The sequence below is a fragment of the Methylobacterium carpenticola genome (genome assembly GCF_042748905.1).
Classification (GTDB): Bacteria; Pseudomonadota; Alphaproteobacteria; order Rhizobiales; family Beijerinckiaceae; genus Methylobacterium; species Methylobacterium carpenticola.
Genome location: NZ_JBHZEO010000001.1, coordinates 1066849 through 1291929 on the forward strand (window position 1 = coordinate 1066849; position 225081 = coordinate 1291929).

198 protein-coding genes, 4 tRNA genes and 2 pseudogenes (1 of these 204 only partly in view) are annotated in these 225081 nt (G+C 71.5%); 108 read left to right on the plus strand and 96 right to left on the minus strand.

Annotation, left to right across the window (positions count from 1 at the left end; genetic code table 11):
• Positions 1-519, plus strand: partial view of a tyrosine-type recombinase/integrase gene (locus ACE101_RS05205; RefSeq protein WP_379126507.1) — the 3' portion only. It extends 510 nt beyond the left edge of the window; only the last 519 of its 1029 coding nucleotides appear in the window; the start codon falls outside the window, past its left edge; the stop codon is at positions 517-519.
• A 391-nt stretch (positions 520-910) separates the two neighbouring features.
• Positions 911-1288, plus strand: coding sequence for an energy transducer TonB family protein (locus ACE101_RS05210; protein WP_379126509.1), 378 nt, complete (start codon positions 911-913; stop codon positions 1286-1288).
• Positions 1289-2045: 757 nt separating this feature from the next.
• Here the strand turns inward: ACE101_RS05210 and ACE101_RS05215 are convergent.
• Entirely contained in the window at positions 2046-4373 is a 2328-nt protein-coding gene (locus ACE101_RS05215; protein WP_379126511.1) for a heparin lyase I family protein, read from the minus strand.
• 1007 nt (positions 4374-5380) lie between these two features.
• Here ACE101_RS05215 and ACE101_RS05220 point away from each other — a divergent pair.
• Positions 5381-5536, plus strand: a complete 156-nt coding sequence (locus ACE101_RS05220; RefSeq protein ID WP_379126513.1) for a hypothetical protein — start codon at positions 5381-5383, stop codon at positions 5534-5536.
• A gap of 202 nt (positions 5537-5738) precedes the next feature.
• On the opposite strand, the gene ACE101_RS05225 is transcribed toward ACE101_RS05220, so the two are convergent.
• Entirely contained in the window at positions 5739-5963 is a 225-nt protein-coding gene (locus tag ACE101_RS05225) for a hypothetical protein (protein ID WP_379126515.1), read from the minus strand.
• Positions 5964-6063: 100 nt separating this feature from the next.
• Here ACE101_RS05225 and ACE101_RS05230 point away from each other — a divergent pair, with 100 nt between their 5' ends.
• Positions 6064-6453 carry a hypothetical protein gene (locus tag ACE101_RS05230; RefSeq protein WP_379126517.1) on the plus strand — a complete coding sequence of 130 codons (390 nt, stop codon included), beginning with the start codon at positions 6064-6066 and terminating at the stop codon, positions 6451-6453.
• Positions 6454-6553: 100 nt separating this feature from the next.
• Here ACE101_RS05230 and ACE101_RS05235 read toward each other — a convergent pair whose 3' ends face one another.
• Together ACE101_RS05235 and ACE101_RS05240 are read right to left on the minus strand one after the other, a co-directional pair.
• A complete protein-coding gene (locus ACE101_RS05235; RefSeq protein ID WP_379126519.1) occupies positions 6554-7432 on the minus strand; it encodes a dienelactone hydrolase family protein in 879 nt (292 codons plus the stop codon).
• Between the two features lie 116 nt (positions 7433-7548).
• Positions 7549-8490, minus strand: coding sequence for a LysR family transcriptional regulator (locus ACE101_RS05240; protein WP_379138487.1), 942 nt, complete (start codon positions 8488-8490; stop codon positions 7549-7551).
• A 144-nt stretch (positions 8491-8634) separates the two neighbouring features.
• Here ACE101_RS05240 and ACE101_RS05245 point away from each other — a divergent pair, with 144 nt between their 5' ends.
• The 9 genes from ACE101_RS05245 to ACE101_RS05285 all read left to right on the plus strand — a co-directional run bounded on the left by ACE101_RS05245 (position 8635) and on the right by ACE101_RS05285 (position 17055).
• Positions 8635-9588, plus strand: coding sequence for an N-carbamoyl-D-amino-acid hydrolase (locus ACE101_RS05245; RefSeq protein ID WP_379126521.1), 954 nt, complete (start codon positions 8635-8637; stop codon positions 9586-9588).
• A gap of 35 nt (positions 9589-9623) precedes the next feature.
• Positions 9624-10481, plus strand: a complete 858-nt coding sequence (locus ACE101_RS05250; RefSeq protein WP_379126523.1) for an amino acid ABC transporter permease — start codon at positions 9624-9626, stop codon at positions 10479-10481.
• Positions 10478-11245, plus strand: coding sequence for an amino acid ABC transporter ATP-binding protein (locus tag ACE101_RS05255; protein ID WP_379126525.1), 768 nt, complete (start codon positions 10478-10480; stop codon positions 11243-11245). The genes ACE101_RS05250 and ACE101_RS05255 overlap by 4 nt, the downstream gene beginning before the upstream one ends.
• 123 nt (positions 11246-11368) lie before the next feature.
• Positions 11369-12181: an ABC transporter substrate-binding protein gene (locus ACE101_RS05260; protein WP_379126527.1), complete on the plus strand. Its 813-nt coding sequence runs from the start codon at positions 11369-11371 to the stop codon at positions 12179-12181.
• Positions 12182-12306: 125 nt separating this feature from the next.
• A complete protein-coding gene (locus ACE101_RS05265; protein ID WP_379126529.1) occupies positions 12307-13191 on the plus strand; it encodes a polysaccharide deacetylase family protein in 885 nt (294 codons plus the stop codon).
• A complete protein-coding gene (locus ACE101_RS05270; RefSeq protein ID WP_379126531.1) occupies positions 13188-13880 on the plus strand; it encodes an aspartate/glutamate racemase family protein in 693 nt (230 codons plus the stop codon). Before ACE101_RS05265 ends, ACE101_RS05270 begins: the two co-directional genes overlap by 4 nt.
• Before the next feature lie 5 nt (positions 13881-13885).
• The gene (locus ACE101_RS05275) at positions 13886-15205 is read left to right on the plus strand and encodes a dihydroorotase (RefSeq protein ID WP_379126532.1); all 1320 of its coding nucleotides are present in this window, start codon (positions 13886-13888) and stop codon (positions 15203-15205) included.
• Positions 15206-15216: 11 nt separating this feature from the next.
• Positions 15217-16587, plus strand: a complete 1371-nt coding sequence (locus tag ACE101_RS05280; RefSeq protein ID WP_379138490.1) for an amidohydrolase family protein — start codon at positions 15217-15219, stop codon at positions 16585-16587.
• Positions 16588-16749: 162 nt separating this feature from the next.
• On the plus strand, positions 16750-17055 hold the full coding sequence (locus ACE101_RS05285; RefSeq protein WP_379126534.1) for a hypothetical protein: 306 nt from the start codon (positions 16750-16752) through the stop codon (positions 17053-17055).
• A 43-nt stretch (positions 17056-17098) separates the two neighbouring features.
• On the opposite strand, the gene ACE101_RS05290 is transcribed toward ACE101_RS05285, so the two are convergent.
• Positions 17099-17470 carry a hypothetical protein gene (locus ACE101_RS05290; protein WP_379126536.1) on the minus strand — a complete coding sequence of 124 codons (372 nt, stop codon included), beginning with the start codon at positions 17468-17470 and terminating at the stop codon, positions 17099-17101.
• A gap of 254 nt (positions 17471-17724) precedes the next feature.
• On the opposite strand from ACE101_RS05290, the gene ACE101_RS05295 reads away from it, so the two are divergent.
• The 5 genes and pseudogenes from ACE101_RS05295 (at position 17725) to ACE101_RS05315 (ending at position 23226) form a co-directional block, all read left to right on the plus strand.
• Positions 17725-18873, plus strand: coding sequence for a sensor histidine kinase (locus tag ACE101_RS05295; protein WP_379126538.1), 1149 nt, complete (start codon positions 17725-17727; stop codon positions 18871-18873).
• A 325-nt stretch (positions 18874-19198) separates the two neighbouring features.
• A pseudogene (locus ACE101_RS05300) lies at positions 19199-19801 on the plus strand (CHASE domain-containing protein); the annotation flags it as partial.
• A 117-nt stretch (positions 19802-19918) separates the two neighbouring features.
• Complete coding sequence (locus ACE101_RS05305) at positions 19919-21730, plus strand: ATP-binding protein (RefSeq protein WP_379138492.1); 1812 nt, start codon at positions 19919-19921, stop codon at positions 21728-21730.
• A gap of 15 nt (positions 21731-21745) precedes the next feature.
• Positions 21746-22180: a response regulator gene (locus tag ACE101_RS05310; protein ID WP_379126540.1), complete on the plus strand. Its 435-nt coding sequence runs from the start codon at positions 21746-21748 to the stop codon at positions 22178-22180.
• Positions 22177-23226, plus strand: coding sequence for a response regulator (locus tag ACE101_RS05315; protein ID WP_379126542.1), 1050 nt, complete (start codon positions 22177-22179; stop codon positions 23224-23226). Before ACE101_RS05310 ends, ACE101_RS05315 begins: the two co-directional genes overlap by 4 nt.
• 48 nt (positions 23227-23274) lie before the next feature.
• On the opposite strand, the gene atzD is transcribed toward ACE101_RS05315, so the two are convergent.
• Positions 23275-24369, minus strand: coding sequence for a cyanuric acid amidohydrolase (gene atzD / locus ACE101_RS05320; protein ID WP_379126544.1), 1095 nt, complete (start codon positions 24367-24369; stop codon positions 23275-23277).
• Here atzD and ACE101_RS05325 point away from each other — a divergent pair.
• From ACE101_RS05325 to ACE101_RS05335, 3 genes are all read left to right on the plus strand, one after another.
• Positions 24368-24727, plus strand: coding sequence for a c-type cytochrome (locus ACE101_RS05325; RefSeq protein ID WP_379126546.1), 360 nt, complete (start codon positions 24368-24370; stop codon positions 24725-24727). The genes atzD and ACE101_RS05325 overlap by 2 nt on opposite strands.
• Positions 24724-25782: a hypothetical protein gene (locus tag ACE101_RS05330; RefSeq protein WP_379126547.1), complete on the plus strand. Its 1059-nt coding sequence runs from the start codon at positions 24724-24726 to the stop codon at positions 25780-25782. The genes ACE101_RS05325 and ACE101_RS05330 overlap by 4 nt, the downstream gene beginning before the upstream one ends.
• A gap of 75 nt (positions 25783-25857) precedes the next feature.
• Positions 25858-26301, plus strand: coding sequence for a bleomycin resistance protein (locus ACE101_RS05335; RefSeq protein ID WP_379126548.1), 444 nt, complete (start codon positions 25858-25860; stop codon positions 26299-26301).
• A 151-nt stretch (positions 26302-26452) separates the two neighbouring features.
• Here the strand turns inward: ACE101_RS05335 and ACE101_RS05340 are convergent, their stop codons facing one another.
• From ACE101_RS05340 to ACE101_RS05350, 3 genes are read right to left on the minus strand one after another with little or no spacing between them, the layout of a single operon-like run.
• Positions 26453-27736 (minus strand): glycosyltransferase family 4 protein, encoded by a 1284-nt coding sequence (locus ACE101_RS05340; protein WP_379126550.1) that lies wholly within the window; start codon positions 27734-27736, stop codon positions 26453-26455.
• A 16-nt stretch (positions 27737-27752) separates the two neighbouring features.
• Positions 27753-29333: an HlyD family type I secretion periplasmic adaptor subunit gene (locus ACE101_RS05345; RefSeq protein ID WP_379126552.1), complete on the minus strand. Its 1581-nt coding sequence runs from the start codon at positions 29331-29333 to the stop codon at positions 27753-27755.
• Positions 29330-31549 carry a type I secretion system permease/ATPase gene (locus ACE101_RS05350; RefSeq protein ID WP_379126554.1) on the minus strand — a complete coding sequence of 740 codons (2220 nt, stop codon included), beginning with the start codon at positions 31547-31549 and terminating at the stop codon, positions 29330-29332. The genes ACE101_RS05345 and ACE101_RS05350 overlap by 4 nt, the downstream gene beginning before the upstream one ends.
• Before the next feature lie 415 nt (positions 31550-31964).
• Between ACE101_RS05350 and ACE101_RS05355 the strand changes: the two genes are divergently transcribed.
• The 10 genes from ACE101_RS05355 (at position 31965) to ACE101_RS05400 (ending at position 43967) form a co-directional block, all read left to right on the plus strand.
• The gene (locus ACE101_RS05355) at positions 31965-33167 is read left to right on the plus strand and encodes a pyridoxal phosphate-dependent aminotransferase (RefSeq protein WP_379126556.1); all 1203 of its coding nucleotides are present in this window, start codon (positions 31965-31967) and stop codon (positions 33165-33167) included.
• Positions 33168-33313: 146 nt separating this feature from the next.
• A tRNA-Gln gene (locus ACE101_RS05360) sits at positions 33314-33387 on the plus strand.
• Positions 33388-33882: 495 nt separating this feature from the next.
• The gene (locus ACE101_RS05365; protein ID WP_379126558.1) at positions 33883-35478 is read left to right on the plus strand and encodes an ABC transporter substrate-binding protein; all 1596 of its coding nucleotides are present in this window, start codon (positions 33883-33885) and stop codon (positions 35476-35478) included.
• 13 nt (positions 35479-35491) lie between these two features.
• A complete protein-coding gene (locus ACE101_RS05370) occupies positions 35492-36433 on the plus strand; it encodes an ABC transporter permease (RefSeq protein ID WP_379126560.1) in 942 nt (313 codons plus the stop codon).
• Positions 36430-37353, plus strand: a complete 924-nt coding sequence (locus tag ACE101_RS05375; protein ID WP_379126562.1) for an ABC transporter permease — start codon at positions 36430-36432, stop codon at positions 37351-37353. The genes ACE101_RS05370 and ACE101_RS05375 overlap by 4 nt, the downstream gene beginning before the upstream one ends.
• Before the next feature lie 19 nt (positions 37354-37372).
• Complete coding sequence (locus tag ACE101_RS05380) at positions 37373-38365, plus strand: ABC transporter ATP-binding protein (protein WP_379126564.1); 993 nt, start codon at positions 37373-37375, stop codon at positions 38363-38365.
• Positions 38362-39387 (plus strand): ABC transporter ATP-binding protein, encoded by a 1026-nt coding sequence (locus ACE101_RS05385; RefSeq protein ID WP_379126566.1) that lies wholly within the window; start codon positions 38362-38364, stop codon positions 39385-39387. The genes ACE101_RS05380 and ACE101_RS05385 overlap by 4 nt, the downstream gene beginning before the upstream one ends.
• A 119-nt stretch (positions 39388-39506) precedes the next feature.
• On the plus strand, positions 39507-40937 hold the full coding sequence (locus tag ACE101_RS05390; protein ID WP_379126567.1) for an amidase family protein: 1431 nt from the start codon (positions 39507-39509) through the stop codon (positions 40935-40937).
• Between the two features lie 65 nt (positions 40938-41002).
• Positions 41003-42142 (plus strand): amidohydrolase/deacetylase family metallohydrolase, encoded by a 1140-nt coding sequence (locus tag ACE101_RS05395; protein WP_379126569.1) that lies wholly within the window; start codon positions 41003-41005, stop codon positions 42140-42142.
• A 247-nt stretch (positions 42143-42389) separates the two neighbouring features.
• Positions 42390-43967, plus strand: coding sequence for a putative bifunctional diguanylate cyclase/phosphodiesterase (locus ACE101_RS05400; RefSeq protein WP_379126571.1), 1578 nt, complete (start codon positions 42390-42392; stop codon positions 43965-43967).
• Between the two features lie 126 nt (positions 43968-44093).
• Here the strand turns inward: ACE101_RS05400 and ACE101_RS05405 are convergent, their stop codons facing one another.
• From ACE101_RS05405 to ACE101_RS05415, 3 genes are all read right to left on the minus strand, one after another.
• Positions 44094-44750 (minus strand): glutathione S-transferase family protein, encoded by a 657-nt coding sequence (locus tag ACE101_RS05405; RefSeq protein WP_379126572.1) that lies wholly within the window; start codon positions 44748-44750, stop codon positions 44094-44096.
• 269 nt (positions 44751-45019) lie between these two features.
• The gene (locus tag ACE101_RS05410; protein WP_379126574.1) at positions 45020-46507 is read right to left on the minus strand and encodes a carboxypeptidase M32; all 1488 of its coding nucleotides are present in this window, start codon (positions 46505-46507) and stop codon (positions 45020-45022) included.
• 100 nt (positions 46508-46607) lie between these two features.
• Positions 46608-47711, minus strand: a complete 1104-nt coding sequence (locus ACE101_RS05415) for a CaiB/BaiF CoA transferase family protein (protein WP_379126576.1) — start codon at positions 47709-47711, stop codon at positions 46608-46610.
• Positions 47712-47819: 108 nt separating this feature from the next.
• On the opposite strand from ACE101_RS05415, the gene ACE101_RS05420 reads away from it, so the two are divergent.
• Both ACE101_RS05420 and ACE101_RS05425 read left to right on the plus strand, forming a co-directional pair.
• Positions 47820-48950, plus strand: coding sequence for an acyl-CoA dehydrogenase family protein (locus tag ACE101_RS05420; protein WP_379126578.1), 1131 nt, complete (start codon positions 47820-47822; stop codon positions 48948-48950).
• Between the two features lie 479 nt (positions 48951-49429).
• Positions 49430-50722, plus strand: coding sequence for a flagellin N-terminal helical domain-containing protein (locus ACE101_RS05425; protein ID WP_379126580.1), 1293 nt, complete (start codon positions 49430-49432; stop codon positions 50720-50722).
• Between the two features lie 374 nt (positions 50723-51096).
• Here the strand turns inward: ACE101_RS05425 and ACE101_RS05430 are convergent.
• Positions 51097-51172: transfer RNA gene (locus ACE101_RS05430), tRNA-Ala, on the minus strand.
• 109 nt (positions 51173-51281) lie between these two features.
• Between ACE101_RS05430 and ACE101_RS05435 the strand changes: the two genes are divergently transcribed.
• The 3 genes from ACE101_RS05435 (at position 51282) to ACE101_RS05445 (ending at position 53085) form a co-directional block, all read left to right on the plus strand.
• Positions 51282-51569: a YggT family protein gene (locus tag ACE101_RS05435; protein ID WP_379126582.1), complete on the plus strand. Its 288-nt coding sequence runs from the start codon at positions 51282-51284 to the stop codon at positions 51567-51569.
• 3 nt (positions 51570-51572) lie between these two features.
• Positions 51573-51896: a DUF167 family protein gene (locus ACE101_RS05440; protein WP_379126584.1), complete on the plus strand. Its 324-nt coding sequence runs from the start codon at positions 51573-51575 to the stop codon at positions 51894-51896.
• Positions 51897-52038: 142 nt separating this feature from the next.
• Positions 52039-53085 carry a MaoC family dehydratase gene (locus ACE101_RS05445; RefSeq protein WP_379126586.1) on the plus strand — a complete coding sequence of 349 codons (1047 nt, stop codon included), beginning with the start codon at positions 52039-52041 and terminating at the stop codon, positions 53083-53085.
• Between the two features lie 102 nt (positions 53086-53187).
• Here ACE101_RS05445 and mntR read toward each other — a convergent pair whose 3' ends face one another.
• Positions 53188-53649 (minus strand): manganese-binding transcriptional regulator MntR, encoded by a 462-nt coding sequence (mntR, locus tag ACE101_RS05450; RefSeq protein ID WP_379126588.1) that lies wholly within the window; start codon positions 53647-53649, stop codon positions 53188-53190.
• 187 nt (positions 53650-53836) lie between these two features.
• On the opposite strand from mntR, the gene ACE101_RS05455 reads away from it, so the two are divergent.
• Genes ACE101_RS05455 through ACE101_RS05465 form a run of 3 tightly spaced genes read left to right on the plus strand, consistent with a single transcriptional unit; the run spans position 53837 to position 56060 of the window.
• Positions 53837-54532 carry an ABC transporter permease gene (locus tag ACE101_RS05455; protein ID WP_379126589.1) on the plus strand — a complete coding sequence of 232 codons (696 nt, stop codon included), beginning with the start codon at positions 53837-53839 and terminating at the stop codon, positions 54530-54532.
• Positions 54529-55263 carry an ATP-binding cassette domain-containing protein gene (locus ACE101_RS05460; protein WP_379126591.1) on the plus strand — a complete coding sequence of 245 codons (735 nt, stop codon included), beginning with the start codon at positions 54529-54531 and terminating at the stop codon, positions 55261-55263. The genes ACE101_RS05455 and ACE101_RS05460 overlap by 4 nt, the downstream gene beginning before the upstream one ends.
• On the plus strand, positions 55233-56060 hold the full coding sequence (locus ACE101_RS05465) for an ABC transporter substrate-binding protein (protein WP_379126593.1): 828 nt from the start codon (positions 55233-55235) through the stop codon (positions 56058-56060). Before ACE101_RS05460 ends, ACE101_RS05465 begins: the two co-directional genes overlap by 31 nt.
• Before the next feature lie 366 nt (positions 56061-56426).
• Here ACE101_RS05465 and ctrA read toward each other — a convergent pair whose 3' ends face one another.
• The gene (ctrA, locus tag ACE101_RS05470; protein WP_379126594.1) at positions 56427-57128 is read right to left on the minus strand and encodes a response regulator transcription factor CtrA; all 702 of its coding nucleotides are present in this window, start codon (positions 57126-57128) and stop codon (positions 56427-56429) included.
• Positions 57129-57620: 492 nt separating this feature from the next.
• Between ctrA and fliI the strand changes: the two genes are divergently transcribed.
• Both fliI and fliJ read left to right on the plus strand, forming a co-directional pair.
• Entirely contained in the window at positions 57621-58982 is a 1362-nt protein-coding gene (gene fliI / locus ACE101_RS05475; RefSeq protein ID WP_379138495.1) for a flagellar protein export ATPase FliI, read from the plus strand.
• Between the two features lie 116 nt (positions 58983-59098).
• Entirely contained in the window at positions 59099-59506 is a 408-nt protein-coding gene (gene fliJ, locus ACE101_RS05480; RefSeq protein ID WP_379126596.1) for a flagellar export protein FliJ, read from the plus strand.
• Positions 59507-59518: 12 nt separating this feature from the next.
• Here the strand turns inward: fliJ and ACE101_RS05485 are convergent, their stop codons facing one another.
• Entirely contained in the window at positions 59519-60115 is a 597-nt protein-coding gene (locus tag ACE101_RS05485; protein WP_379126598.1) for a GNAT family N-acetyltransferase, read from the minus strand.
• Positions 60116-60265: 150 nt separating this feature from the next.
• On the opposite strand from ACE101_RS05485, the gene ACE101_RS05490 reads away from it, so the two are divergent.
• From ACE101_RS05490 to ACE101_RS05500, 3 genes are all read left to right on the plus strand, one after another.
• Entirely contained in the window at positions 60266-61156 is an 891-nt protein-coding gene (locus ACE101_RS05490) for an alpha/beta hydrolase (protein ID WP_379126600.1), read from the plus strand.
• Between the two features lie 127 nt (positions 61157-61283).
• Complete coding sequence (locus ACE101_RS05495) at positions 61284-62333, plus strand: lysylphosphatidylglycerol synthase domain-containing protein (RefSeq protein WP_379126602.1); 1050 nt, start codon at positions 61284-61286, stop codon at positions 62331-62333.
• Positions 62334-62335: 2 nt separating this feature from the next.
• On the plus strand, positions 62336-63181 hold the full coding sequence (locus tag ACE101_RS05500) for a class I SAM-dependent methyltransferase (RefSeq protein WP_379126604.1): 846 nt from the start codon (positions 62336-62338) through the stop codon (positions 63179-63181).
• 148 nt (positions 63182-63329) lie between these two features.
• On the opposite strand, the gene ACE101_RS05505 is transcribed toward ACE101_RS05500, so the two are convergent.
• Positions 63330-64304 carry a cation diffusion facilitator family transporter gene (locus ACE101_RS05505; protein ID WP_379126605.1) on the minus strand — a complete coding sequence of 325 codons (975 nt, stop codon included), beginning with the start codon at positions 64302-64304 and terminating at the stop codon, positions 63330-63332.
• 88 nt (positions 64305-64392) lie between these two features.
• Positions 64393-66507, minus strand: coding sequence for a flagellar biosynthesis protein FlhA (gene flhA, locus ACE101_RS05510; protein ID WP_379126607.1), 2115 nt, complete (start codon positions 66505-66507; stop codon positions 64393-64395).
• 344 nt (positions 66508-66851) lie between these two features.
• On the opposite strand from flhA, the gene ACE101_RS05515 reads away from it, so the two are divergent.
• Both ACE101_RS05515 and ACE101_RS05520 read left to right on the plus strand, forming a co-directional pair.
• Positions 66852-67241, plus strand: a complete 390-nt coding sequence (locus ACE101_RS05515) for a hypothetical protein (RefSeq protein WP_379126609.1) — start codon at positions 66852-66854, stop codon at positions 67239-67241.
• Positions 67242-67317: 76 nt separating this feature from the next.
• Positions 67318-68148 carry a hypothetical protein gene (locus tag ACE101_RS05520; RefSeq protein WP_379126611.1) on the plus strand — a complete coding sequence of 277 codons (831 nt, stop codon included), beginning with the start codon at positions 67318-67320 and terminating at the stop codon, positions 68146-68148.
• A 197-nt stretch (positions 68149-68345) separates the two neighbouring features.
• On the opposite strand, the gene ACE101_RS05525 is transcribed toward ACE101_RS05520, so the two are convergent.
• Complete coding sequence (locus ACE101_RS05525; protein ID WP_379126613.1) at positions 68346-68732, minus strand: tautomerase family protein; 387 nt, start codon at positions 68730-68732, stop codon at positions 68346-68348.
• Between the two features lie 2 nt (positions 68733-68734).
• A complete protein-coding gene (locus tag ACE101_RS05530; protein WP_379126615.1) occupies positions 68735-69304 on the minus strand; it encodes a DUF4865 family protein in 570 nt (189 codons plus the stop codon).
• Between the two features lie 93 nt (positions 69305-69397).
• On the opposite strand from ACE101_RS05530, the gene ACE101_RS05535 reads away from it, so the two are divergent.
• Both ACE101_RS05535 and ACE101_RS05540 read left to right on the plus strand, forming a co-directional pair.
• The gene (locus ACE101_RS05535; protein ID WP_379126617.1) at positions 69398-70261 is read left to right on the plus strand and encodes a LysR family transcriptional regulator; all 864 of its coding nucleotides are present in this window, start codon (positions 69398-69400) and stop codon (positions 70259-70261) included.
• A gap of 1267 nt (positions 70262-71528) precedes the next feature.
• Positions 71529-71738 carry a hypothetical protein gene (locus tag ACE101_RS05540; protein WP_379126619.1) on the plus strand — a complete coding sequence of 70 codons (210 nt, stop codon included), beginning with the start codon at positions 71529-71531 and terminating at the stop codon, positions 71736-71738.
• Between the two features lie 17 nt (positions 71739-71755).
• On the opposite strand, the gene ACE101_RS05545 is transcribed toward ACE101_RS05540, so the two are convergent.
• Positions 71756-72133: a response regulator gene (locus ACE101_RS05545; protein ID WP_379126621.1), complete on the minus strand. Its 378-nt coding sequence runs from the start codon at positions 72131-72133 to the stop codon at positions 71756-71758.
• Positions 72134-72553: 420 nt separating this feature from the next.
• Between ACE101_RS05545 and ACE101_RS05550 the strand changes: the two genes are divergently transcribed.
• A tRNA-Ser gene (locus ACE101_RS05550) sits at positions 72554-72643 on the plus strand.
• A 428-nt stretch (positions 72644-73071) separates the two neighbouring features.
• Here ACE101_RS05550 and ACE101_RS05555 read toward each other — a convergent pair.
• From ACE101_RS05555 to ACE101_RS05615, 13 genes are all read right to left on the minus strand, one after another.
• A complete protein-coding gene (locus tag ACE101_RS05555; RefSeq protein WP_379126623.1) occupies positions 73072-74370 on the minus strand; it encodes a hypothetical protein in 1299 nt (432 codons plus the stop codon).
• Complete coding sequence (locus ACE101_RS05560; RefSeq protein WP_379126625.1) at positions 74367-75059, minus strand: tetratricopeptide repeat protein; 693 nt, start codon at positions 75057-75059, stop codon at positions 74367-74369. The genes ACE101_RS05555 and ACE101_RS05560 overlap by 4 nt, the downstream gene beginning before the upstream one ends.
• An 11-nt stretch (positions 75060-75070) precedes the next feature.
• Positions 75071-75997, minus strand: a complete 927-nt coding sequence (locus ACE101_RS05565) for a VWA domain-containing protein (protein WP_379126627.1) — start codon at positions 75995-75997, stop codon at positions 75071-75073.
• Complete coding sequence (locus ACE101_RS05570) at positions 75994-76995, minus strand: VWA domain-containing protein (protein ID WP_379126628.1); 1002 nt, start codon at positions 76993-76995, stop codon at positions 75994-75996. Before ACE101_RS05570 ends, ACE101_RS05565 begins: the two co-directional genes overlap by 4 nt.
• Positions 76989-77486, minus strand: coding sequence for a DUF4381 domain-containing protein (locus ACE101_RS05575; protein WP_379126630.1), 498 nt, complete (start codon positions 77484-77486; stop codon positions 76989-76991). Before ACE101_RS05575 ends, ACE101_RS05570 begins: the two co-directional genes overlap by 7 nt.
• A complete protein-coding gene (locus ACE101_RS05580) occupies positions 77483-78484 on the minus strand; it encodes a DUF58 domain-containing protein (RefSeq protein WP_379126632.1) in 1002 nt (333 codons plus the stop codon). Before ACE101_RS05580 ends, ACE101_RS05575 begins: the two co-directional genes overlap by 4 nt.
• A gap of 11 nt (positions 78485-78495) precedes the next feature.
• The gene (locus tag ACE101_RS05585) at positions 78496-79503 is read right to left on the minus strand and encodes an AAA family ATPase (protein ID WP_379126634.1); all 1008 of its coding nucleotides are present in this window, start codon (positions 79501-79503) and stop codon (positions 78496-78498) included.
• 3 nt (positions 79504-79506) lie between these two features.
• Positions 79507-80529, minus strand: coding sequence for an HAD family hydrolase (locus ACE101_RS05590; RefSeq protein WP_379126636.1), 1023 nt, complete (start codon positions 80527-80529; stop codon positions 79507-79509).
• 82 nt (positions 80530-80611) lie between these two features.
• Positions 80612-82282, minus strand: coding sequence for an arylsulfatase (locus ACE101_RS05595; protein ID WP_379126638.1), 1671 nt, complete (start codon positions 82280-82282; stop codon positions 80612-80614).
• On the minus strand, positions 82279-83256 hold the full coding sequence (locus ACE101_RS05600) for a formylglycine-generating enzyme family protein (RefSeq protein ID WP_379126639.1): 978 nt from the start codon (positions 83254-83256) through the stop codon (positions 82279-82281). Before ACE101_RS05600 ends, ACE101_RS05595 begins: the two co-directional genes overlap by 4 nt.
• Positions 83257-83313: 57 nt before the next feature.
• A complete protein-coding gene (gene aqpZ / locus ACE101_RS05605) occupies positions 83314-84048 on the minus strand; it encodes an aquaporin Z (protein WP_379126641.1) in 735 nt (244 codons plus the stop codon).
• Between the two features lie 194 nt (positions 84049-84242).
• On the minus strand, positions 84243-84878 hold the full coding sequence (locus ACE101_RS05610) for a response regulator transcription factor (protein ID WP_379126643.1): 636 nt from the start codon (positions 84876-84878) through the stop codon (positions 84243-84245).
• 149 nt (positions 84879-85027) lie between these two features.
• Positions 85028-85246, minus strand: a complete 219-nt coding sequence (locus ACE101_RS05615) for a hypothetical protein (RefSeq protein WP_379126645.1) — start codon at positions 85244-85246, stop codon at positions 85028-85030.
• A gap of 600 nt (positions 85247-85846) precedes the next feature.
• Between ACE101_RS05615 and ACE101_RS05620 the strand changes: the two genes are divergently transcribed.
• Complete coding sequence (locus ACE101_RS05620) at positions 85847-87715, plus strand: histidine kinase (RefSeq protein WP_379126646.1); 1869 nt, start codon at positions 85847-85849, stop codon at positions 87713-87715.
• 59 nt (positions 87716-87774) lie between these two features.
• Here ACE101_RS05620 and ACE101_RS05625 read toward each other — a convergent pair whose 3' ends face one another.
• From ACE101_RS05625 to ACE101_RS05655, 7 genes are all read right to left on the minus strand, one after another.
• Entirely contained in the window at positions 87775-88173 is a 399-nt protein-coding gene (locus ACE101_RS05625; protein WP_379126648.1) for a GCG_CRPN prefix-to-repeats domain-containing protein, read from the minus strand.
• 182 nt (positions 88174-88355) lie between these two features.
• On the minus strand, positions 88356-88736 hold the full coding sequence (locus ACE101_RS05630) for an MmcQ/YjbR family DNA-binding protein (protein ID WP_379126650.1): 381 nt from the start codon (positions 88734-88736) through the stop codon (positions 88356-88358).
• Between the two features lie 43 nt (positions 88737-88779).
• Positions 88780-90180, minus strand: coding sequence for a glutathione-disulfide reductase (gene gor / locus ACE101_RS05635; protein WP_379126652.1), 1401 nt, complete (start codon positions 90178-90180; stop codon positions 88780-88782).
• 252 nt (positions 90181-90432) lie between these two features.
• Positions 90433-91659, minus strand: a complete 1227-nt coding sequence (locus ACE101_RS05640) for an O-antigen ligase family protein (protein WP_379126654.1) — start codon at positions 91657-91659, stop codon at positions 90433-90435.
• Between the two features lie 5 nt (positions 91660-91664).
• Positions 91665-92216, minus strand: coding sequence for a DUF2059 domain-containing protein (locus ACE101_RS05645; RefSeq protein WP_379126656.1), 552 nt, complete (start codon positions 92214-92216; stop codon positions 91665-91667).
• A 231-nt stretch (positions 92217-92447) separates the two neighbouring features.
• The gene (gene rpiA, locus ACE101_RS05650) at positions 92448-93155 is read right to left on the minus strand and encodes a ribose-5-phosphate isomerase RpiA (RefSeq protein WP_379126658.1); all 708 of its coding nucleotides are present in this window, start codon (positions 93153-93155) and stop codon (positions 92448-92450) included.
• A gap of 155 nt (positions 93156-93310) precedes the next feature.
• The gene (locus ACE101_RS05655) at positions 93311-93760 is read right to left on the minus strand and encodes a hypothetical protein (RefSeq protein WP_379126660.1); all 450 of its coding nucleotides are present in this window, start codon (positions 93758-93760) and stop codon (positions 93311-93313) included.
• 256 nt (positions 93761-94016) lie between these two features.
• Between ACE101_RS05655 and ACE101_RS05660 the strand changes: the two genes are divergently transcribed.
• Positions 94017-95036 carry a TRAP transporter substrate-binding protein gene (locus ACE101_RS05660; protein ID WP_379126662.1) on the plus strand — a complete coding sequence of 340 codons (1020 nt, stop codon included), beginning with the start codon at positions 94017-94019 and terminating at the stop codon, positions 95034-95036.
• A 239-nt stretch (positions 95037-95275) separates the two neighbouring features.
• A complete protein-coding gene (locus ACE101_RS05665) occupies positions 95276-96481 on the plus strand; it encodes an acyl-CoA dehydrogenase family protein (RefSeq protein ID WP_379126663.1) in 1206 nt (401 codons plus the stop codon).
• Between the two features lie 51 nt (positions 96482-96532).
• Here the strand turns inward: ACE101_RS05665 and ACE101_RS05670 are convergent, their stop codons facing one another.
• The 3 genes from ACE101_RS05670 to ACE101_RS05680 form a co-directional block, all read right to left on the minus strand.
• Positions 96533-96757: a hypothetical protein gene (locus ACE101_RS05670; protein WP_379126665.1), complete on the minus strand. Its 225-nt coding sequence runs from the start codon at positions 96755-96757 to the stop codon at positions 96533-96535.
• A 14-nt stretch (positions 96758-96771) separates the two neighbouring features.
• Positions 96772-97836 (minus strand): chymotrypsin family serine protease, encoded by a 1065-nt coding sequence (locus ACE101_RS05675; RefSeq protein ID WP_379126667.1) that lies wholly within the window; start codon positions 97834-97836, stop codon positions 96772-96774.
• Between the two features lie 96 nt (positions 97837-97932).
• Positions 97933-98379 (minus strand): hypothetical protein, encoded by a 447-nt coding sequence (locus ACE101_RS05680; protein WP_379126669.1) that lies wholly within the window; start codon positions 98377-98379, stop codon positions 97933-97935.
• 194 nt (positions 98380-98573) lie between these two features.
• Here ACE101_RS05680 and ACE101_RS05685 point away from each other — a divergent pair, with 194 nt between their 5' ends.
• The 4 genes from ACE101_RS05685 to ACE101_RS05700 all read left to right on the plus strand — a co-directional run bounded on the left by ACE101_RS05685 (position 98574) and on the right by ACE101_RS05700 (position 102641).
• A complete protein-coding gene (locus tag ACE101_RS05685; protein WP_379126671.1) occupies positions 98574-100154 on the plus strand; it encodes a L,D-transpeptidase family protein in 1581 nt (526 codons plus the stop codon).
• A 104-nt stretch (positions 100155-100258) separates the two neighbouring features.
• Positions 100259-100858: a Dps family protein gene (locus ACE101_RS05690; RefSeq protein WP_379126673.1), complete on the plus strand. Its 600-nt coding sequence runs from the start codon at positions 100259-100261 to the stop codon at positions 100856-100858.
• A gap of 139 nt (positions 100859-100997) precedes the next feature.
• Entirely contained in the window at positions 100998-101786 is a 789-nt protein-coding gene (locus tag ACE101_RS05695) for a DeoR/GlpR family DNA-binding transcription regulator (protein WP_379126675.1), read from the plus strand.
• 153 nt (positions 101787-101939) lie between these two features.
• On the plus strand, positions 101940-102641 hold the full coding sequence (locus ACE101_RS05700; RefSeq protein WP_379126677.1) for a DUF4142 domain-containing protein: 702 nt from the start codon (positions 101940-101942) through the stop codon (positions 102639-102641).
• 85 nt (positions 102642-102726) lie between these two features.
• Here ACE101_RS05700 and modC read toward each other — a convergent pair whose 3' ends face one another.
• Together modC and modB are read right to left on the minus strand one after the other, a co-directional pair.
• On the minus strand, positions 102727-103830 hold the full coding sequence (modC, locus tag ACE101_RS05705) for a molybdenum ABC transporter ATP-binding protein (protein ID WP_379126679.1): 1104 nt from the start codon (positions 103828-103830) through the stop codon (positions 102727-102729).
• Entirely contained in the window at positions 103827-104516 is a 690-nt protein-coding gene (gene modB / locus ACE101_RS05710; RefSeq protein ID WP_379138498.1) for a molybdate ABC transporter permease subunit, read from the minus strand. Before modB ends, modC begins: the two co-directional genes overlap by 4 nt.
• A 157-nt stretch (positions 104517-104673) precedes the next feature.
• Here modB and hydA point away from each other — a divergent pair, with 157 nt between their 5' ends.
• Positions 104674-106179: a dihydropyrimidinase gene (gene hydA, locus ACE101_RS05715; protein ID WP_379126680.1), complete on the plus strand. Its 1506-nt coding sequence runs from the start codon at positions 104674-104676 to the stop codon at positions 106177-106179.
• A 60-nt stretch (positions 106180-106239) separates the two neighbouring features.
• Here the strand turns inward: hydA and ACE101_RS05720 are convergent, their stop codons facing one another.
• A complete protein-coding gene (locus ACE101_RS05720) occupies positions 106240-107928 on the minus strand; it encodes a methyl-accepting chemotaxis protein (RefSeq protein WP_379126681.1) in 1689 nt (562 codons plus the stop codon).
• 507 nt (positions 107929-108435) lie between these two features.
• Between ACE101_RS05720 and ACE101_RS05725 the strand changes: the two genes are divergently transcribed.
• Entirely contained in the window at positions 108436-108696 is a 261-nt protein-coding gene (locus ACE101_RS05725) for a hypothetical protein (protein ID WP_379126682.1), read from the plus strand.
• Here the strand turns inward: ACE101_RS05725 and ACE101_RS05730 are convergent.
• The 3 genes from ACE101_RS05730 to ACE101_RS05740 all read right to left on the minus strand — a co-directional run bounded on the left by ACE101_RS05730 (position 108686) and on the right by ACE101_RS05740 (position 112631).
• Positions 108686-110050, minus strand: a complete 1365-nt coding sequence (locus ACE101_RS05730; protein ID WP_379126684.1) for an NAD(P)H-dependent oxidoreductase — start codon at positions 110048-110050, stop codon at positions 108686-108688. The genes ACE101_RS05725 and ACE101_RS05730 overlap by 11 nt on opposite strands.
• Positions 110051-110292: 242 nt before the next feature.
• The gene (locus ACE101_RS05735) at positions 110293-112209 is read right to left on the minus strand and encodes a potassium transporter Kup (RefSeq protein ID WP_379126686.1); all 1917 of its coding nucleotides are present in this window, start codon (positions 112207-112209) and stop codon (positions 110293-110295) included.
• Between the two features lie 128 nt (positions 112210-112337).
• Entirely contained in the window at positions 112338-112631 is a 294-nt protein-coding gene (locus ACE101_RS05740; RefSeq protein ID WP_379126688.1) for a GNAT family N-acetyltransferase, read from the minus strand.
• A gap of 149 nt (positions 112632-112780) precedes the next feature.
• On the opposite strand from ACE101_RS05740, the gene ACE101_RS05745 reads away from it, so the two are divergent.
• Positions 112781-113602 carry an acid phosphatase gene (locus tag ACE101_RS05745; RefSeq protein WP_379126690.1) on the plus strand — a complete coding sequence of 274 codons (822 nt, stop codon included), beginning with the start codon at positions 112781-112783 and terminating at the stop codon, positions 113600-113602.
• 4 nt (positions 113603-113606) lie between these two features.
• Here the strand turns inward: ACE101_RS05745 and ACE101_RS05750 are convergent, their stop codons facing one another.
• Positions 113607-114359, minus strand: coding sequence for a TerC family protein (locus ACE101_RS05750; RefSeq protein WP_379126692.1), 753 nt, complete (start codon positions 114357-114359; stop codon positions 113607-113609).
• Positions 114360-114380: 21 nt separating this feature from the next.
• Positions 114381-115298 (minus strand): lipid kinase, encoded by a 918-nt coding sequence (locus tag ACE101_RS05755; protein WP_379126694.1) that lies wholly within the window; start codon positions 115296-115298, stop codon positions 114381-114383.
• 478 nt (positions 115299-115776) lie between these two features.
• On the opposite strand from ACE101_RS05755, the gene ACE101_RS05760 reads away from it, so the two are divergent.
• From ACE101_RS05760 to ACE101_RS05770, 3 genes and pseudogenes are all read left to right on the plus strand, one after another.
• Positions 115777-116586 (plus strand): hypothetical protein, encoded by an 810-nt coding sequence (locus tag ACE101_RS05760; RefSeq protein WP_379126696.1) that lies wholly within the window; start codon positions 115777-115779, stop codon positions 116584-116586.
• A gap of 104 nt (positions 116587-116690) precedes the next feature.
• Positions 116691-117812, plus strand: a complete 1122-nt coding sequence (locus tag ACE101_RS05765) for a thermonuclease family protein (RefSeq protein ID WP_379126698.1) — start codon at positions 116691-116693, stop codon at positions 117810-117812.
• A 40-nt stretch (positions 117813-117852) separates the two neighbouring features.
• Positions 117853-118170, plus strand: a pseudogene (locus tag ACE101_RS05770) (isochorismatase family protein); the annotation flags it as partial.
• 140 nt (positions 118171-118310) lie between these two features.
• On the opposite strand, the gene ACE101_RS05775 reads toward ACE101_RS05770, so the two are convergent.
• On the minus strand, positions 118311-119162 hold the full coding sequence (locus ACE101_RS05775) for a LysR family transcriptional regulator (protein WP_379126700.1): 852 nt from the start codon (positions 119160-119162) through the stop codon (positions 118311-118313).
• Between the two features lie 131 nt (positions 119163-119293).
• Between ACE101_RS05775 and ACE101_RS05780 the strand changes: the two genes are divergently transcribed.
• The 5 genes from ACE101_RS05780 (at position 119294) to hisG (ending at position 125843) form a co-directional block, all read left to right on the plus strand.
• A complete protein-coding gene (locus ACE101_RS05780) occupies positions 119294-120304 on the plus strand; it encodes a bile acid:sodium symporter family protein (protein WP_379126701.1) in 1011 nt (336 codons plus the stop codon).
• A gap of 201 nt (positions 120305-120505) precedes the next feature.
• Complete coding sequence (locus ACE101_RS05785) at positions 120506-121765, plus strand: O-antigen ligase family protein (protein ID WP_379126703.1); 1260 nt, start codon at positions 120506-120508, stop codon at positions 121763-121765.
• Positions 121766-121873: 108 nt separating this feature from the next.
• Positions 121874-123397, plus strand: coding sequence for a histidine--tRNA ligase (hisS, locus tag ACE101_RS05790; RefSeq protein WP_379126705.1), 1524 nt, complete (start codon positions 121874-121876; stop codon positions 123395-123397).
• Between the two features lie 329 nt (positions 123398-123726).
• Entirely contained in the window at positions 123727-124863 is a 1137-nt protein-coding gene (locus tag ACE101_RS05795) for an ATP phosphoribosyltransferase regulatory subunit (RefSeq protein WP_379126707.1), read from the plus strand.
• Positions 124860-125843 (plus strand): ATP phosphoribosyltransferase, encoded by a 984-nt coding sequence (gene hisG / locus ACE101_RS05800; protein ID WP_379126709.1) that lies wholly within the window; start codon positions 124860-124862, stop codon positions 125841-125843. The genes ACE101_RS05795 and hisG overlap by 4 nt, the downstream gene beginning before the upstream one ends.
• A gap of 78 nt (positions 125844-125921) precedes the next feature.
• Here the strand turns inward: hisG and hemA are convergent, their stop codons facing one another.
• Complete coding sequence (hemA, locus tag ACE101_RS05805) at positions 125922-127166, minus strand: 5-aminolevulinate synthase (protein ID WP_379126711.1); 1245 nt, start codon at positions 127164-127166, stop codon at positions 125922-125924.
• A 186-nt stretch (positions 127167-127352) separates the two neighbouring features.
• Here hemA and ACE101_RS05810 point away from each other — a divergent pair, with 186 nt between their 5' ends.
• A complete protein-coding gene (locus ACE101_RS05810) occupies positions 127353-127502 on the plus strand; it encodes a hypothetical protein (RefSeq protein ID WP_379126713.1) in 150 nt (49 codons plus the stop codon).
• 121 nt (positions 127503-127623) lie between these two features.
• A complete protein-coding gene (gene murA, locus ACE101_RS05815) occupies positions 127624-128913 on the plus strand; it encodes a UDP-N-acetylglucosamine 1-carboxyvinyltransferase (protein WP_379126715.1) in 1290 nt (429 codons plus the stop codon).
• 441 nt (positions 128914-129354) lie between these two features.
• On the opposite strand, the gene ACE101_RS05820 is transcribed toward murA, so the two are convergent.
• Entirely contained in the window at positions 129355-129678 is a 324-nt protein-coding gene (locus tag ACE101_RS05820; RefSeq protein ID WP_379126717.1) for a hypothetical protein, read from the minus strand.
• Positions 129679-129883: 205 nt separating this feature from the next.
• Here ACE101_RS05820 and ACE101_RS05825 point away from each other — a divergent pair, with 205 nt between their 5' ends.
• The 6 genes from ACE101_RS05825 to ACE101_RS05850 all read left to right on the plus strand — a co-directional run bounded on the left by ACE101_RS05825 (position 129884) and on the right by ACE101_RS05850 (position 135195).
• Positions 129884-130324, plus strand: coding sequence for a DUF2948 family protein (locus ACE101_RS05825; protein ID WP_379126719.1), 441 nt, complete (start codon positions 129884-129886; stop codon positions 130322-130324).
• Between the two features lie 48 nt (positions 130325-130372).
• Positions 130373-131668, plus strand: a complete 1296-nt coding sequence (gene hisD, locus ACE101_RS05830) for a histidinol dehydrogenase (protein WP_379126721.1) — start codon at positions 130373-130375, stop codon at positions 131666-131668.
• A gap of 94 nt (positions 131669-131762) precedes the next feature.
• Positions 131763-132251 carry a UPF0262 family protein gene (locus ACE101_RS05835; protein ID WP_379126723.1) on the plus strand — a complete coding sequence of 163 codons (489 nt, stop codon included), beginning with the start codon at positions 131763-131765 and terminating at the stop codon, positions 132249-132251.
• A 38-nt stretch (positions 132252-132289) separates the two neighbouring features.
• Positions 132290-132757 carry an arsenate-mycothiol transferase ArsC gene (locus ACE101_RS05840; protein WP_379126725.1) on the plus strand — a complete coding sequence of 156 codons (468 nt, stop codon included), beginning with the start codon at positions 132290-132292 and terminating at the stop codon, positions 132755-132757.
• 92 nt (positions 132758-132849) lie between these two features.
• The gene (locus ACE101_RS05845; protein ID WP_379126727.1) at positions 132850-134130 is read left to right on the plus strand and encodes an O-acetylhomoserine aminocarboxypropyltransferase; all 1281 of its coding nucleotides are present in this window, start codon (positions 132850-132852) and stop codon (positions 134128-134130) included.
• Positions 134131-134970: 840 nt separating this feature from the next.
• Complete coding sequence (locus tag ACE101_RS05850; protein WP_379126728.1) at positions 134971-135195, plus strand: hypothetical protein; 225 nt, start codon at positions 134971-134973, stop codon at positions 135193-135195.
• Between the two features lie 639 nt (positions 135196-135834).
• Here ACE101_RS05850 and mgtE read toward each other — a convergent pair.
• Positions 135835-137205, minus strand: a complete 1371-nt coding sequence (gene mgtE, locus ACE101_RS05855; protein WP_379126730.1) for a magnesium transporter — start codon at positions 137203-137205, stop codon at positions 135835-135837.
• A 282-nt stretch (positions 137206-137487) separates the two neighbouring features.
• On the opposite strand from mgtE, the gene ACE101_RS05860 reads away from it, so the two are divergent.
• The gene (locus ACE101_RS05860; protein WP_379126732.1) at positions 137488-137919 is read left to right on the plus strand and encodes a low affinity iron permease family protein; all 432 of its coding nucleotides are present in this window, start codon (positions 137488-137490) and stop codon (positions 137917-137919) included.
• Between the two features lie 421 nt (positions 137920-138340).
• Here ACE101_RS05860 and ACE101_RS05865 read toward each other — a convergent pair whose 3' ends face one another.
• Positions 138341-139747, minus strand: coding sequence for an amidase (locus ACE101_RS05865; protein ID WP_379126734.1), 1407 nt, complete (start codon positions 139745-139747; stop codon positions 138341-138343).
• A gap of 16 nt (positions 139748-139763) precedes the next feature.
• The gene (locus ACE101_RS05870; RefSeq protein WP_379126736.1) at positions 139764-141368 is read right to left on the minus strand and encodes an ABC transporter substrate-binding protein; all 1605 of its coding nucleotides are present in this window, start codon (positions 141366-141368) and stop codon (positions 139764-139766) included.
• Positions 141369-141516: 148 nt separating this feature from the next.
• Here ACE101_RS05870 and ACE101_RS05875 point away from each other — a divergent pair, with 148 nt between their 5' ends.
• Together ACE101_RS05875 and ACE101_RS05880 are read left to right on the plus strand one after the other, a co-directional pair.
• Entirely contained in the window at positions 141517-142398 is an 882-nt protein-coding gene (locus tag ACE101_RS05875; protein ID WP_379126738.1) for a 2-dehydro-3-deoxygalactonokinase, read from the plus strand.
• The gene (locus ACE101_RS05880) at positions 142389-143000 is read left to right on the plus strand and encodes a 2-dehydro-3-deoxy-6-phosphogalactonate aldolase (RefSeq protein ID WP_379126740.1); all 612 of its coding nucleotides are present in this window, start codon (positions 142389-142391) and stop codon (positions 142998-143000) included. Before ACE101_RS05875 ends, ACE101_RS05880 begins: the two co-directional genes overlap by 10 nt.
• On the opposite strand, the gene asd is transcribed toward ACE101_RS05880, so the two are convergent.
• The 4 genes from asd to ACE101_RS05900 form a co-directional block, all read right to left on the minus strand.
• Complete coding sequence (asd, locus tag ACE101_RS05885; protein ID WP_379126742.1) at positions 142995-143870, minus strand: archaetidylserine decarboxylase; 876 nt, start codon at positions 143868-143870, stop codon at positions 142995-142997. The genes ACE101_RS05880 and asd overlap by 6 nt on opposite strands.
• 199 nt (positions 143871-144069) lie before the next feature.
• Positions 144070-145791, minus strand: a complete 1722-nt coding sequence (locus tag ACE101_RS05890; protein WP_379126744.1) for an aminotransferase class III-fold pyridoxal phosphate-dependent enzyme — start codon at positions 145789-145791, stop codon at positions 144070-144072.
• Between the two features lie 93 nt (positions 145792-145884).
• Complete coding sequence (locus ACE101_RS05895; RefSeq protein WP_379126746.1) at positions 145885-146490, minus strand: hypothetical protein; 606 nt, start codon at positions 146488-146490, stop codon at positions 145885-145887.
• Positions 146491-146714: 224 nt separating this feature from the next.
• Positions 146715-147404 (minus strand): class I SAM-dependent methyltransferase, encoded by a 690-nt coding sequence (locus tag ACE101_RS05900; protein ID WP_379126748.1) that lies wholly within the window; start codon positions 147402-147404, stop codon positions 146715-146717.
• 427 nt (positions 147405-147831) lie between these two features.
• Here ACE101_RS05900 and ACE101_RS05905 point away from each other — a divergent pair, with 427 nt between their 5' ends.
• The 3 genes from ACE101_RS05905 to ACE101_RS05915 all read left to right on the plus strand — a co-directional run bounded on the left by ACE101_RS05905 (position 147832) and on the right by ACE101_RS05915 (position 150569).
• On the plus strand, positions 147832-148506 hold the full coding sequence (locus tag ACE101_RS05905; protein WP_379126750.1) for a class II aldolase/adducin family protein: 675 nt from the start codon (positions 147832-147834) through the stop codon (positions 148504-148506).
• A gap of 342 nt (positions 148507-148848) precedes the next feature.
• Positions 148849-149256 (plus strand): response regulator, encoded by a 408-nt coding sequence (locus tag ACE101_RS05910; protein ID WP_379126752.1) that lies wholly within the window; start codon positions 148849-148851, stop codon positions 149254-149256.
• A 17-nt stretch (positions 149257-149273) separates the two neighbouring features.
• On the plus strand, positions 149274-150569 hold the full coding sequence (locus tag ACE101_RS05915; RefSeq protein ID WP_379126754.1) for an O-acetylhomoserine aminocarboxypropyltransferase/cysteine synthase family protein: 1296 nt from the start codon (positions 149274-149276) through the stop codon (positions 150567-150569).
• Between the two features lie 21 nt (positions 150570-150590).
• Here ACE101_RS05915 and ACE101_RS05920 read toward each other — a convergent pair whose 3' ends face one another.
• The gene (locus ACE101_RS05920) at positions 150591-151337 is read right to left on the minus strand and encodes an RNA methyltransferase (RefSeq protein WP_379126756.1); all 747 of its coding nucleotides are present in this window, start codon (positions 151335-151337) and stop codon (positions 150591-150593) included.
• 324 nt (positions 151338-151661) lie between these two features.
• On the opposite strand from ACE101_RS05920, the gene ACE101_RS05925 reads away from it, so the two are divergent.
• Positions 151662-152876, plus strand: a complete 1215-nt coding sequence (locus tag ACE101_RS05925; protein WP_379126758.1) for an NADP-dependent isocitrate dehydrogenase — start codon at positions 151662-151664, stop codon at positions 152874-152876.
• Between the two features lie 84 nt (positions 152877-152960).
• Here ACE101_RS05925 and ACE101_RS05930 read toward each other — a convergent pair whose 3' ends face one another.
• From ACE101_RS05930 to ACE101_RS05955, 6 genes are all read right to left on the minus strand, one after another.
• Complete coding sequence (locus ACE101_RS05930; protein WP_379126760.1) at positions 152961-153305, minus strand: DUF1330 domain-containing protein; 345 nt, start codon at positions 153303-153305, stop codon at positions 152961-152963.
• 19 nt (positions 153306-153324) lie between these two features.
• A complete protein-coding gene (pyrF, locus tag ACE101_RS05935; protein WP_379126762.1) occupies positions 153325-154035 on the minus strand; it encodes an orotidine-5'-phosphate decarboxylase in 711 nt (236 codons plus the stop codon).
• 85 nt (positions 154036-154120) lie between these two features.
• Complete coding sequence (locus ACE101_RS05940) at positions 154121-155440, minus strand: Hsp70 family protein (RefSeq protein ID WP_379126764.1); 1320 nt, start codon at positions 155438-155440, stop codon at positions 154121-154123.
• Positions 155441-155585: 145 nt separating this feature from the next.
• Positions 155586-156200 (minus strand): uracil-DNA glycosylase family protein, encoded by a 615-nt coding sequence (locus tag ACE101_RS05945; RefSeq protein WP_379126765.1) that lies wholly within the window; start codon positions 156198-156200, stop codon positions 155586-155588.
• Between the two features lie 111 nt (positions 156201-156311).
• Positions 156312-158537 (minus strand): xanthine dehydrogenase family protein molybdopterin-binding subunit, encoded by a 2226-nt coding sequence (locus ACE101_RS05950; protein WP_379126767.1) that lies wholly within the window; start codon positions 158535-158537, stop codon positions 156312-156314.
• 17 nt (positions 158538-158554) lie between these two features.
• Positions 158555-159010, minus strand: a complete 456-nt coding sequence (locus ACE101_RS05955; RefSeq protein ID WP_379126769.1) for a (2Fe-2S)-binding protein — start codon at positions 159008-159010, stop codon at positions 158555-158557.
• 238 nt (positions 159011-159248) lie between these two features.
• On the opposite strand from ACE101_RS05955, the gene ACE101_RS05960 reads away from it, so the two are divergent.
• Positions 159249-160787, plus strand: coding sequence for a sensor histidine kinase (locus ACE101_RS05960; protein ID WP_379126770.1), 1539 nt, complete (start codon positions 159249-159251; stop codon positions 160785-160787).
• Between the two features lie 67 nt (positions 160788-160854).
• Positions 160855-161520 carry a glutathione S-transferase family protein gene (locus tag ACE101_RS05965; RefSeq protein ID WP_379138501.1) on the plus strand — a complete coding sequence of 222 codons (666 nt, stop codon included), beginning with the start codon at positions 160855-160857 and terminating at the stop codon, positions 161518-161520.
• A gap of 170 nt (positions 161521-161690) precedes the next feature.
• Here ACE101_RS05965 and ACE101_RS05970 read toward each other — a convergent pair whose 3' ends face one another.
• On the minus strand, positions 161691-162527 hold the full coding sequence (locus ACE101_RS05970; RefSeq protein ID WP_379126772.1) for an FAD-binding oxidoreductase: 837 nt from the start codon (positions 162525-162527) through the stop codon (positions 161691-161693).
• 341 nt (positions 162528-162868) lie between these two features.
• Between ACE101_RS05970 and ACE101_RS05975 the strand changes: the two genes are divergently transcribed.
• The gene (locus ACE101_RS05975; protein ID WP_379126774.1) at positions 162869-164632 is read left to right on the plus strand and encodes a hypothetical protein; all 1764 of its coding nucleotides are present in this window, start codon (positions 162869-162871) and stop codon (positions 164630-164632) included.
• Positions 164629-165171, plus strand: coding sequence for a histidine phosphatase family protein (locus tag ACE101_RS05980; protein WP_379126776.1), 543 nt, complete (start codon positions 164629-164631; stop codon positions 165169-165171). The genes ACE101_RS05975 and ACE101_RS05980 overlap by 4 nt, the downstream gene beginning before the upstream one ends.
• Positions 165172-165176: 5 nt before the next feature.
• Here the strand turns inward: ACE101_RS05980 and ACE101_RS05985 are convergent, their stop codons facing one another.
• Complete coding sequence (locus ACE101_RS05985; protein WP_379126778.1) at positions 165177-167651, minus strand: ATP-binding protein; 2475 nt, start codon at positions 167649-167651, stop codon at positions 165177-165179.
• A 354-nt stretch (positions 167652-168005) separates the two neighbouring features.
• Positions 168006-169355 carry a dicarboxylate/amino acid:cation symporter gene (locus ACE101_RS05990; RefSeq protein WP_379126780.1) on the minus strand — a complete coding sequence of 450 codons (1350 nt, stop codon included), beginning with the start codon at positions 169353-169355 and terminating at the stop codon, positions 168006-168008.
• A 286-nt stretch (positions 169356-169641) separates the two neighbouring features.
• Between ACE101_RS05990 and ACE101_RS05995 the strand changes: the two genes are divergently transcribed.
• The 5 genes from ACE101_RS05995 (at position 169642) to kdsA (ending at position 174943) form a co-directional block, all read left to right on the plus strand.
• Complete coding sequence (locus tag ACE101_RS05995) at positions 169642-171456, plus strand: ATP-binding protein (RefSeq protein ID WP_379126782.1); 1815 nt, start codon at positions 169642-169644, stop codon at positions 171454-171456.
• A complete protein-coding gene (locus tag ACE101_RS06000; protein WP_379126784.1) occupies positions 171453-172793 on the plus strand; it encodes a sigma-54-dependent transcriptional regulator in 1341 nt (446 codons plus the stop codon). Before ACE101_RS05995 ends, ACE101_RS06000 begins: the two co-directional genes overlap by 4 nt.
• Before the next feature lie 86 nt (positions 172794-172879).
• On the plus strand, positions 172880-173494 hold the full coding sequence (locus tag ACE101_RS06005; protein WP_379126786.1) for a helix-turn-helix domain-containing protein: 615 nt from the start codon (positions 172880-172882) through the stop codon (positions 173492-173494).
• Positions 173491-174015, plus strand: a complete 525-nt coding sequence (locus ACE101_RS06010) for a GNAT family N-acetyltransferase (protein ID WP_379126788.1) — start codon at positions 173491-173493, stop codon at positions 174013-174015. The genes ACE101_RS06005 and ACE101_RS06010 overlap by 4 nt, the downstream gene beginning before the upstream one ends.
• A gap of 76 nt (positions 174016-174091) precedes the next feature.
• A complete protein-coding gene (kdsA, locus tag ACE101_RS06015) occupies positions 174092-174943 on the plus strand; it encodes a 3-deoxy-8-phosphooctulonate synthase (RefSeq protein WP_379126790.1) in 852 nt (283 codons plus the stop codon).
• Between the two features lie 53 nt (positions 174944-174996).
• Here kdsA and aroQ read toward each other — a convergent pair whose 3' ends face one another.
• The 5 genes from aroQ to ACE101_RS06040 all read right to left on the minus strand — a co-directional run bounded on the left by aroQ (position 174997) and on the right by ACE101_RS06040 (position 180831).
• On the minus strand, positions 174997-175422 hold the full coding sequence (gene aroQ, locus ACE101_RS06020) for a type II 3-dehydroquinate dehydratase (RefSeq protein WP_379126792.1): 426 nt from the start codon (positions 175420-175422) through the stop codon (positions 174997-174999).
• Between the two features lie 58 nt (positions 175423-175480).
• Positions 175481-177364 (minus strand): bifunctional sugar phosphate isomerase/epimerase/4-hydroxyphenylpyruvate dioxygenase family protein, encoded by a 1884-nt coding sequence (locus ACE101_RS06025; protein ID WP_379126794.1) that lies wholly within the window; start codon positions 177362-177364, stop codon positions 175481-175483.
• Between the two features lie 73 nt (positions 177365-177437).
• The gene (locus ACE101_RS06030; protein WP_379126796.1) at positions 177438-178802 is read right to left on the minus strand and encodes an MFS transporter; all 1365 of its coding nucleotides are present in this window, start codon (positions 178800-178802) and stop codon (positions 177438-177440) included.
• Between the two features lie 104 nt (positions 178803-178906).
• Complete coding sequence (locus ACE101_RS06035) at positions 178907-179794, minus strand: shikimate dehydrogenase (RefSeq protein WP_379126798.1); 888 nt, start codon at positions 179792-179794, stop codon at positions 178907-178909.
• A 116-nt stretch (positions 179795-179910) separates the two neighbouring features.
• The gene (locus ACE101_RS06040; RefSeq protein ID WP_379126800.1) at positions 179911-180831 is read right to left on the minus strand and encodes a LysR family transcriptional regulator; all 921 of its coding nucleotides are present in this window, start codon (positions 180829-180831) and stop codon (positions 179911-179913) included.
• A 228-nt stretch (positions 180832-181059) separates the two neighbouring features.
• Here ACE101_RS06040 and ACE101_RS06045 point away from each other — a divergent pair, with 228 nt between their 5' ends.
• Positions 181060-181935, plus strand: coding sequence for a shikimate dehydrogenase (locus ACE101_RS06045; RefSeq protein ID WP_379126802.1), 876 nt, complete (start codon positions 181060-181062; stop codon positions 181933-181935).
• 32 nt (positions 181936-181967) lie between these two features.
• Positions 181968-183302, plus strand: coding sequence for an MFS transporter (locus tag ACE101_RS06050; RefSeq protein WP_379126804.1), 1335 nt, complete (start codon positions 181968-181970; stop codon positions 183300-183302).
• Positions 183303-183572: 270 nt separating this feature from the next.
• Here the strand turns inward: ACE101_RS06050 and ACE101_RS06055 are convergent, their stop codons facing one another.
• The 7 genes from ACE101_RS06055 to ACE101_RS06085 all read right to left on the minus strand — a co-directional run bounded on the left by ACE101_RS06055 (position 183573) and on the right by ACE101_RS06085 (position 192181).
• On the minus strand, positions 183573-184229 hold the full coding sequence (locus ACE101_RS06055) for a TetR family transcriptional regulator (protein WP_379126806.1): 657 nt from the start codon (positions 184227-184229) through the stop codon (positions 183573-183575).
• Positions 184230-184431: 202 nt separating this feature from the next.
• Positions 184432-185388: a DUF4167 domain-containing protein gene (locus ACE101_RS06060; RefSeq protein ID WP_379126808.1), complete on the minus strand. Its 957-nt coding sequence runs from the start codon at positions 185386-185388 to the stop codon at positions 184432-184434.
• A gap of 382 nt (positions 185389-185770) precedes the next feature.
• The gene (gene prmC, locus ACE101_RS06065; RefSeq protein WP_379126810.1) at positions 185771-186670 is read right to left on the minus strand and encodes a peptide chain release factor N(5)-glutamine methyltransferase; all 900 of its coding nucleotides are present in this window, start codon (positions 186668-186670) and stop codon (positions 185771-185773) included.
• A complete protein-coding gene (gene prfA / locus ACE101_RS06070; protein WP_379126812.1) occupies positions 186667-187746 on the minus strand; it encodes a peptide chain release factor 1 in 1080 nt (359 codons plus the stop codon). Before prfA ends, prmC begins: the two co-directional genes overlap by 4 nt.
• Before the next feature lie 152 nt (positions 187747-187898).
• Positions 187899-188507 (minus strand): LbetaH domain-containing protein, encoded by a 609-nt coding sequence (locus ACE101_RS06075; protein WP_379126814.1) that lies wholly within the window; start codon positions 188505-188507, stop codon positions 187899-187901.
• A gap of 5 nt (positions 188508-188512) precedes the next feature.
• Entirely contained in the window at positions 188513-190774 is a 2262-nt protein-coding gene (gene ptsP / locus ACE101_RS06080; protein WP_379126816.1) for a phosphoenolpyruvate--protein phosphotransferase, read from the minus strand.
• A gap of 171 nt (positions 190775-190945) precedes the next feature.
• Complete coding sequence (locus ACE101_RS06085; RefSeq protein WP_379126818.1) at positions 190946-192181, minus strand: aspartate kinase; 1236 nt, start codon at positions 192179-192181, stop codon at positions 190946-190948.
• A gap of 220 nt (positions 192182-192401) precedes the next feature.
• On the opposite strand from ACE101_RS06085, the gene ubiG reads away from it, so the two are divergent.
• The 3 genes from ubiG (at position 192402) to ACE101_RS06100 (ending at position 195226) form a co-directional block, all read left to right on the plus strand.
• Positions 192402-193151, plus strand: a complete 750-nt coding sequence (gene ubiG / locus ACE101_RS06090) for a bifunctional 2-polyprenyl-6-hydroxyphenol methylase/3-demethylubiquinol 3-O-methyltransferase UbiG (RefSeq protein WP_379126820.1) — start codon at positions 192402-192404, stop codon at positions 193149-193151.
• A gap of 275 nt (positions 193152-193426) precedes the next feature.
• Positions 193427-194797 carry a TAXI family TRAP transporter solute-binding subunit gene (locus ACE101_RS06095; protein ID WP_379126822.1) on the plus strand — a complete coding sequence of 457 codons (1371 nt, stop codon included), beginning with the start codon at positions 193427-193429 and terminating at the stop codon, positions 194795-194797.
• Positions 194798-194947: 150 nt separating this feature from the next.
• Positions 194948-195226, plus strand: a complete 279-nt coding sequence (locus tag ACE101_RS06100) for a hypothetical protein (protein WP_379126823.1) — start codon at positions 194948-194950, stop codon at positions 195224-195226.
• Positions 195227-195244: 18 nt separating this feature from the next.
• Here the strand turns inward: ACE101_RS06100 and ACE101_RS06105 are convergent, their stop codons facing one another.
• Positions 195245-196030 carry a 2-keto-4-pentenoate hydratase gene (locus tag ACE101_RS06105; RefSeq protein WP_379126825.1) on the minus strand — a complete coding sequence of 262 codons (786 nt, stop codon included), beginning with the start codon at positions 196028-196030 and terminating at the stop codon, positions 195245-195247.
• The gene (locus tag ACE101_RS06110) at positions 196027-196869 is read right to left on the minus strand and encodes an SDR family NAD(P)-dependent oxidoreductase (RefSeq protein WP_379126827.1); all 843 of its coding nucleotides are present in this window, start codon (positions 196867-196869) and stop codon (positions 196027-196029) included. Before ACE101_RS06110 ends, ACE101_RS06105 begins: the two co-directional genes overlap by 4 nt.
• A 275-nt stretch (positions 196870-197144) precedes the next feature.
• Between ACE101_RS06110 and ACE101_RS06115 the strand changes: the two genes are divergently transcribed.
• Positions 197145-198833, plus strand: a complete 1689-nt coding sequence (locus ACE101_RS06115; RefSeq protein ID WP_379126829.1) for a methyl-accepting chemotaxis protein — start codon at positions 197145-197147, stop codon at positions 198831-198833.
• A 214-nt stretch (positions 198834-199047) separates the two neighbouring features.
• Here the strand turns inward: ACE101_RS06115 and ACE101_RS06120 are convergent, their stop codons facing one another.
• From ACE101_RS06120 to ACE101_RS06135, 4 genes are all read right to left on the minus strand, one after another.
• Positions 199048-199944 (minus strand): ABC transporter permease, encoded by an 897-nt coding sequence (locus ACE101_RS06120; protein ID WP_379126831.1) that lies wholly within the window; start codon positions 199942-199944, stop codon positions 199048-199050.
• A 2-nt stretch (positions 199945-199946) separates the two neighbouring features.
• On the minus strand, positions 199947-200903 hold the full coding sequence (locus ACE101_RS06125) for an ABC transporter permease (RefSeq protein WP_379126833.1): 957 nt from the start codon (positions 200901-200903) through the stop codon (positions 199947-199949).
• Positions 200900-202180 carry an ABC transporter substrate-binding protein gene (locus tag ACE101_RS06130; protein WP_379126835.1) on the minus strand — a complete coding sequence of 427 codons (1281 nt, stop codon included), beginning with the start codon at positions 202178-202180 and terminating at the stop codon, positions 200900-200902. Before ACE101_RS06130 ends, ACE101_RS06125 begins: the two co-directional genes overlap by 4 nt.
• A 101-nt stretch (positions 202181-202281) precedes the next feature.
• The gene (locus ACE101_RS06135; RefSeq protein ID WP_379126837.1) at positions 202282-203271 is read right to left on the minus strand and encodes an ABC transporter ATP-binding protein; all 990 of its coding nucleotides are present in this window, start codon (positions 203269-203271) and stop codon (positions 202282-202284) included.
• Between the two features lie 252 nt (positions 203272-203523).
• Here ACE101_RS06135 and ACE101_RS06140 point away from each other — a divergent pair.
• From ACE101_RS06140 to ACE101_RS06155, 4 genes are all read left to right on the plus strand, one after another.
• Positions 203524-203598: transfer RNA gene (locus tag ACE101_RS06140), tRNA-Thr, on the plus strand.
• A gap of 354 nt (positions 203599-203952) precedes the next feature.
• The gene (gene gltX / locus ACE101_RS06145; RefSeq protein ID WP_379126839.1) at positions 203953-205296 is read left to right on the plus strand and encodes a glutamate--tRNA ligase; all 1344 of its coding nucleotides are present in this window, start codon (positions 203953-203955) and stop codon (positions 205294-205296) included.
• A 13-nt stretch (positions 205297-205309) separates the two neighbouring features.
• Positions 205310-206683 (plus strand): MBOAT family O-acyltransferase, encoded by a 1374-nt coding sequence (locus ACE101_RS06150; protein ID WP_379126841.1) that lies wholly within the window; start codon positions 205310-205312, stop codon positions 206681-206683.
• A gap of 97 nt (positions 206684-206780) precedes the next feature.
• Positions 206781-207848: a hypothetical protein gene (locus ACE101_RS06155; RefSeq protein WP_379126843.1), complete on the plus strand. Its 1068-nt coding sequence runs from the start codon at positions 206781-206783 to the stop codon at positions 207846-207848.
• 436 nt (positions 207849-208284) lie between these two features.
• Here the strand turns inward: ACE101_RS06155 and ACE101_RS06160 are convergent, their stop codons facing one another.
• Both ACE101_RS06160 and ACE101_RS06165 read right to left on the minus strand, forming a co-directional pair.
• Positions 208285-209799 (minus strand): L,D-transpeptidase family protein, encoded by a 1515-nt coding sequence (locus ACE101_RS06160; RefSeq protein ID WP_379126845.1) that lies wholly within the window; start codon positions 209797-209799, stop codon positions 208285-208287.
• Between the two features lie 385 nt (positions 209800-210184).
• A complete protein-coding gene (locus tag ACE101_RS06165; RefSeq protein ID WP_379126847.1) occupies positions 210185-211138 on the minus strand; it encodes an acetyl-CoA carboxylase carboxyltransferase subunit alpha in 954 nt (317 codons plus the stop codon).
• Between the two features lie 252 nt (positions 211139-211390).
• Here ACE101_RS06165 and ACE101_RS06170 point away from each other — a divergent pair, with 252 nt between their 5' ends.
• The 3 genes from ACE101_RS06170 to ACE101_RS06180 all read left to right on the plus strand — a co-directional run bounded on the left by ACE101_RS06170 (position 211391) and on the right by ACE101_RS06180 (position 214372).
• The gene (locus ACE101_RS06170; RefSeq protein ID WP_379126849.1) at positions 211391-212515 is read left to right on the plus strand and encodes a patatin-like phospholipase family protein; all 1125 of its coding nucleotides are present in this window, start codon (positions 211391-211393) and stop codon (positions 212513-212515) included.
• A 292-nt stretch (positions 212516-212807) separates the two neighbouring features.
• Positions 212808-213551 (plus strand): acetoacetate decarboxylase, encoded by a 744-nt coding sequence (locus ACE101_RS06175; RefSeq protein WP_379126851.1) that lies wholly within the window; start codon positions 212808-212810, stop codon positions 213549-213551.
• Positions 213552-213586: 35 nt separating this feature from the next.
• The gene (locus ACE101_RS06180; RefSeq protein ID WP_379126853.1) at positions 213587-214372 is read left to right on the plus strand and encodes a 3-hydroxybutyrate dehydrogenase; all 786 of its coding nucleotides are present in this window, start codon (positions 213587-213589) and stop codon (positions 214370-214372) included.
• Positions 214373-214483: 111 nt separating this feature from the next.
• Here the strand turns inward: ACE101_RS06180 and ACE101_RS06185 are convergent, their stop codons facing one another.
• Complete coding sequence (locus ACE101_RS06185) at positions 214484-215728, minus strand: amidase (RefSeq protein WP_379126855.1); 1245 nt, start codon at positions 215726-215728, stop codon at positions 214484-214486.
• Between the two features lie 208 nt (positions 215729-215936).
• Here ACE101_RS06185 and ACE101_RS06190 point away from each other — a divergent pair, with 208 nt between their 5' ends.
• Positions 215937-216308, plus strand: coding sequence for a hypothetical protein (locus tag ACE101_RS06190; RefSeq protein ID WP_379126857.1), 372 nt, complete (start codon positions 215937-215939; stop codon positions 216306-216308).
• 16 nt (positions 216309-216324) lie between these two features.
• Here ACE101_RS06190 and ACE101_RS06195 read toward each other — a convergent pair whose 3' ends face one another.
• A complete protein-coding gene (locus ACE101_RS06195) occupies positions 216325-218094 on the minus strand; it encodes an ABC transporter ATP-binding protein (RefSeq protein WP_379126859.1) in 1770 nt (589 codons plus the stop codon).
• Positions 218091-218906, minus strand: coding sequence for a glycosyltransferase family 2 protein (locus ACE101_RS06200; protein WP_379126861.1), 816 nt, complete (start codon positions 218904-218906; stop codon positions 218091-218093). Before ACE101_RS06200 ends, ACE101_RS06195 begins: the two co-directional genes overlap by 4 nt.
• A gap of 426 nt (positions 218907-219332) precedes the next feature.
• On the opposite strand from ACE101_RS06200, the gene ACE101_RS06205 reads away from it, so the two are divergent.
• The 3 genes from ACE101_RS06205 to ACE101_RS06215 all read left to right on the plus strand — a co-directional run bounded on the left by ACE101_RS06205 (position 219333) and on the right by ACE101_RS06215 (position 224629).
• Positions 219333-219590 (plus strand): hypothetical protein, encoded by a 258-nt coding sequence (locus ACE101_RS06205; protein WP_379126863.1) that lies wholly within the window; start codon positions 219333-219335, stop codon positions 219588-219590.
• Between the two features lie 214 nt (positions 219591-219804).
• A complete protein-coding gene (locus ACE101_RS06210) occupies positions 219805-223878 on the plus strand; it encodes a PAS domain-containing hybrid sensor histidine kinase/response regulator (protein WP_379126865.1) in 4074 nt (1357 codons plus the stop codon).
• A 139-nt stretch (positions 223879-224017) separates the two neighbouring features.
• Complete coding sequence (locus tag ACE101_RS06215; RefSeq protein WP_379126867.1) at positions 224018-224629, plus strand: pyridoxamine 5'-phosphate oxidase family protein; 612 nt, start codon at positions 224018-224020, stop codon at positions 224627-224629.
• A gap of 77 nt (positions 224630-224706) precedes the next feature.
• Here ACE101_RS06215 and ACE101_RS06220 read toward each other — a convergent pair whose 3' ends face one another.
• A complete protein-coding gene (locus tag ACE101_RS06220; RefSeq protein WP_379126869.1) occupies positions 224707-225063 on the minus strand; it encodes a c-type cytochrome in 357 nt (118 codons plus the stop codon).
• Between the last annotated feature and the right edge of the window lie 18 nt (positions 225064-225081).

The following is a 225081-nucleotide window of genomic DNA, read 5'->3' on the forward strand; positions in this document are numbered from 1 at the left end:
ACCCCGCACCTGAAGCTGTTCGTGCATCTCGCTTACGGCACCGCCGGGCGGGCGGGCGCGATCCTCGGGCTGACGTGGGATCGAGTTGACCTCCACCGGGAGAAGATCGACCTCGAGGACCCCGAGATCACCGTCCCGCACAAAGGCCGCGCGATCGTGCCGATGACGCGCACCCTCAAGACACATCTCCTCGCGGCCAGGGCCGGCGCCGTCACTCCCTACGTCATCGAGTGGAATGGCAAGCGGGTCGGGTCGGTGAAGAAGGGGCTCTCGGCCGCAGCCGAACGCGCCAAGCTTCCGCGGGTCTCGCCGCACATGCTCCGGCACTCTGCGGCCGTGCGCCAAGCCGAGCAGGGTGTGCCGATGGAAGAGATCGCGAGCTATCTCGGCCACACCGACGTGAACGTCACGCGTCGGGTCTATGCGAAGTTCTCACCCGAGGCGCTTCGCCGTGGAGCGGCGGCCTTGGAACTGGACGAGATGCCGACACTCGCGCCCGCGATCCGCTCCGCCTCGTAACGTAGTGCTCCCTGCCGACTTTACCGAGGCGTCCGCCCCAATGGCGAGACGCCTAATTCAGGAGCGACTTCTGTTACATAGTGCTCCCAGGTTCACTGAACCCAGAAACCGGAACAGAGTGGGTACAACAGTCATCTCCTGCCGGATATGCGCACGAAATTTCCCAATGATTACAGTGCTGGCAAGGGGCGCCTCTACGTTGACATCGTAGGGGTCACAGGTTCGATCCCTGTCGCGCCCACCATCACACCTACTGAAATCCAAAGGGCCGCACCGCAAGGGCGGCCTTTCGTGCGAGATGATCCCAAGTTCATCGAGCCTGCGGACCCGGACTCCCGCCCTTGCCGCAGGGTCGGAGCGGGGGGCGCTATCGCGAGCGGATGGAAGCGCTATGCGGAAACGTGACGTCCTCGCCTCGCTGGCGATCTGTGGGCTCGCATCCATTGACGCCGGCGGCTCACATGCGCAAACCGTGTGCGGGACCGATCGGTGGGAGAGCTTGCGCGAGTATAATCGTTCCCTGACCCGGCTTATACAAGGGCACGTCGCGAACGCGCAGGGTGGCCTTTTCCATGGGGAAGCCGCGGTCCTGGAATTGGCCATCAATCGCGACGGCGAAGTCGCGTCTTCGAAATTGGTGAAGCCGTCTCGCCTGGAAGCGTTCAATAGGATATTGTTGAGTGCGGCTCCGAAGGGCGCCAAATTTCCCCCGACGCCGTGCTCGGGGACGAGGGTTCTGCACCTGCGGATTCCGATTCAGGTCCGGTAGGGTTGGGATCGGTGCGAGGGTCGGATCGGCTTCATTGCCCGCATGCCTGAAGGGGTGCTTCCCCCTCTTCGTCCAGAGCGTGCTTCAGGAGGCGGATCGTGCGCCTCCTCCTGGACCATGGCCGGATCGGCCCGGCCAGGGCAGACGACGAAGGCACCCCGGGCCGGAATCCGGGGCGCATGATCGCATGCCATCGTCTGAGCAGGTACATGGCGGCATGCCGGGGCGGTCCGCCCATCTCCCGCAGCAGGTTGGCCGCGGTCCGGACCTGCTCCTCGAGGCGCAGGAGCCGGTCGCGCTCCAGGCTCTCGATGCAGTCCGTGATGGCGACGTAGCGCTTGTCAGGCCGCTTGATGAGCCGGGTGCTTGAGGCGAGACGCCGTCCTCGAACCCCGACACGATCTTGGTGGTGCAGGAGCCCAGCCGCATGAGCTGCCCGGCGGCGCTCACCATCAGCGCAGCGATGGCCGAGAACGAGGCGCGCTTCGCGAGGTGGACGACGCTTCGCCGCCAGCGGCGCGCGGGTTACGGAGCCATGCTTCCAGCAGCCGCGCGATGCCGGTGTGGGCGAGGGTGGTGTGGGCATCGGGGTGAGGTGCGAGCATCGGCGCACCTTCCGGGTAGGGGGCAATGCTCGAAGCGGCCCTCCGGATCCTCAGGGCCGCGGCGATGCAGGAGCCTCTCACGGCCTTGGTCCGGAATGCCGGTTACGTTCCCGCGAATATCTCATTTGGAGAATGCTGATCATGTATTTAGTTCAGAAAAATGCAAAATCATTCTGATTCAGCGTATTGGCGGCAATATTCTCAAGCGTGATCGTTCCATGATCGGCGATCGTGATCACGGTATCGCTCCCATCCTGACGCATGCTAAGGTGTGCGAAGTCCTGGACGAGTTCATGGTTGATCGACAGCACGTTGTACCCCTCATCGCCGGCGATGAAGTTGCGTATTGTGTCGTCACCGAACACGGCGTCGAAGAAAACCCTGTCACCATTAACGAGTGAAAAGATATCGTTGCCCGAACTGCCCTCTAGCAACCTACCCGTCGTGGCCGCATCGCTGCCGATTGTGAGTGTTGTCATCGCGGCAACGGGTGCGTCGTCCCTCCGCGTTGCCGTGAGCGCACCGGTAGCATCGTAGGTTGAGCTGATGCTCGATCCATCGTTGTTCCATGTCCGCATCGATTGAAGCGTACCGGCAGCATTCCACCGTTCGTAGAGCGTCATCGTGCCGAAGCTGTCATAGGCGCGGTGGACTGAGGCTACGCTTTTCGAGGCGAAGGCGTATTCGTAAACGTCACGGGTGCCGTTGAGGTGACGATTCTCGACCTTGGCCAGGGATCCGGCGGCGTCGTAGAACTTGGTCACCGTGCCGTCCGCCACCTTGGTGACTGTATGGTCGATTTTGCCGGCCGCGGTCGTGGAAACGCTCGACAGGAAATTGCCGCGGCCGTCGTAATCCGTAGCGAGCGTCGAACCGTCGGTCTTCCAGGTCTTCACGTAGTCGGGCGAGCCGTCGGTGTTCCTCTGCTCGTAGAGGCGCAGCACGCCCTGCGCGTCGTAGGAGCGGTGGCCCGACGCCGTCTTGCTGCCGGGGACGGCGTAGTCGTAGACCTCGCGCGCGCCACTCGTCGCCACGATCTCGGTCTTGGTCAGAAGACCCGTGGCGTTGTAGATCTTGGCCGTGGTGCCGCTGGCATTCTTGACGAAGCTGTAGTCGAGGCTGCCGTCGGCGTGCTTGCGCTCAAGGGTGACGAGCACGCCCTTCGCGTCGTAGCGCGAGACGGCACTGGTGTAGGTCCGGCCCGTGACGTTGAAGCCCGAGACGTCGCGGCTGCCATCCGCGCGGGTCAGCGTCGTCTGGCTGAGGACATTGCCGGCGGCGTAGTTGCTCACCAGCGTCGAGCCGTTCGTGCTCCAGGCCTGCGTCAGGGCGAGCGAGCCGTCGGTGTTCCTCTGCTCGTAGAGGCGCAGCACGCCCTGCGCGTCGTAGGAGCGGTGGCCCGACGCCGTCTTGCTGCCGGGGACGGCGTACTCGTAGACCTCGCGCGCCCCGCTCGCCGCCACGACCTCGTGGCGGGTCGCCGCCCCCTTGGCGTCGTACTGCCAATTGTCCAGCGAGCCATCCGCGTGCCGGATCTGCTGGTAGTCGAGGCTGCCGTCGCCGTGGCGGCCCGACAGCGAGACGATCTTCCCGCTCGCGTCGAACGCGACCGTCTCGCTGACGTAGCTCTTGCCGGTGATGCCGTAGGTCGTGATGGTCAGATCGCCCTTGGCGCCCGTCTCGACAACCTTGGTGAGTGCGCCGGACGCGTCGAAGGATGTCACAATCTTCGCGCCATCGGATTGCGTCGTCACCGTCGCGGCAATCCGGCCGCTCCCGTCGTACTGGTTGTAGGTCACCGGGCCGGCCGGCGTGGGGGCAATGGTGCCGGGCGTGACACTGACATCGAGGTCACTGTAGACGGCCGCGAGGGTCTCCGGCGCATCGCCACGGTAGATCCCCTCTTTCCAGTAGACGCCGGTCTGACCGGGCCAACCGAGCCTGCCCGAGTAGTCGACGATCTTGACGCCATCGCGCATCACGGCGATGTGGCCCGAACCGTCGGGATCGAAGCTCGCCTGGATATCGAAGTCGTAGGCGTGGCCACGCTGGATCGGGGCGCGATCCGTGAAGATCGATTCGACCACGTCCTTCCCGGTCGCATCGCGGTAGGCGACCTTGACGACCATGTTGTCGCCCTCGAGGCCGATCGCGAAGGGCGGTGCGAGCCCCTTGCCGCCGCCGCTCTCGCTCTGGTGGAACTGGCCGAGGATCGTGAAGTTCGCGGTATTGGCCGCGCCCGGCTCGACCATCATCGTGTAGGAAACGCCGATCTTGCTGCCATCGGCGATATCCGAGCGCATCGCGATCTCGGAACGGTTCTTGTTCGACGGGTCGTTCACCCAGGTGTCGCCAGCACGCACCTCGAAGCGGTAGCTGTTGGGGACAACCTGGATCAGGCTCCAGGGCTTGCCGGCAATCTGGACGCTATAGAACGTATCGTCGACAGAGATGACAGTGTTCTTCGCGATGATGGACATGCTGGCCTTTGCCTCCGGCAAGCCGAGTCCGGTGCCACTCGCGATGAGTTTCGCGGAGCAACGGGCAAGGCTTGGCTTTGTTTCGCGGATCCATGCCAGCGCATGATCAGAACTGCCGAGTCGACAGCCTTGATCGATCGAGCACGGTACGGGCTGGTTGTAGCTCAGTTAAATCTGCTCAGCAGATTTGATGGATTGTGAACGACGCTCTCTCGCGCTTAACAAGAGAAAGTCAGTCCGATTTTTGATCCGTTTGGGCGCCATATCGCCATGTTGACCAAATTAAATCAATATTGATCTAGCATTTTGGATAGGTGATTTTCTTTGCAAATCGATGACGGATAGCAGTTTTCCGGCAATCGAAGAAATGAGGCATTTCCAAAATGTTGAGGCCGATCGCCGTCGCTCTCGTGAATATGGCGGGCCGCCGACATCCCAGAATGGATGTCGGAAACAGTATCTTCCGCCTAGTTTCCTGAGCTTTTTGTACGCAATCGTACCATACTTGGCCTCAACATTGATATTTATTTATGATCTTTGTTAAATACAAATGGCTAAATGGGGCGAGAGTGTGGCGAAACAGCGAATACGATCGGTGAGATTTTACATCTTGGTTGGTTTGGCACGCACACCGATGACAGACATCAGACCATCGCTGCCCGCACAGGGTTCGTCGTCCAATGTCGCCGCGCGTGGTTTGGAATCGTTGCGGGTTTTCAGCGGCCTCTGAGCTCGATTCTGGCCAATCAGGTCCTGTGACCTCGAGGGTACAAGGGGATATCGGGAGCGGAGCTGGCGAGTCGCCCTCTTCGTCCGAAAGCCGAGGCGAGTTCGACTGAGCACGGTAGCAAGTAACAGCAACCCGGGGAAAGCCGACGAGCGCTCTCTTGAGATTCTTTCAGGATGTCCCGTTCGCCGGGTGAACGCACAAAGCTCCATCGACGCTTTGGTGCATAGGCAGGCGCTCATCCGTTGGCGGGCGAATATTGGCCAAAGTCGAGCTGAGAGTGTCGTTCATCATCGGTTTTGCGGAAAGCGCGCTGATCGGCAACGGGTATCGGGAGCCTGAGATGCAGGTGCTGACCAAGCCCCTTGTCATGGATGCGCGCGCTGCACGTATCCGTGAAACGATCGAAGCCCCTTGCAGACCGCTACGCGGCTGAAATCCCGGCCGCGGGTCGTCTGATGAGGTGGAAGCGGTCTGTGATGAGACCTTCAGGACGGCCTCATGCACGTGCAGGCTCTCGAAGAGAGCTTCCGCGTGCACGTTGCAAAGGCGCACCGCAAGGGCGGCCGTTCTACAATGGTTCCAGGTTCATCGAACCTGCGAACCCCTAGGCAAGCAGGCAGGCCGCGGGCGGCGCCTCACTCCCGCGCGAAGGCGTGCGCCCGGCGGCTCACCGCCGGCCATTCCTCGATCCGGGTGATCGGGATCCGCACTTCGAGCAGGAGATCGTCGTCGAGCAGGCCTTGCGCCACCTCGATCTGCGCCTCGGGGAAGGTCTCCAGGATCACCCGCGCCGCGGCTTCGATATGGGCATCCCGGTCCGGGCCGTACTCGATCAGAACGTGCTTCAGGAGGCGGATCATGCGCTGCCTCCTGGCATGGCCGAAGCGGCCGGGCCAGTGCAGAAGGAGCACGGGCGGGGCGTTTCGGGAGGTCCCGAAATCCCGAACCGGAACGGTGATCATGGCTGGGCTCAGTCTTCAGGAAGCGGCGCGTCGCGCCGGCGTCAGCCGGACCACGATCTGGCGGGCGATCAGCGCCGGGCGCCTCCGGGCCCGGCGCGATGCGGAGGGCGGATTCAGCATCGAGCCGGCGGATCTGCACCGGATCTACCCGCCCGGCGGCGCGCGCACCGGCAAGGCGGTTGCCGAAGCCCGTCCGCCGCGCGGGGAGCCCGAGCGCGAGGCGGAGGCCGCGGAGACGGTCGCGCTGCGGCTCCGGCTCGCCACGGCGGAGACGCGCGTCGCCGCCCTGGAGGAGATGGTCGCGGAACTGCGGCACTCCCGGGAGCAGTGGCAGCAGCAGGCCGAGCGGGCGACGCTCGCGCTCGCCGCCCTCAGCAGAACCGCGTGAGGCCATGCGACCGAGTGTCTTGGTTTCGCGTCGTTCCGCCGGCCGAAGCGGCCGGCGGAACGACGCTCAAGCGCGGAAAGCCCCCTGAGCGGTGGTGCTCTCAGGCGACGCCGTGCTGCCGGAGCCACGCCTGGAGCCGGCGCCAGCCGTCCCGGGCCGGCTCGGCCCGGTAGCTCGGGCGGTAATCGGCATGGAAGGCGTGCGGCGTGTCCGGATAGACCACGAACTCGCAGGTCTTGCCCGCCTCCCGGCAGGCGGCCTTCATCTGCTCGACCGTGCTCACCGGGATGCCTTGATCCGCTCCCCCGTAGAGGCCGAGCACCGGCGCCTTCAGGGATGCGGCGAGATCGAGCGGGTGCTTCGGCATCAGCGGGGTCGCCTCGCCCGCGAGGCGGCCGTACCACGCCACCCCGGCCCGCAGGCCGGGATTGTGCGCGGCGTAGAGCCAGACGATGCGCCCACCCCAGCAGAATCCGGTGATGCCGAGCCGCGCGGCATCGGCCTTGCCCGAGGCCCGCGCGAAGGCGACGGCGGCATCGAGATCCGCCAGCACCTGCGCGTCCGGGACCTTGGAGACCACCTCGCGCACGATCTGCTGGATGTCCGTCATCGCCGCGACGTTGCCCTGGCGGGCATAGAGTTCGGGGGCAACGGCGAAGTAGCCGAGCTTGGCGAAGCGGCGGCACACGTCCTTGATGTGCTCGTGCACGCCGAAGATCTCCTGCACCACCAGCACCACCGGGAAGGGGCCGCCCGTCGCCGGCATGGCCCGGTAGGCCGGGATCTCGCCGTCCTGCGTCCGGATCCGCACCTCGCCGGCTTCGAGGCCGGTACTGTCGGTGGTGATCGCGGTCTGGGCGGCGATCGGCTGCACCGCCATCGCGAAGCCCGTGGCGAGGCTCGTCACCACGACCGTGCGGCGCGACGGGATCGTGGGGCCGGCGGCAAGGCTTCGCAGGTCGGCGTCGTAGGCGGTCATGGAGGATCCCCGCTTGTGGGCGACGGGACGGGCGCGTCCCTCACGCGCCGCACCTTAAGCATCATTCGCCGGGGCGGTCACCGGTCTGGCGGTGAAAATGATGCGAAAACAAAGACCTAAGCGGAATTGTTCTCTGCGGTTCCGCGCGGCGCACGTCCCGCGCCGCCCGCCTCATCGAGCGCCCGGGTCGCGCTCCGGATCTCGTCGAGGAAGGCCCGGGCCAAGCGCGACAGGGGCTCGGCCTCCGACCAGAGAACGTAGGCGGTGACGGGGGTGCGCGGGAGGAAGGGCCGCACCACCAGCGGGTGGGCGCCGCCCTGGCGCGGCGAGAACGGATCGACCACCGCCGCGCCGACGCCGGCCCCCGCCAGCACGCAGGCCGTGTTGCAGTAGCGCACCTCGACCGTGGGGTTGAACGGCGCGCCGGCCCGGGCGAAGCTCTCGCGCACCGCCTCGCCGAGCCGCGTGCCGCGTTCGAGGCCGATGAACGGATGCGCCACGAGATCGGCGGCCGAGACGGCCGCCCGGGCGGCGAGGGGATGATCGGGCGCGACGACGCAGACCATCTCCCCCGTCTGCACCGTCTCGTGCGCGATGCCCGGATGATGCGTCAGCCCGAGAGCGAAGCCGAGTTCCGCCACGCGGCTGAGCACGCCGTCGATGATGCCCTCGTAGCGGCGCACGTCGAAGAGGACGCGCGTCTGCGGGCGCTGGCGCAGGAAGGCCGACAGGGCGGGCGGGATGATGCTGTAGGCGAGCGGCGGCGTCGCCACCAGCCCGAGATGGCCGAGCCGGTTCTCGCGCAAGTCGCGCACGCGGTTCTCCAGCTTCGCCTGCAACGCGAAGATCGCCTCGCTCTCCTTGTAGAGCGTCATCGCTTCGGCGGTGGGAAAGAGCCGGTTGTTGATCCGGTCGAAGAGCGGAAAGCCGAGCTGGCCCTCCATGGATTTCAGGGCGTTGCTGATCGCGGGTTGGGAGAGGGCGAGTTCCTCCGCCGCCGCGACGGTGGTGCGATGGCGGACGACCGCCCGCAGGATCTCGAGCTGGCGCAGGTTCATTGTCACCCGGGGTTATACATCTTCCGAAAATATCATAGGCGCCGACGTTGAGGGAGCCCGGCATCTGTGCAGAATAAGCCCATCACCGGCCGAAATTCCGGTATCAGCGCGAACAATAGGCAGTTTGCCTGTTTCGAGGTCAGAATGAGCCGCGTCATCACCGTTGCCGCCGCCCAGATGGGGCCGACCCAGCGGGCCGATTCCCGGGCCCACACGATGGCGCGCCTGCTGCGCCTGCTGGAGGACGCGGCTGCGCGCGGTGCCACCCTCGTGGTGTTTCCGGAACTCGCCTTCACGACCTTCTTCCCCCGCTGGCTGCTCGACGGGCCGGATCTCGATCGGTACTTCGAGCGGGCGATGCCGAATCCGGCCGTGCAGCCGCTGTTCGACCGGGCGCGGGAACTCGGCGTCGGCTTCTATATCGGCTATGCCGAGCTGACGCCCGCGGGCGAGCGCTACAACAGCGCGATCCTGGTGCAGCCGGACGGCGCGATCCTCGGTCATTACCGCAAGGTTCATCTGCCGGGCTCGGTCGAGCCGCGCGAGGGCGCGCGCTTCCAGCAGCTGGAGAAGCGCTACTTCGCCTATGGCGATACGGGCTTCCCGGCCTTCCGCGCCGGCGCCGGCTGGGCCGGGGCGATCATGGGCATGATGATCTGCAACGACCGCCGCTGGCCGGAGGCGTGGCGCGTCCTCGGCCTCCAGGGCGTCGAGCTGGTCTGCGTCGGCTACAACTCGGCGGCCTATGACCCGAACGGCGGCAGCACGGAGGATGCGGCCCTGCGCACCTTCCACTCCCAGCTGGTCGCGCAGGCCAACGCCTACATGAACGCCACCTGGGCGATCGCCGTGGCGAAGGCGGGCGACGAGGACGGGTCCGGCCTGATCGGCGGCTCCTGCATCGTGGACCCGAACGGCCGCATCGTGGCCGAGGCCCGGACTCTCGGGGACGAAGTGCTGGTGGCACCTTGCGATCTTGACCTCTGCCGTCAGGGCAAGGAGAAGATGTTCGACTTCGCCGCGCACCGCCAGCCGGCCCAGTATGCGCCGATCACGGAGCGGGCGGGCGTCGTCGAGCCGGCGCCCCTCGTCGCCTGAGCGGTTCGAGGCGCGAAGCCGGACGGATCCAGCCCATGACCCAGACACGCCCCCTTGCCGAGGGGTTCTCCGACCTCGCCGGCCTGCCCGTGGCGCGCCGGATGCATTGGGGGCGCTGGCTCTCCGCCGCGATCCTCCTGCTCCTCCTCGCCGCCCTGGCCCGGGCCTTCGCGAACGGGCAGATCGAGTGGGCCTATGTGGGCCGTTTCCTCACCGTCCCGGTGATCCTCGCCGGCATCCGCAACACCCTGGTGATGGCGGTGCTCGCGATGCTGCTCGGCATCGCGCTCGGGATCGTGGTCGCGCTCATGCGGCTGTCGCCCAATCCGGTGCTGAAATCGGTGGCGGCGGCTTACGTCTGGCTGTTTCGCGGCACGCCGCTGATTCTCCAGCTCCTGCTGTGGTTCAACCTCGCCCTCGTCTTCCCGGTGATCGGCATCCCGGGGGTCTGGAGCGGTCGCGCGGTCGACCTCATGACGCCGTTCCTGGCGGCCCTGCTCGGCCTCGGCATCAACCAGGGCGCCTACACCTCGGAGGTGATGCGGGCCGGCCTGCTCTCGGTCGATGCCGGCCAGTACGAGGCCGCGCAGGCGATCGGCATGGGGCGCCTGCGGGCTCTGCGCCGCATCGTCCTGCCCCAGGCCATGCGCGTGGTGATCCCGCCGCTCGGCAACGAGTTCATCGGCATGATCAAGGCGACCTCGCTCGCCAGCGTCATCCAGTATCCCGAGGTTCTGCACAGCGCCGAGAACATCTACTATGCCAATTCCCGGGTGATCGAGCTGCTGATCGTGGCCGGTCTGTGGTATCTCGCGGCCGTCTCGGTGTTGACGCCGCTGCAGATGCTGCTGGAACGCCATTTCTCCCGGGGGACCGCGAGGGTGAGCCGATGACCCGCCCGCTCGTTGCCATCCGCGGTGCCGTCAAGGCCTTCGGCACCTTCCAGGCCCTGCGGGGCGTCTCCCTCGACGTGAATCCCGGCGAGGTGCTGTGCCTGATCGGCGCCTCGGGCTCCGGCAAGACCACGCTCCTGCGCTGCGTCAACCAGCTCGCCCGCCTCGACGGCGGCGCCATCTGGCTCGACGGCGAGCTGCTCGGCCTGCGCGAGCGGGGCGGGCGGCTGCACCGCCTGTCCGAGGCGGAGATCGCCCGCCAGCGTCTCAAGACCGGCATGGTCTTCCAGCGCTTCAACCTCTTCCCGCACAAGACCGCCCTCGAGAACGTCACGGAGGGGCCGGTCCAGGTGCAGGGCCGCAAGCCCGCCGAGGCGCGGGCCGAGGCCATGGAGCTGCTCGCCCGGGTCGGGCTCGCCGACAAGGCCGACCGCTATCCCGCGCAGCTCTCCGGCGGCCAGCAGCAGCGCGTCGCCATCGCGCGGGCGCTGGCCATGCGCCCGCGGCTGATGCTGTTCGACGAGCCGACCTCCGCCCTCGATCCCGAACTCGTCGGCGAGGTGCTGGCGGTGATGAGGGAACTGGCCCGCAGCGGCATGACCATGATGGTGGTTACGCACGAGCTGGGCTTCGCCCGCGAGGTCGCCGACACCGTCGTCTACATGGATCACGGGACGATCGTCGAGTACGGCCCGCCCGCCCAGGTCCTCGGCACGCCGCGCGAGGCGCGCACCCGCACCTTCCTCTCGGCGGTCATCGGATGACCCGTCCCTGAGCCGCTCCGGTCGCGGTGAGCGGGAGCGGCTCCCGAAGTCCTTGGTTCAACGCGCGCGCTCTCGCCGAGCCGGCTTCCCCTTCGGCGCAGAGCGCTCCAGTCGGAGATCCCCATGAAGTTCCTGCTCGCCGCGGCCCTCCTCGGCCTCGTCCCCGCCCTCGCGCAGGCCCAGGATCTGCCCCCGGAGATCGCCCGGAGCGGCACGATCAAGGTCGCGATCGTGCCGAACTACCCGCCGATGGAGTTCAAGGATCCGGCGACCGGCGAACTCACCGGCTTCGACGTCGATCTCGGCGCGGCGCTCGCCAAGAAGCTCGGCGTCAAGATCGACTGGCAGGAGACCCGCTTCGACCAGATGATGCCGGCCCTCACCACCGGCCGCGTCGACATCATCCTCTCGGGCATGAGCGATCTCGCCAGCCGGCAGGAGGCGGCGACCTTCGTCGACTACCTGCGCTCCGGGCCGCAATTCTTCGTGCGCAAGGCCCGCGCCGCCGAGTTCCCCGAGATGAAGAGCCTGTGCGGCAAGGCGGCGGGCGCGAGCCGCCGCACAAATTTCCCGAAGGACATCGAGCGCTGGAGCGAGGCCAACTGCGCGGGCAACCCCGTGAAGTTCGTCGGCACCGAGGGCTCGGCGGATGCGCGCACCCAGCTCAAGCAGGGCCGCATCGACGCCGCCGTCCAGGGCAGCGAGACGCTGCCCTACATCATGGGGCTCGAACCCGACGCCTTCGCGCCGGTCGGCGACCCGATCGACACGCTCTACACCGGCATCGCGGTGCCGGTGAAGGAGGTCGCGCTGCAGAAGGCGCTCACCGCCGCCCTCGACGCGATCATCGCGGACGGGACCTACAAGGCGCTGCTCGCCAAGTGGCAGCTCTCCGGCAACGCCGTCGAGAAGGCGGCGATCAACCAGGGCCGTTGACCCACGCGCTTCCCGCCGGAGCGGAGACCGCTTCGGCAAGGAAGCGCGTCAGATCGAAGACGAGAGCGGCGCCCGATCGCGCCGCCGCGCGTCCCCCCATTCCAAGGACCGTAAGGACCGTTCCGATGATGACCCGCGAGGCCCTCGACAGCATCCCGGTCGCTCCGGCCAACGCCGCCCCGCCGGCCCCCGACTATCCCTGGCCCGAGCCCTACGGCTCGGCGATGTTCCTGTCCTTCGACGTGGACGCCGAGAGCGCCTGGACGAGCAAGGATGCGGGCCATGCCGAGCGCCTGATCACCATGAGCTACGGCGCCTACGAGGCCCGGGTCGGCACGCCCAAGCTCCTCGAACTCCTCGACCAGCTCGGTCTCAAGGGCACCTTCTTCATCACCGGCTGGGCGGTCGACGCCTATCCGGCGATGGCCGAGGCGATCCTGCGGGCGGGTCACGAGATCGGGCATCACGGCTACCACCACCTGATGCCCGATCCGGGCGCCCCCTTCATGGAGGAGGAGCTGGAGCGCGGCTTCGAGACCCTGAAGCGCCGCCTCGGCGTGGTGCCGAAGGGCTACCGGGCGCCCTACGGGGAGTTCACCGAGGCGCTGCGCCGGGCGCTCGTGCGCCACGGCATCGTCTACACCTCGTCCTTCCGCGACGACGTGCGGCCCTACCGGCATGTGCTCGCCGACGGGCGGCCCGGGACGATCGAGCTGCCGGTGACGGCGAGCTACGACGACTGGATGCACGGGCTCTCGACCCGCTTCAGCCCGCGCTCGATCTTCCCCAAGGAGCACGTCCTCTCCCTGTGGAAGGACGAACTCGACGAGGTGCGCGACTGGGGCGCGATGGTGACCACCGTGCTGCACCCGCAATGCAGCGGCCGGCCGATGCGCCTGCGGCTGCTGCGCGAGTTCCTGACCTACGCCCGATCCTGTCCCGACGTCTGGATCACCACCGGCGAGGCCATCGCGGAGAATTTCCTGCGCCACGAGGCGACCTTGCGATGAGCGCGGCGGTCGGGGCGGGGCGCATCCTCGTCATCAACCCGAACTCGTCGGGCGCGGTCACGGCCGCGATAGACGCGGCGGTCGCGCCGCTGCGCGTTCCCGGCGGTCCGGCGATCGCCGTCGAGCACCTGCCCGAGGGCCCGCCCGGCATCGCCAGCCAGGCCGATGCCGACGGCGTGGTGATGCCGCTCGTCGCCCGGGTCGCCCGCGCCGACGCGGACGCCTTCGTCATCGCCTGCTTCAGCGATCCGGGCCTCCACGCGGCCCGCGAGGCGGCGGGCGGGCGGCCGGTGATGGGGATCGCCGAATGGGGCATCCTGCGGGCGCTGACGCTGGGCGAGCGCTTCGGCATCATCGCGCTCTCCGCCGCGAGCGTGCGCCGCCAGCAGCGCCTCGTCCGCCAGATGGGCGTCGGGAGCCGCTATGCGGGGAGCTGGCCGGTGGAGGCGAGCGCGGCCGATACGGCGGGAGCCGCGATCCGCGAGCGCCTGACCGCGGCGGGCCGCGCCCTCGTGGCCGAGCGGAGCGCCGACGTCGTCATTCTCGGCTGCGCCGGCATGGCCTCCCATCGGCCGGCCCTGGAGGCGGCGCTCGGCTGCCCGGTGGTCGAGCCCTCGCAGCAGGCGGTCGCCGCCGCCCTCGGCGCGGTCCTGCTCCGGCGCGCCCCGACGACCGGGCCCACGAGGTGACAGCCATGCATTACGATCTGCTGATCCGCGGCGGGACCTGCGTGACGCCCTGGGGCGAGGAGCGCACCGATCTCGGCATCGCGGGCGGCCGCATCGTCACCCTGGCGGCGGCCGCGGGCGACACTGCCGGGGCGGTGGTCGAGGCGCGGGGGCTCCACGTGCTGCCCGGCCTCATCGACAGCCACGTCCACCTGCGCGACCCCGGCGACCCGGCGGTGGAGACGCTCCCCACCGGAACCCGCGCGGCGGTGCTCGGCGGCATCGCCACCGTGTTCGACATGCCGAACACGGTCCCGCCCATCGCCGATTCCGCGAGCCTCGAGACCAAGCGCCGCTACGCCGAGGCGCAGAGCTGGTGCGACATCGGCCTCTACGTGGCGGGCGCCAAGTCGAACATCGCCGATCTCGCCGCCCTGGAGCGCGAGCCCGGCGTCTGCGCCATCAAGATCTTCGCGGGCAGCTCGACCGCCTCCCTGATGATCGAGGACGACGCGCATCTGGAGCGGGCGATGCGGGCCGGCAGCCGCCGCATCGCCTTCCACAGCGAGGACGAGTACCGCCTCCAGGCCCGCAAGCCCCTGTTCTCCACCGGCATGCCCTACCGCGCCCACATGGAGTGGCGCGACGAGGAATGCGCCTTCCTCGGCACCCGCCGCCTGATGGCGCTCGCCCGGCGGACCGGCCGCCAGACGCATATCCTGCACGTCTCCACCGCCGAGGAGCTGGCCTATCTGCGCGACTGTCGCGACGTCGCCACCGTCGAGGTGCTGGTGAACCACCTCACCCAGGTGGCGCCGGATTGCTACGACCGCCTCGGCGGTTTCGGGGTGATGAACCCGCCGATCCGCGGCGAGCGCCACCGCGAGGCGAGCTGGGCGGCGTTGCGCGAGGGTCTCGTCGACACGATCGGCAGCGACCACGCGCCCCACGCCCGCAGCGCCAAGGAGAAGCCCTGGCCCGACTGCCCGGCGGGCCTCACCGGCGTGCAGACCCTGGTTCCCCTGATGCTCGACCACGTCAATGCCGGGCGCCTCTCGCTGTCGCGGCTCGTCGACCTGATGGCGGCGGGGCCGGCCCGGGTCTACGGCCTCCTCGGCAAGGGGCGGCTCGCGGCGGGCTACGATGCCGATTTCACGCTCGTCGACATGGGCGCGCGCCGCACGATCGAGGAATCCTGGATCGCCTCGCCCTGCGGCTGGACGCCCTTCGCTGGCCAGCGCGTCGCCGGCTGGCCGATGGCCACCATCGTGCGCGGCCACGTGGTCATGCGCGAGGACGAGGTTCTGGGCGCCCCGATCGGCCGCCTCGCGCGGTTCGCCGCATGAGCACCACCGCGATGAGCACCACCGCGATCTTCGGCTCCTACGTCCTCGTGCGCCGCGACGGCGCCCAGGAGGTCCTGCGCGATCATTGGGTGCTGGTGGAGGGGCGCCGCATCGCCGCCGTGACCCCGTCCCGGCCCGAAGCCGCCGAGATCCATGACCGGCCGGGACGGTTCGTCCTCCCGGGTCTCCTCAACCTGCACAATCACTGCTTCAGCGAGGCGGTCGCGCGCTCGCACACGGAGGATGGGCACGGGCGCGAGGGCGGGCGGAGCATCGTCTACACGGTGCTGCTGCCGCTGACGAAGACCGGGCTCGCCGTCCTCTCCCCGCAGGAGCGCCTCGCCATCGCGCGGCTCGGCATCCTCCAGCTGCTCAAGGGCGGCGCCGCGACGGTGATGGAGCCGTTCCGCAACGGCCTGCCGGAGATGTTCGAGGCGGCCGAGGCGATGGGCCTGCGCTTCTACGGCGCGCCCTACCTGTTCTCCACGGCGGATGCCAAGGCCGGCCCGGACGGCACCGTGCGCTACGCGGGCGACGACGGGGCCGCCGACCTCGCCACCTGGAACGCGCTCCATGCCCGCTGGGAGGGCCGGGCCGAGGGCCGCATCCGCCTCGCCATGAGCCCGCACGCCACCGACACCTGCGCGCCGGACCTGCTGCGCGCTTGCGCGGCCCGGGCCCGGGAACTCGGCGTACCGATCACCACCCATCTGGCGCAGAGCGAGGACGAGGTCGCGACGATCCGGGCGCGCCACGGCGGCCGCACGCCGGCGGAGTATCTCGACTGGCTCGGCCTGCTCGCGCCCGATCTCCTCGCCGCCCATTGCATCGCCAGTACGGACGACGACCTGAGGCTGATGGCGGCGCGGGGCGCGAGCGTGCTGAACTGCCCGCGCGTCTTCGCGCGGGCGGGGCGGACGGCGGCCTTCGGGCGCTTCGCCGAGCACGGGATCCGCACCCTGGTCGGCACCGACGGCTACAACATGGATCTGCTTGCCGAACTGAACGCCGCCTCGCTGATCTCGAAGGTCGTGTCGGGCCGCGCGGAGATCGCCGCATCCCCGGCCCTGATCGACGCGGTGACCTGGGAGGCGGCGGCGGCGATCCGGCGCCCCGATCTCGGGGTGATCGCGCCGGGGGCTGCGGCCGACCTCACGGTGGTCGACCTCACCCATCCCCATCTCCAGCCGCTCCGCGAGCCGCGCCGCGCCCTCGTCGCCCTCGCCAACCGCGCCAATGTCGATCAGGTGATGGTCGACGGGCGGCTGCTGATCGACCGCGGCGCCTACCTGCACGGCGACGAGGCCGCCATCGTCCAGGCCGGCGCGGCGGCGATCGAGCGGATCTGGGATCTCCCGGAGGCGCGGGCCGCCTTGACCTGAGGTCCGGCACGGCTCCCGTGGCGTCGTCGCCGGACGACTTGCCGCGCACTTGCCATGTTTCATTTGCCATGTCTGACTTGCCATGTCTCACTTGCCGACCGCGGCGGACATGATATCGCCAGGGCCTGACGCAACGACCGCAGCGCGCGTTGAGACCCGATCATGCTCCGTGACCTCATCGGCCCTGGCTTGGTGCTCGGACTGGTTCTCTGTGCGGGCCATGCCGCCGCCGGCGAGGATCTCGTCGCCCGCTGGGAGCGGGCCGACGCGACCTGCGGCCTGCCGGCCTCCGCGATGACGACGCAGGCCTGCGAGGATCGCCAGCGTTACGCGGAACGCCTGCGGCGCACGGGCTGGTGCGAGGCCGCGCCGGCCGCGCCCTACGAGCATTGGGGGTGGCAGCGTTGCGCGGTGCGCGCCGCCGCCCGTCCGCCGCACGCGCGGCGGCCCGCGCGGGCGAGGGGCTGACTGCCTCGAGGCGCCCGCCTGCGACGCGCACGACACTGGCCAGTCAGGGCAGGGCGCCGATCAGCCGCTTGGCATCGCTCAGGATGTTCTCGCAGGCGCGCTGATTGCCGTCGCGATCCTCCGTCGCGGCTTCCGTGATCAGGGTCCGGGCCGCGACGATGTTCTCGCGGGTCGAGATGAAATGCGGGTCGCTCGGAAGGCCGGCGGGCGGCTGGCGCAGCGACCGGAACGAACCCGTCGCGATGCTGTGTCCCGGCTCCAGCCCGGCGATCCGGATGGCGCCGAGGCTGTCGAGCCGCCGCGTCAGGGCCGCGATGTGCCCGGCGCAGGGCGTGGCGAGCGCGGGCAGGGCCGCGCCCGCGAGGGCGGGGCCGGCGAGCAGGGCGGCCGCGAGGAGACGGGTGGCGCGACGCATGACGATCCTCCATTCCGGCCGCGGCGGGCGCCGCCGCGCCGGACCCGGAGACCTTGTGCGAGGGGGCGGCAAGCGGCTTTGATCGATCGCAAGGCGGATCGCGTGGATCGGGTCCGCGGTCGTGCCCGGACCGGCGGCGTTTGGTTCGCGGCTCTCCGTCGAAGACCTGCGGCCGATCAGAGGCCCCGAGTTTGAAGTGGCGCCCGAACCGTCTATGGGATGAGGATTCCAGGATCCCACGGAACCGATGCGGAATGGCCGATCTCGCGCGTTCGGAGCTTGACCATCGTCTTCATCAGCAGACGCTCCTCTCCGCATTCGGGGTGGAGGCATTGCGTGAGGACGATTTCGGCCGGCTCCTCCAGCGCGCCACCGAGATGTGCGCGGAGGGGATGGGCGCCCAGTTCTGCAAGGCCCTCGAATACAAGCGCGATCCCGACATCCTCCTCGTCGTGGCGGGGGTCGGCTGGGGGCCGGACGTGGTGGGCAAGGCGGTGGTCGGCGCCGATCTCGCCTCGCCGGCCGGCTTCGCCCTGAAGACCGGCCAGCCGGTGATCTCCAACCATCTGGAGAACGAGGAGCGCTTCCGCACGCCCCAGCTCATGGCCGAGCACGGCATCCGCCGTGCCGTGAACGTCCTCATCCGCAACCGGGAGGGAGATTTCGGCGTGCTGGAGGTGGACGACGCCCGCGAGGGACAGTTCGCCGCGGCGGACATCGCCTTCATGCAGGGCTTCGCCAACCTGCTCGGCGGCGCCATCGAGCGCCAGCGCGCGGAGTCCCGGTTGCAGGCGGCCCTGGAGCGGCAGGAGCTGCTCTCGCGCGAGATGAGCCACCGGGTGAAGAACAGCCTCGCCATCGTGGCGAGCCTGCTCGCCCTGCAGGCCCGCGCCACCGACAACGAGGATGTCCGCCACGCCCTCGACGACGCGCAATCCCGCGTCGCGGCCGTGGCGCAGGTGCACGACCAGCTCTGGCAGCAGCCGGATCTCGGCGCCATCGACATCGCGCCCTTCCTCGAAACCCTCTGCGAGCGCCTCGCCGATAGCGGGCCGAACCACGTCATCCGCTGCCGGGTCGCTCACGTGGCCATGCCGGCCGATCTCGCCGTCCCCCTCGGCCTGTTCGTGAACGAACTCGTCACCAACGCCCTCAAGCACGCCTATCCGGCGGGGGTGGGCGAGATCCGGGTCGAGGGCGTGCGGCTCGCCGATGGCGGCCTGTCCCTCAGCGTGGCGGATGACGGCGTCGGCCTGCCGCCGGGCTTCGACCTGGCCGCCGCGACGCGGCGGAGCCTCGGGATGCGCGTCATCCAGGGGCTGGCCCGCCAGCTCGCCGGCACGCTCGCCCTCGGCGAAGGACCCGGAGCCCGCTTCGTCCTGACGCTGCCGCCCCCCGCCTGACCCACCGGGAGCCCGAGTCGTCCCGGCACCATCTCCGGTGCCCGACCTCCTGACAGGCCGGCCGACAAGCACTACAATGGTTCCCGCGCGCCCGAGCCCAAGGATTTCCGTCATTCCGCCGTCCGGTTACCCTTCGTTCCCGCCCCGGACCCGATCCGCCGCCGGGCGCTATGCCTTGCCGCTGCTGATCCTCGTCCTCGGTCTGCTGGTGACGGGCGCGGCGGCCTGGAACCTCCAGCACGTCAGCGAGGCGCGCGACCGCGATCGGTTCGAGCGTCTCGTCCGCCAGCAGGGCGCCGCGATCCGCGAGCGCATCGACACCTACATGGCGCTGCTGCGCGGGGCCGCCGGGCTCCACGCCGCCCATCCCGACCCCAGCCCGGCCGCTTTCGCGGCCTATGTGGGGCGGCTGAACATCATGGAGCGCTATCCCGGCATCCGCGGCATCGGCTTCTCGCGGCGCTTCGCGCCGGAGGCGCGCGAGGACCTCGTGCGGCGGATGCGGGAGGGCGGCCGCCCGGACTTCCGCGCTTGGCCCGACACCGGATCGGCCGAGCCCACCGCCATCGTCGCGCTGGAGCCTCCCGATGCCCGCAACGCCACGGCGATCGGCTTCGACATGTTCTCCGAGCCCACGCGCCGCGCCGCGATGGAGCGGGCGCGGGACAGCGGCGAGCCCGCCCTGTCGGGCCGGGTCGAACTCGTCCAGGAGATCGACAGCAACAAGCAGCAGGGCTTCCTCATCTACCTGCCGGTCTACGCCGGCGGCGAGGTGCCCGACAGCCTCGCGGAGCGCCGGGCCCGGCTGGTCGGCTGGGCCTACGCCCCGTTCCGGGCGGGCGACTTCTTCTCCCGGGTGACCCTGCACGGCGACGCGGTCGAGGAGCCGGAGATCGCCTATCGGGTGCACGACGGGACCGGGCCGGGGGCGCCGCTCCTGTTCGCCGCGCCGGGCGCGGAGGCCGCCGGCCCGCTCGCGGCCATCCGCAGCCTGGAGATCGCCGGCCGGTCCTGGACCCTGGCCGCGGTGGCGACGCCCGCCTTCGTGCACGACCCGGCCGGGCGATTGTGGCACCCGCTCGTCGTCGGCGGCTGCGCCCTGACCCTGGTCCTGGCAGGAGCCGCTTTCACGCAGGCACGGGCGAAGAGCCGCTCCGAGGAGGCGCGCCTCGCCCTTCAGGAGGAGACCGAGCGCCTGGAGCACCTGAACCGGGTCAGCGCGGCCCTGCCCGCCGAGCACGATCTCGGCAGGCTGGTCCAGACCATCATCGACCATGCCACGGCGCTCACGGGCGCCGCCTACGGCGCCTTCTTCGAGCGGGTGCCCGCGGGGCGCGAGGGCGAGGCCGAGGAGGTCTGGCGCCTCTACAGCCTCACGGGGGCGCCGCGGGAAGCCTTCACCCGCTTCGGCCTGCCGCGGCCGACCGGCCTGTTCACCCCCACTTTCCGCGCCGAGGGCGTGGTGCGCTGCGACGACGTGACGGCGGATTCCCGCTACGGCACGCATGGCGGCATGCCGAAGGGCCACCTGCCGGTGCGCAGCTACCTCGCGGTTCCGGTCGTGTCCGGCTCCGGCGAGACCCTGGGCGCCCTGTTGTTCGGCCATCCGGAACCCGCCCGGTTCGGCCCCCGCGAGGAGCGGCTGATCCTCGGCTTCGCCGGCCAGGCGGCGGTCGCCCTCGACAATGCCCGCCTGCTCACCACCGTGCGCCACAAGCGGGACCGCTTCCGCGCCGCCGTGCAGGCGGTGCGCGGGGTGCTCTGGACCAACGACGCCGCCGGCCGGATGACCGGCGAGCAGCCCGGCTGGTCGGCGATCACCGGGCAGAGCCGGGCCGAGTACGAGGGCTACGGCTGGGCCGACGCGGTGCATCCGGACGACGCGCAGGCCACCATCGCGGCCTGGAACGCGGCGGTGGCCGAGCGGCGCACCTTCGTCTTCGAGCACCGGGTGCGCAACCGCGACGGCGCCTACCGCCACTACGCGATCCGGGCCGTGCCGGTGCTGGAGCCGGACGGCAGCATCCGCGAATGGGTCGGCGTCCACACCGACATCACCGAGCAGCGCGAGGCCGAGGCGGAGCTGCGGGAGTCGAACGAGGAGATCCAGCGCTACGCCTACATCGTCAGCCACGACCTGCGCGCGCCCCTCGTCAACGTGATGGGCTTCACGAGCGAGCTCGAAGCGCTCCAGGAGGACGTGCGCGCGGCCATGGGCGACCATCCCAAGGCCGGGCCGATCGACGCCGACATCAGCGAGGCGCTCGGCTTCATCAAGGCCGCCATCGTCAAGATGGAGGGGCTGATCGCCGCCATCCTCAAGCTGTCGCGGGAAGGGCGCCGGACCTTCCGGCCCGAGCCCCTCGACATGACCGCCCTGGTGCAGGGCCTCGCCGATGCGCAGCGCCACCAGGCCGATGCGGTCGGCGCCACCGTGAGCGTCGCGCCCGACCTGCCGCCGATCATGGCCGACCGGCTCGCGGTGGAGCAGATCTTCGCCAATCTCCTCGACAACGCCCTCAAGTACCTGTCGTCGGACCGGCCCGGGCGGATCACGGTCGCCGCGCTGCCGGTGAGCGGCCGGCGCGCGCGCTTCGCGGTCAGCGACAACGGCCGCGGCATCGCCCCGCAGGACCACGCCCGGGTGTTCGAGCTGTTTCGTCGGGCGGGCGTGCAGGACCGCCCCGGCGAGGGCATCGGCCTTGCCCATGTCAAGGCGCTGGTGCGATCCCTCGGCGGGCGCATCGAGGTGGCCTCGCGCCTCGGGGAAGGCACCACCTTCACCGTGACGCTGCCGCTCGAGCCGGCCGCCGAACGGGCCGTGCCGGATGCCGCCCCCGGCATCGCCGCAGAGTAGTCACAGGAGTTCCGGATGCATCCCGTCTGCATCGTCATGATCGAGGACGATGAGGGCCATGCCCGCCTCATCGAGCGCAACATCCGCCGCGCGGGGGTCAACAACGAGATCCTCCCGTTCCGCGACGGCACCTCGGCGCTCGCCTACCTGCTCGGACCGGACGGATCGGGCGAGGTCAGCGCGGGTCGCCACCTCCTCATCCTGCTCGACCTCAACCTGCCGGACATGACCGGCATCGACATCCTCGACACGATCAAGGCGAACCCGCACACCAAGCGCTCGCCCGTCGTCGTCCTCACCACCACGGATGACAGCCGCGAGATCCAGCGCTGCTACGACCTCGGCGCCAACGTCTACATCACCAAGCCCGTGAACTACGACGGCTTCGCCAACGCCATCCGGCAGCTCGGGCTGTTCTTCTCGGTCATGCAGGTTCCCGAGAATCCATGAGCGACGCTGCCGCGGCGGCCTCCGCCCGCATCCTCTACATCGACGACGATCCGGGGCTGGGGCGGCTCGTGCAGCGCGCCCTCGGCGGCCGGGGCTACGCGGTCGAACTCGCCGAGAGCGGCGAGGCGGGGCTGGCGCGGCTCGCCGAAGGCGGCATCGACGTGGTGGCCCTCGACCACCACATGCCGGGCCGCACCGGGCTCGACGTGCTGCCCGCGATCCGGTCGCTGCCCGACGCGCCGCCGGTGATCTACGTGACCGGCTCGGAGGACAGCCGCGTGGCGGTCTCCGCCCTCAAGGCGGGCGCCGTCGACTACGTCTGGAAGGACGTGCAGGGCCATTTCCGCGAGCTGCTCGGCGAGGCGGTGGACACGGCGCTCCGCCAGGAGGCGCTGCGGCGCGACAAGGAGCGGGCCGAGGCCGAGATGCGCGAGGCCCGCGACCGGGCCGAGATGCTGCTGCGCGAGGTCAACCACCGGGTCGCCAATTCCCTCGCCCTCGTGGCCGCGCTCGCGCGGATGCAGACCAACGCGGTCTCCGACCCCGCCGCCAAGAGCGCGCTGGAGGAGATGCAGGCGCGCATCTCGGCGATCGCCGGCATCCACCGCCGGCTCTACACCTCCCAGGACGTGCAGGCGGTGGAACTCGACGCCTATCTGGCGAGCCTCGTCGAGGAACTCGAGGCGGCCATGAAGGCGGCGGGCCGCGACCACGCGATCCGCCTGCGGGCGGAGCCGATCCGCCTCGCCACCGACAAGGCGGTCTCGCTCGGGGTGGTGGTCACCGAACTCGTGACCAACGCCTACAAGTACGCCTATCCGCCGGATGTCGCCGGGGAGATCCGGGTCAGCGTCGCGCAGGACGGTGCGAGCGGGCTCCTGCTCGTCGTCGAGGATGACGGCGTCGGCTGGTCGGGGGAGGGGGCGCCCCTCGGCTCCGGGCTCGGCAGCCGCATCCTGCGGGCGATGGGCACCAACCTGCGCTCCAAGGTCGAGTACGACCGCAGCCATCGCGGCACCCGGGCGACCCTCGCCGTCCCGGCCTGATCCCGCGCCCCGCCTCCCGCCGACGGCCCGGGTGGACCGGGGACTTCCTCACGCGCCCCGCCGCGCGATGACCGCCACCGGCCCGCCGCCATCCGGCCCCTGATGCTCGGCGCCGCCGGAGACGAACAGGTCCGTGAAGCCGACCAGGCCCGCGAGCGCCCCCGCCACGAAGCCGCGGGCGTGCCGCGTCGGGCTGATGTCGGAATCGGTCAGCATCGTGTGCCGCCGGCCGCGGATCGTCCCGTCCGAGGAGGCCTCGGCCTTGGCGAGCAAGGCGGCGATCCGCGCCCGTCCGGCCGCGTCCACCATCCCGTCCGGCCCGGCGATGCCGAGCCGCCGCAGGCAGGCGGCGACCGGCGCGACATCGATCGCGTCGGCCATCACCGCGTGGTCGATGGCGAGCGGCCCGGTCCAGTCCGGCGACATGCCCATCACCACGATCTCGTGGTCGAGGAGTTCGACCCCCGCCGAGGCGCCGCAGCGGCGGGCGAATAGACCGGGATCCGTCTCCGCCACCGTCCCGGCGATCGCCTCCGGCCTCACCTCGCCGAGCGCCAGGGCCGCGCCGAGGGCGGAGGCGCCGCGGGACAGGCCCATGGATTTCAGCGTGTCGCGGGTGACCGGAACCGCGCCGCGGGCGAGCGCCGCCCCGATCCGCTCCGAGGTGAGGAGCGGGCATTTCACCTGCACGTAATGGACCTGATCGGGGGTCAGGCCGGCCTCGCGCAGGGCGGCGCGCACGCCCGCTGCCACCATCTCGACCTGCGCCCGGCGCCCGAGATCCTCGGCGGGCAGGGGCGGCGTGCGGGCCTGCCCCACCGCCAGGGCCGGGCCGGCGCCCGCTCCCGCGCGGACGCTGACGACGAGCCAGTGCGGCGAGAGCCCGCCCTCGGTGCCGCCCGACATCACCATCGCGACGCGCTCCAGGGTGCCCGCATCGACGAGGGGAGCGAGCAGGCCGCGCAGGGCCTGCACGGCGAGCGGCCGGGTGAAGTCGTTGACGCAGCCGTTGCCCTCGGTCTTGGCGAAGATCGCCACGATGGAGGCCGCGTCGAGGCGCCCATCCTCCAGGGCCGCGGACAGGGCGGACACGTCGTCGGGCGCCGCCATCGGCAGGCGCAGGATCTCGGTGCAGCGGGGCATGGGGGACTCCGATGGGCGCTCCTCGGTGCGCCACGGCAGCAACCGCCATGCCACGCTGCACGCCCCTCCCGCCCCGTTCGGCAACCCTAGCCCCGATGCGGCGTTGCCTGCCCGCGGCCGGGAGCGCTACGAGGTGTTCCGCCCCTCCTGCCATGGCGGGGCCGGGGACGGGACCGGGCTCGCGGTGCAGCGCGGCGGGTCCCGGCCGCTCTCCTTCCACACGCCGCGGTCGCGCGCGGCTCCGGCCGAGCACCGCGTCGGCATGATCGCGAATGGAAAGGGCCGCATGCCGAGCTACGCCGTCCAGGGGCCGCCCGCCGCTCGTCGGGTGACGGAGACGGCGGGAGCGCGGCCGTGAGCCGCCGGCCGATCTCGCTCGCGGTCGGCGCCCTTGCCCTGACCGCCTGCGGGCTCGCGGCGGCGGCCGGCAGCACCGTGATGCCGTCCTACCTCGCCGCGTGGCTGGTGCTGATCTCGCTGCCGGCCGGCGCGCTGCCCCTGCTGATGGGGCTCGAACTCGCCGGCTTCGCCGGCGGGCCGATGGCGGCCTCGCTCCGCCGCCTGCTCGCGCTCCTGCCGATCGCGGCGCTGCTGCTGGTGCCGATCCTGCTGAATGTCGGGGAACTCTACGGCTGGGGCAGGGGCGGCGCGCCCCGCACCGGCTTCGCCGCGCTCTGGTTCACGCCGGCCTTCTTCACCCTGCGCAGCCTGTTCTACCTCGCCGTCTGGCTCTGGCTCGCCGCGACCTTCCGCCGGGCACCGGCCGATCTCAGCCTCGCGGAGGCCGGGGCCCGGCGGCGGCGGGCGGTGCTCGGCATGGTGCTGCACGCGGTGCTGGGGACCCTCGCGGCGGAGGATTGGGTGCAATCCGTCGATCCGGGCCTCGCCTCCGCGGCCTTCGGTCTCCTCGTGATGACGATCCAGGCCGGTATCGCCCTCTCGGCGGCGGCGCTCGTCGCCGCGCGGGCGAGTTCCGGACGGCCGGGACGCGACAGCCGCACGGCGGCGGCCTTCGCCGATCCGATGCTGGTGCTGCTCGCCTGCTGGGGCTTCGTGCATTTCGTGCAATACGGGGTGGTCTGGTCGGCGAACCTGCCCCAGGAGGTGCGCTGGTATCTCGACCGGGGCGGGGCGCTGGCGCGGGTCGGCGCCGTGGCGGCCCTCGGGACCGGCATCCTCGCCGTCTTCGTCCTGCTGCCGCGGCGGGTGGCGGGGCGGCCCGCGGCGCTCGTCGGCATCGCCGCGCTGATCCTGGTCCTGCACGGGGCCGAGATGTTCTGGCTCGTCACCCCCGGCTTCCGCGGCGGCTTCCGCTTCACCTGGGCCGATGCCTTCGCCCTCGTCGGCGTGGTCGGGGTGGCGGCGGGCCTGTCCGGGCGCGCCGGGCGCGGGTTGTGGAACGCCCAGCCGTGAGCGTCTCCTCCGGGAGGCCCTGTTCGCGGCGGCGCTGCCGGGTTATTCGGATTCTGACCCTGCGTCGGGATCGGAATGCCCGCGATGCTCATCAGGGCCCGGCTCGTCCCGGAGCTTCTCGTAGCGGACCTGTCCGCCAGCTTGGCGTTCTGGGTCGGCCTGATCGGTTTCCGCATCGCCGACGACCGGCCGGAGGATGGGTTCGCCTATCTCGATCTCGACGGGGCGCAGGTGATGCTGGAAGAGCGCGATCCGGTCTCCCGGCAATGGGTCACCGGCCCGCTCGACCCGCCCTTGGGCCGCGGCATCAACTTCCAGATCTCGGTGCCGGACGCGGCGCCGGTCATCGCGCGCCTCGAGGCGGCTGGCCGGCCGCCATACATGGCCTGCGAGGAGAGGTGGTATCGCGCGGACACGATCGAGGTCGGCGTCCGGCAGTTCCTCGTGCAGGATCCGGACGGTTACCTGCTTCGCGTCTCATCCAGGCTGGGGCAGCGGCCGCTGCGTGCGGCGGTCTGATACGGTTTCCGGAAGATCACTTTCGGAAACCGTATCACGAGCCCGCGCGGCGCCTGAGCGAGGCCGGTTTCCGCATCGCGAAGCGATCATCCGGAAACCGTATGAGCAGGTCCCGAGCCGGATCGGACGTCGGAAAGGATGTGCCCGGCCGTCAGGCAGGCACTGGATCCGCGACCCTCGCACCGGGCAGGGGCGCTCCCACCCCCGGCACCCGCCCGGCGGCCACATCCTCGATCAACCGCAGATGCTGCGGCAGGCAGATGCGCTTGAGGTCGTAGCCCTCCGCCGTGCGCCGCGCCGCCGCCCGCAAGGGGCGGTGCGCCTCCGGCTCGGCGAGCGCCCGCACCACCGCCCCGGCGATCGCGCCGGGGGAGAAGAAATCGACCAGCACGCCGTTCTCGCCGTCCCGGATCACCTCCTCGACCGGCGCGGTCGCCGAGCCGATCACGACGCAGCCCGCCGCCATCGCCTCCAGCATCGACCACGACAGGACGAACGGATAGGTCAGGTAGACATGCGCCGCCGAGACCTGGAGCAGGTTCAGGTAGGTCGCGTAGGGAACCCGCCCGACGAAATGCACCCGCGACAGGTCGAGGTCGGCCTTCACCTCGTCGAGGAAGATGTCGCGCCACGTCCGGCCCGCGGGCGGCCGCGCCCCGTAGCTGACGTCGGTCCCGCCCACCAGCACCGCGCGGGCGCGCGGGCGCCGCCGCAGGATTTCGGGCAGCGCCCGCATGAAGCTGTGATAGCCGCGATAGGGTTCGAGGTTGCGGTTGACGAAGGTCACCACCTCGTCGCCGGGCGCCAGCGTCAGCCCGTCCCGGTCGAAGGTGATGCGGGCCCGCGGATCCGGCCGCACGAGGTCCGTGTCGATGCCGTCGTGGATCACGCTCAGCCGGTCGTGGAAAGGCGCCGGCACGCGGCTCGCCTGCCAGCGCGTCGGGGAGACCAGCCGGTCGGAGGCCTCGAAGGCGAGGAACTGGCCGGCGTTGCGGGCCCGCACCGGAAATAGGCCCTCGCCCTCGCGGGCAGGGAATTCCGGGTCGAAACCGACATCCGCCCCGCGGGCGCTGTAGCTGAATTCCACGAAGCTGAGGAGCCGCGTCTCCGGCCAGACGTCCTTCAGGAACAGGGTCTCGCCCCAGCCCGGATGGCCGCAGATCACGTCCGGCGTGAAGCCCTCGGCCTTGAGGCCGAAAGCGGCCCGCGCGGCGGCCTCGCCGCGCAGCACCTTGGTCTCGAAATCCTGCGCCAGCCGGTGGATGCCGGGCGTCGAGCGCCCGGCGACCGGGTAGCGGAGGTGGCGCACCCCCGGCAGGGGAGGCGCCGGATTGATGCCGAGCGCCACCACCGCGTGGCCCGGCCGCGCCGCCAGCGCGGGGGCGACGTGGCGGTACTGCCCGGGGAAGTTCTGGTGGACGAACAGGACGCGCATCGCCGCGCGGCCCGCCTCAGCGCTCGTGACCGGCCGTCGAGGTGGTCTCCCGGACCGGCGCGAGCACGTAGTCGATCACCCGGCGGCTGCCCGTGCGGATCTCGACCGAGGTGGTCATGCCGGGCGTGAGCTGCACGGTCTTGCCGTCGGCCTCGATGGTGGAGCGCGACAACTCGATCGTGACCGGGAAGACGAGATTCTGCGTGCGCGGCGTGCCGCTCACCGGCGCGAGCCCCTGCCCGCGGCTCACCGCCAGGGGGTCGGACCCGCCATTCGCGTCCTTGTCGTCCACCGCGTCGCGGGAGACCCGCAGCACCTTGCCCTCGATCGACCCGTAGCGGGTGAACGGGAAGGCGTCGATCTTCACCACCGCCTCCTGGCCCGGGACGATGAAGCCGATGTCCTTGTTCTGGACGAGCGCCTCGACCTCGATCGGTCCCTCGGTGGGCACCACCACGAGGAGCGGCTGGCCGGCCGTCACCACCTGGCCCAGCGTGGTCACGGCGAGCTGCTGCACCGTCCCGGAGATCGGCGCGGTGAGCCGCGCGCGGTCGCGCTTGAGGGCCGCCTTGATCACGTCCTGCTTCAGGGCGTCCCGCTTCTGGGCGGCCTCGGTGAGCAGTTGCTGCTGCTTGGCGACCGTCTCGCTGGCGGTCTGCTCGACCCGGCGCTGCAGCGACAGGGCGCCGGCCTGCGCCTCGACGAGCTGGCCACGGTCGTAGGCGAGATCGGCGGCGACCTGCTCGACCTGCTGCACCGCGTCGATCACCGCCGCGCGGGTGCCGGCCGCCTTGGCAACCAGGGTCTCGCGCATGTCGGCGCGCTCCTTGAGCACGGCCTGCAACCGCTCGCGGGCCGCGATGCTGGCCCCGTAGCGCTTCTGCGTCGCCTCCTTCTCGGCGATCTGGGCGAGGAGGGCGTCCCGGGTGGTCACGTACTGGCCGATCTCGGCCAGCATCGCCGCCAGCTCGCGCGCCTGGACGGCGGCCGGAATGCTGTCGGGGAAGGTCGTGGCGACCTTCGGATTGTTGCTCTCGATCGCCTGGATGGTGGCGTGCCGCCGGATGATCTGGGCGTCGAGGGCCGCGAGGTCGCCGCGCCGCGCCGCGAGATCGGCCTCGGCCTCGGTCGGGTCCATCTCGATGAGGACGTCGCCCTCCTTCACCCGGGAGCCGTTCTCCGCGAAGACCGCCTGCACCTTGCCGGTCTCGAAGGGCTGCACGACCTTCGAGCGCCCGCTCGGCTGGATGCGCCCGCCCGCCACCGCGTGGATGTCGAGCTTGGCGAGGAAGCTCCAGGCCAGCGCCACCGCGAACATCAGGCAGATGGTCCAGGTGAACACCGTGATCTTCGGCGAGGGCGGCGTGTCGAGGATCTCGAGATGCGCCGGCAGGAATTCCTGGTTCTCGCGCGTGACCGCCATCGCCCGCACGCGCTCGGTGAGGCGCCGCGGGGAGAGGGAGCGGGCGGGCGCGAGCGCAGGCGTCTTGGCTGATGCGTTGGCCGATGCGTCGGCGGGTGTGCCGGCCGCCGGCTTCGCGACCGGGGTGGGTGCCGGGCCGGAGGCTTCGGGAAGGGTCTCGGGCTTCGCGCTCACGCGGCGGCTCCCTGCTCGGATCCATGGTCGGACTGCATGCGCCACAAACGCCCGTAGAGCGAGGTCGGGCGGTCGACGAGTTCGCGGTGGGTGCCGTCCTCGACGATGCGCCCGTCCTGCAGCGCGATGATGCGGTCGCAGCCCCGCACGGCGGCGAGGCGGTGGGCGATGATCACCACCGTGCGGCCGCGCACGATGTGCTTCATGTTCTCCTGGATGATGCGCTCGCTCTCGTAGTCGAGGGCCGAGGTGGCCTCGTCGAGGATCAGGATCCGCGGGTTGGTGGCGAGTGCCCGCGCGATGGCGAGGCGCTGGCGCTGGCCGCCCGAGAGGTTCGCGCCGCGCTCCTCGATGGGCGTGTCGTAGCCGAGCGGCAGGCGGTTGATGAACTCGTCGGCGCCCGCGAGCCGCGCCACCTGGATCACCTGCGCCCGCGACAGGCCGGGATTGGCGAGCGCGATGTTCTCGAACACCGTCTTGTTGAAGAGCAGGTTCTCTTGGAGCACGACGCCGATCTGGCGGCGCAGCCACGCGGGATCGACCTGCGCGATGTCGATGCCGTCGATCAGCACCTGACCCTTCTCGGGCACGTAGAGCCGTTGCAGGAGCTTGGTGAAGGTCGACTTGCCCGAGCCCGAGGGGCCGACGATGCCGAGCACCTGGCCGGCCGGGATGTCGATCGAGACGTCCTTGAGCACCTCGGGCGTGCCGGGCTGGTAGCGGAACACCACGTTGCGCACGGCGATCTGGCCCTTGGCCGGCGGCAGGTGGGCCTGGCCCATCGCGCGCGTCTCCGGCGGGCAGTTCAGCACGTCGCCGAGGCGCTCGATCGATACCTTGACCTGCTGGAAGTCCTGCCAGAGCTGCGACAGCCGCAGGATCGGCGCCGTCACCTGCCCCATGATCATGTTGAAGGCGATCAGGCTGCCGACCGTGAGGTCGCCGTTCATGACCGCGTAGGCGCCGAAGAACAGCACCAGCGCGGTGGTCACCTTGTTGATGTACTGGATGGCGTTCTGGCCGATGCTGGCGATGAGGCCCGCCACGAACGAGGTCTTGACGTAGGCGGCGAGCCGCTCCTCCCACTGCACGCGCAGGGTCGGCTCGACGGCGAGCGCCTTGATGGTGTGGATGCCGACCACGGACTCGATCAGGAATTGGTTCGACAGGGCCGAGCGGTTGAAGCGCTCCAGCGTCTGCTCGCGCAGGATCGGCCGCAGCAGCACCGCCACCAGCACGTAGCAGGGGATCGACAGCGTCACGATCAGCGCCAGCAGCGGCGAGTAGAAGTACAGGATGACGAGGAAGAGCAGGGTGAACGGGATGTCGATCGCCGAGGTCAGCGCCTGCCCGGTGAGGAAGTTGCGGATCGTCTCGAGTTCGCGCACCCGCGCCACGGTCTGGCCGGCGGGCCGCGTCTCGAAATAGGCGAGCGGCAGGCGCATCAGGTGCTCGAACAGCCGCGCCCCGAGTTCCACGTCGATCCGGCTCGTCGTGTGCGTGAGGATGTAGCTGCGCAGGTATTGCAGCACCACGTGGAACAGGCCGAGCACCACGAGGCCCACCGCGACCAGCGTCAGGGTGGAGTAGCCCCGGTGCGTCAGCACCTTGTCGATCGTGATCTGGAAGAAGATCGGCGTGATGAGCGCGCAGATCTGGATGAAGAACGAGGCGACGAGGACGGTGATGAGCGGGTTGCGGTAGCGCCAGATCGAGGGAACGAACCAGCTCAGGCCGAAATGCTGGATGACCTTCTGCAGGCTGGCGCGCCGCGCGATCAGGATGACGGCGCCGGTCCAGCGGGCGGCGACCTCCTCGGCCGGGATGTGCTCGGCGGTGCGGGCGGCGGCGTCGATGATCCGGTACTTGCCGTCCTCCAGGCGCCGGCCGAACAGCACGAAGCGGCCGCCCTCCAGCTCCAGGATCGCCGGCAGCGGGATCGTCTCCAGCCGCTCGGGCTTCTGCTTCTCGAGCAGGCGCGCCTTCAGCTTGAGCTGGCGGGCGCCGCGCACGATGTCCACCGCCTTCGCGGCCTGCACGCCGAGGCCGAGTTCGTGGCGCACCTGCGCGGGCTCGCAGGGAACCTGATGGAACGAGGCCACCAGGGCGAGGGCGGCGAGGCCGGAATCCGTCACGACCGTGGGTTGCGACGCCTGTGCCGCACGCGGCTCCCCGGGAGAGGCATCCGCTGCCGATGCCGCGACCTGTGCGACCATAAAATCGTCCCCTGCAATCCCCGCCCGGCTCCGGACGCACCGGTGCCGATATCCATTGTATCGGACCGATTGATGAACGTAATCTCACATCGCGCGAGGCTGCTCCGCCCCCGCTTGGCACGCGGCGTGTGGTCGGTGAATGGGTCGAAATTGCGGGCAGTCGGCCCGGTCTGCTGCGATGCACCGTGTCTCCGGCCTGCTTGCCGATGACGATGGGCTCGGGTCTTCCGGCGTGCCCTGACTTTGAGGAAGATCCGGCGCGCCAGGTTTTCGCAGGTTTTCGACGGACAGGCTGCGGCTGCCTTGCTCCGGCGATGCGCCCCGACTAGGGTCCCGCCCGCTCGACCGGACCGGCGGGCGGTGCCCGGACGGTCTGCGGCTGTTGCAGGATTTCTGTTGGAAGTGGAGTGGTCCCATGGGCTTTCTGGCTGACGCCCTCTCGCGCGTGAAGCCGTCCGCGACGATCGTGATGACCCAGAAGGCGCGCGATCTGAAAGCGCAGGGGCGGGACGTCATCAGCCTCTCGGTCGGCGAGCCGGATTTCGACACGCCCGAGCACATCAAGCAGGCCGCGATCGACGCGATCCGGCGCGGCGAGACGAAGTATCCGCCGGTCTCCGGCATCGTCCCGCTGCGCGAGGCGATCGCCCGCAAGTTCAAGCGCGAGAACGGCCTGGACTACAAGCCGTCGCAGACCATCGTCGGCACGGGCGGCAAGCACGTCATCTTCAACGCGCTGATGGCGACGCTGAACCCGGGCGACGAGGTGGTGATCCCGCGGCCCTACTGGGTGTCCTACCCGGAGATGGTGGTGCTGTGCGGCGGCACGCCGGTCTTCGCCGACACCACGATGGCGAACGACTTCAAGCTCCAGCCCGAGGATCTGGAGCGCGCGATCACCCCGAAGACCAAGTGGCTGATCCTGAACTCGCCCTCCAACCCGTCCGGTGCGGCCTACAGCCACGCCGAGATGAAGAAGATCACCGATGTGCTGCTGCGCCACCCGCACGTCTGGGTGCTCACCGACGACATGTACGAGCACCTCGTCTACGGCGACTTCAGCTTCGTCACGCCCGCGCAGGTGGAGCCCAGCCTCTACGAGCGCACGCTGACCATGAACGGCGTCTCGAAGTCCTACGCCATGACCGGCTGGCGCATCGGCTACGCGGCGGGCCCTGAGCAGCTCATCAAGGCGATGGACTTCGTCCAGGGGCAGCAGACCTCCGGCGCCTCCTCGATCGCGCAATGGGCGGCGGTGGCGGCCCTCGACGGCCCGCAGGATCACCTCGCGGAGTTCCGGGCGGCCTTCCAGACCCGGCGCGACCTGGTGGTCTCGATGCTGAACCAGACCAACGGCCTGCGCTGCCCGACGCCCGAGGGCGCCTTCTACGTCTACCCGTCCTGCGCCGACCTGATCGGCCGCCGGACGCCGGACGGCAAGGTGATCGAGACCGACGAGGACTTCGTGACGGCTCTCCTCGAGGCCGAGGGCGTGGCGGCGGTGCACGGCTCGGCCTTCGGCCTCGGCCCCAACCTGCGCATCTCCTACGCCACGTCGAACGCGGCGCTGGAGGAGGCGTGCACGCGCATTCAGCGCTTCTGCGGCGCCCTGCGCTGAGGGCGCGACCTCTCGCGGAGCGGGGCAAAGAAAGCCTTGACCCGCTCCGCGAACCATCCTATCAGCACCGCACCCGAGGCGATGCCCCGCTTCACCCGATCGGCCGCCGAAGAGGCGGGCGGTATAGGGGTCGGTGGACGTCTCGTTGGGGGATAGTTTAACGGTAGAACAGCGGACTCTGACTCCGTTAGTCGTGGTTCGAATCCACGTCCCCCAGCCATCAGACATCTCGGGCCCTCAGCGATAAAATCCGAAGAGCATGAGCAGCGGTCGGAATTCGCCGCATCCTGCTCCTGTGGCATCGCTCGCCGTCGCATTGGTGCGGTCGGCCCGAGGCGAAGCGCGCCACGCATCCTGCGAACGATCCGCCTCCATCGAGACCGTGCGTCCGATGCGACCGCTGCTCCGTAACATCCCCCGTCACGCTGCAAGCCCGGTTCCCGCCGGGCGAGGCCGGGCAGGCCGGTCCGACATCGCGGCATCGGCGCCCGCGGCGCGTGGCAAGGCGCCGGCGCAGGATCGTCGCCCCGGGAGGCGAGCCCTGGCGCGAACCTTGCTGGAGCGCGCCGACCGCTCCCACTCCCCGGCGCGGACCGCCGCGGAAGTGGGCCGGGCTGCCGCCGGGGTGTAGGATGGCGCGGTCGGGCAGGCTGTCCCCTAGGGAAGGTCCTGCCCGGGAATCGCAGTCTGGCGCATTGCAGGCAGGACAATCGTGATGGATCGCAGGACGTTTCTGAAGGGTTCGGCCGCACTGGGCGTCGCCGGCGTGACGGCGCCCCATCTCGCCAGCCCGGCGATCGCGCAGCCCGCCAAGGTTCTGCGGTTCGTGCCGCAGGCGAACCTCGCGAACTTCGACCCCATCTGGGGAACGCAGTACGTGGTGCGCAACGCCGCCGCCCTGGTCTGGGACATGCTCTACGGCGTCGACGAGCACCTGAAGCCGCAGCGCCAGATGGTCGAATCGGAGGAGGTGTCGAGCGATGGCCTCACCTGGACCTTCAAGCTCCGGCCCGGCCTGAGATTCCACGACGGCGAGCCCGTCCTGCCCAAGGACGTGGTGGCGAGCCTCACCCGCTGGATGGCCCGCGATCCGATGGGCCTGATGATCCGCGCCGTGCAGGAGGAACTCGCCCCGGTCGACGACCGCAGCTTCCGCTGGCGTCTCAAGCGGCCCTTCCCCAAGCTCCTGCTGGCGCTCGCCAAGAACAACGCGCCCTGCGCCTTCATCATGCCCGAGCGGATCGCCAAGACCGATCCCTTCACGCAGATCACCGAGTATGTCGGCTCCGGGCCGATGAAGTTCGCGCGCAACGAGTGGGTGCCCGGCGCCCGCGCGGTGTTCGAGACGTTCAAGGACTACAAGCCGCGCGACGAGCCCTCGTCCTGGCTCGCGGGCGGCAAGCGGATGCTGCTCGACCGCGTCGAGTGGGTGATCATGCCCGATCCCGCCACCGCCTCCGCCGCCCTCCAGAACGGCGAGGTCGATTGGTGGGAGAGCCCGATCCCCGATCTGGTGCCGCTGCTGCGCAAGAACGCGAACATCAACGTCGACATCGCCGACACCCTCGGCAATGTCGGCTCGTTCCGGATGAACCACCTCTACCCGCCCTTCGACAACCCGAAGATCCGCCAAGCCGTCCTCGTGGGGATGAACCAGGAGGATTACATGCGGGCGCTGATCGGCGACGACGACAAGCTGTGGAAGCCGCTGCCGGGCTTCTTCACTCCGGGCACCCCGCTCTACAGCGAGGCGGGTGGCGCGACCATGGGCAAGGGCGACATCGCCGCCGCCAAGAAGCTCCTCGCGGAGGCCGGCTACAAGGGCGAGCCCGTGGTCTGCGTGGTCGCGCAGGACCAGTCCATCACCAAGAACCTCGGGGACGTCACCGCCGACCTGCTCAAGCAGATGGGCATGAAGGTGGATTTCGTCGCCACCGACTGGGGCACGGTCGGCACCCGGCGCGCCTCGAAGGCTCCGCCGGCCCAGGGCGGCTGGAACATGTTCCACACTTGGCACGCTGGCGCGGATTGCATCAATCCTGCCGTGTACAACGCCATCCGGGCGAACGGCGACAAGGCGTGGTTCGGCTGGCCGAACCTGCCGGAGGTCGAGACCGCCATCACCGAGTGGTTCGATGCCCCCGATCTGCCCAAGGAGAAGGCGGCCATCGACAAGGTGAACGCCGCGGCCATCGCGGGCGGCCTCTACGCGCCGACCGGCTTCTTCCTGAGCTACCAGGCGTGGCGCAAGTCCGTGTCCGGTGTCATCAAGGGACCGCTGCCCTTCACCTGGGGGGTGTCGAAGGCCTGAGAGAGATCGCTTCGTGCTCGGCTTCGTCGTCAAGCGCATCCTCGCCATCATTCCGGTGATGGCGATCGTCGGGCTGTTCGTGTTCAGCCTGCTCTACTTCGCGCCGGGCGATCCCGCCGCGATCATCGCCGGCGACCAAGCGTCGCCGGCGGATATCGAGCGCATCCGGGCCTCCCTCGGGCTCGACCGGCCGTTCCTGGTGCGCTTCGGCGAGTGGGCGTGGCACATCCTGCAGGGGGATCTCGGCACCTCGATCTTCACCAACCTGCCGGTCACCACCATGATCGCGCAGCGCGTCCAGCCGACCGTGTCGCTGATGCTCGTCACGCTGGTGTTCGCGGTGTCGGTCGCGGTGCCCCTCGGCGTGATGGCGGCCTGGAAGGCGGGCAGCCTGATCGACCGCCTCGTGATGGGCGGCGCGGTGCTCGGCTTCTCGGTGCCGGTCTTCGTGGTGGGCTACGGGCTCGCCTACGTCTTCGCGCTCGAACTCGGCTGGCTCCCGGCGCAGGGCTACACGCCGATCCAGCAGGGGCTTCTGCCCTGGTTCGCCAACCTGATCCTGCCCTCGGTGACGCTCGGGCTCGTCTACATCGCGCTCATCGCCCGGGTGACGCGGGCGACCATGCTCGACGTGCTCCAGCAGGATTACGTGCGCACCGCGCGGGCCAAGGGCCTCGCCCAGGGACCGCTGCTGTTCGTCCACGCCCTCAAGAACGCCGCCGTGCCGATCGTCACGGTCATCGGCATCGGCATCGCGCTCCTCATCGGCGGCGCCGTCGTCACCGAGACCGTCTTCGCCATTCCCGGCCTCGGCCGCCTCACCGTCGATGCGATCCTGCGGCGCGACTATCCCGTCATCCAGGGCGTCGTGCTGCTGTTCAGCTTCACCTACGTGCTGGTGAACCTCGCCATCGACCTCGCCTACACCGTGCTCGATCCGAGGATCCGCTATTGAGCGCCTCCGCCACCCCCCATGCGGGGCCTCCCGCCGGCCTCGCGGTCGCGCAGCCGCTGCCCGACCTCTATCCCCCGCGCAAGGCGCGCGGGCCCGTGCGGCGCTTCGTGCGCCGCCATCCCACCATCGTGGTGGGCGGGGGCATCCTCGCCGTCGTGATCCTGATGGCGCTGCTCGCGCCCTATCTCGGGACCGTCGATCCCACCGCGCTCTCCCCGGCGCGGCGCACCCGGGCGCCCTCGGCGCAGTACTGGTTCGGCACCGACATGCTCGGGCGCGACGTCTATTCCCGCGTGGTCTACGGGGCGCGCGTGTCGCTGGTGGTCGGCTTCGCGGTGGCGTTCCTCGCCTCCGTCGCGGGCCTCACGGTCGGCCTCGTCTCCGGGATGGTGCGCTGGGCGGACGGGATCATCATGCGCGTCGTCGACGGCATGATGTCGATCCCGCCGATCCTGCTCGCCATCGCGCTGATGGCGCTCACCCGCGGCTCGATCGAGAACGTCATCATCGCCATCACCATCGCGGAGATCCCGCGCGTGGCGCGCCTCGTGCGCGGCGTGGTGCTGTCCCTGCGCGAGCAGCCCTATGTCGAGGCGGCGGTGACCACCGGCACCCGCACGCCGCTGATCATCTGGCGCCACATCCTGCCCAACACGCTGGCGCCGATGACCGTGCAGGCGACCTATATCTGCGCCTCCGCGATGATCGCCGAGTCGATCCTCTCCTTCATCGGCGCGGGCGTGCCGCCGGCCACGCCCTCCTGGGGCAACATCATGGCCGAGGGCCGAGCCCTCTGGCAGGTGAAGTTCTACATCATCCTGTTCCCGGCGATCTTCCTCTCGCTCACCGTGCTCGCCGTGAACCTCGTCGGCGACGGGCTGCGCGACGCGCTGGATCCCCGCATGGCCAAAGACGCCTGAGATAAGGACGCGTGCGCCGGTGTCGCTGCTCTCCATCGAGAATCTCCAGGTCCATTTCCGCACCCCCGACGGCGTGAACCGCGCGGTGGACGGGGTGTCCTTCGCCATCGGCGCGGGGGAGACCCTCGCCATCGTGGGCGAGTCGGGCTGCGGCAAGTCCGTGACCTCCATGTCGATCCTGCGGCTCCTGCCCGAGCCGCCGGCCAAGCTCGCGGGGGCCATCCGCTTCGAGGGGCGCGATCTCCTCACCCTGCCGATGAGCGCCATGCGCCGGATCCGCGGCAACGAGATCAGCGTGATCTTCCAGGAGCCGATGACCTCGCTGAACCCCGTGCTCACGGTGGGGCGGCAGATCGGCGAGACCCTGCGCCTGCATCAGGGCCTGAGCCGCCGGGCGGCGGAGGAGCGCGCCGTGGAGATGCTGACGCTGGTCGGCATCCCCGAGCCGCGCCGGCGGGTGCGGGAATACCCCCACCAGCTCTCGGGGGGCATGCGCCAGCGGGTGATGATCGCCATCGCGCTCGCCTGCTCGCCGAAGCTCCTCATCGCCGACGAGCCGACCACGGCGCTCGACGTCACCATCCAGGCCCAGATCCTCGACCTGATGCGCGACCTCAAGCGGCGCGTCGGCGCGGCGATCATGCTGATCACCCACGATCTCGGGGTGGTGGCCGAGGTCGCCGACCGGGTGGTCGTGATGTATGCCGGGCGCAAGGTCGAGGAGGCGCCGGTGCGCGATCTCTTCCGCACCCCGCGCCATCCCTACACGCGCGGGCTGATGGGCGCGGTGCCGCGGCTCGGCGCCGCCGAGCAGCCGGGCGCGCCCGCGCGCCTCGCCGAGATCCCCGGCATGGTGCCGAGCCTCAAGACGCGGATCGAGGGCTGCGTCTTCGCCGGGCGCTGCCCGGACGTCACCGATCTGTGCCGCGCCTACGCCCCGGCCCTGGAGCCGAAGGCGCCCGGGCACCTCGCCGCCTGCCACTACGCGCCGAAGGACGCCCTTGCCGCGTGAGCGTCACCCCTCTGTCTCCGCGCGGCGCCGCGCCCGAGACCCTGCTCGAAGTCAACGACCTCAGGAAGCACTTCACCCTCGGCAGCGGCCTGTTCGGACGGAGGGCGCGCACGCTGCGGGCCGTCGACGGCGTCTCCTTCACGGTGGCGCGGGGCGAGACCCTCTCCCTCGTCGGCGAGTCCGGCTGCGGCAAGTCCACGGTGGCCCGCAGCCTGATGCGGCTGTTCCCCCCGACCTCCGGGCAGGTGGTGCTCGCCGGGCGGCGCATCGACGACCTCTCGGCCGGCACCCTGCGGCCCCTGCGCCGCCACATCCAGATGGTGTTCCAGGACCCGTTCTCGTCGCTCAACCCGCGCATGTCGGTGCGCAGCATCCTGGCCGAGCCGATCCGCAATTTCGGGCTGGCGAAGGGGAGCGCCGACCTCGACGCGCGCCTCGGCGCCCTGATGGAGCGGGTCGGCCTGCCGCGGGACGCGCTCGGGCGCTACCCGCACGAATTCTCCGGCGGCCAGCGCCAGCGCATCGGCATCGCCCGGGCGCTCGCCGCCGAGCCGGACCTGATCATCTGCGACGAGGCCGTCTCGGCGCTCGACGTCTCGGTCAAGGCGCAGATCGTCAACCTGCTGCAGGACCTGCAGAAGGAACTCGACCTCGCCCTGCTGTTCATCTCCCACGACCTCGCCATCGTCGAGCACATGACCCACCGTGTGGCGGTGATGTATCTCGGCAAGATCGTGGAGATCGGCCCGCGCCGGGACATCTTCCTCGCGCCCCGGCACCCCTACACGCGGGCGCTGCTCTCCGCCGTGCCGGTTCCCGAGCCGGGGGCCGGGCGCGAGCGCATCGTGCTCAAGGGGGACGTGCCGAGCCCGATCGCCCCGCCGCCGGGCTGCCGCTTCCACACCCGCTGCCCGCACGCCTTCGACCGCTGCCGGGTGGAGGAGCCCACGCTCGATTCCGTCGGCAACGGCCATCTCGCCGCCTGCCACCTCAACGAGGCCGCGCCCGCGCGGGCCGCGTGAGCGTGGCCCGGCGCGATCGACGGGCCGGCCCGCGCCGTGATCGCGCTCCGCCCGAATCCGGGTACGGTGAGCCTTCCGCAACCGGCAAAGCCGGTCTCATGCCTGAACAAGGACGTGCGATGACCGCCCCTCACTCTGACGATGCCCCCGCGACGGGCGACCTGTGGCGTCTGCCGGCGACGCGGATCGCCGCGATGGTCGCCGCGCGGCAGGTCGCGGCGACCGACGTCGCCCGGTCGGCCCTGCGGCGGCTGGAGGCCGTCAACCCGGCGATCAACGCCGTCGTGGAATGCCGCCCGGATGCGGTGCTCGAAGCTGCCGCCGCCGTGGATGCGGCGATCGCCGCGGGCGAGCCGGCCGGGCCGCTCGCCGGCGTGCCCGTCACCATCAAGGTCAACATCGACCAGCGCGGCTACCCCACCACCAACGGCCTGACGCTGCAGCACGATCTGGTGGCGAAGACGAACAGCCCGGTGGTCGACAGCTTCCTCGCGGCGGGAGCGGTCCTGCTCGGGCGGACCAACACGCCGGCCTTCAGCTACCGCTGGTTCACCAGCAACCGCCTGCACGGGGCGACCCACAACCCGCGGCGCAGGGGCCTGACGCCCGGCGGTTCCTCCGGCGGTGCGGCCGCGTCCGTGGCGGCGGGCATCGGCGCCGTCGCGCACGGCACCGACATCGCCGGCTCGATCCGCTACCCGGCCTATGCCTGCGGCGTCCACGGCCTGCGTCCGAGCTTCGGGCGCGTCGCGGCCTACAACGCGAGCGGGCGCGACCGTGCGATCGGCGCCCAGCTCATGGCGGTCTCCGGCCCGCTCGCCCGCACGGTCGGCGACCTGCGCCTCGCCCTCGCGGCGATGGCCCGCCCCGACAGCCGCGATCCCTGGTGGGTGCCCGCCCCGCTCCAGGGCCCGCCGGTGCCCCTGCGGGCCGCCCTGTGCCTGCGCCCGGACGGCATGGACACCGCGCCCGCGCTTCAGGACGCGCTTCTCGACGCGGCCGCGACGCTGCGGGACGCCGGCTGGATGGTCGACGAGGTCGAGGCGCTGCCGCCGATCGCCGATGCCGCCGCCGTTCAGGTGACGCTGTGGATGGGCGACGACTATGCCGGCCAGGCCGCCGCCGCCGAGCGCGAGGGCGATCCCGGTGCGATCGCGGCGCTGGCGGGCCAGAAGGACTTCGCCGCCTCGATCGGCCTGCCGGAATTCTCGCAGGCGCTGGTCCGCCGGATCGGCATCGCCCGGGAATGGCTCGCCTTCACGGACCGCTACCCGCTGGTCCTGCTGCCGCCGAGCGCCGAACTGCCCTTCGAGGACGATCTGGACCTGCGCAGCCCGGCCGATTACCGGCGCGTCTGGACCGCCCAGATGCCGATGATCGGCCTGCCGGTCACGGGGCTGCCGGGCCTGACGCTCTGCACGGGATTGCTGGCCGATGGGACGCCGACGGGCATCCACCTCGTGGCCGGCCGCTTCCGGGAGGATGTCTGCCTCGCCGCGGCGGAGGCGATCGAGGCCCGTCGTCCGCCCCTCACCATCGCCGAGCCCTGACCACCAGCGCGCCGGGCCCGTGGCCCGACCGATCGATCCCTGCGACCCATTCCGAGGTTGTTTCCGTGCAGCACGAACTGATCTTGAAGGGGGCGCGCGTCATCGACCCGTCCCAGAACCACGACGGGATCTGCGACGTCGCCTTCGCCGGGGGCCGCGTCTCCGGCTTCGGCCGGGATCTTCCGGTGGGCGAGGGGACGCAGGTCCGTGCGATGAACGGGGCGATCGTCACGCCCGGCCTCATCGACCTGCACACCCATGTCTACTGGGGCGGCACGTCGCTCGGCATCGACGCGGACGAGTTCTGCCGCCTGTCGGGGGTGACCACCTCGGTGGACACGGGCAGCGCCGGCCCGGGCAATTTCGCGGGCTTCCGCAAGCACGTCATCGAGCGCTCGCAGGCGCGCATCCTCGCCTATCTGCACGTCTCCTTCGCGGGCATCTACGGCTTCTCCCACACCGTCATGGTCGGCGAGAGCCAGGACATGCGGCTGATGGCGCCGCGGGAGGCGGTCGCGGTGGCCGAGGCCAACCGCGACGTGATCATCGGCATCAAGGTCCGGGTCGGTGCCCATGCCTCGGGCACCCAGGGCACGGCGCCGCTGAACATCGCCCTCCAGGTCGCGGAGGAGACCGGCCTGCCGCTGATGGCGCATATCGACGAGCCGCCGCCGAGCTACGAGGAGGTGCTCGCCATGCTGCGCCCCGGCGACGTGCTCACCCACGCCTTCCGGCCCTTCCCGAACTCCCCCGTCACGGCGCAGGGCGCGGTGAAGCCCGCGGTGCGCGCGGCGCGCGAGCGCGGGATCATCTTCGACATCGGTCACGGCAAGGGCTCCTTCGCCTTCAAGACCGCGCGTGCGATGCTGGCGAACGGCTTCCTGCCCGATACGATCTCCTCCGACGTGCACGCCCTCTGCATCGACGGGCCGGCCTTCGATCAGGTCACGACCATGTCGAAGATGCTCTGCCTCGGCATGAGCCTGACCGAGGTGATCGCCGCCTCCACGGTCAACGCGGCGGTGGCGCTCAAGCGCATGGAATACGGCACGCTGAAGGTCGGGGCGCTCGGCGACGCCACCGTGCTGGCGGTGCGGGAAGGCGCCTTCGACTACGTCGACGTGCGCGGCGAGCACATGACCGGCGACCGCCGCATCACCGCGGAGGGTGTGGTGCTGCGCGGGACGTGGTGGCACCCGGTCTGAACCGGGGCTTCGTCAGGGGCACCCGATCCCCTGCATGAACGCGCCGCCGGGTCGGCGGGGGGCGAGGGGCGGCTCGCCGCGATCCATCACCGCCGCCTCCGCGGGCCGCGATCGGATCACGCGCAAATCTCTCGGTCGTCATCGCGGTTAGTTAACCAGAGAACGACCGCCAGCGCCGGACAGGGCCGTTTCGGGATGATTGTTAAGCGGCGCACGGCAACGATGCTTCCGGCCGGAGGGAGCAGTCATGCCCGCGAAATCGCGTGCTACTTGGGGTGAGGGTGAGTTCTATGAGGCGTTGTGCCTCCTCGTCATCGCGGGATTCTGGAGTCTGATCGGCGCCAAGTTCGGCGTCTTCGCCGCCTTCAACCGGTTCATCCTTGAGAACGGGCTGTCCGACCTGTTCAATTTCGCCGTGCTGATGGGCCTGACCATGGTCGGCGTCACCGTTCGCAAGTCGCTGAAGCTGCGCCGCGTGATGCGGGAGCGGGATCTCGCCGCCGCCCATGCCGAATCGGTGGCGCGCCACGACGCGCTCACCGGCCTGCCCAACCGCCGCCTGTTGCTGGAAGCCGTCGACAAGCTGCTGCGCGGGGATACGGGACCGGTGGCCGGCGCCGTCCTCCTCATCGACATCGACCGTTTCAAGCCGGTCAACGATCTCTACGGCCATGCCGCCGGCGACGCCGTGCTGTGCGCGATTGCCGACCGGCTGCGCAGCCTCGCCCCGGGCCACGGGCTGGCCGCCCGTCTCGGCGGGGACGAATTCGCCCTGCTCGTGCGCACCGAGGTCGGCAGCGAGGTGCTGGCCCGCCTCGCCGAGCAGATCATCGCCAGCATCGCCCGTCCGGTGGAGTGGGCGCAGGTCGAGCTGAAGGTCGGGGCGACCATCGGGATCAGCCTGATCTCGCGCGAGGATCGGGACGCCCACGCCATCATGCACGCGGCCGACCTCGCCATGTACCAGGGCAAGAAGGAGGGGCGCGGCACCTTCCGCTTCTTCCAGAGCGCGATGGATCTCGAACTCAAGGAGCGGGCGCAGCTGGAGGCCGAGCTGCGGACGGCGATCGAGACCGGTCAGATCGAGCCCTTCTACCAGCCCGTCGTGTCGCTCCCGCACCAGGATCTCGTGGGCGTCGAGGTGCTGGCCCGCTGGCGCCACCCCGTCCGCGGCCTCCTCGCGCCGGACCAGTTCATCCCGGCGGCGGAGGAGACCGGCATGATCGCCGATCTGAGCTACCGCCTGCTCCGGCGGGCCTGCCTGGACGCGCGGGAATGGCCGAGCGAGCTGCGGCTCGCCGTCAACATCGCTCCCCAGCAATTCCAGGACCGCTGGCTCGCCGAGCGCATCCTGGCGATCCTGACCGAGACGGGCTTCCCGCCGAACCGGCTGGAGGTCGAGATCACCGAGACCGCCCTCGTCCAGGATCTCGAGGCCACCCGCGCGACGCTGACCTCGCTGCAGAATCTCGGCGTGCGCATCGCCCTCGACGATTTCGGCACCGGCTATTCCAGCCTCTACCACCTGCGCGAGCTGCGCTTCGACAAGCTGAAGATCGACCGCAGCTACGTCGACTCGATCACGATGAGCGACGAGCGGGCGAAGCTCGTCGACGCCATCATCAAGCTCGGCACCAGCCTCGGCCTCACCACCACCGCCGAGGGCATCGAGACCGTCGCCAGCGTCGAGTGGCTGTCGGGCCAGGGCTGCGATTACGGCCAGGGCTACCTGTTCGGCGCGCCCATGCCCAAGGAGGCGATCGACCGGATGCTGTCCGGCCCCGTGGCGGAGGAGACGGACCGGGCGGCGCGCCAGGTGGCTTGAGTGGGGGCCTGGAGGGGCGCCGATCACGGTGCAATCGGGCGCCCCTCCAGGTTTTTGATTCTACCGCATGGTCTGCGACGAACCGGGATCCACTCCGTCGGAAAATGCTCTGGCCTTGGGGGCGCGTCACGCGGGCTCGGTGCTGCGCTCGGCCATCATCGCCCGGAAGGCGGGCCGGGCTTGGCAGGCGTCGAGCCAGGCCGCGATGGCCGGATGCTCGGCGATGAACCCGGCCGCCGGCTGGGCGTAGCGCAGCACTTCGGCGACGTTGATGTCGGCGACGGTGAAGCGCCCCCCGACGAGGAAGCCGTCCGAGGCGGCAAGGGCCGCCTCCAGCACTGCGAAGGCCGGGCGCAGGCTCCCGATCGCTGCCGTCACGATGCGCTTGTCGGCGTCGCTGCGCCCCTCGCCGCCGTGGAGCAGGATCGCGAGCGCGTGCGCCTCGCATTCGGTCACGGCCCAGAGCGACCACATGGTCATCAGGCCGTCCTCGCGCAGATCCGCCGGGGCGAGGGGGCCGCCCTGCTTCTTGGCGAGGTAGAGGTTGATGGCGAAGGATTCGCAGAGGGTGAGGTCGCCGTCGACCAGGGCCGGGATGCGCCCGTTCGGGTTGATCGCCCGGAAGGCCGGCGAGGCGGTGTTGAAGGGCGCGTCCGCCGCCCGCGGATCCGGCAGCCGGTAGGCCTGGATCACCGGCACCCGCCGCAGGGAGAGGCCGAGCTCGTTGGCGAGCCAGGCATTGCGGGCCGTGCGCGAGCGCAGGACCCCGTAGAGCGTCATCATCCGAGGGTTGTCTCCGCCGACAGGGGGCCGGGGCGCGCGGAGCAGACTTGCCTTGGCAAGCCACCGCTTCGTCCGCTTCGCTTTCTGACGTGTCGCCGGTTCTTATCGCAAAGCCGGCGACCACTTTTGCGAAACCTGCTCAGCCGCGCCCCGGCACGTGCGCCTCATACGGTTTCCGGATGATCGCTTCGCGATGCGGAAACCGGCCTCGCTCAGGCGCCGCGCGGGCTCGTGATACGGTTTCCGAAAGTGATCTTCCGGAAACCGTATCACGCGTCGAGGTAGCGCCGCCGCAGGTGGTTCAGGAAGGGCTCGCCGGAGAGCCCGCGGCCGGTTGCCGCGACGAGCAGATCCTGCGTGTCGAGGGTGCTGGCGCGCGCATGCACCTCCCGGCGCAGCCAGCCGACCAGGGGCGAGAAGTCGCCCCGCGCCAGGGCGGGCCGGATCTCCGGCTCGGCCGCGTTCGCGCGCTCGAAGAGCTGCGCGGCGATCATCGCGCCGAGCGTGTAGGTCGGGAAGTAGCCGAAGGCGCCGCCGGGCCAGTGGATGTCCTGCAGGCAGCCACGGGCGTCGTCGGGGACGTCGAGGCCGAGGAGGTCCTTCATTCCCGCGTCGAAGGCGGCGGGGAGATCGGCGGGGGCGAGGTCGCCCGCGAGCATCGCGGTCTCGAGTTCGGTGCGCAGCAGGATATGCGCCGGATAGGTCACCTCGTCCGCATCGACCCGGATGAAGCCGGGCTCCACCCGGGTGTAGAGCCGGTGGAGGTTGTCGGCGCTCCAGGCCGGTCCCTCGCCGCCGAAGCTCTGCCGCAGCAGGGGAGCCAGGTAGTCGACGAAGTCCCGCGAGCGGCCCGCCTGCATCTCGATGATCAGCGACTGGCTCTCGTGCAGGCTCATGCCGCGGGCATGGCCCGCCGGCTGGCCCCGCCACGCCACCGGCCGGCCCTGCTCGTAGAGGGCGTGCCCGGTCTCGTGCAGGACGCCCATCAGCGCCCGGGTCACGTCGGCCTCGTCGTAGCGCGTGGTGATGCGCACGTCGTCGGCGGCGCCGCCGCAGAACGGATGGAGGCTGACGTCGAGCCGGCCGCGGCGGAAGTCGAACCCGGCCGCCCGCATCAGGGCGAGGCCGACCTCCCGCTGCCGCTCGACCGCGAAGGGGCCGGGCAGCGGCAGCACCGCCGGCTCCCGCGCCTGCCGCGCCCGGGCGGCCTCGATCAGCCCGGGCAGGACCGACCGGAGTTCCGCGAAGAGCGGCGCGACCATGGACCAGCGCAGGCCGGGATCGTAGCCGTCGAGGAGCGCGTCGTAGGGCGCGAGCCCGAGCGCCGCGCCCTTGGCCTGCGCGATCTCGCGCTGAAGCCGCAGCACCTCGGCGAAGTGGGGCAGGAGGAGCGGGAAGTCGGCGGTCCGGCGCGCCTCCCGCCAGATCATCTCGGCCCGCATCACCGCGCGGGAATTCGCCTCCACGAGGTCGCGGGGGACTGCCGTGGCGTGGCGGTGGATGCGGCGCATCTCCCGCAGGTTGGCGCGCTCGCCCTCGCCGAGGGGCTCCTCGCCGGCCCGGGCCAGATCCTCGGCCGTCGCCGGGGCGGTGACGAGGTCGTGGATCATCCCGCGCAGGGTCGCGAGCTGGTCGGCCCGGCCCTCCGCGGCCCCGTCCGGCATCAGGGTCTGCGCGTCCCAGCCGAGGATGCCCGCCGCGCCCTCCAGGGCGTCGAGGCGCGAGAAGGTGAGGGTGAGTGAGCGGTACGCCTGCATGGCCGGGCTTGATCCTCCGCGGGCGCCGCCTCGCGGGCCCGCCGCGCCTTGGCTATCATCGTCAAGGCCGCGCGGCGACCCGTCCGCGGGCCGGGGAGGGTCACCGGGCCTTGCCCCAGGCCCGCGCGACGCTCGCCAGATCCGTCCGCGGCAGGTCGGTCCGGACCGCCGCGGGCGTGCGCGAGAAGCGCGGCGCCGGGGCGGGCTGCATCACCCCGTCGATCTCCCGATAGGTCCCGCGGGCTGCGAGATGCGGGTGATGCGGCGCCTCGCTCAAGGAGAGGACCGGCGCGAGACAGGCGTCGCTGCCCTCCAGGAGCCGGCACCATTCGTCGCGGCTGCGCGTGCGGAAGAGATCCTCCAGCCGGCGGTGCAGGGCCTCGCCCTCGCGGTCGTCGAAGGCCGGGTCGTCCTCCAGGCCCACCCGGCGCCGGAACTCGGCGAAGAAGTGCGGTTCGAGCGGCGCCAGCGCCACGAAGGCGCCGTCCGCGCAACGGTAGGTGCGGTAGTAGGGTTTGCCGCCGTCGAGGAGATTGGCCTCGCGCTCGTAATCCAAGCGCCCCTGCGCGACGAAATCGGCCGTCATCGCCATCAGGGAGGCGGTGCCGTCGCAGATCGCGCAGTCGACGACCTGTCCCTCGCCCGTCTCCCGGGCCGAGAGCAGGGCGGCGAGGAGACCCATGACGAGGTAGAGCGCACCGCCGCCGAAATCCCCCAGCAGGTTCAGGGGCGGCACCGGCTGCGCCCGCGGCCCGATCGCGGCGAGCGCCCCGGTCACGGCGATGTAGGTGAGGTCGTGGCCGGCGCTGCGGGCCAGGGGGCCGTCCTGCCCCCAGCCGGTCATGCGCCCGTAGACGAGCCGCGGATTGCGGGCGAGCACCACCTCGGGCCCGAGGCCGAGCCGCTCCATCACCCCCGGTCGGAACCCCTCGATGAGCGCATCGGCGCGGTCCAGGCAGTCGAGCACCCGGGCGAGATCCGCCGGATCCTTGAGGTCGGCGGTCACGGTCGCCCGGCTGCGGGTCAGCACGTGGCGCATGTAGGGATCGGCGCCCCCCGGCCGGTCGATCCGGATGATCTCGGCCCCGAGATCCGCGAGCAGCATGGCCGCGAAGGGACCGGGGCCGATGCCGGCGAATTCCACGATGCGCAGGCCCGCGAGCGGCCCGCCTCCGGCCTGCGGGGATCGGTTGGTCGAACTCATCGCGGCTGTCCTCCCTGATGCCCGCGTCTCCCGCGCGGTGCCCTCATGCTACAGGAAAGGAACACGATGGGGGCCCGCGACGAAGGCCCCGCCGCCCGGAGGATGCCGATGCTCACCGACGACCAGCGCCTGATCCGCGACACCGCCCGCAGCTTCGCGCAGGAGCGGCTGAAGCCGTTCTCGGCCGCCTGGGACCGGGAGGCGCGGTTTCCCCGCGAGGCGCTGGCCGAGATGGGGGCGCTCGGCTTCCTCGGTATGCTGGTGCCGGAGGAATATGGCGGCGCCGCCGTCGATCACGTCGCCTACGCGCTCGCCATCGAGGAGATCGCGGCGGGGGACGGGGCCGTCTCGACCATCATGAGCGTGCACAACTCGGTCGGCTGCATGCCGATCCTGCGCTTCGGCACCGAGGCGCAGAAGCAGCGCTTCCTCGTGCCGCTGGCGAAGGGGGAGCAGCTCGCCGCCTTCTGCCTCACCGAGCCCGGGGCGGGATCGGACGCGGCGGCCCTGAAGACCCGGGCGCGGCGCGCCGGCAACGCCTGGGTCCTGTCCGGCACCAAGCAGTTCATCACCTCGGGCCGGAACGCCGACCTCGCCATCGTCTTCGCGGTCACCGACCCGGAGGCGGGCAAGAAGGGCATCTCGGCCTTCATCGTGCCGACCGGCACGCCCGGCTACGGGGTGGCGCGGCTGGAGCACAAGCTCGGCCAGCGCGCCTCCGACACGGCGCAGATCGTGTTCGAGGACATGGAACTCACCCCCGACCTGATGCTCGGGCAGGAGGGCGAGGGCCTGCGGATCGCGCTCGCCAACCTGGAGGGCGGGCGGATCGGCATCGCCGCCCAGGCGGTCGGCATGGCGCGGGCGGCCTTCGAGGCGGCTCTGGCCTATGCGGGCGAGCGCGAGACCTTCGGGCGGAAGCTCACCGGGCACCAGGCCGTGGCCTTCCGCCTCGCCGACATGGCGACCCGGATCGAGGCGGCACGGCTCCTCGTGCTCAACGCCGCGCGCCTGCGCGATGCCGGAGAGCCCTGCCTGAAGGAGGCCGCCATGGCCAAGCTGTTCGCCTCCGAGATGGCGGAGGCGGTGTGCTCCGACGCGATCCAGATCCACGGCGGCTACGGCTATCTCGCCGATTATCCGGTCGAGCAGATCTACCGCGACGTGCGCGTCTGCCAGATCTACGAGGGCACGAGCGACGTCCAGCGCATCGTCATCAGCCGCGCGCTCGCGGGATAGGGATCAGCCCGGACCGCGCGAGCCGCGCAGGGGCGGGCCACCGGCCTTTCGAGCTGGTCGGATGGGACTTCTGGAGCGCTGCTCTCGCGGTGTGTTGCCTGCCCGGCCCGTCGATCGGGTCGATTCCTGCGCCGTGGAGCGGTCCACAGCCATTTCGAAAATGGACACCGGCCGAGATGTCGGCTTTAATCGATCGTTAATCTCGCGGTGGGCGACCCGATACGGTCGGCAGCATTGCAGCCGGTGGCGCCCACCGTGGGGCATCACCGCAGAATGACTGCGAAACCATTTGTTACCCTTAATCCAACATTAACCATGAGCGGGAATAAGATGCCCTTGCGACGACGACCGCGCAGGGCGCCGCCGCGGACTGGAGCGCCGGAGGCGGCTTTCCGCGACGACGCCCTGCGGGATCCATCCTTGGGACGACACCACGCCATTGCGAGCGGCCCCGCCGGGGCGCATCCGGGAGTGCCACCTTGACCAGCCTGCTCACCAACACCTCCGCGATGACGGCCTTGACGACGCTCAAGTCCATCGCCTCGCAGCTCGACATCACCAGCAACCGCGTCTCGACCGGCCAGCGCGTCTCCAACGCCTCCGACAACGCCGCCTACTGGTCGATCGCCACCACGATCCGCACCGACAACGCCTCGCTCGGCGCGGTGAAGGACGCGCTCGGCCTCGGCTCCTCGGCGGTGGACACGGCCTATACGGGCGTGAACAACATCATCACCAGCCTGCAGAACCTGCGCAGCAAGCTCCAGACCGCGACGGCCTCCACGGTCGACCGCACGAAGGTGCAGGAGGAGGTCAAGGCGATCCTGGCCCAGATCAAGGCCTACGCCGACTCGTCGGTGTCGAACGGCCAGAACTGGCTCTCGGTCGATTCCAGCGACCAGACCACGTACAAGAACACGCAGCAGGTCGTGGCCGGCTTCAGCCGCGACAAGACCGGTGCGATCACCTTCTCGACGGTCGACATCGACGTGTCCTCGATCCGCCTCTACGACAAGGCGGCGAGCGTGACGGCGGCCACGGCCGCGAAACTGGTGGCCGGCACGGCCTTCAGCGGCACGGCGAACCTGAGCGGCTCGAATAGCGCCTCGCTGTCGATCACGGTCAACGGCGGAGCCGCCGAGTCGATCGCGCTCGACGCGACCGCCATGGCCGGCGTGGCGGCGGATCTCACGAAGGTGACGAAGGACGAGCTGCTGTCGGCGATCAACAAGAGCATCGCCAACAACACCAACCTTGCCGGCAAGGTGACCGCCAGCCTCGACGAGTCGGGACGCCTCAGCCTGCAGACGACCGAGACCGGCGCGGACAAGTCGATCTCGATCACCGGCGGGGCGGTCGACATCGGTTTCGGCGCCACCCCGGTCAGCGCGACCGGCACCGCGAGCAGCACGACCGGGGTCGCCGGCGCCGGCGGCATCCTGGACAGCGGCGCCACCCGCATCACGGATATCGACATCACGGCCGCCAACGCCAACATCAACGACCTCATCACCGCGGTCGACAAGGCGGTCGCGGCGGTGACCACGGCCGGCACGAAGCTCGGCGCCAAGAAGACGCAGATCGACACGCAGGTCGGCTTCGTCGACGCGCTGATGAAGGCGAACACGCGCACCATCGGTACGCTGGTCGACGCCGACATCGAGGAGGAATCGACCAAGCTGAAGGCCCTGCAAACTCAGCAGCAGCTGGGCATCCAGGCGCTCAGCATCGCCAACTCGTCGAGCCAGAACGTCCTCTCGCTGTTCCGGTAAGCCGCGAGCCTCCCGGGAATCGCGCATCGGCGCCGTCGGCGGAACCGCCGGCGGCGCTCTCGTTGTTGGGCCGATCCGCCGCGGTGATCGGCGGACGGACCGTCCGGTCGGCATGCGCGCCGGCCGCGTGCCGTCGGATCGCCCGGGACGGCGGCGGACCTGCGAATTCGAAGAAGGGAAGGGACGCCGTCCGCGGCAGCGTCGCGCGGATCAGCGCCGATTGCCGCAGAGATCGCATCCGAGGCTGCGCTCACCGGCGACGCAAACGGGCAGTCATACCCGCGCTCGGCCCGCGGTCAACGGTGCGAAACCAATCATTTACCGTGAGTCTTGCCTCGTCCCTCCGCCAACCCCCTGAACGTACTGGGGAAGGTTGGTGGAGCTGAGGGGATTCGAACCCCTGACCTCCGCAGTGCGATTGCGGCGCTCTCCCATCTGAGCTACAGCCCCGGCGAGGCGGGGGCCTTGTAGGCCGGCCCGCTTCAGCCTGTCAATTCCCTTTCCCGCCCCGAATTGCACATCGTGCCTTTTTCGGGCGACGAGGACCTACGGACCGCGCATGCGCTCGCTTCTCTGGCTCATCGACAACATCATCACGCTCTACGTGTACCTCCTGATCGCCAGCGCGATCCTGAGCTGGCTGGTGGCCTTCAACGTGGTCAACGTGCGCAACCCGGTGGTCTCCCAGATCGGCGAGTTCCTCTATCGCGTGACCGAACCGGCCCTGCGGCCGATCCGCCGCATCCTGCCCAATCTCGGGGGCATCGACATCTCGCCCATCATCCTCGTCCTGCTGCTGTTCTTCCTGCGCAACCTGATGTTCGAGGTCTTCGCCTCGCTGGCCTGAGCGATGGCCGGCGAAACGCCCTGGCGCATCGTTCCGGCCGGGCTGGAGCTGCGCGTGCGCGCCACCCCGCGGGGCGGGCGCGACGCCATCGACGGGATCGAGACCCGGGCCGACGGGCTCCCCGTGCTCAAGGTGCGGGTGCGGGTCGCGCCCGAGGACGGGGCCGCCAACGCGGCGATCCGCGACGTCCTGAGGGCGGCCCTCGGCTGCCCGGCCCGGGCGGTGCAGCTCACGGGCGGCGCCACCGCCCGGATCAAGACCTTCCGGGTCGAGGGGGACGGCGAGGCCCTCGCCCGCCGGCTCGCCGCCGTGCTGCCCGCCGGCTGACCGGACGAAAGGCGTATCGCGCCGGCTCGCGGTGCAGTGCGACAAGGCGCCGGGGCGAACCGGCGCCGCCGCCGCTTGCGCGGATCCGCGCCGGCGGCTTGGCTGTGCGGCAGCTCCGCGCCAGACCCTCCGAGGATCGACGATGAAGACCAATCCGGGCCGGTTCTTCGAGGATTTCCGCCTCGGCGAGACCATCCGCCACGCCACCCCGCGCACCGTCACCACCGGCGACGTCGCGCTCTACACGGCTTTGTACGGGCCGCGCTTCGCGGTGCAGTCCTCGGACGCCTTCGCGCGCGCCTTCGGCTATCCCCAGGCGCCCCTCGACGACCTCCTCGTCTTCCACGTCGCCTTCGGCAAGACGGTCCCGGACATCTCGCTCAATGCGCTCGCCAATCTCGGCTACGCGGAGGGCCGCTTCCTGCGGCCGGTCTATCCCGGCGAGACCCTGTCCTCGGTCTCCGAGGTGATCGGCCTCAAGGAGAGCTCGAACCGCCAGACCGGCGTCGTCTATGTCCGCTCGACGGGCTACGACGCCTCCGGCGCGGCGGTGCTGACCTATTGCCGCTGGGTGCTGGTGCGCAAGCGCGATCCGCAGGCCGCGATCGCCGAGGAGGCGGTGCCGCAACTCGCCAAGGCCGTGCAGGCGAGCGACCTCGCGCCCGCGCTGCCGGTCCTCGATCCGGCCGCCTACGACACGGTGCTCGCCGGCAGCCCGCACCGCTTCGGCGACTACGTGGCGGGCGAGCGCATCGACCACGTCGACGGCATGACCGTCGAGGAGGCCGAGCATCAGATCGCCACGCGCCTCTACCAGAACACCGCCAAGGTGCATTTCGACGCCCACGCGGTGAAGGAGACGCGGTTCGGGCGGCGGCTGATCTATGGCGGCCACGTCATCTCGCTCGCCCGCGCCCTCAGCTTCAACGGGCTCGCCAACGCCTTCTCGATCGTCGGCATCAATGCCGGCCGGCACGTGGCGCCGCTGTTCGCCGGCGACACGGTCTATGCCTGGAGCGAGGTGCTCGAATGCGCCGACCTGCCGGGCCGCAGCGACGTCGGCGCCCTGCGGCTGCGCACGGTGGCGACGAAGAACCAGCCCTGCGGCGCCCATCCGGACCGGGCGGGCGACGGCTACGACCCGGCGGTGATCCTCGACCTCGATTACTGGGCGCTCATGCCGAGGTAGCGCGCCGAAGTAGCGCGAGCCGGACCGCGTCGTGGCCGAGGGCGTGTTCGACCGCTCTCCGCCACCGCCCCGGGTCGATCCGGCATCCGGCCGGCGCCGCCCTCACGCGTCCTTGCGGCCGGCGGTGAAGCGCTGGAAGGCCTCGAGGGTCTCGCGGCTCACATGATGCTCGATGCCCTCCGCGTCGCACCGGGCGACGTCGGGGCTGACCCCGAGGGCGAGCAGGAAGGCCTCCACGATGCGGTGGCGCTCGCGCGATTCGGCGGCGAGCGCGCGGCCGGCCTCGGTCAGGAACACGCCGCGATAGGGGCGCTGCTGCACCAGGCCGTCCTCGGCGAGGCGCTTGAGCATCTTGGCGACGGTCGGCTGCGCCACCCCGAGGCGCGCGGCGATGTCGACCTGGCGCGCCTCGCCGGTATCGCCGATGAGGTCGGCGATGAGTTCGACGTAATCCTCCACCAGCTCCAGGCGGCGCGCCTCGCGCACCTGCCGGAACCCGGCGGAATGCGCTTCGGCATCGACGAGCCCGGGCTCATCCCGGTGGTCTCGGGGCAGATCCTGCATGGGGTCGAGAATTCCGCCTCGGGTTCGGGGCCGCGTCACGCCTCTTCTTAGACGAGGCCGGCCCGGGTGTGCAGGGGGCCTCGGCCGGGTCGGGTGAGGGCCGCGGTGGGCATATGCAGCGGTTTTCCTATTGTGCCGCGGATCCGACCCATTGCATCAGCAGCCGACCCGACGCCCCGCGGAGCCGATGGCCGAGACCCTTCAGGACACCGTCGCGAAGCTGGCGAGCCTCGACCGCGAGGTGATGGCGATCGCGTGGCTGTCCCTGCGGGTGAGCCTGTCGGCGGTGCTGTTCGGTTCCTGCCTCGGCATCCCGCTCGGGGCCCTCGTGGCCGTTGCCGCCTTCCGCGGGCGCCAGACCCTGGTCGGCCTTCTCAACGCCCTGATGGGCCTGCCGCCGGTCATCGTCGGCCTCGTCCTCTACCTCCTGCTGTCGCGCTCAGGGCCGCTCGGTCCCGTGGGCCTGCTGTTCACCCCGGAGGCGATGATCGCGGCCCAGACCGTGCTGGTCACGCCCCTCGTCGCGGCCCTGTCCCGGCAGATCCTCGCCGATGCGGAGGCGCATCTCGGCGAGCAACTCCGCTCCCTGCGCCTCGGCCCCGTGCGGCGGGCGGCGGCCCTCGTCTACGACGCGCGCTTCTCCCTCCTCACGGTGGTGCTGGCGGCCTTCGGGCGCGCGATCTCGGAGGTCGGCGCGGTCCTGGTGGTGGGCGGCAACATCGCCGGCCAGACCCGCACCATGACGACCGCGATCTCCCTCGAGACGCAGAAGGGGGATCTGCCCCTCGCTCTCGCGCTCGGTGCCGTGCTGATCGGCCTCGTCCTCGCGGTGAACGCGGCGGCGGCGCTGCTGCGGGCCTACGCGGCGCGGGCCTACGGATGAGCCCGGCGCTGCCCATCGTCCTCGACGGCCTGACCTACCGGGCGGGCGGGCGGGCGATCCTCGATCGCCTGAGCCTGCGCGTCGAGGAGCCCGGGATCACCGCGGTGATCGGCCCGAACGGGGCGGGCAAGAGCGTCATGCTGCGCCTCCTCGACGGTCTGCTCGTTCCGAGCACCGGGCGCATCCGGATCGGGCCTTCGGGCGCTCCCGCGGCCCGGCGGGCCTTCGTGTTCCAGCGCCCGGGCCTGATCCGCGCGAGCGCGGAGCGCAACATCCGGCTGGCGCTCGGTGTCGGCGGGCTCTCCCGGCCGGAGCGGGCGGCCCGCACCGCCGCGGCCCTCGCCCTGGTGGGGCTCGCCGCGCGCGCCCGCGATCCGGCGACGCGGCTCTCCGGCGGCGAGCAGCAGCGCCTCGCCCTGGCGCGCGCCTGGGCGGTGGCGCCCGACCTCCTCCTCCTCGACGAGCCGACCGCCAACCTCGACCCCACCGCCACCGAGGCGGTGGAGCGGGTGGTCGCCACGATGGCGCGGGCGGGTACCAAGGTGGTGCTCGTCTCCCATCACCTCGGCCAGGTGGCGCGGCTCGCCCGCGACGTTGTCGTCCTGTCGCAAGGCCGCGTGGTCGAGCACGGCCCGGCCCGGCAGGTCCTGTCCGATCCTCGCGCGCCCGAGACCCGGGCCTATCTCGCCGGAGAATTGCCGTGGACCGCCTTCGCCGCCTGCTCTGCCTGACCCTGGCCGCCATGCTCGCGGCGGCGCCCGCGCGGGCCGCCGCGAGCATCACGGTCGCCTCGACCACCTCGACCGAGCAATCGGGCCTGTTCGGCCACCTGCTGCCGCGCTTCACGGAGGCCACCGGCATCGCCGTGCGGGTCGTCGCCCTCGGCACGGGGCAGGCCCTCGACGTGGGCCGGCGCGGAGATGCCGACGTGGTCCTCGTGCACGACCCATCCGCCGAGGAGGCCTTCGTGCGGGATGGATTCGGGGTGAAGCGCTTCCCCGTGATGTACAACGACTTCGTCGTCGTCGGCCCGAAGGACGACCCGGCCGGCGCGGCCGGCCGCGACGTGGCCGAGGCCTTCCGGCGGATCGCGGCCGCCAAGGCCCCCTTCGTCTCGCGCGGCGACCGTTCGGGCACGCACGCGGCGGAGCTGCGGGTCTGGCGCGAGGCCGGGCTCGATCTCGGGGCGGTGCGCGGCTCCTGGTACAAGGAGATCGGCCAGGGCATGGGGCCGGCGCTCAACGCGGCCTCGGCCACCAATGCCTACCTGCTCGCGGATCGCGGCACCTGGCTCGCCTTCAAGAACCGCGGCGATCTCAAGGTGCTGGTCGAGGGCGATCCGCGCCTGTTCAACCAGTACGGCGTGATCCTGGTCGATCCGGCCAAGCACCCGCACGTCAAGGCGCGCGAGGGGCAAGCCTTCATCGACTGGCTGGTCTCCCCGGCGGGGCAGGGCGTGATCGCGAGCTACACCATCAACGGCGAGCCGCTCTTCGTTCCGAATGCCGGCAGCAATCCCGGCAAGTAGCGGCGTTTGATGCCCGGGGCCGGGCGGGCGGCTTCGCGTCGCCCCAGGCCGCCCCGGCCGCGCACGAGGGCATCCACGAGGGCCTCACGGTGCGGCTGCCGCGGCCCCTCGCGGGCAGGGCCTTCCCGGTCGCGGGGGGCTCGCCGGGGATGTTTCTCCGCGCCGACGATCGCCGCACGGGGCGTCGCCGTGGCGATCGGCTCGCTCGCGGATGTCTCTGGATGCGCAGGATCGCGCGCCCGGGCGACGACGGCCTCCAGGGCCTCACCCTCGGGGCGAGAGCGCACCCGTCGCCGCGGACCGGCCGGTCCGCGCGTGAATTCGGAGAGGACGCGCCGGCGGGTTCGCCGCCGGCCGCGTTCGGGATCACACCGCGATGCGGTCCTCGTCGTCGTTCGGCTCGCGCAGCACGTAGCCGCGGCCCCACACCGTCTCGATGTAGTTCTTGCCCTGGCTGGCATTGGCGAGCTTCTTGCGAAGCTTGCAGATGAAGACGTCGATGATCTTCAGTTCGGGCTCGTCCATGCCGCCGTAGAGATGGTTGAGGAACATCTCCTTGGTGAGCGTGGTGCCTTTCCGGAGCGAGAGGAGTTCCAGCATCTGGTACTCCTTGCCGGTCAGGTGGACCCGGGCGCCCGAGACCTCGACGGTCTTCTGATCGAGGTTCACGATCAGGTCGCCCGTGGTGATCACCGACTGGGCGTGGCCCTTCGAGCGGCGCACGATCGCGTGGATGCGCGCGACCAGCTCGTCCTTGTGGAACGGCTTGGTCAGATAGTCGTCGGCGCCGAAGCCGAGACCCTTCACCTTGTCCTCGATCCCGGCCATGCCGGACAGGATCAGGATCGGCGTCTTCACCTTGGCGACCCGCAGGCTGCGGAGCACCTCGTAACCCGACATGTCGGGCAGGTTCAGGTCGAGGAGGATGATGTCGTAGTCGTACAGCTTGCCGAGATCGACGCCCTCCTCGCCGAGGTCGGTGGTGTAGGTGTTGAAGTTCTCGGACTTGAGCATCAACTCGATGCTCTGCGCCGTGGCGCTGTCGTCCTCGATCAGAAGTACGCGCATCTCAGTCCCCAAGCCCTGGCCCATGAGGGTGAGGCAAACACCCGCCGCCCATCCGCCACCGGCCCGTGGCGGACGCCCGTCTGCATTCGACTCGCGACGCTATGCCCAAAGCGTTAACAAAGCCTGATTCCGTCCCGCAAGCGCTTCGGATCCATCACATCCGCCAACCCGTTGCGCGTTGTCGTTCCGTTCCGTTCTCCGGCCCTGCCGCGGTCTCGTTTCGTTGGTGGGAAGCCGGGCTAACCGACTCCATTCACTGATCTTCGTTGCCGATGTGACATTCGCGACACGCTGCCGGATTTCCGCCGGCCGGGCGCCGCTCGTCCGGTTCGAGGCAGTGTTAAGGAGACGGGTAAACGGAAGGTTGATGCGATCGCCCCGCGGAACGGCCCTGCACAGGGTGATAGCGCGTTCGCGCGCTGGCGTCGCCGCGGCGGCTCGCACAAATTGCGGGGGACGGCGAAACGATTTCGGGGCCGAGCCGCGGGGGCGCTGGTGATCGACGGGACGGGACAATCGGGGCGCTTCGCGGCGGCCCGCGCGGCGCTCGACGGCATCGAGGGGCTGGAGGTGTTCGGCCGCGTGGTGGCGATCCGCGGCCTCCTGATCGAGGTGGCGGGTCCCGTCGCGGCGATGCGGCTCGGCGGCCGGCTCGACATCGTGGTCGAGGCGCGCGGGAGCGGGGAGACGACCATCCCCTGCGAGATCATCGGCTTCTCGGGGGCGCACGCCCTCGCGATGCCGTTCGGCTCGCTCCAGGGCGTACGGCGCGGCTGCCCGGCCCGGGTGCGGGCGGAGAGCGCGGGGGCGATCCGGCCGTCGCGCGGCTGGCTCGGGCGCGTGGTGGACGCCCTCGGCCGGCCGATCGACGGCCTCGGCCCGCTGCCGCCGGGGCCCGTGGCCTACCCGCTCCAGGCCGATCCGCCGCCGGCCCATGCCCGCCGCCGGGTCGGCCCGCCTCTCGATCTCGGGGTGCGCTGCATCAACACCTTCCTGACCATGTGCCGGGGCCAGCGCATGGGCATCTTCGCGGGGTCGGGCGTCGGCAAGTCCGTGCTCCTGTCCATGCTCGCCCGGGGGGCGGCCTCGGACGTGGCGGTGATCGGCCTCGTCGGCGAGCGCGGGCGGGAGGTGCAGGAATTCCTGCAGGACGATCTCGGGCCCGAGGGTCTCGCGCGCTCGGTGGTGGTGGTGGCGACCTCCGACGAGCCGGCGCTGATGCGCCGCAACGCGGCCTACGTCACCCTGGCGCTCGCCGAGCATTTTCGCGATGCGGGCGCCCAGGTGCTGTGCATGATCGACTCGATCACCCGCTTCGCCATGGCCCAGCGCGACGTCGGCCTCGCGGCGGGCGAGCCGCCCACCGCCAAGGGCTACACGCCGACCGTGTTCGGCGAGCTGCCGCGCCTGCTCGAACGGGCCGGGCCGGGGACGGGGGAGGGGGCGATCTCGGGCCTGTTCACGGTGCTGGTCGAGGGCGACGACCACAACGAGCCCGTGGCGGACGCGGTGCGGGGCATCCTCGACGGTCACATCGTGATGGAGCGGCGCATCGCCGAGCGCGGGCGCTACCCGGCCATCAACGTGCTGCGTTCGGTCTCCCGCACCATGCCGCGTTCCTGCGATCCGGCCTTCCTGCCCGTGGTCCAGCGCGCCCGGCGACTGATGTCGACCTACGCGGACATGGAAGAACTCATCCGTCTGGGTGCCTATCGGTCAGGCTCCTCTGCGGAAGTGGACGAAGCGGTGGCCCTGATGCCCGATCTGGAGGCTTTTCTGGGGCAGAGTAAGGAAGAAGCAACCTCCCTCGGCGAAGGATATCTCCGCCTGGCGGCGATCGTCGGCGGGCCCTGAGCCGGCACGCAGCCGACGTCCGACGCGAGGTCTCGCCTCGCGGCGGCGCCCGCACCGCGTGGCGCTCGGGCAGTAAAGGGCGGCATCGCCGCCCGACGGCGTGGAGTGGGAGCACGATGAAATCGCGGGACACGCTCATCCGGTTGCGACGCTTCCAGGTGGACGAGAAGCGCCGCCGCGTCGCTCAGATCGAGATGATGATCGCGGATTTCGCCCGCATGGCGGCGGAACTTGAGCGCGAGATCGCGCAGGAGGAGCAGCGGGCCGGGATCAACGATCCGGCTCATTTCGCCTATCCCACCTACGCGCGCGCCGCCGCCCAGCGCCGCGACAACATCCGCCGCTCGGCGAGCGACCTCGACGTGCAGCTGGCCGAGGCCAAGGCGGCTCTCGCGGACGCCTTCGAGGAGCTGAAGAAGGTCGAGATCCTGGACGACCGCGAGCGCTCGGCCGAGCGCGCCGCCGAGACGGCCCGCGACCAGGCCGAGATGGACGCGATCGGGCTCGCCCGCGCCCGCGCCTGACCTCGGGGGCCTTCAGGCCAGGACGGGCACGTGCGGCGCGGCCTCGCGCGGCAGGTGTCCGGCCAGACGCGGATCCGGTACGACCTCGATCTGCCGCGCGAAGGCGCGAAAGCCGGACCGCTCGTAGAACGTGACCGCCCCCGGGTGGTCGAAGGTGCAGGTATGCACCCAGACGCGCCGCACCGGCCGCGACCACGCGCGGCGCAGGGCCTCCGTCATCATCCGCCGCCCGATCCCGCGCCCGATCGCCCCGGGCGCGAGCCCGAAGAACGCGATCTCGACCTCGCCGGGGACCCGCTCGTCGAGTTCGAGCAGGCCGAGGTCCTGCCCGTCCTCGCGCCAGGCCCAGGCCGTCACGGCCGGATCGCCGAGGATCGCGGCCAAGGCCGCGTCGTCGATCCGCCGCCGGCTGAACCACAGCCAGGGCGTTCCGATCCGCGCGAACAGGGCCCGGTAGCGCGGCAGGTCGGCGCCGATGGCGTCGAGGGGGAGGGGAGATCCGTCCGTCTCCGGCAGGGCGGGGCGGGCCCGCATCTCCAGCGATGTCACGATCGCGGCGACGTGCGTGTCCGGAACGGGCGTGAGACCGTCGAGGTTGAGTGTCGTCATGCCTCGTCGTGACGCGGGCGCGGCTGCCTTGCAAGCCTCGCCCAAGCTGCGTCGGATCGAGTGGGGACGGGTCGGCTTGACCCTGCGACAGCGCCCGACGCCCGGCCCGGCGCGGCGCTGTCCGCAGGCGGCCGATGGTGAGGGAGCGGGATGGTGACGCAGGACGACGGCGCCGGGGCGCAGCGCTTCCCGGTCGCGCCCGGGCCGGACGGGGCCGTCACGGCCGGGATGATCGCCCGCGCCGACGGTCCGGCCCTCGAATGGATCGAGGCCCGGCCCCTCGGCCAGCCCCGCGGCGCGCCGCTGCTCTTCGTGCACGGGGCGTTCGGCGCCGCCTGGATCTGGCAGGAGATCTTCCTGCCGCATCTGTCCCGGCGCGGCCGGCGGGTGGCGGCGGTGAGCCTGCGCGGCCACGGCGGCAGCCAGGGCAAGCGGCACCTGCGCGAGGCCTCCCTCGGCGACTACCTCGACGACGTGCGCGCCGCCGTGCGGCATTGCGGCGAGCCGCCGGTCCTCGTCGGCCATTCCCTGGGCGGCCTGCTGGCGCAGCGCCTGATCGGGCAGGTGCCGCTGCGCGGCCTCATCCTCCTCGCCCCCATCCCGCCGGACGGCCTCGCCCTGGTGGGGGCGCGCATCGCGCTCACCGATCCGGGTTTCTGGCTGGAGGCCTTCGCCGGGTCGATCCTGCCCGGCCGCGAGCCCGCGATGGCGCTCTTCCGGCACTGGCTGTTCTCGGAGGGGCTGCCGCTGGAGCGGGCCCGCCGCTACGCGGCGCGGATGTCCGCCGAGAGCCCGCTGGCGCTCGCCGAGGCGCACTGGCCCGCGCCGATGCGCTCCGCCGCCTTCGCGGGCCTGCCGGCGCTGGTGGTCGGCGGGGCGCAGGACCGGATGATCTGGCCGGCGACGACGTGGCGCACGGCGCTCTATCACGGCGCCGCGCACCATACGGTGCCGGACATCGCTCATTTCCTGCAGCTCGATCACGGAGCCGAGAGCGTCGCCCGCCTGATGCTCGACTGGATGGACGAGCGCGGCCTCTGATCGCCGCGCGGGCACGAAAGCGTCATGATCGCGTGAAAGGAGGGCGCCCGGCCGGCGGGGCGTCCTTGCGGCCGCGGGTGGGCTCGGGCATCAAACGCGCCGATCGGGAGTGCGGACGGATATCGCCATGAAGAAGTTACGTGAGTTCATCTGGCCGCTCATCGGCCTCGCGGCCGTCGTGGTCTCGATCTACCTGCTCTGGCATCAGCTCCAGGGGCTCTCCATCGCCGATGTCGAGGCGAGCCTGAAGGCGATCCCGCCCCACCGCTACGCGCTCGCCGCCCTCTCGACCCTGGTCGCCTACGGCGCGCTCGCCTGGTACGACCGGATCGCGCTGATCCATCTCGGCGTGAAGGGCATCTCCTGGCTCTTCGTGTCCCTGTGCTCCTTCACGACCTACGCACTGTCGCACAACATCGGCGCCTCGGTGTTCTCGGGCGCCCTGGTGCGCTACCGGGCCTACACGTCGAAGGGCCTCTCGGCCGCGCAGGTCGCGGTGCTGGTGGCGCTCTGCTCCTTCACCTTCGGCCTCGGCACCATGCTGCTCGGCGGCCTCGTGCTGACCCTGCAGCCCGACCTGCTGGCGCGCCTCACCGGCATCCTGCCCGCCGTGATGACGAATCCCGCCACGGCGCGCATCCTCGGGGCCGGCCTGCTCGGCGTGGTCGCGCTCTACGTCATCGGCTCGGTCCTGCATCTGAAGCCGCTGACGATCCGCAGCTTCAAGCTCGCCTATCCGCGCCCGAACGTGATGCTGCGCCAGCTCATCGCGGCGCCGCTGGAGCTGCTCGGCGCGGCCGGCATCATCTACTTCGCCCTGCCGGAGGCCGGGAATCCGGGCTTCCTCGTGGTGCTGGCGGTGTTCCTGGCCTCGTTCTCGGCCGCGCTCGCCTCGCACGCGCCCGGCGGGCTCGGCGTGTTCGAACTCGTCTTCATCACCGCCATGCCCGACCTGCCGAAGGTCGACGTGCTCGCCGCCGTGCTGATCTTCCGCCTGTTCTACCTGCTCCTGCCCTTCGCCATGGCGATCGTGGTGGTGCTGCTGTTCGAGCGCGGCCGTCTCGCCGCGGCGATCCGCGGCAAGGCGCAGGTGCCCCCGGCCGTTCCCGCCGCGCCTGTCGACGGCCCCGGCATCAAGCCGGACCTCCCGGCCGAGCCGGTCCGCAAGGTCGGTTGACGGTGCGGGCGCGGCTGCGCCGGGCGCAAGCCGCGCTGGCGGCCCTCGCCGGTCTCCCGGCCGGCGGGTTCCTCATTCCCTACCGGCACGCCGCCGCGGCGCGCCCGGAGGGCTACCCGGCCCTCGACGCGCTGTTCCGGGCGGCCCTGCCGACCTTCCGCTCCCGCCTCGACGGGGCCGCCGCGCTGGCGGCCGATCTCGGTCGGATCGCCGCGGAAGGGCCCGGCCTGCTGGGTCCCCGTCCGGCCCGGTTCACGCAGGACTGGTTCCCCCGCCTGGACGCCGCCATCGCCTACGCGCTGGTGCGCCAGGAGCGGCCCCGGCGCATCATCGAGATCGGCTCGGGCCATTCGACCCGCTTCATGGCCCAGGCCGTCGCCGATGGCGGGCTGCCGACCGCGATCACCTGCATCGACCCGCAGCCCCGGGCGCCGCTCCCGGCCTCGCCGCGGCTGCGCCACGAGGCGCGCCTGTTCGGCCCCGGCGACGTCGCCGGCGCGGCGGCCCTGGAGCGCGGGGACATCCTCTTCATCGATTCGAGCCACGTGGCGATGCCGGGCACCGACGTCGACCGCCTGCTCCTCGACGTGCTGCCGCGCCTCGCCCCGGGCGTCCTCGTCCACCTGCACGACGTCTTCCTGCCGGACGCCTACCCGCTGGAATGGGCGTGGCGGGGCTACAACGAGCAGGTGGCGGTGGGCGCGCTCATCCAGGGCGGCGCCTTCGCCCTCGATTTCGCGAGCCGCTACGTCGCCACGCGCACCGGCTGGCTCGATGCCGGCCCGCTCGCGGGGCTGCCGCTCGTGCCGGGAGCCTTCGAGACGAGTCTCTGGCTGCGGAAGGGATGAATCCGCGTACGGTTTCCGGTTGATCGCCTGGCGATCGCTGCGCCATCGCTCTCGCCATGCGAAAACCGGCTTCGCTCAGGCGTGCGCGGAGCCCTGCGCCGCGCGGGCTGGTGCCACGCTTTCCGGAAGTGATCGTCCGGAAGGCGTATTATACGACGTGATCGGGCGCGAGCGTGCAGGCCGGACCGCCCGCGAGTTCCACCTGCAGGGTCGCGTGGGCGATGCCGAAGCGTTCGCGCAGCACCTGCCCGCACTCGGCCAGGAAGGCGTTGCCCGGATGCCCTGACGGCATCACGAGATGCGCGGTGAGCGCCGTCTCGGTGGTGCTCATCGACCAGACGTGCAGGTCGTGGACCTCGACGACGCCGGGCCGCTCGGCGAGGCAGCGGCGCACCGCGGCGGGATCGATGCCCGGCGGCACGGCGGCGAGGGACATCGTCACGCTGTCGCGCAGGAGCCCCCAGGTGCCGGCCACGATCACCGCCACGATCACGAGGCTGACCAGCGGGTCGAGCCAGTTCCAGCCCGTCAGCATGATGACGATGGCCGCCACCACGACGCCCGCCGAGACCGCCGCATCCGCCACCATGTGCAGGTAGGCGCCGCGGATGTTGAGGTCGTCCTTGCGGCCGGAGGCGAAGAGCCACGCGGTGAGGCCGTTGACGGCGATGCCGACGAGGGCGACGACGATCACCGTCGTCTCGGCCACCGGGGGCGGATCCGCGAAGCGCAGGATCGCCTCCCAGGTGATGGCGCCCACCGCGACGAGCAGGAACACGGCGTTGAACAGGGCCGCCAGGATGGACGAGCCGCGCAGGCCGTAGGTGAAGCGCGGCGAGGGGGCCCGACGGCCGAGCACCGCCGCCGCCCAGGCCACGACGAGGCCGAGCACGTCCGACAGGTTGTGCCCCGCATCGGCGAGCAGGGCCATCGAGCCGCTCAGGATCCCGAACAGCGCCTCGATGAGCACGAAGCCCGTATTGAGGGCGATGCCGATCGCGAAGGCGCGCCCGAACTCGGCCGGGGCGTGGACGTGCCCGTGATGGCCGTGACCGTGATGGCTGTGCCCGTGATGGCCGTGACTGTGGCCGCCGTGGTCATGGTGCGCGTGGTCGTGTGCCATGGAGCCGAGATATGCCGTCACGATGGGGAAGGCGAGCGCTTCGTGCGGCCGGCGCCTCCCGGGGTCGACGGATCCGGACGCCAGGCGCTCAGACCGATCCCACCGTCTTCAGCCGCGCCCGCGGGTGGATCTCGGCCTGGCTCATCACCGGCGTCTCGCGGCGGAAACGCTCGATGATCGAGCGCACGAAGGGCCGCGCCTGGACCGAGGTGACCAGCACCGGCATCTCGCCGAGGCGGGCGGCGTCCTCGAAGCGGTCCCGCACCGTGGTGACGAATTCCGACAGCCGCGACGGCTGCATGGCGAGGTGGCGCTCGTCGCCCTGGCCGATGATCGATTCGAGGAAGGCGCTCTCCCAGGCCGGCGAGAGGGTGATGATCGGGAGGACCCCGCCCGGCCCCTGGTACTGGGCGCAGATCTGGCGGCCGAGCCGGGCGCGCACGTGCTCCACGATGTCGCGCGGGTTCTTCACGTGCCCGGCCACCTCCGCGATGCCCTCCACGATGGTGCCGAGGTCGCGGATCGAGACGCGCTCGGCGAGGAGGTATTGCAGCACCCGCTGGATGCCCGTGGTGGCGATCTGGCTCGGCACGATCTCCCGGAGGAGGTCGCCGTGCTCCTTGGGCAGTTCCTTGAGGAGCTTCTGCACCTCCACGTGGTTGAGGAGTTCCGCCACGTGGGCCTTGATCACCTCGGTGAGGTGGGTGGAGACCACGGTCGCGGCATCCACCACCGTGTAGCCGCGCAGCTGCGCCTGATCGCGCAGGGCCGCGTCGATCCAGGTGGCCGGCAGCCCGAAGGTCGGCTCCAAGAGGTGCTGGCCGGGGAGCTGCACTTGGCCCCCCATCGGGTCCATGGCCATGAACTGGCCCGGGAAGACCTGTCCGGTGCCCGCTTCGATCTCCTTGACCCGGATGATGTAGGTGTTGGCGTCGAGCTGGACGTTGTCGAGGATCCGCACCGAGGGCATCACGAAGCCGAGTTCCGCCGCGAGCTGGCGGCGCAGGGCCCTGATCTGCTCGGTGAGCCGGTCCTGGCCGCCGGGTCCGTTGACGAGGGCGAGGAGCGCGTAGCCCACTTCGAGCTTGAGGTCGTCGAGCCGCAGGAGGTCCGAGACGGTCTCCTCCTTGGCCGCGCCGGCCGGGGCCGCGGCGGCCGGTGCGTCGGGATCGACGGGCTTCGGCATCCGGGCGATGCGCCGCGCCAGGAAGGCCGCGCCCCCCGCCAGGAACAGGAAGGGCAGCATCGGGATGCCGGGCAGGAGCGCGATCAGCAGCATCACCGCCGCCGACATGCCGAGCGCCTTGGGGTAGTTGGCGATCTGGCGGCCCAGCGCCCGGTCGGCGGCCCCGCGCACGCCCGCCTTCGAGACGAGCAGGCCCGCCGCGGTGGAGACGATGAGCGCCGGCACCTGGCTCACGAGGCCGTCGCCGACCGTGAGCAGCGTGTAGGAATGGGCGGCGGCGGCGAAGCCCATGCCCTGCTGCATCGTGCCGATGATGATGCCGCCCACCACGTTGATCGCCGTGATGAGGAGGGCGGCGATCGCGTCGCCGCGCACGAATTTCGAGGCGCCGTCCATGGCGCCGAAGAAGGCGCTCTCCTCCTCCAGGGCCCCCCGGCGCGCCCGCGCGGTCTTCTCGTCGATGAGCCCGGCGGAGAGATCCGCGTCGATGGCCATCTGCTTGCCCGGCATGGCATCGAGGCTGAAGCGGGCCGCCACCTCGGCGATGCGGCCCGAGCCCTTCGTGATCACCACGAAGTTCACGATGATCAGGATCGCGAAGACGATGATCCCGATCAGGAAGTTGCCGCCCATCACGAAGTGGCCGAAGGCCTCGATCACCTGTCCCGCCGCCGCCGTTCCCTCGTGGCCGTGGCCGAGGATGAGGCGCGTCGAGGCGAGGTTGAGGGCGAGCCGCAGCATCGTGGCGATGAGCAGCACCGTCGGGAAGACCGTGAATTCGAGCGGGTTCTCGATGAACAGGCCCGTCATCAGGATCAGCACGGAGAGGATGATCGAGACGGCGAGCAGGAGATCGAGCAGCAGCGCCGGCAGCGGGAAGATGAGCACCGTGAGGATGCCCATCACCGCGATGGCGAGCACGAGGTCGCTGCGCTTGGTCAGGCCGACGAGGCCGGCGCGGGTCGGCATCGCGAAGGCGCGCACCGCGTCGAGCCCCGTCGCCTTCGCCTCGCTCATCGGTCCTCGCACCCTCGTCGACCCGGCAAGATCTGCCGGGTTCATGGTGAAGGATCCGTTAAGGCGCCCCCTCTGCCGCCTCCCGCGCCGCCGCATCACGCTGAAGCCGGATCAATCATCCCACGGTCAAGCGGGCCTGCTCTTCGCTGCCTTGCAGCAATAAGAGATCGCACCGCCGCCGTGCCGCAACAAAAATGAAGCAAAGGTCCGGAACCGGGACGGTCAAGTTTGGAATAGTGCCCGGCAACGATGATCTTGCGTTGCGGGAGCCGGCGAAAGAAGCGGAACCAAGCGACGGCGTAACGATTGAGACGGTATCCAAACAGGCAAACGTCGAGGAGACCATGCGCACCACCCTGATCACCGTCGCGACCCTGAGCCTGCTCGGGGCCGGGATCGCGCAGGCCCAGACCACCGTGACCGGCGATCCGGCGCGCGATGCCAAGCCCAGCACCCACTCCCAGGGTCAGGAGGCCGTGACCCGGCCGAACACCGACACGGTCGACAAGACCAATCCCAGCACCACCGGCACGCTGACCAACGCCAAGCTCGAGCCCGGCGCCAACAGCTTCACCGAGGGGCAGGCCCGCAGCCGCCTGGAGAAGTCCGGCTTCTCCGAGATCAAGGACCTCAAGAAGGACGATCAGGGCATCTGGCGCGGCAGCGCGATGCAATCCGGCAAGTCCGTCCAGGTCGGCCTCGACTTCAAGGGCAACGTCGCCGTCATGCAGTGACCGGCCGCCCTGAGTCGGCGCGGCCTGATCGACGAAAGCCTCACCCTTCCCGACCTCTCACAGGATGGAGCGCCCCATGGCGACCCGAACCCTTTCGGCCCTGTTCGATTCCTACGATGACGCCGCCGCCGCCGTGCGGAAGGTGGAGGCGGCCGGCGTGCCGCATTCGGACATCAGCATCGTCGCCGGCAACGAGGGCGACCGCTACTCGCGCCACGCGACGACCGGCGACGGCGACACCGCCCACAAGGCCTCGGACGGGGCCGGGGCGGGCGCGAGCGTCGGCACCGTGCTCGGCGGCGGGGCCGGCCTGCTCACCGGCCTCGGCCTGCTGGCGATCCCGGGCGTCGGCCCGGTGGTGGCGGCGGGCTGGCTCGTCTCGACCCTGGCCGGCGCGGGCATCGGCGCCGCGGCGGGCGGGATCATCGGCTCGCTGACCGGCGCCGGCCTCAGCGAGGAGGAGGCGCACAGCTACGCCGAGGGCGTACGGCGCGGCGGCACCCTGGTGACGGTGCGCGCCGATGACGCCACCGCCGATCGGGTGGCGGGCATCCTGCGCGAGCACGGCTCGATCGATATGGACCAGCGCGCGCAGGGCTGGCGCAACGAGGGCTGGACCGGGCGCACCGATCCCACCGGCTCCTACAGCAACCCCGCCACGGTGGCGGGCGGCGAGATCGGCAGCACCGCGATCGGCGCGGCCGGCTCGACGACCACCGGCCTCACCACCGGCGCGGGCATTCCGACGGGCGGATCGCCCTATGCGGAGGGTCCGCCGCCGGCCGCCCGGGCGATGGACGCGGCGGCCGAACGCGACGGCCTCGCCGGCACCACGCGCGAGCGCCACATGGGCATCGAGGACGAGCTGCCCCCGGCCCGCCGCCCGGTCGAGACCGACCGTCGCTGAGCGCGGCGGACATCGCCGCATCGCCGGGTGATCGACGATCGCCCGCAGGGCCCGGCCGGGGGATGCCCCGGCCGGGCTCGTTGGTGAACGGGTCGTCGGCGGACGGCGCGGCCGCATGAGCGGCAGTCTGCGCCCAGCACCTCGCCCTGGTGGCTCAGGACCAGGAGCGAGGGTGGCGAATTCGAGCCGCCACGGCGTCACGTCGGGCCATACTGCATCGCGCCGCGGCCCAGGGACCAGTTCTCCGGCTTCACCTCGATCAAGCTGATCAGCACGTCCTCCGGGCGCAGGCCCGGGTCGCGGGCGAGGCGATCCGCGATGGCCCGGAACAGGGCGCGCTTCTGTGCCGTGCTGCGGGTGTCGTTGCAGGTGATCTGGATGATCACGAGATCGTCGCTGCGCGGGATGTCGAGATAGGTGGCGCCGTAGACGAAGGTCTCCGCCGCGTGCTCGTGGATCAGCATGAAGCGGTCGTCCTCGGGAACGGCGAAGGTCTCGCGGAGCGCGGCGTCGATCCCCATGACCAGGGCGCGCTGCCACGCTGCGTCGCGTCCGGCCCGAAGGGAGATGCGGGTCAGCGGCATCGTCAGACCTCCCCGGCGAAGGCGGCCCAGCCCGGGCGCGCGAGGTGCAGCACCTGATGCAGCCGGCCCGGCGCGTCGGGATCCGGCTCGGCCGCGAGGATCAGGCGCTCCACCTGCCAGCGGGCCGGATCGAGGGCCGACACGGCCGCCGCCGCGCCTGCCGCGACGGCATCCGCCGCGCGCGCCGCCTCCTCGCGGCGGAGGGTGGCGAGGTCGGTGCCGGGCGGGATCGGCGCCACGCCGTGATGCAGGGCGCGGACCGCCGCGCGCTCGACCACCCGCACGGCCAGGGGCAGCAGGATCCGGACATCCGGCCGCCCGAAGCCCGCCTGCACCGCCTCGAAGCGGTCGTCGGTGAGGAAGGCGCCCGCCGCCACGGCGTCGCGCCAGAGATAGAACGATGCGTAGCCGTTGTCCTCGGCGCCGAAGCGCCCGCGCTCGCGGGTTGAGAAGGCCTTGAAGCCGAGCCCCGGGACCGCGTCCCAGAGGGCGCCGCGGGCCGCGACCCGCTCGCGGATGCGATCCATCGCGTAATCGGCTGGAAGCCGGTGACTGTAGTGCATGACCAGCATGGCGAACCTCCCGTTGCGGAGCGGGATCGGTCTTGCCACGCAGGCACCATCACGAACACATATGGCGCTCGATAGTTATGATAAGATGTCGTTATGAATGCACCGCGCCCGCTCGACCTCGATACCGTCCAGGCCTTCGTGCTGGTGGCCGATCTCGGCAGCTTCACCCGCGCGGCGGCTTGGCTCGACACCACCCAGGCCGCCGTCAGTCTGAAGCTGAAGCGCCTGGAGGAGCGGCTCGGCTGCCGGCTGGTCGACCGCACGCCGCGGCAGGTCCGGCTCTCGGAGCGCGGCGAGACCTTCCTGCCGGCCGCCCGCGATCTCCTCGCCGCGCAGGAACGGGCCCTGGCCGATCTGGAGCCCCGGCCCCTGGCGCGGCTCGCCCTCGGCATCAGCGACCATGTCGCAGGCCCCGAACTGCCGGGCCTCGTCGCGCGGCTCTCCGCGCATGATCCGGGTCTCGTGGTGGAGATCCGGATCGCCGCCTCGGCGGACCTGACCGCGGCCTTCGATCGCGGCGCCTTCGACGCGGTGATCGTGCGTGCCCACGACGACCGCCGGGACGGCACGCGTCTCTGCACCGATCCGTTCGGCTGGTTCGCCGCACCGGATTTCCGCCACCGGGACGGCGCGCCGCTGCGTCTCGCGAGCCTCGCGGCACCTTGCGGCGTGCGGGCGACGGCGATCCGGCTCCTCGACCGGGCAGGGCTGCCGTGGACGGAGGTGTTCGTCGGCGGCGGGGTGCTGGCGGTCGGGGCCGCCGTGACGGCGGGCCTGGCGGTGGCCGCCCTGGCGCGCCGGACCGCTCCCTCAGGCGCGCTCGAAGTCGGGGACCGCCTCGGCCTGCCGCCGCTGCCGTCCTCCGACGTGGTCCTGCACGCGCGACCGGCGGCGCCCCGCCTGCGCGGCGCGCTCGCGGTCATCGCATCGGCTTTCCGATCGGCCGCAGCGGGGTAGGGGACGGCCCCAGATCCAGCGGCCGAGGGTGGTTCCGAGCCGGCGGCAGAACAGGGCGGCGCCGATGAACCACGCGAGGCCGAGCCAGAGGGCCTGCAGGAGCGTCAGCGCGGCCGATCCCAGCACCAGCGCCCCGCGTCCGAGCAGGGCGAGGACGCCGCGGCTGCGCGCGCCGAACCGCTCGGCGACCCGGCCGGCGCGGCGCAGGTCGTCGGCGCTCTCGGCCACCGACAGGGCCTGCAGCGTTCCCCGCGTCCCGAGGCGGGCGTGGAGCGCGGCGGCCTCCTCGCCGAGACGGCCGAGGGTGCGGCGCGCACCGGGCCGCAGGGCCGAGCGGATTGCCGTCTTGGCGCCGCCGAGATCGAGGCGGCCGAGGGCGGCGAGCGTGCCCTCGACGGCGCGGGGTTCGACGAGCCCCCGCGTGCCGCGCATCACGGTCGCCTGGAGCGGCTTGGAGAGGCGCCCGGTGCGGGTGGCGAGCTTGAGGGCCGTGGTGCCCGCATGGGCGGGCACGCTCGCGCCGGCCCCGCCGCCGAGGGAGGCCACGGTGATCCCGGTGAGCGCGAGGCCGACCGCCGAGAGGCCGAGCAGGGTCTCGTCGTAGGGCTCCCGGCGCATGAGCTTGCGCCCCTCCGTCCAGAGGTCGCGCAGGTCGCCGTAGCCGACGAGGTCGCCCGCGAGCGCGCCGGCCAGTCCCGGCCAGCCCTCGCCCCGGCCTGTGACGAAGCCCTGCGCGGCATCGGCGACGGCGCGGCGGGAGGCTTCTCCTTGCGAGGCGGCGAGGGCGGCGCGCCGCTCGGGCGCAAGGGGCGTGCCCTCCGCCTCGGCGACGGCCGCGAGGCTCTGGGCCAGCTCCGCATCGCCGGCGGCGAGGGCCGCATCGAATTCGTGCGCGAGGCGCTCGGGCGTGGCGGCGCTCCGCAGCCGGAGTGCGGAGAGGGCGGCCGGATCCTCCGCCGCTGCGCGCAGCTGCCACGCGCTCCAGGCCCCCGGCAGTACGGCGGGGGCGGCCGCCAGCAGAGTGGCCGCGACCGCGACCAGGGCGACGCCCCGGACGATGCAGCGCGGCACGGGACGGTCGGGCGAGGGGCCGGCGGGTGAAGTGCGCAACGTCGGGAGCGGCATCCGGGTCGATCCTTCGTTCCCCACAGATGGGGAACGCGCGCCGTCGCCGCACGGGGCGGGGGTGGAACGGCGCCGCGCCGTCGGACGGGACGGCGCGGCGCCTTTTAACGACGGCTTAACCATGCGCGCGCCGAATGCGCCCATGCCGAACAGCCCGTCCCCCCCGACCGATTGCTACGATCCGCTGGCGGATGCGCGGGAGCTTCATGCCCGGATCGAGGCCCTGCGCCACGCGATGCGGCTCCAGATCCGCGCCCTCGACGGCATCGAGCGGCGCTTGACTCCCCTGCGCCCGGAAGGCCGCGAGGGCGCCGCGCGACTGCGGGCGCTCAAGGCCGGCGGAATGCTGTAGCGCGACCGCGCCGGGTCTCACCGGCGGTCCATCACGGTCCGGAGGACCTCCAGGATGTCGTCGCCGCGGCAGGGACGTGCGACGAACTGCGCGCCCGTGGGCATGCGGTCGGGATCCGGCTTGGCGCGACCGGAGACGATCACGACCGGGAGCCCGGGCCGCATCTGGACGGCGTTCCGCGCGAGATCGAACCCGTCGGTCTTGCCCGAGAGCTCGACATCCGTGATGAGCGCGACGATGTCCGGCCGGCTGTCGAGGAGGCTGATGGCGCGCTCCGCGGAGGCCGATTGGACCGTCTCGAAGCCGGCATCTTCGAGCACGTCGCTCAGATCCATGATGGTGAGAGCCTCGTCCTCCACCACCAGCACCACGGGCCGTTCGCCCGGTCCGCTCACGCTCTCGTTCCCCACAATCAACTCCCTCACGCGGCTCGGCCCGCCCGGCCGGCACGCCCGGCGGGCGCTCCATGCGGAGGGCAGGCTGATCTTGCGTCGTTCATCGGTCCGGCGCTGCGCTGGCCGATGGACCAAACGAGGACGGCCCGCGCCGGTTGCAGGCCGCGGCCGTCCCCCGCCGCTGCCCGCGGCTGTCCCGCCCTGGAGCGAGGCTCCTCCCAAGGTCGGGCGGCGGGGCGGCCTTGTCCAGTCCGCAGCGCGCCGTCGCCGCGCACGGGGCCGGGCCGGGGTGGCCGATCCGCCACAGGCGCGGGCGCTCGGGAGCGATTCCGCTCGAACGGAAGCTTGCGCCCGCCCGCGCACCCCGCTAGAGGACGGCATCTCATCGGTGACCGTGTGACACGGCCGCATCGACGGGATGGAGAGGTGGCCGAGTGGTTGAAGGCGCACGCCTGGAACGCGTGTATACGGGCAACCGTATCGAGGGTTCGAATCCCTCTCTCTCCGCCAGATCCTTCTAAGCTTCTGTTGCATAAAGTTTTTTCTTCACTTCCACCGGCTCGTGCGGTGACGCTGTGTCACCGTGGCCGTGTCGGGGGTGAGGTCCGCCGTGCGGCGTAGCTGCGATGCCGTCGTGGGCGCTGGTTCGTGCGCCTCAGGGTTCCGGTTCACCTCTGGGCCGCTAATTGGTCGGAGCCGCCTCGTCCGATCCCGGCTAGGCCCTCGCGGACATGACGCGCTCGGCCGATCTTGCGGTTTGATACGGTTTCCGGAAGATCACTTTCGGAAATCGTATCACGAGCCCGCGCGGCGTCTGAGCGAGGCCGGTTTCCGCATCGCGAAGCGATCATCCGGAAACCGTATGACATGGATCAACCAGTCACCGCGAGCGGCCGCTGGCCGGCAAGCCGGCCTGGTGGCATCCCGCCATCGAACGCTCATGGTGACCGCTGGGTGGTCGCGGCCGGCGGCACGGCCGGGTTGAGCGGCGGCAGCCGCGCCCCGCGCCGTGCCGCCGGCCGCGACAGGGCCGCCTTGCGCAAGGCGCCGAGCCGCACGGCGAGCCGCCCTGCCTCCCGGATCGTCCAGGGCGCGGAGCGTGCCCCGTCGAACAGGCTGGCGGCGAGCCGGCTCGCCGCGGCATCGATGGCGGCCTCGGGCATGCGGCTGTCGCCGACCGTCTCCCTGAGGCGGGCCCGCCAGCGGCGCAGGGCGGCGTAGGTCGGCCCGGGCCGCGCCCCGCGGCATTCCCGTTGGAGGCTCCGGAACGTCGCCGGCTCCGCCTGCCGCCGCGCCCGCATCCACCGGAGGAGGGGGCCGGCGCTCCGTCGGCCGGCCCAGAGAAGGGCCGCGAGCGCCACCAGCCCGAGGGCGGAGGCGGGCCAGGACAACCGGCGCGCCTCCCCGAAGACGGGCGATGCGGCATCCGCCGGCGGGGCCTGAACCTGGACGCGCGCCCCGATGGCTTCGGCGGTGCGCAGGACCCGCGCGTCGAGGTCCCACCAGGGCTGGCCGAGCGTGGGCAGCCGGAACTCTCCGGCCCGCTCGAACACGTAGGTGATCCGGTCGACCCGCCGTCCGGTCAGGGTGCCCCGGTTGCTGCGGTCGTCGGCATCGGGCGGATCGGCATAGGCCCGCACGCCCTCCGGCGTTGCGCCGCGCAGGTCCTGCATCGCGAGGGCGGGCACGTCCTCCGCCTCGCGGATGATCGTCCGCGTCAGGGCATCGCCGGCCCGGAGGAGCTGCGCCGGGGCTGGCGCCCAGCTTTGGTCGAGGCTGAGCCGGGCGGTGGCGACCACGGGCCCCGAGGCGTCGACGCCCGGGGGAACCCGGACCGCCAGCGTGGCGGGCTGTCCCGCCGCGGTCCCGATCGTCTCCCGTCCCCGGTCGAGCAGGGTCACCCTGGCCGGCGGGACGGTCAGGGTCCCGCCGCGGCGGGCGAACAGGGCGAACTCGAAGCGCTGGCCGGCATACGGGCTTGCGTTCACGCGGTCGTGGAGCGTCGTCCCCTGGCTCTCGAACCGGAACACCTGCGCGCCCGGAACCTCGGGCAACTGCACCTGCGGCGGGGCCGGCATCTCGCCGGGGAAGAGGACGTCGACGATCACCGCCACGCGCTGGCCGATGACCGCGCTCGCGGGCCGCAGGCTCTGACGGACGACCACGCCGCCGGCCTCCTCGGCCGCGGCCGGAGAGCAGGCGATGGCCACGGTGAGGAGGAGCCCGGGCCGCCTCATCGCGAAGGCTCCCCGGGAGAGGCCGCAGGGGCGTTCTGCAGCTGGTAGAAGAACTTGGCCCGCAGGAAGTCGGCCGGACGGGTCTGGACACGGCGCAGCCACAGGGCCCGGGCCGCCTCGTCGCTCATGGGCGCGCCGCCAGCCACCTCTGTTTCCTCGCCCTGGCCGGCGTTCTTCTTCGTCCTGTCGTAGACAATCTGGTCAGGGATTGACTCGGTGTCGCCGTCGTCCCCGCCCTCCGTCCTCATCCGTGCGGCGCGCAGGTGCGCCAGGGTGCGGTTGGCCTCGGCGTCGGGCCATTCCGGGCGGAGCTCCAGCGCGCGCGAGTATCGTTCGGCCGCCTGATCGTATTGGCCGAGCATGACGAGGGCGTTGCCCTGGTCGTAGGCCGCTTCAGCGCTGTCGAGACCGCCGAGCACCTGTGCAGCCTGCTTGAACTCCCCGGCCCGGAACAGGGCGACGCCACGCCAGAGCGGGTTCGCGAAGGTGGCCGCCGCCTCTTGGTATGCGCCACGGTCGAAGTGCCAGCGCCCTTGCTGGTCCGGCGAGGCGAACAGGGCCGCAGGGCCGACCCGGGCGGCGCCGAGCCCCAGCCACAAGGCTGTCGAAGCCGCAACGACGCCGTAGGGATGCGCACGCGCCGCATCGCCGAGATGCCCGAATAGGAAGGCGAAGCTGCGGAAGGCCATCGGACTGCCCCTCAGCTCGCCAGAACCCAGCCGCGCCGGAACCAAGCCGCCACAAGAGCAGCGAGCAGCGGCGTCAGCCAGTAGCCCGTTTCCGCCCAGCGCTCGCTGGCCGGGTCCCTGGCGGCGGCCCGGGCCGTGTCGAGGCGACGGGCGATCCGCCGGACATCCGCATCGTCGGCCGAGAGCGGCACGAGGCTCGCTTCGAGGGCGGCCGCTGCGTCGCCGAGCGCGAGCGAGGCCTGAGCGGCGGGAACCATCGCCCACAGCATCGCCGGCGGGCCGCCAGCGCCACCCGCCGCCCGCAGCAGATCGCCCTGACTCGGCTCAACCGCATCGGCGAGGATCAGGATTGAACCACCCTCGCCCCCGCCCGCCAGCGTCCGGGCCGCCAGGGCCACCGCCTCCGCGAGCCGGTCGCCCTCCACCGGCATCACGGCCGGCGCCATGGCCTGGAGCATCGACACGAGAACGGCCTTGTCCGGCGTCGGCGGCAGAACGAGATGGGCGGAGCCGCTATAGGCGACGAGGCCCGCCGCCGCGCCCTCGCGCAGGGCCAGCAGGTCCGAGAGCTTCTGCCGGGCGCGCTCCGCCCGGCTCGGCGCCACGTCCGTCGCCTGCATGGACGGCGTCACCCGGAGGACGAGCATGACCGGCGGCGGCGGCGCGGCGAAGGGGGCCGGCTCGCGCGCCCAGGTCGGTCCGGCGACCGCGATGGTCCCGAGCCCCCAGAGAACCGCCAGCATGGTGGCCGGCGTGATCCGGCTCCGCTCCCCGCCCGAGGCGGTGAGCAGGGGGAGCAGGTCCGGCGCGATCACCGCCCGCCAGCGTGTCGTGGTCTCGGCCTGCCCGCGGGTCAGCCACCCCAGGGCCGCGGCCGGGGCCAGCAGCAGGAGGGCCCAGGGCCGCAGGAAGTGGAAATCGGCGAGCGCGCCCGTCATGCCGCGCCCCCGCGTGGGACGGGCGCCGGCCGGACGGCCAGCATCAGGCCGAGGGCCTGGGCACCGAGGCCGAGGAGGAGCGCGAGGCCGAGGGGCAGCCAGTAGAGGTCGGTCCGCGGGCGGACCGAGACGGTCTCGATGCGGCGGGTCTCGATGGCGTCGAGGCGGCGGTAGATGCCCGCGAGCGCGTCGCGATCACGGGCGCGCGAGAAGCCGCCGCCGGTGGTCGCCGCCACCTCCCGCAGGGCTGCCTCGTCGAGCTTCTCCTCGCCCACGGCCGCCGGATCGCCGATGGCCACGGTGTGGATGGTGATGCCCCTGTCCCGGGCGATGCGGGCCGCCTCCGCCGGCGGAACGCGGCTCGCCGTGTCGTTCCCGTCCGTCAGGGCGATGATCGTCCGGGCCCGCGCGCCGGATCGGTCGAACAGCGTGATGCCGAGGCCGATGGCGTCGCCGAGCACCGTCCGCGGCCCGGCCATGCCCACCGCGGTCTCCCGGACGAGCGCTCGGCAGAGCGTCAGGTCGGTGGTGAAGGGAACGAGGACGAAGGGCGCGTCGCCGAACACCACGACGCCGACCCGGTCGCCCTGGCGGCGCGCCAGGAACCCGTCGAGGACCTCCTTCACCGCCGTCAGCCGGTCGGTGGGCCGGCCGGCGGCGTCGCGGAAGTCGCGCGCATCCATCGAGCCCGACAGGTCGACCAGCAGGAGAAGGTCGCGCGTCGGCAGATCGCGATGGAGCGCCGCCTCGATCCGCTGCGGGCGCGCGAGCGCGGCGAGCGTGAGGAGCCAGCAGGCGACGAGCACGCCCCGGCGCCACCGGGCCCGGCTCGCGACGACGGCGCCGTGCTGCGGGCGCGCGCCCGTGAGGGCGGCCAGCTCGTCGAAGAACGGCACCCGCAGGCCGGCGCGCCGCTCGGCCCGCGGCGGCGCCAGGCGGGCCACGAGCCACGGCAGCGGCAGGAGGAGGGCGGTCCACGGATAGGCGAAGGTCAGCATGGGTCCGGCCCATCATGCGCCCTGACCCAGGCGCGGGCCTCCCGGAGCGCCGCCTTCAGGTGCGGGGCGGGAACGGGCTGATCGCCGACGAAGGCCCATCGGCCGACCCAGCGGGCGGCGCCCTCGGTGAAGGCCTTGGTGCGGCCCGTGCGGTCGAGGAACCCGAGCCAGGCCGGCCCGGTCAGGGAGGCCACCTCGGCACGCGGGAAGGCCGCGAGCGCCGTCCGCTTCAGCACGGCGGCGAGGTCGGTCGCCGCACCCGCGCACAGGCCGGCATCGATGCGGCGCTCGATGCCGTCGAGCTGCCGCCACGCCTCGCGGCGATAGGCGTTCGCGCGGTAGCGCCACCAAGCCCGCGAGCCCGCCACGACGGCGGCGGCGGCCAGGCCGGCGGCCAGGATCCACCAGCCGGGCGCCGGCGGCCACCAGGGGACCGGCGCCGGCAGAACGAGGTCGCGCAGGTTCTCAAGGCTCGCGGGATCCGGATTCATCGCATCGGCCCTCCCGTCCCGGAGGCGCTCCGGCGCCCGCCGTCCCGGCGCCGGCCGAGCGTCTCCCGGATCTGCTCGGCCACGTCGCGGTCCGTGCGCACGGGAAGGACCGGGATGGCGCGCTTCCGCGAAAAGGCCTCCAGGCGGCTGCGCCGCTCGGCGAAGGCCTGGGCGAAGCGCTCCCGCAAACCCCGCGAACCGGTCTCGACCTCGATCCGGCGCTCGCCATCCGCGACGACGACCCGGCCGAGGTCGGGCAGGCTCTCCTCCAGCGGGTCGTAGACGAACACCGCGACGACGTCGGTGTGGGCGGTCAGCGTCGTGACGCGCTCCGCCGTCTCGCCGTCGGCGCCCGCCCCGTCCGAGATGAGGCAGACGAGGCCGTCATGCGGCGCCATGCGGGCGGCCCGGCGCAGGCCCTCGTTGAGGTGCCCCAGCGTGTCCGCGCCCCCGTCCGGGGCGGGCAGCAGATGGTTGGCGCGGATGGTCGCGTCGAGGATGCGCCGGACGGCCCGCTCCCGGGATCCCGGGCGGATCTCGGCGATGCCGGAGGAGGACAGCACGACCGCGCCGACCCGGTCGCCCAGCGCGGTGACCCGCCACGCGGCCAGGGCCGCGGCCTCCGCCGCGGCGACCGACTTCGTGGCGCGCCGGCTGCCGAAGAACATCGGCGGCCGCTGATCGATGAGGAGGACGACCGGACGGTCGCGCTCCTCGGTGTAGACCCGGATGGTGGGCTTGGCGAGCCGGGCGGTGGCGCGCCAGTCGATGGCGCGGGTGTCGTCGCCCTGGACGTAGCCGCGCAGCTCCTCGAAGCTCAGCCCGCGCCCCCGCAGCCGGGAGGCGTGCCGCCCGGAGAGCAGGCTGTGGACGGGCTGACGGGGCAGGAAGCTGAAGCCCGTGGCCCTGTGCCGGAGCAGCAACAGGTCCGCGAGGTCGGCATAGGCCCGCGCCCGCTCCGCCGGATGGCTCGCCGCGTCCGGGACCGTGAGGGGCATGCCGGTCCTCCTCAGGCGGGCACCGCGACCTGGGCGACGATCTCGTCGACGATGTCGTCGACCCTCACGCCGTCCGCGGTCGCCTCGTAGGAGGGGGAGATCCGGTGGCGCAGGCAATCGTGCACGACGGCCTGGACGTCTTCCGGGACGACGTAGTCGCGCCCGCGCAGCCACGCGACGACGCGGGCGGCGCGGTCGAGGGCGAGCGAGCCGCGGGGGCTCGCGCCGAGGGCGATCCACCGCTTCAGCCTGTCGCCGTACTCGGCCGGCCGCCGGGTCGCCGCGATCAGGGCGACCATGTAGGTCTCGATGGCCTCGACGGTGGTGACGGCGTCGATCTCCCGCCGGGCGTCGAACACGGCGGCTTGCGGGAGCCTGGGCGGCGGGGCGGCGGGCGGGCCGGCGCTCTCCGCGCGCACGAGGCGCAACACCCGCACCTCGTCGGCATCGCTCGGATAGGCGATGGTGACGTGCATCAGGAAACGGTCCATCTGCGCCTCGGGCAGCGGATAGGTGCCCTCCTGCTCGATGGGGTTCTGGGTCGCGAGCACCATGAACAGGTCGGGCAGGGGGTAGCGCTTGCCGGAGACCGTGACCTGCCGCTCCTCCATCGCTTCGAGGAGCGCGGACTGCACCTTGGCGGGCGCGCGGTTGATCTCGTCCGCCAGCACGAGGTTGCCGAAGACCGGCCCCTTGCGGAACTCGAAGGTCCCGTCGCTCCGGTAGATCTCGCCGCCGGTCACGTCCGAGGGCAGCAGGTCGGGCGTGAACTGGATGCGGCTGAAAGCGCTCTCCAGGTTCCCCGACAGGCTCTTGATCGCCCGGGTCTTGGCAAGGCCCGGCAGGCCTTCGAGCAGGACGTTGCCGTTCGCCAGGAGCGCGATGACGAGGCGCGCGACCACGCGCTCCTGGCCGATGATGTCCCGGTTGACCCGTCCCTGCAGGTCGAGAATGGCCGCCCGCGGGCTTGCTGCGGACGGCGCCTCCGACAGCATCGCGGGTTCGGGCTGACCTGCCATCGCCTATCTCCGCTCGGCGGGGGATGCGGCCGGAAAAACGGATTTCCAGTCCCGCCGCATGTCGACGACGGTCCAGCCGCGCTGCACGGCCTCGTCGAGGGCTTTGTCGAGGCGCCCGACACGAGACTCGCGGTCGTAGGCGTATTCGCGCTCCGCGTCGGTGTGATGCACAAGGCCCAGGAAGCGCGGGCCGGTCCCCGCGGCGGTCCATTCCAGCATCTGCTGGTCGCCGTCCGAGTTGCCGAAGGCCAGGATCGGCTGGCGCCCGATGACGCGGTCGATACCGGACGGCTTGCCGGGACCGTCGTCGATGAACTCGACCTTCGCCTCCTTGATCAGCACGGGCTGGCCGTCGGGCCTGATCTCGAACTTGGTGACGCCGGAGGAGCCCACGACCTGCTCGGGCGGGATGCCGTAGGCGCGATCCGCGAAGACCCGCATGAACTCGACCCCGCCGCCGGAAACGATGAAGGTCTTGAAGCCGTTGGCTCGGAGCAGGGCGAGGAGCTCCAGCATCGGCTGGTAGACGAGGCCGTCGTAGGGGCGGTCGAAGCGCGGATGCCGCGCGGTCCGGAACCATTCCGCCACGAGGGCATCGAAGGCGGTGGTCGTCATGCCGGCATGGGTCGCCGCGATGATCTGCAGCAGACCCTTCTCACCCGCGGCGGCGAGCGCCTGCCGGTCCCCCTCGATGATGCCCCTGAAGGGCTCAGTGTCCCGCCATTCGGGGTGCTGGGGGGCGAGCGCCTTCACCCGGTCGAGGGCGAAGGCGACCTGAAAGTAGACGGGCTGCTCGGCCCAGAGCGTGCCGTCATTGTCGAAGACCGCGATGCGCTGCGGCGGCGGGACGAAGTCGTGGCCCCCGGCGGTGGTCACGCGCCCGACGAAATCCAGGATGGCCTGCTTCGGGCCGCCCTCGTTCCAGGACGGGAGAGGATCGGCTCCTGCCGCCGCGGCTTTCGCCGGCACGATGCCCGGTGCGGCGACCAGCGCCGCGGCACCCGACAGCATCGCCCGGCGGTTCATTCTGCCTGTCCGAACCGGCATCCGGTGCCTCCTGAAAAGTCGGCGCGGGCGTCTCGTCCTCGGGGACGCCCGCGCCGGTGCATCACCGGCTGGGCGCTTCCGTCGCCTTCTGCATCTTCTCGATGATCTGATCGACGCTGAAGCTCGCCGCCCGCTGGCGGGGCGGGAACTCCCGGAAGGTCGCCAGGAACTTGGCCACTTCCTCCTGGGCGGCGAAGATGAGGTAGGGTTGCGAGACGAACCAGTCGTAGTAGGTGTTCGATGTGATATCCGCCCGCTCGTAGGGGTCGGCCCGCAGATCGAACAACTTCGGCAGGCGCAACGTCGTGAAGGGCTCCGCCCAGACGCGCATCGTGCCCGGGGCGCGCTGCTCCTCGAAGACGATCTTCCAGTTCTCGTAGCGCATCGCCACGAGATCGCCGTCGTCGTTGAAGTAGAAGAACTTGTTGCGGGCGCTCCGGTCCTGCTGGCCCGTCAGGTAGGGAAGCTGGTCGTAGCCGTCGAGGTGGACCTTGAACGTCTTCGCGCCGGCGGTGTGGCCCTTCAGGAGCTTGCCGGCAATGTCGGGATCGCCCGCCGCGGCCATCAGGGTCGGCAGCCAGTCGAGCCCGCTGACCATCTCGTTCGAGACGGATCCGGCCTGGACGCGGCCCGGCCAGCGGATCATGCACGGGACCCGGAAGGCGCCTTCCCAGTTGGTGTTCTTCTCGCTCCGGAAGGGCGTCATGGCGGCGTCCGGCCAGGAGTTCATGTGCGGACCGTTGTCGGTCGTGTAGAGCACGATGGTGTCGTTCGCGATGCCGAGGTCGTCGAGCTTCTTCAGGAGCTGGCCGATGTGCCCGTCGTGCTCGACCATGCCGTCCGCGTACTCGGTGCGGGCGGTCACGCCCGGCGGACTGCGGCGATCGTCGGCGACGTGCGTGCGGAAGTGCATGCGCGTCGCGTTGAACCAGCAGAAGAACGGCCTGCCCGCCCGGACCTGCCGCTCCATGAAGTCCATGGCCGCCGCCGAAGTCTCGTCGTCGATGGTCTCCATCCGCTTCTTGGTGAGCGGGCCGGTATCCTCGATCTTGCCGTCCGCCGACGCCCTGAGAACGCCGCGAGGTCCGAACTTCTTGCGGAATTCGGGGTCGCGCGGATAGGTCCGCTGCTCGGGTTCCTCCTCGGCGTTGAGATGGTAGAGGTTGCCGAAGAACTCGTCGAAGCCGTGGTTGGTCGGCAGGTATTCGTCGCGGTCGCCGAGGTGGTTCTTGCCGAACTGCCCCGTGGCGTAGCCGAGGGGCTTGAGGAGTTCGGCCAGCGTCGCGTCCTCCTTCTGCAGCCCGACCGTGGCGCCGGGGACGCCGACCTTGGACAGGCCCGTGCGCAAGGTCGCCTGACCCGTGATGAAGGTGGACCGACCCGCGGTGCAACTCTGCTCGGCGTAGTAGTCGGTGAACATCATGCCCTCGCGGGCGATGCGGTCGATGTTGGGCGTCCGGTAGCCCATCAGGCCGAAGGTATAGGCGCTGATGTTCGACTGCCCGATATCGTCGCCGAACATCACCAGGATGTTGACGGGTCGTCCCGGGGCGCCCGGCCGGGCCGGGGCCGGCTGCGGAGCCGGGGCCGGCTGCTGGGCCCGTGCGACGGGCACCGCGCCGGTGACGGCGGCCGCCAGGGCGGTCCCGCCGAGCAGCATCCTGCGGCGGCTGACCTCGGGGGCCGGCCCTTGCTCCGCAGCGGCATCGTTCGGCGGTGGTGTGCGGGTCATTGCTGTCTCCCTCGGCGGACCACGCACCGGAAGCCGATATGGCTGGTCGAGGTGTCGACCGGGTGCGGGTGGCGCGCGGCCGGACGGTAGCGGCGGCAGTAGTTCGGCGCGCACAGGTGCGAGCCGCCCTTGACCACCCGCCGGGGGATGCGGACCGCCGGCTGGCCCGGGTCGTAGCTCCCATCCTCCTGGCCGCCGCGGGGGTTCTGCGGGATGCAGCAGGCCTTGGGTGCGTCGGCGGGGTGCCGGGCGGCGAAGAAGTCGCTCGTCCACTCCCAGACGTTGCCGATCATGTCGTGCAGCCCGTAGCCGTTCGGCGGGAAGGCCGTGACCGGGGAGGTGCGCTCGTAGCCGTCCTCGGCGAGGTTCTGGTGCGGGAAGGCGCCCTGCCAGGTATTGGCCATGTGCCGGCCGCCCGGCGTGAGTTCGTCGCCCCAGGCGAACTCCGCCCCGTCGAGGCCGCCGCGCGCCGCGAATTCCCACTCGGCCTCGGTCGGCAGCTCCTTGCCGGCCCAGGCCGCATAGGCCGCGGCATCGTCGTAGGCGACATGCACCACCGGGTGCTCGTCCAGGCCCGCGATGGAGGAGCCGGGGCCGAGCGGGCGGCGCCAGCTGGCGCCGAACCGGAACCGCCACCACGCGCCGAAATCCCGCAGGTCGACGGGGCCCTTGGGCGGCCGGAAGACCAGGGAACCGGCTTCCAGCATGTGGGGCAGCGCACCCGGGTAATCCTCCGCCCTCGGCCTGCGCTCCGCCGCCGTCACGTGCCCGGTGGCCCGCACGAAGGCGCGGAACCGGGCATTGGTGACCGGCGTGCGGTCGATCCAGAAGCCGTCGACGCTGACCCGGTGGACCGGCGCCTCCTCCGGATAGTGCCGGTCCGAGCCCATCCGGAAGGTGCCTCCGGGCACGAACACCATGTCCCGGGTCGCATCCGCCGGGGTGGATTGGTCGAGAACGGTCGCGCCCGTCATCGGTCGCTCCTCGTCGTGCGGCAGGATGGCAGGTCGCCTCGGTGCGCGCCGGCGCGGCTATTCCGCCGGTGCGCGGGGCGTGATGCCGGTGACCTGGGCGGCGGGCTCCTCGGAGAGCCAGCGGTAGAGGACGCCGCCGATCATGCCGCCGACGAGGGGCGCCAGCCAGAACAGCCAGAGCTGGGCGATGGCCCAGCCGCCGACGAACAGCGCCGGGCCGGTGCTGCGGGCGGGGTTGACCGAGAGGTTGGTGATCGGGATGCCCACGAGGTGGATCAGCGTGAGCCCGAGCCCGATGGCCAGCGGCGCGAAGCCCACCGGCGCCTTGCCGTGCGTCGCCCCCATGATGATGAACAGGAACATCATGGTCAGCACCCCCTCGGCCAGGAGGCAGGCGAGGAGGCCGTAGCGGCCGGGCGAGTGCTCGCCGTAGCCGTTGGCGGCGAAGCCCTTGGCGAGGTCGAAGCCCGGCGCGCCGCTGGCGATGGCGTAGAGCAGGGCCGCGGCGAGGACGGCGCCGATGAGCTGGGCGGCGACGTAGGGCCCGATGTCCCGGGTCGGGAAGCGCCCGCCTGCGGCGAGCCCGACCGTGACGGCGGGGTTGAGGTGGCAGCCGGAGATGTGGCCGATGGCATAGGCCATGGTGACGACGGTGAGCCCGAAGGCGAAGGCGACGCCGAGGAGCCCGATCCCGACTTCCGGGAAGCCGGCGGCGATCACCGCGCTGCCGCAGCCGCCGAAGGTGAGCCAGAACGTGCCGATCGCCTCAGCCGCGCATTTGCGGATCTGCATGGAAGCCTCCTGTGCTCAGGCGGGGCAACGGTCCCAGAAGCCCCGCATCCGGGAGACGTCGGTCTTGTCCCGGCAAGGGCCGGGGGCCGGTCGGGATTAATCTGTGCGAGTCTAGCGGGTGCCGTGCGGTCGACCTATCGGGGAAAACCCCAGGTTGTCCGGTCGGAATGCCTGATTTTTCCGATGGCGACGCCCTACGGCTCGACCAGCTTGTTCCGGACGGCGTAGCGGACCAGGGCGGCGGTGGTGCTCAACCCGAGCTTGTGCATCGCTGAGGAGCGGTGGGTCTCGACGGTCTTCAGGCTGATGGCGAGGGTCTCGCTCACCTCCCGGCTCGAGAGTCCCTCGGCGATGAGCCGCACCACCTCGCGCTCCCGGGCCGTCAGCGTGTCCGGCTCCGAGCCCTCGCGGGGATGGGCGAGGAAATGCGCGAGCAGGGTCTGGTTCACCCGGCCGGTGAAGTAGGGCTGGCGACGCGACAGGGCGTCGACGGCGGCGATGAGCTGCTGGTCGGCATCCGACTTCAGGAGATAGCCGCGCGCCCCGGCGCCCAGCACCTCGCGCACCAGGGCCTCGCTCTCGTGCATGGTGAAGACCAGCACCTCGGTCCGCGGGCTCGCTTCCCGGATGCGCCGGGTGAGCTGCGAGCCGTTCATCACCGGGAGCGAGTAGTCGATGACGGCGACGTCGGGCTGATGGAGCCCGGCGAGGTCGATGGCCTCGGCCCCGGTACCCGCCTCGCCGACCACCGCGAAGCCGAGATGGCTTTCCAGGATGGCGCGCACGCCGCGGCGGATGGCGCTGTGATCGTCCACGATCAGGATGGTCACCGGCACGAGATCCGTCCTCCCGTTTGGTCACCCCCGCGGGCACCGCCGCTCGCGCCCGGGACGTCTCGGTGCGCCTGCGACGTTGCCCTCTCTCCTCGTTCTTACGCTCACGGCTTGGAGACAACGGGCCTCGGCTCCGGAGGCGCGAATCAGAGCGCGAAGGAGGCCTCGAAGAAGCCGATCGTGCCCTGAAAGCGGTTCTCCACCGCGGCCGAGATGTCGCCGACATGGCGGTTGAGCGCGACGTTCGAGAGCCGGCCTGGCTCGTTGCCGCCGGCCGCGACGCTGAGCCGGCCCTCGGCCGCCCGTGCCGTTGCCGCCTGCGACCCGAGGGCCGCCAGCAGCATGCCTCCCGCGAGATGACGCATGATACGGTTTCCGGAAGATCACTTTCGGAAACCGTATCACGAGCCCGCGCGGCGCCTGAGCGAGGCCGGTTTCCGCATCGCGAAGCGATCATCCGGAAACCGTATGACAGGTTTCATGGCCGCTCTCGATCGTAGCTGGGCTGGTACATTCCCCACCTCGCCCGTCCGCGTGCAATCGGGGTAAACCCGGAGCCGAGTGGATGAAAACCCTGATATTTCTTTATTGCGGCGACCGATGCAATTCAGATACGGTCGATGCATCGCAAGGTTGCGCCACACGCCATCGAGAGCATCGATCGCTTTTAACAAAAATCATCGTTTCCGTGATGGCGCAATGCTCGGAGCCCGATGAGGCTGCCGTCATGAAAGCGGTCGCGCGATGATCTCGTGCGGCTGAATGATGGGAGGAGGCCGGATCGGCGGCCGCCAACGGGCAGTGGTCCCTCGGCGGCGGTCCGCTTGCCGCCGCCGTTTCGGCAGGGAGGCTCGCGCGTGGAACCAGGCCGAGCACGGTGGGGCGGCATGGCCGCCGGGGCGAGCCGCCCGTTCGGGGCCGGGTTGCTCTGGACAATCTGGGCCGCGTGCGCGGTGACCTTCGCGGTGTCCCTGACATTCTGGGCGCTCCAGTCCCGCGACAGGGCGCTCGCCGCCGCCCGCAACGACGTTGCCCGCGTGGCCGATGCGGGAGCCGGCGCGATGGAGAGCCTCTTCGGCGTGGTCGACCTGTTCCTGAGGCGGTTGTCGGAGGCGACGGCCGATGGGGACCTCAGCGGACCCGGCATCGACAGGGTCTGCCCCGTCCTGATCTGCGCGGACGGCCGGAAGCCCTCTCCCTCCATGCTGATGGTCTTCGCGCAGGCGGACGGCGACGTGTTCGTCCGCGAGCCGGACGAGCCCCGGATGAGCTTGGTCGACAGGGATTACTTCCGCGCGCAGCGGGAGGAGGATTCCGGCCTCTATGTGGGAGCGCCGCGACGATCGCCGGTCGTGGAGGGCGTCTTCCTGCCGATGAGCCGGCGCCTCGCGTCGCCGGAGGGGAACTTCACCGGCATCGTCGCCGCGGCCATCAATCTCGATCTGTTCCAGGCGATGTTCCAGGGGCTGGGTGGCGCGGGGGTGGCCCGCCTCGTGCTCCGCGCCGCGGACGGGCGGGTGCTGGTGGATTGGCGGGCGCCGGGGGCGGCCGACGCGTCCGGCACCGGCGGAGCCGGGGAGGAGGCTGCGTGCGCGCCATCCTTCGCGGAGCCCGCGCCGGACCGGATGACGGCGTGGCGCAAGCTGCGCGTCGGCGGCCTCTCGGTCGGGACCTGCCGCGCGACCGCCGGCGCGCTTCGCCCCTGGGGCCGGCAGGTCCTCGTGGCCGCCGGAGCGGGCGCGCTGCTGCTGCTGGCGCCCGTCCTGGCCTATCCGGCCGGCAGCCGATACCTGCGGCGCCACGAGGGATGGCAGGGCCCGACCGCGGGGCACAGCGACTTCCAGTTCATCATCGCGGCCCGGCCGGACGGCCGGTTCGTGCTCGAGGCGCTCACCTTCGGCCGGGCCGGCGAGGGGAGCCCGGGCGCGGCGAGCCTGGTCGGGCGGACGGCGCGGGAGCTGTTCTCGGCGGAGAACGCGGATCTCGTCGAGGCCGATTACCGGGCGGTCCTCGCCTCGGGAAAGACCCGCCGCATCGAGCGGCGGATCCGGATCGACGGCGCTGAATTCGTCTGGAGCACCGTCCTCGTTCCCCTGCGCGAGCCCGGAGGCCGCCGGGCCTACATCTACGGCGCCGTCACGGACATGACCGGGAACCATGGGCTGGAGCGCCGGCTGCTCGGCTTCATGGAGAGCGCCCTGCGGCGCGAGGACGAGGAGCGGCGGCGCATCGCGCGGGAGCTTCACGACACGACCGGGCAGAACCTGATCGCGGCGGGGTACGAACTCGGGGTGGTCGAGCGTGGCTTCGGGGACGGGCCGCCGCGGCTCCGGGCCGCCCTGGCGCAGGCCCGGGCCCTGCTCGATGCGAGCGTGGCCGAATTGCGCACCCTGTCCTACGTCCTCCACCCGCCGCTTCTCGACGAGGCGGGGCTCGCGCTCGCCCTGCGGATGCTGGCGGACGGATTCCAGAGCCGCTCGGGCATCGCGGTCGCGCTCGTGCTCGACCCCGGGATGGCGGACCGCCGCTGGTCGCCGGAGATCGAGCTGGCGCTTTACCGGGTCGCCCAGGAGGCGCTCACCAACGTGCAGCGGCATGCGGCCGCGAAGGAAGCCCGCATCGCCCTGCGCCGGACCGAGACGGGACGGCTGGAACTGGTGATCGAGGATGGGGCGACCGGCGCCGCCGCGACGCCGGTCGCCGAGGGCGCCGGCATCCGGGGGATGCGGGATCGCCTCGAGGCGCTCGGCGGCACCCTGTCGGTGACCCCGCGGGAGGGCGGCATGCGGGTCGCCGCGACGGTGCCGGCGCGCATGGCCGTCGGGACCGCATGAGCCCGGTCCCGCCCCGGTGTTGCCGGGGCCGGGTCAGCCTACCGGGGTCGATGGCGAGATCAGCGGCGGAAGCGACCGCCTCCGGCGACGGCGCGACCGCCCCGGAACCCGCCCCCCCGGTAGACGCCGGCGCGGCGGCCATAGACGCCACGCCCGCCATAGACCCGGCCGCCACGGTACGCCCGGCCGCCATAGACCGCGCCGCCCCGATACCCGTAGACGCCGCCACCACGGTATCCGTAGCCCCCGCCGCGATAGCCGTAATACCCGGGCGCGCCGTAGTAGCCGCCATAGACGTTGGGCCGGCAGCCGCCGTAGGGACCGCGATGGAAGCCGATTCCGCAGCCGCCCGCAGCCTGGGCGGTCGCGACGCCGAGCCGGCCTTGGTCGAGCGAGCCCGTCCCGAGCCACGCGCCGAGCGTCAGGGCCGCGAGCAGCATCAGTCTGAGTGGCGTCATGGTCTCCTCCCGAATAGGACCGGCGCGAGGCTACCGGACGGGCCCGTGCGGGCCCATCGGGGAGAACCCGGGATTCGGTCGGGGAGATCCCTGAGGTGCGGCTCCGGCTCGGCCCGATGCCCCCGTTTCCCGATCCCAAGCGCCGTCAAAGAGCCGTCAAAGAGCCGTCGAACGGCCCGCGATCAGCGGCTCTCGTCCCGAATGCATCCGTTCGGCCGCCGCGCGCGGGGCAGCCTTCCGATGATCAGCCCGTAGGCGTCCTTGACGAGATCCTCGATCAGATCCCGGGTGATCGCGCCATGCGCTCCGATCGATATCCAGTGCCGCTTGTTCATGTGGTAGCCGGGGGAGATCGATTCGTAGATGTCGCGCAGCATCAAGGCGCGATCGGGATCGCACTTCAGCGTGACGATCTTCTCCCCGGGAGCCGCCGTCGTCATCATGAACATCTTCCCGGCCACCTTGAAGACCTCGTGGCCGGGGCCGAACGGCTGGGTATGGGTGACATCCGGCAGCGCCGATGCCACCTGCATGGCGGTCGTCTGGAGAACCTCCCCGTCCATCGATCATTCCTCGGCGTCAGGAGTGCCGATCTCGGATCCTCGCCTAGCCCACGCCCTCCGGCCGCTTCACCGCGAGCGGCGTGCGCAGGGTGACCAACTCCTCGCCCGCGGTCGGGTGAACCGCGATGGTGCGGTCGAAATCCGCCTTGGTGGCCCCCATCGTCACCGCGATCGCCACCGCCTGGATGATCTCGCCCGCGTCGTGGCCGAGCACGTGCACGCCCACCACCCGGTCGCTCTCGCGCGCCACCACCACCTTCATCAGCACGCGCTCCTCGCGTCCCGACAGGGTCGCCTTCATGGGGCGGAAACGCGCCTCGTAGACGTCGATCTCCCCGTAGAGCGCGCGCGCCACGTCCTCGTTGTGACCGACGACGCCGATCTCCGGCGTCGAGAACACCGCGGTCGGGATCAGGTCGTGGTCCACCGCCCAGGGTTTGCCGCCGAACACCGTGTCGGCGAAGGCGTGCCCCTCGCGGATCGCGATCGGGGTGAGCGCCGCGCGGTTCGTCACGTCGCCCACCGCGAAGATCGACGGCACCGCCGTCTGCGAGAAGCGGTCGACCGGGATGGCGCCGGCCGCGTCGAGGGTGATCCCGACCCGCTCCAGCCCGAGCCCCTGCACGTTCGGGCGCCGGCCGGTCGCCACCAGCACCTGATCGACCACGAGGCTCGCCCCGTCGCTGAGGGTGGCGCGGATCCCGTCCGCCTCGCGGTCCAGGCGTTCCAGGGTCCGTTCGAGGCGCAGGTCCATGCGGCGGGCATAGGCCTGCCCGAGGGCGTCCCGGATCTCGGCGTCGAAGCCGCGCAGCAGCCGGTCGCCCCGGTGAAGCAGGGTCGTGCGGCAGCCGAGCGCCGCGAAGATGCCGGCGAACTCCACCGCGATGTAGCCCCCGCCGACGATCAGGATGCGCTCGGGCCGGGTCTCCAGCTCGAACACCTCGTTGGAGGTGATGCCGAGTTCGCCCCCCGGAATCGGCGGCTCCTTCACCGGGTGGGCGCCCACCGCGATCAGGATGTGGCGGGCGCGGACCGTCTTGCCCGTCCGCACGAGGCGCACCGTGTGGGCATCCTCGATCACCGCGCGGTCGGAGACCACGTCGACGCCCGCGCGCATCAGGTTCGTGGCGTAGATGCCTTCGAGCCGCGTCACCTCGGCGTCGCGGTTGCGCTTCAGCACCGCCCAGTCGAAGCGCGGCGGCTCGACGCTCCAGCCGAAGCCGGCCGCGTCCTCGAACTCGTCGGCGAAGCGGCCCGCATAGACCATCAGCTTCTTGGGCACGCAGCCCCGGATCACACAGGTGCCCCCGACCCGGTACTCCTCGGCGAGCTGGACCCGGGCGCCGTAGCCCGCGGCGATCCGGGCCGCGCGCACCCCCCCCGAGCCGCCGCCGATCACGAAGAGATCGACGTCGAAACGGTCCACGGCGGTTGCATCGCTCATGCTGCGTCTCCTTGCCGGTCGAGAGCATCTTCCGACGAAGCGGATACCGGTTCGTCGCAGAAAATGCTGTAAAATCAAACTCCTGGAGCCGTGCCCGATGGCAGCGTGATCGGGCGCTGCTCTCGCCAGACTGGGCCGGTCTAAGCCGACTTGCGTTGGCAAGCCACCGCTTCGTCCGCGTCGATTTCGGGTGTGCCGCAGGTTCTGGTCGCAGAACCGGTGACCACGTTTGGAAAACCTGCGAGCGGCCGGTCAGCGTCCGGGGTCGTGGCGCATCGCGCGCAGCCACGCGACCACGGCCCCGAGGCCGGCGATCCACCATCCCTGCCACGCTCCGTGCCCCACGAAGGCGATGGAGGCCGCCCCCGCGAGGGCCGCGAGGGCCGCGGCGCCATCGGGCCGGGGCCAGGCCGAGAGGGCGCGCAGGGTGAGGAGCATCACGATCCCGGCGAGCGCCGCCCCGACGATGCCGAGTTCGGCCCAGATCTGCAGGAAGCTGTTGTGCGGATGCCCCGCCGTCAGCATCGGCCGCATCTCGGGGTCGAGCCGGCCGGCCGCGGGCGTGCGGTCGAAGCGGGCGCCCGTGCCGAAGCCGGCCCCCCGCCACGGATCCGCCGCCACGGCGGCGCCGAAGCTCTGGGCGATCACCACCCGCTCCCGCGTGTTGCTGGCCGCCATCTCCTCGTGGAGCTGCGGCGGCATCGCGGCGGCGAGCACGTCGCCCTCGACCGGCGCCAGGGCGAGCGCCCCCAGGAGGCCGATGCCGGCGAGCCCGAGCATCAGCCGCTGCGGCAGCAGCCGCGCCAGCGCGTAGGTGAGCGCCGCCACGATCGCCGCGAGCGCGGAGGCGCCGCTCGCCGAGAACCATCCGGCCGCGCCCGCCGCGAGGGCCGTGAGGGGAGCAAGGAGCAGGCTGCCGCGCCGCGCCAGCAGGGCCGCGACCGGGACGGCGATGAGGACCGCGAGTTCGAGCGGCCGGTTGTAGACGTAATCGAAGGCGCGCTCGCTCAGGAGGCGCCGCACGGCGACGTCCATGGCGAGGTCGATCTCGATGAACAGGCAGCTCGCCACCAGCAGCCACGCGGCCGGGCGCAGGGCCGGCCCGAGATGCGGCGGACCGAGGCGCGCGACGACGTAGCCCGCGACGAGCGTCGGCAGGAACTCGCCGGCCACGCGCAGGGACAGGTCCGGGAACGGGCTCCAGGCCAGGCTCACCGAGGCCCAGCCGAGGAAGGCGAGGGACGCAAGGCCGAGCGGCGTGGCGAGCGGCGCGCCCAGCTGCCCCGCGAGCGGCCGGCGGTCCGGCGCGAGCGCGGCGGCGGCCAGGAGCAGGATGGCGGCGAGCCCGACCATGAGCGGGCTCGAGCGGTTCGCCACCGCCATCACCGCGGGGAGGGCGGCCAGCACCAGCGCCGCGGCCGCCGCGAGCTGCGCGGAGGGGGACCCGGTTCCGGCCCCGGCCGGGGAGGCGGCGCGCATCGCGCCTACTGCATCTGGTGGCCGCGCTTGCCCATCTCGGCGCGGACGCGGACCATGACGTATTCGGAGACGTCCTGCGTCCAGGACTGCATCGCCTGCACCATGTCGTCGAGCACCTGCGGCTGGGTCTCGACGTAGCGCTTGCCGGCCGGCGAGCGGAAGAAGGTCGCGACCTCGCGCAGCTCCGCCTCGCTCAGCTTGGAGGCGTAGATCCGCGAGGCGGTCTCGATCAGCTTCTGCTTCTGCAGCTCCATCTCGGGCTGCAGCTTCTCGATCACGTCGTCGAGATCCTTGGTCAGCTCGGGACGGGTGACGGCGGCCTGTTTGATCTGCTCGCCGAAGACCGGGATGATCGAGTCGAAGGAGCGCGCGATGCCCGAATTCAGCATCACCTCCTTGGCAAGCGCGAGGTGGCCCGGGGTGTAGGTGGCCGCGCCCGCGCCGCCGGGGGCCGGTGCCGCCGGGGCGGCGGCCGGCTTCGGCTGGGCAGCGGCCGGCGCGACCGCCAGCCCGGCGGCGAGGAGGCCCGCGAGAACGGGCACGAGACGCGAGGTCATGGGACTAGGCTCCGATGAGAGGCGCCACCGGTCTCGGGGGCGATTGCGGCGCGGAGGGGAACGGCCCCGCGGCCATGGCGTCGCGGGCGCGACGCCCGGCGGGGGCAAGTTCAGCGATATTCAAAGACCTAGAGCATTGTCCGACCAAGTGGATCCCGGTTCGTCGCGGAAAATGCGGTAAAATCAAAGACCTAGAGCAGCGCCCGAGGGCAGCGTGGATCGGGCGCGGCTCTAGACGGCCCCGAGGGTGATGAGCCGAACCGCGCCGGCCTCCTCGGCGGCCAGGACGGCGCCCGTGCACAGGCCGAGGAACAGCCCGTGCTCGACGATGCCGGGCACCGCCGCGAGAGCGGCCGCCAGGGCCTCCGGATCCGGGATGCGGCCGAGATGCGCGTCGAGGATGAGATGGGCGCCGTCGGTGTGGAAGGGCGCGCCGTCCGGCTTCGTCCGCAGGGTGAGGTCGCCCGCGCAGCCCGTGCACGCCAGCACGCCCGCGATGGCCCGGCGGGTCGCGCCGAGGCCGAAGGGCACCACCTCGATCGGCAGCGGGAAGCGCCCGAGCGTGTCGACCTGCTTGCCGCCATCGGCGATCACGACCATCCGCCGGCTCGCGGCCGCCACGATCTTCTCGCGCAGGAGCGCGCCGCCACCGCCCTTGATGAGGCGCAGCGACCCGTCGATCTCGTCGGCGCCGTCGACGGTGAGGTCGAGTTCCGGCGTCTCGTCGAGGGTCGTCAGGGGGATCCCGGCGGTCTGGGCGGCGCGGTGCGTGGCCTCGGAGGTCGGCACGCCGACGACGGAGAGGCCGTCACGCACGCGCGCGCCGAGCAGATCGACGAAATGCGCCGCCGTGGAGCCGGTGCCGAGCCCGAGCCGCATGCCGTCCTGCACGAGGTCGACGGCGCGCGCGGCGGCGGCACGCTTGAGGTCGGCGCTCACGCCGAGGCTCCGATGGGGCGGGGAAGCGGGAGGGCGGGCAGCATGGGCGTCGCGTCGTCTCTAACTTTCCGGCGCCCGCGCGGCAGTGTCCGGGCGGGCCAGCACGCCCCTAGCATGGGCGCCCGCTGCCGGGGAAGCGCCGCGACCTCCTCGCCTCAGGGGCGCGCGGGCTGACTCGTCGCGACGTTGCCGGTGCTGCGCGCCGCGGACGCGTCCGCCGCGGCGCTCGCCTGCGGCGTGCAGACCACGGCCTCGTCGAGGACGTAGCAGATGCTCATGGCGCCGGTGCGGTGGTTGACCCGGAATACCCCGGCCTCCCGCAGGTGGCGCGAGGCGACGAGGCCGTATTCGGAGGGGGCCTGCGCGCCCGCGCCCTCGCCGGGGCCGAAGCACAGGGTGGTGCCGATGGTGTTCTCCTGCAGGCCGTACTGGCAGGAGGTGACCTCGCCCGTCACCTTGTCGACCCGGTAGACGCGGTTGAGGTCGGCCTGCGGGGCCGGGACGAACTCGTAGGAGCCGGCCGCGGCCGGCAGGCCGGCCCCGAGCAGCGCCAGCGCCGCGAGGCTTCCACGACATCCCGCTCGTAATCCCGCTCGTCCGCCCATGGCGCCGCTCCGTGAGCCCGTGCCGGTCCGCCCGATGCCGGGTCGGATCATCCGCCGGACGTTCTACCGGCAGTTGGCTGGTGCGAGCCTTGCGCGCCGGTGGAGCGACGGGGCGGCCCGCGCGCTTTCTGATGTCCGCGCGTCCGAAACGTGCTTTAAGCGCCCGGCGGATCCCTGCGCCCGAAGGGGGCCGCCCAACGAAGAACGCGGGCCCCGCGGGGCCTGTCAGGCCCGTCGCGGGCCAGGAGAGGACGCCATGACTTCGATTTCGCGCCGCCGTGCGCTTCAGCTCTCCCTCGCGGGTGCCGTCGCGGCCCCCGCCGTGCTGCGGATCACCACCGCGCAGGGGGCGGAGTTCAGCCTCAAGGCGGCCAACAACAGCCCGGTCAGCCACCCGCTCACCATCTACATGGTGAAGGCCACCGACGCGATCCGCGAGGAGACTGGCGGCAAGGTCGACATCAAGGTCTTCCCGAACAACCAGCTCGGCGGCGACACCGACATGCTGAGCCAGCTGCGGTCGGGCGCGCTGGAGTTCTTCACCCTCTCGCCCCTGATCCTCTCCACCCTGGTCCCGGCGGCGGCGATCAGCGGGGTCGGCTTCGCGTGGTCGTCCTACGACAAGCTCTGGCCGGCGATCGACGGCGATCTCGGCGTGCATGTGCGCGACAAGATCGGCAAGGCGGGCCTGTTCGCCTTCGACCGGATCTGGGAGAACGGATTCCGGCAGACGACTTCCTCCACCCGCGCCATCCTGACGCCGGACGACTTCAAGGGCTTCAAGATCCGGGTCCCGCCGAGCCCGATGTGGACCTCGATGTTCAAGGCCTTCGACGCCGCGCCGATGACCATCAACTTCGCGGAGGTCTATTCGGCCCTGCAGACGAAGATCGCGGAGGGCCAGGAGAACCCGCTCGCCCTGATCGACGCGGCCAAGCTCTACGAGGTGCAGAAGCACCTCTCGAAGACGAACCACATGTGGGACGGCTTCTGGCTGCTCGCCAACGGCAAGATCTGGCGCGGGCTGCCCGACGATGTCCGCACCGTCGTCGCCAAGCACTTCAATGCCCAGGCGGTGGCCCAGCGCGCGGAGACGGCCAAGCGCAACATCTCCACCGAGAAGGACCTCACCGCGCGCGGGCTCGCCTTCCACGACGTCGACACCAAGGCCTTCCAGGCCAAGCTGCAATCGGCCGGCTTCTACAAGGAGTGGAAGGGCAAGTTCGGCGACGATGCCTGGGCGCTTCTGGAGAAGCATACCGGGCCGATCGCCTGACGGCGGGGAGGCCGGGTCTTCTGGCGAGTGCTGCGAAGAGGACAGGCCAGAGGCGCCGGCCGGAGCGCCGGGCTCCTGGTCCGGCATCCTAAGGGGTCCGCCAGGGCCCGGCCCGCACACAGGTAAATCGTCGCCGCAGATTTTCCCCGGCGCGGGCCGCGCCGGGAGGAACGGTCCGATCCCGGCCCGCGATGCCGGGGATGAGGCGCGACGCGCGCGGAAGGAAACCGAGGCCTGCCATGGACTTCACGCTGCCGCCCCGGGTCGAGGATTACCGGGCCCGGATCGCGGCCTTCGTGGAGCAGGAGATCCTGCCCGTGGAGGCCGACCGGGCGAACTTCGATCCCCACGAGAACATCCGCCTCGACGTGCTGGAGGATCTGCGCGCCAGGGCGAAGGCCGCCGGCCTGTGGTGCCTCCAGCTCAGGCCCGAGACCGGCGGGCAGGGCCTCGACAAGGTCGGCATGGCGGCCTGCTACACGGAGATGAACCGCTCGATCTTCGGGCCGGTGGTGTTCAACTCCGCCGCGCCCGACGACGGCAACATGATGGTGCTCGAAGCCCTCGGCACGCCCGAGCAGAAGCGGCGCTGGCTCGACCCCATCGTGTCGGGCGCCGTGCGCTCGGCCTTCGCCATGACCGAGCCGCATCCGGGCGGCGGCTCCGATCCCTCGATGATCCGGACGCGGGCCGAGCGGGGAGCGGACGGACGCTACCGGATCTACGGGCGCAAGTGGTTCATCACCGGGGCGGAGGACGCGGCGCATGTCATCCTGATCGCCCGCACCTCGGATGATCCGCGCCACGGCCTCACCGCCTTCCTGTTCCACCGCGACCAGCCCGGCTGGGAGATCGTGCGGCGCATCCCGATCATGGGGCCGGAGGAGCATGGCGGGCATTGCGAACTCGCCTTCGACGGGCTGGAGATCGCGCCCGAGGACGTGCTGGCGGGAGAGGGGCGGGGCCTCAAGGTGACGCAGGTGCGCCTCGGCCCGGCCCGGCTGACCCATTGCATGCGCTGGCTCGGCCTCGCGATGCGCTGCGTGGAGATCGCGCAGGTTTACGCGGCCGAGCGCGAGGGGTTCGGGGTGCGGCTCGCCGACCGGGAGAGCGTCCAGCTCATGCTGGGCGGGCTCGCCATGGACATCGCCATCGGCCGGCTCCTCGTGATGCGGGCGGCCTGGGAACTCGACCAGGGCCGCTTCGGCCGCAAGGAGGTGTCGATGGCCAAGATCCACGTCGCCAACCTGCTGCACCGGGCGGCGGATGTCGGCATCCAGATCAACGGCGCGCGCGGCTATTCCAAGGACACGGTGCTGGAATGGATCTACCGCTACGCCCGGCAGGCGCGGCTGGTGGACGGCGCCGACGAGGTCCACCGCATGGTGCTCAACCGGCACCTGGAGAGCGAGGGCCGCGACTTCTTCGCGTGGCCGGCCGGCTGAGGCCGGGGCTGCGGGCCATGCGCTGTCCGGACGGATCGCCCGGACGGCGCATCACAGGGCCGTCACCTTCCCCGTCACGGTGCGCAGAATGTAGGGCACCTTCTCGGCGGTCAGCCGCTTCTCCACGGCCGACCGGTCCGCCTCCGGGCGCAGGTCGACCCTCACGACCGGCTGGCCGTTGCCGTCCCAGGTGATGCCGATGCTGTCGATGCCGGACACGCCGCCCAGAGCCGCCTGGGCGGCGCGTCTGCCGGTGGCCGGGTTCATCGTCTTCATCGCAGCGGGCCTCGTCACGACAACATGGCGACGTCGAAAGTCTCGAGTGCGCCGGCAAGGCTGCAGGCGTAGCTGCTCCCGACCCTGGTTCCGTCGACCTCCCGCAGGCCTCCGGCGAATACGAGTCCGAGCGCGGTCATGGAGGCCGGATCGTACACGAGGCTGCCGGAATCGCCAGGGCCCGCGAACGCCGCGTCAACGGAGTTCCAGGTGATCTCGAACACGTTGTCGAAGCGCAGGTTCCGCCGGAATTGCGGCACGTAGACCGTGAGATTGCCGAGGCCGATCGCCGTCACCGTTCCGCTCGTCCAGCCGGTCGAGCGGCCGATCTTGCAGACTCTCGGGCGCGGGCCCAGGGTCTCGCAATCGGCAACCGCCGACAGGCGGCGGCCGCCCTCGCCGCAGCCGGGGAGGGCGGCCGGGATCACGTTGCCCGCTCCCACCAGGGTCTGGTCCAGCAGGTCGGCGACGGCCGCGTCGAGTTCATGGCTTCCGGCCGGGCTGAGCACGGTGAAGTCCGCCAGGGTCCCGATCTGCAGCTTCGGGAGCAGGGGGTTCGCATCGGGCCGGCCGGGCTGATAGACCGGATCGTCGAGCCGGGCGCGGCCGGCCAGGGCGAGGACGTGCGAGTTCGAGAGGATGCCCTTGCGCCCGCTCCGTGGGCCGCTCCGCCACTCCACGAACAGCCCGACCGACCCCGCCATGGCGTCCCGGTGGGAGACCGAGGCCCCGAGGGCCAGGGGACGCTTGCGGTCCGGGAAGGCGATACCCGCGGTGGCCTGCAGGACGCGGGTCCGCGACGGCACCTCGACCCGCTCGATGCGGGACACCGACACGCGATACCCGTACCGGCTGCGGATGGTCTCCGCGTAGCGCGCGGCGAGCCCGTCGGTCTTGCGGATGCGCAGTTCGAGGCTGAAGCCGCTCTTGCTGTCCTGGCGATAGCCGACGCTGAGATGAAGGTTGGGCTGCGGGGCGACGGTCAGTGTCGTGAAGCGGTCGCGCGGGTCGAGCTTCCGCATCGCGTAGTATTCATCGATGATGTGTGAGACGGCCTGCTTCGCTTCCTCCCGCTGCATCATCGGCTCCGAGCTGAATCAAGGAATCGTGCGGTCACGATCGGTCCGCCGTGCTGATGAGGCAGCGCCGTATGCAGGCGGCCGACCGGGAAAACGTCACTCGCCCTTGTAGATGTACGGGACGATGAACGAGAAGACGACGATGAGGCTTGATGTGATGCGGCCGTCCAGCTCAAGGCCGAAGGGCCGGTGCCCCATGGCGAAGACCCAGAGAACGAAGGCGATCACCGCCAAGCCCGTGCCGAGCCATTGCACCGAGGCGAGCGACCCGGTGGCATCCCGGGTGCCCCAGATGCGGGACACGAGGCACAGAACGATACCGACCGCCGGAAGATAATCGATGAGCTTGTCCGCGCCGGTTAACGGGTTCGTGCTGAGGTTCGGGCCGAGCCATATTCCGCGGATCGTCAGATACGCGCCCAAAGCCTCTCCGGGAATCAGGATGATCAGGCGATTCACGTAGTCGGATAATGTCTGAGCGCCGCCGGCGCTGTTCACGACGATGCTGGACGGCCTGTCGATGCGGAACGGCTTCGGGTCCATGCTCCAAGCCCTTCGTTCTCAATTCTGAAATGAGTTTTTCAGGTCGATATTGTACTTGTTTTCTCTAGGTGATTCAATCCTTGCTGCCGCAAGGGAAATCGGCGCGGATGCCGCGGCTCCGCCCTCTCGGCCGTCAGCACTTTCGTAACCCTAACCGGGTGATTCTCCGCCCTCATCCGATCACGAGGCCGGCAATGGTGTTGCGTCAGGTTGCCCTCCCGCCCGGCCGGCGCCGTCCGCGTCTGCCCTTCGTCGCAGCCGCCTGCCTGTTCGGGGCGGCCTCCGCCCTGGCCGAGACCGCGCCCCTGCCGCCGGCCGCGGTGCCGAATGCGGCGATCGCCCCTCCGGCCGAGATGCCGACCGCGCCCGAGCCGAAGACCGCCGCACCGCTGCCCGCGACCCAGCCCGCGCCCGACCAGGCCGCGGAGCCGCCCCGGGAGGCGAAGAAGCTCTCCCGCGAATTGCCGCCGCTGGTGCTGGCGAAGATCTCGCAGGATCCGACCCCGACGCTGACACCCTCGACCTTCCTCGACACCCTGCGGATGGCCGACCGCTATCAGGCGATCGTCCAGGCGGGTGGATGGCCGAGCGTGCCCGCCGGCCTGTCCCTCAAGCCCGGCGACCGGAACCCGGCGGTGGCGGTGCTGCGCCGCCGCCTTGCCGTCACGGAGGACCTCGCGGCGGACGCGCCCGCCTCCGACCTGATGGACGAGGCCCTGGTCGCGGCGCTCAAGCGCTTCCAGCAGCGTCACGGCCTGCCGGAGACCGGGCTCCTCGGCCCGATGACCGTGAAGGCGCTCAACGTCCCGGCGGCCATCCGTCAGCGCCAGCTCGCCGCCTCGGCCGCGCGCCTGATGGGATCGAAATTCCCCTTCGGCGAGCGCTACGTCGTCGCCAACATCCCCTCGGCCACCGTCGAGGCGGTGGAGCGCGGCAGCGTGGCGCGCCGCTACGTGGCGGTGGTGGGCAAGCCCGACCGCGCCTCGCCCCTCGTCGAGACGAGGATCACCAACGTCAATTTCAACCCGACCTGGACGGTGCCGGTCTCGCTCATCAAGAAGGACATCATTCCGCACATGCGGAAGGATCCGGGCTACCTCGCCAAGATGCACATCCGCATGCTCGACGGGCAGGGCAACGAGGTGCAGCCGACCGCGATCGACTGGTCGACCGAGAAGGCGGTGAACTACACGGTGCGCCAGGATCCGGGCTTCGACAACTCGCTCGGGCAGGTGCGGATCGACATGCCGAACCGGCACGCGGTCTACATGCACGACACCCCCTCGAAGAGCCTGTTCTCGCGCACGGCGCGGTTCCATTCCTCGGGCTGCGTGCGCGTCGCCGAGGTGAAGGGGCTGGTGGCGTGGCTCCTCGAAGGCACGCCGGGGCCGAACGGGCCGGGCACGGTCTGGGGGCCGATCGAGATCGAGACCGGCATCGCCACGGGCGAGCGGCGCGACATCAAGCTCGCCAAGCCCGTGCCGGTGACCTTCGTGTATCTCACCGGCTACGCGACGCCGGACGGCCGGGCGCATTTCCGCGACGACGTCTACGGCCTCGACAGCCCGTCCGGTGCGCCCGCGAAACCCGAGGCCGACGTGGCGGCCACCGCCTCGATCACGCCCGCTCCCGCGATGCCCGGTCCCGCGACGGCGAAGCCCGTCCCCTCCAAGCCCGCGGCGAAGCCGGTGGCCTCTCCCGCCCCGGCTCCCGCCGCTCCCCGGCCCGTGACCGCCCCGAAGGCGCCGCCGACCGCCGTCAATCCCCGGACCTGATGCCGCACGGCCAAGTTTCGGCGGCGGCGGGCGGAACCATCCGGCCGCGCTCGAATTGGCGAGCGGAAGCGCCTGCGACGGCGCTCAGCATCCGGAGACTTCTGATGGCCCGTACTCCCAAGGCCGCTGCGGCGGTCCGGACTTCCCGCAGCCGCGCCGCGCAGCCGAAGACGGCGCCGGCCGATGCCCGTGTGCGCACGACCTCCGAACGGCTCAACACGCCGACCGACCTCTCGCCCGAGGCTTCCAGGCAGATCTCCGAGGGCCTGACCATCCTGCTCTCGGACTTTCTGGCCCTCTACCTCAAGACCAAGAACTTCCACTGGCACGTCAGCGGCCCGCATTTCCGCGACTACCACCTGCTCCTCGACGAGCAGGCGACCCAGATCTTCGCGACGACCGACGACGTGGCGGAGCGCGCCCGCAAGATCGGCGGCACCACGCTGCGCTCCCTCGGCCAGGCGGCCCAGAAGTCGCGCATCGTCGACAACAACGCCGACTACGTCGATCCGCTCGACATGCTGGCGGAGCTGCGCGACGACAACAAGGCGACCACCTCCCGCATGCGCGAGCTGCACGATCTCTGCGACGAGCACAACGACGTCGCCACGGCGAGCCTGATCGAGAACTGGATCGACGAAGCCGAGCGGCGCACGTGGTTCCTCTACGAGGCGAGCCGCCGCGGCGGCGCCGACGGCCACTGATCCCTCGGCCGCCCCGGCGGGACAGCCGCCGGGGCCGCGCCCGCAGCGTCGCACCCCCGGCGCCTTGCACGCACGGCGCGTTGCACGAGCGGGTGTTTCCGGGACAATACGAGGGTTCAAGCCAGAGCCCGGACCCTTCGTGAACGAGCCCATCTCCCCGCGCCAGCAGGACATCCTGGCGATCGCCCGCCAGCAGGGGCGGGTCAGCGTGGAGGATCTGGCGCTCCGCTTCGACGTCACGCCCCAGACGATCCGCAAGGACCTCAACGAACTCTGCGACAGCCGCCTGCTGTCGCGGGTGCATGGCGGCGCCGTGGTGGCGAGCGGGGTCGAGAACCTCGCCTACGAGGCGCGCCGGCTCGTCGCCCATGCGGAGAAGCGGGCGATCGGCCTCGCCGCGGCGGCGCTCATCCCGAACAGCGCCTCGCTCTTCATCAACATCGGCACGACCACCGAGGAGGTCGCCCGCGCGCTCGTGGGCCACGAGGACCTGCTCGTGATCACCAACAACCTCAACGTCGCAACCCTTCTCTACCGGCACCCGAAGATCAGCCTGATCGTCGCGGGCGGGCCGGTGCGGCGCTCGGACGGGGCGGTGATCGGCTCGGCGGCGGTCGACTTCATCAATCAGTTCAAGGTGGATTACGCCGTGATCGGCGCCTCGGCGATCGACGAGGACGGCACGCTGCTCGATTTCGACTACCGCGAGGTGCAGGTCGCCCGGGCGATCATCGACAATGCCCGGCGCGTCATGCTGGTGGCCGACAAGCTCAAGCTCGAACGCACCGCGCCGATCCGGGTCGGACATCTCGGCGAGCTCGACGATTTCGTGACCGACGCCTTGCCCTCGGCCCCCCTGCGCGAGCTGTGCGACCGCCACGGGGTGCGGCTGGTGGAGGTCGGGTCGGATCTCGGCGACGCTCCTTGAGGCATTCATCCAGCGCATGACGCTGGGTCGGAACCATGCTCTCCGAGCTTCGTTGACGGGCCTGAAAGACGAGTTCGGCCGCGTGCGGCGGCGCGCTTCGCGCCGGCCGGCCGATTCTCCGCAACGATCAAGACCAGTCACGGGAGAGTTCCGATGAAGACCACTCTTGCGATCTCGACGCTCGTGGTTGCCCTGGCAACGCCGGCTTTCGCGCAGATGGGCGGCGAGTTCCGCCAGATGGCCCTCCAGTCGAATGCCTTCGAGGTGCGTTCGAGCCAGATCGCGCTGGAGAAGAGCCGCAACCCGCGAGTGCGCGAATACGCCCGCGAGATGATCCGCGACCACCGCGCCGCGAACGTGGCGCTGCTCGGCGGCCCCGAGAACGTGGCCCGCGCGACCGCCGGCGGCCCCGGCGGCCTGATCGCGGCGCCCTTCGAGATCGCCGGCGGCGCGGTGGGTGCGGCGACGGGCGCGGCGGCCGGTGCCGTGACCGGCACCCTCGAGGGCGGCCCGATCGGCGGCCTCCAGGGCATCGGCGCGGGGGCGGCCCGCGGCGCCCAGGTCGGCGCGAACGCCTTCGACGGCGACGTCACCACCACGGCGGCCACCACCGTGGTGCCGCTCAACCCCGAGCAGCAGGCCATGCTGGCCGAGCTGGCCCAGACGCCGGCCGGCCCGCGCTTCGACCGGACCTACGCGCGGATGCAGATCCAGTCGCACCGCATGGCGATCGCGAGCCACCAGGCCTACCTGCAGGGCGGCCCGAACCCGGCCCTGCGCACCTACGTGTCGCAGGTGCTGCCCTCGATGGAGGAGCACCTCGCCATGGCCGAGCGCCTCCCGGGCGCCCGCTGAGCGACGTCGATCCATTGAACTCCGGATGCGGCGGGCCGAAAGGCTCGCCGTTTTCGGGGTGTCGCGGTGCCTCGCGGGCGACCAATCAGATCGCCACCTCGGTCGTCGCGCCGATGGTCTCTGCATCGAAGGCCACGCCCTTGATGAGGGCGAAGACCGACAGGCCGGGGGCGAGACCGAGTTCGTGGACGGCGTGGCGGGTGAGGGCGGCGGAGAGGAGCGCCCCGCCGCAATCGATCTCCACCGTCGCGTAGGGCCCGTCACCCGCGCCGACCGTGGTGATGCGGCCGGCGAGATGGTTGCGGGCGCTCAGGCCCCGCGGGCGCTCCAGGGCGACGAGCACGTCGCGGGAGCGCACCCGCACGCGGACCGGGCTCCCCTCCGCCAGCCGCAGAGCCGGCACGTGCAGCGTGCCCGCGGCGCCGACGAGCCGGGTCAGTCCGAAGGCCGGGTCGTGGCCGGCGACCCGCATCGGAAGCAGGGCGCCGGCCTCGCCCGCCTGCTGCACCGGCAGGAGGTCGGCCCGGCGCAGGATGGCGTCGGCCGGTCCGCAAGCCGCGACGCGCCCGGATTCCAGCACCACCACCGTGTCGGCGAGGCGCGCCACCTCGGCGACCGCGTGGCTGACATAGACGATCGGCACCCGCGCCTCGTCGCGCAGCCGCTCGACGTAAGGCAGGATCTCCGCCTTGCGGGCCTCGTCCAGGGCGGAGAGCGGCTCGTCCATGAGCAGCAGCCGCGGCCGGGCGAGCAGCGCCCGCCCGATCGCCACCCGCTGGCGCTCGCCGCCGGACAGGCCGGCGGGGCGCCGGTCGAGCAGCCCGGCGAGCCCGAGCAGGTCCGCCACGCCCGGCAGCGTGACGCCGTCCTCCGCGCGCCGCGCGAACCAGCGGCCGAACAGCAGGTTCTGCCGCACGCTCAGGTGCGGCAGGAGTCGCGCATCCTGGAAGACGTAGCCGATCCGCCGCCGATGCACCGGCACGAAGAGGCCGCGTTCGGTGTCGAGAAGGGGCGTGCCGTTCACGACGACCCGCCCCGCCCGCGGCCGCACCAGCCCGGCGATGATGTTGACGAGGGTCGACTTGCCCGAGCCCGAGCGGCCGAACAGGGCGGTGACGTGCCCCGAGGCGGTGAAATTCGCCTCCAGCGCGAAGGCGCCGAGGCGGTGGGAGACCTCGACCGCGATCATGCGCCGAGCCGCCGCTTGGCCCGGAGGGCCAGGGCCTCGGAGGCGAGGAGGGCGGCGAGCGACACCACGATCGAGATCAGCGTGAGCCGCATCGCCCCGCTCTCGCCCCCGGGAGCCTGGGTGAGGGCGTAGATCGCCGAGGGCAGGGTCTGGGTCTCGCCCGGGATGTTCGACACGAAGGTGATGGTGGCGCCGAACTCGCCCATGGCCTTGGCGAAGGCGAGGACGGAGCCGGCCAGGATGCCGGGCAGGGCCAGCGGCAGGGTGACGATCAGGAAGACGGCGAGCGGACGGGCGCCGAGGGTGGCGGCCGCCTGTTCGAGCTTGGGATCGACCGCCTCGATCGACAGCCGCATGGCGCGCACCATCAGGGGAAAGCCCATGACCGCGCAGGCGAGCGCTGCCCCGGTCCAGCGGAACGCGAACACGATGCCGACCTCGGCCAAGGCCGCCCCGAACAATCCGCGGCGCCCGAAGGCGAGGAGCAGCAGGTAGCCCGTCACCACCGGCGGCAGGATCAGCGGCAGATGCACCAGCCCGTCGATGAGCGAGCGGCCGCGGAAGGAGCCGCGGGCGAGGAGGAGGGCGACGAGGAGGCCCGGGATCAGGCTCGCCAGGGTGGCGACGCTGGCGACCTGCAGGCTGAGGCGCAGCGCGCTCCATTCGTCGGGCGTGAGGGCAAGCAGGGCTTCGCTCCGGATGGCGCAGGACGATACGGCCCGGCTCTAACATGAGTCCGGTGCCGATGCGGCCCCCGCGAGTTCGGCGAAGGAGTTTCCCGCGGGTGGCACCGACAATGCTACTGACACGCGTTCCGCGATGCGACGACAGGAGGCCCCCTGCATGACCACCCCAGCCCATGACCGTGATTTCGACCTCGTCGTGCGCGGGGCGCTCGTCGCCACCGCGGCCGAGACCTTCGAGGCGGATATCGGCATCAAGGACGGGCGCATCGCGGCCCTCGGCCGGGGCTTGCGGCCGGGGGCGGAGGAGATCGACGCCAAGGGGCTCGTCGTCACCCCGGGCGGGATCGATCCGCATTGCCACATCGAGGAGCCGTCCGAGGGCGGCGGGGTGCAGGAGGAGAGCTTCGCCTCCGGCTCCGCGGCGGCGCTCGCGGGCGGCACCACCTCCTTCATCTGCTTCGTGCCCCAGTGGAAGGGGCACCCGATCGCCCGCACCGCCCGCGACTACGAGGAGCGCGCCAAGGCCTCCCGGGCGGATTACAGCTTCCACCAGATCATCACCGATCCGACGCCGGAGGTGCTGGAGCGCGAGGTGCCGGCCCTCGTCGCCCGCGGCATCCGCAGCCTCAAGGTCTTCCTGACCTACGATCCGCTCCGCCTCACCGACGCGCAGTACCTGGAGGTGCTCGCCACGGCGCGGCGGCTCGGCGCCCTCGTCACGGTGCATTGCGAGAATTTCGACGCGATCGGCTGGCGCATCCGGGCCCTGCTCAAGGCCGGTCTGACCGACCCGCTCCAGCACGCCTGGGCGCGCCCGCCCGTGGTGGAGCGCGAGGCGACGCACCGGGCCATCGCCCTCGCCGAACTCGTCGACCAGCCGATCCAGATCTTCCACGTCTCCTGCGACGAGGCGGCCGAGGAGATCGCCCGGGCGCGGGCCCGCGGCGTCAAGGTCTGGGGCGAGACCTGCCCGCAATACCTCACCCTCTCCACCGAGGACCTCGCGCGGCCGGACTTCGCGGGCGCCAAGGTGGTGTGCTCGCCCGCGCTCCGCGCGCCCGGCGAGCGGGAGCGGGTCTGGGCGCGGATCGCGGAGGGCACCCTCGACGTGGTCTCCTCCGACCATTGCGGCTTCTCCTTCGCCACCGCCAAGCGCGATCCCGGCAGCAGCGGCTACGGCCAGGGCGGCGCGCTGGCGCGGGCGGACGGCATGCCGGCCTTCAATGCGATCCCGAACGGGGTGCCGGGCATCGAGACCCGCCTGCCGGTGCTGTTCTCGGAGGGCGTCTCGAAGGGCCGGATCGACCTGCCCACCTTCGTGCGGCTGACCTCGGCCAACGCGGCCCGGCTGTTCGGCCTTGCCGGCAAGGGGACCCTCGCCCCCGGGGCCGATGCCGATCTCGTCCTGTGGGATCCCGCCGCGGAGCGGCGGATCGCCAATGCCGATCTCCATCACGCCATCGACTACACCCCCTGGGAGGGACTCGCCGTGAAGGGCTGGCCCGTCACGGTGATCCGTCGGGGCGCGGTCGCGGTGCGGGACGGCAGCGTGCTGGCGCGGCCGGGCTCCGGCCGGTTCCTGGCGCGCGATCCCTACGACCTCGTGCGGCCGACCGGCCGGGTGCCGGACGGGTTCGACGCCGCGTCCGTGCTGCGGGGGTGAGCCGGCGAGGCCCTTCCAACCCGGCGCCGGGGGACCGGCGCCGGGCGGGGCACCTTCGGATCAGGCCGCGCGCACGCGCTCCAGGAAGCCGGTCACCTCGTGGCCGAGCTGCGCCGATTGGCGCGACAGCACCGAGGAGGCCGCCAGAACCTGCGAGGCCGCGGCACCCGTCTCCCCGGCGGCGCTCGCCACGCCGCTGATGTTGGTGGTGACCTCGCTCGTGCCCATCGCCGCCTGGGCGACGCTGCGCACGATCTCCTGCGTGGCGGCGCCCTGCTCCTCGACGGCGGCGGCGATGGAGGTCGCGACGCGGCTGATCTCCCCGATCCGCTCCGCGATGCTGCCGATCGCCGTCATCGCGGATTGGGTCCGGCCCTGGATCTGGCCGATCTGGGCAGTGATCTCGTCCGTGGCGCGGGCGGTCTGGTTGGCGAGTTCCTTGACCTCGGCGGCGACCACCGCGAAGCCGCGTCCGGCCTCGCCCGCCCGGGCCGCCTCGATGGTGGCGTTGAGCGCCAGAAGGTTCGTCTGCCCCGCGATCGAGGTGATCATCGTCACCACGTCGCCGATCTTGGCCATGGCCGTGCCGAGTTCGCGCATGGAGCCCGCGGTCTGCTCCGCCTCGCCCACCGCCGCCCGGGCGAGTTCCGCCGAGCCCGAGACCTGCCGGCCGATCTCCTTCACGGAGGAGCCGAGTTCCTCGGCGGCGGCCGCCACCGTGTTGACGTTCGTCGCGGCCTCCTCCGCCGCGGCGGCGACGCTGGTCGATTGCTGCGCGGTCTGCGAGGCGGCGCCGGCCATGCCCTGCGCGGTGGCTTCGAGGTCGCGCGCCGCCGACGAGACGAGGCCCACGATGCCGCCCACGGCGCGCTCGAAGCCCTCCGCCATCTCCCGCGTCGCCGCCCGGCGCTGCGCCTCGGTGCCCGCGCGGGCCGCCGCGCTCTCCTCCTCCAGCCGGCGCATGCGGACCAGCCCGTCCTTGAAGACCTGCACCGCGTCGGCGATCGTGCCGATCTCGGTGCGTGCGCCCTGGTGCGGGATCGTCGCCGAGAGATCGCCCGCGGCGAGCGCCTGCATCGGCGTCACCACCGAGGCGATGCCGCGCGAGACGCTGCGCACGATCACGGCCGCCAGCAGGACCGACAGGACGAGGCCCGTCGCCATCGCGAGAAGCCCGACCATGCGGGCGCGCTCGAAGGCCGCCTGACTCCGCGCGGAGGCGTCGATCCCGCCCTGGTTGTTGAAGGCGACGAGCTTCTGAAGGGCGTCCGACATCGCGCGGCGCGGGCCGATGCCGTTCGTCTCGTAATGCTGGAACGCCTCGGCTCTCTGCCCCTTGCGCGCGAGGTCGATGACCACTTGGCGCGGCACCTCGAACGCCGCAGCGGCCTTCAGGTAGGCTTGGTAGAGCGCCCGCTCCTCCGGTGAATCGATCAGCGCCTCGTAGGCGGTCTTGGCCTCGTCCAGCCAGCGGCCGAACTTCTCGAGATCCTTCTCGATCGTGGCGGCGAGCTTGGGGTCGCTGGCCTGGGTGTAGCGCAGGAGCACGCCGTTCAGCCGCGCGGCGCGGGTGTCGATCTCTCCGAGGGCGCGCACGCCGGGCAGCCAATTGGTTTCGATATCGCGGGATTGGTTCCGCATCTGCTGCATCGTCGCCAGGCAGATGCCGCCGAGACCGATGATGAACAGGGTGAGGACCGCGAAAGCAGCGACGAGCTTGGCGCGGATGGACATGGTCTGGATGCGCACGGCGGACCCCGGAGGCATTTTCATGAGCACAGCCGGCATCACGGCCGTCACGATCCATGAACTACCGTCGATTGGTTACCAGAAGCCTATGGCAGCAATTGCCGGTTCGTGTTTGCGGCTATTTCCGAAATGCTTGTGCGGATGGCTGCCGTGGTGCCGGGCCCGATCTGCGCAGCCAACGTGGTCGACAAACGTGGCCCTGCCGCACTGCACATCTGTACGCCGCCCTGCGGTATGATGGGGATCGATTGTTCCATCTCCGCCGACGACCTGACGGCCGTGGCGAGGCGGCCGTCAGAGGGCGCGGCGGCCTCCGCCGGGCCGGGCGGCGCATGCTGCGGCGCACCCGTTGCGGCACGTCCACCAGAATAATTGCCACGCTTACTTGACCGGTTAAGGTTCCCGACCTTAAGCTTTCGTCACATCAACCAGCGGCAGCCCAGGTATTCACCGGTCGACCTCGCGGTCGCACGGCCGGGCGCTGCTTTACGATGAGGGGGGATCAGCATGAGCAGATCGTTCATCGGAATCTGCGTCGCGCTCCTGACGGGAGCCGGCGTGACCGTGAGCCACGCCGAGAGCACGCCGGAGCAGCGCGCCGCCTGCACCCCGGACGTGTTCCGGCTTTGCAGCAGCGAGATCCCGGACGAGACGCGCATCAAGGCCTGCCTGCGGCGGGAGCGTCCGAATCTCAGCCGCGGCTGCCAAGCCGTGTTCAACGCCCTCGACCGGGCGCCGCGGGCCGCGTCGGCGAGCGTCAGGTCCTGAGGACCGTCCCGGTCTCGCGGGCGAACAGGCTCTCCATCTCGCGCCGGAGGCGGACGGCCGGATCGTCCGCCTTGACGGTGACATCCTGCCAGCGCACCGGCTGCCCCGCCGCGACGGGGCGCGTGAGGGTGAAACCGTGGGCGAGCCCGATCGGCAGGCCGCCCGCTTCGAGGGAGGCGCGGGCCGGCATCAGCCGGCCGTAGACGGTGTGGCCGCCCTCGCCGTCGAGGCGCTCGCCCGCCCTGAGGTCGCGCTTGGCCGTCGCCACCACGTCTGCGCGGAAGTCGCGGGTGGCGCCGGTCGGCTCGCCGCGCACCATCACGCTCGCCACCGAGAGGCCGAGTTCGAGCCCGATCAGGTGATAGGGCTTGTACATGGCCGCGTAGCGCCCGCTCGCGTCGGTCTTCAGCCCGTACTCGGCAAAGCAGCGGCGCACGTAGTCCGAGGGGGCCTCCACCACCACGTAGACGCCCCAGCGCAGGTCCCGGAAGACCGGGCGCCCGTCCCGCTCCAGCGACGACACCACCTCGACGGTGCCCGAGACGGGGAGGATGCCGCCCTCGGCTCGCGGCCGCAGCACGCTCGGCAGATCGTCGACTCCGCAGGGCGGGAAGGCGAGGCCGCCCGGCGCCGGATCGAGGTCGCAGGCATTGGCGACCGCCGCCATCTCGAGGGCCGACTTGGTCCCGTCGAGGAAGGAGTTGAACATCTGCGGGTTGAAGTCGCCCGCCGCCACCTGCTCGGGCGTGAAGCCGTAATGGCCCCAGACCGTGTCGGGGGTCGAGGCATGGTAGGCCGGCAGGTACTTGGTGCCCTTGCCCGCGCAGACGACCGGGAAGCCGGCGGTGCGCGCCCAGTCGACCAGCTCGGCGATCAGGGCCGGCTGGTCGCCGTAAGCGAAGGAATAGAGGATGCCCGCCTCGGCGGCGCGGCGTGCCAGGAGGGGACCCGCGAGGGCGTCGGCCTCCACGTTCACCATCACCACGTGGCGGCGATGGTGGCAGCAGAGGAGGGCGTGACGGATGCCGGCCCCGGGATGACCGGTCGCCTCCACCACCACGTCGAGGCCGTCGGACGCGATCAGCGCCTCGGTGTCGTCGGTGACCCAGGTGCCGCCGGTCCGCATCGCCTCGGCGGCGGAGCGGGCCTCGGCCTGCTCGGGCGACCAGCCGACCCGGGCGGTGGCGGCCCGCGCCCGGGCGGGGTCGAGATCGGCGATGCCGACCACGTGCAGGCCGGGCGTGCGCGGGGCCTGCGACAGGAACATCGAGCCGAACTTGCCGGCTCCGATCAGAGCGATGCGGACCGGCCGGCCGGCTTCGGCCCGCGCGGCAAGGGTGCGATGGAGACTCACAGGCGTTTCCTCCCGTCCGCGGCGCTTCCGGCGCGCCGTCATACGATGTCCGACTGGATTGCGTCGCAATGCGGACATCGGCTTCGCTCGCGCGGGCTGCCTGACGCGGCTCCCGAACGGAACGCCCGGAAACCGTATGATACGGTTTCCGGATGATCGCTTCGCGATGCGGAAACCGGCCTCGCTCAGGCGCCGCGCGGGCTCGTGATACGGTTTCCGAAAGTGATCTTCCGGAAACCGTATCAAATCTCGATTTCGGTGCCGACTTCGATCAGCTGGTGCCCCGGTACGCAGAAGAAGGCGCCGGTGCGCTCGGCGTTGCGCATCATGAAGGCGAACAGGTTCTCGCGCCAGACCGCCATGCCGCGCACGTGGTGGCGCGGGATGATGGTCTCGTGGCCGATGAAGACGGTGGGATCCTCGGTGAAGCAGGCGGGGAGGAAACCGGCTCCCGCCGCCTCGGCGAGTCCCTCCGGGACCGAGGCCTCCTCCATGAAGCCGTAGCGCAGGGTGACCCGGTAGAGATCCGGGGCGATGCGCGTCACCGTGGCCCGGGCCTCGGCCGGCACGGTCGGCGTCTCCTCGTAGAGCGCCGTCACGATCACCGTGCGGGCGTGGAGGGCGTGGCTGCGCTCCAGGAACCGGGTCAGGTGGAGCGGGATCCCGCGCTGGGCCGAGGACAGGAACACCGCGGAGCCCGGCAGCCGGATCGGCGGATCCTCCGCGAGGCGGGCGAGGAAGACCTCCTCCGGCATCCGCAGGCGCACCCGGGCCGCCTCCAGGAGCATCGTGCCCTTGCGCCACGTCAGCATCAGGACGGCGATCACCAGGGTCAGCACCAGCGGGAACCAGCCGCCCTCGACGATCTTCACGCTGTTCGCGGCCAGGAAGACGAGGTCGATGGCGAGGAAGAAGCCGTTGACCAGCAGCACCGGCCCGAGGCCGTAGCCCCAGCGGCGGGCGATGAGGGCGGCGAGCAGCGTCGTGATCGCCATCAGGGTCGAGACCGCGATGCCGTAGGCGCCCGCCAGCGCGTCGGAACTCTCGAAGATCAGGACCGCGCTCAGGGTCGCGCCGGCGAGCAGCCAGTTCACCACCGGCACGTAGATCTGCCCGCGCTCGGTTTGCGCGGTGTGCACCACCCGCAGGAACGGGAAGAAGCCGAGCTGGATCGCCTGCTGGGTCAGCGAGAACACGCCCGAGATGATCGCCTGCGAGGCGATCACCGTCGCCACGGTGGCGAGGCCGGTCAGCGGCAGCTGGGCCCAGTCGGGGGCGAGATGGTAGAACGGCCCCTCGATCGCCCCGGGTTCGAGGAGGAGCACCGCCCCCTGCCCGAGATAGTTCACCATCAGGGCCGGCAGCACGAGGCTGAACCACGCGATCCGGATCGGCCCGGCGCCGAAATGGCCGAGATCGGCATACATGGCCTCGCCGCCGGTGACGGCGAGGAAGGCCGCGCCCAGCATGGCGAAGCCCACGCTCCAGCCGGCATGGGCGAGGAAGTCCACCGCCCGCCAGGGATTGACGGCGCCGAGCACCTGCGGCGCGTGCAGGATGCCGCCGATGCCGAGGATCGTGATCACCGCGAACCACAGGAGCATCACCGGGCCGAAGATGCGCCCGATGAAGCCGACGCCCTTGCTCTGCATCACGAACAGGCCGACGAGGATGACGAGCGTGATCGGCAGGACGGCGTGGGACAGGGCGGGCGCGGCGACCTTGAGCCCCTCGACGGCGCTCAGCACCGAGATCGCCGGGGTGACGGCGCCATCGCCGTAGAGCAGGGCGGCGCCGACGAGGCCGACGACGAGGAGGAGCGCCCCCCAGCTGCCGGGCCGGGCGTGCCGGGCCCCGAGGAGAGCCAGCATCGCCACGATGCCGCCCTCGCCGCGGTTGTCCGCGCGCAGGATCAGTACCGCGTACTTGACCGAGACGACGAGGATCAGGGCCCACAGGATCAGCGAGACCGCCCCGAGCACGGCGGGCGCCTCGGCCGATCCGCCCGGGCTCGCCGCCCGCACCGCCTCCTTGAGGGCGTAGATCGGGCTCGTACCGATATCGCCGTAGACGACCCCGAGGGCGCCCAGGATCAGGCCGGGATTGAGGCCGGCGCGTCCCGCCTTGGCATCCGCCGTCACGTCGAGGGACTGGGCCACCGCAGGATCTCCGGCCGGATGAGGGTGCTCGATGTCGGCGTCTGGGCTCTCGATGCGTCGCGGAGCTTAACGCGAAACCGCGCGACGCTTCGGCGAAATCGGCTGCGAGGACGCACGGGCGTCCCGGATCACGCCAGCAGGTCGCGATGCTCCCCGTGGCGGCGCAGCCACGCGCCCGCGTAGCTGCAGAGCGGCACGATCCGGAGGGTCTCGGCACGGGCCAGTGCGGCGATCTCCGCCATCAGCCGTCCGGCGGCCCCGGTGCCCCGCAGGCGCGGCGGCGCGTAGACGTAGCGGATGGCGAGTTCGCCGCGCCTGCGGGCGTAATCCGCGTACACGACCTCGCCGTCGACGACGAGTTCGAACCGGCTCTGCTCGGTGTTGTCGCGCAAGGGGGTGTGGCGCATGGGGGTGTGGCGCATGGGGCGCTCCGCTTCAGGTTCCTCCAACGGGCAGGCCCGGCGGGGGTTTCATGGGTATTCGATTTCCGCGTCGTCGCCGAACCGGTGGCCCCGTCGGCGAATGATGCTTAGACAGCGACCGGCTCCACGCGACAGCCGGAACGATGCCGATGCCCCGCCTGCTCCTCGTCCTCGCCGCCCTCGGGATCGCCACGGGCGCCCTGGCCCGCGAATCCGCGCCGCCCGTCGCCGCCGATCCGGTGACGCCGCAGGCGCCGGCCCGCAAGCCGTATCTCCGCGAGGGCGCCCTCGACACGATCGCGGTCCTGCCGCCGCCCCCGAAACCCGGCACCGAGGCCGATGCGGGAGACCGGCTCACCTATGCGGGCACGCGGGCCCTCAAGGGCACGCCGCGCTGGGCGCTCGCCACCGCCGACGTGGCGGGCGGTGCCGCCCATCTCCTCGCCGATTTCTCCTGCGCCCTCGGCACCCGCCTCGATCCCGGGCAGCTGCCCGCCGTGATGGGGCTCCTCGAACGCACGCGCCTCGACGTGGTCGCGGCGGTGGACCGGCCCAAGCACCACTTCGCGCGCGAGCGGCCCCATCTCGGCAACGACCTGCCGATCTGCGTCGACCGCACCGAGCGGCTGGCGCGGAGCAAGTCCTATCCGTCGGGCCACGCGACGGAGGGCTGGACCTACGCGCTGATCCTCGCCGCCGCGGCGCCCGAGCGGGCGACGGCGATCCTGCGGCGCGGCCGGATCTACGGCGAGAGCCGCCTCGTCTGCGGGGTGCATTGGCGCAGCGACGTGGAGGCGGGGCGCACCACCGGCTCGGCCCTGTTCGCGGCCCTGCAGGGCGATCCCGCCTTCCGGGCCGACCTGGAGACCGCCCGCGCCGAGCTGGCGCGGGTGCTCGCCGGGCCGGCGCTCGTGCCGGACGCCGCCACCTGCGCCGCGGAGGACGCGGCGGCGGCGAACCCGCTGCCCTGACCGGTCAGGACGGTCCGACCGTCCGGGCCCGTGCCTTGCGGGCCCGGCGTCCGAGGATGTTGAGCACCTCGACGCCGGCCGAGAAGGCCATGGCGGTGTAGACGTAGCCCTTCGGCACGTGCGCCCCGAAGCCCTCCGCGATCAGCGTCATGCCGATCATGATCAGGAAGCCCAGCGCCAGCATCACCACGGTCGGGTTGGCGGCGATGAAGCGCGAGAGCGGATCGGCCGCGAGCAGCATCACGGTGACGGCCGCCAGCACCGCCACCACCATGATGGCGACGTGGTCCGTCATGCCGACCGCCGTGATGATGCTGTCGATGGAGAAGACGAGGTCGAGGAGCAGGATCTGCACGATGGCGGCGCCGTAGCCGAGCGTCGCGGTCCTGCCCGCATCCTCCTCGTCCCCGCCGGGATCGACGTTGTGGTGGATCTCCTTGGTGGCCTTCCAGAGCAGGAACAGGCCGCCCGCGATCAGGATGATGTCGCGCCACGAGAAGGCGTGCCCGAACAGCGTCACGACGGGCTGGGTCAGGTGGACGATGTAGGCCACCGTGCCGAGGAGCGCGAGCCGCAGCACCAGGGCGAGCCCGATGCCGATGCGCCGGGCCGAACTCTGCTGGGCCTCCGGCAGCTTGTTGGTGATGATCGAGATGAAGATCAGGTTGTCGATGCCGAGCACCACCTCCATGACGACCAGGGTCGCCAGGGCCGCCCAGGCAGCGGGGTCCGCGGCCAGTTGAAGAAGGGAATCCACGGGTCGTCTCGCTCTCGGTGATCAGGGAAGCAGGGAGGCCCGGACATGCGCCTGGGGAGGCGGGGCATGGATCCGCACGGCCTGCGGCACCACCCGGATGTGGGCGGGCGTCCGCGTGGTGATCTCGCCATCGGTGTTGACCGGCCGCGGCTTGCGCGTGTGGAGCACCACCTCGGTCGTCTGGAAGGCGCGCACGTCGGCGGCCCGCCCCTGCGTGCCGCGCCGCAGGGCCGGCAGCAGGACGAGCAGGCGCCACCAATGGGCGATCTCCAGGCTGTAGAAGTTGAGGAGCCCGTCATCGACGGTGGCGTGCTCCTCCACCGTCATGCCGCCGCCGTAATGCCGGCCGTTGCCGACCGAGACCTGGATCGTGCGCACGGTCTCGGTGACGCCGTCGTGCTCGATCTCCACCGTGAAGGGCCGCGCCTTGCGCAGGAGCCGGACGGCCGCGACCGCGTAGCCGATGGTGCCGAAGCGCCGCTTCAGGTCGGCGGTGAGTTCGCCCGCGAGATCCGCCGAGAAGCCGACGCTCGCGACGTTGAAGAAGTAATGCCCGTTCACGCAGCCGAGATCGATCGGCCGGGCCGGCACCGTGGCGATGACCCGCGCGGCCGCGACCGGATCGAGCGGCAGGTCGAGGCTGCGCGCGAGATCGTTGGCGGTGCCGAGCGGCAGGATGCCGAAGGGCAGGTGCCGGTCGGCCAGGGCCTGCGCGGCGGCGTTGAGGGTGCCGTCGCCGCCGCCCAGGATGACGAGGTCGACCGTCTCGGCCGCCGCGCGGATCAGGTCGCGGCAATCCCGCGCGGGATCGTCCGGATCGACCGGCTCGATGCCGCCGCGGCGCAGCTCCGCCTTCACGGCCGCGAGGTCGAGGCCGCCGTTGCGGGCGCGCGGGTTGACGACGAGCAGTGCCCGTCGCGGCGCCTCATGCTCCGCCATGGGCACCTCCCCGGCGGAGAGGCTGGCCGGCCGGGCGATGGACGCGGCGTGTCACGGTGGCTCCCAGGATCCCGAGGATTCTCAAGTCGGCGTCCCTCATGCGGTGTGCCGGTGGGGAAGGTGCGGGCATCGTCTCATATACGTCCCGCGTGGCATCGCGGCGACGGCCGTCCGGGCTCCGGTCGACCGTTTCCGTTTCCGTCGCGGACGATTCCTTGGGAGGACGAACGAGCGGCCGAGATAATCCGGCGCCTCCGGGCCGGCGGAACGCGGTGCGACGCGGCGTGGATTCGAGGATGGTCGAGGAACCGTGAACGCCGCGGCTGCCGGAAGGGCTTGGGCCTCTCCTCCACAGACGGGGATGTGCATCCCGTTGACAAGCCGGCCCTGCGCCACGGCGTGGCTGGAGAATCGGACCGGGAACCGTCACCGTACCCAGCGACGTTTCTAAGCTGACCTCCGCGCTCCCGGTGCCGCCATGCCTGCTCTCCGATCCTCGGCCCTTCTCGCTGGCCTGTCCCTGAGCGCGGCCCTGGTGGCCGCGCCGGCTCTCGCGCAGCAGCAGGGGCGCAACGGCTGGGTTGATCCGCCTGCCAAGGTGGTCTCGCCGTCGGAGGGCGCCGCCAAAGCCGGCTCTGCCAAATCAAGCTCGGAGCGGCCCGCCGCCGAGGCCGTGCGGGCGCCCGCGTCGAAGCCGGCGAAGACCACCGCCGAGGCGGCGCAGACGACGCGGCGCGCCGAGCGGGCGGCCTTCCGTCCCTCTGCCCATCACGTCGCGCGCGCCGCCCGCGAGGAGCGGCGCGGCCCGGTCCGGCTCGCGATCAGACCAGCCCCGCAGCCAGCCCCGGCGCCCACGGCCTCGGACGGGCGCATGCTCGGCTGGGCCATCGCGGCGCAGGACCTGACCCGCGACTACTTCTCGACCTTCTCGCAGCCGAACGGCGTCTCCCTCGGCTCCACGCCGCACTTCTACGCGGACCGGGTCGAGTTCCACGGCCGCCGGATGACCCTCGGCGCCGTGCTGGCCGAGAAGCGCCGCTTCTTCGCCCGCTGGCCCGATCGCCGCTACCGCGCCCGGCCGGACACCATCCGCACCGCCTGCAACGCCGGGATCGCCACCTGCCAGGTGGACAGCACCGTGGACTTCACCGCCATCAACCCCGACCGCGGCACCCGCTCGCAGGGCACCGTCGCGGTGCGGCTGGGGGTGAGCTTCGCGGCCGGCCGTCCGGTGATCGTCTCCGAGACGAGCCGCGTCCTCTCGCGCGAGCAGGTCGCCAGCCGCTGAGCGCCAGCCGGGGGAGCTTTCCGCTGCGGCACACGGCGCTGCGTCGATCGGCCTTCGAATGATGGATCTTGGGCGCGGCGGTTATCCAGGGTAGACGGTCGGTCATGACGTCGCGTGAGCAAGTGAAGGCCTCGATCCGGGCCGAGATCGACCGGCAGCGGCCCGTGGAGGTCGCACGCCGGACGCTCGAACTCTTGGCGGAATCCGCCGTGCGCGCGGTGGATGCGCCGCCGGGCTATCAGGTCGTCGGTCGGGACGGGGCCCCGCGGGTCCACCGCCAGGGCGATGGGGAACGCCCCTTCACCCTGGCGGACCTGTTCGACGAGCTGCGCCGTCAGCACCCGTCGCTGTTCCTGCCGCCCGCGCCGGTGACGCCGGTCACCCCGCCGGAGACGGCCGCCGCGGCCGTCTCCGAACCGCTGCGAGCGGATGCCGCCGAGGCGGGGTCCGGTCGCGACTGGATGCGGCTGGATCGGGCGCCCGCGGGCACGGCCTCCGCGCCCGCCCGGCCGGCCGCATCGCGCGCGGCCAAGCCCGCCGGCGCGCTGGCGCGCCTCGCCCGCGGCTTCGCGGCCCGCCGCGCCGCGCCGGCCCGGCAGCCCGCTGCCGCGCCGGCGGCCGATGCGGCACCAGCCGCTCCGAGCGGGGAGGGCCTCAAGCCCGCCGTCACCCGCCCGACGCGGACGACGCGTCCCGGGCCGGCACGGCGCCCCCTCGTCGCCGCCCTCGGCCTGGTGGCGCTCGTCGGTGCGGGGGCATGGCTCCTGTCGGGCTCCGAGCCCGCCGCCCCGCCGCCCACCGCCGCCGTTCCCGCGGCGCCGGTGCCCGAGACCAAGAGCGCGGCGGCCCCGCGCCGGGACCCGGTCGAGACGGGCACGCTGGTCCCGGACGAGGCGCCGCCCCAGAAGTCCGCCTCGCTCGCGGGCGTTGCCGAGGTGGTCGACACCGCGACCCTGAAGCTCGGCGGCAAGACCCTGCGCCTGTTCGGCGTCGAGACCGCGCGGGGGGCTCAGCCCCAGGACCTGACGAGCTACCTCGCGGGACGCCCGGTGGCCTGCCAGCCCGCCACGAACGGCTCGGCCTATACCTGCACGGTCGACGGGCATGACCTGTCGGAGGTCGTGCTCTACAACGGCGGCGGCCGGGCCACGTCCGAGGCCACCAGCGACCTCGTGGAGGCCGAGCGCCACGCGCGGACCGAGAAGCTCGGAATCTGGCGCCGGTAGAGCATTGTCCGGCGAAGGGGATGCCGGCTCGTCGCAGAGGATGCGCTGGCGCCTGCCGGCCGCGCTCCTCGACGTGCCGGTTCTGGTGACCGAGCAAAGCCCCGAGGGCCTCGGGCCGACGCTGCCGGATCGCGGCACCCATCCGGTGCTGGAGACGCGGGAATTCGACGCCACCCGGTCGCCGGGCTTCGCCCTGCCGCCGGGGCGGGACCATGTGCCGCTCGCCGGCCGCAAGGCGCATGTCTGCCTGCGTCAGCCGGCGATCAGCCTCGCGGCAGGCGGATTCCAGGTCTTCGCCGTGGAGGATGCGGTGGGGCCGCGACGCGAGGCGCACCGCCGGGCCGGCCTGCGCCGCATGGCCGTGCACGGGGTCGGCCGCGTCACGGTCGAGAGGGGGCCGTTCGAGTGGCTGGAGACGGCGGGCCCCCCGCGCTGGCGCTCATCAAGTGACGCCGCCGGCCAGCAGGGAAAACTCTCGATTGAGCGTAGGCTCCAGGCTCAATCCCAGATATCGGCGTGCAGGATGTCGTGCGCGAGCGTCCGGCTCGGCTCGCGGTGGAGGCCGGGGCCGGCGAGGATGAACTCGACGTCCGGCAGCCGCGGCAGCTCGGCGACCGCGAGTTCCTGAAGGCCGTCCGGGATCAGGCTGCGCGCCTGCACCATCAGGCCGAGCCCGGCGAGCGCCGCGGCGCGCAGCCCGCTCAGGCTGGCGCAGGTGCAGGTGATCCGCCATGCCCGGCTCTCGCGCGCGAAGGCTTCCAGCACGATCGACCGGGTGACGCTGGGCGCCGGGAAGCTGAGGATCGAGACGGGCTCGTCCCGCTCCGGCAGGGCCGAGGGCAGGCCGACCCAGACCAGCCGGTCGCGCCGCACCAGCAGACCCTGCGCCTCGCCGACCCGGCGCTTGCCGAGGAAGAGGTCGAGATCGCCCCGCTCCACCGCCTCCGCGAGGAGCTGCGTGAAGGAGACGCTGAGTTCGAAATCCACCGACGGGTAGCTCGCCCGGAAATCGCGCAGAACCTCGGCGAAGCGCGTCTGCACGAAATCCTCGGAGGCGCCGAAGCGCAGCCGGCCCCGCACGGTGCCCCCCGCGAGGGTGCGCTCCAGCCGCTCATGCGCGTCGAGCACCGTGCGGGCGAAGCCCAGCACCGCCTCGCCCTCCGGGGTCGGCGCCACCGAGTGGGTGTCGCGGGCCACGAGCCGCCGGCCGAGCTGCGCCTCCAGGCGCTGCACGTGCTGGCTCACGGTCGATTGCCGCAGGCCGAGCTGCTCGGCGGCGCGGCTGAAGCTCCGGCTGCGCATCACCGCGGTCAGCGTGCGGAGCAGGGTCGGGTCGATGAGGCGGCTCATGCCTTGTGCGATCCTGCATAGACGGCAGGCAGCTTATCACGCTGTGTGATAGCTGTAATCCCGCACCGCAGCATACCGCGGCGTGAGGAACGGGATTACATCGGGCCCGACCTGTCAGGACCCCCTCAGCGATGCTCGCCCGCCTCCGCCTCGATCCCTTCACGGTGATGCTCCTCGGCTGCCTCCTGCTCGGCTCCGTCCTTCCGGTGGACGGCGCCCCGGCCGAGTGGCTCGGCCTCGTCGCCAACGGGGCGATCGCGCTGCTGTTCTTCCTGCACGGGGCCCGCATCGACCGCCGCACGGCGCTGGCGGGGCTCGCGCATTGGCGGCTGCACCTCGTCGTGCTGGCCACCACCTTCGGGCTGTTCCCGCTGCTCGGGCTGGCGGCCGGGCTCCTCGCCCCGACCCTGCTGACCCCGGCCCTGGCGGCGGGCGTGCTGTTCCTCAGCGTCCTGCCCTCGACGGTGCAATCCTCCATCGCCTTCACGGCGGTGGCGGGCGGCAACGTGCCGGCGGCGGTCTGCGCGGCCTCGGCCTCCAACATCCTCGGCATCGTGCTGACGCCGCTCTTCGTGTCGCTGCTGTTCCACGTCCAGGGCGGCGGCTTCGACTGGAGCGGGGTTGCCAAGATCGTGATGCAGCTGCTCCTGCCCTTCGTGCTCGGGCAGATCCTGCATCCGCGGCTCGGGCCCTGGCTCGCGCGCCGCAAGGGCCTCACCAGCGTGGTCGACCGCGGCTCGATCCTGCTCGTGGTCTATCTCGCCTTCAGCCACGCCACCGCGACCGGCCTGTGGTCGCGCACGCCGCTGCCGGCGCTCCTCGCGATGCTCGCCACCGACCTCGTGCTCCTCGCCTGCGTGCTCGCCATCACCACGGCGGCGAGCCGCCTCCTCGGCTTCTCGCGCCAGGACGAGATCACCATCGTGTTCTGCGGCTCCAAGAAGAGCCTCGCCGCGGGCGTGCCGATGGCGAACGTGATGTTCGCCGGCCAGGATGTGGGCAGCCTGCTCCTGCCCGTGATGCTGTTCCATCAGGTGCAGATCCTCGCCTGCGCGGCGCTCGCCCGCCGCTACGCCGCGCGCAGCCGCCGCCGGGCGGAGGCCCCCGCGCGGGTGGGCGCGGTGTCCCTCGCGGCGCGTTGAGGAAAGATTCACCGACCTGCGCGATCTTCGTGGGGAGCCAGGTTGCGTATCGGCTCCGTTCCTTGAACGACCGGCCCCGCCGTGCCTCGCGCGCGGCGGGGCTGCGCGTTTGGGCAAGGCTTTCTTCACCCTCTTGCTTCAGGCGGCGCATACGGTTGGCGCCCTAGTGTCGCTCCGGTCGCATCCGTCCGGAGCTGCCCGATGACCACCGCCGTCCTGCCCCGCCGCGGCCTCGGCGGCCTGCCGCTCCTGCGCGTCCTGCACGGGCTCGGGCTCGCCCTGATGGCGGCCTTCGTCTTCTTCGCCTGCTTCGCCTTCTCGGACGCCTCGCCCTACGACCTCGTCGCGCCCGCGGCCATCGCCCTCTGGCTCCTGCTCGGCGTCCGGCTCCATCGCGGCGCGGTGCCGCTCGTGATGCTGCTCCTCGTCTTCGTCGGCACGACGGTGCTGGCGCTGCTGCCCTATCTGGGGGAGGACAAGCCGGTCCTGTGGACGATCCAGCTCTGCTACCTCGCGGTGACGGGCATCTTCTTCGCGATGTTCTTCGCCGACGACACCGAGCGCCGGGTCGAGCTGGTGCTGAAGGTCTACACGGCGAGCACCCTGTTCTCCGCAGCGCTCGGCCTCGGCGGCTACCTGGAGCTGATCGGCGACGAGGACCTGTTCAGCAAGTACGGCCGCGCCTCGGGCACCTTCCAGGACCCGAACGTGTTCGGCTCCTTCCTGACGCTCGGCGCCCTCTACCTGATGCACAACCTGCTCAACGGCCGGACGCGGCACCGGCTGCTGTCGGCGGCGGGGCTCGTCCTGCTGCTCGGCGGGATCTTCCTCTCCTTCTCCCGCGGCTCCTGGGGCGGCACCGCGGTGGCGATCGCCCTGATGGTGACGAGCATCTGCCGCACCACGGCCTCCCCGGACCTGCGCCGCCGCATCCTGCGCAGCACCGCCGCGACGCTCATCCTCGGCGGCGCGGCGCTGGGCGGACTCCTGTCGGTGGGCAGCGTCGCCGAGACCTTCACCAAGCGCGCCGCGGTCACGCAGGATTACGACGAGGGTGAGACCGGACGGTTCGGCAACCAGATCCGCGGCTTCGGCCTGCTGATGGAGGAGCCGATGGGCTTCGGCCCCCTGCGCTGGCGCCTGATCTTCAACCTGGAGCCGCACAACTCGTATCTGGGCGCCTTCGCGAATGGCGGCTGGGTGGCGGGTGCCACCTTCATCCTGCTCGTGCTCTCGACCACGCGGGTGGGCCTGCGTCTGATGCAGGCGCCGACGCCCTTCCGGCGCCACGCCCAGATCGTGGTGCCGGCCCTCCTGATGTTCTTCCTGCAGGCCTTCCAGATCGATGTGGAGAAGTGGCGCCACGTCTACATGATGCTCGGCATCGTCTGGGGCCTGGAGGCGGCGCGGGTGCGCTGGCTCTGCCGGCCCACGGTTTGCACGGCGCGCCAAATGGTCTAGAGCGCCTGCGGCCTTGGCGGGCCGGAAAGCCCGCCTGCGCCCCGGCCTCCATCCATCCGCCCGAACCGTCCGGAGGGGCCGCGTCACGACGACCGGATGTCTGCCGCCATGTCCAAGCCCGCGAAGGCCGCCACCCTCAAGCCCCGCCTGCCGCGCGGCCTCATCGACCGCGGCCCGGCCGAGATCGCCGCCACGCAGCGCATGCTGCAGACGATCCGCGAGAGCTTCGAGCTCTACGGCTTCGAGGCCGTCGAGACCCCGTTCATCGAGTACACCGAGGCGCTCGGCAAGTTCCTGCCGGATCTCGACCGGCCGAACGAGGGCGTGTTCTCGTTCCAGGACGACGACGAATCCTGGCTCTCCCTGCGCTACGACCTCACGGCGCCGCTCGCCCGCTACGTGGCCGAGCATTTCGATGCCCTGCCCAAGCCCTATCGCAGCTACCGGGCCGGCTACGTCTTCCGCAACGAGAAGCCGGGGCCGGGCCGCTTCCGCCAGTTCATGCAGTTCGATGCCGACATCGTCGGGGCGCCGAGCGTCGCGGCCGATGCCGAGATCTGCATGATGGCCGCCGACACCCTGGAAAAGGTCGGCATCGCCCGCGGCGACTATGTGGTGAAGGTCAACAACCGCAAGGTGCTCGACGGCGTCATGGAGGCGATCGGCCTCGGCGGCGACGATCAGGCCGGGCGCCGCCTCACCGTGCTGCGCGCCATCGACAAGCTCGACCGGCTCGGCGTCGACGGCGTCCGCCTCCTCCTCGGGCCCGGCCGCAAGGACGAGAGCGGCGATTTCACCAAGGGTGCCGGGCTCTCCGACGCGTCGATCGACCGCATCATCCGCTACGTCTCCTTCCAGGCCGCCCCCACGGTGGGCGGCGACCGCCTCGCCTTCTGGGAGAGCTTCTTCGGGGGCTGGTCCGACGTGGTGGGCGACTCGGAGACGGGCCGCCAGGGCATCGCGGAGCTGCACGCCATCCTGCGCCTGTGCGAGGCGGCGGGCTACGGGCACGATCGCGTCCGGGCCGACCCCTCCGTGGTGCGCGGCCTCGAATACTACACGGGCCCGGTCTACGAGGCCGAGCTGACCTTCCCGGTCGTCGGCGAGGACGGCCAGACCGTGCGCTTCGGCTCCGTGGCCGGGGGCGGGCGCTACGACGGCCTCGTCGGCCGCTTCCGCTCCGAGCCGGTACCGGCGACGGGCTTCTCCATCGGCGTCTCGCGGCTGTTCTCGGCCCTCCAGATCATCCGGAGCCCGATCGTGGCGGGAGCCGCCGGGCCGGGGCCGGTGGTGGTGCTGGTCCTCGACCGCGAGGAGATCGCCGCCTATCAGGCCCTGGTGGCGCGCCTGCGCGGCGCGGGCATCCGGGCGGAGCTCTATCTCGGCGCGGCCGGCCTCAAGGCGCAGATGAAGTATGCCGACCGGCGCGGCGCCCCGTGCGTGGTGATCCAGGGCTCGAACGAGCGCGCCGCCGGCGAGGTCCAGATCAAGGACCTGATCGAGGGCGCGCGGGCCGCCGAGGCCATCGCCAGCAACGCCGAGTGGAAGGCCGCCCGCCCGGCCCAGTTCTCGGTGCCGGAGGACGAGATGGTGGCCCGGGTGCGCGAGGTGCTCGACCGGCATTTCTCGTGAGGGGAGGCCGGTGGCATTCCCCCATCACCGCCGACGTGGATCTGGAGCGCGCGATCCCCTCTCCTATGTGGGTCGGGGTGAGGGTGGGGACGGTGCAGCAAGCCGACCGACCCGTGCCGCTGGCAGCTCGACGGCTCGGAGTGATCCTGAGCCCGAGCCATCCTCACGTGGGACCTTCGATCCCCTGACCCTCGGGATCTTCGATCCCCTGACCCTCTCCCCCACGAGAGAGGGGGATCGCGCCTCATGACCGAACAGCCTTCCGCAATCGCCGCCATCGCCAGGGCGGGGCGCGGTTGCTACAGGGACCGGACGAACGGATCAGGACGATGACGGGCAACGGAGCCGCGCAGATCACGTCGGCCGCCCATGAGCGGCTGCTCGCCTTCTTCGAGGGGCGGGGCTATGCGCGCGTCGAGCCGCCGGTGCTGCAACCGGTCGAACCCTTCCTTGAACTCTCGGGCGAGGACATCCGGCGGCGCATCTTCATCACGCAGGATGCGGGCGGCGCGGAGCTGTGCCTGCGGCCCGAATACACCATTCCGGTGGGGCGCCATCACCGGGCGGTGGCCGGCTCCGCCCCGGCCGACTACGCCTATCTGGGCCCGGTCTTCCGTCTGCGGGCGGCCGAGCCGGACGAGTTCCATCAGGCCGGCATCGAGTCGATCGGCCGGACCGACATCCCGGCCGTCGATGCGGAGATCCTCGGCCTCGCGGTGGAGGGGCTGGAGCGCCTCGGCCGCCAGGACCTTCAGGTGCGCCTCGGCGACATGGGCCTGATCACCGCGCTCCTCGACGCGCTCGCCGTCGCGCCCGCCGCCAAGCGGCGCTGCCTGCGCGCCATCGCGGCCGGCCGCTCCCTCGACGACCTCGTGGCGCCGGCCCCCGTCGGCGAGGCTCATGCGGGCCTGCTCAGCGCCATCCAGGGCCAGGATCCGCAGGGCGTGCGCGCCTTCGTGGAGGACGTGCTCGCCATCGCGGGGATCAGCCGGGTCGGCGGGCGCAGCGCGGGCGAGATCGCCGAGCGCTTCCTCGCCAAGGCCGCGGCCCATGCGGGGGGCGGGGCGGGACTCGGCCCGGAGACCCGCGCGGTGATCGAGGCCTATCTGGCGGTGAGCGGCGACCCGGACCGGGTCGCGGCGGATATCCGCGAGCTGATCGGCCGGGCCGGGCTCGCCGCGCCGGGCTTGCAAGAGGCCATCGCCCTGTTCGAGGAGCGCAACGGCTTCATCGCGGCCCGCGGGCTGCCGCTGGAGCGCTTCACCTTCACCGGGCGCTTCGCCCGCAACCTCGACTATTATACGGGCTTCATCTTCGAGATCGCGGAGACCGGGGGCGAGCGGCCGGTGGTCGGTGGCGGGCGCTACGACGGGTTGCTCCAGCATCTCGGCAGCCCGGATCCGCTGCCGGCCGTGGGCTGTTCCTTCTGGCTCGACCGCCTCGCCGCCCGGGAGATCGCCCGATGACCCGTGCCGATGGCCCCCTGGTCCTGGCGGTGCCCTCCAAGGGCCGCCTTCAGGAGAACGCCGCCGCCTTCTTCGGCCGGGCCGGCCTCGTGCTCGCCCAGACCAGCGGCGCCCGCGACTATCGCGGCCACCTCAAGGGCGTGGCGGATGTGGAGGTGCGCTACCTCTCGGCCTCCGAGATCGCCGGCCAGCTCGCGAGCGGTGCGGCGCATCTCGGCGTCACCGGCGAGGATCTGATCCGCGAGACGCTGCCGGATTCCGGCGCGCAGGTGGAGCTGCTCACGCCCCTCGGCTTCGGTCAGGCGACGGTGGTGGTGGCGGTTCCGCAGGCCTGGATCGACGTGCGCAGCATGAGCGACCTCGACGAGGTCGCCATCGACATGCGGCTGCGGCACGGCCGGCGCCTGCGCATCGCCACCAAGTACGTGAACCTGACCCGGCGCTTCTTCGCGGCCCACGGCGTCGCCGATTACCGCATCGTCGAGAGCCTGGGCGCCACCGAGGGCGCCCCGGCCGCCGGCAGCGCCGAGATCGTGGTCGACATCACCACCACGGGCGCGACGCTCGCCGCCAACGCCCTGAAGGTGCTGGACGACGGCGTCATCCTGCGCTCGGAGGCGAACCTCGTCGCCTCGCTCGGCGCGTCCTGGGGACCGACCGCGCGGGCCGCCGTGCAGGCGGTGCTGGGCCGGATCAGCGCCGAGGAGCGCGCGCGCACCAGCCGCGAGGTGCGGGCCGGGATGCCGGGAGAGCCCGTCGACGTCGCTGCCCTCGCGGCGGCGCACCGGGCCGAATTGCCCTACGGCGCCCCCGAGGGGCGGGGCGAGATCGTGCTGCGCTGCCCGACGGACGCGGTCTTCGACCTCGCCGATGCGCTCGCCCGGGCGGGCGCGCAGGGCGTGAGCGTGCGGCGCATCGACTACGCCTTCGCGGCGGAGAACCCGCTGATCGAGCGGCTGCTGGCGCGGATCGGGGGCTGAGCGGGCGGTTCGAGCAGTCCGAACAGTCCGGGGCCGCGCCGACGCCTCGTGGGGCGGCGTCCGGAACCGGTCCTGCGCCTACTCCGCCGCCTCCACGAAGACCGTGCCGGCCCGCGGCAGGTCGAGGGCGTCCCACACCTCCACCAGCGCCTCGGTCAGCCGGGCGATCTCCGCCTCCCCGTGGAACGGCGAGGGCGTGATGCGCAGGCGCTCGGTGCCGCGCGGCACGGTGGGGTAGTTGATCGGCTGGATGTAGATGCCGTGGCGCTCCAGCAGCCGGTCGGCGGCGGCCTTGCACAGCTCCGCATCGCCCACCATCACCGGCACGATATGCGTGTCGGTCGGCAGCACCGGCAGGCCGGCCTGCGCGAGGGCCGCCTTCGTGCGCGCCGCCTGGCGCTGGTGCGCCTCGCGCTCGGCCTGCGAGCGCTTCAGGTAGCGGATCGAGGCGGTGGCCGCCGCGGCGATGGCCGGGGGCAGGGCGGTGGTGAAGATGAAGCCCGGCGCGTGGCTGCGCACCGCGTCGCACAGGGCCGCCGTCCCGGTGATGTAGCCGCCCACCACCCCGAAGCCCTTGGCGAGCGTGCCCTCGATCACGTCGAGGCGGTGCATCACCCCGTCCCGCTCGGCGATGCCGGCCCCGCGCGGGCCGTAGAGGCCCACCGCATGCACCTCGTCGATGTAGGTCATCGCGCCGTAGCGGTCGGCGAGGTCGCAGATCGCCGCGATCGGCGCCACGTCGCCGTCCATCGAATAGACGCTCTCGAACACGATCAGCTTGGGCCGGTCGCCCGCGTCGCGCAGCAGCGTTTCCAGATGGCCGAGATCGTTGTGGCGGAAGATCGTCTTCTCGCAGCCGGACTGGCGCACGCCCTCGATCATCGAGTTGTGGTTGTAGGCGTCCGACAGGATCAGGCAGTTCGGGATCAGCTTGGCGAGGGTCGAGATCCCGGTCTGGTTCGAGACGTAGCCCGAGGTGAAGACGAGGGCCGCCTCCTTGCCGTGCAGGTCGGCGAGTTCGCGCTCCAGGTCCACGAGCGGTGAATTGTTGCCCGCGATGTTGCGGGTGCCCCCTGCGCCGACGCCGCAACGCAGCGCGGTCTCGGTCAGCGCGCCGACGACCGCGGGATGCTGGCCCATGCCCAGATAGTCGTTCGAGCACCAGACGGTGATGTCGCGGGCCGTGCCGTCCGGCTGGCGCCAGCGGGCGGCCGGGAAGCGGCCGGCGACGCGCTCGATGTCGGCGAAGACGCGGTAGCGGCGCTCGCCGTGCAGGCGGTCGAGGGCCTTGCGGAAGATGGCCTGGTAGTCGGTCTCGGGCATCAGGATCCCTTCGGCTCCCCGGAATCCGCGACAGGGGCACCGGATCGCCCGGGTCGCGCCTTGATCTCGCTCAAATCCGGCTGGCTTTGTAACTGGATCAGGTTAAGGCGGGATGCGCCGTATCTGCCGCCTTCGGCCCCCGGGTGGAAGGCCAAACCGCGCGGCGGCGACGATGGGTCGCGAGACATGGACGATAGTCGCAAGGATCCCCGCGCGGAGCGGTTGAAGGCCGCCCTGCGGGACAACTTGAAGCGCCGCAAGGCGCAGGCCCGCGGCCGGGCCGGGACGGAGGCGCCGCCCGCGGAGGCGGATCCACCGGCCGAGCGCGAGCGTTAGGAGAAGCGTGGCCTTAACGGCCGCGGCAGGATGGTCGCCCCCCGGGTCCGATGCGCGGGCGGCGCGACGAGGCGAGAGGACAGCCGCGGGTGACGGCCGCGGCTTGGTTTAGGGAACCGACATGGACCGTATCCACATCACCGGCGGCGCGCCGCTCCACGGGGAGATCCCGATCTCGGGCGCGAAGAACGCGGCCCTGCCGCTGATGATCGCGAGCCTGCTCACGGGTGAGACCGTGGAGCTCGCCAACGTGCCGCGCCTCGCCGACATCGCCTCGCTCCTGCGCATCCTCGGCAATCACGGCGTCGACCACATGGTGGTGGGCAAGCGCCCCGGCCAGACGGCGGAGACCGGCCAGACCATCCGCCTCACCGCGAGCAACGTCATCGACACGACGGCGCCCTACGAACTCGTCTCGACCATGCGGGCGAGCTTCTGGGTGATCGCGCCGCTGCTCGCCCGCTTCGGCGAGGCCAAGGTGTCCCTGCCGGGCGGCTGCGCCATCGGCACGCGCCCGGTCGACCTGCTGCTGATGGCGATGGAGCGCCTCGGCGCCACGGTCGAGATCGACGGCGGCTACGTCATCGCCCGCACGCGCAACGGCCTGCGCGGGGCCGACATCACCTTTCCGAAGGTGACGGTGGGCGGCACCCACGTGGCGCTGATGGCGGCGGTCCTCGCCCAGGGCACCACGGTGATCGAGAACGCCGCCCGCGAGCCGGAGGTGGTCGATCTCGCCGCCTGCCTCGTGAAGATGGGCGCGCGCATCGAGGGGGCGGGCACGCCGCGCATCGTGGTGGAGGGCGTCTCCCGCCTCGGCGGCGCCCGGCACGAGGTGCTGCCCGACCGGATCGAGACCGGCACCTACGCCATGGCGGTGGCGATGACGGGCGGCGACGTGATCCTGCGCGACACCCGCGCCGACCTGCTGCACAGCGCCCTCGACGTGCTCGCCACCACGGGAACCGAGGTGACGCCGCTCCCCTACGGCATCCGGGTGCGCCGCAACGGGACCGGCGTGGTGGCGGTGGACGTCACCACCGACCCGTTTCCGGGCTTCCCGACCGATCTCCAGGCCCAGTTCATGGCCCTGATGACCCGGGCCAAGGGGCAGTCGCGCATCCGCGAGACGATCTTCGAGAACCGGTTCATGCACGTGCAGGAACTGGCGCGGCTCGGGGCGCGCATCCGCCTCGAGGGCGACCTCGCGGTGGTGGAGGGCGTCGAGCGGCTGAAGGGCGCCCCGGTGATGGCGACGGACCTGCGCGCCTCGGTCTCCCTGGTGATCGCGGGCCTCGCCGCCGAGGGCGAGACCTCGATCAACCGGGTGTATCACCTCGACCGCGGCTTCGAGGCCCTGGAGGCCAAGCTCGGCCGCTGCGGCGCGCAGATCCGGCGCGAGCGGGTCTGACCCGGGGCGGGCGCTCTATCCGAGGAGAGGTGCGCCGGTCTGGTGGGTGATCCGGTATCCGCGGCCTCCGCCGGATCTCCTGCGCGCTCGACCCCGCCTTGCGGGCTGGGGGGCTCCTGCCTCTGGCGCGCTCGCCTGCTCCGCGAACCTGGAGCGGCGCGGCCGCGCGCCAGAGCTTCGCGCACCGCGAACGCCTTGATCATGCACGCATTCCCGTTGCCGTGACCTGCTGGGCCCGGTGCCCGGCCTGCGCTGCCTGTCTGTTCGCGCGGTCGGGTCTATTCTGCTCGGCCGGGATGTGCGTTACGCTTGGGCCGTCGCTCCTTCACGGGAGCGCGGATTGAAACGTTTCGGCCAGCTCACCGTGTCGGCGAACAGTCGCCCCCTTCCCGGGAGCGACGCTCGGCCGACAACAATCCGGCGATCGCAGGCTGAAGCGGCTCAGAACCCGATCTGGCCGCGCTTCAGGCCGAAGCCCGGAATCTCGCAGCCGCAGGGGGCGTTGATCGGGCCCGGGCGGGTCGGGCAGGTGCCGCGCGCCGTCACGCACATGCGGCCGGCCCGGCCGCCATAGCCCGGCTCGCGGCGGTAGATGCGCTCCTCGTAGCCCTCGCGGTAGCGCGGACGCGGGCGGTCGTACTCGTCGCGGTACTCGTACCGGCGCCGGGGCCGGTAATCGTCGTCGCCGTAATACTGCGCGAAGGCCGGGGCGATGCTGCCGCCGATGGTCAGCGCGGCGAGCGCCGCGAGCGTCACGGATTTCACGAGGTCTTCCTCCTTGTCTCCACCATACCTAGGGGCATCCGGATGAATGCAAGCTGAGCCCGGCGAGTCGAATCCGGCCCGTCGCGCCCTGGCGGAGGCGGCCGCCGGTGGTTGTCCCCGGCGGGAGGCATCGCCACCTACCGGGAGTAGCGATCCCCCCGGGATCCACCCCTTGCCAAGGACGCCGACAGTGACGGACGCGGAGATGGAGCTTCTGAAGCTCGCTGCCCTCGACGCCGACGACCTCGCGGTCATCTCGGCCCATCTGCAGGACGCGGTCCTGCGGGCCGGCGATCTCGCCTATCTGCCGCGGGAGCGGCGCTTCGCCCTGGTCGCCCGCCGGTTCGACTGGACGGCGCCCGAGGGCGCCGGCCCGCGGCGGCGCCTCACCGGCCTGCATTTCAACCGGGTGCTCTCGGTGCGCTGCCGCGGCATCCCGCGCGAGACCCCGGACGCGGTCCTCGAACTCCTCGCCATCACCTTCGAGCCGGGCGAGGCGCCCTCCGGCACCGCCACGCTCGTCTTCGCGGGCGGGGGCGCGATCCGGCTCGAACTCGAATGCATCGAGGCCGGCATGAAGGATCTCGGCCCGGTCTGGGGGGCGGAGAGCCGCCCGGCCCACGCCATCCCCCTCGACGCCGCCTAGTTTCTCTGCCATCCGGGCGGTCGCGACCCCGGCTCCCGGACCACCTGAATGCTGCGCCTCGATTCCCGCGATCCCACCTTCGATGCCGACTTCGCCCGCCTGCTCTCCGTGAAGCGGGAGGTGGCGGAGGACGTGGACGAGACGGTGCGCGGGATCATCGCCGCGGTGGTGGAGCGGGGCGACGACGCGCTCGTCGACTATACCCGCCGCTTCGACGGCTACGGGTCCGACTTCACCGCCGCTTCGCTGCGGGTCTCGCCCGAGGAGGTGGAGGCCGCCGTCGCGGCCGCGCCCGCCGAGGCCCTCGACGCACTCCATCTCGCCCGCGCCCGCATCGAGACCTATCACCGCGCCCAGCTCCCCGCCGACCACCGCGAGACCGACGCGCTCGGCGTCACCCTGGGCTGGCGCTGGACGGCCCTCGAATCCGTCGGCCTCTACGTCCCGGGCGGCACCGCGAGCTACCCGTCCTCCGTGCTGATGAACGCGATCCCCGCCAAGGTGGCGGGCGTGCCGCGCATCGCCATGGTGGTGCCGACGCCGGGCGGCGTCACCAACCCGCTCGTGCTGGCCGCCGCGCGCCTCGCGGGGGTGGACGAGATTTTTCGCGTGGGCGGCGCCCAGGCGGTGGCGGCCCTCGCCCACGGCACCGCCACCATCGCGCCGGTCGCCAAGATCGTCGGGCCCGGCAACGCCTTCGTGGCGGCGGCCAAGCGCCGGGTGTTCGGGCAGGTCGGCATCGACATGATCGCCGGCCCCTCCGAGGTGCTGATCCTCGCCGACGACAGCGCCAATCCCGAATGGGTCGCCGCGGACCTGCTCGCCCAGGCCGAGCACGACACGGCCGCCCAGGCGATCCTGATCACCGACAGCGACGCCCTCGCCGCGGCCGTGGCCGCCGCGGTGGAGGGCCAGCTCGCCACCCTGCCGCGGGCCGGGATCGCCCGGGCGAGCTGGCGCGACTACGGGGCGATCGTGCGCGTCGCGCGCCTGTCCGACGCCATCCCGCTGGTCGACCGCCTCGCGCCCGAGCACCTGGAGATCGAGGCCCGGGACGCCGAGGCCCTGAGCGCGCGGGTGCGCAATGCCGGCGCGATCTTCCTCGGCGCGCACACGCCGGAAGCCATCGGCGACTACGTGGGCGGGCCGAACCACGTGCTGCCCACCGCCCGCTCGGCCCGCTTCTCCTCGGGGCTCGGGGTGCTCGACTTCATGAAGCGCACCTCGATCCTGTCCTGCTCGCCGGAGGCTTTGCGGGCCCTGGGGCCGGCCGCGGTGGCGCTCGGCCGGGCGGAGGGGCTCGACGGCCACGCCCGCTCGGTGGCGATCCGCCTCAACCTGTGATCCTGCCCACCCGTCCGGCTTGCGCTGCCGCGCGCTCTCGCGTCTGGTAGCGCCGCGCCGCCGCGCGCTGTCCGACCATCCGGGGATGATGAGAATGTCGAGCGACGCTCCCGATCCGCGCAAGCGCCTCGCCGCGGTGACGCTCGACGAGGATTCGATCGGACGCGGCAACCCGGACCAGGAGCACGAGCGCGCCATCGCGATCTACGACATCCTGGAATCGAACCGCTTCTCGGTCGCCAACCACGACGGCGGGCCCTACGCGCTGAGGCTCGGCCTCGTCGAGAACAAGCTCGCCTTCGCGATCACGACCGCCGCGGGCGAGCCCGTGATGACGCATCTCCTCTCGCTCACGCCGTTCCGCGGCGTGATCCGCGACTACGAGATGATCTGCGACAGCTACTTCAAGGCGATCCGCACGGCCTCGCCGAGCCAGATCGAGGCGATCGACATGGGTCGGCGCGGCGTCCACAACGAGGCGTCGGAGCTGCTCAAGCAGCGGCTCGACGGCAAGGTCGAGGTCGACCACGACACGGCCCGGCGCCTGTTCACGCTGATCTTCGCCCTGCACTGGAAGGGCTGAGACCCCATGGCCGAGGCGGCCGCGGAGGGGAGCGGCCCGTGACCGATCTGCCGGGGAAGCCCGCGACCAAGCCCGCGCGGCGGGTGCAGTCGGTGCTGTTCGTCTGCAACTTCAACGCCGTGCGCTCCGCGGCAGCGGAGGCGCTCGCCCGGCATTACTTCGGCAAGTCGGTCTACGTGCAGTCGGCGGGCGTGCGCTCGGGCGAGCCGGTCGATCCCTTCATGGTCGCGGCCCTCGACGAGGCCGGCATCGACGCCCACCGCCACCGTCCCCGCACCCTCGCGGAGCTGGAGGAGTGGGAGGGGCTGAACTTCGACCTGATCGTCTCGCTCTCGCCGGAGGCCCACCACGCCGCCCTCGAACTCACCCGGACGGTGGCGGCGGAGGTCGAGTACTGGCCGACGCCGGACCCGACCGTGGTCCAGGGCTCGCGCGAGCAGCGGCTCGATGCCTATCGCGACGTGCGCGACGGGCTCACCGCGCGGATCCGCCGGCGGCTGAAGTAGGGGCGGAGGCGCCGCGCGACCGGTCCCTCCGAGCTTGACCCCCGCCGGGGGGCGGTCCTAGAGCACGGGAAATCCCGTCGAGGAGCCGCCTCATGACCGACCGCCTGCCCGGCTTCAACACCCTCGCCATCCATGCCGGGGCCGCGCCGGACGCCGCCACGGGGGCGCGCGCCACGCCGATCTACCAGACGACCTCGTTCGTGTTCGACGATGTCGATCACGCCGCCTCGCTGTTCGGGCTCCAGGCCTTCGGCAACATCTACAGCCGCATCGGCAACCCGACGAACGCGGTGCTGGAGGAGCGGGTGGCGGCCCTCGAGGGCGGCACGGCGGCGCTCGCCGTGGCCTCGGGCCACGCGGCCGAGTTCCTGGTGATGCACGCCCTGCTGCAGCCGGGCGACGAGTTCATCGCCGCCAACAAGCTCTACGGCGGCTCCATCAACCAGTTCAACCATTCCTACAAGAACTTCGGCTGGAACGTGGTCTGGGCCGACACCGACGACCCGGCCTCGTTCGAGGCGGCGGTCACGCCGCGCACCAAGGCGATCTTCGTCGAGTCGATCGCCAATCCGGGCGGCGTCATCACCGATCTGGCGGCGATCGCGGCGGTGGCCAAGCGCCACAACATCCCGCTCATCGTCGACAACACGATGGCGACCCCGTACCTGATCCGGCCCTTCGAGCACGGGGCCGACATCGTGGTGCACTCGGCCACCAAGTTCCTCGGCGGGCACGGCAACTCGATCGGCGGGCTGATCGTGGACGGCGGCAGCTTCGCCTGGGCGGGGGACGACCGCTACCCGATGCTCTCGAAGCCCCGGCCCGAATACGGCGGCATGGTGCTGTCCGAGACCTTCGGGAATTTCGGCTTCGCCATCGCGGTGCGGGTGCTCGGCCTGCGCGATCTCGGCCCGGCGCTCTCGCCCTTCAACGCGTTCCTGATCCTCAACGGCATCGAGACGCTGCCGCTGCGCATGCAGCGCCACTCGGACAACGCCCGCGCGGTCGCCCAGCACCTCGCGGGGCACAAGGACGTGTCCTGGGTGAGCTATCCGGGCCTGGAGAGCGACCGCTACCACGCCCTGCACAAGCGCTACTGCCCCCTCGGGGCGGGGGCGGTGTTCACCTTCGGCCTCAAGGGCGGCTACGAGGCCGGCGTGCAGCTCGTCTCGAACCTCAAGCTGTTCTCGCACCTCGCCAATATCGGCGACACGCGCTCGCTGGTGATCCATCCGGCCTCGACCACGCACCGCCAGCTCACCGACGAGCAGAAGGTGCGGGCGGGTGCGGGGCCCGAGGTGGTGCGCCTGTCGGTGGGCATCGAGGATCCGGCGGATCTCATCGCGGATCTGGACCAGGCGCTCGCCGGGTAGGCCGGCAGCCGGCACACGCAGATCTCCCTCTCCCGCAACGAGGGAGAAGGGCCCCGCGCCACGGTCATGGGGCATTCCGGCGGCCGTCCGGATTGGGCACGGGCTGTCGGCGCGTCTCATACGGTTTCCGGATGATCGCTTCGCGATGCGGAAACCGGCCTCGCTCAGGCGCCGCGCGGGCTCGTGATACGGTTTCCGAAAGTGATCTTCCGGAAACCGTATCAGATCACGCGGATCGGGCGCTCCACGGACGCAGGCACGCTGGCACCAAGGGCATCGGGGCGGGAGACGCGCTGCTTTGCTTGCGCGGGCGGGCAGCCCGGTCCACTCCTCCAGGGCAGACCGGACGAGGTGTTCGTCCGCACCGCGATCTCCCTCACCCGACCGGCAGGACAAACTCGCTCTCAGGTTGTCTTCGAGGGGTGGTGACCTGCTCGCCTCGGGTCGCAGAGCCTCTCCGATTGCCTCAGACCGGCACGACGGACGCCGCAATAGGCGGTGCAGCCGGCCCTGCTTCGCCTGCCTCCTCCCACTCCCAACACCCGGCTCTGCGAGCCATCACGCCCTTGTCAGTCGAATTCGAGCGGGCCGGGGGTGCAAAAAATCGGTCGGGCCGTGTAGATATCTTTTTTAATATATCCGTTGCACAATAACTATGCTCACGGACGAACGGTGCCCGCTCCGCTTTTCGATAGGATCCTTATAATGATGGAATTTGGACACCCGATATGCGTGAAAATACGCCAAAAGCCTTCGAGATAACCGCAGCATAAGACGCCCCTGCGTTCAAAAAGCGGTTCGAACGGACAATCGGAACGCGGGGCATTCGGAACTCACGCCATGATAGTAGCGGTTCTGCTGTTCATATGCGGCTTCGTATCGGGCCTGCTGACCTTCAGGGTTCCGATCATCACTGCGCTATCTGCCATTGTGACGGTTAGTGCGATCGCCGCGTGGACCGTGAGGGGTGAATTGTCCTTGTTGAGTTTTCTGATTTTGCTCGCCTACCTGATGGCGATGCAATCTGGATATTTTGCTGGTCTCTACGTCAGGCACAAAGAGTGAAATATATCACAAATTTCGGTGCCTCACCAAAACCACACAATCCTGTCGCTGATCAAGCAGATTGGCACCCATATCAGGATGGCTAAAAGACATGAACTCACAACGAGTGCCAAAGGTGGCTGCTTATCGGAGAAATTTTGATCTGTTCTATTTCGCGGCATGGTGTCCCGGTTCAAGATGAAATCCCGATCCTCAGCTAGTGCGTCGCATGATTGATGCCACACACCTGAAGGTTGTATTTTATCGACGAATGGCATGATGATGTTTCTGCGCGAGCTTCCCGAAAGGCAAATCAACCTCGCCGGCAATTGGGCGGTGACTTGCAGCCGCGTTTCCGGTCTTGATAGCGGACGGGGCGCAGGAGAGCCAGTTCACGGCTGCGTTGCGGCGGGCGCACGGAACCATGCCCCGTGACGCGCCGCAACGACGCGGCGAGGAGTGCTGCGGGGGCGGCGGGCTTCCGGGGCGCGCACGATCAAGGCACGGGATCGCTCCCCGTGCGGGCCCTTGGCCGCACACGGGGCGCGCGGGCATCCTCTCTCCCTGCGGGGAGAGAGGATGCCCGCGCGCCACCCGCCGGTGTGTGGATTGGTGTGGAAATGCCGCGGACCGTGCGGGACTGGGGCAAGCCGCGCGGCGTCAGAGCAGCGTTCCGCGGAGGATCACCATCGCCACGGTGAAGTAGATCACCAGCCCCGACACGTCGACGAGCGTCGCCACGAAGGGTGCGGAGGCCGTCGCTGGGTCGAAGCCGAGGCGCTGAAGGATGAAGGGCAGCATCGAACCGGCCAGCGAGCCGAACAGCACGATGCCGATCAGCGCCGTGCCCACCGTGGCGGCGACGAGCGGCCAGTGCTCGCCGTAATCGTAGAGGCCGGTCTTCTGCCAGACGATGATGCGCACGATGCCGAGAAGACCGAGAATCGCCCCGAGCGTGATCCCGGCCGGGATCTCGCGCAACGCCACGCGCCACCATTCGCCGAGCCGCACCTGATGCAGGGCGAGCGCCCGGATCAGCAGCGAGGTCGCCTGCGAGCCGGAATTGCCCCCCGAGCTCATGATGAGCGGGATGAACAAGGTCAGCACGATCGCCTTCTCGAGTTCGCCCTCGAAGCCCTGCATGGCGCTCGCGGTCAGCATCTCGGAGAGGAACAGCACGCAGAGCCAGCCGGCCCGCTTGCGGATCATCTGCCAGAAGCCGATGTCCATGTAGGGCTCGTCCAGGGCCTCCATGCCGCCGAAGCGCTGCACCTGCTCGGTCTGGCGCTCGACCATCGCGTCGATCACGTCGTCCACCGTGACGATGCCGATGACGTGGTTGGCCTCGTCGACCACCGGGATCGCCAGGAGATCGTATTTCGAGATCAGCCGCGCCGCCTCGTCGCGGCTCGCATCGGCGGTGAGCACCACCGGCCGGCGGGTCGGCGCCACCGACAGGATGGCGTCGTCGGGATCGCCCGAGAGCAGGCGGCGCAGGGGCACGGCCTTGGTGAGCGCGCGCGTGCGCGGATCGAGCACGAAGATCGAGTAGACCGTCTCGCGGGTGCGCTCGACGTCGCGGATGTGGTCCAGCACCTGCCGTACCGTCCAGCTCGCCGGCACGGCGACGAACTCGGTCGTCATGATCGAGCCGACGCTCTCCTCCGGATAGGCGATGAGCGTGTCGACCGCGCCGCGGGTCTCGGCGTCCAGGCGCGCGCGCAGGTCGGAGCGGCCGGGCTCCTCGATCTCCTTGAACAGGTCGGTGACCCGGTCGGCCGACATGGCCGAGAGATACGCGGCGACGCGGTCGCGCGGCAGCATCTCGATCACGTCCGCCGCCCAGTAGAATTCGGGCTGGTCGAGCACTTCGACCGCGCGCTCGACGGGAAGGCTCAGGAGGATGGCCGCCGCGACCTCGGGCGCCTCCTCGTTCAGGGTTTCCACAATGTCGGCAGCGCTCTCGTCGGCGATGCGCGCGGCCAGCACGGCCGGCTCGACGGTTGCGTCGAGGGTCAGGGTCTCGATCATGGCTCACCTTCCTGTCGACCGCCGTTCCCGGCCGGTCGCGGTGAGCCGCTCGGGCGCGAGCGGTCAGACGACGGGCAGGAACGGCACAGGCGGTCGACTGTGACTGTCGCTCGGCATGGAATTGATGGTCTCGGATGGGGGCCCCGAATGCCGCAGCGTCCGCGGGCGCGCCGCTCGATGCGCTCTGGCGCGCGTGCCGTCAAGCCCCTGGAACCATGGCCGTGACGGCTGATTGTGAATGGCACGCGGGTGCTGCAAGCCCGCCTCACGCAGGAGCCTCGAATGTCCCCCGGCCGCCGCTTCTCGGACTTCGCCGCCGCGGTCGCGCGCGCCGCCGGCAAGCCCGCCACCTTCGCCGTGAGCCTCGTGGTGATCGTGCTCTGGGCGGTCAGCGGACCGTTCTTCCACTATTCCGATACGTGGCAGCTCATCATCAATACCGGCACCACGATCGTCACCTTTCTGATGGTGTTCCTGATCCAGAACACCCAGAACCGGGACGGGGCGGCGATCCAGGCCAAGCTCGACGAGCTGATTCGGGCGAGCGCGGCGCAGAACCTGTATATCGGCATCGAGCATCTCACCGAGGAGGAACTCGATTCGCTCCGCGCCCGTTGCGAGGCGCGGGCGCGCGCGTCCCGGGCGGCGGATGCCGCAGAGGTCGCCGCCAACGAGAAGGCCGCCCGCGCTGCGGAGAGTGCCGTGGGGCATTGATCGCAGGATCCGCCGCGAGCGTGCGTCGTTCAGGCTCCCCCTTTCCGGGCTCGTTCGGGCCTGCACGACTGGAGCGAAGCGGAAGGAGATCCGGGACCCGGCCTCGGGACTCCCGCGAAGCGGCTCATACGGTTTCCGGATGATCGCTTCGCGATGCGGAAACCGGCCTCGCTCAGGCGCCGCGCGGGCTCGTGATACGGTTTCCGAAAGTGATCTTCCGGAAACCGTATCAATCGTCCGGCATCGTCGCATGGACCGGTCGCTTCGCGACTTTCCATGCCGGGTCCCGGGGCGCATTCCGCTGACGCGGCATGCGCCCCGCGAAAGTGGCTGACGCTGGATGGTGGTGGAGATCTGCAAGCGGTGGCGCCTTCACCACCGTCATCGAAAGAACGACGATGTCGCCCCCGCCAAGCCGCCCTCACACCGGCGGCAGCCGCGTGTGCCAGTCCGTCGCCTGCTGGTAGGCCTGCCCGATCCGCAGCGCCATCGGCTCGTCGTAGCTGCGGCACGCCACCTGGAGCGAGAGCGGCAGTCCCTCGGCGCTCATCCCGTTCGGCAGGGCGAGCGCGCAGAGTTCCAGGAAATTGCCGAACCGCGTGAACCGCGAGGGCACCACCGCCTGATCGACGGCGTCGAGGCGGATCGCCGCCGTCTCCGTGGTCGGCGTCAGGAGCGCGTCGAACCCCGTCATCGCCCGCTCGAAGGCCCGCTTCATGTCCTGCTGCATGCGCCGCGTGCGCAGGTAGTCGCGGGCGGAGACCGAGGCGCCGGCCAGGATCCGGGCCCGCACGTCCTCGTCGAGCGGGGCGGAGAAGTCTTCCGCCAGGGCCCCGTTGTGGAAATAGGCTTCGGCCTGGACGATCGCCGAGGCGTTGACGAAGTCCACGAAGCGGAAGGGCAGGCGGATGTCCACGATCTCGGCGCCCAGCCGGTCGAGCAGTTCGAGGCTGCGGTCGTAGGCGGCGAGCACGTCGGGCGTACAGCCCTCGCGCTCGGCCGCGGGCATGCGCCCGAGGCGCAGGCCGCGCACGCCGCGCTCCAGCTTCGTCATCGGGTCGATGGGCGGGATGCCGCGGGTGAGGGGATCGAGCGGATCCTGGCCCTGGAGGATGTTGAACAGCAGGGCCACGTCCTCGACGCTGCGCGCCATCGGGCCGGGCGTGTCGAGGGTGGTGGAGAGGGGCAGCACGCCGTGGGTGCTGACCCGCCCGACCGTCACCTTGAGGCCGGTGATGCCGCAGAACGAGGCCGGCAGGCGCACCGAGCCGCCGGTGTCCGTGCCGATCGCCCAGGGGGCTAGCCGGCCCGCCACCGCCACCCCGGAGCCGCTGCTCGACCCGCCCGGCGTGCGCGGATGAGCCGGGTCCCAGGGGTTGCGCGGCGTCCCCATGCGCTGGTTGGTGCCCCAGCCGCCGAAGGCGAACTCCACCGTGTGGGTCTTGCCGAGCACGATCATCCCCTGCGCGATCATGCGCTTGACGATCGTGGCGGTCGCGGTGGCGCGGCGGTCGCGCAGGGTCTGCGAGCCGCCGGTCGTCACCCGCCCCTCGATGTCGATCAGGTCCTTGACCGCCACCGGCACCCCGTGGAACGGCCCGACCGCGTGGCCGGAGCGGATCGCCCGGTCGGCGCCCTCGGCGGCGAGGCGGGCATCCTCCGCATAGACCTGTACGAAGGCCTGCAAGGTCGGGTCCAGCCGCGCGATGCGGGCGAGATGCGCCTCCACCGCGTCGACGGGCGAGAGGCGCCGGGCCGCGATCGCCCGCGCGAGGCTCGCGGCGGACATCAGGGCGGGATCGGTCTCGATCGGAAGCGAGTCGGTCATCGGGGGCGCTCCCGCGCTACTGCAGGCTGACGAGGGTGAGATCGACGAACCAGGATTGCGGCGACACGAAGCCCTTGACCTTCGGGGACAGGGCGCGCGCGTTGAGGTCGTGGACGATGTAGAGCCAGGGCGGGTTGTCGACGAGGCGCTCGTGTGCGGTCCGGGTGGCGGCGGCGATCTCCTGCGGGTCGGTGGCCTCGGCGAGGGTCCTGAGCGCGCCGTCGAAGCGGTCGTCCTGCCACTGCGCGAAGTTGAAGCCCTTGGGCGAGAAGTTGGCGGACAGGAAGTAGCGCGCCATCACGCTCACGTCCGAGGTGGGTGAGCTGACATTGAGCACCTGCGCGCCCTGGAGGGCCGGGGCATCGGGCGCGGCGCGGGCGGCGGTCAGCAGCACCTGCCACTCGACGACGTTGAAGCTGACGTCGACGTTGCAGGTCTGCTTCAGGTTCTCCTGCAGGAACTCGTTCATGGGCAGAGGCTGCATCTGGCCGGAGCCCGAGGTCGAGATCATCGCCTTGATGGCGAGCGGCTTGGCGGCGCTGTAGCCGGCCTCCTTCAGGAGCGCCTTGCCCTTCTCCGGATCGAGCCGGTAGCGGTTCTGCGGCGCGCCGAAATTCGGGTCCGTCGCCTTCAGCCAGCCGACCGACGGCTCGGCCGTCCCGCCGAGGAAGCCGACCAGGGCGTCCCGGTCGATGCAGTAGTTGAGGGCTTGGCGCACGCGCACGTCCCGGAAGGGCGAGTTCGTCGCGCCGATGTTGAAGAACCACGGCCAGATATGCGGGTAGGAGCCCGTGGTGATGGCAAAGCCCGCCTGCTTGAGCGAGGGGATGCCGTCGGGGGCCGGAGCCTCGATCCAGTCGACCTGGCCCGCCCGGAGGGCCGCGATCCGTGCATTCGCCTCCGGAATCGGCAGCAGCCGCACCTTGTCGACCTTCGCCTTGCGGCCGGAATCCCAGTAAGCCTCGTTGCGCGCGAGGTCGATGGCCTCGCGGGGCAGGACGCGGGTGATGCGGAAGGGGCCGGTCCCGGCCGCCGGCAGGGAGCCGACCTTCGCCCAGTCCCGCCCGGCCTTCTCGAAGGAGGCCGGCGAAGTGAACAGGATGTAGACCGCCATGTAGGGGAAGTAGGAGGCGGCGGTCGTCGTCGTGATCGCGACGGTGTGGTCGTCGATCTTCCGGTAGCTCTCGACGAGGGGCGCCCGGGCCCGGGTGATGCCGGCCGCGGGCGGCTCGTATTGCGGGCTGTCGGCCTTGAAGTAGCGGTCGAGGTTCCAGATCACCGCGTCGGCGTCGAAGGGGGCGCCGTCGTGGAAGGTGACGCCCCTGCGCAGGTGGAAGTGCCAGACGCGCTTGTCGTCCGGAGCCTGCTCCCAGCGTTCCGCGAGGCCCGGCCGCAGGGCGGCGAGCTGGTCGGTGCGGGTGAGGTCCCACAGCACCAGCCCCTCGAAGATGGGGTAGCCGAGGAAGCGCATGCCCTCGAAGCCGTTGTTCGGCATGCCGGTGGCCGTCGGCGTATCGGCGGCGGTCATGGCGATGCGCAGCATGCTCTCGGCGGCGGCCGGGGCGGACAGGACGAGACCGGCGAGGGTGGCGAGGACGAGACGGCGGCACGAACGGAGCATGGGGGGCGAGGTTCCGGGCGGCGTGGCGACCCGCCTCCGGCCGCAAGAGTCGGGCCAGGGATCGGGTCGAGACTCGGACCAAACTTGATCGCTCCTCCCGGCCGATCGCCCATTGCGCGCGGGCGCCCGGGCGGGCAGGGTCCCGGCCATGATTGCGATCGATTGGGGAACGAGCAGCGCCCGGGCCTACCGGCTCGGGCCGGACGGGACGATCCGGGAGCGCCGGGAGACGGGGCGGGGCATCCTGCACGTGCCGCCCGGCGGGTTCGCGGCGGCCCTGTGGGATCTCGTCGGCGACTGGATCGCGGCGGGCGAGCGCCGCGCCCTACTCTCCGGCATGGTCGGCAGCCGCCAGGGCTGGCAGGAGGCGCCCTATCGGCCCTGTCCCGCCGGCCCCGGCGACCTGCGGGCGGCCCTCGTCGCGGTGCCGTTCGAGCCGGGCGTGAGCGTGCGCATCGTCCCCGGGCTGAGCGATGCCGATGCGGCGGGCGTCCCCGAGGTGATGCGCGGCGAGGAGGTGCAGGTCTTCGGGGCGCTCGGCCTGCGCGAGGCCGGGCTGTTCTGCCTGCCCGGCAGCCACAGCAAGTGGGTGCGAGTGCGGGAGGGGCGCATCGGCGGCTTCACCACCGGCCTCACGGGCGAGGCCTTCGCGGCCCTGCGCGGTCACACCATCCTCGGCCGGATGATGGAGGGCGAGCCCGAGCCGGGCGAGGCCTTCGATGCCGGCGTCCGGCGCGCCCGGGATCCCGGCGGCCTGCTGCATCACCTCTTCGGCACCCGGGCGCTCGGCCTGTTCGGGCGTCTCGCTCCGGCGGAGGCGGCGAGCTACCTGTCCGGGCTGCTGATCGGCCACGACGTGCGCGAGAACCTGCCGAAAGGGGGCGGGATCGTCGACCTCGTCGGGTCCGGCCCGCTGATGGCACTCTATGCCCGGGCGGTGGCGGAGAGCGGCGGGGAAGCGCGCCTCGGGGACGCGGATGCGGCGGCCCGGGGTTTGGCCCTGATCGGGGAGGGAGCGGAATGGGCGTGACGGAGTGGCTCGGGCGCTGCCCGCTGGTGGCGATCCTGCGCGGCGTCCGGCCCGACGAGGTCGAGGCCGTCGCCGCGGTGCTGGTCGCGGCCGGCATCGTGATCATCGAGGTGCCGCTCAACTCGCCCGATCCGATCGCGAGCATCGGCCGGCTCGCGGCCCGGTTCGGGGACCGCGCGCTGATCGGGGCCGGCACGGTGCGGCGCGAGGCGGAGGTCGCGGCGGTGGCCGAGGCCGGCGGGCGGCTCCTCGTGACGCCGCACGCCGCTCCCGACCTCGTGCGGGCCGCCAAGGCGCGCGGCATGGTGGCGCTGCCGGGCTTCCTCACTCCGGCGGAGGCTTTCGCGCTCATCGATGCGGGGGCCGACGCGCTCAAGCTGTTTCCGGCGGAGGCGGGCGGCCCGGCGACGCTGAAGGCCCTGCGGGCGGTGCTGCCGGGCGAGGTGCCGCTCCTGCCGGTCGGCGGTGTCGATGCGGGCAGTCTCGCCGCGTGGCGCGCGGCGGGCGCGGCCGGCTACGGCTGCGGCTCCTCGCTCTACAAGGCCGGCGACACGCCCGAGACCGTCGCCGCCAAGGCGCGGGGCCTGGTCGCGGCCCTATGAGACGGGCAGCCGCATCAGCGGCTCGCCCATGCGGATCCGGCCGCCCTCGCGGATCCCCGCGCAGAGGCTGAAGCCGGGCGGGGCCAACACGATGATGGTGGAGCCGTGCTGGAACCAGCCCATCTCCTGCCCCTTCGCCAGGGTGGCGTCGCAGGGCAGGGTGCGCGGCCCTTTCGTGCGCAGGTCGAGATTGATGTCGAGGAAGCGGAAGCGCAGGCTCGCGACCAGGATCGCCGCCACCGGCACCAGGGCGATCGGGTGCCCGGTCGCGGTGAGCCGCGTGCGCACCACTGCGCGCTCGTTCTTGCAGAACAAGGCCTCGATCCGCTTCAGGGCGATCGGGTTCACGTTCCAGGTGTCGCCCGCGATGTAGGTCACGGAGTCGACCCGGCAGTCGTGCGGAGCGTGGAAGCGGTGATACATCCCGGCGGTGAGCCGGAGGGTGATGTAGCTCCCGTCGCGGAACTGCGCCACCGTGGCGGCGTCGGGCACGAGATCCGCGAGGCTGTAGGGAAAGCCCTTCACCTGGAAGACCCGCGTGCCCTCGATGCGGCCATGGGCGCCGACGATGGCGTCGCAGGGGCTGGTCAGCAGAGCGGGATCCGCCGCGACCGGCCGGGCGCCGTCCTTCAGTTCGCGGATGAAGCAATCGTGCATGCTGCGGAACCGCGTCGCCTTCGCCTCCGACAGGTCGAGGTCGCAGAACAGGCGCCAGATCCCGATCGAGGCGTCGCGCACGACCGGGGTCTCGATCCGGCTGAACCAGCCGATGAACCGGGTGGCGAGGCGGCGGGGGATGCGGTTCGTGAGCAGGAAGTTGAGATCTTCCTGCGCGGCGATCCGGGCGAGGGTGGACCGGAATGTCGTCATCCGTGGTCTGTCCGGCGAGAAGATCGGTTGGGGACGGTCCGGGCGCGGCGAATTCTTCGCGCGATCGGGGCCGTGGCATTCACAGACCCGGTCGCCGGCTTATCAGCGGACCACGTCGGGCGGGCGCCCCGCTCCTCGGCATGAGGAGTGATGGCGAGTGCCATCAAGGGGATTGGATGCGTAGGACCTGGCCGCCGCGTCAGGCGCCCTGCGGGGCGTCCGCCAGTTCCTGCCCCGGCAGCGCCGCCCGCGAGCCGCGACTTCCCGCGAAGCGCGCCGCGAGGAGTTCCCGCAGCACGCCCCGGCGGAGCTGCTTGTTGGTCTGAGGCAGCGGGTGCCACCAGCCATCAGCCTCCATCGCCCGCGCCGCCGCCACGAAGCGGTCCGCCACCGCGGCGAAATCCGCCTCCGTGTAGGTGAGGCTGAAGATCAGCCGGCCGGTGCCGACCCAGGACAGGGCCAGCCCCTCCGCCCGCAGGTAGTATTGCAGCATCCAATTGTAGCGCGACGGGCGCGTGTAGAGCACCGTCCAGATCGTCGACAGCGCGGCGACGCGAACCGGCAGCCCCTCGGCTTCGAGCCGGTGGTTCAGGGACGCGGCCCGGGCGCTCCAGCGCGCGTCGAGGCCGTCGTAGAGCGCCTGCGTCTCCGGCTGCTCCAGATGCGTGAAGAAGGCGTCCATCGCGCCCATCACCTGCGGGTGCGAATTGAACGTGCCCCGGGCGAAGCAGACATCCACCGGGCGCTCGTCGCGGTAGCGACGCATCAGGTCGCGCCGCCCGCACAGCACGCCGATCGGCAGGCCGCCGCCGACCGTCTTGCCATAGGTCACCATGTCGGCCTTCACGCCGAAATAGTCCTGCGCGCCGCCCGGCGCGAGGCGGAAGCCCACGAAGACTTCGTCGAAGATCAGCACGATGCCGCGCTCGGTGCAGATCTCCCGCAGGCGGCGCAGCCACGCGGCGTAGGCCTCGCGGTCGAAGCGGGCGGCGCGGCTGCTGTCGACGAGCGCGGAATCCGCCGGAGCGCCGGCATTCGGATGCAGCGCCTGGAGCGGGTTGACGAGCACGCACGCGATGTCCCGGCGCGTGCGCAGGACGCGCAGGGTCGCCTCGGACAGGTCGGCCAGCGTGTAGGTGTCGCGGGCCGGGATCGGGTTGCCGATGCCCGGCTGCACGTCGCCCCACCAGCCGTGATAGGCGCCGCAGAAGCGCACCAGATGGGTCCCCCTGGTGTGATAGCGGGCGAGGCGCACCGCCTGCATCACCGCCTCGGTGCCCGACATGTGGAACGAGACCTCGTCGAGGCCCGAGACCCGGCGCAGGCGCGCCACGTTCCGCGCCACCACCGGGTGGAAGGACCCGAGCACCGGGCCGAGGTCGCGGACCGTCTCGGCGCCCTGGGCCATGCAGGCCTTGTAGACGTCGTATCCGAACAGGTTGACGCCGTAGGAGCCCGCCACGTCGTAGAGGACGTTGCCGTCGAGATCCGTGACCGTGACGCCCGCCGACGCGCGCAGGAAGGCTCCCGCGCCGAGCTGCTCGCGGGCGATGCGCGCGAACTGGAACGGCACCCGGTAGAGGCTGGTGAACTGGAGATCGGACAGGCCGTCGCGGACCTCGGCCGTCAGGCGGCGGGTCTCGGCGAAGCGCTCGCGGTAGAGGGCGGCGAGGCGCTGGAAGGCCGCGCGGCGGCGCTCGGCCACCGCATCGGGGGCGCCGTCCGCCCGGAAGTAGCGCTCCGGCCCGTACTCGTAGAACGGGATCAGCGACGCGACGCGCCGGGACATCCGGGCGTGCCCGGTGAGCGAGCGGTGCTTGGCGCGCGAGAGCTGGAGGCGTCGGCGCAGCTTGAGGGCGGCCCCGCCCGCGGCCGCCGCGGCGAAGGGGGCGAGGGCGAGGATCGACCAGTGCATCGTCATCGGGCGGCGAGCCTGCGGTGTCGGAGCGGGCCCGCGACGGGCGCGGGCGGACGGGCCCCCCTCCCGCCGGGAGAGGGGCGTTCAGGGGCGGCCTCAGTGCTTGTGCGCCATGCCGGGGTCGATCAGCTCGCCCTGCAACACGAAGAGCGGCGCCTTGTAGTAGAGCTTGATGTCGTGGAAGGGGTCGGTGAGGATCTTCGTCGCCCAGACGAGACCGGTCTGCACGTCCTTCAGGACGAAGAGATGGACGGTGCGGAACAGGAGGCCGCCCACCGCCAGCACCAGCCAGATCATGCCGACGTGGCGCACCACGTCCATCGGCCCCTGGGGGGCGGCGAACAGGCCGAAGAAGGTCGGGTCGAAGTAGAGCGGCAGCGGCGAGAGCGCCCAGATCGCCATCAGGACGACCTTGCGCTGCAGATTGTAGCCGACCTTGATCTCTTCCTTGTACTCGTGCGTGGCCTGGTTGACCTCGTCGTAGGTGTGCGGCTCGAAGAAGAAGTGGCCGGCCTGCCGGCTGGTCATGGACACGAGCCAGCCGATCAGGGCGGCGATCGCCGGGTCCGTGAAGGCCGTCACGTAGGCGACCAGGAAGCTCACCGCGCTCACGAGGTGGAGCGACTGGTTGATCCGGTTGTGGTGATAGTAGCGGTGATCGTCCCAGCGCTGGATCCGCAGCGCCTCGAGAAAGCTGCTCATCGAACCTGTCTCCTGTCCTGTGAGATCCGATCGACCGGGTCGCAATCGCGGATGTCGGATGCGGGCGGGGGCTGAGCGGATCGGCCGACCGATCGTCCGCTCAGGATCGTGGGGAAGCGTGCGGGCTTTGCCGGCCCATGGCGGGGTATCGTCCCGGACCCTGCGGGCGGCTGTGCGCCCGCGGCGATCCCCGGATACGCATCCGGGGACCGCGCGAGGGGCCGTCAGTTCGCGACCTTGCGCAGGCGCAGCAGGCAGAAATGCCCGAGCGGCGGCAGCGGGCGGCGCTCCACGATGCTCACGGTGCCGTTCTGCTCCGCCCAGCGCGTGTAGCGGCTCCAGGGGAATTCCGTGCGCCAGCCGAGGCGGTTGGCCACCGGCGAGAACAGCTTCTCCAGGCCGCCGCGCAGGCCGCCCTCGGCGCCGATGCGCGTGGTGATCACGATCTCGCCGCCGGGGCGCACCACGCGGGCGAACTCGTCCAGGGCCGCTTCCGGGTTGGGAACCGCCGTCACCACGTATTGCGCGACCACGACGTCGAAGGCGCCGTCCTGGAAGTCGAGATGCTCGGCATCCATCACCGCGATGCCCTCGACGTTCTGGAGGCGCAGCGCGCGGACCCGCTCGCGGGCCTTCTCCAGCATCGGCTCGGAGATGTCGACGCCGAACAGGCGGGTGGTGCGGCGATAGGCCGGCAGCGAGATGCCGGTGCCCACGCCGACCTCCAGCACGCGCCCGCCGACCCGCTCGGCGGCCTCGATCGAGAGGCTGCGCCCGCGGGCGAAGACCCGCCCGAACACCATGTCGTAGACGGGCGCCCAGCGGCCATAGGCCTTCGCGACGGCATCGGTATCGAGATCGCGCACCGGCAGATCGTCCGCCGTGGCGGCGCGGCTGTTGGACAGGGAGGACATCGCTTCGGCTCTCCGGATCGGGCAGGGGCCTGCCGTCGGGCGGGCGGATGCCGGGCCCGGGCCCGCGCCGCGCGGTGCCCGATCTCCCCGGCACTTCCCTTCTCGTGCGGACCGAGCGGTAGAGGATGTCCTTAACAGAAGCATGACGACTTCAAGCCGTCATACGACGTCTCCGAAGTGTCACCGAATATTCACGAAGCGAAGGGGTCGGGATGGTCCGCCATCGGGACCCTCTCGTCGGCGCGATCATGGCACGCCGCGGTCCTTCGGTGCCAGACTAACCTTCTTCCGGCCCGTCGCCGGCAAAATGAGCCGGCTCAAAGTCTTTGGCGGGGTGAAAAATCAATGGTGTGTCGCGCGCGTCACGCCCGCGTGGCCGCCTCATCCGGCCCGTGATAAGGCACGGGCCGAACCGGGAGGGGACACCATGGACGCGCGCGAGCGGCACCTGCGGGGCACGATCGTCGAGCTGTGCCGGGAGATGAACCGCAACGGCCTGAACCAGGGCACGGCCGGGAACATCTCCGCGCGCTGCGGCACGCGCATGCTGCTGACGCCGAGCGCCACGCCCTACGACCGGATGACGCCCGAGATGATCGCCGCCCTGCCCCTCGACGGCGACGGCAGCGCCTGGGAGGGGCCGCTCAGGCCTTCCACGGAGTGGCGCTTCCACCGCGACATCCTGCGCAGCCGCCCGGACGCCCACGCGGTGGTGCACGCCCACCCGACCTTCGCGACGACGATCGCGATCACCCGCCGCGCGATCCCGGCCTGTCACTACATGGTGGCGGCCTTCGGCGGCCACGACGTGCGCTGCTCCGGCTACGCGCTCTACGGCACCGAGGCCCTGTCCCGCGAGGCGCTCGCGGCCCTCGACGGCCGCACCGCCTGCCTGCTCGCCAACCACGGCATCATCGCCATCGGCGAGAACCTGGAGAAGGCGATGTGGCGGGCCGTCGAGCTGGAAGCCCTGGCCAAGCAGTATTTCTACAGCCTGCAGCTCGACGGAGGCCCCGTGATCCTGTCGCGCACGGAGATCGACGCGGTGCTGGAGCGGTTCGCGGATTACGGGTTGCGCAGCGGCACGGCGGAGGATGCCTGAGCCGCGGATCCCGCGCCGAAGCTCACGGACCGGGGGGAGGCGGGGCTCGCGCGGATCGCACGAGCCGGACGGGAGCGTCCCGTCCGGGGCCCGGTGGGTCTGATACGGTTTCCGGAAAGATCACTTTCGGAAACCGTATCACGAGCCCGCGCGGCGCCTGAGCGAGGCCGGTTTCCGCATCGCGAAGCGATCATCCGGAAACCGTATGAACCCGGCGCATGCCTGGCGGGCGGGGCGGTCATTGGCCCGGCCGGGGCACGCGAACGCGAAGCCGGCCACGCTTGACCCTGCCTGTGCCTGCTCATAGGCAGCAACCACCCGCCGCCTCAGCCGTTGCCGCCGATGACATCCAGCCCGGACAATCCCGATTCCGACCCCGGACCGGTGCCCGTCGTGCTCCTCGTGGAGGATGACGGCCTGTTGCTGATGGAGGCCGCCGATACATTGGCGGAGGCCGGGTTCCAGGTCGTCGAGGCACCGCACGCCGACAAGGCCCTGCAGGTGCTGGAGAGCGCCCAGGAGGTCGACGCGCTGATGACCGACGTCGACATGCCGCTCGGCTCCATCGACGGTCTCGCGCTCGCCCGCCTGGTGGCCAAGCGCTGGCCCTGGATCCCGGTGCTCGTGGTCTCCGGCATGGGCACGCCCGGCCCCAACGACATGCCCGAGGGCGCGCGCTTCATCCCGAAGCCCTACGCGCCCTTCGATCTCGTCCAGACCCTGCACGATTGCGTGCGCCGCGCCGCCTGAGCGCCCGGAAGACGCCGATGCCTCCCTTCGATCCGTCCACCCTCGCCTTCGCCACCCGGGCCGTCCATGCCGGCACCGCGCCCGACCCGGCGACCGGCGCGCGCGCCCAGCCGATCTACTTCACCAACGGCTTCGTCTTCGAGTCGAACGAGCAGGCCGCCGACATCTTCGCGATGCGGGCGACCGGCTTCTCCTATTCGCGCGGCTCGAATCCCACGGTGGCGGCCCTGGAGCGGCGGGTGGCCTCGCTCGAAGGCGCGAAGGCGGCGGTGGCGGTGGGTTCCGGCCAATCGGCCATGCTGCTGGTGCTGCTGACGCTCCTGCAGGCGGGCGACGCCTACGTGGCCTCGGCGCGGCTGTTCGGCGGCTCCCTCGGGCTGATGCGTCGCCTGGAGGGCCGCTACGACCTGACGCCGCAATTCACCCGCGGCCTGACGCCGGAGGATTTCGAGGCGGCGATCACGGACAGGACCCGCGCCATCGTCTGCGAATCGATCGTCAATCCCTGCGGCACCGTCGTCGATCTCGCGGGCGTCGCCGCGGTGGCGCGGCGCCACGGGCTGCCGCTCGTCGTCGACAACACGCTGGCCTCGCCGGCCCTCATCCGCCCGATCGAGCACGGGGCGGACATCGTCGTGCACTCCACCTCGAAGTTCCTGTCGGGCTCCGGCACGGTGATCGGCGGCATCGTCTGCGATGCCGGCCGCTTCGACTGGAAGGCGACGGGCCGCTACAACCTCATCAACGAGCCCTGGCCCGATTACGACGGCCTCGTGGTCTCGGACCGCTTCCCCGAGACCGCCTTCGCGGTGGCCTGCCGCCTGTTCGGCCTGCGCGATCTCGGTCCCGGCCTCTCGCCGATGAACGCCTTCCTGACGCTCACCGGCATCGAGACCCTGCCGCTGCGCATGGAGCGCCACTGTGCCAATGCCCGCGCGGTGGCGGCCTTCCTCAAGGCGCATCCGAAGGTCGACTGGGTGAGCTATCCGTCGCTGCCCGGCCAAGCCGGCGAGGCCATCGCCAACCGCTACGTGCCGAACGGCGCCGGCGCGATCTTCACCGTCGCGCTCAAGGGCGGCGAGCAGGCGGCCCTCGACTTCATCTCCGGGCTGGAGCTGATCTCCCACCTCGTCAACATCGGCGAGATCAAGTCGCTCGCGATCCACCCGGCCACGACCACGCACCGGCAGCTGCGGGCCGACGAGAAGGCGGCGGCCTGCGTCGGGCCCGAGACGGTGCGGCTGTCGATCGGGCTCGAAAGCGTCGATGACCTGATCGCCGATGTCGAGCAGTCGCTCGCGAAGCTGTCCTGAGGCGGCTCGGCCGGGCCAGGATCACTCCGGGTCCGGCTTGCGCCCGGTGAGGGCCCGCAACGCCCCGCGCAGGCTGCGCACGTCCTGCTCGGTCATCGCCATGCGGTGGAGAATATCCCGCAGGTTGCGCACCATCCCGCCCCGCTTCTCGGGCGGGAAGTAGCCGACCGCATCGAGGGCGCCCTCCAGGCTCTCGAACAGCGAGATCAGGGCCGCCCGCGGCGCCGGGGCCGAGCGCAGCTCGCCGTCGAAGGGCAGGGCGGCGAGGCCTGCGGCCCGCCGCCACTCGTAGGCGACGAGGAGCACGCTCTGCGCGAGGTTGAGCGAGGAGTGCTTCGGGTCCACCGGGAAGGTCACGATGGCGTCCGCCAGCGAGACCTCGTCGTTCGAGAGGCCGACCCGCTCGCGCCCGAACAGGATCCCGACCTTCTCCCCCGCCGCGAGACGCTCGACCAGGGCGGGCATGGCGATGTCGGGCCCCATCACCCGCTTCATCTGTCCCCGCTCGCGGGCCGTCGTGGCGAGCACGTGATGGAGATCGCCGATCGCCTCGGCCACGGTGGCGTGGATCGTGGCGGCGTCGAGCACGTGGGTCGCGCCGGAGGCGGTCTCGCGCACGCCCTTCTTCGGCCAGCCGCCCTTCGGCGCCACGAGGCGCAACTCGGAGAGGCCGAAATTCGCCATGGCCCGGGCCGTCATGCCGATGTTCTCGGCGAGCTGCGGCTCGACCAGGATCACGATGGGGCGGGGAGAGGGCTGCTCGGACATCGATCGGGGCGGGTGAGGTGACGCGGCGCTTCTAGAGGATGCGCGGCGCGAGGGAAATCCGGGCCGCCGGGACGGTGACGGATCAGGCACTTGAGGGTGCCGGGTGGCTCGCGGAACCTTCGCGCGCCCCTCGCGTTGACTCAGCGGACCTCCTTGGCCTCGGCGCACCCGCCGGGGCTTTTTTCTTGCCGCTTCCGTGCCGCTGGTTAGCGGCTTCCCCCCCATGGTGCAGCGCGCTATGACCGCGCGACGGCCGGCCCCGCCCGCGGATCTCCTCCGCGCGACGGACCGGCATGGTCGCCGCACACGGAAGGCTGGTCGGTCATGGCGAAGATCAAGGTGACGAATCCCGTCGTCGAGCTCGACGGGGACGAGATGACGCGGATCATCTGGCAGTACATCAAGGACAAGCTGATCCACCCGTATCTCGACATTCCCCTGGAGTATTACGACCTCGGGATCGAGCATCGCGACGCCACGAACGACAAGGTGACGGTCGAGGCGGCCGAGGCGATCAAGAAGCATGGCGTCGGCGTGAAGTGCGCCACCATCACGCCGGACGAGGCCCGCGTGAAGGAGTTCAACCTCAAGGAGATGTGGAAGTCGCCGAACGGCACGATCCGCAACATCCTCGGCGGCGTGATCTTCCGCGAGCCGATCATCTGCAAGAACGTGCCGCGCCTCGTGCCGGGCTGGACGCAGCCGATCGTCGTCGGCCGCCACGCCTTCGGCGACCAGTACCGTGCCACGGACTTCAAGGTTCCCGGCAAGGGCCGGCTCACCATCAAGTTCGAGGGCGAGGACGGCACCGTCATCGAGCGCGAGGTCTTCAAGTTCCCGGGCTCCGGCGTCGCCCTGTCGATGTACAACCTCGACGACTCGATCCGCGACTTCGCCCGCGCCTCGCTGAACTACGGCCTCGCCCGCAAGTTCCCGGTCTATCTCTCGACCAAGAACACCATCCTCAAGGCCTATGACGGCCGCTTCAAGGACATCTTCGAGGAGGTGTACCAGAACGAGTTCAAGGCCAAGTTCGATGCGGCCGGCATCATCTACGAGCACCGGCTGATCGACGACATGGTGGCCTCGGCCCTGAAGTGGTCGGGCGGCTATGTCTGGGCCTGCAAGAACTACGACGGCGACGTGCAGTCCGATACGGTGGCGCAGGGCTTCGGCTCGCTCGGCCTGATGACCTCGGTGCTGCTCACCCCCGATGGCCAGACCGTCGAGGCCGAGGCGGCGCACGGCACGGTGACCCGCCACTACCGCGAGCACCAGAAGGGCAAGGAGACCTCGACCAACTCGATCGCGTCGATCTTCGCCTGGACCCGCGGCCTGTCGCACCGCGCCAAGCTCGACAACAACGCCGAGCTGGCGAAGTTCGCCGCCACCCTCGAGACGGTCTGCGTCGACACCGTCGAGGCCGGCTTCATGACGAAGGACCTCGCGCTCCTCGTCGGCGCCGACCAGCGCTGGCTGTCGACCACCGGCTTCCTCGACAAGATCGACGCGAACCTGAAGGCCGCGATGGCTGTCTGACCGGCTTGTCTGTCTGACCGGCTTGGCGGCCTGACAGGCCGCCCGAACGGACCCGCGGGGGAAGCCCCGCGGGTCGCTTCAGGATTATTCCGAGGCCGGGTTGGCCGGCTGCGCGGGGGCCGACAGGCTCGGCTGCGGGCCGTCATAGCCCTCCACGATCACGAGATCGATCTCGGCGCCGCCCTCCTGCTTGGCGCGGGCGGCTTGGTATTCGGGCGAGTTCCAGCAGGCGACGGCATCGGCGTGGCTCGGGAACTCGATCACGACGTTGCGCTGGCGGCTGGTGCCGAGCGCCGTCTCGAAGGCGCCGCCGCGCACGATGAAGCGGCCGCCGAACTTGGCGAAGGCCGCCCCGTTCGCCGCCACGTAGTTCTTGTAGGCCTCGGCGTTGTGCACGTCGACGCGGGCCACCCAGTATCCCTTCGGCATTCTCGCTTCTCCCTGATTTTTAGGCTGCCGCGATCTCGGCGACGATGCTCTGCGCCACCGCACGCGGATCGGCCGCCGCGGTGATCGGACGGCCCACCACGAGACAGTCGGCGCCTGCCCGGATGGCGGCGGACGGCGTCACCACCCGCTTCTGGTCGCCGGTCTCGGAGCCGGCCGGTCGGATGCCGGGCGTCACGATGAGGCGGTCGGGGCCGATGATCGCGCGCACCTGCGCGGCCTCGGTGGCGGCGCAGACGATGCCGTCGATGCCGATCTCTCGGGCCGCCAGCGCCCGCATGCCGACCAGTTCCGAGACGCTGAGCGCGTAGCCCGCCTCGCGCGCGTCGGCATCGTCGTAGGAGGTGAGCACGGTCACGGCGAGGAGGCGCAGGGCGCTGCCCGGGACGGAATCGCGGCCGCGCACCGCCGCGCGCATGGTCTGCGGATAGGCGTGCACCGTGAGGAGATGCGCGCCGAGGCGGGCCAGGGACTGCACGCCCTCCTCGACGGTGTTGCCGATGTCGTGGAGCTTGAGGTCGAGGAAGACCTTCGCGCCGCCCTTCACCAGCCGCTCGGCGAGGGCGAGGCCGCCCGCGTAACCGAGCCGGTAGCCGATCTTGTAGAAGGAGACGGCGTCGCCGAGGCGGTCGATCAGGCGCTCGGCCTCGTCGGTCGACGCCATGTCGAGGGCGACGATGAGCCGGTCGCGTGGGGAGAGGGTGTCGGACATCTGAGGTCTGGACCTGAGCGCTCGCAGGATGATCGCCCCACCGACCACAGGCCGCGGCGGTAAATCAAGGGTCCGCCGCCCGGCGCTACAGCCGGCCGGCGGCCCAGCGCTCCGCATCCGGCAGCCGGCCGAGCAGGGCGAGCCCGTGGGCGATCGACTCGAACTGGTCGGACGAGCCCACGCGCTCCGCCCCGAACAGGTCGATGAACAGCGTCCGGATCGCCGGCACGAAGGAGGTGCCCCCGGTGAGGAAGACCTGATCGATCGCGCTCGCGGGCAGCTGGGCCGAGACGAGCGCCTGCTCCACCGCCCCGGCGATGCGCCGGACATCCGGGGCGATGAGGTCCTCGAAGGCCGCCCGGGTCAGCGAGCCCTTCACCTCCACCGAGGTCCCCGGTCCCCGGAAATGCAGCTCCGCCCGCTCCTCGTTCGACAGCGCCACCTTGGTGGACGAGACGGCTTGGTAGAGCGCGAAGCCGAGATCGTTTTCGACCACGTCGATGAAGCGCGCCAGGGGCGCCGGATCGACGGCGACCTTGGCGAGGTCCTGCAACTCCTGGAGGTCGCCGGAGAACTTCATCAGGGCGAGCTGGTGCCAGCGGGACAGGCTCGCGTAGTAATGCGCCGGCAGCGGCAGCAGCTTGCCGCCCATCGAGCGGTAGGTGCCGCCCTTGCCGAGATGCGGCGCGACGAGATGCTCGACGATGCGCGCGTCGAGGGCGTCGCCGGCGATGCCGAGGCCGCTATGGCCGAGGGGCGTCGCGGTGAGGCGGCCGTCGCCGCCGCGGGCGAAGCGCATCACCGAGAAGTCGCTGGTGCCGCCGCCGAAATCCGCGATCAGCACCGTGGCCTCGCCCTCCAGGCGCTGCGCGTAGAAGAAGGCGGCCCCCACCGGCTCGTAGGCGTAGAGGGCGTCGCTGATCCCGAGCCGCCGGAAGGCCGCCGAGTAGCGGCGCATCGCCAGCTCCTCGTCCGGGTTGTGGCCGACGAACCGCACCGGCCGTCCGATCACCACCCGCCCGGCCGAGAGGTCGAGGGAGCCGCCCGCATCCGCCAGCAGCGTGCGCACGAAGGCCGCGAGCAGGTCCTCGAACTGGAAGCGGTCGCGGAAGATGCGCGTCTCCTTGAAGGCCGCGCTCGCCGCGAAGCTCTTGAAGGACTGGATGAAACGCAGGCCGAGATGCCCCTCCAGGAAGGCGTCGACCGCGAAGGGCCCGCCCGCCACCCGCGTCCTGGCCGAGAGGCCGCGCCCCTCCTGCCAGAAGGAGAGGGCCGACAGATAGGTGCGCAGATCCGCGTCGCGGTGACGGAAGGTGACGCCCTCGACCCGGCCGTCCGGGTCGGCGAGGGCGACCACGGTGTTGGTCGTGCCGAAATCGATCCCGATCGAAACGGGGATGGTCATCGGGAGGGCTCCGCGCTTGGCTGGGGACGGGAGGCACGCTCGCGCCGCGCCCGGGGCACGGGAGCGCGGCCGCTCGCTCGGAAGGGAAAGGGCGCTGCTCGTCGTCCCGGATCGCGGCGCCGTCAAGGTCCGGCGCGCCCAAAGTTTAGGCGGTGAGGCGGGCCACCTCCCGGCGCAGGACCGGCAGCAGCTCGGCCTCGAACCAGGGATTGCGCTTGAGCCAGCCGCTGTTGCGCCAGGACGGGTGCGGCAGCGGCAGCACCCGGGGCCGGCGCGGCTCGGCGAAGAGGTCGCGCCAGCGCATCACCGTGCCGGTGAGCCCGTCCTGCGAGCGGCCGAGATGCCACGCCTGCGCGTACTGGCCGATCACCAGGATCAGCTCCAGGGCGGGCAGGCCGGCGAGGAGATCCGCACGCCACGTCTCGGCGCATTCCCGGCGGGGCGGCAGGTCGCCGCCCTTGGCATCGTGACCGGGAAAGCAGGCGCCCATCGGCAGGATCGCCACCGTGCCGGGATCGTAGAACGCCGCCTCGTCGAGGCCGAGCCACGCCCGCAGGCGCGTTCCCGACGGGTCCTGGAACGGCCGGCCGCTGCGATAGGCGCGGTGGCCGGGCGCCTGGCTCGCGATGCAGAGGCGGGCGGTGGCGCGGCCCTGCACGATCGGGCGGGGCTCCACCGGCAGGGGCGGGCCGTGGCGGGGCGCGTCGCGGCAGAGCCGGCAGGCGCGCAGGGCCGCGGCGACGCGGTCGAAGTCACTCATGCGCGGACGGGGCGCCCAAAAAAGAAGCGCGGCCGAAGCCGCGCTGGGAGGGTCTCGAAACGATTGGTCCTACTTGTGGTAGCAGAGCCGTCGTTGCACCGAGGTGCGCTGTCACACCCCGCGGAGCGCCGCGAGATCGAGGGGCAGCGAGCGCAGCCGCTGGCCCGTCGCCGCGAAGATCGCGTTCGCGATGGCGGGCGCGAGCGTCGGCACCCCCGGCTCGCCGATGCCGGTCGGCGCCTCGGACGAGGGCACGATGTGCACCTCGACCTTGGGCATCTCGCTCATCCGGGTCGGCTCGTAGGAATCGAAGTTCGTCTCCTGCACGGCGCCGTCCTTGAAGGTGATGCGGTTGCGCAGGACCGCCGAGAGCGCGAAGCCGACCGCTCCCTCGACCTGGGCGCGGACCACGTCCGGGTTCACCGCCACGCCGACATCCACCGCCGCCACGATGCGGTTCACCGTCACCTTGCCGGCATCGACGGCGACGTCGGCCACCATGGCCACGTAGGAGCCGAAGGATTCGTGCGCCGCGACGCCGAGGCCCTGGCCGGCCTTGCCGGGCTTCGTCCCCCAGCCCGCCTTCTCGGCGGCGAGCTTGAGGGCGCCCGAGAGGCGCGGTGCCTTCTGGAGCAGGCCGAGCCGGTAGGCCACCGGGTCCTGGCCCGCCGCATGGGCCAGTTCGTCGATGAACACCTCCATGGCCTGGGCGGTGTGCGAATGGCCGACCGAGCGCCACCACAGCACCGGCACCGCGTCGCGGGCGTTGTGCACCTCGAAGCGGTAGGCGGGCAGGGCGTAGGGCGTGTCCGCCGCGCCCTCGACGGTGGTGGAATCGACCCCGTCCTTCACCAGCATCGCCTCCATCGCGGTGCCGATGATGATCGACTTGCCGACGATGCTGTGCTCCCAGCCCGCGATGCCGCCCTTGGCGTCGAGGCCGGCGCGGATGCGGTGATAGGCGGCGGGCCGGTAATAGCCGCCGGTGATGTCGTCCTCGCGGGTCCAGACGAGGTGGATCGGCTGCTTCTCGCCCGTGGCCTTCAGGATCGCGGCAGCCTCCGCGATGTAGTCGGCGGAGGCGGTGGCCCGCCGGCCGAAGGAGCCGCCGGCCCAGACCGTGTTGATGCGGATCTTGTCCGGCGTGGTGCCGAGGATCTGCGCCGTCACCACCTGCTCGATGGTCTGGAACTGCGAGCCCGCATGGATGTCGTAGCCGCCATCCGCCGCCTTCTCGATGGTGGCGTTGAGGGGCTCCATCGGCGCGTGGGCGAGGAACGGGAAGCTGAACTCCGCCTCCAGCACCTTCGCGGCGCCCTTGATCGCGCCTGCCGCGTCGCCCTGCCGGGCCGCGACCAGCCCGGGCTTGGCCGCCATCGCCTTGTAGTCGGCGAGCTGCTGCTCGGAGGAGCGGCGCTCCGCGCCGGTCTCGTCCCAGGTCAGCGCCAGGGCCTCGCGGCCCTTCATGGCCGACCAGGTGTCGCGGGCGAGCACCGCGACCCCGCTCGGGATCCGCACCACGTCGACCACGCCCGCCACCTTGCGGGCGGCCGCGTCGTCCACGCTCTTCAGCGTCGCGCCGAAGCGCGGGGCCCGCGCCACCACCGCCGTGAGCTGGTTCGGGCGGCGGATGTCGAGGGCATAGACCGCGCTGCCATTGGTCTTGATGCCGGAATCGAGCCGCGGGAGCTTCGTCCCGATCAGCGTCCACTCCTTCGGATCCTTGAGGCGCGGGTTCTCCGGCACCGGCTGCGCGGCGGCGGCCGCCGCGAAGGCGCCGAACCGTGCCTCCTTGCCCGCGCCGGCATGGCGGATCAGACCCTTCTGCACCGTGATCTCGGCGGCCGGCAGCTTCCACTCGGCCGCGGCGGCCGCGACCAGCATGGCGCGGGCGGCCGCCCCCGCCTTGCGCAGCTGGATCCACGAATTCGACACCGCGGAGGAGCCGCCGGTGCCCTGGATCGGCCCGAAGGCGAGGTTGTTGTAGAGCGAGGCGTCGGCGGGCGCGAAGGCGGTGCGCACCTGCGCCCAGTCCGCATCGAGCTCGTCCGCCAGGATCGTGGCGAGCCCGGTCGTGTTGCCCTGGCCCATGTCCAGGTGCTTGATGATCACCGTGACGCTGTCATCCGCGGCGATGCGCACGAAGGCGTTCGGCCGCGTCGGCACCTTGGACAGGTCCGGGCCGTGGGCGGCCTCGGCCCTGAGGCCCGGCAGGTCGAGATGGAAGCCGACGACGAGGGCGCCGGCGACCGCGGCACCGCCCGTGAGGAAGGCGCGGCGCGAGGAGGCGAGGGGGCGCGTGACGAGGGAGCGCTTGGCGCGCAGAGCGTGGAACATGGGCAACCTCCCGGGGATCAGGCGAGCGAGCGGGCGGCGTCGTGGATCGCCGCGCGGATGCGCTGGTAGGTGCCGCAGCGGCAGATGTTGCCGTCCATAGCGCCGTCGATATCCGCGTCGGTGGGCGCCTTGTTCTCGGAGAGCAGCCCGATCGCCGACATGATCTGCCCCGACTGGCAGTAGCCGCACTGCACCACGTCGAGGTTGCGCCACGCGGCCTGAACCGCCTCGGCGACCTTGCCGGACACGCCCTCGATGGTGGTGATCTTGGCATCCGCGAGGTCGCCGATGCGCGCTTGGCAGGCGCGGGCCGGCTGGCCGTCGATATGGACCGTACAGGCGCCGCACTGGGCGATGCCGCAGCCGTATTTCGTGCCGGTGAGGTTCAGGTGATCGCGGATAGCCCAGAGGAGCGGCATCTCGGGATCGGCATCGACCTCGATGGTCTTGCCGTTGACGGTCAGCTTCGGCATCGCGAGCTCCGACTTTTTACCTGGAATGGGTCCAGCCTCGCTGGTGTGAGGCGACACCTGCCACGGAGGCAAGCGCGGCTTTTGTGCGCTGCCGCACATCGTCGCGAGGCGGGAGGGATGACCGGGCGGCGCCGCTCGCGACAATTCTCCCGGTCATCGAAGGGCAACCTTAACAATTTTCCGCAAGCCTCCGGGCCGGATACCCGTCCGGAGGCCAGGAGCGGCGCGACCCCATCCCATGTCCGAAATCACGGCGCAGATGGTGCGGCGCGGGCGGGGCCCGACCGCGGAGGAGGCGGCCCGGCGGCGCAAGCTCGCGCGCGACGTGCGCTCGGCCCGCGAGCGGCTGACCTCCTCGATCGGCCTGGAGCGCGCCTTCGATTACGAGCTGCTGCGGGTCTTCGCGCAGTACCGCATCGGCGCCTTCCTGCCGCTGATGCTGCTCGCTCTCGGCGTCGCCGCGGCCTCGGCCTTCTGGCTGCCGGTGCCCTGGACCGCCCTGTGGCTGGGCGGCGTCGTCGGCTGCATCGGGGCCGTCGCCGCCCTGGCGCGGCGCTTCCTGCGGCAGGATCCGGACGCGATCGCGTTGCGCCCCTCGCGGCGGCGGGCGGTGATCGGGGAGGTGGTCCAGAGCAGCGCGTGGTCGCTTCTCGTGGTGTTCGCCTTCTCGGCCGAAGGGTCGAACGTGCGCACCTTCGTGCTGTTCGTCCTGCTGATCGTGGCGGCGGTGACGACCATGCTCGCCGCGACGGTTCCGCTCGCGGCCGCCGCCGGCCTGCTGCCCCTCAGCCTCGCGACGCTCTCGCTCCTCGCGATGGCCCGGGGCCTCGAACCGGTGCTGCTGATCTGCATGGCGGTGGGCGCGCAGCTCTTCTTCCTCGTCCTGTCGAACCACCTCTACCGCTCGACGGTGGCGGCGCTGCAATCCCGGGCCGAGAAGGATGCGATCTTCGGCGAACTCGAACAGGCCAAGGCCAATTCCGACGAGGCGCGGCGGCGCGCCGAGGAGGCGAACCTCGCCAAGTCGCGCTTCCTCGCCACCATGAGCCACGAGCTGCGCACGCCGCTCAACGCCATCCTGGGTTTCTCGGAGGTGATGAAGAACGAGGTCTTCGGCCCGCACGCGGCGCCGTCCTATCAGGAATACTCGACGGACATCCACGACAGCGGGATGCACCTCCTGAACCTGATCAACGAGATCCTCGACCTGTCGCGCATCGAGGCGGGGCGCTACGAGCTGAACGAGGAGGCGGTGCAGCTCGCCTACGTGGTGGAGGAGTGCCGCCACATGATGGCCCTGCGCGCCCGGGCCAAGAACCAGACCTTCAAGGAGCTGGTCGATCCCTCGCTGCCGCGGCTCTGGGCCGACGAGCGGGCGATGCGGCAGGTGGTGCTCAACATCCTGTCGAACGCGATCAAGTTCACGCCGCCCGGGGGCGAGATCACCATCAAGGTCGGCTGGACCTCGTCCGGCGGCCAGTACGTGAGCATCAAGGATACCGGCCCCGGCATCCCCGAGGACGAGATCCCGACCGTGATGTCCTCCTTCGGCCGCGGCTCGCTCGCCATCAAGACCGCCGAGCAGGGCTCCGGCCTCGGCCTGCCGATCGTGAAGGGCCTCGTCGACCTGCATGGCGGCGGCTTCCAGCTCAAGTCGAAGCCCCGGGAGGGCACCGAGGTGATCGTCACCTTCCCGGCCTCGCGGGTGATGGATGCGCTGCCCGCCGTCGATGTCGGCGGCGACAAGCCTCCGGCCCGCCCGGCCCGCGCCGCCTGAGGAGCGCGCCACCGGCCTTGAACCGCGCCGCCGGCTGCGCCAGTCTTCGCCCGGGAGGGACCGGATGATGCCGACGCTCTATCACTGCGTGGGGGCGCGCTCGTTCCGGCCGCTCTGGATGCTGGAGGAGATCGGGCTCGCCTACGATCTCGTGATGCTGCCCTTCCCGCCGCGGGGCCACCGCAAGGACTACTTCGCGATCAATCCCCTCGGCACGATCCCGGCCTTCCGCGACGGCGACGCGGTGATGACCGAATCCGCCGCGATCTGCGAGTATCTCGCCGCCCGCCACAGCCCGGGCGGGCTCGGCGTGCGCGCCGACGAGCCGGATTTCGGCGCCTATCTCAACGCGCTCCATCTCGGCGAGGCGACCCTGACCGTCCCGCAGACGCTGGTGCTGCGCTACGGCCGCTTCGAGCCGGAGGAGCGGCGGCTGCCGCAGGTGGCGGAGGATTACGCCCGCTGGTTCGCCTCGCGGTTGAAGGCCTTCGGCACGCTGATGGGCGACCGGACCTACGCCGCCGCCGGTCGCTTCACCGCCGCGGATATCAGCCTCGGCTACGCCCTGATGCTGGCCGAGTATGCCGGCCTCGGCGACAGGCTGCCGGATTTCGCGCGGGCCTATTGGGCGCGGCTCGCGGATCGACCCGCCTATCGGCGAGCCCTCGCGGCGGAACGCGCGGCCGCCCACGCGCAGGGCGTCTCGCCGGTGCCGGCCCCGCTCGGGGGCTGAGCGGCTCGTCGCGGGAGCGGGGGCGTCCTTCCAGCGCACCATCGTCGGAGACCGCCGCCCCGGCACGAGGGCTGTCTCAACGATCCCGCCCGATATCGGATGTCCTTGATGGAAGGGCCGCCGTGGGGGGCGGCGCCCGGCGAAGGTCGGGAAGTCGCCCTCGGCCCCGCTCACGCAATGTCCCGCATCGCGGGCGTCGGGGCCGGTTGCGGACGATGGGCAAGCAGCCGGTCGAGCGGCGCGTGGCGGCTCATCCGCTTGTGGGCGGAGGCCAGGAAGGGATCCGCGTGGCAGGTGGCGTTCATGCTCGCCGCGAGGAGGCGGACCGCCGCCACGAGGGCCGGGGAGCCGGCCACGTGCACCACGTCGGTCGCGCGGAGATGCGGCAGATGCGTGGTGAGCCGCCCGGCCGGCCGGCTGGGGGCGGGCTGTCCGCCGCTTGCCGCCGCCACCTGTTCGACGCCGCTCCGCCTGAGCCAGTCCAGCGCCTCGCCCATGTGGAGATCGGCGGGATCGCGGGCGCCCGCGATGAGCACCATCGCGCGGGCGGGTTCGCGGAAGCGCGCCGCGCGGGCGATGCTCCAGATCGGCGCCCAGCCGGTTCCCACGCCGACCAGCACGAGCCGACCCGGCCCGGGCCGGTGGAAGGCACGGCCGAAGGGCCCGCGCACCTCCACCGCGTGACCGACGCGGATGCGCCGGCCGATCGCGGACGAGACGAGGCCGCCGGGCCGGCGTCGGAGGTGGAGAACCAGCTCGTTCAGCTCGCCCGACCCGTCGCTGCGCAGGGTCGGGCTGTAGTCGCGCGCCGGAAAGCCCGCGAAGGTACAGGCGACGGACTGGCCAGGCAGGACGGCGAGCGGCCTGGCCAGGGCGAGCGTCACTTCCACGATTCCGGGCGAGAGCGGAGCGAGGCCGGTGACCACGCCCCTGCGTCGGCCCACGGGAGGAGCGGCATCGCGCGCGATGCCGCGCGTCGGCAGCGATTCGTCCGTCGGCTGCGTCACGGCTGGCAGGTCTCCGGCACCCTCTCGCTCATCGGCGGATGTCAGCGGTTCGCAGGCCGCCGGCATGATTGCTTGAGAGAAGTCGGCTTTTGTATCGAAATCGGTGCCGCATCAACGGAATTAACCGGAGGATCAGCTTTCATTCGGATTATGGTTAACAGGATTTAATTGGGATTGACCTTGCGACCAAGGCCTGTGTCGAGGTGTCCGCGGACGGGGCTCTCACGATGCGCGGGGCAGAGCCCGATCCGCGTGCGTCCGGGGCGGAAACCCGCCCGGGGCGGCGGCGTTGGTCGCGGCTCGCGCCCGGTCGGGCCCACATCCCAGGAGACGCCTCGCGCATGCTCGTCTACGGCGATACGGCCCGGACCGATGATCCGCGGGTCTGGCTCGCACGCATCGCCGATCTCTGCGCCGAGGCTGCCGCCGGCCCGCCGGGCCTCGCCCGTCACAGCCGGCTGGTCGCGGCGCTGATCGCGGCGGGCGAACTCGGCCAGGGGTTGGCCGACGCGGCCTTCGCGGAGCAGGACGCCGACGACCTCCCCACGGCCGGCGCGCAGGCCGTGACGGAGCTGCTGCTGGCCCTCGCCCGCGCCGTCACGGAATCGTGGGATCACGGCCTCCGCGGCGATGCGCCGAGCCCCTCCGCGCTCCTGGCGGCGGTCGAGCGGGCGCCGCTTCCCGGCCGCATCACGGGCAAGCGCGCCGAGGGCTTCGCGTTCTACGCCCTCTACCCGGAAGCCTATGCCGCGGCGGCGCGGGCCTCGGGGCTGGGGCCCGGGACCCGCGTCGTCGGGATCCGCAGCATCGGCCTCCCGCTCGCCGCGATGAGTGCAGCTTCCCTCGGGGCGCCGCCGCCGGTCACGGTCCGCCCCGTCGGCCACCCGTTCGACCGGCGGCTGCGCGTCACCCCGGCCCTGGACGACGGGCTGTGCGGAGGGATCGCCGGCGACGTCGCCATCGTCGACGAGGGGCCCGGCCTCTCCGGCAGCTCCTTCGGGGCCGTCGCCGACCACCTGGAGGCGCGCGGCGTGCCGCCGGATCGGCTGGTCTTCTTCCCCGGCCACGGCGGCGAGCCGGGGCCGCGGGCGCAGCCGCGCCATCGCGCCCGCTGGGCGGCCACCCGCCGGGTCGTGACCGGGTTCGACGACCTCATCCTTCACGCGCGCGAGCCCGCGCGGCGGCTCGAGACCTGGGTCGCGGGGCTGGTCGGCCCGCTCGACGGCCCGCTGGAGGACGTCTCCGGCGGAGCCTGGCGGGCCCACCTCGCCGGGCCACCCGCTGCGTGGCCGCCGGTCCACGCGCAGCAGGAGCGGCGCAAGTTCCTGGCCCGGGCGCGCGGCGAGACCTGGCTCGTCAAGTTCGCCGGGCTCGGGGCCGCCGGGGACGACGCCCTGGCCCTGGCGGAACGCCTGCACGCCGCCGGCTTCACGCCGCCCGTGGCCGGCCTCGCGCACGGGTTCGTGGTGGAGCGCTGGCTCGGCGAGGCCCGTCCGCTCTCCTCCGGCGCCCACGATCCGCTGCGCCTCGCCGAGGTCGTCGGGCGCTATCTCGCGTTCCGGGCCACGGCCTTTCCGGTGGAGCCCGGGCGCGGCGCCACCCTGGCCGACCTCGTGGCGATGGCCCGCCACAACGGCGCGACCGCCCTCGGCGCGGAGGCGGCCGGGCGGTTCGACGCCTGGGACGAGGCGCGGCTCGCGCGCCTCGCGGCGCTGGTCCGGCCGGTGCGGATCGACGGGCGGCTCCAGCCCTGGGAATGGCTGCTGCTGCCGGATGGCAGCCTGCGCAAGGCGGATGCCCTCGACCACCACGCCGGCCACGATCTCGTCGGCTGCCAGGACGTCGCCTGGGACGTGGCGGGGGCCCTGGTCGAACTCGACCTGCCGCCCGCGGCCGGGGCGCGGCTGGTCCGCGTGATGGAGCGCGAGGGCGTGACGCCCGATCCGGACCTCCTCGGCCTCCTGATCCCGTGCTACCTCGCCTTCCGGCTCGGCGCCTGCACCCTCGCGGCGCAGAGCGGCACACCCGACGATGCGGCATGGCAGCGGGGCGCGGCGTCTTCCTACGCAGCCCGCCTCGACCGGCTCCTGAGAGACCTGAGATGATCCTCCTCCGGCATGGACAGAGCGCGTTCAACCTGCATTTCCGCGCCACGGGCGAGGATCCCGGCATCCCGGACGCGCCGCTCACGCCCCTGGGCCACCGGCAGGCCGAGGAAGCGGCGGCGTCGCTCGCGGAGGCGGGTATCCGGCGCATCGTCTGCTCGCCCTACACCCGCGCCCTGCAAACCGCCTCCCCGGTGGCCGCGCGGCTCGGCCTCCCCATCCTGGTGACCACGGCCATCGCCGAGCGTTTCGCGGCGAGCTGCGATATCGGCACGGCCTGCTCGGCCCTGGCGGCGGCGTGGCCGCATCTCGATTTCGGGGAGGTCGCGGAGGTGTGGTGGCCCGATGCCGAGGAGCCGCACGACGTCTTCCGGGCGCGCACCACGGCGTTCCGCCGCACGATGGCGGGCGATCCCGACTGGGCCCAGACCCTGGTGGTCTGCCATTGGGGGGTCATCATGGCCCTGACCGGGCAGAGCCTCGACAACGGCACCTGGATCCGCCTGGAGCCCGAGGACGAGGCCGCCTCGGGCGCCTGAAGCCGTCAGGCGTCGACGGCCGTCTCCAGCGCATGGGCGTGCCGTGCGCCGCGCAGGCGGAGGAGGTCCGCGAGCGCCGCCTGTCGGATCGGCGCGATGCGGTCCCGCAGCTCCTCCGGGACCGCGCCGGCCCGGCCCGCTTCCTCGATCTCCCGGCACAAGGCGGCGAGGGCGGCGAAGCCGAGGAGGCTCGCCGTCGACACCACCGCGCGGGCGTTCCGCCGCAGGCGGTCGCGATCGGCGGCCGGGGCCTGAAAGCCGCGCCGCAGCTCGGCGGCGAGGAGGTCGAGCAGGCCGTCCACCCGGTCGCGACCGAGCAGGCCGACCATGCTCGCGAAGGCATCGGGATCGTGGGGCGGCGGCTCGGGCGATCGCGGATCCGGCTCCGCCTCGGCGAGGGTCACCGAGAACCAGAAGGTCGAGCCGAGGCCGGGCCGGCTCTCGACGCCGATCCGTCCGCCCATGCGCTCGACGAGATTCCCGGCGATGGCGAGGCCGAGCCCGCTGCCGCCGAAGGTCCGCCGGATCGAGCCATCCGCTTGGCTGAAGCGCTGGAACAGCCGCCCGTGCTGCTCGGCCGGGATCCCGATGCCCGTATCCGTGACCGCGACATGCAGGGCGCGCCGCTTCTCCCGCACGGGGCCTTCCGAGAGGGTGAGCGTCACGCTCCCGGCATTCGTGAACTTCACGGCATTGCCGAGCAGGTTGAGCAGGACCTGCCGCAGGCGGTCCTCGTCGCCGACGACGGTTACTGCCGCCAAGCTCGGCGCCACCCGCGCGTGAAGGGCGATGCCCTTGGCCTGGGCCGACGCATCGACGATCGCCACGGCCGTCTCGACGAGGCCCGCGAGGCGGAAGGGCTGGGGATCGAGCGTGAGTTCGCCCGCCTCGATCGTCGAGAGGTCGAGGAGGTCGCTGGCGATGGTCAGCAGGGCGGTACCCGCCGCGCGGATGCGCTCGCCCTGGCGGCGGTGCCGCTCGCCGAGGGTCGGATCCTCCAGCAGCAGGTCCGTGTAGCCGAGGATGCTCGTCAGCGGCGTGAAGATCTCGTGGCTCATCGTGGCGAGGAAGTCGGTCTTGGCCCGGCTCGCCCGCTCGGCGGCGTCGCGCGCCTGCTCCAGCGCCGCCGCCTGATGCTGGCGCTCCGAGACGTCGCGCAGGGCCGCGACGTAGCCGCAGGGCGCCCCGCCCGCGTCCCGCAGGAGCCGCAGCCTCGCGTCCACCCAGACATGGCTCCCGTCGCGGCGCCGGTAGCGCTGGCAGCTCGTCGCGGTCTCGACCTCTCCGGCCGCGAGGCGCGCCAGGATCTCCGCGCCGGCGGCGCGGTCGTCCGGATGGATGTCGGCCAGGGGCTTGGTGCCGACGAGTTCCTCGGGCTCGTAGCCCAGCAGCTCGCGGCAGGCCGGGGAGACGTAGCGGCGGGTGGTGTCGAGATCGGCCTGCACGATCATGTCGCTGCCGTTCTCCGACAAAAGCCGGTAGCGCGCCTCGCTCGTCCGCACCGCGCGCTCCGCTTCCGCGGCCCGGCGGTGGTGGCGGTCGAGGGCGATGCCGAGGGTGCCGAGGAGCACCACCGCGAGGGCGATCGCGGCGGCCTCGGTGATCACGGCCCGGCGCCATCCCGCCAGGATCTCGGGCAGGCTGCGGGTGACCGCCACGACGACCGGCTGGCCGTCGAGCCGCTCGTAGGCGACGAGGAGTTCCGTCCCGTCGCGGGCGGCCCGGGACCGGACCACGCCGCTCGCCGCGCGCGGCAGATGGGTGCGCAGGAGATCCTCCTGCGTCGGGGCGTCGCCCACGGAACCGGCCCACGGCGGCGCGCCGACGAGCGGCCGGCCCTCCGGATCGAGCAGCGCGACCGACCCGCCCTCGCCGAGGGCGAGGCCGCCGTAGAACCGCTCGAAATGCTCGGGGGCCAGGGACGCCAGAACCACGCCGCCGAAGCCGCCATCCGGGCGGCGCCAGCTCCGCGTCACCGGGATGAGGAGCTTGCGGCTCACCCGGCTGCGCAACGGGGGATCGAGATGAATCTCGCGATCGGGCTCCTCGCGGTGGCGCAGAAGGTAGCGGCGGTCGGCCGAGCCGCTCCAGCCGAGAGCGGATCGCGGCGAGGCTGCGATCCAGGTGCCGTCATGGTCCGTCACCACGAGGCTGCGGATCTGGGCGAGCCCGGTGCCGCTGCGCTCGAGGGAGCGCTGCAACGCCTCCGGTTCGCCGAGCGCGCCGCTCTCGACCGCATCGACCACCTCGCGCAGCGCGAGGTCGACCGCCTCGATGCTGCGGGTCGCGTGCTGCGCGAGGGAGTGGCCGAGATTGCGCATGCCGCCCGTCGCCTCGGCCAGCGCGAGGCCGCGGCCCTCCCACATGTGGCAGATGCCGGTCACGAGGATCGCACTCGCCGCCAGATGGGCGAGAAGCGCATGGCTCGCCAGAAACCCGCGTTCGCGCAGGCGGAAGATGTCGATGGCGGGAAACCTCATCCCGGTCAACGATATGGCCTGTCGTGTATTTTGCCGGCCATTGGAAATTCAGCGCAGCGCATGACGCCGCAGGACGAATGCCGGATGCGGTGTGAAATCGCTGGCGCCGGACCAGATCGGATCGCTCGGCACGCAAGCCAGGAATACGGTCGCATCTTCGCCTCGACTTCCCTGACGTCACCATAGGGAAGAAATCGCGCCGCGCACAACCCGCGCCCGGCATCACGCTCCGTTGCAGGGTGGGGACAGCGCCCGGTCGTGGCGGGCGGGCGCCGGCGCGGCGAGGCTCCCGGAACGACGAAAGGCCCCTCTCTCGCCGGGAGAGAGGGGCCTTCGAGCCGGTCTGCGGACAGCTTACTCGGCCGGTTGCAGGACGGCGGGGAGGTCCTCCGCGAGCGGCAGCGGGCTGCCGTTGAGGGCGGCGGCGAGGCGCTCCTCGTCCACCTCGCCTTCCCAGCGGGCGACGACGACGCAGGCCACCGCGTTGCCGATGAAGTTGGTCAGCGCGCGGCACTCGGACATGAAGCGGTCGATGCCGAGGATCAGCGCCATGCCGACGACCGGCACCGAGGGCACCACCGCGAGCGTCGCGGCGAGGGTGATGAAGCCCGAGCCGGTCACGCCGGCGGCGCCCTTCGAGGAGAGCATCGCCACGAGCAGCAGCAGGGCCTGTTCGCCGAGCGAGAGGGGCGTGTCGGTCGCCTGGGCGATGAACAGGGCCGCCATCGTCATGTAGATGTTGGTGCCGTCGAGGTTGAAGGAGTAGCCGGTCGGTACCACGAGGCCGACGACCGGCCGCGAGCAGCCCGCCCGCTCCATCTTGTTGAGGAGCGAGGGCAGCGCCGATTCCGACGACGAGGTGCCGAGCACCAGGAGCAGCTCCTCCTTGATGTAGCGCACCAGCTTGATCACCGAGAACCCGTTGTAGCGGGCCACCGCGCCGAGCACGACGAGCACGAAGATCGCCGAGGTGAGATAGAAGGCGAAGACGAGGTAGGCGAGGTTGGCGAGCGAGGACACGCCGTACTTGCCGATGGTGAAGGCCATCGCGCCGAAGGCGCCGATCGGGGCCACCTTCATGATGATGTGCACCACGCCGAAGATCGCCTCGGCGGTCACCTTGACGAGGTCGAGCACCGGCCTGCCGCGGTCGCCCATGAAGGCGAGGCCGAAGCCGAACAACACCGAGAAGAACAGGACCTGAAGGATCTCGCCGCCCGCGAAGGCACCCACCGCCGTCGAGGGAATGATGTTCATCAGGAAGTCGACGATGCTCTGCTCCTTGGCCTTGCCCGCGTAGGTGGCGACGGCCTTGGGATCGAGGGACTTCGGATCGATGTGCAGGCCGTGGCCGGGCTGCAGCACGTTCGCCACCACGAGGCCGACGATCAGCGCCAGCGTCGAGAAGGTGATGAAGTAGATCAGCGCCTTGGCGCCCACCCGCCCGACCTTCTCCAGGTTCGTCATGCCGGCGATGCCGGAGACGACGGTGAGGAAGATCACCGGGGCGATGATCATCTTCACGAGCTTGATGAAGGCGTCGCCGAGCGGCTTCATCTCCGCGCCGAGCTGCGGATAGAAGTGGCCGAGCAGGATGCCGATCGCCACCGCGACCAGGACTTGGAAGTAGAGCGTGCGGTAGAGGGGCTTGGGCTTGGGCGGCGCGTGCGGGGCGGTGAGGGGCGAGGGGACTGTGACGGCCATGAGGCGTTCTCCCGGTTGATGACGACGATTCGGGCCGGTCGACGCGGCGGGCGGGGTGCCCGTCCGGTTCCGGCTCTTGCTCTTGACCTTCCGGTGTGCAGCCTCTGCCGACGGAAGAGGCCGCGATCGCTGCCGGAATGGCAACCGGCGTGCCAGGGCGGCTGGCCGGCAAAGAATTTGCTAAGATGTTGTGAATGGGAGGAAATTTCCGATGCCGGAGGAGAGGCCGCCCGGTCCCGTTCCGGCCGCCCGCACGACGCCTGGCGAGGCTGTGCGGGATTCCGCAATGCTGACGGCTGCGCGGCGGCCGATTCTCGCCTGGGTCGCCGCGCTGGCGGCGGTGCTCCTCGCCGCCTGGATCGGCGGGCGCCTCGCCGAGCGGGCGGCGCTCGCGGATCTGCGCCGCTCGGCCTCCGCCGGGCTCACGCTCCAGGTGGCGGCGCTGCGGGCCGAGATGCAGAAGCAGGCCTCGCTGCCCCTCGCCCTCGCCGCCGATCCCGAGATGGCCGCCCTCGTCGCGGCGGGGGCGGAGCCCGGCCTCGCCGGGCGGGTGAGCGGGCGGCTCGCCGCGATCGCCGCCGCGACGGGCGCCGCGGTGATCTACGTCATCCGGGCGGACGGGCTGACGGTGGCGGCGAGCAACGCCGGCACGGCGACGAGCTTCGTGGGCAACGACTACACCTTCCGGCCCTATTTCCGCGAGGCGCTGGAGCAGGGGGCCGGCTCCCAGTTCGCGCTGGGCACGGTCAGCGGGCGGCCCGGGCTCTATCTCTCCCGGCGGATCGCGGGCGGGGGCGGCGTGGTGGTGGTCAAGGTCGAGTTCGACGGCGTCGAGGCCGCGTGGCGGGGGAGCGGCGCGCAGGTCTTCGCCACCGATCCCCGCGGCATCGTCCTGGTGGCGAGCGAGCCGGCGTGGCGGTTCCGCACCCTCGGCCCGGTTGAGGATGCCGAGCGGCAGCGGATCCGCGAGCGCCTCGATTTCGGCCATGCGGACCTGACCCCGCTGCCGCTCCATCCCGCCGCGGAGGGTGATCTGATGCGGGTCGGCGGGGCGGCGACGCCCGCACGCCTCGTCCTGCCCCTCGACGCCGCCATCCCCGACACCGCGTGGCGGCTCCACGTGCTGACGCCGGTCGGTGCGGCGGTGCGGCGCGAGCGGTGGCAGGCGCAGGTGCTCGCAGGCCTCGTCGCGGGGGCGGCCTGCGCGGGGCTCGCCGTGCTCCACGCCCGCCGCCGCCGCACGGACGCGCAGCGCGCCGAGGAAGCCGCCCGGCGCGAGGAGCTGGAATCCCGGGTCCGCGAGCGCACCCGGGCGCTCACCGACGCGAATGCGCAGCTGCGGGCCGAGATGGCCGAACGCCAGCGCGCCGAGGCCGAGCGCGAGCGGCTCGGGCGCGAGCTGGCCCAGGCCGGGCGGCTCGCCGCCCTCGGCCAGTTCGCCGCCAGCATGGCGCACGAGATCAACCAGCCGCTCGCCGCCATCCGCTCCTACGCGGACAACGCCGCGATCCTGATCCGCCGCGGCCGCATCGAGGATGCGAGCGAGAACTTCTCCGCCATCGGCCGCCTCACGGAGCGCATCGCCGGGCTCACCCGGCAGCTCAAGGGCTTCGCCCGGCGGGCCTCGGGGCGGCGCGAGCCGGTCTCGCTCGCCGGCATCCTGCGCAACGCCCGCGAGGTGGTGCAGGCCCGCGCCGCGGAGGGCGGCGTCGCCCTGGCCATCGCCTCGCCCGAGCCGGACCTGATCGTGCTCGGGGACGGGGCACGCCTGGAGCAGGTGCTGGTGAACCTGCTCCAGAACGCCCTCGACGCCGTTGCGGGCCGCCCCGACCCGGGGGTGAGCGTGCGCGCGCAGGCGCGCGGCGGCCGGGCGCTGGTGGAGGTCGCCGATAATGGCCCGGGCATCCCGGAATCCGTGCGCGCGCAGATCTTCGATCCGTTCTTCACCACCAAGGCCGAGGGGCTCGGGCTCGGCCTCGCGATCTCACGGGGCATCGTCGAGGAATGCGGCGGCACGCTCGCGGTCTCCGCGGGCGAGACCGGCGGCGCCGTGTTCCGCATCGACCTCGCCCGCACGGACACCACGGAGGAGGCGGCATGACGCAACCCGCCGACAGGATCGTCTTCATCGACGACGAGGAGGACGTGCGCCGGGCCAACCGGCAGAGCCTCGAACTCGACGGGCTCGCGGTGGAGGCGTTTCCGGCGGCCGAGCCCGCCCTCAAGGCGATCCTCGCCGATCCGCCGGGCGTCGTCGTCACCGACGTGCGCCTGCCCGGCCTCGACGGGCTCGGCCTGTTCCGGGCGGTGGCGGAGGCGGATCCCGACCTGCCGGTGATCCTCATCACCGGGCACGGGGACATCACCATGGCGGTGCGCGCCATGCGGGAGGGGGCCTACGACTTCCTCGCCAAGCCCTATCCGGCCGAGCAACTGATCGGCTCGGTGCGCCGCGCCCTGGAGCGCCGCCGCCTCGTGGTCGAGAACCGCACCTTGCGCGAGCGCCTCGACGCGGCGGTGGCGGAGGATCCGGCCTTCCTCGGCGTCTCGCCCGCGATCACCCGGCTGCGCCGGTTCGTCCGCGACGTGGCGGAAGCGGATGTGGACGTGCTGGTGCTCGGCGAGACCGGCTCCGGCAAGGAGGTGGTGGCCAACGCCCTGCACCGCTGGAGCCGGCGGCGGCGCGGCAACTTCGTGGCGATGAATTGCGGCGCGCTGCCGGACAGCGTGGTGGAGAGCGAGCTGTTCGGTCACGAGGCGGGCGCCTTCACCGGCGCGGTCAAGCGCCGGGTCGGGCGCATCGAGCATGCGAGCGGCGGCACGCTGTTCCTCGACGAGATCGAGAGCATGCCGCTCGGCCTCCAGGTGAAGCTGCTGCGGGTGATCCAGGAGCGGGCCGTCGAGCCGCTCGGCACCAACGAGGTGCGGCCGGTGGACATGCGGGTTGTGGCGGCGACGAAGATCGACCTCGGCCAGGCCGCCGCCCAGGGCACCTTCCGGGACGACCTCTACTACCGCCTCAACGTGGTGACGGTGGCGATCCCGCCCCTGCGGGATCGCCGCGAAGACGTGACGCTGCTGTTCGAGCACTTCCTCACCCGCGCCGCCGCGCGCTTCAACCGGCCGCCGCCGCCGGTGACCCCGGCCATCCGCGACATGCTCAACCGGCATTCCTGGCCCGGCAACGTGCGCGAACTCAGCCATTTCGCGGAGCGCTGCGCGCTCGGCCTCGGGCCGGCGGCGCCCGGGGAGGGCGCGGCCACCCGCACGCTCACCCTCGCCGAGGAGGTCGACCGCTTCGAGCGGGGCCGCATCCGGGACGAGCTGATCATGGCGGGCGGCGATGTGCGCCTCGCGGCCGAGGCTCTCGGGACGCCGCGGAAGACCCTCTACGACAAGCTCGCCCGCTACGGGCTCGATCCGAACGACTACCGCTGACGGACGAGGCCGCCCGGCTTCTCCGATCGCGCCGCTCCAGCTGGGAGCGGGCCCGGATCGTTGCGGTTGACTCCAGGAAGCTGGATATGAATTCTGGCATCATGGATGATGCGCCGGCCGATTTCGATGCGCGCCTCGCCGCGCGATTGCGGGCGTTGCGCCATGCCCGCAGCCTGACCCTTGACGGGCTCGCCCAGCATTCCGGGGTGAGCCGGTCGATGATCTCGCTGGTGGAGCGGGGCGAGAGCAGCCCGACCGCCTCAATCCTCGAACGGCTCTCGGCCGGTCTCGGGGTCTCGCTCGCGGCCCTGTTCTCCAGCGAGGAGCGGGAGGACGCCTCGCCGCTGAGCCGGCGGGCCGATCAGCGCTGCTGGCGCGACCCGGGCACGGGCTACCAGCGCCGCAACCTCTCGCCGCCGGGCTTCGCCTCGCCCCTCGACCTCGTGGAGGTGGAACTGCCGCCCGGCGCCACGGTCGCCTACGACAGCACCCGCGTCCCGCCCCTGGAGCAGCAGGTCTGGGTCCTCGACGGAACGGTCGTGGTGACGCTGGGCGCGGAGGTCCACCGCCTCGCGGCCGGCGACTGCCTCGCCATGCGCGTCGACCGGCCGGTCGCCTTCCACAACCCCGCCGGCCACCCCGCCCGCACCCTCGTGGCCGTCGCCACGGGCGCGCGGGCCGAGCATCGAGGTGCCCCGTGACCGCCCCGACCATCCGCGACCTCTCCGCAGACGAGGCCCTGGCGCGCCGCGACGCCCTGGCGGCCCTGCTCATCGATTGCGTCGAGGGCGGCGCGTCGGTGAGCTTCATGGCACCCCTGCCCGCGGCGAAGGCGGACGCCTATTGGCGCGACGTGGCGGCGGGCGTCGCGCGGGGCGAGCGGCGCCTGATCGTGGCCGAGGAGGCGGAGGGCCGGCCGGTCGGCACCGTGCAGGTCGTGCTGGCGCAGCCGGAGAACCAGCCGCACCGGGCCGACGTGTCGAAGGTGCTGGTGCTGCGCCGGGCCCGGGGCCGCGGGATCGGCGCCGCCCTGATGCGGGCCGCCGAGGAGGCGGCGCGCCGAGCCGCCAAGACGCTCCTCGTCCTCGACACCGCGAGCGCCGAGGCGGAACGGCTCTACGCGCGTTCCGGATGGTCGCGGGTCGGCACCATCCCGGGCTACGCGCTCCTGCCCGACGGCCGGCCCTGCGACACGGTCTACTTCTACAAGGAGTTGTCGTAGAGGGGGCGGCGCCTCTCGAAAGCCATCATGGCCTGCGAGGCGCGGACCTCTTCGCCAGCTTCCGGGACATTCATCGATGCCGACCGATACCCCGCCCTCAGGTCCCGTCGTCACGGTGGGCGACGTGCGCTTCGGCAACCATCTGCCGCTCAGCCTGATCGCCGGCCCCTGCGCGCTGGAGAGCCGCGCCCACGCCCTGGAAGTGGCCGCCGCGCTCAAGGAGATGACCGCGCCGCTCGGCCTCGGCCTCGTGTTCAAGTCGTCGTTCGACAAGGCCAACCGCACCTCGGTCGGCTCCGCCCGCGGGCTCGGCCTCGCCGAGGCGCTGCCGATCTTCGCCGAGATCCGCGAGAGCCTGGGGCTCCCCGTGCTCACCGACGTGCACGAGGCCGCCCAATGCGCGCATGCCGCCGAGGCCGTCGACGTGCTCCAGATCCCGGCCTTCCTGTGCCGGCAGACCGACCTGCTGCTCGCCGCCGCCGCGACCGGGCGGGCCGTGAACGTGAAGAAGGGACAGTTCCTGGCGCCCTGGGACATGGCGCATGTCGCCGCCAAGATCACGGGGGCGGGCAACCCGAACGTGATCGTCACCGAGCGCGGCGCCTCCTTCGGCTACAACACCCTGGTGTCGGACATGCGGGCGCTGCCGATCATGGCCCGGGTGACGAACGGGGCACCGGTGGTGTTCGACGCCACGCACTCGGTCCAGCAGCCGGGCGGCCAGGGTGCGACCTCGGGCGGGCAGCGCGAGTTCGTTCCCGTGCTCGCGCGCGCCGCGGTGGCGGTGGGCGTGGCGGGCGTCTTCATCGAGACCCATGCCGATCCCGACCGCGCGCCGTCGGACGGGCCCAACATGGTGCCGCTGCGGGCCATGCCGGCGCTCCTCGAGACGCTCGTCGCCTTCGACCGCCTCGCCAAAGCCTCCTGACCCGACGAGGCGCTCCGACCGGACCCGGCACGGCCGGGGCCGGGCCGCCGGGCTCAGCCGGCGAGCAGCGCTTCGAGAGCGAGATCGTAGGAGAGCGGGCCGAATCCCGCGATCACGCCGCGCGCCACGGGCGCGATGGTGGAATGGTGGCGGAAGCTCTCGCGCGCGTGGACGTTCGAGAGATGGACCTCGATGACCACCGCCTTGGCGCCGGAGATCGCGTCGCGCAGCGCCACCGAGGTGTGGGTGTAGGCGCCCGCGTTCAGGATCACGCCCGCGCCGACGGCGCCGGCCTCCTGGATCCAGGTGACGAGGTCGCCCTCGTGGTTCGACTGCCGGAAGGTGATGGCGGCCCGCCCGCCCGCCCGCTCGCGCAGCCGCCGCTCGATGTCGGCCAGCGTCAGCGCGCCGTAGATGCCGGGCTCGCGGGTGCCGAGGAGGTTCAGGTTCGGGCCGTTGAGGACGTGGATGTCGGGCATGGTCGTTCGTGTCCGGGGAAGATGCGAGGGCGGTGTAGCGCGGAACCCGACGGCGATCCTACCGGCTCGGGAGCGCCGGATGCGGGGCCAGGTGGGTCTGCGCCGCGAGCCGGATCGGCGCGTTGACGGCGCCGTAGCCATGATAGCGGCGCCGCTCGACGATCTCGAAGAAGAAGCCGCCGTCGAGCAGCCCGCGCGTGTAGACCTGGAAGAACTCGGCCTCGCCGTCGCGGTCGTACAGGATGTGGTTCTCGCGCAGCCGCTCGATCGTCTCCGCGCTCAGATCGGTGCGGACCTCCAGATCGTCGTAGTAGTTCTCCGGGATCGGTAGCAGGGCGACGCCGCGGGCGCGGAGCGCCGCAACCGTCGCGACGATGTCGGTCGTGGCGAGCGCCACGTGCTGCACGCCGCCCCCGAAGGCCTCCGCCAGGAAGCGCGAGGCCAGGGTCTGGCGGCTCTGCGAGGCGTTGAGGACGAGGCGCAGGCGCCCGTCCGGGGCCTCGACCGCCTGGCTCTGCACCACGCCGCCGGGATCGACCACGTTCTGCACCGGCTGCTGAACCACGGCGAGGAGCCCGGTGTAGAACAGGAGCCAGGTCAGCATCTCCTCGTGGCGCATGCTCTGCGTGAGGTGATCGACCGCCACCAAGCCCGCGCCCGCCTCCGGCTCCGCCGGCAGCGGCTCGAAATCGACGTCCCACAGCTGGTCGAGGCCGCTGTGGCGATCCACGAAGTAGAGCAGGCTGCCGCCGACCCCGCGCAAGGCCGGGATGTCGAGTTCGCCCGGGGCGACCGCCTGCCGGAAGGGCTCGTCGAGGAGCGCCACCGCCCGCTCCACCGCCGCGTTCGCATCGTCCACCTTCAGGGCGACCGCGCAGACCGAGGCGCCGTGCGTGACCTGAAAGGAATGGGCGAAGCCCTCCTTCTCGGTGTTGACGACGAGGTTGATGCCGCCCTGGCTCCAGCGCGTCACGGCTTTCGAGCGGTGGCGCGCCGTCCGGGCGAAGCCGAGCCCGTGCAGCGCCGCCTCGAAGGTGCCGGCGGATTCGTCGTCCATGGCGAATTCGATGAACTCGATCCCCTCGCAGGCGGCGCGCGGCGGCAGGGCCGGGAGATGCGGGGCGGGGGAGCGGCGGCGCAGGTCGTCGAGCATGACGAGGAGCGAGCGGCGGCCATCCACCGCGACGCCGCGCGCCGAGCCGGCCCGGAAGCGGTCGCTGAAGATCTCCAGCGACAGGAGCCCGTCGAAGCCCGTGGCCGCCAGCGCGTCCACGAAGGCGCCGATCGGCAAGTCCCCCTGGCCGGGGAAGCAGCGGTAGTGACGGCTCCACGAGAGCACGTCCATGGCGAGGCGCGGGGCGTCGGCCATCTGCACCAGGACGATCTTCTCCTTCGGGATCGAGCGCACGGCGCCGAGATCGGTGCCGCGGGCGAGCACGTGGAAGCTGTCGAGCACGAAGCCCACCGCCGGGTGGTCGGCCCGCCGCACGATCTCCCAGGCATCCCGGTAATCGTTGACGTGCCGGCCCCAGGCCAGGGCCTCGTAGCCGATCCGGAAGCCGCGCGCCTGCGCCCGGTCGCCGAGTTCGCGGAAATCCGCCGCGGCCCTGTCGAGGCCGCCGAGGCTGTCGGGCGAGACGTTCGAGCACACCATCAGGAGGTCGCAGCCGAGTTCGTGCATCGTGTCGAACTTGCGCTCGGCGCGAGCGAAGACCTTGGCGCGCTGCGCCTCCGGCATGCCCTCGAAATCGCGGAAGGGCTGGTAGACGGCGATCGCGAGGCCGAGATCCTCGGCCATGCGGCGCACGTCGCGCGGCGTGCCGTTGAACGAGAGAAGGTCGTTCTCGAAGATCTCGACCTCGGTGAAGCCGGCAGCGGCGATCGCCTCCAGCTTCTCGCCGAGCGTGCCGCTCAGGCACACGGTTGCGATCGCAAGCTTCATTCCCGGTTCTCCATCGAGGCGGGGCAGGTCCCCACAGGGACATCGCGGCCGGGATGCGGCCGCGATGTCGGGTTCAGGCGTGGGCCGGCTCAGGCCCCACCGGCGTCGCGCCCGGCTGGCCGAGGTCGCTCATCCGGATGCGGTAGGTCTCCCGGGCGCTCAGGGCGGCGAGCGCCGCGACCAGGGTGATCGCCAGGGTGATCGCGCCGACCGTGAGCGGGATGTTGGTCGAGCCGGGCGGCGCCACCGCGGTGAACAGCGCCGGCAGCATCGCGGTGATGGCCGTGCCGAGATTCTGCGAGATCGCCATGGCCGAGACGCGGGTCCGGGTCGGGAACAGCTCCGGATAGAAGCTCGGATAGACCGCATTGTAGCCCTGGTAGACGACGCCCCACATCAGCAGCGACATCACGATCGCGAGCGGCACGTTGTGGATGCTGATCGCGTAGAGGTAGCCGAAGGACAGCAGGCCCGACCCGATGGCGCCGACGATGATCGGCGGGCGCCGGCCGATCCGGTCCGAGAGGCGGCCGACATACGGGATCACCACGACCGCGACGATGTTCCCCAGGACCGGGATCCACAGGTAGACGTCCTTCTCGAAGCCGATGCCGTAGGCGGCCTGGACCGCGTAGGCCGCCCCGAAGATGGTGGCGACCACCGGGATGACGTTCATCAGCGCCATGCAGACCACGCGCAGCATGTCGGGCCAGCTGGTGCGGAAGGCCTCCACCACGGGCGAGTGCGGGATGTCGCCGCGGGCCTCCTCCTTGGTGAAGGCGGGCGTCTCCTCGACCTCGCGGCGGATGATGAAGCCCGCGATGATCACCACGACGCTGAGCAGGAACGGGATGCGCCAGCCCCAGCTGTTGAAGGCCTCCGCAGGCATGTAATGGGCGAGCGGCAGGAACACCGCGGCGGCGAGGATCTGGCCGGCCTGGACGCCCTGCAGGGTGAAGCTCGCGTAGAAGCCGCGCCGGCCGAAAGGGGCGTGCTCCAGGATCATCGAACTCGCGCCCGAGATCTCGCCGGCCACCGCGAAGCCCTGGATCAGCCGCAGGACCACGAGGAGGATCGGCGCCAGGATGCCGACCTGGCCGTAGGTGGGCAGCAGGCCCACCGCGATGGTGGAGAAGCCCATCAGGAACATGCACAGGATCAGCACGTATTTGCGGCCGTGGGTGTCGCCCCAGTGGCCGAGCACGAAAGCGCCGATCGGCCGGCTGACATAGCCGACGCCGTAGGTCGCCAGCGAGGCCACGATGGCCACCGTGGGATTCCCCGCCGGAAAGAAGATCTGCGGGAAGATCAGCGACGCCGCCGTCGCGTAGATGAAGAAGTCGTAGTATTCGAGAGCCGATCCGATCCAGCCGCTCGCGGCCGCCTTCCGCGATTGCCGCTGCCCGTGTGGATCGGGATGCGCTTCATCCGCACTCATCGTCGTTTCCTCCTGTTGGTCCGTCTCGCGGTTGGTTGTGGTCTCGTCGGGCTCTGCGGCCCGTTTGCGAGAGCGCGGCCCGGATTGTCCCGGGCCGCGATCGGTCAGCCGGCCCGCCGGGCCGGCGAGGCCGCGTCCTCCGCAGGATCGCCCGCCGTCGCATCGAAGGCGCGGGCCATCGCGCTCTCGGGGGCGTCGTGGCCGGTGAACAGGCGGAACGCGTCGATCGCCTGATGGAGGGCGAGGTCGCGCCCGGTCATCACCGGGGCGCCGCGCCGCGCCGCCTCCCGCAGGAGCGGGGTCCAGAGCGGCGAATAGACCGCGTCCGCGACCCAGAGGCCGGGCCGCAGGAGATCGGGCGGAACCGGGCTGTCGCGGTTCGGCAGCATGCCGACCGGCGTGCCGTTGACGAGGCCGGTCGCCCCGTCGAGGGCCTCCGCCACGGTCCGGCAGAGGCGCGGGCGCGTCCGCGGCGGCAGCGTCGCGGCGAGCGCCTCCGCCTTGCCGGGATCGGTGTCCACGAGGCGGATCTCGACGCCCGGCAGGGAGCCGAGCGCCACCGCCACGGCCTTGCCGACGCCGCCGGCTCCGATCACCGCCACGGGGCCCGGCGGAACCGCACCGAACCGCTGCGTCAGCGCGCGGGCGAAGCCGCTCGCATCGGTGTTGTGGCCGACGAGCCGGCCATCCTCGACCACGATGGTGTTCACGGCGCCCACGGCCCGCGCCCCCTCCGACAGGGCGTCGAGGAGCGGAACCACGGCCTCCTTGTAAGGGAAGGTGACGTTCACGCCCGAGAAGCCGATCAGCCGCACGCTCTCGAGGAGGTTGCGCAGCTGCGCCGCGGAGGCGCCCGGAACGTCGATGAGCTGGTAATGCGCCTCCAGGCCGAGCGCCCGGGCCGCCGCCTCGTGCATCGCGGGCGAGGCCGAGTGGCGGATCGGCGATCCGATCAATCCGAGCAGGAAACGCGTCCGCGGTGCCGGGACCATGGCCTGGATCCTTGGGGCCGGGTCCCCCGCCAAGACGGCAGGAGCACCTCCCGACCGCGACTCCTAATGCGGCGAAACCGGTTGTCCGAGTACCAATTCGAGCGCTGAAGATAACATCATGTTACGGCCGGTTCGGTGGGAGCCGCCGCGGCCTGCCGCATCATCTCCGTGCGCAGGTCCTTCACGAAGCTCGCGGCGAACAGGCTGAGCGTGCCGCCCGCCTTGCGGGCGATCCAGGTCTGGAAGCGCGTCGGCTCCTCGATGGGCAGCACCCGGATGCCCGGGAAGGCGCCGTCCGCGATGGTGAACTGGTCGATGACCGCGATGCCGAGGCCGGCCTTCACGAGGGAGCAGACCGTCGAGCCGAACCGCGCCCGGATGGTGATCTCGTAGGCGAGGTCGCGCTCGCGGAACAGGTTCGACATGATGCGCCCGTAGGGGTCGTTGGGGTCGATCCCGATCAGCGGATGCCGCGCGATCTCCCGCGCCGGGATCGAGCCCCGGGCGGCCAGCGGGTGCCGCTCCGGCACGATGCAGTACAGGTTGCCGCTCGCCAGGGGCTCGAAGATCAGGGCCGGATGATCGAGGCGATAGCTCATCGCGACGACTTCCCCCTTGCCGAGCAGCAGGTAGTCGATGGCCTCCTCGATCTTGAGGATGTTGATGTCGATCAGGAGCCGCGGGTACTTGGCCCGGACGCGCTCGATGGCGCGCGGCACCATCACGTGGGAGATCGACGGGACCGAGCCGATCAGGAGTTCCTGCCCGGCCCCGCTGCGGGTGCGGTCGACGACGTAGCGCAGGTCCTCGATCTTGTCGAAGACCGCGTTGATCTGCTCGAACACCGCGCGGGCCTGATCGGAGGGCACGAGCCGCCCGCCGCGGCGGTCGAACAGCCGGATGCCGAGGGAGGTCTCGGTGTATTTCATCAGGCGGCTGATGCCCGGTGCCGAGACGTTCAGGAGCCGGGCGGCCCCGGCGAGCGTCCCCGTCACCATCACGGCGCGGGCCACCTCGATCTGGCGGAGCGTCAGCATGCTGTGCCTCGATGGATGGCGGCCCGGTCCGCTCCCTCCATAGCGCCGCCGGACGATGCTGCGGAGGGGGCTCATGACGCGCCCTTGACTTGAACGTACCAGTTCGTTAATTTGCTCGACAACCAAGGGGCGATCCGTCCCCATCCGAGGAAACGTCGAGGCGATGATGATGGCTTGCGCGCCGTGCCATGTCCGGTCCTTCGGGATCGCGGTGAGGGGAGGCCGGCCGTGAGCGCCGCGTCCCGCATTCTCCTCGGGCTGATCGGTTCGGGGATCCAGGCCTCCCGCACCCCGCCGATGCACGAGCACGAGGGCGACGCCCAGGGCCTGCGCATCCTCTACCAGACCATCGACCTCGACCGGCTCGGGCTCGGGCCGGAGGCGCTGCCGGAGCTGCTCACGGCCGCCGAGCGCCTGGGATTTGCCGGCCTCAACATCACGCATCCCTGCAAGCAGGCGGTGATCCCGCATCTCGACGCGCTCTCGCCCGACGCCGCGGCGCTCGGCGCGGTCAACACGGTGGTGCTGCGGGACGGGCAGCGGGTCGGCCACAACACCGATTGGTGGGGCTTCGCCGAGAGCTTCCGCCGCAACCTGCCGGACGCGGCCCGCGGCCGCGTCGTCCAGCTCGGCGCGGGCGGCGCGGGCGCCGCGGTGGCGCACGCGCTCCTCACCCTCGGCGTCGGCGAACTCGCCATCGCGGACATGGATCCGGCGCGGGCGGCGCAGGTGGCCGAGAGCCTCTGCGCCCGCTTCGGCGCCGGCCGCGCCCGGGCCTCCGCGGATCTCGCGGCCGACATGGCCGCAGCGGACGGCCTTGCCCATTGCACCCCGACCGGCATGGCGGCCCATCCGGGCCTGCCGCTTCCGGCCGCGCTCCTGCGGCCCGCGCTCTGGGTCGCCGAGATCGTCTATTTCCCCATCGAGACCGAGCTCCTGCGCGCGGCGCGCCGGCTCGGCTGCCGCACCCTCGACGGGGGCGGCATGGCGGTGTTCCAGGCCGTCGAGGCCTTCCGTCTCTTCACCGGGCGCACGCCCGACCCGGCGCGGATGCTGCGCCACTTCGCCGAACTCGGCGACAAGGCCGCGCAGACGGCCGCCTGACCCACCCGTCATCCCCCGAGAGGAAACCCCCGATGTCCGTTCAAGCCGTTCCGGCGGGCGCCTACGCGTCCGCCTCGTCCCCGCCTGCCGTCGCGGCGCCGCGCAAGGCCGCCCTCGCGAGCTGGATCGGCAGCGCCGTCGAGTATTACGACTTCTTCGTCTACGGGGCGGCGGCCTCGCTGATCTTCCCCAAGCTGTTCTTCTCGCCGGACAATCCGCAGGCGGCCCTGATGCTGTCCTTCGCGACCTTCGGCGTCGCCTATATCGCACGGCCGTTCGGGGCGATCGGGCTGGGCCATGTCGGCGACCGCTTCGGGCGCAAGCGGGTGCTGACCTTCACGCTCCTCCTGATGGGCTTCTCGACCTTCATCATCGGCTGCCTGCCGACCTACGCGCAGGCGGGGCTCCTCGCACCGACCCTCCTCGTCCTCGCCCGCTTCATGCAGGGCATCTCGGCGGCGGGCGAGCAGGCCGGGGCGAACTCGATGACCCTCGAACACGCGCCCGCGGACCGGCGCGCCTTCTTCACGAGCTTCACGCTCAGCGGCACGCAGGCGGGCCTGATCCTCGCCAACCTCGTCTTCCTGCCGATCACCGCCCTGCCGGAGGATCAACTGCTCTCCTGGGGCTGGCGGATCCCCTTCTTCCTCAGCGCCCTCGTGGTCGCGGTCGGGTTCTGGGTGCGCCGCACCCTGCCGGAGACGCCGGTCTTCGAGGAGGAGAAGGCGCAGCACAAGGAGGCGGAACTCCCCGTCGTGACCCTGTTCCGGACGCAATCCGCCGACCTGCTGCGCGTGATCTTCGCGGCTCTGGTCTCGGTGGTCAGCACGATCGGCGCCAACTACGTCCTCGCCTACGCGGTGCGCGAGGTGAAGATCCCGCAGCCGACGACCCTGCTCGTCCTCATCCTGGCGAACTTCGTGGCGCTGGCGACGATCCCGCTCTGGGCCATGCTGTCCGACCGCATCGGCCGCCGGCCGGTCTTCATCCTCGGGGCCCTCGGCTCGGCCGTATTGGTGTGGCCGCTGTTCTGGGCGGTCTCGGCCGGCAACGTGCCGCTGATGTTCGTGTTCGGCATCCTGTTGTCGGGCGTGGTCTACAGCGCCGCCAACGGTGTCTGGCCGTCGCTCTACGGGGAGATGTTCGACACCCGCGTGCGGCTCTCCGGCATGGCGATCGGCACGCAGATCGGCTTCGCGCTCGGCGGCTTCGCGCCCACCATCGCGGCGGCGATCCAGGGCAGCGGGCCGACCGGCTGGTATCCGGTGGCGGCCTTCGTGACCGTGACCTGCCTGATCTCCGCCGTCTCGGTCTTCACCGCCCGGGAGACCTACCGCACATCCCTCACCGATCTCGGCCGGTCGTGAGCGCGGGCACCATCGCCGCCCGTCCCCGGCGCTGAGGCGCTCTCACGGAACGCAACGCCCCTCCCGTTCCCCCTGTCCGGGCCCGTTCGGGCCCGGACAGGGATTCGAGGCTTGATACGGTTTCCGGAAGATCACTTTCGGAAACCGTATCACGAGCCCGCGCGGCGCGGAGCAGGGCTCCGCGCATGCCTGAGCGAGGCCGGTTTCCGCATCGCGAAGCGATCATCCGGAAACCGTATGAGAGGCTTCCGCCGCTCTCCTCGGCCGGCCTCAGCCCGGCGCGAGCGCCCGCACGACGGCGTCGGCGATGAGTTCCCGGTGCCGCTCGCGCCGGTCCGGCGCGAACAGGTCGACGTCGAAGATCGCCCCGAAGGTGTGGCGGTTCGCCACCCGGAAGAAGCAGAGCGCGCTGATCATCATGTGGATGTCGACGGCGTCGACGTCGTTGCGGAACCGGCCCTGGGCCCGGCCGCGCGTCAGCAGGTCCTCGATGAGGGCGATCACCCGGCGGTTGATCCGGCGGATCGATTCCATCCCGGTCAGGTGCTTGGCCTTGTGGATGTTCTCGATGGTGACGAGCCGGATGAAGGCGGCGTGCGCCTCGTCCGAATCGAAGGTCTGGCCGATCAGGCGGCGCAGGCCCTCGACGGGGTCGCTGTGCTCCAGATCGAGTTCCGCCTCGATCGCGCGGATCTCCGCATAGGCCCGCTCCAGCACCGCGAGGTAGAGCCCCTCCTTGCTGCCGAAGTAGTAGTAGATCATGCGCTTGGAGGTGCGCGTGCGCTCCGCGATGGCGTCGACGCGGGCGCCGCTCAGGCCGTTCTCGGCGAATTCCTCGGTGGCGACCGCGACGATGTCGGCCTTGGTGCGCTCCGGATCGTGAGCGCGCGTCCCCTCAGCGCGCGACGCGCGCGACGATCCCGCCATGATCGATGCTCACCCACCCTCGAGCCTGCCCCCAGGGCGACAGGTATCGGGCGGCGCCCGGTGCGTCCATGCGGGAGAACGGGTTTTCCGTAGCACTTCGGTCGGGGCACGGCCCCGCCGCGATGCGCGCCCGAAGCGCCGACGGGCCGGCACTTCGGGCGGATTGCCGGCGGATCGGCCGCGGGGCCGGTCCGCCAAGGGCTCACTCCGACGGAGCGTCGACCGGGGCCTTGGGCGCGGACGGATCGCCGCCCTCGACGCCACCCTCCTGGCCCTCGTAGCGCGTCCGGCGGCGGCGGCGCGGACGGGCCGGGGCCTCGGCCGCCTCAGCGGCGGGCGAGACCGGAGCCGGCTCCTCGATGGCGGGCGGGGCCGGCGGCGGAGGCGGCACGGGCGCCGGGGCGGGGGCCGGCCGGACCGGGTTCGTCAGGAAGGCCGGCAGACCGGGCTCCTCGGCGACGGGCAGCTCGGCCCGCGGCTCCTCGCGGCGCGGCCGCTCCGGACGCTCGCGGCGGAACTCGCCGCGCTCGCGCGGCCCGTCATGGCGAGGACCGTCCTGGCGGGGACCATCCTGGCGGGGACCATCCTGGCGGGGATGGTCGCCGCGGAAATCCTGACGCGGCTCACCCTGGCGATCGGACCGATCCTGCTGGCGATCCTGGCGCTGCGGCCGGTCCCGGTTCTGGAAGCGATCCCGGCGGTCCTGCTGGCGGTCGTAGCGGGGCGGGCGGTCGTCGCGCTCACCGCGGGTCTCGTAGGGCTGCGGCTGCTGGGCGGGATCGACGTAGTCGTCGCCGTGGCCGTAGCCGTTCGGGCTGTAGCCGTTGCCGCCGCGGTTGTCCGGTCCGGCCGCGTAGCCGTTGGTCTGCGGTGCCTCGTCGTCGCCCTCGTCCTCGTCGTCGAAGGGCTGGCGCATGCCGCCGAACTGCTGCCGGTACTGCTCGTTCGCCGCGGCGATGATGCGCTGGTAGTGCTCGCCGTGCTGGAAGTAGTTCTCCGCCATCACCGGATCGCCGCTCGCCTGCGCGTCGCGCGCCAGCTGAGCGTATTTCTCGGCGATATGCTGGGCCGTGCCGCGGATCTTGACGTCGGGACCGTTCGATTCGTAGGCCCGGGTGAGCGGATTCGGGCCCTTGTTGCTGCGGTTGCGGCCACGCATACGCCTGTTCTGGTTTGGTCTCATCGGTCTCGACTGACCCTCGTTCGATATACTCAAGGGGACACGACCGGACGAACGGCTCCTCTCGCGGCGCCCCGACCGGCTGACGGACCTGCCCGTCCGACCGTGACGATGTCCGTCGTGCACTGCACAACCGCGGGCTCTCGCGCGTTCGGGTCGCCCGACGATTGTCAGATGCGGACCACCGGACCTGACCGCTCCGTCCCTCAGGGTCTGCCCGGTGGTGGAAGATCGTCCAAGTTCCGCGCCTGGAGGAGCGCTTGAAAACTTAGCCAGGCTGTCTTACCGGACCGTTCACGATCTGCGGCCGGACGTTAGCGGGTTCAGCTTGCCGAGCCAAGCGAAATTGCAGGCAACGGCATCAGAAACTTGAGGAATCCTGGTTCGCACCCGATTCCCGCGCCATCACCACGGCGCGGGGATGTCCCGCAAGGTCGCGCCGCACAACCAAGACCTGCAATCCCGTGCGCTCGGCCAGATGACGCAGCGCCTCCTCTTGATCGAAGCCGATCTCGACGATCAGCCGGCCTGCGGGCGCCAGCAGAGTGGCGGCCTGCCGCAGGATGACGCGGTAGGCATCGAGTCCATCCGGGCCGCCGTCGAGGGCGAGCCGGGGATCATGGACGCGCACATCCTCGGCGAGTTCGGCGATGACCGTGGTGGCGATATAGGGCGGATTCGCGACGATGATATCGAAGCGTCCGTCGAGCGCTCCAGCCCAATCGCCCTGTATCCACAACGCGCGGCCGCCGACGCCGTTCTGTTCCGCATTGTCGCGGGCGGTCGCGAGCGCCTCGCGGGCGCGGTCGATGCCGACGCCGACGGCTCGTGGCCATTCGCTCAGCAGCGCGACGAGCAGGCAGCCCGAGCCGGTGCCGAGATCGAGGAGGCGAATCGGCGCGCTCCGCTCCGGGCCGAAGGCGAGGGCCGCCTCGACCACCGTTTCGGTGTCCGGGCGGGGCACCAGCGTCGCGGGGGAGAGCCGGAAGGGCAGGCCCCAGAACTCCCAGGCGCCGAGAATGCGGGCGACGGGCTCGCCCCGGGCGCGCCGCTGCAGCGCCGCCGAGAGCCGGGCCGCGTCCTCCGCCGCGACCGGCCGCTCCCCGTCGAGGACGAGGTCGATGGGGCGCAGGCCGAGCGTGTCGAGCAGGAGCAGCCGGGCGTCGAGCGACGCCGTCTCGATGCCGCGCTCGGCCAGGAAGGAGGCGGCGCGGGCCTGCGCCGCCGCCCGGCTGAGCCCGGGCGCGACGGGATCGCTCACCCCAGCCCCTCGGCGGCGAGCAGGGCCGCCTGATGCTCGGTGACGAGCGCGTCCACGAGTTCGTCGAGGGCGGTGCCGGCCAGAACCTCCTCCAGCTTGTAGAGGGTCAGGTTGATGCGGTGGTCGGTGACCCGCGCCTGCGGGAAGTTGTAGGTGCGGATGCGCTCCGAGCGGTCGCCGCTGCCGACCTGGGCCCGGCGGTCGGCGGCGCGGGCCGCGTCCTTCTGGCTGCGCTCCTGCTCGTAGAGCCGGGCGCGCAGCACCGCCATGGCGCGGGCGCGGTTCTTGTGCTGCGAGCGCTCCTCCTGCACGAAGACCACGAGGCCGCTCGGGATATGGGTGATGCGGATCGCCGATTCGGTCTTGTTGACGTGCTGGCCGCCGGCGCCCTGGGCGCGCATGGTGTCGATCTTGAGGTCGGCCTCGTTGATGTGGATGTCCACCTCCTCGGCCTCCGGCAGCACCGCCACGGTGGCGGCCGAGGTGTGGATGCGCCCCTGCGTCTCGGTCTCGGGCACGCGCTGGACCCGATGGGCGCCGCTCTCGAACTTGAGCCGCGCGAAGACGCCGCGGCCCTTCACCTCCGCCACCACCTCGCGGTAGCCGCCCATGGTGCCGGGGTTCTCCGACACCACCTCGACCTTCCAGCCCTTGAGATCGGCGTAGCGGGCATACATCCGGAAGAGGTCCCCGGCGAAGAGGGCGGCCTCGTCGCCGCCGGTGCCGGCCCGGATCTCCAGGATGGCGCTCTTCTCGTCGGCGGAATCCTTCGGCAGCAGCAGGATCTGGAGGGCCTTGGCGGCGGCGTCGCGGGCGGCCTCGACCTCCGGCTTCTCCTCGGCGGCGAGCGCCCGCATCTCCGGGTCGCCCTCCTCCAGCATCGCCTCGACGCCGCGCAGCTCCGCCTCGGCGGCCCGGTAGGCGCGGATCGCCGCCACCACGTCGTCGAGTTCGGAGAGTTCGCGCGAGAGCTGCACGAAGCTGTCGGAATCGGCCTCGCCCGCGCTGAGGGTCGCGGTCACGATGTCGTGCCGCGCCAGGATGGCATCGAGTCGGTCGGAAGGGAGGACGATCATCGAAGGGGATATGGGCTCGGGCCTGGCCGGATGTCAGCCGGCTGAGGGTCTGCGCGCCGTCGGCCGGGAGGCTGGCGTATAGCAGGTCTGTGCGGTGTGGGGAGCCGGCCATGGGAACAACCCCCATGCGCCGGACGGGCGGCGGCTCCCGCTCAGCCCGGAGATTGATCCACCAGGCCGAGACGCGGAACCACGCTCCCCGGCGCCAGCAAAGCCCCGGGCGCAACGACGGCATTGGCGCCGACCCGCACCCCGTCCCCGACGAGCGCACCGAATTTCGTGACCCCGGTCTCGATCACCCCCTCGGCGACCCGGATCCGGATCCTTTTGTCGTCGGCCTCGTTGCGATGACTCGCGATGATCGCCCCCGCCTCGATGTTGACGTCGCGCCCGATGAGGCTGTCGCCGACGAAATTGAAATGGGCGAGCTTCGCGCCCGAGAACACCAGGCTGGATTTCAGCTCGACCCCGGGCCCGACGACGCAGCCGGCTTCGAGCCAGCAGCCGCCGCGCAGGAGGCTGCCGGCGGCGACGAAGCAGCCGGGACCGACGACGACGGGCCCCTTCAGCAAGGCGCCGTGCTCGACGGTCGCGCTCGCGTGGATGGCGCAGGGGCCGACGCGGCGATAGGCGGCATCCAGCCGGGGCAGGAGCGACGCGATCAGGGTCTCGGCGCGGCCCGTGATCGCCCAGGGCGCCGCGTCGTCGATCGGATGGGGGAAGGCGGGGAAGGCCCGGATATACGCCGCCGGGTCGATCATCCAGGTCAAACCGGGATGCCCCGGGCCTCCGCGAAGGCGGCGAGCGCCGGCCGCAAGGAGGCGCCGTCGCCGGTCTTGGCGAGTTCGTCCTTCAGGAAGGCGCTCACCTCGGCGGCGTCGAGCGCCAGCACCATCGCCTTCACCGGCCCGATCGAGGCCGGCGACATCGACAGCGCCCGGTAGCCGAGGCCGATCAGCGCCATCGCCTCCAGAGGGCGCCCGCCGATCTCGCCGCAGACCGTGACCGGCGTGCCCGCCGCGTTCGCGCGCTCGGCGATCAGCCCGAAGGCCCGCAGCGCCGCGGCGCAGAGCGGATCGAAGCGGTTGGCCACCTGCCGGTTCTCGCGGTCGACCGCGAAGAGGAACTGCATCAGGTCGTTCGAGCCGACCGAGAGGAAATCCGCGGTGGTCGCGATCTCGTCCATCTGGAAGAGGAGCGAGGGCACCTCGACCATCACGCCGAGGCGGCAATCCGAGGGGAGGGGATGGCCGTGGCGGGCGAGATGCGCCTTCTCCCGGTCGACGATGGCCTTGGCGCGGACGAACTCCTCCACCGTCGCCACCATCGGGAACATGATCTTGAGCGGGCGCCCGCCCGCGGCCTTGAGGAGGGCGCGCAGCTGCATGCGCAGCAGACCCGGCCGGTCGAGGCCGATGCGGATCGCCCGCCAGCCGAGCGCCGGGTTCTCCTCCTCCAGCGCCTTCATGTAGGGCAGGATCTTGTCGCCCCCGATGTCGAGGGTGCGGATCGTCACCGGCAGGTCCCCCGCGGCGGCGAAGACCGCCTCGTAGAGGCTCTGCTGCTCGGCCGCCGAGGGCATGCGCTCGGCCACCATGAATTGCAGCTCGGTGCGGAACAGCCCGACCCCCTCGGCGCCGGTCTCGTGCAGGTGCGAGAGATCGACGAGCAGGCCCGCATTGAGCTGGAGCGCGATCCCGACGCCGTCGCGAGTGGCCGAGGGCAGGTCGCGCAGGGCCCGGTACTGCTCCTGGCGCCGGGCGCGCAGGCGGGCCTTCTCGGCATAGGCCGCCTCGACCTCCGGGCCGGGGCGGATCTGCACCTCGCCCGCGCCGCCATCCACGATGATGGCATCGCCGCTCTCGACGAGGGCGGTGGCGTTCGCCACCTCGCCCACCGCCGGGATGCCCAGCGCCCGGGCCACGATGGCGATGTGGCTGGTCGGCCCGCCCTCCTCCAGCACCACGCCGCGCAGCCGGCTCCGGTCGTAGTCGAGGAGGGCGGCCGGCCCCATCGAGCGGGCGACCAGGATCGCGTTCTCGGGCATCGCGCCGGGGCCGGCTCCCTGCGCGCCGACGAGCTGGCGCAGCAACCGGTTGGCGAGGTCGTCGAGGTCGTGCAGGCGCTCGCGCAGGTAAGGGTCGCTCTGGCGCAGCATGCGGGCGCGGTTGTCGGATTGGACGCGCTCCACCGCCGCCTCGGCGGTGAGGCCCGAGAGCACCGCCTCGCGCATCCGGCGCAGCCAGCCCTGGTCGTGGGCGAACATGCGCACGGTCTCCAGCACCTCCCGGTGCTCGCCGGCGCCGGCGACGTCGCCGCGCTCCACGAGGTCGTCGATGGCCGAGCGCACCTCCGCGATGGCGGTCTCGAGCCGCGTCACCTCCCGCTCGACATTCTCGGCGATGAGGTTCTTCACCACGATGCGCGGCTCGTGCAGCACCACGTGCCCGAGGCCGACGCCCTCCGCCAGGGCGACGCCGCCCTGCGCGAGGGCCCGGCGCGTGGCGTTGACGGTGCCCGGCGAGAGCGCCTGCAACTCGCCCGAGGCGATCATCTCCGCCAGCACCATGGCGGTGGTCTGGAGCGCCTCGATCTCCTCCTCGGAATAGACCCGGTAGGTCCGGTTCTGGACGACGAGCACGCCCATCGTGTTGCCGGCCCGCAGGAGCGGCACGCCGAGGAAGGCGTGATAGATCTCCTCGCCCGTCTCCGGGCGGTACGAGAAGGCCGGATGGGATTGCGCGTCCGAGAGGGAGAGCGGCTCGGCGCTCGCGGCGATCAGGCCGACGAGGCCCTCGCCCGCCCGCATGGTGGTGAGGTGGACCGCCTCGCGGTTGAGGCCCTCGGTCGCGAAGAGTTCGAGCATGCCGTCGTCCCGCAGGACGTAGACGGAGCACACCTCGGCGACCATGTTCGCCGCGATGATGACGACGATGCGGTCGAGGCGGGCCTGCGGGCTGACCGGCTCCGCCATGGCTTCACGGAGGCGGCGCAGAAGCAGGCGCGGACCTCCAGGCGCAGCGGGCATCGTCTCGACTTCCACCCTCTAGCGAGCCTGGCCCGGTGCTTTGCAACCGGGAGATACCGGCGCGAGGAGTGCGACCGGACCGGCCCCGTCAGGGCCGTATAGCGAGTCCGGCGCCCGCCGGGCAAGCGCTGCGGACCCGCGATGGCCCGGGGTCGGGCCAAAGTCGTAAAATCAGGCCCGGTCGAGGCCGTAGAGCGCGTGCAGGGTGCGCACGGCGAGTTCGGTGTAGGCCGCGTCGATCAGCACCGAGAACTTGATCTCCGAGGTGGTGATCGCCCGGATGTTGATGCCCTTGTCGGCGAGCGCGCGGAAGGCCTTGGCGGCCACGCCCGCGTGGCTGCGCATGCCGATGCCGATCGCCGAGACCTTCACCACGTCCGTGGCGCCCTCGATGCGCTCGAACTCGATCGCGCCGGACTGGGCGTCGAGGATCGAGCGGGCGCGCTCGTAGTCGCTCGCCGGCACCGTGAAGGTCAGGTCGGTGGTCGCGCCGTCGCCCGACACGACCTGGATGATCATATCGACGTTGATGTTGGCATCGGCCAGGGGGCCGAAGATGGCGGCGGCGATGCCGGGCTTGTCCTTCACCCGGCGGAGCGTGATCTGGGCCTCGTCCTTGGAGAAGGCGATGCCCGTGATGATCTGCTGTTCCACGATGTCGTCCTCGTCGCAGATGAGGGTGCCGGGCCGGGCGTCGTCGGGGTCGTCGAAGGAGGAGCGGACGGTGGTCGGCACCCGGTGCACCATGGCGAGCTCGACGGACCGCACCTGCAGCACCTTGGCGCCGAGGGAGGCCATCTCCAGCATCTCCTCGAAGGCGACCCGCTCCAGCCGCCGCGCCTTCGGCACGATCCGGGGATCGGTGGTGTAGACGCCGTCGACGTCGGTGTAGATGTCGCAGCGCTCCGCGCCGATCGCCGCGGCGATCGCGACCGCGCTGGTATCCGAGCCGCCGCGCCCGAGGGTGGTGACGCGGCCGGTCTCCGGGTGGATGCCCTGGAAGCCGGCGATCACCGCCACCTCGCCCCGCGCGAAGCCGGCATCGAGGCGCGCGCCGTCGATCCGGGCGATGCGGGCCGAGCCGTGCTGGTCGGAGGTCTCGATCGGGATCTGCCAGCCCTGCCAGGAGCGGGCCTTGATGCCCATCTCGGTGAGCACGATGGCGAGGAGGCCGGACGTGACCTGCTCGCCCGAGGCGACGACGGCGTCGTACTCGGATTGCGCGTAGAGCGGCGAGGCGTCCTTGCACCAGGCCACGAGCTCGTTGGTCTTGCCGGACATGGCCGAGACCACGACCGCGACCTCGTAGCCGGCGCGCACCTCGCGCGCGACGTGGCGGGCCACGTTGCGGATGCGGTCGACCGTGGCGACGGACGTGCCGCCGAACTTCATCACCAGGCGAGGCATGGGACCGAGACGGGTTTCAAACGGGGCGGGCGGCCGATGCCGGCCGCCGCGCGATGACGGGGGCCGGTAAACGCGAGGGGACACCGTGTCAATGCAGCGCGGCATGGGGATGGGGGCGATCAGGGACCCCGGCGACCCGTGCGGCAGGGGGACGAAGCGGATTGGCCCCCGGTTGCGGATGCGCTACCTGACGCGGCGCGACGGCATGCGGAGAGCGCGGATGAGCGAGACCACCGGCCCCTCGATCGACCGCGACGAGGTCGCCCGCTTCGAGCGCATCGCGGCGACGTGGTGGGACGAGGCGGGGCCGATGCGCGTCCTGCACCGCTTCAACCCCGTGCGCCTGACCTACATCCGCGACGCGGTCTGCCGGCATCTCGGCCGCGACCCGCTCCAGCCCCGCCCCCTGGAGGGGGTGAGCCTCGTCGATGTCGGCTGCGGCGGCGGCGTGCTCTCGGAACCCCTCGCGCGGCTCGGCGCCACCGTCACCGGCCTCGACCCCGCACCCACCAACATCCGGGTGGCGCGGGCCCACGCGGCGGAGGCCGGCGTGCCGGTGGATTACCGCGGCGAGACCATCGAGGCGGTGGCGGAGGCGGGCGAGCGCTTCGACGTGGTGCTTGCCATGGAGGTGGTGGAGCACGTGGTGGACATGCCCGCCTTCGTGCGCACGGCCTGCACGGCGGTGAAGCCGGGCGGGCTGCTCTTCGCCGCCACGATCAACCGGACCCTGCGCTCCTTCGCCCTGGCGATCGTCGGCGCCGAATACGTGCTCCGCTGGCTGCCGAGGGGCACGCACGACTGGGAGAAGTTCGTCACGCCCGCCGAACTCACCCGGGCGGTGGAGGCCGGCGGGCTCGCCGTCACCGATACGAGCGGGGTCGCCTACCACCCGCTCGGCGACCGCTGGTCGATCTCCCGCGACACGGCGGTGAACTACATGATCACGGCGGTGCGGCCGGCCGCCTGAGCCGGCGGTTCGCCGGACTGCCGGGCGGCTGCGCTCCGCTGTGACCCGGGGGGCGAGACGGCCTCCCATCCACAGAACCCTTTTCCCGGACCTCCTCCCACTCTCGCTCCGGTCGTGCAGGCCCGGAAACGGGATCGGCGCTGGACGGCCGTTGGAGCGGGAGCACGCTGCGCCGAACCACCCATGCCGCACGGGAACGGATTCCGCTCCGCGCGCTTGTGAGAAGGCCGCGCCGTCCGGAGCGAAGCGGGCGGGGGCGTGAGGGCGCGGGAGCCATGACGGGCATCCGGTTCGGGCGGGAAATGGTCTTCCTCGTCGTGGCGGTGCTCCTCGCCGGTGCCGCCGCCCTCGCGAGCTATTTCACCCGCGCGACGACGCTCACCATCGCGGTGGCACCCAGCGGCGGCACCGAGCCGGCGCTGATCCGCGCCTATGCGGACGGCCTCGCGGGCGAGCACAAGGGCCTGCGGCTGCGCATCCTGCCCTTCGACGGGGTGCGCGAGAGCGCCGCCGCCCTTCAGGAGGGCCGAGCCGATCTCGCGGTGGTGCGGCCCGACATCCTGCTGCCGTCGAACGGGCTGACGCTCGCGATCCTGCGCGAGCAGGCGATGATCATCGCCGCCCCCGAGCCCACCCCGATCAAGGGCGTGCCGGACCTCGCCCGCAAGCGCCTCGCCTTCCTCACCGAGCGGACCACCGACCAAGCCGTCCTGCAGCGGGTGCTCGGGCATTACGGGCTCGCCGTCGCGAACGGTCCGGTCTCGGGCCCGCTGCCGGCGCGCAGCGTGGCGCTGGTGCCCCTGGAGGAGCAGGATCTGGCGAGCGCCTTCGCGGAGAAGCGGGTCGACGCCCTCGCGATGCTGACCACGCCGACGACGTCGGCGGCGACGCGGATCATGCGCATCCTCCAGAATGCCGGCCGCACGGGCAAGCTGCGCTTCGTCGAGGTGGAGGAGAGCGGCGCGATCATCGAGCGCTTCCCCCGCCTGCAGGCGGTGAGCGTGGGCGAGGGGCTGTTCGGCGGCAATCCGAAGACGCCCGCGGAGGCGGTCTCCACGGTCGGGACCTCCTACCGGCTGATGGCCCGCTCCTCCCTCTCGCGCCCGATCGCCGCCGAGGTGACCCAGCACCTGTTCGAGATGCGCGGCCTGATCGCCGAGACGGTCCCCGCCGCGAACGCCATCGCGGCGCCGGCCTACGACACCAACGCACAGGCCACGAGCGCGCGCCTGCCGATCCATCCGGGCGCCATCGACTATTACGAGCGCGAGCAGCAGAGCCTGATCGAGCGCTACGAGACCTGGATCTACCTGCTCGCCTTCCTGGGCGGCGGCATCGGCTCGGGCCTCGCCTGGCTGCGTCAGCGCCTCTCCCGGCTGCGCCGCGAGCGGGTCGAGGTGGCGATCCGCCGCCTGATCCACATCCGCTCCGAGGCGCGCCGCACCGCCGACCGGGCGGCCCTGGAGGAGATGGCGGCGGAGATCGACGACCTCGCCGGCAACATCGCGCGCTATGCGCTCAGCCGCCCCACCGAAGCCCGCACCATGGCGGCGGCCACCATCGCGATCGACGCTGCGCGCTCCACCGTGCGGCGTGCTCTTGCGTCGGGCGGGCCGCCGAAGCCGACCCTGCGCGCCGTGGAGTGATCGCCGCGCAACAATCCCCAGCTTCGTGAGCCGAACTCCGGATCGCCCGGCACTTTCCGGAAGCGGAGCCGTTGTCGTGACACGCCTCTCCGGTGGTCCGCAGCGCGGATGGCGGGGGAGGGCGACGTGATCACCTCGGAGATAGTCGCGATGAAACGCTCTCTTCTTCTGGCTTCCCTGCTGCTCGGCAGCCTCGTCGCCGCGGGCAGCGCCCAGGCGCAGGGCATCCCGGGCGGGATGCGGCGGGGCGCCGCCGAGGGCGACCGGGTCGCCGGTCCGATCGGCGGGATCGTGGGTGGCGCGGTCGGCGGGGCCGTGGGCGGCGTCAACGGCGCGCTCGGCATCGATCCGGGCCGGCGCGCCTACCGCACGCGGCTGCATGGCCGGCAGCACTCTCACCGCCATCACCGGCACCGCCACAACCGCTGAGCGGGCCGGCGCCCGCCGTCACTCCGGCCCGATCCGGACCGTCAGCGCACCGATGGGGCCGAGATCGGCCGTCACGGTGATGTCCGGCCGGATCGGCAGCGGCACCGTGGTCGTGCCGGTGGTGACGATCTGTCCGGCCCGGAGCGTGAGGCCGAGGCCGGACACCTCGTTGGCGAGCCACGCCAGGGCCGTGCGGGGATCCCCGAGCACGGCCGCGCCGCTGCCCGGATGGTCCGGGCCGCCGCTCGCCGCGGCACGGGTCGCGAGACCGGCCAGATCGAGGTCGCGCCACGTCCGGGCCGGCGGCCCGAGCACGAAGAGATGCGCGCAGGCATTGTCGGCGACGAGCTGCGCCTCGCCCGCCGTGACGAAATCCGCGAAGCGCGAATCCGGGAACTCGATCGCCGGATGCACCGTGTCGACCGCCGCCAGCACCTCCTCGGGGCGATAGGGCTCGGCGCGCGGGGGCAGGTCGCGGCCCAGCCGGAAGGCGATCTCCGCTTCGGCCACCCGCATCAGGTTGCCGCGGAACGGCACCGTCTCGCCGGGAGCGAGCACGCGCTCCGCGAGGATCCGGCCGGCCAGCGGCCCGCTCACCCCGATATGCGCCTGCCCGGCGGCACTGGTGGCGGCGATCTTCCAGCCGAAGAGCGGCGCCCGGCTCAAGGCCTCGAACCGCGCCTGGATGGCGTAGCCCTCCGCCCGCGTGGCGGGACGCTCCCCGGGCGGAAGCGCGGCGAGGCGGCTGCCCTCCTGCCAGTGCCGCCAGAGGCGCCGGGCCGCGGCGTCGGCATGCGTGCTCATGATCCTGCCCTCGCGATCAGCCCGCCATCGACCGGCAGGGCCACGCCGGTGATGTAGGCGGCTTCGTCCGAGGCGAGGAACAGGGCGGCGTTGGCCACGTCCCAGGCCGTTCCCATCCGGCCCATCGGGCAGGCGGCGTCGCGCGCCCGCACCATCTCCTCGGCATCGGCGTACTGGCCCGCGATCTGCCGGAAGATCAGCGGGGTGTTCATCATGCCCGGCATGATGGCGTTCGCCCGGATGCCCTCCCGGGCGTATTGGAGGGCGAGGCCCACCGTGAAGTGGTTCACGGCCGCCTTGGCGGCGTAATAGGCCGCGTAGGGGTAGCCGGTGTAGCGCACCGCGGCGACCGAGGACGTGTTGACGATGCTGCCCGAGCGCCGGGCGAGCATATGCGGCAGCACGTGCTTGCAGGTCAGGAAGCAGCTGGTGAGGTTCAGATCGAGGCTCTGCCGCCACGCCGCCTCGTCGAGCTCCACCGGGCCGCCCATGATGGCGTGACCGACATTGTTGTGCAGGACGTCGATGCGCCCGTGCGCCGCGACCGCCTCCTCCACCACGGCCCGGACCGCCTCCGAATCGGTGACGTCGCAGGCCGCCGCCGTCGCCGAGCCGTCCTCCCCGTGGATGAACGCGACGGTGGCCTCGGCCGCCTTCCGATCGCGATCGATGCAGACGACGCGGGCCCCCGCCCGCGCGAAGGTCACGGCGACGGCCTTGCCGTTGCTCCAGCCGGGCCCGGCCGAGCCGGCACCGAACACCAGCGCGACCTTGCCGGCGAGCCGCGCGCTCGGCGCGGCCGCATGGCGCGGCGCAGCGCCTTCGTTTCCCCTCGTCACCCGCATCCTCCCCGGCGGACCTTGTCGCGGTCCGTGTGCCCGAATCCTAAGCCGCTTCGCGGCGGCGCGCCATCGGGTCGCCGGTCCCCCCCGCCGCAGGTCCGGCGCGGTTCCCGGGTGAGTCGGCAACGACACGATGCGGAGGATTATGACCTGGCGTCATGCGCGCTTACCGTCGCGTAACCACTTCGCCTTTTTCATTCCGACCGCGACGGAAGCGGCGGGCCGTGTACGGACGCCCCTGTCACTCCGCAGTCCCGCTGGGAGACCAGACGATGAAGCTCCTCGACAATCTGCGAATCAATGCCAAGATCATCTTGTGCTTGTGCCTCATCACTGCGGTATCGTTGGTCGCAATGCTGGCCACGGTGTCCGGTCTCTCAAGTATCGGAGAGACATCGCGCTGGCGTGACCATTCCTTCCTGGTGTTGCAGCAGATCGACGGGATCACGGGTGCGATGATCGACCAGGAGACCGGCCTGCGCGGCTATCTCCTGTCGGGCGACCGCGCCTTCCTGGCCCCGTACGAGGCGGGCGACGTGGTTTACAGGACGGCCCTCGAGACGGCCCGCAAGCTCGTCTCGGACAATGCCACGCAAACGCGCCGCCTCGCCGTGCTCGACCAGGCCGCGCAGGACTGGCGTCAGAACGTGGCCGCCCGCGAGATCCAGCTGATGCAGGATCCGCAGACGCAGGGTGAGGCGCGTAAGCTGGAGAGTTCCGGCATCGGCAAGGCCGCCATGGACCGCGTCCGCAAGCTGGCCGGCGAGATCGATGCGGAGGAGCGGCGCCTGCTGTCCGAGCGGGCGAAGGCCGCAGATGCGGCGGCGGGATGGACCACCACGGTGGCGCAGAGCAGCCTCGCGCTGATCCTGGCCTTCTCGGTCCTGACGGCATTCGCCATGAATGCGAGCCTGTCGCGCCCGGTGCGCCGCCTGACCGATGCCATGCGGACGCTCGCCGACGGCGAGGCCGCCACCGAGGTGCCCGGGCGCGGCCGGCGCGACGAGGTCGGCGCCATGGCGGCGACCGTGCAGGTCTTCAAGGACAACCTCATCCGCACGCGGGCGCTCGAGGCGGAGACCGCGCTCGCCCGGGCCAGTGCCGAGGAGCAGCGCCGCGCGACCATGCGCGAGATGGCGGACGGGTTCGAGCAGGCCGTGAGCGGCGTCGTCGCCACGGTGACGCGCGCCGCGATCGACCTTCAGCAGACCGCCCAGAGTATGGCCGGCACCGCCCAGGAGACGGCGGCGCAGTCGACGGCGGCGGCCGCCGCCGCCGAGGAGGCCTCCACGAACGTGAACACCGTGGCGGCCGCCACCGAGGAGCTGAGCGCCTCCGTGCAGGAGATCGGCCGGCAGGTCGACAATTCCGCGGCCCTGGCCCGCGCGGCGGTGACCGAGGCCGGCGAGACGGGTGCGCTGGTGCAGGCCTTGAGCGACGCGGCGTCCAAGATCGGCGACGTCGTCGCGATGATCTCCTCGATCGCGGCGCAGACCAACCTGCTGGCCTTGAACGCGACCATCGAGGCGGCCCGGGCGGGCGAGGCGGGCCGCGGCTTCGCCGTGGTGGCGGCCGAGGTCAAGGAACTCGCCACTCAGACCGCCAAGGCGACCGACGAGATCGGCTCGCAGATCGGCCGCATCCAGGGCTCGACCAGCCAGGCCGTCGCCGCCATCGCCTCCATCTCCGGCCGCATCGAGGAGATGGCCCGCGTCGCCGCCGGCATCGCGGCGGCGGTGGAGGAGCAGGGCTCGGCGACCCAGGAGATCGTGCGCAACGTCGAGCAGGCCGCCGCGGGCACGAGCGAGGTGACGGCCAACATCGCCGGCGTGGCGAGCGCTGCCGATACCGCGGGGTCGGCGGCGCGCCATCTCCTCACCGCCGTCTCCGACCTGCGCCAGGAATCGGACAGGCTCGGCGGCGAGGTGGGGCGGTTCCTCGCCACCGTCCGCGCGGCCTGAGAGCGGGCCGGGATCTCCGGAGGGGCAGGGGACCCGGCTCGCCAGCGGAAGAACCCGGCCGGGGTGCTGGCGCGAAACGCGGCATCTCGGATCTTGGCAGTCGGGCGGCGATGCACAGCACGGCGTCTGAATGCCCAAGCGATGAGCAAAATGTCTCGGTCCGTGCCCGCCGCTCGCGATCTGGCGGCTGGAGGCAGGTCTTCGTGCCGCCGGATCAGGCCCCGGGCAGCAGCGCGCGGCGGGCCCGCCGCCGTTGCAGCCCCAGATAGCTCCCGAAGGCGAGGGCGATCACCACCAGCGACACGCCCGTGGTGACGGTGCCGAGCGCGTAGATCTCCGGGGTCGTCACCGTGGTGGTGAGGCCCTGGAGTTCGAGGGGCAGGGTGTTGCGCCCGCCGATCGCCTGGCTCGTACGCGCGAGCTCGTCCCAGGACAAGGTGAACCCGAACAGGGCCACGCCGACGAGCGAGGGCAGGATGATCGGGATCACCACGTGCAGGAGCGTGCGCGGACCATCGGCACCGAGGTCGCGGGCCGCCTCCTCGTAGGCGCGGTTGAAGCGGTTGAACACCGCGAACATGATCAGGAGCCCGAAGGGGAGCGTCCAGGTCAGGTGCGCGCCGAGCGCCGAGGTGAACAGCCCCATCACGGTGCCGTGGTCCTGCAGGACGCCCCAGCCGGTGGCGGCGGCGAGCGCCTTGAGCGCATCGTCGATCAGGCGGAATTCGAGGCCGATGCCGAGCGAGACCACGATCGAGGGCACGATCAGGCTGGCGACGGCGGTGTAGAACAGGAGCCCCTGGCCGCGGAACCCCTTGCGGAAGGCGAGCCCGGCGAAGAAGGCCAGGGTGACGGTGAGGGCCATCACCACGAGCCCGAGCAGGAAGGAGCGCCGGAACGCCGCCCAGATGTCGATGACGCCGAGCCCCGCCCACAGCCGCGAGAACCAGTGCGTCGAGACGCCGTTCATCGGGAAGGTGAGGCCGCCCTGCGGGCCCTGGAAGCTGAGCGCCAGGATGGTCAGCGTCGGTCCGTAGAGGAACAGCACGTAGAGGGCGAAGATTCCGGCGAGCAGGTAGAAGGCGAGGGGGCGCGGGCCGTCGCGGACCATGGTCAGAGCTCCCGCCGCAGGTCGATGAGGCGCGTGAGGCCGGCGATCACCAGCGTCACGGCGCAGAGCAGCACCACGGCGTTGGCGGCGGCGGCCGGGAATTGCAGGTAGGACATCTGCACTTGGATGACCTTGCCCACCGACGCGATCTGCTGGCCCCCCATGACGCCGACCGTGACGAAATCCCCCATCACCAGCGTCAGCACGAAGATCGAGCCGATGGCGATGCCGGGCTTGGTGAGCGGCACGATCACGCTCCAGAGCGTCTGCCAGCCCGTCGCCCCCGCATCCCGCGCCGCCTCGATCAGCGCGCGGTCGATGCGCATCATCGAGTTGAAGATCGGGACGATCATGAACACCGTGTAGAGGTGCACGAAGGCCAGCACGACCGCGAAATCCGAGTAGAGCAGGCCCTCGATTGGCGCCCGGGTGATCCCGAGGGACATCAGCGCGTCGTTGACGAGGCCGTTGCGGCCGAGCAGCGGGATCCAGGCGATCATCCGGATCACGTTCGAGGTCCAGAACGGGATGGTGCAGATGAGGAACAGCACCGTCTGCATCGCGCTCGACCGCACGTGGAAGGCCACGAAATAGGCTACCGTGAAGCCGATCCCGAGCGTCAACCCCCAGGTGAGCAGGCAGAATTTCAGGGTCGACAGGTAGGTCCGCAGCGTGGTGCAGAGGTCCCCGCCGGAGAAGCAGCCCTCGAACACGTCGGCGTAGTTCTGCAGGGTGAAGGCCGGGATAATCTCGTACTCGTTGTATTCCCAGAAGCTGACGACCAGCGTGAGAACGAGCGGCACCACGAAGAAGACGAGGAAGACCAGCGCCAGCGGCGCCGCCTGCAGGTAGGCGAGGTGGCGCTGGCGCCGCCCCTCCGCCGCGAGCCCGGGGGCGACGGCGCGGGGCGCCGCCGCTTCCCGGGGAAGCGGGATCGTGCGTTCGGCCGCCGGGCTCATGCGGCGATGAACTCGTTCCACTTGCGGACCATGTAGGTGTTCTCGTCCATGACCGAGTTCCAGCAGGCCACGGCGCCCATGCGGGCCTCGAAGGAGCCGCCGTCGCGCACGGCACCGGCCTTCTCCATCACGGTGCCGTCCGGCGCCTTGATGTCCTGCGCCGCGGACTGGCCCTCCATCCAGTAGGCCCATTCGTAGGGCTCCATCTGGGCCTTGGCGGTTTCCAGCACCGCCGAGTAGTAGCCCTGGCGGTTGAGGTAGGCGCCGGCCCAGCCCGACAGGAACCAGTTGATGAAATCGTAGGCCGCATCGAGCTTCCTGCCCGAGAGCGTCTTGGGCAGGCCGAAGCCGGAGGCCCAGGCCCGGTAGCCCTCCTTGAGCGGCTGGTAGGTGCAGGGCACGCCCTGCGAGCGCACCTTGGCCACGGCGGGCGACCACATCGACTGGATCACGGTCTCGCCCGAGGCCATCAGGTTCACGGATTCGTTGAAATCCTGCCAGAAGGCCCGGAACTGCCCGGCGCGCTTGGCCTCGATCAGCACCTTCATGGTGCGGTCGATCTCGGGCTTCGTCATGTTGCCCTTGTCGGGATAGGTGTAGTCGCCCATCGCCTCCACCACCATCGCGGCATCCATGATGCCGATCGAGGGGATGTTGAGGATCGAGGCCTTGCCCTTGAACTCGGGGTTGAGCAGTTCCTTCCAGCTCGTGATCGGCCGCTTGATCAGGTCGGGCCGGATGCCGAGCGTGTCGGCGTTGTAGGTGGTCGGGATCAGGGTGATCCACTCGGTGGGCGCGGCGGCGAACTTCGTCGAGGTCTGGCCTTCGAGGTAGAACACCTTCTTGGGCGCGGTGCCCTGGTCGCCGATCCTCTTGCCGGCAACCTCGCCGCGGGTGAAGACCGGCGTGATCTTGTCGGCGTTCTTGATCCGGCGCGCATCCATGCCGACGAGGTTGCCGGAGGGCATCAGCTTCTTGAGGCTGAAATACTCCGAATCGACGATGTCGAAGGAGTTCGGCTGGGTGACGACGCGCTTCGAGACCTCGTCGGTGACGACCGGGATGTACTCGATCGTGATACCGAGATCCTCCTTCACCTTGCGGGCGATGTCGCCGCTCTGGTTCACCGCGGTGCCGAGATAGCGCAGGGTCACCGGCTCGGCGGCGATGATCGCTGGAAAGCCCGTGATCGCCCCGGTTCCGGCGGCCATGCCGGCCGCGCCGGCTCCCGCCAGGAGACCGCGCCGCGTGAGGCCCTTGCCGTTCGGTGTATCCATCGTCGTCTCTCCCCTTGAGCGAAGGTCGTCGTCCGGCCCGAGGCGGCCGGCGCGCGGATCGGTTCGGCCGGAGACCCGCCGCGGGTCTCCGGGGCGGCGCGTCACGCGTCGAGCGGGTGGGCCTCGCCGGCCTGCCAGCCGACCCGCACCGTGTCGCCGAGGGCGAACGGACGCTCGGCGAAGGCGCGGTCGCTGACGATGGCCGTGAGCGGGGTCGCCGCATCGGCGGCGAGGCCGGGCGCCTCCAGGCCGAGATGCACCGCGCTCCCCTGGTACTCGACGGCGACGACGCGGGCCGCGACGGCCTCGGGCCCGGCCTCGGGGCCCAGCAGCATGCGGTCGGCCCGCACGGCGATGCGCCGCTCCGGCAGCGCGATGACGTTGTGGCCGCCGATGAACCGGGCGACGAAGGCGGTGGCCGGCCGCTCGAACACCGTGCGCGGATCCGCCGCCTGCTCGACGCGCCCGCCATTCATCACCACCACGAGATCGGAGAGGGCCATCGCCTCCTCCTGGCTGTGGGTGACGTGGACGAAGGTGATGCCGAGTTCGGTCTGGATGCGCTTGAGTTCGGTGCGCATGCGCACGCGCAGGAACGGGTCGAGGGCGGAGAGCGGCTCGTCGAGGAGCAGCACCTTGGGGTCGGTGACGAGGGCGCGGGCGAGAGCCACGCGCTGCTGCTGCCCGCCGGAGAGCTGCGCCGGCAGGCGGCCGGCGAGCGCCTCCATCTGCACGAGCTGCAGCATCGCCTCGGCGCGCCGGTTGCGCTCGGCCTTGGGCACTCCGCGCATGCGCAGGCCGAAGGCGACGTTGTCGCGGCAGGTGAGGTGCGGAAACAGCGCGTAGCTCTGGAACATCATGGCGGTGCCGCGCTGGGCGGGGGCCAAGTCGCCGACCGCCTTCGGGCCGATCACCACATCGCCGCTCGATACGGTCTCGTGCCCGGCGATCATGCGCAGCGTCGTGGTCTTCCCGCAGCCGGAGGGCCCGAGCAGGCAGCAATAGGATCCGGAGCGGATCTTCAGGTTGATGGCATCCACCGCGAGCGTGTCGCCGTAGCGCTTGGTCAGGCTGACGAGTTCGATGTCCATGCGCACTCCCTCGGGACGCCCCGCAGGCAAGGCTCAGGCCAGGGCAGGGCGGCTCGGCAGCGACGCCCGCCCCGGCCCGGGCGCTACGCGGAGAGTGTCCACGCGGCGTGACGGATCCGCAACACCAGCGACGATCGCCGCAAAACGGCGATTGCAAAGCCCACGGCGATCCGCTAAAGCCCCTCCCGTGTTCGGCGGCGCTGCCGCAGCGGCGCCCGACGGAGCCTCCACTCCAGAGCCGGACACCAGGTTGCCGTTGTAGCTCAGTGGTAGAGCGCATCATTGGTAATGATGAGGTCGGGAGTTCAATCCTCCCCAGCGGCACCATCCACTTCTTCACCATCGGCGAATTGATCGGGACGCCCGGCTGGTCTCGGGTGTGACTTCGCTCGGGCCTCGGTGTCGAGGGGCCTCACGGATGGTGATTCCGTGGGCAGCGTCTCCCTGCCTTCCTCGGCTTCGCGCGTCTCTGCAGCCCGCCGGACCGGTCCATGGTGTTGGGGGTATGGATGTTTGTTCCATAACACAGCTTATGCGAATCGGGGACTGCACCGGAAAGCCCCGTCGCTCCCCCACCTGCCGATGCGCGCGTGGTGCGCGATCGCTTGAAGGCAGCCCTCGCGGCCTCCGGATTGATTTCTCCCCTGTGACAGGCGCCGCGCGGATGCGTAGAAGCCCGCCATGGCTCCCGTCGTCCGCTTCGCCCCGTCTCCCACGGGCTTCCTCCACATCGGCAATGCCCGCACGGCGCTGTTCAATGCGCTGTTCGCGCGTCGCGAGGGCGGCACCTTCGTGCTGCGCCTCGACGACACCGATACCGCGCGCTCGACGCCGGAATTCGCCGCGGCCATTGCCGAGGATCTGGCTTGGCTCGGCATCGCGCCCGACCGCGCGGTGCGGCAATCCGATCGCGTCGGGCTCTACGATGCGGCGGCCGACCGGCTGCGCGCCTCGGGGCGGCTCTATCCGGCCTACGAGACGCCCGACGAGCTGGAGCGTCGCCGCCGCCGACAGCTCGGGCGCGGCCAGCCGCCGGTCTACGACCGCGCGGCCCTGCGGCTGACGGATGCGGAGCGCGCGGCGCTGGAGGCCGAGGGCCGACGGCCGCACTGGCGCTTCCGCCTCGATCCCGGCACCGTCACCTGGACCGACCTCGTGCGCGGGCCCTGCCACGTCGAGGCCGAATCGCTCTCCGATCCGGTGCTGGTGCGGGAGGACGGCAGCTATCTCTACACCCTGCCCTCCGTCGTGGACGACGCCGAGATGGGCATCACCCACGTCATCCGGGGCGAGGATCACGTCACCAACACGGCGGTGCAGATCCAGATCTTCGCCGCACTCGGGGCGCCGGTGCCGGTCTTCGCGCATCACAACCTCCTGACCACGGCGAGCGGCGAAGGGCTATCGAAGCGCCTCGGCCATCTCTCCCTGCGCGGGCTGCGGACGGACGGCTACGAGCCCGGCGCCGTGGCCTCGCTCGCCGTCCTCACCGGCTCGGCCGAGGCCGTGCGGGCCGTCGCTGATCTCGACGAACTGGCCGGCCTCCTCGATCTCGCCCACGTCTCGCGGGCGCCCGCCAAGTTCGACCCGCACGATCTCGACCAGCTCAACGCCCGCCTCGTCCACGAGATGCCGCCGGCCGTGGCGGCGCCGCGGCTGGCGCAGCTCGGCATCCCGGCCGCCGCGGCCGAGGCGTTCTGGCTGGCGGTGCGGGCCAACCTGACGAAGCTCGCCGATGCGGCGGCGTGGTGGACCGTGGTGGCCGGGCCGGTCACCCCCGCCATCGCCGAGCCGGGCTTCGCGGCGCAGGCCGCCGAGCTTCTCCCGGCGGAACCGTGGGATGCGGGCACCTGGAAGGCCTGGGGCGAGGCCGTGAAGGCGCGGACCGGCCTGAAGGGCAAGGCGTTGTTCCTGCCCCTGCGGCTCTCGCTCACCGGCCTCGACCACGGGCCGGATCTTTCCGGGCTGCTGCCGCTGATCGGGCGCGAGCGTGCGCTGCGACGGCTGCGCGGCGAGGCCGCCTGATCGTTCGGGCCCGATGCTCTTCAACTCCTTCCCGTTCCTCCTCGGCTTCCTGCCGCTCGCCCTCGTGCTCCACGCCCTGGTGGAGCGCTTCCGGCCGGCTTGGCGGCTGCCGCTCCTCGTGCTCCTGTCGCTGGTCTTCTACGGCTGGTGGGATTGGCGCTTCCTGCCGCTCCTGGCGCTGTCGATCGGGCTGAACTGGCTCGTCGCGCGGTGGTTCATCCGCGGCGGCGCCGCGCTCCTCATCCCGCTCGCCATCGTGGCCAATCTCGGGCTGCTTGCCGCCTTCAAGTATTCGGGGCTGCTTGCCGATCTCGCGAACCTCCTGCCGGGCCTCGATCTCGCCCGGCCCTCGCTGGCGCTGCCCCTCGGCATCTCGTTCTTCACCTTCCACCACGTGATGTACCTGACGGATCTCGCGCGCGGCCGCGCCCCGTCGATGGATCTCACGCGCTACGCCCTCTACATCGCCTTCTTCCCGCAGGTGCTCGCCGGTCCGCTGGTGCGCTGGAGCGAGATCCTGCATCAGTTCGACGAGCGGCCCTATGCGCGCCCGGACGCCGCCGAGCGCTTCGGCCGCGGCCTGATGCTGCTCGGCATCGGCCTCGCCAAGAAGGTGTTTCTCGGCGATCCCCTCGCGGCCTACGCCAATCCGGTCTTCGAGGCGGCGGGCCTCGGCCACACCGTCACCGTGATCGAGGCGTGGCAGGGCACTCTCGCTTTCACCTTCCAGATCTATTTCGACTTCTCCGGCTACACCGACATGGCGCTCGGTCTCGCACTGCTGTTCGGGATCGTCCTGCCGCAGAACTTCGACGTGCCCTACCGGGCGACTTCGCTGCAGGACTTCTGGCGCCGCTGGCACATGACCCTGTCGCGCTTCCTGCGCGACTACCTCTACGTGCCGCTCGGCGGCAACCGGCACGGCCTGGCCGTGCAGCTCGCGGCCCTCGTCGCCACCATGACGCTGGGCGGCCTCTGGCACGGGGCCGGCCTCACCTTCGTCGCCTGGGGGCTCGCCCACGGCCTCGGGCTCGGCGCCGGGGTGCTGTGGCGGCGGGCCGGGCTGCCGATGCCGGCGCTGCTGGGCTGGGCGCTGACCTTCGGCTTCGTGATGCTGACCTGGGTCCTGTTCCGGGCCACCAGCTTCGAGGCGGCGCTCACCCTGTTCAAGGGGCTGTTCGGCTTCGCGCCCGTGGGGCACGGCTTCAAGTGGCGCGCCTTCCTGCCCGCGGTGCTGGTGGCGCTCGCCGGGCCGACCGCCTGGGCGGCCATCCACCGTCTGCAGCCCAAGCCCGCCCTCGCGGTGGCCTTCGCGGTGCTGTTCGTCGCGGCGCTCCTGCGCATCGGCGACGACGCGAATTACGAGTTCATCTACTTCCAGTTCTGAGCGCGGCGTCCGGCCGCCATGAAGGAGAGAGACGGTTGCACGGGGATCAAGGTCGCGCGGAGCGGTCGAGCGTGACCGCGACGAGCCCGGTCTCGGCGTGAGAACGGCCGATTCCGTGATCGCGCCGGCCGCGCCGGAACCCGTCGCCGAGGGGCGCGGCGCGGCGCCGGCGTGGCGGCGCTTCTGCGTGCTGCTCGTCGGCGGCACCGTCGCGCTGCTGGCCGGCTACCTCGCCCTCGCCCTCGCGGTCGATCCCTACGACACCGGGCGGCCGCGTCTCCTGAATCGCGAGGGCGTTCGTCCGCAGGGGCCGCGCACCGCCTCGGCGAGCCGGGGGCGCGATCCCGCCTTCACGGCCGCCATCATCGGCAACTCGCATATCCAGCTCATCACGCCCGAGCGCCTGCGCGCGCAGACCGGCATCCCCTTCGTCCAGCTCGCGGTGCCGGCCACCGGCCCCGGCGAGCAGCTGACCCTGGCGGCCTATTTCCTGCGCCACCACCCGAACCCGCAGGCGCTGGTGCTCGCCCCGGACGCGTTCTGGTGCGGGGACGACCCGGCGCTCCCGCCCTCGAAGCCGTTCCCGTTCTGGCTGCTCGCCTCCGACTGGCCGGACTACCTGCGCGGGCTGGTCCAGTCGCGGGTCGCCGCCGAGGTCGTGACCCGGATCCGCTGGTCCTTGCGCCCGAATGCCCGCCGCGCCCGCCCGGACGGCTACTGGGACTACGAGCCGGACTATCTGCGGCAAGGCGATCCGAGCGATCCGGCCCGGGTGGCGGCCCGCGGGCGGCGGCCTCCGGCCGAGCCGGATCCAGGCTTCGCCGGACCCGCCTTCCCGGCCGCCGAGCGCCTGCGGGCCTTCGCGGCCGGGCTCCCCCCGGAGACGGCGCTGATCGCCGTCTTCCCGCCCATCTACGCCCCGGCCCAGCCCATTCCCGGCACGCCCCGAGCCGCCGCTGCGGCGGCATGCCGGGCGGCAATCCGCACGGCCCTGGCCGTTCACCCCCGGCATCGCGTGATCGACTGGTCCGGTGATCGGCCGCAACTCGCCGATCCGGCGGCCTTCTTCGATCCGACGCATTATCGCCAGCCGATCGCCCGGCAGGTGGAGGCGGAGATCGTGGCGGCCCTCGGGGCGCTGCGGCCGGAGGGCCCGCGGGAGTGATACGGTTTCCGGAAGATCACTTTCGGAAACCGTATCACGAGCCCGCGCGGCGCCTGAGCGAGGCCGGTTTCCGCATCGCGAAGCGATCATCCGGAAACCGTATGACGGGTTTCGGGCGAGCGTCGGAATCGGGCGACGCTCTCGGAGGGGGCCGCGGATCCCACGCGGTGCATCGGAGGCGATCCGCCGGTGAGCAGGCGATCGCCCTCCCCGTTCCGGCCTTCGGGCCCGGACGGGAGCTGGCTTCACATCAGCCGCGGCCGGGTTCTCGATCGCCGCTCTTCCGCGGAGCGCCTGCTTGATCGACCGTGCCTCTCTCCCGCCCTGGCCCTCATCCTGAGGTGCGAGTGCCGGGAGCCGCCAAACAGGCTCGGCGCGCCGGCCCGGTATCCCGAGCAGGATGCCGGATGGTCCCGGCCGACGAGCGGCTCCCCCCTCAGTTCGCGACGCCGGCCACGCGCGGGGCGGACGGCAGTGTCGCCCGCTTGGCCGCGGCGTCCGGTGCCTTGTCGGAGGCGGCCGGCTTGTGGGCGTCCTTCTCCGCGGGCTTGTGCCCATCGGCGGCCTTGCGCGGATCCGCGGCCTTCGCCGGGTGCGGATGAGCCGCGACCTTCTTCGGCGCGGACGCCACGGTTTCGGGCTCGGCCGGGGGCGGGAGGGCAGCCGGCGCGGTCGGGGGGGCGGAATTGCCGAACAGGTTGCCGAGGAGCTTGCGGTAGGCGGCGGGATCGTCTTCGGCGCTCGCGACGGTCACCGGCGCGGCCGGCTGCGGCGCCAGGGACTGGGCGGCCTCCTTCGTCGGGATCGGCGCCGGCGTGACGGCGGGGGTGGCGTAGGCGAGCGCGGTGGGCTTGGCGGCCGCCCCCTTGCGCGCGCTTCTCGGATCCGACGATTTGCCATCTGCCGGCTTGGCCTCCGGCGCCTTCGCGTCGGCGACGAGGATCGGCCGGCCCTTGGCATCGACCGGAACCTCTTCCGGGCCCGCCGCGATGGCTTCGGGGCGGCTCACGATGCCGAGATCGGGCCGGCGGGTCTGCTGCTCGGCGAAGAGCTGGGTGCTCGGCGCCGTCTCGCGGAAGAACGGGTGCTGCCCGCCGTCCTGATAGACCACCCGCACGGCCGGCGTGCCCTTGCCGATCAGCTCGGCGACCTCGTGCTCGTCCTTGCTGCGCTTCTCCGCGACCAGCGGATCGACCCGCGGGCTGCACGAGCCCGCCGCCGCGTCCGAGCCGCCGAACACGTAGCGCGTCCCGCACACCCCGACCTTCGGCTCGTCGTGCAGGGCCTCGAAATAATCGGAGCCTTCCTTCAGGTTCTTCCAGAACGGCATGTTCGGGTCGTTCCGGTACTTGGCGATGTTCTGCGCCGTCATCCGGAACGGGTAGGACTGGAACTGGAACGCGCGCTGCCCGCCCGAGAACGCCTCGCGGGCGATGGCGTAGATCTCCGCGATGGCCTCGTCGGTCATGGCGAAGCAGCCGGCCGAGGAGCAGGTTCCATGCACCATCAGGTAGCGGCCGGTGCGGCCGTTCGCGCGGTCGAAGGCGTTCGGAAACCCTGTGTCGAACGAGAGATAGTACGACGAGTTCGGGTTCATCAGGCCCGGCGTGATGGCGTAGAAGCCCTCGGGCGCCTGCCGGTCGCCCTCGCGGACCTTCGGGCCCAGCTGGCCGGACCAGCGGCAGATCGGGAAGGTCTTCAGAAGCGCGTAGCGGCCGTCGCTGCCGCGCTTCCAGACCTCCATCTCGGATTCCTTCTTGTAGGCCCGGATGAGGATCGGATCGCCCGGCGACATCCCCTTGGTGGACATCAGCGCCACGGTCTTCTGGGGGATCGGCTGCAGGTGCCGGGTCGAGCCGCCGCCGCCCGCCAAGCCGCCGTCCTGGCACGCGGCCAGAGAGAGCGCGAGCAGGAGACCGCTTGCCGCCGCCAGCACCGGACGCTTCGCCATGGGGCTCCCCGTTCTCGACAAATGCCTGAAGCACCATGCGGCTTCAGGACCACCTCGCCCAACCCCATAGCTTCGTTAAGCTTGACCGGACCTTACCGCAAGCAGCGCCGGCGCGGTCCGTCCAAGGTTATCCGGCACCGTGCGGTGCGGCCGCTCCGCGGCGGCGGTGGGATCGGTGGGCAAGGCTTCGGCCGCGTCTTCGGCAAAACGAAGGCCGGGCGACGACCGGTGGCTGTGGATCACGGGGAAGTCGAGAGGGCGCCGGGCCAGGTCGAGCCGCGTCCATCGCGAATGCCGATGGCCGGCCTCGATTTGCCGGCCTCGACTTGCCGGCACCGGCAGTGCCGGCCCGGGATCCGCGGCGGAATGCCGCGGACCTCCGGCGTCAGAGCTTGCGGCCGATCTCCAGGAATTTCTGGGCCCGCTGCTCGCGCAGGCCCTCGGCGTCGAGATTCGCGAGTCCCTTGAGCGCGTCGGCGATGGCGTCACCGGCGGCCCGGATCGAGGCGGCCGGGTCGCGATGCGCGCCGCCGGTCGGCTCGGGCACGATGCCGTCGATGACGCCGAGCCGCAGCAGGTCCTGCGCGGTGATCTTCATCGCGGTGGCGGCGTCCTGGGCGCGGCCGGCGTCGCGCCACAGGATCGAGGCGGCGCCCTCGGGGGAGATCACGCTGTAGATCGCGTGTTCGAGCATCAGAACCCGGTTGGCCGTGGCGAGCGCGATGGCGCCGCCCGAGCCGCCTTCCCCGATCACCAGGGCCACGTTCGGAGTACCGAGGGCGAGGCAGGCCTCGGTCGAGCGGGCGATGGCCTCCGCCTGCCCCCGCTCCTCCGCCTCGATGCCCGGATAGGCCCCGGCGGTGTCGACGAAGGTCAGCACGGGCAGGCCAAAACGGTCCGCGAGGTCCATCAGGCGGACGGCCTTGCGGTAGCCCTCCGGGCGGGCCATGCCGAAATTGTGCCGGATGCGCGCCTCGGTGGTCGCGCCCTTCTCCTGGCCGATGACGCAGACCGGCCGGCCGCGGAAGCGCCCGAAGCCGCCGACCACCGCCTCGTCCTCGCCGTAGCTGCGGTCGCCGGCGAGCGGCGTGAATTCCTCGATCAGCTCCGCGCAGTAATCGACGAAGTGCGGGCGCTGGGGATGCCGGGCGACCTGGGTCTTCTGCCAGGGGCTCAGCGTCGCGTAGAGTTCCGCGAGGGCCGCCGCCGCCTTGCTCTCGAGCCGCGAGACGTCCTCGCTGATCGCGACCGCGCCGTCCCGATCGCCGAGGGCGCGCAGCTCCTCGAGCTTGGCTTCGAGTTCGGCGACGGGTTTTTCGAAGTCGAGATAGGAGCGCATCGCATCCCGTGCTGGTCGGTCCGCCGAGGGCGCGGGGCCGGGCTTCGTGGGGGCGGACGGCCCGCAGGGCGCGGACCGGGTCAGAAGGCCGCGTCGGACCGGCGGAGGGCGCCGGCCACGGGCGGCGGACGCTTGGCGGAGCGGCCGGGCGCTGTCAACCCGCGTGCGCTGCAAAGCCGTCAGAGGCTTGCCCTCCGTCACCGACGCGACATCTTTGCGGGCAACAGGACAAGCGTGGCGGAGATGAGACCGATGACGGCGCTCTCGGGCGATCAGGGTGAGTGCCACGTCCTGGTGCTCCAGGGCGGCGGCGCCCTCGGCTCCTATCAGGCGGGCGTCGTCGAGGCGATGCAGGAGGGCGGTGTCGCGCCCGACTGGGTCGCGGGCATCTCCATCGGCGCCATCAACGCCGCGATCGTCGCGGGAAACCCGCCCGAGCGCCGGATCGAGCAGCTCCACGCCTTCTGGGATCAGGTGACCTCCGGATTCCAGGTCAGCCCCTGGTGGCCCGGCGAGCAGGCCCGCAGCGTCTTCAACGAGGTGAGCGCCAATTTCGGCGCCACCTTCGGCGTCGCGGGCTTCTTCCTGCCGCGGGTGCCCCCGCCCTACATGTTCCCGCCCGGCGCCCCGGAGGCGCTGAGCTACTACGACACCGGCCTGCTGCGCCGCACCCTGCTCGACCTCGTCGATTTCGACCGGATCAACCGGCGCGAGACCCGGCTCAGCATCGGCGCCGTCAACATCCGCACCGGCAACTTCACCTATTTCGACAATCACCGGGACGTGATCGGCCCCGAGCACATCATGGCCTCGGGCGCCCTGCCGCCGGGCTTCCCGCCGGTGGAGATCGACGGCGAGCATTACTGGGACGGCGGCCTCGTCTCGAACACGCCTCTCCAGCACGTCCTCGACAACGAGCGCCGCCGCGATCTGATGATCTTCCAGGTCGACCTGTTCAGCGCCCGGGGGCCGATGCCCCGTACCCTCTCCGAGGCGGCCGAGCGCGAGAAGGACATCCGCTATTCCAGCCGCACGCGGATGAACACCGACGACCAGATGGAGATCCGCAAGGCCAAGACCGCGTTCCGCCGCCTCGCCGAGAAGCTGCCGCCGGAGCTGCGGCAGGATCCGGACGTCGCCTTCCTGCTGGAGGTCAGCCACGAGAACACCGTGTCGATCCTCCAGCTGATCTACCGGCGCAAGACCTACGAGGGGAACGCGAAGGATTACGAGTTCTCGCGCCAGACGATGCTGGAGCACTGGGCCGCCGGCCGCAGCGACGTGCGCCGCTCGTTCCGGCACCGCGACTGGCTGGCGCGTTGCCGGCCCGACCAGGGCGTGGCGGTGTTCGACCTGACCCGGGACGCGCGGGACTGAGAACCACGGGATACGGCCCCCGCCGGGCGGGAGGGCGGCCGTTCCGGCGATGAAGGAAACGTCCAAGATCCCGATCGGCCTCCACGCCAATGTGGCGGGGAGCCGTGTCCGGCTGGCGCGGGGAAGGCCCGCCCGCCGGGCCTGGATCAGAAGCCGGAGGCCCGAACCGCACCGCTGCGCGCGGATGCCGGTGCCTCACCAGCGATCCTCGGCGGCACCGTCGAGGGGATCGCGGCCGCCGGACCGGGCCTGCCCCCGCCCCCGCGCCGCGCGACTAAGGAGAGACAGGGTCATGACCCGAGACGAGATCCTCCGCAGCCCGTCGATGCCCGTCTTCAGCCCGAGCTATCCGCACGGGCCCTACCGCTTCATCCGCCGCGAATACCTGATCATCACCTACGAGACCGACCCGGACGCGCTCCGGGCCGCCCTCCCCGAGCCCCTCGAGCCGGCGCCCGGCAACCTCGCCTTCTACGAGTGGATGAAGATGCCGGATTCCTCCGGCTTCGGCGATTACGAGGAGAGCGGCACCGGCATCGTCGCCCGGTACAACGGCGAGCCCTGCAACTTCTCGGTTCAGATGTATCTCGACGACGAGCCGCCGATCACCGCGGGTCGCGAGATCTGGGGCTTCCCGAAGAAGTACGGCGTGCCGCGGCTCAAGGTGATGAAGGACACGCTCACCGGCACCCTGCACTACGACGAGGAGCGGGTGGCGCTCGGCACCATGACCTACAAGCACCGCAGCCTCGGCGACCGGCTCGATCAGGTACGCGACGGGATCGGGCAGCTCAACGTCAACCTCAAGCTGCTGCCCGACGTGGATGGCAGCGTGAAGGTGGCGCAGCTCGTCGGCTATCGGCTTCAGGACATCACCGTGCACGGGGCCTGGGAGGGCGATGCCCGCCTGCACCTGATCCCGCACGCCAATTGCCGGTTGGCGGATCTGCCGGTGCGCCGGATCGTGCGCGGCCGCCACCAGGTCGTGGATTTCACGCTGCCCTACGGGCAGGTGCTGCACGATTACCTGGCGTGACACCCGTTTCCTTTCCCGTATCGCAGGAGGCATCCATGGCCCTGACCTCGAAGACCGCCCTCGTCACCGGATCCACGAGCGGCATCGGCCTCGCCATCGCCCGCGGCCTCGCCAAGGATGGCGCCAACGTCGTCCTCAACGGCTTCGGCAAGCCCGAGGACATCGAGCGCGAGCGCGCCGCGATCGAATCCGAGTTCGGCGTGAAGACGCATTACTCGGGCGCCGATATGAGCAAGCCCGAAGAGATCGCCGCGATGATCGCCGAGGCGGAGAAGACCTTCGGATCGCTCGACGTGCTCGTGAACAATGCCGGCATCCAGTTCGTCTCGCCGATCGAGGAATTCCCCCTCGCCAAATGGGACCAGATCATCGCCATCAACCTGTGCTCGGCCTTCCACACCATGCGGGCGGCGATTCCCGGGATGAAGGCGCGGGGCTGGGGACGGATCATCAACACCGCCTCGGCGCATTCGCTGGTCGCTTCGCCCTACAAGGCGGCCTACGTGGCGGCCAAGCACGGCATCGCCGGCCTCACCAAGACGGCGGCCCTCGAACTCGCCACCCACAAGATCACCGTCAACTGCATCTCGCCGGGCTACGTCTGGACACCGCTGGTCGAGGCGCAGATCCCCGACACCATGAAGGCCCGTGGGCTGACCAAGGATCAGGTCATCAACGACGTGCTGCTGGCCGCGCAGCCCACGAAGGAGTTCGTGACCGTCGACCAGATCGCGGCCATCGCCGTGTTCCTGTGCTCGGATGCGGCGAGCCAGCTCACCGGCGCCAACATCCCGGTCGACGGCGGCTGGACGGCGCAGTAGCGCGCCGGCCGGCGGAGACGGAGGGCGCCGCCCTCCGTCTCCGGGGCCCACCGCCGGCCTCATCCGCCGAAGGGGTACCCCCTTCGGCGGGACGTTCTCGGGGCGCCCGGATCAGCCGATCGCCCGCTCGACGAGCCGCGCGGCGGCGAGCGCCCGTCCGTCGTCGCCGAAGCGCGCGATCACCTGCACCCCGAGCGGCAGCCCCGCCGCTGTCGTCTCCACCGGCACCGTCACGCAGGGCACGCCCATCAGCGTCCACAGGCGGTTGAAGCGCGCGTCGCCCGTGGAGGCGAGGCTCTCCGGCGCCGGGCCCGGCGCGGAGAGCGTCAGGATCACGTCGACCCCCTCCTCGCCGAACACGTCCTTGAGGCTGCGCCGGGCCTGACGGGCGACGCGCCGCGCGGAATCGTATTCGGCCGCGCCCGCGCCCTGCGCCGCGTCGAGATGGGCGCGCAGGAGCGGCGGCAGCGCCTCGCGGTGATGGTCGTATTCCCAGGCGAGCGCCTGGGCCGATTCGTAGTCCTGGATCAGCGGATGGCGCGCCCAGGCCTCGGCGAAGACCGGCGGCAGGGCGAGGTCCTGCACCCGCGCGCCCGAGCGCTCCAGCGCCGCCGCGGCGCGTTCCAGGGCGGCGAGCGCCTCCGGGGCCGGGGGAGCGCAGAAATCCTGCCGCAGCAGGCCGATGCGCGGCAGGCCCGGATCGCCGGCCGCCAGGTCGATGCCGGGCCGGTCCGCCATCAGCGCCAGGGCGCGGGCGGCATCCCCCACCCGGGCGGCGAACAGGCCGACCGTGTCGAGGGCCCAGGAGAAGCACTTCACGCCGACGGTCGGCAGGAGGCGGAAGGACGGCTTGACCCCGACGACGCCGCAGAAGGCGGCCGGGCGGATCACCGAGCCGCCGGTCTGCGTGCCGAGGGCGAGCGGGACCATCCCGGCGGCCACCGCCGCGGCGGACCCCGCCGAGGACCCGCCCGGCGTGTGCCCGAGGTTGCGGGGATTGCGCGTTGCGGTCGGGTCGAGGAAGGCGAAGGCCGTGGTGGTGGTCTTGGCCAGGGGCACGGCGCCGAGCCGCCGCAGCCGCGCCACCACCGGCGCGTCCGCCCGGGGCTGCCAGCCCGCGTAGATCGGCGAGCCCATTTCGGTGGGAAGGTCGGCGGTGTCGATGATGTCCTTCACGCCGACCGCGATGCCGGCGAGCGGCCCCTCCTCCGGCACCCGGCTCCCGGGATCGAGCCGGACGATCGCGCCGATCTCGGGCTCGCGGTCCGCGATGGCCTCGCGGGCCAGCGACACGGCCCCCTGGGGCGTGAGGCGCCCGGAATCGATCCGGTCGCGCAGGTCGAGGAGCGAAAGCATTCCGGGCCTCCCAAAGCCGTGGCGCCCGCTGGCCGGGCTGAACTCCCGCTTGGCCGCAGACCGGCCGGTGAAGTCAAGAACCGTGCCGCAACGGCATCGTGCACCGGGATGACTTGTCCCGTGTGCCGCGCTTTGGAGCGAGCGCCGCAACGGGCGTTTAAATCCCCCGTGCTTCATTCGCCGCGAGCGCGCAGCATGGGGGCGAGCGATGGAGCGACACAGCAGAAGCGGGTCCGGCCGTCCGCCCGGATTGCTGCCCGACCGGGTGGCGCAGGTCAGTGGCCGCCCGGCCGAGGCGAGCGGCGTCCGCTACGAGCGCGCGCCCTCCGCGCCGACCGAGCGGGTGGGCTCCTACATTCCCTGGCCGCTGCGGCTCGCGCTCAAGCTCGGCCTCGCCCTGGCGGTGATGGCCGGCGGGCTCTTCGGCCCGAGCTTCCTCGATTGCCGCAAGCGCCGGGAGGAAGGCGGCTTCTATTACGGCGTCACCATGGGCGCCTGCACGCGCCAGGGCACGTTCGATCAGATCGCCATGATGCAGCGCCGCCTGGAGGACGTGGCCCGCGCGATCGGGGCCCGCTGATCCGGTCCGGCGCCGATCAGGCGGCCCCCGCCATGGGCGCGGACCCTTGCGCCATGGGGGCGGACCCTTGGGGCGCGCCGGCGGAATCCGCCACCGCCTCGGCGGCGCCCATCACGGCCTGCGGCGGGCCGCAGCGCACCACGCGCCCGCCCTCGACCACCGCGACCTGATCGGCCGCCATGTAGGTGGAGGGACGATGCGCGACGATCACCGTCGTGCGTCCGGCCATCAGGCGTCGCACCGCCTCCTGCACCCGGACCTCGGAGGCCGGGTCGAGGGCGCTCGTCGCCTCGTCGAGGAGCAGGATCGGCGCGTTCTTGAGGAAGGCCCGGGCCAGCGTGACGCGCTGGCGCTCCCCGCCCGAGAGCTTCGATCCGCCGGGGCCGACCCGGAAGGCGAAGCCCTCCGGCAGGGACTCGATGAAGTCCGCGGCCGCCGCGCGGGCCGCCTCCCGGACCTCCTCCGGCGTCGCGCCCGGCCGGCCGAAGGCGATGTTGGCCTCCACCGTGTCGTCGAACAGCATCACGTCCTGCGTGACCATCGCGATCGAGGCGCGCAAGGATTCCAGGCTGACCTCCCGGACATCCTGGCCGTCGATCGTCACCCGGCCCCCGGTCACGTCCTGCAGCCGGGGCACGAGGTCGAGGAGCGTGGACTTGCCCGCGCCCGAGCGTCCGACGATGGCGGTCACCGCCCCGGCCCGGGCGGTGAGGTCGAGCCCGCGCAGCACCGGGGACCCGCCCGCATGGGCGAAGACCACGCTCTCGAAGCGGATTTCGCCGGGGCCGATCCGCAGGGCGGGCGCCGCCGGCCGCTCGGCGATGGTCGGCTGCTCGTCGAAGGCCTCGAAATAGCGTTGCAGGGCGCCGGCCGCCTGCTGAAGCGTCGCGCCGAGAGAGCCGAGCGTGCGGGCCGGTTGCGAGGCGAGCAGGAGCGCCGTCACGAAGCCCGTGAAATCGCCGATCGAGCGCTCCCCGGACATCACCCGGTCGCCGATCAGGATCATCACCGCGGCGACGCCGAGGCCCCCGCCGATCTCCAGGAGCGGATCGAGCCGCCCCCGCGCATTGGCCGCCTTCACCTTGAGCCGGCGGATCTGCTCGAAGCCCTCGCGGGCGCGGGCGGAGAGCAGGTCCTCCATCCCGTAGACCTTGGCGACGCGCGACCCGAGCAGGCTCTCGCCGATCAGGCCGGCATTGCTGGCCACGGTCTCGTGGATGGCGCGGGCGTAGCGGCGCAGCTTCTGCCCGATCTGGCTCACCGGGCGGGCGACGAGGGGCACCATCACCACGGAGACGAGGGTGAGGACGGGATCCATCCACAGGAGCGCGGCGGCGAGCGCGATCAGCATCGCGAGGTCGCGCAGGAGCACCGTCGAGAGGCGCGACAGCGCCTCCGAGACCGGCGCGAAATCCCCGGTGAAGCGCTGGGCGAGGGCGGCGGGGCTCTCCCGGGCGGTGCGTCCCACATCCGCCCGCACCATCCGGGCGAACAGGTCCGAGAGCATGTCGGCCTCGACCCGCGTGACGATGCGGTTCGTGAGGACGAGCTGGGCCAAGAGGGCGGTGCCCCGCAGCGCGGTGGCGAGCAGGATGGCGAGCGGCACGTAGGACAGCGACGAGCGGTCGTTGGCGCCGTAGGCCTCGAAGGCGAAGCGCACCACCACGGGGTAGATGCCGGTCGAGGCGCCCACCACGGCGATCGCGACCGCGAGCCAGGCGAGGAGCGGCTTCTGGCGTCCGAGCCAGCCGCGCCACACCCGCAGGAACATCTCTCGTCTGGTCATCGCGCCTCATCCGCTGCGCGGACCGCCGGATCGATCGCCCGCGACACCGCCTGCTCGCGCATCTTGGCGATGCGCAGGAACCGCCCGAATGCCAGGATCGTCGCCATGGCGAATCCGTCGGTCCCGGCGAGGAAGAGCCGCCTCAGGAAATAGAAGCGGAGGAAATAGAACGGGAACTCCACGACGAGCCGGGCCGAGAGTTCGAGGTTCGAGCGCGGCGGGGAGGTCCGGGCGGCGAGTTCGGCCACGTAATTGGCCTTCGCGACGGCGTGGTTCCAGTCGCGGTAGGTGAAGTGCCACGCCACCGCCCTGAGCCGCCGCGGCGTCTCGCCCGTGCGGATGTCGAGGTGATCCCAGTTGGGGTTCTCGATCGTGCGCGCGACCCGCCGGTCGTAGATGTAGATCTGCTCGGTGCAGAAGGCGAAGGGCGGCGGCCGGTCGTGATGCGGCAGCGCCATGGCCTTGCGTACCTTCATCAGCGCGGGCGGACGCCCGTGCAGGAAGATCCCGCGGATCTCCCAGACCAGTTCGGGGGTCAGCACCTCGTCCGCATCCATGCTGAAGACGTGGTCGTGGGTGCAGAGCCCCTCGCCGAAGCGCCGCTGCGGCCCGAAGCCGCCCCAGGGATTGCTCACCACCCGGGCGCCGAGGGATTCGGCGATCGCGACGGTCGCATCCGTCGAGCCGGAATCGATCACCAGGATCTCGGCCCGCAGGGGCAGCGCCGACCGGATGGCCGCTTCGATACGGTCCGCCTCGTTGAAGCTCCGCATCAGGACCGTCAGCGGGATGGGGGATTCGTCCTGGGTCAATCGTCTCTGCTCCGCCGCGCGCTTAACCGGTGCGAGTGTGGCGGAACTTGGTCAAGCCCGCGCGGGCGGTGCGGAGCGCCGGATACCGGTTCCGTCGTGCCACACCCGGCCGGCGCGCCCGAGCATCCAGCCGGGCGGAACGGCCGCTCGGCAGGTTAAGAACTTGATAATTGTGAAGGCGGCGCCCCCGTGAAACCCGCATAGTCGGTGTGTTGGCGCAGCCCTTCGCCTGTCTCCGCTTCGCTGGACAATCCAGCTTGGGGATTCGAGGTGCGGGGATGCTTCCGAGGCCCCCAATGCGACTTGGCCGCCCTGCCTGCATCCGCCGGCAGGGCATTTTTTTTGTGATCGTGCGCCCTGTTGATCCGTTGCTGATCCGAACGATCTTCTTCGGATCGTGGTCGGTGTGCGGAGAGAGACCGGGTCATGGAGGATCACCGCGCCGCGCTGATGCGGCAGGTCCGGGCAATCGACATCGCCACGGGCGAGGCAGCGAGCGCCTGTCTGCCCGCCCTGCTGAAGCGCCTCGCGCGCCACGAGCGGGGCATCGCCCGGGGCGTGCCGCTCCTCACCCTCTATCACCGCTGGCAGCACCGCCGCCTGTGTCGGGCCGTGGACGATGCCCGCTGGCACATCGCGCAGGGCCAGGCCGCCCGGACGGGTGGGCTTCTCGGCCGCCGCTGAGGCCGGCTCCCCGATCCGGCCCGCAAGTCCCGCTCAAACGCAGGCCGATCCGATCGATGTTACGCCGTATTGCTGCCGAAGACGAATAGTGATCTGTCACTCTGACCGATGTGTAATGGCGTTTTGCGGCGCGCGCCGCCGAAGCTTCGGAGCTCGGGCGATTGTTTAGCGTCCCGGGAACGCGGGCAGGGATGGAGCGGGTGTTCTCGCGGTGATGCAGGATCGGCCAGAATCGCCCGCCCCACGCCGCCGGCGATGGCCCGCGGCCATCGGGTCTGAGGCGCGCCCGCCGATCCTGCTCGCCGCCCTGCTCGTGCTGCTGGCGGGCCTCGACGCGGGCGCGGCCTGGACGAGCATCGCCTCCGACGCGGTGTCCTCGCCCTGGGGGAGCGAGGCCCTGCTGCTCGCCGGGACCGCCTTCGGCATTCTCGGGCTCACCGCCCTGTTCGGGCTGCTGCTCGAGCGCGCCGCGGCCCGTCTGCGGGAAAGCGAGACGTTGTTCCGCGCCATGTTCGACGCCTCGGCCGACGGTCTCTTCATCAGCCGGCCGGATCCCGGCGGCATCTTCCGGATGGAGGCCTGCAACGGCGTCGCAGCCGCCAACCTGCGATCGACGCCGGAGGCCCTGGCGGGGCGTCGCATCGATCAGATGCTGCCCCCGATCCACGCGGCCAAGATGGAGGAGAACCTGCGGCGCTGCCTGGAGCTTGGCGACCCGGTCCGCTTCGAGGGCAGCCTGGACAGGGAGGACGACCTGCGCGTCTGGGAGATCGTCCTCGTGCCGCTGCGCGGCCCGGCCGCGCGGTTCGACCGCGTGTTCGGAACGGCCCGCGACATCTCCCACCTGAAGCGCGCCGAGGCCGCTGCCCTGGCGAGCAACCGCATGCTCGTCATGGCCGAGGAGATCGCCCATGTCGGCCATTGGCGGCTCGCCGTGAAGGAGAACCGGCTCGCATGGTCCCGGGAGATCTACCGGATCTACGGTCTCGATCCGGAGACCACCCGGCCGACCGTGGCGACGGCGGTGGCGGCCTATCACCCGGAGGACCGCTCGGCCATCGAGGCGTGCCTGGCCGAGGCGGTGGCGGAGCGCCGTCCCTACACGCGGGCGCTCCGGCTCGTGCGGCCGGACGGCACGGTCCGGCACGTCGTCGCCCGGTGTCTCTGCGAGGAGGACGAGGCGGGCGAGGTCGTGGCGCTCTTCGGGACGCTGAGCGACGTCACCGAGCTGCGGCGCGTGGAGCGCGAGGCGGCCGAGACCGCCTCCCTCCTCGCCACCACCCTGGAGAGCATGGACCAGGGCCTGATCGTCGTGTCGCCGGAGCGGCGCGTCGAGATCTGCAACAGCCGGGCGGTGGCGCTGCTCGACCTGCCGCCGGATCTCATGCTGCGCAGGCCGCTGCTTCAGGAGGTGCTCGACCATCAATGGGCGAAGGGCGAGTTCGCGCAGGCGGAGGAGCCGGTCCGCCGTTTCGTGCGCAACGGCGGCCTCCTTCCGACGGCGCACACCTACACGCGGACCCGTCCCAATGGCACGGTGCTGGAGATGCGCACCATGCCGATGTCCGGGGGCGGCTTCGTGCGCACCTTCACGGACGTGACCGCGCACCGCCGCGTCGAGGAGGCCCTGCGCGAGAGCGAGACCCGCTACCGGCTGATCGCCGAGAACGTCAGCGACGTCATCACCGTCAGGCAGGCCGGGACGGGGGGAGCCTACCTCTACGTGTCGCCCGCGATGCCGGGCGTCCTCGGCTACGGGCCGGCGGAGTTCGCCGCGCTCCCCGGCTGGGAGATCGTTCATCCCGACGAGCGCGACCGGGTGCGCGCACTCTATGCCGGCATCGGCGCGAGCCGCCCCACCGCCACCAGCCTGCACCGGATGCGGCATCGCGACGGCCGGTGGATCTGGGTCGAGATCGCCTTCGCGTGGATGCCGGGCGAGAACGGCCGGGAGCCGCGCGTTCTCGGAGCGATCCGCGACGTCGGCCGGCGCGTGGCCGCCGAGGCCGCCCTGCGCAAGAGCGAGACGCTCTATCGCCTGCTGGCCGAGACCACCACCGACATCATCACCCGGCTGACCCTCGACTTCGCCTGGGAATACGTCTCGCCGGCCTGCCGGGCCGTCCTCGGCTACGAGCCGCACGAACTGCTCCACCAGCGGCCCTCGGCGGTCATCCATCCCGAGGATCTGGCCCCGTTGCGCGACCTCATGCGGCGCCTCGCCGCGGGAACCGCCGGGGATCGCGTCACCACGACCTACCGGGCCCGGCACAAGGGCGGCACCTTCGTCTGGATCGAGGCCGGTATGAGCCTGATGCGCGACGATGCCGGGCGACCGGTCTCGATCGTCTGCTCGCTGCGCGACATCACCGGCCGCAAGGCCGCCGAGGCGGCGCTGGAAGCGAGCGAGGCGCGCTACCGGCTTTTGTCGGAGAACGGCAGCGACATGATCGTGCAGGCCGATCTCGACACCACCCGCCGCTACGTCTCCCCGGCCTGCCGCGAGCTGCTGGGCTACGAGCCCGAGGAACTCGTCGGCACCAAGCCCCTGGCCGACATCCATCCGGACGACCGCGCCGCCTATGCGGAGGGCCTCTCGCGCCTCGCGGCGGGGCTTGCCGACAGGGCCACCTATTCCTGCCGCTACCGGCGCCGCGACGGGAGCCATGTCTGGGTCGAGGCGAAGCTGCGGCTCCTGCGGGACGCGGGCGGGGCCCCGCGCGGCTACGTCGCCGTCCTGCGCGACGTCTCGGAGCGCCAGCATCAGGCGGCGGCGCTGGAGCAGGCGCGCGACGCCGCCGAGCGGGCGAACCGGGCCAAGACCGACTTCCTCGCCACGATGAGCCACGAGATCCGCACGCCGCTGAACGGCATCCTCGGCTACACGGACCTGCTGCTGGAGGATCCGGCCCTCGGCGAGCGGCACCGCCGCCAGGGCGAGCGCATCCAGTCGGCCGGCGCCGCCCTGTTGACCATCCTCAACGACATCCTCGACTTCTCGAAGATCGAGGCGGGCCAGGTCGAGCTCGATTCCCAGCCCTTCCTGCTCGAATCCCTGGTGGACAACACGATCTCGGTGGTCCGGGGCTTCGCCCGCAAGAAGTCGATCGCCGTGCGCATGCAGGTCGATCCCGCCGTGCCGCGCACGCTCGTGGGCGATCAGGACCGCCTCCGGCAGATCCTGCTCAACCTGCTCAACAACGCGGTGAAGTTCACGCATGCGGGATCCGTGACCCTGTCGGTGGCCTGCACGGACGTCACGGGCCCCGACGCGACCCTGCGCTTCTCCGTCACCGATACCGGGATCGGCATCCCGGAGGACAAGCGCGGGCGGCTGTTCCAGCGCTTCAGCCAGCTCGACGGCTCGATCCGCCGGGATTACGGCGGGACGGGCCTCGGTCTCGCGATCTCCAAGAACCTCGTGGAACTCATGGGCGGCGCCATCGGGGTCGAGAGCGTCGTCTCGGAGGGCACGACGTTCTGGTTCACGGTGACGCTGCCGGTGGGCGCCATCCCCGCCATCCCCGCCGCCCCGGATCCCGTCGTGGCCGGCATGCCGTCCGCCCGGATCCTCCTTGTGGAGGATCTGGAGATCAACCAGGAGATCGCCCGGGCGGTGCTGGAGGGCAGCGGCCACGCGGTCGACGTGGCGAGCGACGGCCTCGCGGCGATCGTCGCCGTCCAGGACAAGGACTACGACCTCGTGCTGATGGACGTGCAGATGCCCGGCATGGACGGGATCACCGCCACGCGCCACATCCGCGCCCTGCCCCATCCGGCCCGCGCGCTGCCGATCATCGCCATGACGGCGAACGTGCTGCCGGCCCAGATCGCCGAGTTCCGGGCCGCGGGCATGGACGACCACGTCGGAAAGCCCTTCAAGCGCGACGATCTCCGCCGCGCGATCGCCCGCTGGTGCCCGCCCTCCCATCGCGACGACGCGTCGGCCGCGGCGGAGCCGGTTCTCGACCGCGGCGTCTTCGAGGAAGCCTGCCGGACCCTCGGCGGCGAGCACGTCGCCGCCCTGCTCGCGCGGCTCGGCAGCCCGATCGACCAGCGGCTCGCAGAGGCGGATCTCCTCGACGACGATCGCCGCGACCTCGCCCAGGGCATCCAGGCGGTCACGGTGGCCGCCGGGCTTCTCGGCTTCGCCGAGCTCTCCCGGGCCTGCGCCGATCTCGAGGCCGCCTGCCGGCACGGCCTGGGCCTCGATCCGGCGCTGGCACGGGTGCGCCTCGCGCGGCGGCGCGCCCTCAGCGAGATCGAGGGGGTGCGGGCGGTCGCCTGAGGCCGGCCCGCGCCGGCCACGCTCCGCATGGCGGGCCCCCAGGCCGGCGGCGGATGCTCCAAGCCGGTTTCCGACGGACAGGCCGCATGGCACCTTGCCGGGATCTGCTCGGGCCCCGAGCGCACCGGACCTCGATTCCATGAGCACCGATCCCTCGCCCGCCGCGATCCGGGCCCATTACGGCAGCCCGGCCGACCGCGCGCTGAAGAAGCAGCTCACGCAGCTCGACCATCACACCCGGGCCTTCATCGCCCTCTCGCCGTTCCTGGTGATCGCGTCGTCCGATGCCGCGGGCCGGGGCGATGCGACGCCGCGCGGGGATGCGCCCGGCTTCGTCGCGATCCTCGACGACCGGACCCTGCTGATCCCGGACCGCCCCGGCAACCGCCGGGCCGACACCATGCTGAACGTCGCCGGGAACCCTCAGATCGGCCTGCTCTTCTTCGTGCCCGGCCTCGACGAGACGCTCCGGGTGAACGGCCGTGCCTGCTTCACCACGGAGGAGGCGCTGCTCGCGCCGCTCGCGGTTGGCGGCCGCAACCCCGTCGCCGGCCTCGTCGTGGCGGTCGAGGAGGTGTTCTTCCACTGCGGCAAGGCCATGATCCGCTCGCGGCTGTGGGATCCGGAGGCCCGGGTCGAGCGGGGAAGCTTCCCCTCCCTCGGGCGGATCCTCGCCGACCAGATCGCGGGCGAGGACCGGGCCGAGGCCGAGCGGGCGATCGAGGAGAGCTACCGCACGCGTCTCTACTGACGACAACGAAAGACCCCGCCGCTCCCGCGACGGGGTCACGTTTCAGCCGATCTTGTCAGCCGATCTTGCGGCAGATCTTACTGCTGGGTCTTCAGGTAGGCGACGAGATCGTCGATCTTCTTGTCGTCCTTGAGGCCGGCATAGATCATCTTGGTGCCGGAGACGAGGCCCTTCGGATTCGCGAGCCACTTGTGCATCGTGGCCTCGTCCCAGGTCAGGCCCGAATCCTTGAGCGCTGCCGAATAGTTGTAGCCCTCGTGGGTCCCGGCCTTGCGCCCGACGACACCCTTCAGGTCCGGCCCGACGCCGTTCTTGCCGAATGCGTGGCAAGCCTTGCATTGCGAGAACAGCTTCTCGCCTGCCGCCGCGTCCTGCGCCTGCGCGGCGAGCGGCGCCAGGAGCACGAGAGCGGCACCGAGGATGAACTGACGCATGAGGGTTCCTCCGATCGG

Excerpts from the sequence above, each read along its gene's own strand:
- ACE101_RS05575 (WP_379126630.1), bottom strand. The coding sequence starts at position 77,486 with ATGAATCCGGATCCCGCGAGCCTTGAGAACCTGCGCGACCTCGTTCTG.
- ACE101_RS05640 (WP_379126654.1), bottom strand. The coding sequence starts at position 91,659 with ATGCGCGCCGCCTCCCCGGCCGGGGCCGGAACCGGGTCCCCCTCCGCG.
- ACE101_RS05700 (WP_379126677.1), top strand. The coding sequence starts at position 101,940 with ATGAAGACCACTCTTGCGATCTCGACGCTCGTGGTTGCCCTGGCAACG.
- ACE101_RS06035 (WP_379126798.1), bottom strand. The coding sequence starts at position 179,794 with ATGGTCCCGGCACCGCGGACGCGTTTCCTGCTCGGATTGATCGGATCG.
- ACE101_RS05895 (WP_379126746.1), bottom strand. The coding sequence starts at position 146,490 with ATGAGCAGCTTTCTCGAGGCGCTGCGGATCCAGCGCTGGGACGATCAC.
- ACE101_RS05995 (WP_379126782.1), top strand. The coding sequence starts at position 169,642 with ATGCTGACGGCTGCGCGGCGGCCGATTCTCGCCTGGGTCGCCGCGCTG.
- ACE101_RS05675 (WP_379126667.1), bottom strand. The coding sequence starts at position 97,836 with ATGCAGCGGGAGGAAGCGAAGCAGGCCGTCTCACACATCATCGATGAA.
- modC (WP_379126679.1), bottom strand. The coding sequence starts at position 103,830 with ATGATCGCGGTCGAGGTCTCCCACCGCCTCGGCGCCTTCGCGCTGGAG.
- ACE101_RS05580 (WP_379126632.1), bottom strand. The coding sequence starts at position 78,484 with ATGCCCCTCACGGTCCCGGACGCGGCGAGCCATCCGGCGGAGCGGGCG.
- ACE101_RS05390 (WP_379126567.1), top strand. The coding sequence starts at position 39,507 with ATGACCGCCCCTCACTCTGACGATGCCCCCGCGACGGGCGACCTGTGG.
- ACE101_RS05940 (WP_379126764.1), bottom strand. The coding sequence starts at position 155,440 with ATGACCATCCCCGTTTCGATCGGGATCGATTTCGGCACGACCAACACC.
- ACE101_RS05515 (WP_379126609.1), top strand. The coding sequence starts at position 66,852 with ATGCGCACCACCCTGATCACCGTCGCGACCCTGAGCCTGCTCGGGGCC.
- ACE101_RS06170 (WP_379126849.1), top strand. The coding sequence starts at position 211,391 with ATGACGGCGCTCTCGGGCGATCAGGGTGAGTGCCACGTCCTGGTGCTC.
- ACE101_RS06095 (WP_379126822.1), top strand. The coding sequence starts at position 193,427 with ATGACGGGCATCCGGTTCGGGCGGGAAATGGTCTTCCTCGTCGTGGCG.
- ACE101_RS06175 (WP_379126851.1), top strand. The coding sequence starts at position 212,808 with ATGACCCGAGACGAGATCCTCCGCAGCCCGTCGATGCCCGTCTTCAGC.
- ACE101_RS05410 (WP_379126574.1), bottom strand. The coding sequence starts at position 46,507 with ATGCAGGCGTACCGCTCACTCACCCTCACCTTCTCGCGCCTCGACGCC.
- ACE101_RS05490 (WP_379126600.1), top strand. The coding sequence starts at position 60,266 with ATGGTGACGCAGGACGACGGCGCCGGGGCGCAGCGCTTCCCGGTCGCG.
- ACE101_RS05240 (WP_379138487.1), bottom strand. The coding sequence starts at position 8,490 with ATGAACCTGCGCCAGCTCGAGATCCTGCGGGCGGTCGTCCGCCATCGC.
- ACE101_RS05585 (WP_379126634.1), bottom strand. The coding sequence starts at position 79,503 with ATGGCAGGTCAGCCCGAACCCGCGATGCTGTCGGAGGCGCCGTCCGCA.
- ACE101_RS05460 (WP_379126591.1), top strand. The coding sequence starts at position 54,529 with ATGAGCCCGGCGCTGCCCATCGTCCTCGACGGCCTGACCTACCGGGCG.
- ACE101_RS05755 (WP_379126694.1), bottom strand. The coding sequence starts at position 115,298 with ATGGCGGAGCATGAGGCGCCGCGACGGGCACTGCTCGTCGTCAACCCG.
- ACE101_RS06105 (WP_379126825.1), bottom strand. The coding sequence starts at position 196,030 with ATGAGCACGCATGCCGACGCCGCGGCCCGGCGCCTCTGGCGGCACTGG.
- ACE101_RS05900 (WP_379126748.1), bottom strand. The coding sequence starts at position 147,404 with ATGTCCTCCCTGTCCAACAGCCGCGCCGCCACGGCGGACGATCTGCCG.
- ACE101_RS05905 (WP_379126750.1), top strand. The coding sequence starts at position 147,832 with ATGGACGCGCGCGAGCGGCACCTGCGGGGCACGATCGTCGAGCTGTGC.
- ACE101_RS05455 (WP_379126589.1), top strand. The coding sequence starts at position 53,837 with ATGGCCGAGACCCTTCAGGACACCGTCGCGAAGCTGGCGAGCCTCGAC.
- kdsA (WP_379126790.1), top strand. The coding sequence starts at position 174,092 with ATGCCGACCGATACCCCGCCCTCAGGTCCCGTCGTCACGGTGGGCGAC.
- murA (WP_379126715.1), top strand. The coding sequence starts at position 127,624 with ATGGACCGTATCCACATCACCGGCGGCGCGCCGCTCCACGGGGAGATC.
- ACE101_RS05250 (WP_379126523.1), top strand. The coding sequence starts at position 9,624 with ATGACCCAGACACGCCCCCTTGCCGAGGGGTTCTCCGACCTCGCCGGC.
- ACE101_RS06195 (WP_379126859.1), bottom strand. The coding sequence starts at position 218,094 with ATGACCAGACGAGAGATGTTCCTGCGGGTGTGGCGCGGCTGGCTCGGA.
- ACE101_RS05350 (WP_379126554.1), bottom strand. The coding sequence starts at position 31,549 with ATGGTCGCACAGGTCGCGGCATCGGCAGCGGATGCCTCTCCCGGGGAG.
- ACE101_RS05780 (WP_379126701.1), top strand. The coding sequence starts at position 119,294 with ATGCTCGCCCGCCTCCGCCTCGATCCCTTCACGGTGATGCTCCTCGGC.
- ACE101_RS05295 (WP_379126538.1), top strand. The coding sequence starts at position 17,725 with ATGGCCGATCTCGCGCGTTCGGAGCTTGACCATCGTCTTCATCAGCAG.
- ACE101_RS06100 (WP_379126823.1), top strand. The coding sequence starts at position 194,948 with ATGAAACGCTCTCTTCTTCTGGCTTCCCTGCTGCTCGGCAGCCTCGTC.
- ACE101_RS05275 (WP_379126532.1), top strand. The coding sequence starts at position 13,886 with ATGCATTACGATCTGCTGATCCGCGGCGGGACCTGCGTGACGCCCTGG.
- ACE101_RS05445 (WP_379126586.1), top strand. The coding sequence starts at position 52,039 with ATGAAGACCAATCCGGGCCGGTTCTTCGAGGATTTCCGCCTCGGCGAG.
- ACE101_RS05420 (WP_379126578.1), top strand. The coding sequence starts at position 47,820 with ATGCTCACCGACGACCAGCGCCTGATCCGCGACACCGCCCGCAGCTTC.
- mgtE (WP_379126730.1), bottom strand. The coding sequence starts at position 137,205 with ATGATCGAGACCCTGACCCTCGACGCAACCGTCGAGCCGGCCGTGCTG.
- aqpZ (WP_379126641.1), bottom strand. The coding sequence starts at position 84,048 with ATGCAGATCCGCAAATGCGCGGCTGAGGCGATCGGCACGTTCTGGCTC.
- ACE101_RS05535 (WP_379126617.1), top strand. The coding sequence starts at position 69,398 with ATGAATGCACCGCGCCCGCTCGACCTCGATACCGTCCAGGCCTTCGTG.
- asd (WP_379126742.1), bottom strand. The coding sequence starts at position 143,870 with ATGACGACATTCCGGTCCACCCTCGCCCGGATCGCCGCGCAGGAAGAT.
- ACE101_RS05335 (WP_379126548.1), top strand. The coding sequence starts at position 25,858 with ATGCCCGCGATGCTCATCAGGGCCCGGCTCGTCCCGGAGCTTCTCGTA.
- ACE101_RS05355 (WP_379126556.1), top strand. The coding sequence starts at position 31,965 with ATGGGCTTTCTGGCTGACGCCCTCTCGCGCGTGAAGCCGTCCGCGACG.
- ACE101_RS05280 (WP_379138490.1), top strand. The coding sequence starts at position 15,217 with ATGAGCACCACCGCGATCTTCGGCTCCTACGTCCTCGTGCGCCGCGAC.
- ACE101_RS05415 (WP_379126576.1), bottom strand. The coding sequence starts at position 47,711 with ATGAGTTCGACCAACCGATCCCCGCAGGCCGGAGGCGGGCCGCTCGCG.
- ACE101_RS05890 (WP_379126744.1), bottom strand. The coding sequence starts at position 145,791 with ATGACGATGCACTGGTCGATCCTCGCCCTCGCCCCCTTCGCCGCGGCG.
- ACE101_RS05785 (WP_379126703.1), top strand. The coding sequence starts at position 120,506 with ATGACCACCGCCGTCCTGCCCCGCCGCGGCCTCGGCGGCCTGCCGCTC.
- ACE101_RS05930 (WP_379126760.1), bottom strand. The coding sequence starts at position 153,305 with ATGCCGAAGGGATACTGGGTGGCCCGCGTCGACGTGCACAACGCCGAG.
- ACE101_RS05665 (WP_379126663.1), top strand. The coding sequence starts at position 95,276 with ATGGACTTCACGCTGCCGCCCCGGGTCGAGGATTACCGGGCCCGGATC.
- ACE101_RS05660 (WP_379126662.1), top strand. The coding sequence starts at position 94,017 with ATGACTTCGATTTCGCGCCGCCGTGCGCTTCAGCTCTCCCTCGCGGGT.
- ACE101_RS05865 (WP_379126734.1), bottom strand. The coding sequence starts at position 139,747 with ATGACCGACTCGCTTCCGATCGAGACCGATCCCGCCCTGATGTCCGCC.
- prfA (WP_379126812.1), bottom strand. The coding sequence starts at position 187,746 with ATGATCGTCCTCCCTTCCGACCGACTCGATGCCATCCTGGCGCGGCAC.
- ACE101_RS05260 (WP_379126527.1), top strand. The coding sequence starts at position 11,369 with ATGAAGTTCCTGCTCGCCGCGGCCCTCCTCGGCCTCGTCCCCGCCCTC.
- ACE101_RS05765 (WP_379126698.1), top strand. The coding sequence starts at position 116,691 with ATGACGTCGCGTGAGCAAGTGAAGGCCTCGATCCGGGCCGAGATCGAC.
- ACE101_RS05810 (WP_379126713.1), top strand. The coding sequence starts at position 127,353 with ATGGACGATAGTCGCAAGGATCCCCGCGCGGAGCGGTTGAAGGCCGCC.
- ACE101_RS05405 (WP_379126572.1), bottom strand. The coding sequence starts at position 44,750 with ATGATGACGCTCTACGGGGTCCTGCGCTCGCGCACGGCCCGCAATGCC.
- ACE101_RS05845 (WP_379126727.1), top strand. The coding sequence starts at position 132,850 with ATGACCGACCGCCTGCCCGGCTTCAACACCCTCGCCATCCATGCCGGG.
- atzD (WP_379126544.1), bottom strand. The coding sequence starts at position 24,369 with ATGCCCCGCTGCACCGAGATCCTGCGCCTGCCGATGGCGGCGCCCGAC.
- ACE101_RS05775 (WP_379126700.1), bottom strand. The coding sequence starts at position 119,162 with ATGAGCCGCCTCATCGACCCGACCCTGCTCCGCACGCTGACCGCGGTG.
- fliJ (WP_379126596.1), top strand. The coding sequence starts at position 59,099 with ATGAAATCGCGGGACACGCTCATCCGGTTGCGACGCTTCCAGGTGGAC.
- ACE101_RS05985 (WP_379126778.1), bottom strand. The coding sequence starts at position 167,651 with ATGAGGTTTCCCGCCATCGACATCTTCCGCCTGCGCGAACGCGGGTTT.
- ACE101_RS05600 (WP_379126639.1), bottom strand. The coding sequence starts at position 83,256 with ATGACGGGCGCGACCGTTCTCGACCAATCCACCCCGGCGGATGCGACC.
- ACE101_RS06190 (WP_379126857.1), top strand. The coding sequence starts at position 215,937 with ATGGAGCGACACAGCAGAAGCGGGTCCGGCCGTCCGCCCGGATTGCTG.
- ACE101_RS05795 (WP_379126707.1), top strand. The coding sequence starts at position 123,727 with ATGACGGGCAACGGAGCCGCGCAGATCACGTCGGCCGCCCATGAGCGG.
- ACE101_RS05990 (WP_379126780.1), bottom strand. The coding sequence starts at position 169,355 with ATGGCCGTCACAGTCCCCTCGCCCCTCACCGCCCCGCACGCGCCGCCC.
- ACE101_RS05530 (WP_379126615.1), bottom strand. The coding sequence starts at position 69,304 with ATGCTGGTCATGCACTACAGTCACCGGCTTCCAGCCGATTACGCGATG.
- flhA (WP_379126607.1), bottom strand. The coding sequence starts at position 66,507 with ATGAGCGAGGCGAAGGCGACGGGGCTCGACGCGGTGCGCGCCTTCGCG.
- pyrF (WP_379126762.1), bottom strand. The coding sequence starts at position 154,035 with ATGTCCGACACCCTCTCCCCACGCGACCGGCTCATCGTCGCCCTCGAC.
- ACE101_RS05245 (WP_379126521.1), top strand. The coding sequence starts at position 8,635 with ATGAGCCGCGTCATCACCGTTGCCGCCGCCCAGATGGGGCCGACCCAG.
- ACE101_RS05440 (WP_379126584.1), top strand. The coding sequence starts at position 51,573 with ATGGCCGGCGAAACGCCCTGGCGCATCGTTCCGGCCGGGCTGGAGCTG.
- ACE101_RS06185 (WP_379126855.1), bottom strand. The coding sequence starts at position 215,728 with ATGCTTTCGCTCCTCGACCTGCGCGACCGGATCGATTCCGGGCGCCTC.
- ACE101_RS05235 (WP_379126519.1), bottom strand. The coding sequence starts at position 7,432 with ATGACCGCCTACGACGCCGACCTGCGAAGCCTTGCCGCCGGCCCCACG.
- ACE101_RS05270 (WP_379126531.1), top strand. The coding sequence starts at position 13,188 with ATGAGCGCGGCGGTCGGGGCGGGGCGCATCCTCGTCATCAACCCGAAC.
- ACE101_RS05435 (WP_379126582.1), top strand. The coding sequence starts at position 51,282 with ATGCGCTCGCTTCTCTGGCTCATCGACAACATCATCACGCTCTACGTG.
- ACE101_RS06085 (WP_379126818.1), bottom strand. The coding sequence starts at position 192,181 with ATGCCTCGCCTGGTGATGAAGTTCGGCGGCACGTCCGTCGCCACGGTC.
- ACE101_RS05540 (WP_379126619.1), top strand. The coding sequence starts at position 71,529 with ATGCCGAACAGCCCGTCCCCCCCGACCGATTGCTACGATCCGCTGGCG.
- ACE101_RS05880 (WP_379126740.1), top strand. The coding sequence starts at position 142,389 with ATGGGCGTGACGGAGTGGCTCGGGCGCTGCCCGCTGGTGGCGATCCTG.
- ACE101_RS05685 (WP_379126671.1), top strand. The coding sequence starts at position 98,574 with ATGGTGTTGCGTCAGGTTGCCCTCCCGCCCGGCCGGCGCCGTCCGCGT.
- ACE101_RS05670 (WP_379126665.1), bottom strand. The coding sequence starts at position 96,757 with ATGAAGACGATGAACCCGGCCACCGGCAGACGCGCCGCCCAGGCGGCT.
- ACE101_RS05975 (WP_379126774.1), top strand. The coding sequence starts at position 162,869 with ATGCTCGTCTACGGCGATACGGCCCGGACCGATGATCCGCGGGTCTGG.
- gor (WP_379126652.1), bottom strand. The coding sequence starts at position 90,180 with ATGAGCGATGCAACCGCCGTGGACCGTTTCGACGTCGATCTCTTCGTG.
- ACE101_RS05945 (WP_379126765.1), bottom strand. The coding sequence starts at position 156,200 with ATGAGTGACTTCGACCGCGTCGCCGCGGCCCTGCGCGCCTGCCGGCTC.
- ACE101_RS05740 (WP_379126688.1), bottom strand. The coding sequence starts at position 112,631 with ATGCGCCACACCCCCATGCGCCACACCCCCTTGCGCGACAACACCGAG.
- ACE101_RS06030 (WP_379126796.1), bottom strand. The coding sequence starts at position 178,802 with ATGAGTGCGGATGAAGCGCATCCCGATCCACACGGGCAGCGGCAATCG.
- hisD (WP_379126721.1), top strand. The coding sequence starts at position 130,373 with ATGCTGCGCCTCGATTCCCGCGATCCCACCTTCGATGCCGACTTCGCC.
- ACE101_RS05655 (WP_379126660.1), bottom strand. The coding sequence starts at position 93,760 with ATGGGCGGACGAGCGGGATTACGAGCGGGATGTCGTGGAAGCCTCGCG.
- ACE101_RS05745 (WP_379126690.1), top strand. The coding sequence starts at position 112,781 with ATGCCCCGCCTGCTCCTCGTCCTCGCCGCCCTCGGGATCGCCACGGGC.
- ACE101_RS05950 (WP_379126767.1), bottom strand. The coding sequence starts at position 158,537 with ATGTTCCACGCTCTGCGCGCCAAGCGCTCCCTCGTCACGCGCCCCCTC.
- ubiG (WP_379126820.1), top strand. The coding sequence starts at position 192,402 with ATGAGCGAGACCACCGGCCCCTCGATCGACCGCGACGAGGTCGCCCGC.
- ACE101_RS06220 (WP_379126869.1), bottom strand. The coding sequence starts at position 225,063 with ATGCGTCAGTTCATCCTCGGTGCCGCTCTCGTGCTCCTGGCGCCGCTC.
- ACE101_RS05495 (WP_379126602.1), top strand. The coding sequence starts at position 61,284 with ATGAAGAAGTTACGTGAGTTCATCTGGCCGCTCATCGGCCTCGCGGCC.
- ACE101_RS05595 (WP_379126638.1), bottom strand. The coding sequence starts at position 82,282 with ATGACCCGCACACCACCGCCGAACGATGCCGCTGCGGAGCAAGGGCCG.
- ACE101_RS05560 (WP_379126625.1), bottom strand. The coding sequence starts at position 75,059 with ATGGCCTTCCGCAGCTTCGCCTTCCTATTCGGGCATCTCGGCGATGCG.
- ACE101_RS05520 (WP_379126611.1), top strand. The coding sequence starts at position 67,318 with ATGGCGACCCGAACCCTTTCGGCCCTGTTCGATTCCTACGATGACGCC.
- ACE101_RS05615 (WP_379126645.1), bottom strand. The coding sequence starts at position 85,246 with ATGCGTCATCTCGCGGGAGGCATGCTGCTGGCGGCCCTCGGGTCGCAG.
- ACE101_RS05485 (WP_379126598.1), bottom strand. The coding sequence starts at position 60,115 with ATGACGACACTCAACCTCGACGGTCTCACGCCCGTTCCGGACACGCAC.
- ACE101_RS05285 (WP_379126534.1), top strand. The coding sequence starts at position 16,750 with ATGCTCCGTGACCTCATCGGCCCTGGCTTGGTGCTCGGACTGGTTCTC.
- ACE101_RS05315 (WP_379126542.1), top strand. The coding sequence starts at position 22,177 with ATGAGCGACGCTGCCGCGGCGGCCTCCGCCCGCATCCTCTACATCGAC.
- ACE101_RS05625 (WP_379126648.1), bottom strand. The coding sequence starts at position 88,173 with ATGACGCCACTCAGACTGATGCTGCTCGCGGCCCTGACGCTCGGCGCG.
- ACE101_RS06215 (WP_379126867.1), top strand. The coding sequence starts at position 224,018 with ATGAGCACCGATCCCTCGCCCGCCGCGATCCGGGCCCATTACGGCAGC.
- ACE101_RS05920 (WP_379126756.1), bottom strand. The coding sequence starts at position 151,337 with ATGTCCGAGCAGCCCTCTCCCCGCCCCATCGTGATCCTGGTCGAGCCG.
- ACE101_RS05215 (WP_379126511.1), bottom strand. The coding sequence starts at position 4,373 with ATGTCCATCATCGCGAAGAACACTGTCATCTCTGTCGACGATACGTTC.
- ACE101_RS05505 (WP_379126605.1), bottom strand. The coding sequence starts at position 64,304 with ATGGCACACGACCACGCGCACCATGACCACGGCGGCCACAGTCACGGC.
- hemA (WP_379126711.1), bottom strand. The coding sequence starts at position 127,166 with ATGCCCGAGACCGACTACCAGGCCATCTTCCGCAAGGCCCTCGACCGC.
- ACE101_RS05910 (WP_379126752.1), top strand. The coding sequence starts at position 148,849 with ATGACATCCAGCCCGGACAATCCCGATTCCGACCCCGGACCGGTGCCC.
- ACE101_RS05850 (WP_379126728.1), top strand. The coding sequence starts at position 134,971 with ATGATAGTAGCGGTTCTGCTGTTCATATGCGGCTTCGTATCGGGCCTG.
- ACE101_RS05310 (WP_379126540.1), top strand. The coding sequence starts at position 21,746 with ATGCATCCCGTCTGCATCGTCATGATCGAGGACGATGAGGGCCATGCC.
- ACE101_RS05960 (WP_379126770.1), top strand. The coding sequence starts at position 159,249 with ATGTCCGAAATCACGGCGCAGATGGTGCGGCGCGGGCGGGGCCCGACC.
- ACE101_RS05760 (WP_379126696.1), top strand. The coding sequence starts at position 115,777 with ATGCCTGCTCTCCGATCCTCGGCCCTTCTCGCTGGCCTGTCCCTGAGC.
- hydA (WP_379126680.1), top strand. The coding sequence starts at position 104,674 with ATGACCACCCCAGCCCATGACCGTGATTTCGACCTCGTCGTGCGCGGG.
- ACE101_RS06160 (WP_379126845.1), bottom strand. The coding sequence starts at position 209,799 with ATGGCGAAGCGTCCGGTGCTGGCGGCGGCAAGCGGTCTCCTGCTCGCG.
- ACE101_RS05590 (WP_379126636.1), bottom strand. The coding sequence starts at position 80,529 with ATGAACCGCCGGGCGATGCTGTCGGGTGCCGCGGCGCTGGTCGCCGCA.
- ACE101_RS05225 (WP_379126515.1), bottom strand. The coding sequence starts at position 5,963 with ATGATCCGCCTCCTGAAGCACGTTCTGATCGAGTACGGCCCGGACCGG.
- mntR (WP_379126588.1), bottom strand. The coding sequence starts at position 53,649 with ATGCAGGATCTGCCCCGAGACCACCGGGATGAGCCCGGGCTCGTCGAT.
- ACE101_RS05680 (WP_379126669.1), bottom strand. The coding sequence starts at position 98,379 with ATGGACCCGAAGCCGTTCCGCATCGACAGGCCGTCCAGCATCGTCGTG.
- ACE101_RS06125 (WP_379126833.1), bottom strand. The coding sequence starts at position 200,903 with ATGAGCCCGGCGGCCGAACGCACGATCCCGCTTCCCCGGGAAGCGGCG.
- ACE101_RS05835 (WP_379126723.1), top strand. The coding sequence starts at position 131,763 with ATGTCGAGCGACGCTCCCGATCCGCGCAAGCGCCTCGCCGCGGTGACG.
- aroQ (WP_379126792.1), bottom strand. The coding sequence starts at position 175,422 with ATGCCCGACATCCACGTCCTCAACGGCCCGAACCTGAACCTCCTCGGC.
- ACE101_RS05955 (WP_379126769.1), bottom strand. The coding sequence starts at position 159,010 with ATGCCGAAGCTGACCGTCAACGGCAAGACCATCGAGGTCGATGCCGAT.
- ACE101_RS05915 (WP_379126754.1), top strand. The coding sequence starts at position 149,274 with ATGCCTCCCTTCGATCCGTCCACCCTCGCCTTCGCCACCCGGGCCGTC.
- ACE101_RS05210 (WP_379126509.1), top strand. The coding sequence starts at position 911 with ATGCGGAAACGTGACGTCCTCGCCTCGCTGGCGATCTGTGGGCTCGCA.
- ACE101_RS06210 (WP_379126865.1), top strand. The coding sequence starts at position 219,805 with ATGCAGGATCGGCCAGAATCGCCCGCCCCACGCCGCCGGCGATGGCCC.
- ACE101_RS05645 (WP_379126656.1), bottom strand. The coding sequence starts at position 92,216 with ATGACCTCGCGTCTCGTGCCCGTTCTCGCGGGCCTCCTCGCCGCCGGG.
- ACE101_RS05875 (WP_379126738.1), top strand. The coding sequence starts at position 141,517 with ATGATTGCGATCGATTGGGGAACGAGCAGCGCCCGGGCCTACCGGCTC.
- hisS (WP_379126705.1), top strand. The coding sequence starts at position 121,874 with ATGTCCAAGCCCGCGAAGGCCGCCACCCTCAAGCCCCGCCTGCCGCGC.
- ACE101_RS06120 (WP_379126831.1), bottom strand. The coding sequence starts at position 199,944 with ATGGTCCGCGACGGCCCGCGCCCCCTCGCCTTCTACCTGCTCGCCGGA.
- ACE101_RS05290 (WP_379126536.1), bottom strand. The coding sequence starts at position 17,470 with ATGCGTCGCGCCACCCGTCTCCTCGCGGCCGCCCTGCTCGCCGGCCCC.
- gltX (WP_379126839.1), top strand. The coding sequence starts at position 203,953 with ATGGCTCCCGTCGTCCGCTTCGCCCCGTCTCCCACGGGCTTCCTCCAC.
- hisG (WP_379126709.1), top strand. The coding sequence starts at position 124,860 with ATGACCCGTGCCGATGGCCCCCTGGTCCTGGCGGTGCCCTCCAAGGGC.
- ACE101_RS05365 (WP_379126558.1), top strand. The coding sequence starts at position 33,883 with ATGGATCGCAGGACGTTTCTGAAGGGTTCGGCCGCACTGGGCGTCGCC.
- ACE101_RS06075 (WP_379126814.1), bottom strand. The coding sequence starts at position 188,507 with ATGATCGACCCGGCGGCGTATATCCGGGCCTTCCCCGCCTTCCCCCAT.
- ACE101_RS05860 (WP_379126732.1), top strand. The coding sequence starts at position 137,488 with ATGTCCCCCGGCCGCCGCTTCTCGGACTTCGCCGCCGCGGTCGCGCGC.
- ACE101_RS06205 (WP_379126863.1), top strand. The coding sequence starts at position 219,333 with ATGGAGGATCACCGCGCCGCGCTGATGCGGCAGGTCCGGGCAATCGAC.
- ACE101_RS05690 (WP_379126673.1), top strand. The coding sequence starts at position 100,259 with ATGGCCCGTACTCCCAAGGCCGCTGCGGCGGTCCGGACTTCCCGCAGC.
- ACE101_RS05925 (WP_379126758.1), top strand. The coding sequence starts at position 151,662 with ATGGCGAAGATCAAGGTGACGAATCCCGTCGTCGAGCTCGACGGGGAC.
- ACE101_RS06060 (WP_379126808.1), bottom strand. The coding sequence starts at position 185,388 with ATGCGTGGCCGCAACCGCAGCAACAAGGGCCCGAATCCGCTCACCCGG.
- ACE101_RS05555 (WP_379126623.1), bottom strand. The coding sequence starts at position 74,370 with ATGAGGCGGCCCGGGCTCCTCCTCACCGTGGCCATCGCCTGCTCTCCG.
- ACE101_RS05325 (WP_379126546.1), top strand. The coding sequence starts at position 24,368 with ATGGGGGACTCCGATGGGCGCTCCTCGGTGCGCCACGGCAGCAACCGC.
- ACE101_RS06130 (WP_379126835.1), bottom strand. The coding sequence starts at position 202,180 with ATGGATACACCGAACGGCAAGGGCCTCACGCGGCGCGGTCTCCTGGCG.
- ACE101_RS05230 (WP_379126517.1), top strand. The coding sequence starts at position 6,064 with ATGGCTGGGCTCAGTCTTCAGGAAGCGGCGCGTCGCGCCGGCGTCAGC.
- ACE101_RS06000 (WP_379126784.1), top strand. The coding sequence starts at position 171,453 with ATGACGCAACCCGCCGACAGGATCGTCTTCATCGACGACGAGGAGGAC.
- ACE101_RS06150 (WP_379126841.1), top strand. The coding sequence starts at position 205,310 with ATGCTCTTCAACTCCTTCCCGTTCCTCCTCGGCTTCCTGCCGCTCGCC.
- ACE101_RS06040 (WP_379126800.1), bottom strand. The coding sequence starts at position 180,831 with ATGCTGACGCTCCGCCAGATCGAGGTGGCCCGCGCCGTGATGGTGACG.
- ACE101_RS05525 (WP_379126613.1), bottom strand. The coding sequence starts at position 68,732 with ATGCCGCTGACCCGCATCTCCCTTCGGGCCGGACGCGACGCAGCGTGG.
- ACE101_RS05340 (WP_379126550.1), bottom strand. The coding sequence starts at position 27,736 with ATGCGCGTCCTGTTCGTCCACCAGAACTTCCCCGGGCAGTACCGCCAC.
- ACE101_RS06005 (WP_379126786.1), top strand. The coding sequence starts at position 172,880 with ATGAATTCTGGCATCATGGATGATGCGCCGGCCGATTTCGATGCGCGC.
- ACE101_RS05980 (WP_379126776.1), top strand. The coding sequence starts at position 164,629 with ATGATCCTCCTCCGGCATGGACAGAGCGCGTTCAACCTGCATTTCCGC.
- ACE101_RS05265 (WP_379126529.1), top strand. The coding sequence starts at position 12,307 with ATGATGACCCGCGAGGCCCTCGACAGCATCCCGGTCGCTCCGGCCAAC.
- ACE101_RS05825 (WP_379126719.1), top strand. The coding sequence starts at position 129,884 with ATGGAGCTTCTGAAGCTCGCTGCCCTCGACGCCGACGACCTCGCGGTC.
- ACE101_RS05870 (WP_379126736.1), bottom strand. The coding sequence starts at position 141,368 with ATGCTCCGTTCGTGCCGCCGTCTCGTCCTCGCCACCCTCGCCGGTCTC.
- ACE101_RS06165 (WP_379126847.1), bottom strand. The coding sequence starts at position 211,138 with ATGCGCTCCTATCTCGACTTCGAAAAACCCGTCGCCGAACTCGAAGCC.
- ACE101_RS05725 (WP_379126682.1), top strand. The coding sequence starts at position 108,436 with ATGAGCAGATCGTTCATCGGAATCTGCGTCGCGCTCCTGACGGGAGCC.
- ACE101_RS05630 (WP_379126650.1), bottom strand. The coding sequence starts at position 88,736 with ATGGACGGGGAGGTTCTCCAGACGACCGCCATGCAGGTGGCATCGGCG.
- ACE101_RS06180 (WP_379126853.1), top strand. The coding sequence starts at position 213,587 with ATGGCCCTGACCTCGAAGACCGCCCTCGTCACCGGATCCACGAGCGGC.
- ptsP (WP_379126816.1), bottom strand. The coding sequence starts at position 190,774 with ATGCCCGCTGCGCCTGGAGGTCCGCGCCTGCTTCTGCGCCGCCTCCGT.
- ACE101_RS06135 (WP_379126837.1), bottom strand. The coding sequence starts at position 203,271 with ATGGACATCGAACTCGTCAGCCTGACCAAGCGCTACGGCGACACGCTC.
- ACE101_RS05965 (WP_379138501.1), top strand. The coding sequence starts at position 160,855 with ATGCCGACGCTCTATCACTGCGTGGGGGCGCGCTCGTTCCGGCCGCTC.
- ACE101_RS05570 (WP_379126628.1), bottom strand. The coding sequence starts at position 76,995 with ATGCTGACCTTCGCCTATCCGTGGACCGCCCTCCTCCTGCCGCTGCCG.
- ACE101_RS05565 (WP_379126627.1), bottom strand. The coding sequence starts at position 75,997 with ATGACGGGCGCGCTCGCCGATTTCCACTTCCTGCGGCCCTGGGCCCTC.
- ACE101_RS05400 (WP_379126571.1), top strand. The coding sequence starts at position 42,390 with ATGCCCGCGAAATCGCGTGCTACTTGGGGTGAGGGTGAGTTCTATGAG.
- ACE101_RS06050 (WP_379126804.1), top strand. The coding sequence starts at position 181,968 with ATGTCCGTTCAAGCCGTTCCGGCGGGCGCCTACGCGTCCGCCTCGTCC.
- ACE101_RS06025 (WP_379126794.1), bottom strand. The coding sequence starts at position 177,364 with ATGAAGCTTGCGATCGCAACCGTGTGCCTGAGCGGCACGCTCGGCGAG.
- ctrA (WP_379126594.1), bottom strand. The coding sequence starts at position 57,128 with ATGCGCGTACTTCTGATCGAGGACGACAGCGCCACGGCGCAGAGCATC.
- ACE101_RS06115 (WP_379126829.1), top strand. The coding sequence starts at position 197,145 with ATGAAGCTCCTCGACAATCTGCGAATCAATGCCAAGATCATCTTGTGC.
- ACE101_RS05255 (WP_379126525.1), top strand. The coding sequence starts at position 10,478 with ATGACCCGCCCGCTCGTTGCCATCCGCGGTGCCGTCAAGGCCTTCGGC.
- ACE101_RS06055 (WP_379126806.1), bottom strand. The coding sequence starts at position 184,229 with ATGGCGGGATCGTCGCGCGCGTCGCGCGCTGAGGGGACGCGCGCTCAC.